Raw genomic sequence first — 230,686 nt, forward strand, 5'->3', positions numbered from 1 at the left:
GACTTCAGTACACATAATCATTATCACGTTATCTGTGATAATTGTGGAAAAATAGTGGATTTCCATTATCCACAACTTGATGAAGTAGAACAATTAGCGCAGCACGTAACAGACTTTAATGTAACGCATCACCGTATGGAAATATATGGGTTATGCAAAGACTGCCAAGATAAAAGAAACAGCCAATAGAAGAAAGAAAACATTATCTAGTATCTAGTTATACTAATGATATAAGAAAAGGGAAAACTCATTTTTAAAACAAATGAGTTTTCCTTTTTCTTTGTTCTTACTTCTTTATATTGAATATGTTGAATGATGCTAAACTAGAAAAGTTGAGTACATACGGTAGTGGTGCCGTTTCTTATTGGTATGCATTCTAGTTCCTTCTATAGATAACAGAAGGTAAAACAACTTCATTAAGTTAAGAAATATGCCGATATATTTACACTAAATAAACTTTTAATACATAAAAACAATAAATAGACATCACAAAGGTAAAATTTAACTAAAAAGATTGCTGAAAATTATTGACGGTTGTGAATAAACTTGATATTATAAAAAAGTCGTCGAAACAAGACACAATAGCAAAACAACCGAGTCAACGAAGTTTTTACAAAGTGTAAATTTGACACTTGTTAAATCAGTTAAAAGGATATACAATATTAAATGTTGAGTTAAAAACGCAACAAACTTAATAAATAAAAAAGAAATTTATTATTGACTTAACAAAAACTTAATGTTATAATTATTTCTTGTAACGCATTAACGCAGTAATGAACATTGAAAACTGAATTGCAATATGTCAACGTTAATTCCGAACGCAACATTAAATTGTTGGTTCAAACGTGTTAGAGATAACACACAAATTAGTATTTTATGAGCTAATCAAACATCATAATTCATTTATGGAGAGTTTGATCCTGGCTCAGGATGAACGCTGGCGGCGTGCCTAATACATGCAAGTCGAGCGAACGGATAAGGAGCTTGCTCCTTTGAAGTTAGCGGCGGACGGGTGAGTAACACGTGGGTAACCTACCTATAAGACTGGAATAACTTCGGGAAACCGGAGCTAATGCCGGATAACATTTGGAACCGCATGGTTCTAAAGTAAAAGATGGTTTTGCTATCACTTATAGATGGACCCGCGCCGTATTAGCTAGTTGGTAAGGTAACGGCTTACCAAGGCAACGATACGTAGCCGACCTGAGAGGGTGATCGGCCACACTGGAACTGAGACACGGTCCAGACTCCTACGGGAGGCAGCAGTAGGGAATCTTCCGCAATGGACGAAAGTCTGACGGAGCAACGCCGCGTGAGTGATGAAGGTTTTCGGATCGTAAAACTCTGTTATTAGGGAAGAACAAATGTGTAAGTAACTGTGCACATCTTGACGGTACCTAATCAGAAAGCCACGGCTAACTACGTGCCAGCAGCCGCGGTAATACGTAGGTGGCAAGCGTTATCCGGAATTATTGGGCGTAAAGCGCGCGTAGGCGGTTTCTTAAGTCTGATGTGAAAGCCCACGGCTCAACCGTGGAGGGTCATTGGAAACTGGGAAACTTGAGTACAGAAGAGGAAAGTGGAATTCCATGTGTAGCGGTGAAATGCGCAGAGATATGGAGGAACACCAGTGGCGAAGGCGACTTTCTGGTCTGTAACTGACGCTGATGTGCGAAAGCGTGGGGATCAAACAGGATTAGATACCCTGGTAGTCCACGCCGTAAACGATGAGTGCTAAGTGTTAGGGGGTTTCCGCCCCTTAGTGCTGCAGCTAACGCATTAAGCACTCCGCCTGGGGAGTACGACCGCAAGGTTGAAACTCAAAGGAATTGACGGGGACCCGCACAAGCGGTGGAGCATGTGGTTTAATTCGAAGCAACGCGAAGAACCTTACCAAATCTTGACATCCTTTGAAAACTCTAGAGATAGAGCCTTCCCCTTCGGGGGACAAAGTGACAGGTGGTGCATGGTTGTCGTCAGCTCGTGTCGTGAGATGTTGGGTTAAGTCCCGCAACGAGCGCAACCCTTAAACTTAGTTGCCAGCATTTAGTTGGGCACTCTAGGTTGACTGCCGGTGACAAACCGGAGGAAGGTGGGGATGACGTCAAATCATCATGCCCCTTATGATTTGGGCTACACACGTGCTACAATGGACAATACAAAGGGCAGCTAAACCGCGAGGTCATGCAAATCCCATAAAGTTGTTCTCAGTTCGGATTGTAGTCTGCAACTCGACTACATGAAGCTGGAATCGCTAGTAATCGTAGATCAGCATGCTACGGTGAATACGTTCCCGGGTCTTGTACACACCGCCCGTCACACCACGAGAGTTTGTAACACCCGAAGCCGGTGGAGTAACCATTTATGGAGCTAGCCGTCGAAGGTGGGACAAATGATTGGGGTGAAGTCGTAACAAGGTAGCCGTATCGGAAGGTGCGGCTGGATCACCTCCTTTCTAAGGATATATTCGGAACATCTTCCTTGAGAAGATGAAGAGGAATGACATTGACATATTGCATTCAGTTTTGAATGCTCATTACGAGTATTCAACATCGAAATGGGCCTATAGCTCAGCTGGTTAGAGCGCACGCCTGATAAGCGTGAGGTCGGTGGTTCGAGTCCACTTAGGCCCACCATTTAGAATTTTATAAGCACTATGGGGCTTAGCTCAGATGGGAGAGCGCCTGCTTTGCACGCAGGAGGTCAGCGGTTCGATCCCGCTAGTCTCCACCATAAAGAATTTAATTTGTACATTGAAAACTAGATATGTAAGTAAAATTTATGATTTTACCAAGCAAAACCGAGTGAATTAGAGTTTTAAAAAGCTTGAATTCAAAAAATAGAAATAATCGCTAGTGTTCGAAAGAACACTCACAGATTAATAACATTTTAGGTTTTCAACCGATTTTATCGTGTTGAAGGTCGAAAAGATTAAGTTATTAAGGGCGCACGGTGGATGCCTTGGCACTAGAAGCCTACGAAGGACGTTACTAACGACGATATGCTTTGGGGAGCTGTAAGTAAGCTTTGATCCAGAGATTTCCGAATGGGGAAACCCAACACGAGTTATGTCGTGTTATCGATATGTGAATACATAGCATATCTGAAGGCAGACGTGGGGAACTGAAACATCTTAGTACCCGCAGGAAGAGAAAGAAAAATCGATTCCCTGAGTAGCGGCGAGCGAAACGGGAAGAGCCCAAACCAACGAGCTTGCTTGTTGGGGTTGTAGGACACTCTATACGGAGTTACAAAAGAACAAATTAGACGAATCATCTGGAAAGATGAATCAAAGAAGGTAATAATCCTGTAGTCGAAAGTTTGTTCACTCTTGAGTGGATCCTGAGTACGACGGAACACGAGAAATTCCGTCGGAATCCGGGAGGACCATCTCCCAAGGCTAAATACTCTCTAGTGACCGATAGTGAACCAGTACCGTGAGGGAAAGGTGAAAAGTACCCCGGAAGGGGAGTGAAATAGAACTTGAAACCGTGTGCTTACAAGTAGTCAGAGCCCGTTAATGGGTGATGGCGTGCCTTTTGTAGAATGAACCGGCGAGTTACGATTTGATGCAAGGTTAAGCAGTTAATGTGGAGCCGTAGCGAAAGCGAGTCTGAATAGGGCGTTGAGTATTTGGTCGTAGACCCGAAACCAGGTGATCTACCCATGACCAGGCTGAAGTTTAGGTAACACTGAATGGAGGGCCGAACCGACTTACGTTGAAAAGTGAGCGGATGAGTTGTGGGTAGCGGAGAAATTCCAATCGAACCTGGAGATAGCTGGTTCTCTCCGAAATAGCTTTAGGGCTAGCCTTAAGTAATGATTATTGGAGGTAGAGCACTGTTTGGACGAGGGGCCCTTATCGGGTTACCGAATTCAGACAAACTCCGAATGCCAATCAATTTTATCTTAGGAGTTAGAACGCGGGTGATAAGGTCCGTGTTCGAAAGGGAAACAGCCCAGACCACCAGCTAAGGTCCCAAAATATATGTTAAGTGGAAAAGGATGTGGCGTTGCCCAGACAACTAGTATGTTGGCTTAGAAGCAGCCATCATTTAAAGAGTGCGTAATAGCTCACTAGTCGAGTGACACTGCGCCGAAAATGTACCGGGGCTAAACATATTACCGAAGCTGTGGATTGTCCGTAAGGACAGTGGTAGGAGAGCGTTCTAAGGGCGTTGAAGCATGATCGCAAGGACATGTGGAGCGCTTAGAAGTGAGAATGCCGGTGTGAGTAGCGAAAGACGGGTGAGAATCCCGTCCACCGATTGACTAAGGTTTCCAGAGGAAGGCTCGTCCGCTCTGGGTTAGTCGGGTCCTAAGCTGAGGCCGATAGGCGTAGGCGATGGATAACAGGTTGATATTCCTGTACCACCAAATTTCGTTTTAAGCGATGGGGGGACGCAGTAGGATAGGCGAAGCGTACTATTGGATTGTACGTCCAAGCAATGAGACTGAGTGTTAGGCAAATCCGGCACTCTTAAGGTCAAGTTGTGATGGGGAGAGGAAATTGTTTCCTCGAGTCGTTGATTTCACACTGCCAAGAAAAGCCTCTAGCTAGAATTTTGGTGCCCGTACCGCAAACCGACACAGGTAGTCAAGATGAGAATTCTAAGGTGAGCGAGCGAACTCTCGTTAAGGAACTCGGCAAAATGACCCCGTAACTTCGGGAGAAGGGGTGCTCTTTAGGGTTAACGCCCAGGAGAGCCGCAGTGAATAGGCCCAAGCGACTGTTTATCAAAAACACAGGTCTCTGCTAAACCGTAAGGTGATGTATAGGGGCTGACGCCTGCCCGGTGCTGGAAGGTTAAGAGGAGTGGTTAGCTTCGGCGAAGCTACGAATCGAAGCCCCAGTAAACGGCGGCCGTAACTATAACGGTCCTAAGGTAGCGAAATTCCTTGTCGGGTAAGTTCCGACCCGCACGAAAGGCGTAACGATTTGGGCACTGTCTCAACGAGAGACTCGGTGAAATCATAGTACCTGTGAAGATGCAGGTTACCCGCGACAGGACGGAAAGACCCCGTGGAGCTTTACTGTAGTCTGATATTGAAATTCGGTACAACTTGTACAGGATAGGTAGGAGCCTTTGAAACGTGAGCGCCAGCTTACGTCGAGGCGTTGGTGGGATACTACCCTTGCTGTGTTGGATTTCTAACCCGCACCATTTATCATGGTGGGAGACAGTGTCAGATGGACAGTTTGACTGGGGCGGTCGCCTCCTAAAGAGTAACGGAGGCGCTCAAAGGTTTCCTCAGAATGGTTGGAAATCATTCATAGAGTGTAAAGGCATAAGGAAGCTTGACTGCGAGACTTACAAGTCGAGCAGGGTCGAAAGACGGACTTAGTGATCCGGTGGTTCCGCATGGAAGGGCCATCGCTCAACGGATAAAAGCTACCCCGGGATAACAGGCTTATCTCCCCCAAGAGTTCACATCGACGGGGAGGTTTGGCACCTCGATGTCGGCTCATCGCATCCTGGGGCTGTAGTCGGTCCCAAGGGTTGGGCTGTTCGCCCATTAAAGCGGTACGCGAGCTGGGTTCAGAACGTCGTGAGACAGTTCGGTCCCTATCCGTCGTGGGCGCAGGAAATTTGAGAGGAGCTGTCCTTAGTACGAGAGGACCGGGATGGACATACCTCTGGTGTACCAGTTGTCGTGCCAACGGCATCGCTGGGTAGCTATGTATGGACGGGATAAGTGCTGAAAGCATCTAAGCATGAAGCCCCCCTCAAGATGAGATTTCCCAACTTCGGTTATAAGATCCCTCAAAGATGATGAGGTTAATAGGTTCGAGGTGGAAGCATAGCGATATGTGGAGCTGACGAATACTAATCGATCGAAGACTTAATCAAATTTAAAAGTGTTTTGTTTGGCATTATCAAATTTTACTTACTATCTAGTTTTGAATGTATAATTTTTTATATATTTCATTGTCTGGTGACAATGGCAAGGAGGTCACACCTGTTCCCATGCCGAACACAGTAGTTAAGCTCCTTAGCGCCGATGGTAGTCGGACTTACGTTCCGCAAGAGTAGGACGTTGCCAGGCAATTTTATACGGAGGATTAGCTCAGCTGGGAGAGCATCTGCCTTACAAGCAGAGGGTCGGCGGTTCGAACCCGTCATCCTCCACCATTTATTTTTAATAGCCGGCCTAGCTCAACTGGTAGAGCAACTGACTTGTAATCAGTAGGTTGGGGGTTCAAGTCCTCTGGCCGGCACCATGTTTTGAGCCATTAGCTCAGTTGGTAGAGCATCTGACTTTTAATCAGAGGGTCAGTGGTTCGAGCCCACTATGGCTCACCATTATTTTAATATCGCGGGTGTGGCGGAACTGGCAGACGCACTAGACTTAGGATCTAGCGCCTCACGGCGTGGGGGTTCGACTCCCTTCACCCGCATATGCAGAAGTAGTTCAGCGGTAGAATACGACCTTGCCAAGGTCGGGGTCGCGGGTTCGAATCCCGTCTTCTGCTCCATTATTTTGCCGGGGTGGCGGAACTGGCAGACGCACAGGACTTAAAATCCTGCGGTGAGAGATCACCGTACCGGTTCGATTCCGGTTCTCGGCATTATCCCATAAAAATAGAATTATGCGCCCGTAGCTCAACTGGATAGAGTACTTGACTACGAATCAAGAGGTTACAGGTTCGACCCCTGTCGGGCGCACTATTTTACGGGAAGTAGCTCAGCTTGGTAGAGCACTTGGTTTGGGACCAAGGGGTCGCAGGTTCGAATCCTGTCTTCCCGATATCCTTAAAATAATATGGGGGCTTAGCTCAGATGGGAGAGCGCCTGCTTTGCACGCAGGAGGTCAGCGGTTCGATCCCGCTAGTCTCCACCATATATTTAAATGCAATCTAAATTACAACGGCGGCGTAGCTCAGCTGGCTAGAGCGTACGGTTCATACCCGTGAGGTCGGGGGTTCGATCCCCTCCACCGCCACTAATTATTAGTTGTAAATTATATTTAGGACCTTTAGCTCAGTTGGTTAGAGCTAACGGCTCATAACCGTTCGGTCGCAGGTTCGAATCCTGCAAGGTCCATATAATTTTTTTGGAGGAATACCCAAGTTCGGCTGAAGGGATCGGTCTTGAAAACCGACAGGAGCTTAACGGCTCGCGGGGGTTCGAATCCCTCTTCCTCCGCCATTTTTATAATAATTGAATATAATTTATTTACCTAATATTTTTGGAGGAATACCCAAGCCCGGCTGAAGGGATCGGTCTTGAAAACCGACAGGGGCTTAACGGCCCGCGGGGGTTCGAATCCCTCTTCCTCCGCCATTAATATTATTACCGCGGGATGGAGCAGCGGTAGCTCGTCGGGCTCATAACCCGAAGGTCGGTGGTTCAAATCCGCCTCCCGCAATTTTATATTTTAGGTCCCGTAGTGTAGCGGTTAACACGCCTGCCTGTCACGCAGGAGATCGTGGGTTCGAATCCCATCGGGACCGCCATTATTGTTATGGTTCAGTAGCTCAGTTGGTAGAGCAATGGATTGAAGCTCCATGTGTCGGCAGTTCGACTCTGTCCTGAATCATTTTAATGCAAGCCGGCCTAGCTCAACTGGTAGAGCAACTGACTTGTAATCAGTAGGTTGGGGGTTCAAGTCCTCTGGCCGGCACCATCTTTTTGGAGGGGTAGCGAAGTGGCTAAACGCGGCGGACTGTAAATCCGCTCCTTCGGGTTCGGCAGTTCGAATCTGCCCCCCTCCACCATATAACTTTAATTTAATAGGGGCATATTTCAACGGTAGAATACAGGTCTCCAAAACCTTTGATGTGGGTTCGATTCCTACTGCCCCTGCCATGGCGGTTGTGGTGAAGTGGTTAACACATCGGATTGTGGTTCCGACACTCGTGGGTTCGATCCCCACCATCCGCCCTTTGTATTTTTGGGCTATAGCCAAGCGGTAAGGCAACGGACTTTGACTCCGTCACTCGTTGGTTCGAATCCAGCTAGCCCAGTTTTTATTGGCGGCATAGCCAAGTGGTAAGGCAGAGGTCTGCAAAACCTCTATCACCGGTTCAAATCCGGTTGCCGCCTCCATCAATATGCGGGAGTAGTTCAATTCTTAGAACACGTTCCTTCCCGGAACGAGGTATAGGTGTAAGTCCTATCTTCCGCTCCAAATTTAATTATATCCCATGCGGGAGTAGTTCAACTTTTAGAACACGTTCCTTCCCGGAACGAGGTATAGGTGTAAGTCCTATCTTCCGCTCCAAATTTAATTATATCCCATGCGGGAGTAGTTCAACTTTTAGAACACGTTCCTTCCCGGAACGAGGTATAGGTGTAAGTCCTATCTTCCGCTCCAAATTTAATATTATTTTCATGCGGGAGTAGTTCAACTTTTAGAACACGTTCCTTCCCGGAATGAGGTATAGGTGTAAGTCCTATCTTCCGCTCCATTGATACTTCCACATAGGGAGTTTTTTATTTATTTAATTGGGCCGGCGTGGCGGAATTGGCAGACGCGCGGGACTCAAAATCCCGTTCCATTGATTTGGAGTGTCGGTTCGATCCCGACCGCCGGTATATATAACGTACTTAGATGTACATGTTAAGCAATCTCATAAGATGGGGTTGCTTTTTTATGTTTAAAGTTTGTTAAATGCTAATGCCTTTAATTATTTACTCAATTGCTTAATATCACTTTATAACATAGGCTATGCAATATTAATATAATTAAAGTAAATATTGTAGTTTTGGTAAAGTATAATATTATTAGTCTAATGTTATATTTGGAGGAAAATTCAATGGTTAAAACTAAATCAACCAAAATTAAAACAACTAAACCAAATGGAAGGCAATTTTTTGCTAATATCTTACAAGCTGTTGGTGCAGGGGTAGTTATTGCGTTAATACCTAATGCATTATTAGGTGAACTATTAAAGTTCTTTAAAGAAGGTAATGAATTATTAGAAACAATATATCAATTAGTAGTTTTGATTCAATCATTTATGGCTTTTATTATAGGTGTGTTAGCTGCACATCAATTTAAATTTAATGGTGCAGGGGCTACGATGATAGGTGTTTCTGCTATGTTAGGTAGTGGAGCTGTTAAAATTACTCCTGATGGATTTATACTAAATGGTATTGGTGATATTATTAATACTATTTTGGTTGTAATTATTGCTTGCTTTTTATACTTAATATTACAGAATAAATTGGGTTCATTAGAAATGATCTTGTTACCAGTCATTATTCCTGTAGTAAGCGGGATTATTGGTCTATATACATTAGGCTATGTATCTAATGTTACAAAAGGTTTAGGTCATATAGTGCATTCATTCACTGAACTCAATCCATTATTGATGTCAGTGTTAATATGTGTGACTTATTCATTGCTGATGGTAACGCCAATATCGGTTGTAGCTATTGCAACAGCTATTAGTCTATCTGGACTAGGTAGTGGTGCAGCTAATATGGGAATTGTTGCAGCCTGTGTTACATTCCTATTTGGATCAATAAGAGTTAATGGTGCTGGTGTGAATCTTGTATTAATTATTGGTGCAGCTAAGATGATGATACCTGTCTATTTCAGACATTTAATTATCGCGATACCTTTAACAATTAATGGTATTATAGGTGGCTTGATTGCTTACTTTATTGGTATTGAAGGTACACCGATGTCAGCTGGTTTTGGTTATACCGGACTTGTAGGACCAATTAACGCCTTTAACCGTATGTCTGGAGATCCAACAATGAATATCATATTATTAATTTTGGTTATTTCATTATTCCTTTTGTTGCAGCATTTTTTGTTCATGAGTTATGTAAAAAATTCATTGGTAAATATACTGATGACATATACAGTTTTGAAATTCCTAAACAGTAATTTTAATTGACCTAATGTATATTAGGTCTTTTTTATACATAAATAATGCATATTTTGTCTTTTCTATAAAAAAATAACTATTATAGATAGCTTTTGTATAAAAAGTTATTGAATAATATTACGTTATTATGTATAATAATTAATTATATAGAGAGGGGTTAACCAAGATGAAACACACTATTAAACTATTTATGGTCTTTATTATATTTATTAGCGCCATAATTACATACATAAATCCTGATGCTCAAGCAGCAGAAGAAGATCAATGGGATAAAATTAAAGAACGTGGAGAATTGAGAGTAGGTTTATCTGCAGATTATGCACCTTATGAATTTGAACATAATGTGAATGGTAAATCTGAATATGCCGGTATTGATATTGATTTGGCAAAGAAAATTGCAAAGGACAATGATGTAAAGCTAAAAATTGTTAATATGCAATTTGATAGTTTGTTAGGAGCAATTAAAACTGGGAAAATCGATTTAATCATTTCTGGAATGACACCAACACCTGAACGTGAAAAAGAGGTAGATTTCTCAAATCCATATATGACGGTTGAACAAAAAATGATTGTTAAAAAGTCTGAGGCAGATAGATTTCAAAATATAGATGATTTTGCTAATCAAAAAATTGGTGTACAAAAACAAACACAACAAGAAAAAATTGCTCAAACAGAAATTGAAAATGCACAGATACAATCTTTAACGAGAGTACCTGAAGTAATCATGTCATTAAAGAGTGGCAAAATAAACGGGATGGTTATTGAAGGACCAGTTGCAGAAGCTTACTTGAAACAAAATGAAGATTTAGCATTTGCAGATGACGTGAAATTTAATGAAGGTACGAAACAAACAGCAATTGCAGTACCTAAAAATTCCCCTGAATTAATGGAAAGACTTAATGCTACTATTAAAGATGTTGAAGATAAAGGTTTACTAGCAGATTATAAAGCATCAGCTGCAGAAGCAATGAAAAAGGACGAAGGAAATTTCTTTACTAAATATGGAAACTTCTTTATAAAAGGTATTCAAAATACGATACTCATTTCAATTGTGGGAGTAGTGCTAGGTGCAGTGTTTGGTGCATTTATTGCGTTATTAAAACTAAGTAAAGTTAGAGTTTTAAGATGGTTAGCTTCCGCCTATATTGAATTCTTAAGAGGCACACCATTGCTCGTGCAAGTATTTTTAGTTTATTTCGGTACAACTGCAGTATTAGGTTTAAATATTTCTGCATTAATTTGTGGTATGATCGCGCTTGTAATTAACTGTTCTGCATATATTGCTGAAATTATTAGAGCCGGTATAAATGCAGTAGATAAAGGACAAACTGAAGCTGCACGTAGTTTAGGATTATCTTATGGCCAAACTATGAAATCAGTTATATTACCACAAGCTATTAAAAATATTTTACCTGCCTTAGGTAATGAGTTTGTAACAGTAATTAAAGAATCTTCTATAGTATCTGTAATCGGTGTTAGTGAAATTATGTTTAATGCACAAGTTGTTCAAGGTGCCTCATTTGATCCGTTCACACCATTGATCATAGCAGCTATACTGTATTTTATTCTCACATTTACATTATCTAGAATTATGTATTTCTTTGAAGGGAGATTGAAAGTTAGTGATTAATATTAAAAACTTATACAAGTCATTTGGTAAAAATGAAGTTCTAAAAGGTATTGATTTTACTGTAAATCAAGGCGAAGTAGTAGCAATCATAGGTCCTTCAGGTAGTGGGAAAAGTACCTTACTGCGTTGCATGAATCTACTAGAGACGCCAACAAGTGGTGAAGTTATATTTAAAGACAATAATTTAACGAGTAAAGATACAGAATTAGAAAAATTGCGTCAACAAATGGGGATGGTATTTCAAAATTTCAATTTATTTCCGCATAAAAAAGTAATAGATAATGTTATTTTAGCGCCTAGTTTATTAAAAAAAGGGAATCAAAATGACTTGAAAAAAGAGGCCCAGTTGTTATTAGAAAAAGTGGGTCTAGAGGATAAATCTGATGCATATCCAGCACAATTATCTGGTGGTCAAAAGCAAAGGGTAGCAATTGCTAGAGCATTAGCGATGAACCCTGAAGTTCTATTGTTTGATGAGCCGACATCAGCGCTTGATCCAGAGGTTGTAGGAGACGTATTGAAAGTTATGAAAGATCTAGCTAAAGAGGGTATGACAATGGTAGTTGTAACCCATGAAATGCATTTTGCTAGAGATGTAAGTGATAAAGTAGTATTTATGGCTGATGGTGTCATCGTTGAGTCTGGGACACCAGAAGAAGTCTTTGACCACCAACAACATGAAAGAACGAAAAACTTCTTATCAAGAGTTTTGTAATTATTTAATAATAAGACTGAATTGGTAACATAGGATTGTTTAAAATCAATCTTATGTTATTGATTTGGTCTTTTAATTTTTTATATTTAAATTATAATAAAAGTATTATAGCTAATACTCTAAAGCCATACGAATGTGTTAAACTGTAGAATGTATGTTTTTAAGGTGGGGTGTATGAAAATGGATTTAAACCAATTAAAACAAGATGTTATAGACTATGCCCATTCAATTGGTATTGATAGTATTGGTTTTACGACAGCTGATCCTTTCGATGAAATGAAGCAAAAGTTAGTGGATTATCATGCAAAAGGTTATGCATCTGGTTTTGAAGAATCTGATATAGAGTTAAGAACAGAACCGAAATTAAACTTGCCAACAGCGAGATCTATTATAGCAATCGGCGTTGGTTATCCAAATAAATTAAAAGGTGCGCCTAAAAGTGTCCGTGGAGACAGAAGAGGTATGTTTGCCAGAGCTTCTTGGGGCAAGATTATCATACTATTATGAGAAAACGGTTAGATAAATTAGGTGAGTATTTACAATCTAGAGTAGAAGACGTTGAAATTAAATCAATGGTAGATACGGGAGCATTATCTGATCGTGCTGTAGCAGAACGTGCAGGGCTTGGGTTTGTAGGAAGAAATGGCTTTGTCATCAATCCTGACCTTGGCACATGGACGTATTTAGGCGAGATGCTAGTTAGTATACCTTTTGCTCCTGATGACCCGTTAATCGATAGCTGTGGCGATTGTACGATTTGTGTCGATCGTTGTCCAACAGGAGCACTCGTTGGAGATGGACAGTTAAATAGTCAGAAATGTATTAGTTTTTTAACTCAGACGAAAGGCTATCTCGAAGATGAATATCGTTATAAAATTGGTAATAGACTTTATGGATGTGATACATGTCAACAAGTGTGCCCGAAAAATAAAGGGATTAACACACAACATGACGATATAGTATTAGAACCTGAAATTTTAAAACCAAGACTCGTGCCTTTATTAAAAATGAGTAATAAAGAATTTAAAAATACTTATGGTCATTTAGCAGGAGCATGGAGAGGTAAGAAACCGATTCAACGTAATGCAATTATTGCTTTAGCACATTTTAAAGAAGAAACAGCAATACCAGAATTACAAGATGTTGCGTTAGATGATCCAAGACCTATGATCAGAGCTACAGCATATTGGGCGATAGGACAAATTCAAGGCGAGGCTGCTAGACCATTTGTTGAACAACATTATGAAAATGAACTAGAAGAGGTTCAAATTGAAATGTTAAAAGGACTTGAAACGAGGAGCGAAAAATAGAATGACAAATCACATAGTATTATATCAACCACAGATACCAGGTAATACAGGCAGTATAGCAAGAACATGTGCAGGCACATATACACATTTACACTTGATTAAGCCACTTGGTTTCAGTACAGATGACAAGATGTTAAAGCGTGCTGGATTAGATTATTGGGAAACTGTTAATATTACTTATCATGAAAGTATCGAAGACTTTTTTGAAGCAACAGAGGGCACTTATTATTTATTAACTAAATTTGGAAAGAAAACATATTCAGATTTTGATTTTACTGATACTGCTCATGATCATTTCTTTATTTTCGGACGTGAAACGACAGGATTACCTGACTGGGTGAAAGAAACGTATCAAGAAACGGCATTACGTATTCCTATGAATGATAATATTAGATCATTAAACTTATCTAATACAGCATCATTACTTATTTACGAAGCATTACGACAACAAAGTTTTCCAGAATTACATTAATAAATGCGCTAAATGAATGAAAATAATGTGGTAGATTTGTATAATAGAGATAAGTCTTATAACTTAGCATTTAGTTAATTAAATTGATACATTAGTGATGTTGTGGTTTATCTCCATTACATCAAGGGTATTAATAAAAATAATGCTAGAACGCGTCTTAATAAAAAAGAGGAGTGTAATTACTATGGCAATGAACTTTAAAGTTTTAGAAAACGAAAAAATTGTAGCTGAATATGCTGCAGATATATTAAGAAAACAATTTAACAACAATCCGACGACTATTGCAGGTCTACACCTTTCTAATGATAATTCACCAGTATTAGATGAATTAAAGAAAAATGTAGATAATCATCCTGTAGACTTTAGTCAAATCAACATTTTAGATTATGACGATAATAAATCTTATTTTGAAGCTTTAGGTGTACCTGAAGGTCAAATTTATAATGTTTCATTTAATGAAGACACTGAATCATTTATCAGTGATAAAATTAAAACAAAAGAAAATAAAGGTAAATTGATTACACAAGTACTATCAATTGATACTAATGGTAAATTGAACGTAAGTGTAAAACAAGGTCTATTTTCAGCACGTGAAGTTATATTAATTATCACTGGCGCTGACAAAAAAGAAATTGTTCACAAATTATATGAAGAAAATGGTAAAACAAACTTTGAACCTTCAGATTTAAAAGCACATCGCATGGTAAATGTGGTTTTAGATGAAGCGGCAGCAGAAGGATTACCTGAAGATGTAAGACATTATTTCACAGCACGTTTTGCTTAATATAAAAATGTGAGGTGATAGGTATGGCAAACGAAAAAGATAATAAACATTTACAAAATGATGCATTTGAACCTGAAAATGAAATGGTCAGTGACTACGAAGATGTAGTAGAACTTGGTAAGGAAATGGAACAAATTTCCGAGGAAAATGATGAAGCTAAGTTAGATAAATCACATGATCCAGAAGTTCGTTCAGATTTAAAAGATTAGTTTTAATTTAGCTCTTTGTTGAATTTGTTATTCACAAAGGGCTATTTCTATGTCTTTTTATAGCAATCGAGACTTTAAGAAGATGAAAATTTAACTTTTTGATTTTCAAATAACACGATAAATTATTTTCAATTTAAAAAGAAATGCCAAGTTAAAAGTGAATGTGTTATTATTATATCATTATTGGATTTAAGGAGACTTATACATATGTTAAGTAAGTATTGGAAATACATTATGATTAGTGCTGTCATTGTTAATTTAATTTCTATTAAAGGCTTTCCTATGGCAATTGGTGCACTCTACTTACCCGTGTTATTTAAAGTTATAAAATTGCAGATAAATTTATCGCGTGGACTTGTTGATCAAGTTAATGCTTCTACGTTTGTTAAAGGTAATCAAACAGGAATTATTATAAGTGTGATATGTTGTATTGTAATAACTGTATTGTTATTTAAACCATTAGGAGATTTTTATAATGGTTTAACTGGGTTCTTAGGTACATTAGTTACGATTAGTCCTGTTACTATGGTAATCGGTGCGATTCTACTCATATTAACAGCAGTAGGCGTAATACAAGCAGCAAAAGTACAATTCAACAAAATAAACATTACTAAAGAAAGTTAAATTTCATAGTGTTAGATGATTTATAAAAAATACCGTAAAATCTTATTGATTTTGACGGTATTTTTTTATGGAAAAGTGAAGTGTTCTAGTTAATAAAGTAAAATAATAACTCATAAATACAGTTTAAAATAAAATAATATGTAAACGCTCTATAATACGATTGCCCCTTTAAAATAATTAATGCTATACTAAAGCTGAATAACGAATAATGAAGGGGAGAATTTGAAATGTCAGTTAGAATTGAACATGATACATTCGGTGAAATTGAAGTACCTGCAGATAAATATTGGGGTGCTCAAACAGAAAGAAGTAAACGCAATTTTCCAGTAGGTAAAGAACAAATGCCAATTGAAGTTGTTTACGGATTTGCTCAGTTAAAAAGAGGGGCAGCTTTAGCTAACAATGAATTAGGAAAACTATCAGATGCTAAAAAAGATGCCATTGTTTATGCTTGTGACCGTGTCATTAATAAAGAGCTAGATGAACATTTTCCATTAGTGGTTTGGCAAACAGGTAGTGGCACACAAAGTAATATGAACGTAAACGAAGTTGTGAGCTATGTAGCTAATGAATATTTAAAATCACAAGGCAGTGATGAAACGATTCATCCGAATGATGACGTTAATAAATCACAAAGTTCAAATGATACATTCCCAACAGCAATGCATGTTGCATTATATAATGAAGTAGAAACAAAACTTGAACCAGCTTTAAAAGCGTTGCGTGATACTTTTAAAGAAAAAGAAGAACAATTTAACGATATTATAAAAATTGGACGTACGCATTTACAAGATGCAACGCCTATTCGTTTAGGACAAGAAATTAGTGGATGGCGTTTCATGCTTGATAAATGTGAAACTTTATTAGGCGAATCAAAAGCACACATTTTAAATTTAGCGATTGGCGGTACAGCTGTAGGTACAGGTATTAATGCACATCCAGAATTTGGCGATAAAGTAGCTAAATTCATTTCAAAAAATACAGGTTATGCATTTGTATCATCTGAAAATAAATTCCATGCTTTAACAGCACACGACGAAGTGGTTCAATTACATGGTACTTTAAAAGCATTAGCAACTGACTTGATGAAAATTGCTAATGATATAAGATGGCTAGCATCAGGCCCGCGTGCAGGGCTTGCTGAATTATCTATTCCTGAAAATGAACCAGGTTCATCTATTATGCCAGGAAAAGTAAATCCGACACAATGTGAAATGTTAACAATGGTAGCAGTACAAGTTATGGGTAACGATACTGCAGTAGGTATTGGAAGTTCTCAAGGTAATTTTGAGCTTAACGTATACAAACCTGTCATTTTGCATAATACATTACAATCAATTTATTTATTAGCAGATGGTATGCAAACATTTAATGAAAATTGTGCAGTTGGTATTGAGCCAATTCATGAAAATATAGATAATTATTTAAACCAATCATTAATGCTAGTGACTGCTCTAAATCCACATATTGGATATGAAAATGCTGCAAGTATTGCTAAAAAAGCACACCGTGAAGGTCTTACATTAAAAGAATCTGCGATACAATCAGGTCATGTGACCGAAGAACAATTTGAACAGTGGATCAAACCTGAAGACATGGTTGAACCAAAATAAAAAATACTTTAAAAAGCCAACGCTTCTTTAAATAGAAGGCGTTGGCTTTTTTTGTAATATATTAATATGATTTAAATTTCATCGTCCATACTTACTGAAATTGTTTCTTGCGTAAGTGGGTGGATAAATTCAATTTTATAACTATTTAATTGAAGTTGTCTTAGTGTTGAATTACCGTATAATGGATCACCAATTACTGGATGGCCAATTTCAGCTAAGTGAACACGAATTTGATGGGTCCTACCTGTATCTAATTTTAAATCTACTTCGCTTACATCTTCTTTAATCATTTTAGAATTAATAATATGTGTAATTGCAGTTTGTCCAGTAGGTGACACTCTACGTTTATTTGAGTGGAATTTATCTTTGCCAATTGGCATATCAATCGTTTGTGGTTTGATAGGTAATAAACTGTGCACATTTGCTTTATAAATACGATCAATTTCATTTTCTTCCAACATACGGTCTAAAATTTTCTTCATTAATGGATTTTTAGCAACAATCAATAAACCAACTGTTTCTTGGTCTAAGCGGTGTATTGGCTCAACGTAATCACTCTTGACTGTATAGATAACGTGATTCATGAGTGTATTACTCTCTTTTAAATCATTCGGGTGTGTTTTAACACCTTTTGGTTTCATTACAACAGCGATATCGTCATCTTCGTAATAAATCTGAGCGTATCGATAACTTGGTAAATAATTGCTTACTTCTTCTGGTGTAGGAATATAAGCTATGTCACCAGTGTTTACTTTAGACATTAATGTTGCTGGTTCATCGTTAATTGTAATTAACTTAGACATATTTAAATTATGTAAGTCTTTTTTAGGTAAGTGCAATTGTTGAAAAATTTCTCTCAATGTTAATTGATTATATTTAATAGGGATTTCAAATTTCATAGTATCCTCCTTGATTATCATATATAATCATACCATAAACAACGTGTTAAAAATATTAGACATAGTAATTCTATGAAATTTATTTTATTGTTAATTAAATCATTTTGTAGGTTAATCGTAACTATATTTTTCAATTAGTTTATGAGTCTGTATAATATATGTAAAGTAATATTGTATAAAAGAATGGACTGGTTAAATGGAAAAACCGACTAGACTTGCTTTATTAAAAGAAATTGCAGAATTTTTAAATGTAGAAACAGAAACATATAGTATGATGCAAGGTGCATTGAAGTCTTTAATTCAAGGAAGCGAGTTTACAACAGGCTGGATTTTCTTTATTGATGATTCAGGTCAACATGAGCTTGTATCTCATATAGATTTACCAGGCGCATTAGCCAAACAAAATTGTAAATATATGTGTGAAGGCACGTGCTGGTGTGTTCAAGCTTATCAAAATAAGAAATTGACCAAAGCTTCTAATATCATTAATTGTTCGCGTATCAACCTTGCAAACCGTGCATATCATGATGAAACAGATGGTGTCACACATCATGCAACTGTACCGCTAAGGTCAGGGGAAGAACAATTCGGACTATTAAATGTTGCTACACCACATACAACGCATTATAGTGAAGAAGATTTAGAAATGCTTGAGTCTGTAGCATTTCAAATTGGCTCTGCAATCAAACGTATTTGGCTAACGGATCAAGAAAAAGAAGCAGCTCGCATAAGTGAACGAAATCGCTTAGCAAGGGATTTACATGATTCAGTGAATCAAATGCTTTTTTCTGTAAAATTAACAGCCCATGCAGCTGAAGGAATTACTAATGAAGAAGTATCACGCAAGGCTTTTCAAGTGATAGAACAAACAAGTCAACAAGCTGTTAACGAGATGCGAGCTTTGATTTGGCAATTAAAGCCAGTTGGATTAGAACAAGGTTTAGTTAACGCACTGAAAAAATACAGCACGCTTTTACAATTTGAATTAACTGTTAAAGTAGATGGTCTGATCAATCTGCCAAGTATAATTGAAGAAAATATTTATCGTATTATACAAGAAGCAATGAATAATACAAAAAACATGGTGGTACCAAACAAATAGATTTATCATTGATTCAAAAAGATGGTTATTTAACTATTGATATAGTAGATCAGGGCAAAGGATTTAATATTAATAAATCCAATCCACCAGACTCTCATGGTTTAAGTAATATGAGACAACGTACAAAATTGATTAATGGTAAATTAGAAATAGATTCAACTCAAAATAAAGGCACTACAATTCATATAGCAGTTCCATTATAGTTTTTTGAAAGGAAGTTTAACATGCATCGAATTATACTCGTGGATGATCATCATATCGTAAGACAAGGATTAGAATTCCTATTATCTACTGTTGATGATATAGATGTTATAGGAGGGTTTTCAGACGGTAAATCTTTCTTTGAATATTTAGAAACAAATGAATTACCTGATATTGTATTATTAGATTTAGTTATGCCAGAAATGAATGGTATTGAAATTACAGAAATGATGAAAAAGTCGTATCCAGAAGTGAAAATTTTAGTCCTTACAAGTTATGTGGACGATGAACATGTCATTTCCGCAATTGATAAGGGTGCAGATGGATACGAGATGAAAGATGTAGAGCCAGACCAATTAATAAAAACGATTAAGAAAGTACTTTCAGGCGAGAAAACGATACACCCTCAAGCGCAAAGTGTCATCGAAGCGGTGAGTAAAAAGCCACATTTTACTAATAAATTATCAAAGCGTGAATCTGAAGTGCTAGCAGAGATGACTAAAGGTAAAACAAATAAAGAAATTGCAGAATCATTATTTGTTTCTGAGAAAACTATAAAAACACATGTGAGCCATATTTTTAACAAACTTCAAGTAACTGATCGCACACAAGCAGCGATATATGCGATGCAAAACAATCTCATTTAATATAGCGAATCAACAGTGTTGGAAGCGGATTCATTTTTTTGTAATTATTTTCAAATTTTACTTTTATTTATATAAAATTACTATATAATACAGAGTAATAAACAATAGGGGGATAATGCAATGAAAACAAAAAACCTTTCAATGAAGATTGTCATAGCATTAATATTAGGTATTGCCATTGGTTCAATTTTTAATATGTTTGCACAGTCTGCATTCGTAATTAATGTTGATAAATACGTGTTTAATGTTATTGGACAAATTTTCTTGAATTTAATATTTATGTTAGTAGTGCCAGTAGTATTTGTATCAATCGTTTTAGGAGTGGTAGGGGTTGGGGACCCGAAACTACTTGGTGGTATAGGTTTAAAAACAATTACATTCTTTTTAGCAACTACAGCTTTAGCAATTACCATTGCTATGGCTTTGGCATTGATATTTAATCCAGGAGAAGGTAAATCTGATTTATTAAATAGTGAAGATGTTTCTAGTTATCAAAAAACTTTAGATAAAGAAGAGGGCTCACAAAGTGCTGCAGCCAGTCAATCGTTCGATCAAACTTTAATTAATTTATTTCCAAAGAATCCATTACAATCAATGACTGATGAAAATATGCTTCAAATTATCACATTTGCTATTTTTATTGGGGTCGGTCTTATTATGGTTGGTTCCAAAGCACAAATGGTACATAAATTTTTTGAACAAACCAACGAAGTACTCATGTACATTGTGACAATGATTATGAGTGTCTTTGCACCAATTGGTACGTTTGGTTTAGTTGCACATGCATTTACAGGAGCAGGTTTTGGTGCTATTAAACAATTAGGTATGTACTTCTTTATCGTATTGTTAGCACTCGCAATTCATTTCTTTGTAGTTTATGGATCGGCAGTTAAATTCATAGGAAAAACAAGTCCATTGAAATTTTTCAAAGCATTTATTCCAGCGATTTCGCTTGGATTTAGTGCTTCTAGTTCGACAGCAACGTTACCAGTATCACTAAGATGTACGAAGAAAATGGGAGTGAGGCCTGAAATTGCATCCTTTGTTCAACCTTTAGGTGCGACAATTAATATGGATGGTACAGCAATTATGCAAGGGGTAGCAACTATCTTTATTGCTCAAATTTCAGGCGTGGATCTCTCAATTGGTCAACTTATTACTGTAGTAGTGATTGCAGTTGTAGCATCAATTGGAACTGCAGGTGTGCCAGGTGTTGGTTTAATTATGTTAGCAATGGTGTTAAATGCAGTGGGACTAGATCCAGCAGCAATCGGTATTATTTTAGGTATAGATAGATTGTTAGATATGACAAGAACATCTGTAAATATTACAGGTGATGCAGCTTGTGCTATGATTATTTCAAATCAAGCAGACAGAAAAGATGCTAAAAAAGCTCAAGCATAATTAGTTAATGGTATTTTAATAAAGAAGCCTCCCATTCAAACAATTGAATGAGAGGCTTCTTTAAATGCCAATTTAAAAATATGTATAGTTATTAATTTAGATGAGAACAAAATACTTTGATTTCTAAGTAAGAATGACTTCAGACTTTAATTTTTATTAACGGAGTTGTAAATTTCTATAAATTGTTTGGCATCTTTACGATTCACTTGATCGAAAATCCACGATTCGCCATCGTTATCTATTATAACAATGCGGAATGGAGAAAATGAAAAACCAAATTTAATATTTTTAATATCTTTAAAGTGAAAATTATCTTTAATTTCTGTTCCTTTCAGTACACCACTTGCTTTAAAGCAAATTTTATCATTTAGAAGTGTTAAAGTACCTGGAATTGCTTGAGCTGTAAAAACTTTCATAGCAGCGTATAGCGAAAACTCTGGATGGTGAGCTTTTAATGTCATAATAAACCCTCCGTCTTTAGTGAAATTTTTTCTAGTATATCATTTTTAAATGTATGCAACAAATAAGGAATTAACTTAATATAAATTGAAATTACAAATTCAAATCGAAACAGAAAGTTTTTCAGAATATATTTATATAAAAACTTTAAAAATTCTGAATATTTTGTTAGTGTTATAACCATGTTGCAAGGTAATCAAAATAAATTACAACATATTAAGGAGGAATTTTCTATATGGATACATTAAATTTTGTGAAAAGTAAGGGGTTAGTAAGTTTAATGGTTGCTGCTTTGATTATTTCGTTAGTAGGTGTCTTCAATAGTGCAAGTGCTGCAAGTATAGATAATCCTGTAGAAGTGAGCAAGAAGGATGATAGTACAGTACATCTTAAATTAAAAGAGGGTATCAAGGGTACTCAAGCTGAAGATGGGGCGGTTACGCTTACTGATGAAGATGGAGAATCTAAAGAATTACCTACGGAAGTAGAAAAAGACGGAGAAACAGTTAAGATAAAATATACAGAAACTGACGATGGATATGATATGGAAGTTTTAAGTAAAGAGACTACTAGTACGCAAGCAGCTTCAATTTAACAAGTTTTTGTTTTAAAATGGATTAACTCTCTAAATATAAATTTTAAGAGATTAGAACATAAGTAATCATGATGAAGTAAATCATTTAAACTAAAAAAGAGCCTTTATAGGCTCTTTTTTAGTTTATTAATTTTATTGATACTCTCTAGTTTTATATTGCTATTACTGTTTGTACTATTAATTAAATACGATTGTTTTATTTCCTTTTGTAACAATTACTTTGTGTTGTACATGGTATTCCACAGCTTGTGCTAATACACTTGATTCAACATGACGACCAATTTTTCTTAAGTCCTGGACATTATAACGATGATTAATGCGCGTCACATCTTGATCAATGATAGGGCCTTCATCTAAGTCAGAAGTTACATAGTGACTCGTAGCTCCTACAAGTTTCACCCCACGTTCCCAAGCTTGTTTATAAGGATTTGCTCCAATAAATGAAGGTAAGAAGGAATGATGAATATTGATGATTTGATTTGGGTATTGGCTCACGAAATGATCACTTAGAATTTGCATATATTTTGCTAATACAATGAGTTCAATTTCGTGTTTAGCACAAATATCTAAAATGTCTTTTTCAACTAAATCTTTTGCATTATTACTAGGTACGTAATAAAAAGGAATATTAAACGTTTCTGCAAAATGTCTATTATTTTCGTGATTACTGACAACACATACAATTTCCGCAGGTATTTCTCCACGTTTCACTCTCAGTAAAACTTCATTAAACGCATGGTCTTCTTTTGAAACAAATAATGCGATTTTAGTTTTATGACTATTATCGAATAAATTAAATTCGATATCATTTTCACTTAGTGTTTTTTCTAAAGCTTCTTTTACTAAGGGTACTTTATTAAATTCAAATCTTAAATATAATTTTCCATCCGCATCTTGTGCATGACCATATTCAGTAAAATGATCTAAATGTAAAATATTAGAATCATATTGTGAAATGATATTTGTGATTAATGATGTAATTCCAACTTTGTCTGAACATGTAGCTAGTAATATGTATTTATCTTCCATTTTAAGCACCTCTAATTTTGAAAAGTAACTCAGAGTATAATGAAAATTCAGAAAAAAGTAAACGATTATAGCTCAATTTGATAACTTTTAAAATTTTTTAATCTTTTTCTATGCGTAAATAGGTAAAGTAGGCTATAATGATAAATAGTGTTTTTATCTTAAAAGAGTAATAAGTAATTTAGGAAAATGACACTTTTCACAAAAATAATACGCTTACAATCAAAATGTTTTTGTTTGTAACTTATTTATAAGATATAAGATTGATTATTTTGATAATTGCGCCAATGATAAAAAACGATGAAAATTTCATTTCACTCTTTTATTTTCTTGAAAATTGTATTAAGATGTAATTTGTGTTTCAAGAAGCGTGTATTATTGCAATTTCTTGTGTCCGGATAAAATATTCTTTTATGAAAGGTAGATTAAAGTAATGGATAGACAGCAATTCACAGATTTAATTCAAACAAAATTTAAAATGGTACGTATTGAAGCAGGTTATACGCAAGATACGATGGCCCAAACTATTGGTCTTTCAAAAAAGACATTAGTACAAATAGAAAAAGAGAGAGTATTACCTAACTGGACTACGTGTGTGTCAATTTGTGCATTATTCAGAGATTCAGATGTTTTAAATAGTACTTTTGGTTGTGATCCTTTAGAAATGGTACAAACGATTTCTCGTAATCATTGTGCATACCCTAACCATTCAACAACAAGTGACATATACTGGAATACGATTGATAGCCGCAACGGATTTATCTTACAAAGTAATAAAGTAAGTGATATCTATCGTGTGCTTAATAATGAAACGCAACCAATATTTGGAACGTCTAAATTAAGAGAAGCTGAAACATACTTCGGCAGAATATCAAAAGAAGAATTAATGCACGTATAATATTAATTCATTTTGTGATAGGAGAATCATTATTTATATAATTGGGTGACATGGGACTTTAAATTGTATATGAATGATTTAGTCACTTTACTCTACTTGACCTAAACAAAGATTTAGGTCTTTTTTTATTTGGTTGTTTTGTAACTTTGTTGTAGTTACTGGTGATATTTAAGATAAATTAAGTAACTAAATTTGAAAAGCAAGATATTTTTATTACACATTTTTATAGTAAGTATTATACAATGTAAAAATGATTGTAATTTAAAATAGTCTTTCAATAAAACAGAAATAAAGTATAGAATTCAAAGGAGAAATCATCTATGCAAACTTTTTTAATAATTGTATTTATGATGGTGATTGGGTCATTGATAGGTGGAGTAACAAATATTTTAGCAGTTAGAATGCTATTTCATCCATTTAAAACCTATTATATTTTTAATAAACGTGTACCCTTTACACCTGGATTAATACCAAAACGTAGAAAAGAAGTCGCTGATAAGATTGGTCAAGTTGTTGAAGAACACTTATTAACGGAAAGTTTAATCCAATCAAAATTAAATACACCATCTTCAAGACAAGCAATTGAAGAAGTATTACTCAATCAAATTCAAAAATTAAAACAAGAAAATATGACATTGCAATATTTTGCTGATAAGTTAGATTTAGATATTACGCAGTTAGCAAATGAAAAATTAGACTTAGTGATTTCAAATAAATTAGATGAATTTTATCAAGATAATCAAACTACACCTATCAAGCAGATTATTCCTGAAGAAATAGAAGCTAGCATTGATAGTAAAATAGATTTAGTTCCTGATTTATTATTTGAAAGAGCAAGTGTGTACCTCAATTCAGAAAAAGGTGCGGCTGATATTGCATCTATGTTGGAGACTTTCTTCAACGAGAAAGGTAAAATAGTTGGCTTATTACAAATGTTTATGACTAAAGAGAGTATTGCTGATCGTATTCAGCATGAACTTATTCGTTTAACTAAACATCCTAAAGCTAAGGCAATTGCAAAACAGGTCATTGATAATGAATATGAGACTGTGAAAGCTAAAAATTTAAATGAACTTGTTAGTGAAAGTCAGTACAATTCATTTAAAACTTCTGTAACTGAATTAGCCGTTGGTTATTTAGATGTAGATAAAGTATCAAAACAATCGTTTAATACTTTAATGCCAAGCTTTATTCATTTCTTAGAAAGCAAAGTTTGTCAAAAACTAACAGATGTTATTATAGAGAATATATCTAAACATATATCTCCAATCATGAAAAAGATTAATTTAAGACAAATGATTGAAGAACAAATTAATACATTTGATTTAGCTTATATAGAAAAATTAATTATTGATATCGCAAATAAAGAACTGAAATTAATTATGCTTTTAGGTTTTTTATTAGGGGGCATAATAGGGCTATTACAAGGCGTAATTGCAATTTTTGTATAACATATTAAATTATGTTATTGTAATACCGATGTGGTTTTCACACATATACAAAAAAGGAGTGAAGCATAGTGGCAGTAAATTTACACGATCATGCAAATCAATTAGAACAAGCTTTAAGAGAAAGTGATGAATACCAAGCTATTCAAAAAGCTTATGCAAATGTTAAAGAAAATAAAGAGTCAAAAGAATTATTTGACGAATTCCGCGAAACTCAATTAGAATTCCAACAAAAACAAATGCAAGGTGAAGAAATCGGTGAAGAAGAGCTACAAAAAGCACAAGAACAAGCTCAAAAAATCGAAAATGATTCAAACATTTCAGAATTAATGGCTGCTGAACAAAACATGAGCCAAATCTTCCAAGAAATCAACCAAATCATTGTTAAACCTTTAGACGAAATCTACGCTGACTAATATCAATTAATCAGATTTTTGATTTCCAGCTACAATACATTTTATGTATTGTAGCTTTTTTTGTTTTATCGACTGAATCTTAGACAATGTGGTAAAATATAGAGATACAAGGTATTCGCATGCACACATCTTAAAATTTGAATAAGTAACCAATTCATTTATAGATTGTCTCGCATGTATCATCTTAAATAAACCTTTAGATAAAGGAGAACTGTACTGTATGGTGAAATTTATTCATTGTGCTGACTTACATTTAGATAGCCCATTTAAGTCAAGAAGCTATTTAAGTCAGTCGATTTTTGAAGATATGCAAAAAAGTGCGTACGAAAGCTTTAAAAAAATAGTAGATTTAGCATTGAATGAAGAAATAGATTTTATGATTGTTTCTGGTGATTTATTTGACCAACAGAACCGGACATTACGTGCAGAAGTGTTTTTGAAAGAGCAATTTGAGCGCTTATCTAAAGAACAAATATTCGTATACATTTGTCACGGCAATCATGATCCATTATCTTCAAGTATTGGTACAGAATGGCCAGATAACGTTTCAGTGTTCTCAGAAAATGTAGAAACTTATCAAACAATTACTAAAAATGGTGAAGAAATCTACCTTCACGGGTTTAGTTATCAAAATGATGCAAGTTACGAAAATAAATTAGATGCTTATCCATCAAGCCAAGGACAAAAGGGAATCCATATTGGCATACTTCATGGTACATATAGTAAATCTAGCACTAAAGACCGTTATACAGAATTCAGATTAGAAGATTTAAACAATAAGCTGTATCATTATTGGGCATTAGGTCATATTCATGAGCGTCAACAATTAAGTGATATGCCTCAAATTCACTATCCAGGGAATATACAAGGCCGACACTTTAAAGAATTAGGCGAAAAAGGTTGTTTGTTAGTAGAAGGTGACGATCTAAATCTTGAGGCTAAATTCGTACCTACACAATTTATTCGTTTTGAAAAAGCAACGCTTGAAACAGATAAAACATCTAAACAAGGTCTTTTTGAAGCAATTCAAACTTTTAAAACACAAGTGAGAAAAAAAGGTAAATCGATTTATCAATTAAAGGTTATTGTTAATTCTGATCAAATGATACCTGAACAAGACGCGTTACAAGTTCATGAAATGATTAGTGATTACGAAGAAAATGAACATAACTTTGTATTTATTGAAAATTTAACAATCAATAATAAATATGAAGATCAAAATACATTAGTGAAAGAATTTTCGCCAGAATTAATCGATGACAACACTGTGTATGATAAAGCTATGAACGATTTGTATTTAAATCCAAAAGCTTCTAAATATCTTGAAAATTATAGTGATTTTGATCGACGTGGTTTGATTGAACATGCCGAAGAATTATTAAAGTCAGATATGAGGGAGGAATAATATGAAAATTAAATCGTTAGAGATATATGGTTATGGCAGATTTATACAAAGAACAATCGAATTTGATGAGACTTTCACTGAAATATATGGTGAAAACGAAACTGGAAAGTCTACGATACAAGCTTTTATTCACTCCATTCTATTTGGTTTTCCAACAAAGAAAGAAAATGAACCACGATTAGAACCACGATTAGGTAATCAATATGGCGGTAAATTAACTTTGATTCAAGACGATGGTACATTAGTTGATGTTGAGCGTATAAAAGGTAGTGCAGTGGGCGATGTGAAAGTTTATTTACCTAATGGCACGATTAAAGATGAAAATTGGTTGAAAAAAGAATTGAATTTTATTTCTAAACGTACATACCAAGGTATTTTTTCTTTTGATGTACTTGGACTACAAGATATTCATAAAAATATGGATGAGACTCAATTACAAAATTATTTATTACAAGCGGGTGCATTAGGTTCTACAGAATTTACTAGTATGCGTGGCATTTTAAATGAGAAAAAAGAAATGTTATATAAAAAAAATGGACGTAATCCAATTATTAATCAGCAATTAGAACAGTTGAAAGAATTAGAGGGTCAAATTAGAGTCGAAGAGTCGAAGTTAACTACTTATAAAAGACTTGTAGATGATAAAGATAAATCAGAACGCAGGTTAGATAATATAAAGCAAAATCTAGCACAGTTATCAAAAATGCATAACGAGAAACAAAAAGAACTCACTTTGCACGAACAAACACAAGAGTGGAAAACGCTAGAATCTCAACTTAATATTGAACCAGTACTTTTCCCTGAACAAGGTGTTGATCGCTATGAATCTGCAAAAATTCAAACCCAAAACCTTAAAAGAGATTTAGGCTTGAGAGAAGAAAAGTTAGCACATCTTAAATCAGAAAACGAAAAAATTAATGTTCCGAAACAAAGTGATATAGATGCTTTCAATCACTTACACCAACAAGAGAATGAAATTAAACAAAAAGAATACGAACTTAAAGCTATTGAAAAAGACATCCAAGATAAAGAACGCGAAAAGACAGGCCTGAAGTCCAATATTGGTTGGCATGATGTGCATCATCAAGCTGACAGTTCAGAAGCAATGAAAAGTTTTGTAAGTAATCAAATTAAAAACAAACAAGAACAAACTGCATTTGTACAACAATTAGAACGTAATATCGAAGAGAATAAAATTGATCAAGAGACCAATGCTACGGAAATAGATGCTTTAGAAGCAGATATTGTACCTGAAGAAAATTTTGAAAAGAAAAAACAATATAATAAACAAGTTTTCGAGCTTCAAGAAAAGAATAACCTTTACCAAAAAATGAAAGAGGCTTTTGATAAAGATCAACAAGAAAATGAGAAAAAACAGAATCTATTACGCATAAGTTTAATTATCTTAGCAGTAATAAGTATAGGACTAACGATTTTCTCATTCATATCTGCGAACATACTCTTTGGCGTTGTATTTGCGATATTGTCAGTCATATTTATCATAGGCGTTTTCTTTGTAAAATCTAAAGAAATAGGTCATAGTGAAACTTTCTCAAAAGAAATAGATGATTTGCAACGACAAATTACGCATTTAGAAGATAATTATGATCTCGACTTTGATTTGGATGATCAGTACCGAGTGCGAGAACAGTTGCATAGTACAGTTAAGACAAAAGAAGCACTTGATAAAAAAGCTGAATATTTAGCAACGAGTTTAGAACAAGCTCAAAAACAGTACCAAGAAGCCCAAGACAGTATTCACAAAGTTAAATCAGATTTACATTTATCTGATAAAATGTCAGATGAACTGATCATTGATAGTATTGGCACAATGAATAAGATTAAAGACCATGATAAACACATCGATGAACTTAAAGAACAAGCGCGTCAATTACGTGAGTCATTAGAAGCCTTTTATGCGCATGCTAAAGAAATTACAAATAATCAATTTACGTATTTTAATGATTTATCATTATTCCATGACATTAGACAGTGGCTCAAAGAAGAAACAACTAATCTTGAAAAATGGAATAGAAACGATGAGCAAATCAAATTAATTGAGAGTGAAGTATCGCAACTACGCAATCGATTAAATGAAAATAATAATGTGATCACACAGTTATTTGGCTATGTTAATGCTTCTGATGAAGAAACTTATTACCAACACCATGTACAATATCAAAATTACCAACAACAAATGACTAGGTTTAACGATTTATCGAAATACCTAGAGAATCAAAATTATAATTATGATTTAAGTTCAAGGTTAAGTGAAAAGACTTATGCGCAATTAACGCACGAAGATGAAGTCTTAGCACGACAAGTAGACGAATATAATGATCAATATTTAGAAATGCAGTCAGAAGTTAGTGACTTAAACGCAAAAATAACTGATATGGAGACAGACAAGACATTAGCTGATTTAAGACATAGATTCCATATTCTTAAAAATAAAGTAAATGACGAAGCAAAAGATTGGGCAAGTCTGAGTTACTTACAATCTTTAGTAGAAGGTCACATTGCACAAATTAAAGATAAACGTTTACCAGAAGTGATAAGCGAAGCAACTGAGATATTTACGCATTTAACAAATGGTCATTACGTACAAGTGACTTATGCAAACGATGAATTAATGGTGAAACAGCAAAATGGTCAAATGTATGAACCAGTAGAACTTAGTCAGTCTACTAAAGAAATACTTTATATTTCATTACGTTTGAGTTTAATCAAAACGTTAAAACCATACTATCCATTTCCTATTATTATTGATGATGCATTTGTACATTTTGATAAGCAACGCAAAGAAATAATGATGAATTATTTAAGACAAATGCCAAAAGACTATCAAATTTTATTCTTTACATGTGTGAAAGATACAAGTGTGCCTTCAAAACAAATCATTACTTTGAATAAATTCGAGGAAGGCGGTAAATAATGAGAAACGTAGAAAATTTAAAGCCTGGAGATTCTGTAGATAACTTTTTTCTAATTCACAAAGCAATACAAGGTGTGACAGCTCAAGGTAAAGATTATATGACACTACATTTGCAAGATAAAAGTGGAGATATAGAATCTAAATTATGGACGGTTTCAAAAGAAGATATGAAAATATTAGAGCCTGAACAAATCGTCCATGTTACTGGTGATGTTATCAATTATCGTGGTAGAAAACAGATGAAAATCAATAAAATAAAGTTAGCAAAACCAGAAGATAATATGAAAACTCAAGATTTTGTTGATGGTGCACCATTAACACCAGATGAAATTCAAGAAGAAGTTTCACATTATATGCTAGATATTGAAAATGCTACATTACAACGTATTACTCGTCATTTGATACGTAAGCATCAGGAAGCATTTTTCACATTCCCAGCTGCAAGTACACATCACCATAACTTCTCTAGTGGTTTAAGCTATCATGTATTAACGATGTTGCGTGTTGCAAAATCTATATGTGATATTTATCCTTTACTTAACCGTAGTTTATTATATAGCTCAATTATTTTACATGATCTAGGCAAAGTAAGAGAATTAAGCGGACCAGTTGCTACATCGTACACAGTAGAAGGTAATTTACTTGGTCACATCTCCATAGCAAGTGATGAAGTTGCAGAAGCGGCAAGAGAGTTAAATCTTGACGGAGAAGAAGTACTTTTATTACGCCATATGATTTTAGCACATCATGGTAAGATGGAATATGGTTCGCCTAAGTTACCGCATATGAAAGAAGCAGAAATATTATTCTTTATTGATAATATCGATGCAAAAATGAATATGTTTGAAAAAGCATATAAGAAAACGGATAAAGGTCAATTTACTGAACGTATTTTTGGTCTAGAAGGCAGACAGTTTTATAATCCAACGTCACTAGACTAATCTCGTTATTGTTTATATAAGAGGGTAGTTTGGAGCATCAATAGCTCATCCTCAAATAATATATAAAAAAGGCTGATAGAATCTCTTTTGGGATCTATCAGCCTTTTTGAATTTGTGTTAGCTATTTCAGGGTCTCTGTGATGGATTTTTATTGTCCTGTAGACATCCCAGCGCCACCTTGTTGCATAGCTTGTTGTTGCTGCTGTTGCTGTTGTTGTTGTTTTATTTTTTCTGGGTTTAAAATTGAATCTTCAATAGCTTTTTTGATATCTCTATCTTTATAGTCTACATTATATTCATCTAATAACTCTTTGTATGCATCTGTTAATAATTTAGGCTCTTTTTGTACTTTAGATTGTAATAATTGAGATTTAAGTTTATCTTTTTGTTTATCAAAGTCGTCTTCTTTGTCTGCTTTAATAATGTGATAACCATAATCTGTTTTCACTACTTTAGAAATTTCTCCTTCTTTAAGTTTAAAGAGGGCTTTTTCAAATTCATCTTCCATTTGGCCTTTCATAACATAGCCTAAGCTACCGTCTTTTTTAGCTGATGATTTATCTCCTGATTCTTCTTTTGCAATTTCTCCGAATTTGTCTGGATCTTTATCGACTTGTTTTTTGATTTTTTCTGCTTTTGCTTTTGCATCTTTATCTGATAAACCTTCTTTATCATCTTCGTTTTCTTTCACTTTAATTAAGATATGAGAACCTTTTTTAGTGTTTTCTTTGATTTCTTTATCTGATACTTCGACTTTATCATTAAGTAATTCTTTTTGATAAGCTTGTGTTTTCTTCTGTTCTTTATAATCACTTATAGACATTTTTTGCTGTTTTAACATACTTTCAAATTGTTCTTTACCGCCATATTGTTTCTGTTCTTTTTCGACTTCTTTATCAATATCTTTCGTATTAACTTCGTCTTTATATTTATCTGCTAGTAATTTGTTTAATAAGATTGAGAATGAACTGTTGGCAATTTGTTCATCGCCCATTTTGCTCATGACATCTTCTACTTTAACGTCTCCAGCTTTTGATGAAATAATTGTATCATCTTTTGAATCTGTTGCACTACTACCACAAGCACTTAATAGCAACGCGCTTGCTGTAACCGGAAGTATAACTTTTTTAAATGTTTTCATGGTTGGAAACTCCTTTTGTAATAATAACAACGTAAATATAACATATTATGCTGTGTTCACCAATAAGAAACCCTGTTTCTAGGACTATAGTATTAGTAAATTTATAAAAAAATAGATTATTAAAATTAATTTGAATTAAAAACAAAAAAGTGGGATAGAAATCAAAATTTAAAATTTGATTTCTATCCCATCCACAATACTTATTAGGTATCTGATAGTTATTATGCAATATCCCATTTACATGTGTAACATAGCATACTGGATTTATGTCAAAATCACTTCACTTTATTGTTCATACTTAGTGTCAACTTTATTTAAAATATTAATGCCTGTTTGATGTTCTTCTATATATGAACCTTCATTGGAAAATAGTATTATTTTTAAATAAAGAAAATCCATTACTGAATAACCCATATTTAATGCAAGAATAAACATAAAGTAATGACCAAATTGTGGGAATTGTATGCTGGCATATGCACAGATGCTCGTAATAATGATTACAGGTGTAATTAAATCAAAACAAAAATAATATTTATTAACAGGTGTGTTCACATACGTATTATAAAAAGGTACGGATTTATGTCGCACTAATTTATATTTTTTGAAAGATTTATAATAAGGAAACAGAAATACTAAATGAATTGCTTTATGAATAGGGTATAAGATCACCACTAATACTAAAAATACTAAAAAATATTGATCTGTTAATTTCGTATTGGAAAAAAAATACAAAATCTCATAGGCAATCAAGAATGTAATGATCGTTGTGACTAAACTTAGAAATGCTATTCTAGGTAAGCCGAAACGTGCATTAATATCAATTTGGCGTGTACATAGATACATAACTAAATCATGCTCCTCTACTTAATAAATAACAGCACTTATATACTTTCGTATTATCTATCCTAACAGGAAAAAGGTCAAGATAATTTTGAATATGAAATAGGGCGTATATTAAAGAAGAAATAAGCGATCAATTGAATACTTTTATAGAAGATTTTATCAGTATATAAAAAGAGCTGTAAACCTCATTATGGACAATGCTTAGGTTTACAGCTCTGTGTTTAGGCTTGATAGATGTTTAGCATAAAATCAATTGAATAACTGTAAGTTATTTATCTTTTTCAAAAGTTTTACTAATTTCTTCGCCACGATTTTGTAAATTCTCGATATGAGATTGTAATTTTTCAATGTTAGGATTGATATCAGATTTGAAATCACCAATCATTGTTTTTACCTCATCACCAATTGTACTGCCAAATTCTGTACTTTCAGATTTAATTTGAGAGATATAATTCGTAATATCATTTATACTTTGCTTAATGGTATTAATTTCTCTATCAACTTCTGATTCAGCGCCGGCAGGTCTTTTTGTTTGTGCATTAAATTGGTTAGACTCTCTTTTATCGCGGTTCATCAAAGCAAAGCCAAGACCAGTTGCAACGCCAGCACTAAGACCTAATAATATTTGAGCTGTTTTCATAAAAATTCTCCTCATTTCTAAATAATATCGCATTCTTTAATATGGTTTATATACCCCATATGAGATAAAATAAGCATATTTAGTCGAATTGAGCTGCTATTTCTTGTGCGAGTTTAGCTTTTTGGTCATCATCAATCGTCTCTTCATGCGTTTCCCATTTATAGCCAAAGCCATCCACATCGTTTTCATATCTTGGTAAAAAGTGGAAATGAAGATGGAAGACAGATTGATCGGCAAATTCACCATTATTCTGTATAATATTTAATCCATCAGGGTTAAATGCTTTTTTAATCGCATTGGCTACTTTAGGTAATGCTGCGCCAATATGTTTCATCGTTTCAGTATCTGTTTCGAAAATATTGGCTGATGCTTTTTTAGGAACTAATAGTGTGTGACCTTTTGTAACTTGAGAAATGTCTAAAAATGCGTAAACATAATCATCCTCGTATACTTTATGGCTAGGTATGTCACCATCAATAATTTTACTAAAGACTGTTTCTGACATGAATCTTCACTCCTTGTAAGATTGTTACTGACTATTATAGCATTAGTATATTATTTCCGTCATTTTTCGCAGTAAATTTATGCCTATAGACTGATTTTTGATACAATATAATTTGTGGAGGTGCCATATGACAGTAAAAATAGAACATTTAACAGGCGGTTATGGTAAACGACCTGTAATTAAAAATATAAATTTCGAATTAACCCAAGGTGAAATTGTTGGGCTTATTGGATTAAACGGAGCAGGTAAAAGTACGACAATTAAGCACATGCTTGGCTTGCTGACACCTATGGAAGGTGAAATGACAATTTCTAATACAAATATAAAGCAAGATGTTGAAACTTATAGAAGGAAATTATCTTATATTCCAGAGGCTCCGGTTATTTATGAAGAATTAACATTGCAAGAACATATCTACATGACAGCTATGGCTTATAATATTAGCAAAGAAGCTGCAATGGAAAAGGCACAACCTTTATTAAAAACATTTCGCTTAGAAGATAAATTGAATATATTTCCAAGCCATTTTTCTAAAGGTATGAAGCAAAAAGTGATGATTATCTGTGCTTTTATTGTAGATCCAGAATTATACATTATTGATGAACCATTTCTAGGATTAGATCCTTTAGGCATTCAATCCATGTTAGATTTAATGGTTGAGAAAAAAGACGAAGGTCGTACGGTATTAATGAGTACACATATTTTAGCGACTGCAGAAAGATACTGCGATAGATTCTTAATTATGGACGAAGGGCAAATTGTAGCATTCGGAAACTTAGATGAACTAAGAGCACAAACAGGTTTAAAAGGTAAAACGCTAGATGAAATATATATCCATGTCACACAAGGTGGCCAACAAACATGAACCAAAATGCGAAACAATTATTTAGTACAAGAAAACAAGAGATAAGCAAAGAAAAACAATACTATAATAAATTCATATTTAATGGTCATTTCTCTGTATTTCTTGTAATTATGTTTGGTGCCTTTCTAGTAGGCTATGGTGATTGGCTACAATCTATACCAAAGCATTTTAATTACGCTTTGGTTGCTAGTATCGTCGTAGCATTAACATCAATGTTTCCAATTAGAACGTTGCTTAAAGATGCAGATAGACTTTTTCTATTACCATTTGAAAAACACATGTCGGAATATATGAAACATAGTTTAATATATAGTTACTTTTCTCGAATAGGGATACAAGTAGTAATACTAATTGTGTTATTCCCATTGTTTTTTGTGATTAATAATCAAACTTTTGGTTTTTATATTTTGTTTGCTGTATTAGCACTCATTTTTCCATTATTAGGGCTATTACTAAAATGGCAATGGTATAAATACCGATTAGAACGTTGGTCTCTTTATGTATTACTCTTTATTATTTTCACATCTGGATATTACTTAGCATTAGAGCCGAAACAACTATCAAGTATTACTTCTGTTTTTATCCTAATCGGCATAACAATGTTGATTCGTTATCAAAATAAGACACATTTATATCCTTGGGAAAAAATGATTAAATCAGAACATCAACATCATATGAATTATTATAAATTCGTTAATATGTTTACGGATGTAAAACATCTTAAAGAAACAGCGGTAAGAAGAAGTTATCTAGATCCATTGCTAATTACGCCTAAGCGTAAAAGGTTTAATTCAAATTATATGTATCTTTATTTATTTATAAGAAGTTTTGTGCGCGGTAAAGATGCTTTTAATATCATTTTAAGATTAGTAATTCTTGCGCTTGTTTTAATGTTTTGGTTAGAACAACCCATTATCATGTTAATTATTGGTAGCTTGTTTATGTACATTATCTTATTACAAATGGCACAATTTTATACACAACAAGCTTATGGTTTGTGGCCACAAGTATGGCCGGTTACTGAATCAAAAGTAATAAAAGGATATGAACAATTCTTATATAGATTAATGTTAATTGTAGGAGCGTTATTTATTATCGTTTATGCTTTTGTATTTCCACTCTATAGTTACTTTGGTTTGTTATTCTTCCTTGTAGGTTGGCTAACAATAATAAATGTCATTAAAAAACTTAAATATCAAGAAACATTGTTAAGAGATTAAAAAAAGTCGTTTCTCGGTGCGATAGATAGTTTATCCATCGCATAAGAAACGACTTTTTATTTTAAAAATTGTAATTTTCAATATTAATTATCATCAATCGGGAATAAATGTCTTTCGAAATAACTCGAATGTTGACGACTTGAGCCGAAGAACTGGCTTAATGCCAACTTATCAAAGTTGTCTTTGAATAAAGATGAAGCTCTAAAATCTTCATAAGCATTTCTACTTTCGAAGCCAAAGTAAATCTTATATGTTAAACCTTGTTCCGGTTTTAAGAAACGATAACTTCTATAACCAGCAAATTGATTGAAATCAGTAGAAAAGCCTTCCAATTTTTTCTCTAATTGATATGCATGATCTTCTGAAGTCGGAATAAATATTACTGAATAAAAGTTATTCTCATCTAAATCACCCTCAGCCTTTAGAACTTCATAAACTAAAGGTTGTTTTAAAACGGATTGATTATCTGTTTCTTCTATGATTACTGAAGAGTCAGAAGCTGAAAATTGTAATAAGTTATGACTAGGGTTATTTAGTCTGATTTGATTCAAATAACCAAACGTACCATAAGATGCATAAATTTTCATAAGATTTCCCCCTTGCTTTGTTTAAGAAAGTGCATATAACTATTATACTGTACTATAGATATATCTATTTTATCAAATAAATATAACAATAGTCTTTGATAACATTATAATAGATTTCTAAAAGAAAACAATAGTCAAATGATTAAGATAACAAAAGTAGACTGTTTGTCTTTTTTATGACATTTTAACACAATGAAATACGGCGTATATAACAGTATGGTATTATAAATAAGAATGATTATAATGTAGGAGGATTCAAGGTGCATAATAAAAATAATACAATCCTAGATATGATAAATGGTGAGGCGGTAAACCACACACCAGTATGGTTTATGCGTCAAGCTGGTAGATCACAGCCTGAATATAGAAAGTTGAAAGAAAAGTATTCTTTATTTGAAATTACACATCAACCAGAGCTATGTGCTTATGTGACACATTTACCAGTTGATAATTATAATACAGATGCAGCGGTGCTGTATAAAGATATTATGACACCACTTCAGCCGATTGGTGTAGATGTGGAGATAAAATCTGGTATCGGTCCAGTAATTCACAATCCTATAAAAAATATACACGACGTTGAAAAGTTAGGGAAGATTGATCCTAAGCGAGATGTGCCTTATGTTTTAGATACAATAAAAATATTGACTGAAGAAAAATTAAATGTGCCATTAATTGGTTTTACAGGAGCACCATTTACATTAGCAAGTTATATGATTGAAGGTGGACCTTCAAAGAATTATAATTTTACTAAGGCGATGATGTATAGTGACGAAGAAACTTGGTTTGCACTTATGGATCATTTAGTAGATATGTCCATCACGTATACATCTGCTCAAGTTGAAGCTGGAGCAGAGATAATTCAAGTGTTTGATTCTTGGGCTGGGGCGTTAAATGTAAAAGATTATCGTTATTATATTAAACCAGCGATGGAGAAACTTATTAATGGTATAAAAGCGAAGCATGATGTACCTGTAATATTATTTGGTGTAGGTGCGAGTCATTTAGCACATGAGTGGAATTCATTACCAATCGATGTATTAGGTTTAGATTGGAGACTTTCTATCAAAGAAGCTGGAAATCTGCATATCACTAGAACCTTACAGGGCAATTTAGACCCATCATTGTTATTAGCACCATGGGACGTTATTGAAGAAAGATTAAAACCAATATTAGATCAAGGAATGGAACATGGACAGCACATTTTCAATCTTGGACATGGCGTCTTTCCTGAAGTTAAACCTGAGACACTTAAACGTATAACGACATTCGTTCATGATTATACGAAGAGATAGTAGACATAAACACACGTCACCAAGAGTAACAATTTATTATGTCATATACATCTAAAATTTATTATACAAAAGGATGATTTAAAAATGACAAAAACAATAGGCTTATTAGTTATGGCATATGGCACGCCATATCAAGAAAGTGATATTGAGGCTTACTACACAGATATTAGACATGGCAAAAAACCTACAGAAGCAGAATTACAAGATTTAAAAGATAGATACAAACATATCGGTGGGTTATCACCATTAGCTAATACAACAAATCGTCAAGCTGAAACACTTTGTGATGCACTAAACGAAGCATACAGTGATGTTGAATTTAAATTATACATTGGTTTGAAACACATACACCCGTTTATAGAAGATGCGGTTAAATCAATGCATGAAGAAGGTATAGAAGAAGCTGTTACAGTAGTGTTGGCTCCACATTATTCTAGTTTCTCAGTAGGTTCATATAATACAAGGGCTCAAAAAGAAGCGGATAAATATGGCATTACATTTAAACATGTAGAGCACTATTATCAACAACCTAAATTCATTCAATATTGGACAGAAAAAGTGAATGAATCATTAGCGGAAATTCCACAAGAAGAACATGATGAAACTGTATTAGTTGTATCAGCGCATAGTTTACCGAAAGGACTTATTGAGCAGAATAATGATCCTTATCCAAATGAATTACATCATACAGCACAATTATTAGAAGAACATTCTAATATTATCCATGTAGCTGAAGGATGGCAATCTGAAGGTAACACTGGTACACCGTGGTTAGGACCAGATGTTCAAGACTTAACTAGAGCATTATATAATGAACATGGCTATAAAAATTTCATTTACACTCCTGTTGGTTTTGTATGTGAACATTTAGAAGTGTTATATGACAATGATTATGAATGTAAAGTAGTCTGCGACGAATTAGGCGTTAACTATTTCCGTCCGTCAATGCCTAATACGGACCCTTTGTTTATTGGAGCAATCGTTGATGAAATCAAAAATGTTTATTAAAGGAAGCGTGAACTGTTTTGACTAAAAGTATTGCGATTATTGGTGCTGGTATTACAGGTTTATCAAGTGCATATTTTATAAAACAACAACGACCTGATATTGATGTCACTATATATGAAGCGTCTAATAGAACTGGTGGTAAAATTCAAACATATAGAACTGAAGGATACACTATCGAACTTGGGCCAGAATCTTATTTAGGACGCAAACAGATTATGACAGATATTGCTAAAGAGGTTGGTTTAGAAAATGACCTTATTACAAACCAAACAGGGCAGTCTTATATATATGCTAAAAATAAATTATTCCCCATCCCAGGTGGGTCAATTTTAGGTGTACCAACTGATGTTAAGCCCTTTTTAAAAACAAATCTAATTTCTCCTACAGGTAAATTAATAGCTGGGTTAGATTTATTTAAGAAATCGATAGAAATAGAACATGATATTTCAGTCGGATCATTTTTCCGCCAGCGCTTAGGAGATGAAGTGTTAGAAAACTTAATAGAGCCTCTAATGGGTGGCATTTACGGTACGAATATAGATGACTTGAGTTTGATGAGTACTTTTCCAGAATTCAAGCAAAGAGAAGAACAATTTGGTAGTTTAATTAAAGGTATGCGATATGAAAAAGTACAGCGACAGAAACAACGTCAACTATATCCAGGAGCGCCAAAAGGCCAATTCAAGCAATTCAGACATGGCTTGAGTTCATTTATAGAGGCTTTAACTAAATATGTATTAGATCTTGGTGTCCAAATAGAGTTTAATACGCCTATTCAAGATATTATCGTTGCTCAAAAATCTTATGAAATCGTTACGGCAGAATCGAAAATAGAATATGATGGTGTCTTGGTTACTACGCCACATCAAACATTTATGCAATGGTTTGGCAATGATCCTTCCTTTGACTATTTCAATACTATGGATTCTACGACTGTTGCAACAGTCGTATTAGCTTTTGATGAGCAAAATATTGAAAACACATATGACGGTACAGGATTTGTCATTGCGCGTACAAGTAAGACGAGTATCACTGCTTGTACATGGACAAGTAAAAAATGGCCATTTACAACACCAGAAGGTAAAGTACTTATTCGTGCATACGTAGGTAAACCTAATGACACGGTCGTGAACGATCACACAGACGACGAAATAGTAAATATTGTTAAAAAAGATTTGAGTCAAATGATGACATTTAAAGGTGCGCCAGATTTCAGCATCGTGAATAGATTACCTAAAAGCATGCCACAATATCATGTAGGTCATATAGATCGTATTAAAGAAGTACAAGCTCATATTAGAACAAGTTATCCAAGGCTACGTATTACTGGCGCCTCATTTGAAGCAGTAGGATTACCTGACTGTATTCAACAAGGCAAAAATGCTGTAGAAGAATTAATAGCAGAACTATAATAAAACTTTGAAGAGTCGTTTTTCGATATAATAAGTTGTTATATCGAAATAACGGCTTATTTTTATATTTTTAATTGTTGGATAATTTAATATTTATAACAATTGTGAGATACTTAATATATAGCGTAGTAGAAGCGGATACGGTAGCAAAATAACAATGATTTATGAGCTATTGTACAGGAGGAATATTTATGACAGATATTATAATTGTACATTCCAAAATTGGAGATGCTACAAACCATTGGTATCAATGGTTAGCTAATAACCTTATTTTAGAAGGTTATAATGTAACATTATTTGATTTACCAGTAGAAGAAAATGATAATCTTGAGCAGTGGGTGGAAAGAATGAAAGACCAAATCACTGTTAAAAAATATGAAACATATTTTATAACACATGGTTTTGGTACTTTAGCATCATTAAAGTACATAGAAGAAACGAATATAAATCATATAGAAGGTCTGTTTAGTGTTGCAGGTTTCATGGATGACGCGGAAGAAATAGATGCATATATTGATCCTGAAACAAAAGCAATCGACTATGAGATTGTTAAAAATAAAGTAGATCAATTCTATGGTTTGTGTTCTAAAAATGATAAATATGTATCTTACTTAGAAACTAAAAGATTAATGGATACATTAAATGGTGTGTGTAAAGTAACAGAGAATGGTGGCCATTTTATGGAAGATGACGGCTTTACCACATTCACAATTTTACACGGAAAAATGCAAGGTATCATGAGTAAGTAATTTAGTATTTAACATTAAAGAACATTATTTAATTAGTTATTGTTCTTTAATGTACAATATTTATTGTAATGACATCACAACAAATGTAGTATTTAAGCGTGAAAACAATAGAATTTTGTATAAATAAGGAACTAAAGATAAAATATTATTATTATATTCCTTTTTTACACAAAATAGTTTTTAAAAGTTATTGACTAAAGCGTTAGGAATTTATATACTAAGTAAGTATTGATTGATAGGGGATGTACAAACATCAATTATCGCATTAAAGTTTTAATTCCTGATTAAGCCAATGTAAATTACTTTTAAAAAGTTGTTGACATTAAGTAAAGATTCATGGTATATTAATTGGGTAGGCGTCATTAATAATATTACCGCGGGATGGAGCAGCGGTAGCTCGTCGGGCTCATAACCCGAAGGTCGGTGGTTCAAATCCGCCTCCCGCAATTTTTATTTTAGGTCTCGTAGTGTAGCGGTTAACACGCCTGCCTGTCACGCAGGAGATCGCGGGTTCGATTCCCGTCGAGACCGCCATTATCATTATGGTTCAGTAGCTCAGTTGGTAGAGCAATGGATTGAAGCTCCATGTGTCGGCAGTTCGACTCTGTCCTGAACCATTTTTTAATATTGCTTTGGCGGTTGTGGTGAAGTGGTTAACACATCGGATTGTGGTTCCGACACGCGTGGGTTCGATCCCCATCATCCGCCCCATAATGATTAATTAAGCGGGTGTAGTTTAATGGGAAAACCTCAGCCTTCCAAGCTGATGTTGTGGGTTCGATTCCCATCACCCGCTCCATTTAAATTATTCCACAGTAGCTCAGTGGTAGAGCTATCGGCTGTTAACCGATCGGTCGTAGGTTCGAGTCCTACCTGTGGAGCCATATGGCCCCGTGGTCAAGCGGTTAAGACACCGCCCTTTCACGGCGGTAACACGGGTTCGAGTCCCGTCGGGGTCATACAAACAGAAGTGAAATATCGCTTCTGTTTTTTTATATTATATTGGAGAGTTGTCCGAGTTGGCCGAAGGAGCACGCCTGGAAAGTGTGTAGACGTCACAAGCGTCTCGAGGGTTCGAATCCCTCACTCTCCGCTATTTACATAAGTTGAACTTTTTTGAAACACCGTAAACCTGATATAATAGGGTTTCGGTGTTTTTACTTTCAATAGACTACTATAAAAATTGTAATCCCCATAATTAATATTAAAAAATATGTTGTCAAACTATAACTTTCATTAAATTAAATAAGGATTTACTTTTATCAGAAATTATTATATTATTGTTGTGGACACCCTAGGGTGTTGTCAGATAGAGTGGGTCTAACGTACACCTTAGGGTGTGGGTTCAGACAAACTCTCAGACGTAACCATCTCTTCGGAGATGGTTATTTTTTTGTTACATTCAAGTCTTTTACAATCTGAAATATGTGAAATAGTAATACAAAATGAGGTTATACAAGAAGAGTGTAAACAAACAAATTGTGATTCTTAACCTTAGAAATTATACTGAATTAGAATAATCATGATTATGGGGGTTCATTTTTGGAAAATAGAATAGATTATTATGAAATTGCTGGAGAAGAAATGGCATTAATAATGGATTTGGAAAAACAATTAAAGAAAACATCTATTAATAGAAAGTTAAGAGAGTTGATTAAGATACGTGTCTCTCAAATAAATGGTTGTGCTTTTTGTATTGGTATGCATACTGCAGATGCTAGAAAAATGAAAGTATCAGAAGAAGAAATCTATTTATTAAATGCATGGCATGAAACAAATATATATTCTGATAAAGAGAAACTGGCTTTTGAACTTACAGAAGCAGTAACGAATATTACTGTAAATGGTGTTTCAGAGGAACTATTTAACGAAGTTCGTAAACTGTATACAGAAGAGGAGTACACAGACTTAATATTAATCATTAATCAAATCAATATGTGGAATAGATTGTCTATTTCTATGGGGAACAAACACATCATATAAGTCATAACTTTATAGAAATCATAAATAAAGGAGGATCAATAACTTCATATTGATCCTCCTTTATTATTTAGTGAATTTTAATCGTCTTGTTCATTATTTAGTACATCACCACTTTTAGCATCGATTGTGATTTCGTGCTTAGTGCTGTCATCTTTTAGGTCTAAATCGTAAACGAGTTTGCCATCATCTTCAGATAGGGACCATTCTTTGATGTCGCCATCAAATTCTTCTTGTCCTTTTTTAATAGCTTCTTTATAGTCGATGGCATCATTATATTTAAATGTTTCATTTTCATTTTCTGAATCTTCATTTTCAGTTTCCTTATTTAAAACCTCTTTGTTTTTATCAGAAATGATAACTTCTGATTCTTCACCATTTTTTTGTTGCTCTATTTTATAAGCCCATTCACCATTACTCTTTTCATAAGTAATGCCTTTTAAGTCTTGTCCACTATACTCATCTTGTGCTTTTTTAATAGCATCTTTGGGGCTTGTTTTGATTTTATCTAAAGCAATGACTTGTTTATCTGTATCTTTATTACTAGAATCCTCAGATTTAGTATCGCTCTCTGAATCTCCATTACCACATGCTGTAAGCAAAATACCTGACAGTGCTACCGCAGTCACCAATTTTAACTTCATTTTTAACACTCCTTGTAAATGATTCAATCATTAATCTATACCCAGTAATAATACTTTCAAACTATAATTTTAAAAAATAATTTTTGAGAATTTTAGTGTGATAAAATTTATATTTTTTAGTATTAATAATTAAAAATGATAAATTAAATAAGTTTTCATTTACAATATTCCGATTTTGAAAGGACATGTTTGTCTTGTTTTTTATAATATGATCAATTAGCATTGCCAATGTAAACTGAGATGTTAATCACAAACAATGATATCACTCAAGCAGTTAATAAGACTGTTAAAGCAATTCCAGTAATAGAATTTTATGAATCTATTCACTTATATGGTTCATTATCTTACCGCCTTAAAGAAATTTAAAATCTACAAGATACACGGAGAAGAGGGGTATTATTAAAATTAAAGTCTCCTTTTAAATCATGAATGTTTATATGGATTTTTAAATTGCTAATACTTGCTATTTTATACCCATTCATCATTAATATTGGTGTTTTATTTTTGTTCCATTTAACTGAAAATGTAATTTGCTCATAATTCGTGAATATCCATTCAATTTTTTCTTTGTTTAGTTTTAAATCTTCTTGCTTCAATGCTAAGTAATGTCTATTTTCATAATTAAAGTTTTCCAATTATATCTTTAACCACCTTTTAATATTTTATCTGCAGTCATCACAGCTAATAGGTTATTTTGACGTATAGCTTCCAATTTTAAATTAAATATAGGTGTTACATATGTATCTGCGGTTCTAGGAACTTCATTTATAGTTTTTGATAAATATTTAATCCATTCTTTTTTCTCTTTGTAACTCATTTTACTAATTGAAAAATGCTTATTCTGTCCATGTCTCAATAGCCTTGTTGTATACTTCGCTGCAAGTTTGTCACGGAGTACTCGTTTTTTGTATACTTTACTGCAATATATTGCGTTATAGATATTGCTTATAGTAGAAAAATATTGTTTCGGTGTGCTTTTTTTAGTAGACAGATGATTTTTAGACGAGAAATCATTCACAACAATGTAGTATTCATAATCAGTTTTAATAGAATAATTTTTTGAATTCATAAGGAATTCTATAGTGAAAAGTTGATCCTCTGCAGTTTTAGCATTTGTTTTAAAACGAATTTTATTTTTATGTATAATATTACTTTTAAACATTTTTAAAACTGATAATGCATAAAACAAACTGTTTTCTATAATATCCGCTTTTGGCACATTACCATTCTCAAACACTGCTTTCGGAACACCTCTACCTTTTCCTTCCACACCATACTTACCAATAATTAAATCACTATTATTTTCTTTCCCATATATGTAAAGATCCTCTAACGCTCTTTCATGCAAGTAATCATCAGAATCTAAGAAGAAAATGTACTCTGAATTACTCATGCTTATGCCTTTGTTTCTTGGAGCACTTGCGCTTCCTGTATTTTTATTTAATCTTTTAAATTTTATTAAATGCTTATAATTAACCCAATATGATTTAATAGTTTCAACAGTTTCAATATCATTTGAATGATCATCTATAATTATTAATTCAAAATCTTTATGACTCATAGTTTGATTTAGAATTGAATCGATAGTACGAGAAATCATATTCCCGTTATTATATGTAGGCATGATCACACTAACCTTTTTCATAAGAAATCACTCCTTTAAACTAAAATAGCAAAGTTAAATAGGAGATGGAATAAGGTTCAGAAAAGTGTAAAAAATATAACTGCAAATGTAAAAAAATAGATGTATGAAAATTCAAAAGCGATTTGAAATAAAACAAACTTTAAAAAATAGAATGTGTGACTAAAAATTTAACTTATAAAACATTTGCGTAGTCATAACATTAAAGTGAAGATTTGGACCATGTTAAATAATAATAAAAGCGTTATAATATAATATGAGATGGAGGAATGTAGGCGTGGAATTTTGGTTGAAAAAACAAGCAGAACTAAATGGTGAAAAGGTGTTTATAGATGACGGCACAAAGCAAATTTCATTTAATAAGACCTATCAATATGCTTCGAGATTAGCATATCAATTAAAACAGTTATATAAGCCAAGAATTGGATTATATATCGATAATTCGATAGCATCTGTCATTTTAATTAATGCAGCGTGGCTAGCTGGTATTGAAATTGCTATGTTAAATACAAGACTGACTAAGAAGGAAATGCTTGCACAAATGGTATCAATTGAAGTTGATACTGTGATAGCACGAGAGCCAATACAATTAAAAGGTATTCATATAGTTAATTTTGAAAACTTATGGACTCATTTGGATGATAATCAATATGAAACATCATTTTCAATAGAACGTATTGCATCGATTATGTTTACATCAGGGACAACGGGACCTCAAAAAGCTGTGCCACAGACATTTAGCAATCATTATGCAAGTGCAAGTGGTTGTAAGGAAAGCCTTGGGTTTGATCAGAATACGAAATGGCTATCCGTATTGCCTATCTATCATATTTCAGGATTAAGTGTAGTGTTAAGAGCATTAATTGAAGGCTTTACAGTTCGTATAGCATCTAAATTTAATTCTGCAGCTATGTTAAAGATTATAAAAGAAGAATTACCTACACATGTGTCACTCGTGCCCCAAACATTAAAATGGTTAATGGATGAAGGATTTGATCAACCTTATCAAGTTCAAAAGATATTACTTGGCGGCGCGAAACTCTCTAGTGCTCTGATTGATCAAGCACTTCAAAATAGACTGCCAATATATAATTCTTTCGGTATGACAGAAACGTGTTCACAGTTTTTAACTGCTTCACCAGAGATGTTAACACATCGTTATGATACAGTAGGTAAACCGAGTGCAAATGTTGATGTGAAAATTAAAGCCCCAAATTCACAAGGTCATGGTGAATTGTTAATCAAAGGTGATAATGTTATGCAAGGTTACCTATATCCTGAAAATAAGCAAGACATCTTTGAAGCAGGCTATTTTAATACTGGTGATATTGCAGAAATAGATGACGAAGGTTATGTCATGGTTTATGATCGCAGAAAAGATTTAATAATCAGTGGTGGAGAAAATATCTACCCTTATCAAATTGAGTCGGTTGCTAAGAATTATTTGGGCATAGAAGATGCAATGTGTGTCGGCGTAGAAGATGATACCTGGGGGAAGTCCCATATTTATATTACGTTGCGAATATAACAATATCTGATGCGCAATTATTAGAGCATTTCAAACAAAATTTAGCAAAATATAAAATACCTAAGCAATTTGTACGCGTTGAATCATTACCTTATACATCAACAGGAAAGTTACAGAGAAACCGTTTGAAACTTTAAATTCGAGGTGGATATGAAATTACAAGCAGTGAAATTATACGAATATAATGCTAGTTTTAAACATGCTATTGTGACGCCGAAAATTAAATTGAGTTGTCGGAAGGTATTAATTATTGAATTAATTACTAATACGGGGCAACATTATTTTGGAGAATGTAATGCTTTTGAGACGGATTGGTACTCACCAGAAACGATAGAAGTTGTGCGCCACCAAACTGAGAAATGGATTAAACAATATCAGAATGAAACGTTTAATCATTTTGGAGAGGCACAAGCAACATTAGATAATTTGATGGCATTTCCAGCTACAAGAAGCATGCTGGTAATGGCTTTTTATCAAATGTTTTATGAAATGCATTCATTTAATGTTCCATATGGCGCAACAGTCAGTGGTTTGACTGAAGGGAATTTAAAGCAACTTGTAGATACCCAACCACAACGTGTTAAAATAAAATGGTCACAGCATATACTACAAAATATTGAAATGTTAAAACAATTAGACTTTCAACCGAATATCGCAATAGATGCGAATGAATCTATTCAAGAAAATGAGTCACACAAGTTAAAACAACTTGCTAATAAATCAATACTCTATATCGAAGAACCTTTTAAATCATTAGATAAATTAGAGGCTTTTACTAAATCTGAACTGCCACCAATCGCAATAGATGAAAAAGCATTATCTCAAGATGAAATTATGAAAATCATTGCTAATAATCCTATTAATGTAGTTGTGTTGAAACCTTTTAGATTAGGTGGAGTAGATAAAGTATTAGAAATCATTAACGTTTTAAAAGCAAAAGATATCAAAATCGTTATCGGTGGTATGTATGAATATGGATTAAGTAGATATTTCACCGCATTGTTAGCTCAATTTGCTGACTATCCAAGTGATATCACACCAGAAGGTTATTATTTTAAAAATGATATAGTAAATAATGCAGGCATATTAAAAGGAGATTCAATATATTTTGAACCTCCTGAAGTTAATACAGCACAATTAAAGCGCGTTTATTAATCTTTTTTCTTTTCTTTTTTCTTTAATGGTACTGGGTCAAAGCCACCCTTATGAAGTGGATGACATTTCGAAATTCTTTTAACACCTAACCAGGTACCCTTAAATGCACCATAGACTTGTATCGCTTCTCTCGTATATTCAGAGCAAGTAGGATAGAAACGACATGTAGCAGGTGTCATTGGCGAAATGAAACGTTGGTAAATACGTATAAGTCCTAGGAACAATGTTTTCATTATAATTTTGCCTCCAACAAATAACTTAGCATAGACAGTTTAACATAATTAAAGGGAGAAGGATGAACGTGAAGTTTAAAGATAGCGAAAATGATGATGTGTTTTTATCATATAAAAATGACGAAAATCATGCTGATGGTAACCATGTCCTGATTATACCTATATATCAAGGACAATTGCTGTTTACCAATCATAAAATAAGAGGTATAGAGTTTCCTGGTGGCAAAAAAGAATTAGGAGAATCCAGTGAAGTAGCAGCAGCTAGAGAATTGTTCGAGGAAACAGGTGCAACGATAAAAAAGTGTAATTATATTGCGCAATATCGTGTAGTAAGGCAAAATGGATTAAGCTTTACTAAAGATGTATTTATGGTTGTCGTTAAGGATGTAGAGCAACAACAAGACTATTTAGAAACAAATGGACCTTTATTTTATAATAATGTTTATGATATTCCAGAAGAACGCAAAAGCTACTTATTGAAAGATGCAGCAATTTTACAATGTTTAGAGAGAGTGATGGAGCTTGGATTTTATTCATAGAAAACGTATGCCAGTTGAATCATCAACACATTTTTTTGAAGAAGTCACATATCATGTGGATGCTTTAAAAGTGCGTGGTCTCTTAATGGCACCTATAGCTAATGTAGAAAGAATTGTTATTTATTTGCGAGGTGGAAAAGGGCAAGTAGGTATGGTACGTACAGGACGTTTAATGCAATTTGCAAACGATCATACATTAGTTTTCGGTCCTTATTATCGTGGGAATAATGGCAGTGAAGGTAAAGATGCATTTTACGGTGCGGATTTAAACGACGTTACTGTTGCTATTAAAATATTAAATTGTATGTATCCAAAAGCACATATTCATATGGTTGGATTTTCTAGAGGTGGTCTACAAGGGTTATTAACGTTTCAAGATTTACCGATATCTAGTTATATAATTTGGGGTGGAGTCTCTGATATATATTTAATGTATGAAGAACGTGTTGACTTAAGAGGAATGCTTAAACGTATGATTGGTCATCCTAAAAAGAACGCTGATGCGTATAGGCAACGAGATGCAGTTTCCCAAATTACTAAGGATAGCCCACCAATTTTAATAGTACACGGTGGAAAAGATTATCAAGTTGGTATTCATCAAGCATATTATTTAGCGGAAAAATTAGAGCGTATAGGTGCGACTTATCGTACGTTTTATCAAATGGAAGAAGGGCATATTCCTAGGCCGTTTGCATTAAAATCTACATTGTCGACCATCAAACAATGGATGACAGATGTTGAAGCCCAGCATATTAAACAAAATTATAATGAACAATAAAAAGCATGAACTACAAATTCTTTCGTAGTTCATGCTTTTTTTATTTATTTAACTTATTTGAAACCGCCATTGTTAGCTAAATCTTCTACTTCTGTACCGAATTTTTCAAAATTATGTTTAAAACGATTAATTAAATCTTGAGCTTGCTCTCTATATGCTTCTGGCTTACTCCAAGCATTAATAGGGTTTAATAATGTCTGAGGTACACCTTCAATTTCTAATGGGATATCTAATCCGAACATATCATCTTTAATATATTCTATTTCACTTAATTGTCCAGTAATAGCTTGGTTTACCATTTGTCTTGTATAGTTAAGGCTGATACGACGTCCGAGCCCATATTGGCCACCAGTCCAACCCGTGTTAACTAGATAAACGTCTACGTCATGTTCATCAATTAAATCTCCTAATAGGTCTGCATATACTTTTGCGTTGAGAGGTAAGAATGGTGAACCGAAACAAGTTGAGAATGATGGTTCTGGCTCTGTAACACCACGTTCTGTACCAGCTAATTTAGCTGTGAAGCCGCTTAGGAAATGGTACATTGCTTGATCTTTAGATAATTTAGAAATAGGTGGTAATACACCAAAAGCATCAGCAGTTAAGAAAATAATTGTATTCGGATGTGCTGCTTTAGAGGGTGTCACGATATTATCGATATGATCAATTGGATAAGCGGCTCTTGTATTTTCAGTGTAATAGTTATCATCGAAGTCTACATCACCATCTTCATCGACAACTACGTTTTCTAAAATAGTACCATATTTAATTGCGTCGTAAATTTGTGGTTCCTTTTTATATGAAAGGTTAATTGCTTTAGCATAACAGCCGCCTTCAATATTGAAAATGCCGTTTTCATTCCAACCATGCTCATCATCACCAATCAGTTTACGTGTTGGGTCAGCAGAAAGTGTTGTTTTACCTGTACCGGATAATCCGAAGAACAAAGCAACATCACCTTTATCGCCAACATTAGCTGAACAGTGCATGCTCATGATTTTATCTTTAGGGAGTAAGTAGTTCATTACTGAGAATATGCCTTTTTTCATTTCTCCAGCATATTCAGTGCCACCAATCAATATTACTTTATGTTTGAAAGAGGTAATTATAAATGTTTCGGAGTTTGTGCCGTCAACTTCAGGAACTGCTTTAAAAGAAGGTGCTGAAACAATAGTGAAATCAGATTTGATTTCGCTAGCTTCTTCTCTAGTACTTGGGCGAATGAACATATTTTGTGCGAATAAATTATGCCAAGCTAATTCATTAATCACTGTGAGTTTTAATTGTGAATCTTCATCACTACCTGCATAACCCTTAAATACATAAAGTTCATCTTTTTTGTTTAAATGGGCTAAAACTTTATCATACAAATTTAAGAAAGTTTCTTCTTCGATAGGTTGATTTATGTTACCCCAATCGATGTCATCTCTATAAGATGGTTCATTTACAATAAACTTATCTTTTGGAGAACGACCTGTGTATTTACCTGTTTTAGCGTTAATTGCTCCAAGTTCAGTCAATGCGCCTTCATCATTATTTAAAATTTTGTTATACAACTGTGTTGTAGATAATTGAAATAATGATGATGGTTTGTCCAATATACTTTCAATCTTGCTTGTGTATGTGTATGTATCTACCGCCATACTAATCCCTCCAACGCTATTTAGTTAATGTAAGCCTTTACAATTAAAGAGTATAACACATATGTATTATTAGTCCACATCATATTAAAAGGAAATTTAAATAAATAATAATAATTGTTAAATTGACAATATATCATAGATTAGGTACTATAGGACTTAACGGATTCTCTTATCCTGAGTGGCGGAGGGACATGGACCCAATGAAGCCCAGCAACCTCTTCTTAATACGAAGAAAGGTGCCAAACCGTTTGCAGACATATATCGTCTGAACGATAAGAGCGAATGGACGTATAAGGGCCTTCTCTCTATTTAATATAGTGATGAAGGCCCTTTTTAATGAGCTCAACAGAGAGAGAATTTTCGTAATTTAAAACTAAAGGAGCAAATTATGACATACAATAGAAGATTATTTACTTCAGAATCTGTAACAGAAGGGCACCCAGATAAAATAGCGGATCAAGTATCTGATGCAATATTAGATGAGATATTAAAAGACGATCCTAATGCAAGGGTAGCTTGTGAAACTACGGTAACTACTGGTATGGCGTTAATTTCAGGTGAAATATCTACAACAACTTATGTTGATATTCCAAAAGTAGTAAGGGAAACAATTAAAGAGATTGGTTACACACGTGCAAAATATGGGTATGACAGTCAAACTATGGCCGTATTAACAGCAATTGATGAGCAATCTCCTGACATCGCGCAAGGTGTTGACACAGCATTAGAGTATCGTAATGATGTTTCTGAAGAAGAAATTGAAGCAACTGGTGCTGGCGACCAAGGCTTAATGTTTGGTTATGCTACGAATGAAACGGATACGTATATGCCTTTACCAATCTTCTTATCACATCAACTCGCTAAGAAATTATCTGATGTGCGTAAAGATGAAATATTAAAATATTTACGCCCAGATGGGAAAGTACAAGTAACAGTTGAATATGATGAACAGGATAAACCACAACGTATAGACACTATCGTTGTTTCTACGCAACATGCAGAAGATACTGAATTGCAACAAATACAAGATGACATTAAAGCGCACGTCATTTATCCAACAGTGCCTGAAAATCTATTAGATGAAGACACTAAATTTTATATTAATCCTACTGGTCGTTTTGTGATTGGTGGTCCTCAAGGAGATGCTGGACTTACTGGTCGTAAAATTATTGTAGACACATATGGTGGTTATGCACGTCATGGCGGCGGTTGTTTCAGTGGTAAGGACCCAACAAAAGTTGACCGTTCTGCTGCCTATGCTGCACGTTATGTAGCTAAAAATATTGTAGCGGCTAAATTAGCAGACAAATGTGAAGTACAATTAGCATACGCAATTGGGGTTGCTGAACCAGTTTCAATTTCTATTGATACATTTGGAACAAGTAGTGTCAGTGAAAATGAATTAGTGGAAGCGGTACGTAAGCATTTTGACTTAAGACCTGCTGGCATTATTAAAATGTTAGATTTAAAACACCCAATCTATAAACAAACAGCTGCCTATGGTCACTTTGGCCGTACAGATATCTTATTGCCATGGGAAAAATTAGATAAAGTAAACTTATTAAAAGATTCTGTAGAAGTATAATAAACTAAAATTTAATTTTATGGACTTTTCTATCGAATGATGAGCTATTATCTATTATAATTAAGTTACTGAACACATAAAGGAGCGTTTTTGTTATGAATTCATTAGGGCCAATAGAAATTGGTTTAATCGTGGCAATCATCGTAGCAGTCATTTGTTTGATATTATTTATGCTTGCTTTAAAAAGTAAAAAGAAAGCGCAAAAAAAGGCTGAAGAGCAATATAAATCTAGAGAACAAAAATTAAGCGATGAACATGAGGAAGAGTTGGAAAAAGAAAGAATAGAAAATAAAAAAACTGTAACAAAACAAAAGGAAGAATATGCAGCTACAGTTAGTTCTAAAGACAGAGAAATTGATGCCTTGAAATTATTTTCTAAGAACCATAGTGAATATGTAACTGACATGAGATTGATTGGTATCCGTGAACGTCTTGTAAATGAGAAAAGAATTCGTCCTGAAGATATGCATATTATGGCTAATATATTTTTACCTAGAAATGAATTTAGCGACGTTCAACGTATTAGCCACTTAGTACTGACACGTACTGGTCTATACATCATAGATTCACAGTTATTGAAAGGGCATGTATATAATGGCGTTAGCGCAGCCCAATTCAAAGAACAACCAATGATGGAGCAGGTATTTAATACTTTAGATCTTGATAAGCACACGCCACAAACGCTTGTATTAGATAAGAATGAAGATGCGGAATCATTATCGTTTGTAAATTATACATCGCATTTAAATGAAATAGAAAAACTTGCCGGTGATATTCAAACAGAACTTAATTTAAAATTCACACCAACTACTATTTTATACTTCAATCCTAAAAATGAAGGTGCTGTAACGATTTCAAATTATGCACAAAGTTCAAATACTAAGGTACTAGTGGGTGCAGAGCAACTTGATGAGTTCTTTAATAAATTTGTATTCCACGGTCGAATTCAATACAATGTTGAAGATTTGCAACGTGTTATGGATGAAATAGAAACATTTAATTAATGTGAAATACTTAATTTTAAAAAGATAGGTAACCATACAGGTTATCTATCTTTTTGTTGGAGTTTTAAATGCACAAACAATGTGTTTTATGGATTAATACAATATAATTTGGTTATTTAAAGTCCTTTTAATTTATAATTTAAAGAAAATTGATTAATATAATAGTTATCTAAATAGAAAAGGGGATTTTAATTTGGAAAATGTAACTTTTTATAATGGCAATGAAATGCCAATTGTTGGTTTAGGTACTTTTCGTGTCGAAAACAGTGACGAATGTAAAATGTCAGTAAAACATGCGATAGAAAATGGTTACACACATATAGATACTGCAATGGTGTATGAAAATGAAGAAAAAGTAGGGGAAGGTATTGCAGAAGGTTTAGCAGCTACAGGTAAAAATAGAAGTGATTTGTTTATCACATCTAAATTATGGTTAGCAGATTATGGCCGTGAAAATGTTACAGATGCTTATGAAACGAGTTTAAATAAACTTGGATTAGATTACCTAGACTTGTATCTCATGCATTGGCCGGGTACAGATGAAGCTTTAATGATAGACACTTGGCAAGGTATGGAAGACTTATATAAAAATGACAGAGTAAAAAATATTGGAGTAAGTAATTTTGAAACGGCGCATTTTGAAGCCTTGTTAGCCCAAGTTTCTATTAAACCTGTGATAAACCAAGTTGAATTCCATCCATATTTATTGCAAGAATCATTAAGAAGATATTTAGAAGTACAGAATATTCATATGGAATCATGGTCACCACTTATGAATGCGCAAATTTTAGAAGATGATACTGTAAGAAATGTTGCAACTGAAGTAGGAAAATCACCAGCACAAGTGATTATTCGTTGGAACATAGAACATGGTGTTGTAGTAATACCTAAATCAGTGACACCTTCTAGAATAGAAGAAAATTTAAATGTATTTGATTTCCAATTAACATCAGCACAAATTGAAAAATTAGATAAACTCAATGAGGATAGAAGAATCGGTCCAGATCCATCTGAATATAGTGGACACTAGTATTAAAAGAAGTGACCGTTACAAATTCGCAATTCCTAAATAAAAAAGCCCAATCTATTAGTTTTTTTAATAGATTGGGCTTTTTAACTATTTTTCTTTTGAAGGTGTGTGCTTAACTATTTTATAAAAGAGATGGTGATTGAAGTTATTAATAATTATTGTATTTATATGCATCTGAATTTCAATTAATCGGCTAAATCATGATGTATCCTAATAAACAGGCTGAAAATGACACGGCATATTGTAGTAAAGAATAAATTAAAAAAATAAATATGTTCTTTTCAGTTATTAATAATTTGACTAACTCTGAAGATAAAGTAGAAAATGTCGTTAATCCGCCGAGAACGCCGACAATTGCAAAGGGATGGACCCAATCTATATTTAATGTCATACCCATCAATAAACCGATTATTAAACTGCCTAATATATTAACGATTGGCGTTGCAATAGGTAACTTACTACTAAATCTACTTGTACAAACGTTAGTAATCACTCCTCTGATTACAGCTCCGAGACCGCCACCTAACATAACTAACAGTAATTGTGTCATGATAAACGAGCCCCCAATTTTACCCCGAAATAACAGACGAGTATACCTATAATATAACTACTTAAAGCGTATAAAATCATTAATAAATATGCCTGTTGTTCTAAAAATGAAACGAGCTCAAATTGAAAAGTAGAAAAAGTAGTGAGTGCGCCTAAAAATCCAGTAGTTATACCTTTTTTAAGTAATGGATTATTTCTAAAATACTTTATTGTCAAAGTTCCAATAAGGCCCATTAAGAAAGCACCAACAATATTAGCAATAAATGTGCCTGTTGGAAATTCAGCAGTTTGATTGATGAATGTTAATAGATATCTTAGTAGAGCACCAATCGCACCACCTATAAAAATATATAAGTATTGCATTGTTTTTATTCTTCCTCTCGACAAAAAATAAAAAACTACAAAAGTATTATAACTTTTGTAGCATTAATTAGAAAATAATACCAAATGTTGAAAGTGAAGCAACGATATGGATGATAAGCACTACTAATATTACGTAAGGTAATATCTTACTAGCTTTTCTAACCCACCCAGAATTTTCATGTAAGTGTTTAATTGATTTATCTGCTAAAATAATTGAAATTATTAAAATAATAGCGTTAATAATACTACAAACAAAAATTAATTTGATCATTGAACTAAAATGCATAGTAATTAGAGGATTTCTAGTATTAAAATACAAGCTAATAATAACCAATAAACTAGATAAATAAAAATAAAGTTTTGAACATGCCATAGTTACCTCCTAGTACAATTCATTAAATAATAATACCATAGATTTACAAAAAATTAACTAATTTGTAAATTTAGAATATATATAAATTTAGATTTACTGTAAATCATAACTGAATAGAGCTTCAAGTACGCGTAATGCTTCTTTTTACTCTAAAGATTTTGACAATTCAAGCAAAAAATTAGAATTTATTGATTAATGGTGGTATAAATGAGTTGTATGGTTAATAACCGTTATAAAAATAATTCTTTATTGAATTATTTATTTAAGTCAGGAGGAATTAGTAATGGCAAAATTAAATGTTGAAGTGTTTGCAGATGGTGCAGATATTGAAGAAATGAAAACAGCTTATAAAAATAAACAAGTAGATGGTTTTACTACTAACCCTAGTTTAATGGCAAAAGCAGGTGTAACAGACTATAAAGCTTTCGCAGAAGAAGCTGTTCGTGAAATTCCTGATGCTTCTATTTCATTCGAAGTATTCGCAGATGATTTAGAAACAATGGAAAAAGAAGCTGAGATTTTGAAACAATATGGTAAAAACGTATTTGTTAAAATTCCAGTTGTAAACACAAAAGGTGAATCAACTATTTCTCTAATTAAAAAATTATCAGCAGACAATGTGCGTTTAAATGTAACTGCTGTTTATACTTTAGATCAAGTTAAAGAAATTACAGAAGCTGTAACAGAAGGTGTTCCAACTTATGTATCAGTATTTGCTGGTCGTATTGCTGATACTGGGGTAGATCCAGTTCCATTGATGAAAGATGCAGCAGAAGTTACACATAGTAAAAAAGGCGTTAAATTACTTTGGGCAAGCTGTCGTGAAGTAATCAATGTAATCCAAGCGGATGAAGTGGGCGCAGATATCATTACATGTCCTGCAGACGTTGTGAAAAAAGTAAATAACAACCTTGGCCGTGATGTTAACGAATTATCAGTTGATACAGTACAAGGATTTGCTAAAGATATTCAAAGTTCAGGATTATCTATTCTTTAATAGAAGATTAAGAAATTTAAATTTCAGATAATAATAGGCTGAGGCAATTCATTCTAAATGAGTTGCCTCAGCTTTTTTATTGAGCATAAGTATAGGATGCTAAGATATCTGTTATACTGTTGAATGTCTTGAATTTCAAATACATATAACTACTTGTTCAATTAAACTATGAATAATAAAGAGGGGAAGATTATTTATGAAAATACAACAACCCAAAATTAGTGCAAATTTAGAACTTAAAGAATTAGAAGAAATTTTTCAAGATGAAGATGATATAGTTGAAGTCGCGAAAATAGAAAATGCTAATTTAAGTAATAAAGTTTTACAAAGATTTGTAGTTTATGGTTCTTATATCAAGGATTGTGATTTTTCTAACTCTGATTTAGGTCGCGCTGATTTTACAGATGTTATTTTTGAAAATTGTGATTTTTCGAATACGAAAATGGATCATGGCTCCATACATAGAGTGACATTTAAAAACTGCCGTATGACAGGAACTTTATTTAATTATATGAGATTTGGCAATATAGTATTTGATGAAGTGAAAGCTGATTTTATAAGTGTTGTGGATTCTAAAATAGAAGCACTAGTGACCCAAAAAAGTAACTTTGAAAATGCAGAATTTCATAATTCAACTTTGAAAAAGGTAGTTTTTGATGATAGTAACTTAGAGCATTTATCAATTTATCAAACCCCATTAAAAGGTTGTGATTTAAGCCAATCTTATTTTGAGTCATTTGTGGTTAACAAAGAAGACTTATTAGGTTGTAAAGTTTCTAGAAATCAAGCTGTACAATTTGCTGCATTAATGGGCTTAGTTATCGTAGAGTAGATAATATAACAATCAATAAAATTAAAGATAATAAAAATATTTTAAAATTTAATTGAATAACCTAGATAATTGATTTATTATTTAATGAGTATAAAGTTCTGCGTAAGTTCTAAAGGAGAAACATTTATGAAACTAGATATCTTTAAACAAAAAGTTAAAAAGCAATTATGGTTTTTAAATAAAAAAGAAAAAAATCAATTGAATGAAGTGTTAGAAGAAGTTACTAAGTCTAGTGATGGACAAAGTTTAAATCGTCCTATTGCATTTTCAAACCAATTTTTAAAGGAATATGTCTTTAAAGAGAAAGTTGTATCATCAACACAATTATTTGCATTGCTTATAGGTATTTTAATCACTTATATCGTGCTATTAGGTTTGTTTTTATTTGGGTTTTTGACAAGTCTATCATCTGTACAGTACTTTATTAAACCTGAAGTGCAATTATCTACTACAACTGTTATTTTGACCTTGATTGGCTCAATATTACTATTAATCGTCAGTTTATATTTGATTAAAATGGTAACAGCTTATTTTACGAAAAAATTATTAGAATATAAACATAATAAGGCGTTATAGTTGGATAGCGCTATGTTGAATGGTGAGAAAGCGTTAAACTTTCTTGCCATTTTTTATGAATAAATAGATAGGGAGCATTGACTGTAATATAGGTAGCGTTCTCAAAATATATAATTGTTTGTGTCCCCTTTGACTTTAGTCCCGTGATTGGAATTGCATTAATATAATATTGAATTGGTGAGCGCTGTGGCTTTATTGGGAATAATGTTATATCGCTATTAATAAATATTGGAACGAGTTTACGTATTTTTAGTAAATGTTTGGCTTGTTTTGTCTGAAGAGTTAAAGATAAATGTCTTGATTCTAAAAAATACTGTAATGTGAGATTAATTGTAGTAGGGTAAGTGAATTGGTGTGTCGTATATTGGCTTATTGTTAATATTTCTGGCCCAACAACTGTTTTGAAATAGAGTAGTTTAGTAAGTGGAGTCATATCATATTCACCTCAATCATGGGTATAAAATTTTAAATGTTTTTGTCGAATTCGTTTTTGATAGTTTTTTAAAGTTGAGACAGAACAATTAAGAAGTTTTGCAATTTCATATTGTTTAAGTCCTGCAAATTTTAATAGTAGCCATTGCTGTTCTTTATCAGTCAATAACGATAAAAATTGTTGAAATACTAGCATGTTGTCATAATCATCATTAATTAAAGAAGATTTAACTTCTTGTTCTGAAATATCAACTAGAGTTAGAGCTTGGTGTTTGCGGAAAAGGTCTATCAAATAGAAATTTAATCGTGAATATAAGAAAGTGTTTAATGAGCTGCGTTTTTGTGAATTGTAGATTTTACTTAGCTCCCACATTTTAATTAAGAGGAGTTGAGCATATTCATCATAATTGTACTGAATATTGTATTTTTTAATAGATAATGAATAATATATTTGTATTTTTTATAAACTTCTTCGAAGGTCATTCATTCTCTCCATTGTCGTATATACAACATGTATTTCCGGATGTTATTATTTTATTATAAGAAATAGTAATTTTCATTTGCCAAATAGGGATAATAGGTGTTAAATAGTAGTCATAAGATAGATAAATTTTAAGTTTTATAACATTAGCGCGTATTCAACTTAAAGATATAACACTTTAGAGGTATATTATTATCTTCGGACAATTATCAGGAGGTTTATATGGATTACGCATATTTAAATTTAGAACATTTTTTTGCAAGGCATGATGATTTGGATCTGATTAAAGATAAATCAGATTTTGTTATGATAAACAACATGGCAAAAGAAATGATGTATCGGGACGGGGAAATAGAAGGTACGATTGATTTAAATCGTTATTTTTATAAAAATAGATCACAAGCTGCAAGCTTTATTATAATGGATTATTATAAAAGTCAAGAGTAATGAAATTAAAATTTCATTACTTTTTTTATGAATATGTAACAACGTTCATATTAAATTGTCTGTTCAAGTAATTAGTGTTATACTTTATTATCGGATAGCTTTAAAGCTATGATACATATGACGAAGGCGTGTCCTTCCTAATTATTACCTAAGAGGTGTAAACATGACGAAGCATAAAAAAGGCTCAATTCTATCAATCATTGGTTTATTGATAGTCTTAGGTGTAGCTGCGGTTGTTGTTTTTTCAATGATCTCAGATCAAATCTTTTTTAAAGAAGTTGACGAACAAGAAAAAGTGGAAAATCTTAAAGTAACTTTGGATAAAGCATCTAAAAAACAAATCGATAATTATACTAGCCAACAAATTTCAAGTAAAGATAATAAAACATGGAGAGATGCGTCATCTACTGAGATAAAATCTGCGATGAATAGTAGTGAATTTATTGAAAGTGATACGCAAAAATACCAATTTTTAGAATTAGATAAGTATCAAGGTATTGATGAAAATAGAATAAAACGTATGCTCATAGATAACCCTACACTGTTAGAGCATTCAGATGATTTTATAAAAGCCGCACAAGACAAGCACGTTAATGAAGTTTATTTAATTTCACATGCGCTACTTGAAACAGGCTCTGCTAAAAGTGAACTTGCAAGTGGTGTAGAAATTGATGGTAAAAAATATTATAACTTCTTTGGTGTAGGTGCACTTGATGAAGATCCAATTAAAACAGGTTCAGAATATGCTAAAAAACATGGCTGGGACACACCACAAAAAGCAATTAGTGGTGGGGCTAACTTTATTCATGATCACTTTTTATCTAATGAAGATCAAAACACGCTTTATAGTATGAGATGGAACCCTAAAAATCCAGGAGAACATCAATATGCTACAGACATTAAGTGGGCTGAAAGTAATGCGACTTTAATGGCTCATTTCTATGAAGATATGAAAACAGAAGGCAAATATTATAAATATTTTGTTTATAAAGATGATGAAAAACACAAAAAATAGATAAGCGTTTGAAATAATAATTTCTACTACAATAGAAAATTAAGAGAACGTAGATAAGAGGCTGATACAAAATACATGTATCAGCCTCAATTATTATATTGGCAGTGGCTGACTGATTTGAAAATGCGCTTTTATCAAGCTTTTAAAGAACTACTACTTCATTTATGAAGAAAAGTAGTGCTTATGCAAGAGCTTCAACTCTTGTATTCCATTTTCTAGTCAGCTTTGCCGAACTGTCTCATACGACGAAATCTTGTTGAAAAATAGATTTCTGTCCCACTCCCATCAGGTTGTCGACAAAGCCCCTGACTTTGTCGACAGTCTTTTGTGCAGGCTTTCTGCGGCACTACCTTAGACTGTGATCTTCGGCTAGTACTTTATAAACGAGTCAAAAGTCAGCCCAAATTACTGCCAATATTATAATATATACAAAAGAGTCTCCAATTTTGGAAACTCTTTATTGTTATTCTATTTTATTTTTTTGGCTTATAAGAATGAAGAACATGAGTGCTGATATAAACACTTTTATAGTAAATTTCATATTATCACTTCCTAGTCTATGCCAACATATTAACATTAATTGGGTTTGAAGATACATCGATAACTACTCACAAGTGCATATACTGTGCATTATTCTTTTTCAAAGTAATTGTGCTCTTTTAAAAATTCTTCTGCAACAACTGCTGGTTCTTTGCCTTCTCCATCTGCTTCATAATTTAATTTTTGCATTTGCTCCGTACTTATTTTATCGTTTAATTTATTAAGTGCTTTCCTAACTTCTGGTTGCTCTTTTAAAAGTTTGTTTGGTGCTACAGCACTTGCATCATATGTTGGGAAGAACTTTTTATCGTCTTCAAGTACTACTAAATCATAAGCTGCAATTCTACCATCGGTCGTATAGCCTAGTGCAACATCTAATTTTTTGCTTTTCAAAGCATCGTAAACGAGTCCAATTTGCATCGGTTTAATTGAATTAAAAGCAAAACCATAATGCTCTTGGAAAGGTGCGTATCCATCACCACCACGTTTAATCCAAGTTGTATCTGTTCCTACGTCTACTTCATCTTTTACTTTTTCTAAATCTGAAACAGTCTGTAAATCATATTTTTCTGCAGTTTCTTTAGTTACCATAAAGGCAAAGGTATTTTCAAAACCATATGAATCAAAAAAGGTCTGATTAAATTTTTGCTGAAACAACTTTTTAGTTAAATCCATCGCTTTTTTAGGATCAGTAATGGGCTCAGACTCAAGGACACCCACTAAATCTGTTCCAGTATATCGGGTGCTCGAGATATCTGCATCGCCATTCATTAGTGCATTATGCTGGATTGTTGCTGAGCCTAAGTTATTAATGATTGAACCTTTAATTTCACCTTCTGTATCATGTTCGATAAGGTTTATTATCATATATGCCATGATTTGAGATTCACTCGTAGCCAACGCTGAAACTTTAATCTCGTCCTTTGACTGGCTACCACCAAGCCCTGGCAATCCACAACCGGATAATAATATTGTGCTTGCTATAATTAAAAAAAATAAATGTTTTGAAAATTTCATTGTCTAGCTCCTTAAAATAAGTACAGAAATAATATTTTGATGAATATATTAATATTAACATATTCATCAAAATATTATAACAACGCTAAATTGTACGATAGTTGAATAGATTAGCATGTAATATAAGGTTAATCATTGCTATAATGAATATAAATAAATTTAATAAGGATGTGTACAATGCGAATAGCTATCATAGGAATGGGCACAGCAGGTGTAAGCTTGCTGAAAGAATTAGTGAAACATGATAATTTTGCAACGATGAATATAGACATGTACGATAATCCTAAAAATATGGGGCAAGGTGTACCTTTTCAAAATGACAGTGATCAATTATTAATAAATGTACCTGCCAAACAAATGACTTTGAATTTAGAGAATCAAGGCGAGTTTTATGAATGGTACAAATCACAATCGATATTTAAGTTTTCAAACCCGGAGTATTTACCTAGGTTTATATTTGGACATTATATGAAAGATTTTTTAGAAAAATATAATCACCAATTTGAAAATATCCAGATGATTAAAGAAGAAGTGTCAGAAGTTTTCATTGAAGCTGATGTAGGTCAAATAGATGTTAAATATTATGTTTGTACTTCGAAAGACATGTCAAATTGTCAAAAGTATGATGTTGTATTTTTAACAATTGGTACAATGTCATACCATGACCCGTATCATTTGAAAGGGAAAAAAGGATATATTCATACACCTTATCCAACTTATAATACGTTAGATGATGTAAATGAAACTGACAGAATTGCAATCATTGGCACAGGTTTAGCATCTTTAGATGTAATTCGTTATGTTACTGCACATCATCCTAAATTACCAATTACTTTAACTAGTCGCAAAGGTCAATTGCCAAGTGTAAGAGGTGAAATGCCTGACATTGAATTTAAATACTTAACACCTGAAAATTTTAATGCAATAAAGAATGAAAATTTCGGAAACGTACCTTTGGAACAAGCGCTAAGTTTATTTTTGAAAGATTGTGCATATTATAATGTTGCAATTGAAAAATTAGTGCATCGTAGACAAAATGACCCGGTGAAGGATTTAACATATGATTTAGAACACGAAACTGAATTAGGGGCATTCCAAAGTATACTTGAATTAGTAAAAGAAAATTTAAATTGGATATGGAATAGTTTCAGTAGAGAAGATCAAAAACAATTTTTAAAAGATTACCAATCTATATTAAAAGATAATTCTAATCCTATGCCTCCACGTACGGCTAAATTAATAATAGATCATATTAAAAATGGGACTATTGAAATTAAAAGTGGTTTAGAGAATGTTCAGTATGAAGCAAGCCAATTTTATTTCAAATACAAAAATGAAACAGAGGCAGTTCATAAATTCGATGTCGTAATTAATGCTACTGGTTCAAAAACGCAACTTTCAGATCTTGATAGTGATGATCAATTGATTTTAAATCTTGAAAATAGACAGGTTGTACAAGCACATCCGCTTGGTGGTATCCAAATTATTGCTGAAACAAATCAAGTTATAAGTCCACGCTACGGAACTCTTAAACACATGTACGCATTAGGTCAACTAACAAATGGAATCAATCAGTCTCGTAATGGTGTAGCTATGATAGTTAAACAAGCGGTTAGCGTAGTAAATCAGTTGTTAGCAGATAAGTGATTGTAAAATGAATTCTTTAGCAGTATATTTTGTGAGAGTTTAATTTTTTAATAATAACTAAATTATAAAGCGTATAAAAGTCATAATAAAAAATAATTTATTTTTTATTAATTTGAGTAAAAAGCTTTTTTATTAGTATTTAAAGCATTTTAATAATAATAATACGTTGAAAATAAAGCCGACTTAGATAATATGAATTGTCATTCTGCCTAAAATGTAGTACGATATTGATGTAACTTAATAAGAGTTACTTGACTCAATCATTATTTACAATTTCATAGATATTCTTTCGGGGCAGGGTGAAATTCCCAACCGGCAGTAAACAAAGCCTGCGACCTGCATTTGATTATTCAAATGTGGCTGATCTAGTGAGATTCTAGAGCCGACAGTAAAGTCTGGATGGGAGAAAGAATGAAGTATAACAAAAATGACACTTTTTAAGTGTTTATTTGGCATACACTTATATTTGAAAGTGGATAAGTGTATTTAGTTTGAAGCTAATGATGTTATATCAATATATATCCCACACCTGAAATGTTTTATTTCAGGTGTTTTTTATTATTTAGAGGTGATAATGTGAGTCAATATTTAAATTATGCAATCCAATTAGCAAAAATGGTAAGTGGTCAAACGGGTGTAAACCCGCCTGTAGGCGCGGTAGTTGTTAAAGACGGCCGAATCGTAGGTATGGGCGCACACTTGAAAAAAGGCGATAAACATGCTGAAGTACAAGCGTTAGATATGGCACAAGATGAAGCTAAAGATGCTACTATATTTATTTCATTAGAGCCATGTACACATTTTGGTTCAACGCCACCTTGTGTGAATAAAATTATCGATTTTGGCATAAAGAAAGTCATATATGCTGTTAAAGATACGACTTTACCCTCTAACGGTGACGAAATATTACAACACGCAGGAATAAAAGTTGAATTTCGTCATAATACAGAAGCAGAAGACTTGTATAAAGACTTCTTTATAAGCAAAAGTAAAGAGGTACCTGTAGTGTCAGTTAAAGTTGCTTGTAGTTTAGACGGTAAACAGGCTACTGACGAAGGTGAAAGTAAATGGATTACGAATAAAGCCGTCAAAGCTGATGTATTCAACTTACGTCATACGCATGATGCTGTACTTACAGGTAGAGGCACATTAGATGCAGATAACCCTCAATATACAACACGAATTGAGGAAGGTAAGCATCCAACAAAAGTAATTTTATCGCAATCAGGCCAAATTGATTTTGAATTAGACATGTTCAAAAATACTCATACACCTATTTGGATTTATACACAAAATGAAAACTTAAAAACAGATATTGAACAGGTGGAAATTATTATTTTAACTGATTGTTCAATTGAAAATATTTTAATAGATTTATATCAAAAGGGAATTGGAAAATTATTGGTAGAAGCAGGTCCAACCGTAACTTCAGCATTTCTTCAATCTCAATATACGAATGAACTTATCTTATATTATGCCCCGAAAATTATAGGTGGTTCTGGTAATTATCAATTTTATCAAACTAAAAATATTTTTGGATTATCAGAAGTACCACAATTCGAAATTGTTAATACCCAAATGCTTGAGCAAAACATTAAATTAGAGTTGCGAAAGAAGTGAATAACCATGTTTACCGGTATTGTTGAAGAAATAGGCACGATTAAAAAAATAACGACACAACAATCTGTAGTTAACTTAACAATTGATTGCGAGACCATCTTATCAGACATGCATATAGGAGATTCTATAAGTGTGAATGGCGCATGTTTAACTGTTGTTGATTTTAATAAGCATTCGTTCTCTGTACAAGTAATTAAAGGTACAGAAAATAAAACTTATCTAAATCATTTAAACCAATCTACAGAAGTGAATTTAGAAAGAGCGATGAGTGGTCAAGGTCGTTTTGGAGGTCACTTTGTGCTAGGACATGTAGATGAAGTAGCTAAGATTACACGTATACAAGCATCAGATAATTCTAAAATTGTAACAATTAAGCCTACTACTACGCTTATTAAACAAATGGTGCCACAAGGGTCCATAACTGTAGATGGCGTAAGCTTAACTATTTTTCAATTAAAAGATGCTGAATTCGATATCCATCTCATTCCTGAAACGCGAAGATCCACAATTTTAAATCAAAAACGTGTAGGTGATCCGGTCCATATTGAAACTGATATGTTATTCAAATATGTAGAGAGAATTGTCAGTAATAATGAATCAGGATTAAATACCGAAAAACTTAGAGCATTTGGATTTTAGGAGGGGTAGTATGAAATTAGATAGTATAGAGACAGCACTTATAGAACTGAAAAAAGGTAAAAGTATTGTTGTCGTTGATGATGAAAACAGAGAGAACGAAGGCGATTTAGTAGCTGTGACAGAATGGATGCAAGATAATACCGTTAATTTCATGGCGAAATATGGTAGAGGACTCATTTGTGCGCCAATTAGCAAAGGTATAGCTGGAAAGTTAGAACTCAATCCAATGGTGAATGATAACTCTGATATCTATGGTACGCAATTTACTGTGAGTGTCGATCATATTAATACGACGACAGGTATCAGTACTGGAGAAAGAACAATGACAGCAAAAGCGTTAATAGAGGAAAATGCAACAGCTAGTGATTTTAATAAACCAGGCCACTTATTCCCCTTAATTGCACAAGATGATGGTGTGTTAGAAAGACGTGGCCATACAGAAGCATCTGTAGATTTAGCTAAACTAACTGGCGCAAAACCAGCAGCATTAATTTGTGAAATTATGAATGAAGATGGTTCTATGGCTAAAGGTAAAGAATTAGAAGCCTTTAAGGAGAAGCATGCGCTTGTAATGATTTCTATTGAAGATTTAGAAACATATAGAAAATCATTAACATCTAAGTTAGAAGCAAAAGCAAAAGTGAAGTTGCCTACTAAACATGGTAAGTTTGATATGTATGGTTTTACTTCTCAGACGAATGAAGAAGAACTTGTGGCTATTGTAAGTGGAGACATAAAGAAAACAGAAAATGTACGTATTCATTCTTCTTGTCTGACAGGCGATATTTTTCATAGTCAAAGATGTGATTGTGGTGAACAACTTGAAGCTTCAATGAAATATATAAGTGAGCATGGTGGCATTATTTTATATTTACCTCAAGAAGGTAGAGGTATTGGTTTAATTAATAAGTTAAAAGCATATGAACTTATTGAACAAGGTTATGATACTGTGACAGCTAATATTGCTTTAGGTTTCGACGAAGATTTGAGAGATTATAAAGACGCCGCGAGAATTTTAAAATATTTTGGCATTGAAAGCGTGAATTTGTTAAGTAATAATCCCAAAAAATTTGAAAGTCTAGAAACTTATGGTGTGAATATTAATAAAAGAATTGATCTTGTAGTTCCAACAAATAAATTTAATCAAGATTATATGGATACGAAAAAAGAAAAAATGGGTCATTTAATATAGGAGGTCAATAGGATGAATTTTGAAGGTAAATTAATAGGTTCCGATTTAAAAGTAGCAATTGTTGTAAGTAGGTTTAATGATTTTATTACAAACCGTTTATTAGATGGTGCAAAAGATACTTTAGTACGACACGAAGTACCAAAAGAAAATATTGATGTGGCATATGTACCAGGCGCATTTGAAATTCCATTAGTAGCTAAGAAATTAGCTCAAAAAGGTGAATATGATGCAGTGATTACGTTAGGTTGTGTAATAAGAGGATCTACTTCTCATTATGATTATGTGTGTAATGAAGTGGCGAAAGGTGTTTCTAAGGCAAATGATGTTGCTGATACACCAGTTATCTTCGGTGTTGTAACAACTGAAAATATTGAACAAGCAGTAGAACGTGCAGGCACAAAAGCAGGGAATAAAGGTGCAGACGCAGCAATTAGTGCAATAGAAATGGCTAATTTATTAAAAGAAATATAATAGAATAAGATTGAAACGTCAACATTTATATAACTGGATATAGGCGTTTCTACTAAATAAAAAGAATTGGACAATAACGATTTCGTTAAGTCCAATTCTTTTTTGTTCACTATTATTTTTTGAAAAGGCGATATACTAAGGCACTAGCTGCTCCAAAGGCTGCAACTATACCTGTAACAACGCCCGCTTTTTTCATTACTTCGGGTTTCATTAATTCTTTAAACATTAAATTTAAATTTTGAGGTCGTTCAGCTAGTCGCCTCATAAAGTAACTAAACCAATCATCCCCATATGGTACATAAATACAGAAATTGTTACCTTCCCCAGCTATTTTCTCCGCTAAATCAGTACGGAAACCATACAACATTTGAAATTCATACTGATTTTTTTCGATATTATTATCTTTGATAAATTGTTTTATATGTGTAATAACTTTATCATCATGAGTTGCAATTGACGTTACATTTTTAGCGTTTAATAATCTTTTTTCAATTAAACGTATGTAATTTTCGTCAATGTCTTCTTTAGTTTGATAAGCTATTGTATCACTTTCTTTATATGCGCCTTTAACCATGCGCAATCGTAATTCTGGATATTTTTCTACAAGTGTATCAGCTTCATATAAATAACCTTGAATTACGGTACCTACATTTTTGAATTCACCTTTTAAACGGTCTAACACTTGCGTGATGTCAAATAAACTATCATACTTTTCAGTATCGATATTAATATGCATATTATTAAACTCATTCGCTTTTAATAATATTTCACGTAGATTGCGATAAGCAAGATCCAAATCAAATTCAGAGCCTAACTGGCTTAATTTAATAGACATGTGACCATCTAAGCTATTATTATAAATAGCGTACATCACTTCTAATATTTGATCTTTTGATTGAATTGCTTCACCTTCAGTTACAACAAATTCTCCAAGGCAATCTACAGTAACTGTAATTCCCTTGCTGTTTAGACGTTCAATTGTGTTTAATAAGGCTTCGATTGTATTGCCAGCAACCACTTTATTAGCACCGAGCATTGGACCGATTTCCTTAGCAGTCTTATTTAAAAAAGGGTTGTTAGATAACCCGATAAAAAAATTTTTCACAATTGGCATATTAATTCCTCCCATTCTGCTTACAGCTGATCTTTCAATATAAGTGTAGCATGAATCTAAAGGGAATGAAATCGTTTACAATAGAATATATTACACTTTATTTTATTAAATACACTTATAGCAAAGTGTTGATTATAAGATGCTTTTTATTTTTAAAACAAATTGAGTTTTTCACGTCCATGGCTATCTTTAAAATGGAAAAAGTACATCATATTTTGATACAATAAATATAATGAAATTTAACGAGAAGGGGAAGTATGTATTATGTGGAAATGGGAAACCGAAAAGGAAGCTAAAGGTGTCGTTGTAATTGCACATAACATGCTTGAACATACGGGAAGATACGCATATGTAATTACGATGCTTCGCCGAAATGGATATCATGTTATTATGGGCGATTTACCTGGCCAAGGGCAAACGTCACGTTCTAACAAAGGTCAAATTGACAGTTTTGATGTATATCATGAGCATATTTTAGAGTGGATTAGAATAGCGAATGAGTATAAAATACCTACTTACGTGTTAGGTGTCGGTTTAGGTGGTTTAATTACACTTAATTTACTTGAAAAAGTAGAAGTACCAATTGAAGGTTTGATGCTTTTATCTCCACTTTTAGAATTTAAAAAGAGTAATAAATCTCGTAAAGATAAAATAATTTCAAATATAGGTAAAGTAGCTAAAGATACAAGATTTAAAGTGGGAATCACGGTTGAAGACTTAACACGAAACGAAGAAGTAATTGAAGAAATAAAAAATGACCAGTTGATGTTGCAGAAAGTAACTTATCACTGGTATAAACAAATCATAGAAATTATGAAAGAAACAGTAACACATTTAACTGATATTAAACCGTTACCACTACTGTTAATGTATGGTCTAGAAGATCAAGTTGCAGATACATCAACAATGGAATTAATTAAAGACAAAGTGAAAACGGATGAATTATATTTCAAAGCATGGGAAGGACTTTATCATGAGGTACATAATGAACCCGAAAGAGATGAAGTAATGAGATATATATTGGCATTTTTAAATAATAGTGCAAGCAATAACGGCTTTATTGTACATGATGAACATGAAGTATCTTAATTAAAAGCATCACCACACTAAAATAGAGTAAGAAAAGCGTCAGATACCATAAAATGTTATCTGACGCTTTTCTTATAAAATATCATTTAGAATAAAGAGTATGTACCACGCTATAATGAAGGTTGTTGAAATAATTTTGTGAAATAAATCACAATTTTATTGAAAAACTCATAGAATACTGTTATATTTATATTGTGAAATAAATCATAAATAATAACTTAACGATTGAATACGTGAGGAGCGTCATATAATGAAACAAGTTAAAAATAATAAAGTAGTTTTAATAGGTGATGGGGCAGTAGGCTCAAGTTATGCTTTTGCGTTAGTAGCTCAAGGTGTTGCAGATGAATTAGTAATTATTGATTTAGACGAAGAAAAAGTTAAGGGCGACGTCATGGATTTAAATCACGGTGCGCCATATGGTGATTCACCAGTGAAAATCAAAGCAGGTACATATAATGAATGTACAAATGCAGATTTAGTCGTCATTACTGCTGGTGCAGCTCAAAAACCAGGTGAAACACGCTTAGATCTTATTGAAAAAAACACCAAAATTTTTAAAGGAATTGTTTCTGAAGTTATGAAATCTGGATTCGATGGTATTTTCTTAATTGCTACAAATCCAGTAGATGTCTTAACATATGTGACATACAAAGTATCAGGTTTACCAAAAGAAAAAGTGATAGGTTCTGGTACAATTTTAGATACAGCACGTTTTAAATATGAGTTAGCTGAAGAATTTGGCGTTTCATCAGGAAGCGTGCATGGTCAAATTATCGGTGAACATGGTGATTCAGAATTAGCGGTATGGTCTCAAGCTAATATTGCTGGTCAATCTTTATATCAACTTTTAAAAGATGATCCTGAAAAGCAACACAGAGTTGAAGAGATTTTTACAAACACGCGTGATGCAGCTTACGATATAATACAAGCAAAAGGTGCGACGTATTATGGGATTGCAATGGGGTTACTACACATTACTAAAGCAATTTTAAATAATCAAAATGTTGTATTAACAGTTTCTAGTTATTTAGAGGGTGAATACAACCAAGAAGAAGTCTATATTGGTGTACCAACACAAGTAAATAAAGAAGGTGCTGTAAAAGTTTTTGAAATGCCTCTAGACAGCCATGAGCGCAAGTTATTCGAAAAATCAGCCACTATTTTGAAAGAAATGCAAAATAAAATAACTCATATAATTGCATAATTCATAGTTTAAATTTAAACTGTATATAAGATTAATTTTATTAAAAATTCTAATGTTAATTCAGTGAAGAATTTATTTACTAAGAATGATGTTTTTTGATAAATTAATTTTACATGTTTAACTTTATACTATGATTGGGGGATTATTCTATGGGGAAGACATTTACTGATAATGTTGATGGTGTTTTAAGATTAGAAATGGTGTTGAATGACATCGAAGATATCTTTAACAAAGTTCAAAAGCAGTACAAGATGTCGAAAGAAGAAATTTTGATTCTTTTAACACTTTGGAAAGAAGGATCGATGACTTTAAAGGAAATGGATGATTTTGTACACATTAAATCTTATAAGCGTACAAGAACTTATAATGATTTAGTGGAAAAAGCGTGGATCATTAAAGAAAGACCACAAAATGACGAACGTACAGTTATCATTCATTTCAATGAAGATTTAAAAGCGCAACGGGAAAGCCTTTTAAATTTCTTCAAAGAAGAAATTGAATCAAAATCAACTAGCATTCAAACTAGTCTTAAATCTATCATTAACTTATAGGGAATAAGCAAAGCCTCGGTAGTCAAATACCGAGGCTTTTGTTTGTCTTTTTTATTTTATTATAAATAAGGTTTGTGCATACTTTCCTCAGGGCTAGCTTTAGCTGTAGTCTTTAGCTCATTCCTTCCACACAGAAGTCGTGCTAAATCATTGATAGTAATTAAAAATCTCAAACAAACTAAACGTAAATAATACAAGTTTGGTTTGTTTGAGATTTAAAATAGTTATTTTATCTTCGAATAAATAGTTAATAACCGTGGTTGCGTTAAGAAATATACCTTGAAATCATGGGGTATTCACAGTCTAAATTTTTTCAAGTGCACAGATAAACGGCGGGTTATTCTGTTGATTAATAAATTGATATTGCAATACATGTGCTTTAGTTTGGTCAAACTGTGATAAATAATCAATTAAAGCATCACGTTCTAACTTGCCTTCATCATGACCATGATAAATCACTAATATAATGATGCCTTCTGGAGCTAATATATCAAAAATTGCGTTGATAGCTGACAATGTACTTTCAGGTTGGGTAACAATCGATTTATCACCTTTAGGTAAATATCCTAAATTGAAAATGGCAGCATCCACTTTACCAACTTCAATATCTGGAATATGCTGTTTTACATGTGCATGGCTATCTTGAATCAACGTTACATTGTGATAACCTTCAGTTTTTAGTTTTGTATTGCTAATAGCTTCTGTTTGGATATCCAATGCATATACTTTACCGTGAGGCACTTGTTGCGCAAGAAAAAGTGTGTCATTGCCATTACCACAAGTAGCATCTATGACAATGCTTTCTGATGTAACATGTTGTTGAAGCAACGTTTTCGCAAATGGTAAAATACGTTCTAATTTCATGATTTTATCTTACTTTCAAAATGTTTTCCTTGATATGATTCTCTGCGACCAAGTTCATTATCGATTTCGTTCAGTACTTCCCATTTATTTACGCTCCACATTGGACCTACCATTAAATCAATCGGACCATCACCAGTAATTCTATGAACAATCATTTCTTTTGGAATAATTTCTAATTGGTCACAAACTAATTTAGTATATTCATCCTGTGACATAAATTCTAACATGCCTTTATCATACTGTTTCACCATTGGTGTGCCTTTAAGTAAATGTAGTAAATGGATTTTAATACCTTGGACGTCCATTTGAGCGACTTCTTTAGCCGTCTCCATCATCATTGTATAGTCTTCACCTGGCAAACCATTAATAATATGTGTACAAATATTAATGTTATGTTTCCGTAATTTGGCGATACCTTCATGATATGTTTGCATATCATGTGCGCGATTGATTAAATCTGATGTTTCTTGGTGAACTGTTTGTAAACCAAGTTCTACCCATAAATATGTACGCTCGTTTAACTCTGCCAAATACTCAACCACATCATCAGGTAAACAATCAGGTCGTGTACCTATTGAAAGGCCAACAACACCCGGTTCCTTTAAAGCAGTTTCATATTTTTCACGTAATTCTTCGACAGGTGCATGCGTATTTGTAAATGCTTGGAAGTAAGCAATGTATTGACCGTCACTCCATTTTTCGTGCATTCTATCTTTAATTTGTTGAAATTGTACATCGATTGGATCCACACGATTACCTGCAAAATCTCCGCTACCTGCAGCTGAACAGAAAGTACATCCTCCATGTGCTACAGTACCGTCTCTATTAGGACAATCAAAGCCACCGTCAATTGCTACTTTGAAAATCTTTTGTCCGAATTTATTTTTTAAGTGATAATTCCAAGTGTGATATCTTTTATTCTCGAATGCGTAAGGGAAAAATTGTCCCATAAAACATTTTCCTTTCTGAATTCATTCTAGTTAAAGATTTTAACATATTTTAATGATATAGTGTTTAGTGTAAAATTAGAAATTTTAAAAATAGAGAGGAGCTTACTGTTATGAAAATGCCTAAATCAGTGTGGTGGTTAGTTATTGGGATGGCATTAAATATCACTGGCTCAAGTTTTTTATGGCCCTTAAATACAATTTATATGAATGAACAATTAGATAAAAGTCTTACAATGGCTGGTTTTGTCCTAATGATCAATTCGTTTGGTATGGTTATTGGTAATTTATTAGGTGGTAATTTATTTGATAAATTAGGTGGCTACCCAACGATTATGATAGGTACAGTTATATGTTTAATCAGTACAACGCTATTAAATTTCTTCCATGGGTGGCCTTGGTATGCGGTTTGGCTCGTAGCATTAGGTTTTGGCGGGGGTATGATTATTCCAGCTATTTATGCACTCGCAGGCGCTGCATGGCCTCAAGGTGGCCGCCAAACATTTAACGCAATCTATTTAGCGCAAAATTTAGGTGTCGCTATAGGAGCAGCATCCGGAGGTTTTGTGGCAGAGTTGAGTTTCAATTACATATTTATAGCAAACTTATTAATGTATGTAGCATTTGCAGTTGTAGCAATCACACAATTTAATATTAAACTTGATGTGAAAGTAAAATCGAATGATACGATGTCCTTATTATCTAAACAAAACAGAGTTCAATTTATTGCGCTATCACTTTTATGTGTGATGTTTAGTATTTGTTGGATTGCATACATTCAATGGGAGAGTACGATTGCTTCTTTCACTCAAGAAATTAATATGTCAATGAGCCAATACAGTTTGTTATGGACTGTTAATGGTATTATGATTCTGGTTGCACAACCGCTAATTATGCCGGTAATCAGGTTACTAAAAGGTAATTTAAAATATCAAATGTTGGTAGGTATAGCGATTTTTATAATGTCGTTCTTAGTGACAAGTTTTGCTGAACAATTTTCAGTGTTCATGATAGGTATGATTATACTAACATTAGGTGAAATGTTTGTTTGGCCAGCCGTTCCAACAATTGCAAATCAATTAGCTCCAAAAGGAAAAGAAGGGGCGTTTCAAGGGTATGTTAACTCAGCAGCAACTGTAGGCAAGGCTTTTGGTCCGCTTATAGGCGGAGTTCTTGTAGATACATTTAATATGCAAGCGATGTTTTTAAGTATGATAGGTTTACTTGTTATCGCAGTGTTTTTCTTAATGATTTATGATAGGAAATTACCAAAAGATGTATAAATTTTACATGGAAAATAAAAATTATAATCATTTTCTCGAACAGGTGTAAGGTTGCTTGTTCGATTTTTTTATAAAAACTAATAAATCGCAACATAGAAACTTTTAGTGTAGCTTTATTTCGCGTTTTCCACTTGAAATAAAACCTTTTTTCAAATATCATTAGTAATGTATAGGAGTAGTAACTTGAAAGCTTTTCTACAGAGAACTAGGAAAGGTGGAACCTAGTGTTAAGCATTGAGTGAACTTACCAGGACTTAAATGAATTTATAACATCTCTAACTATTAATTTAAATGAGCGCACATTTAATGTGAAACTGGGTGGTACCGCGGTGAAAGTCGTCCCTTTTGAAATCGATAATAGTTTGAGGTGTTTTTTTATTGAATAGGAGGAAAAGTAGTGAACTACAATCATAATGAAATTGAAAAGAAATGGCAGGATTATTGGGCAGAACATAAAACTTTTAAAACGAGCGATAATTTAGGTCAAAAAAAATTCTATGCGCTAGACATGTTTCCATACCCATCAGGTGCAGGACTTCATGTAGGCCATCCAGAGGGTTATACAGCTACCGATATTATTTCTCGTTATAAACGTATGCAAGGTTATAATGTGTTACATCCAATGGGGTGGGATGCATTTGGTCTTCCTGCAGAACAGTATGCCTTAGACACTGGTAATGATCCTCGTGAATTTACTAAAAAAAATATTGAGACGTTTAAACGTCAAATTAAAGAATTAGGTTTCAGTTATGATTGGGATAGAGAAGTGAATACTACAGACCCAGAATATTATAAATGGACGCAATGGATTTTTATTCAATTATATAATAAAGGACTCGCTTACGTTGATGAAGTTGCAGTAAACTGGTGTCCAGAACTTGGTACAGTACTTTCAAATGAAGAAGTTATTGACGGTGTGTCCGAACGTGGCGGTCACCCTGTGGTAAGAAAACCAATGAAACAATGGGTATTAAAAATTACTGAATATGCAGATCGTTTACTTGAAGATTTAGATGACTTAGATTGGCCTGAATCATTAAAAGACATGCAACGTAACTGGATTGGTCGTTCAGAAGGGGCTGCTATCTCATTCGATGTAGAAGACAATGATGCCCAAATTGAAGTATTTACAACACGTGCAGATACTGTGTACGGTGCAACATTCTTAGTGTTAAGTCCTGAACATGAACTTGTAAATCAAATTACAACAGCAGATCAAGAAGTGGCTATCAAAGATTATCAACAAGAAGCGGCTAAAAAGTCAGACTTAGAACGTACAGGTTTATCTAAAGAAAAATCCGGAGTATTCACTGGTGCATATGCAACGAATCCTTTATCTGGACAACAAGTTCCAATTTGGATTGCCGATTATGTACTTTCCACATACGGAACTGGTGCAGTTATGGCAGTACCAAGTGGAGACCAAAGAGACTATGAATTCGCACAAACATTTGATTTGCCAATTTTAGAAGTTATCGAAGGTGGCGATTTATCGCAAGAAGCCTATGATGGAGATGGACCACATGTTAATTCTGGCGAGTTGAACGGTTTATATAACGAAGAAGCGATTGCTAAAGCAATTGAATTGTTAGAACAAAAAGGTGAGGGTACTAGAAAAGTAAATTATAAATTACGAGACTGGTTATTTAGTCGTCAAAGATATTGGGGCGAACCAATACCTGTAATTCATTGGGAAGATGGTTCAATGACCACTGTTCCAGAAGAAGAATTGCCGTTACTTTTACCTGAAACGGATGAAATTAAGCCTTCAGGTACAGGCGAATCTCCATTAGCTAACATTGCTGATTTTGTTAATGTGGTTGATGAAGAAACTGGAATGAAAGGTCGTCGCGAAACAAATACTATGCCACAATGGGCAGGTAGCTGTTGGTATTATTTAAGATATATTGATCCAGATAATGATCAAATGCTTGCTGATCCAGAAAAATTAAAACACTGGCTACCGGTTGATTTATACATTGGTGGTGTAGAACACGCAGTACTTCACTTATTATATGCGAGATTCTGGCATAAAGTTTTATATGATTTAGGTGTAGTCCCTACGAAAGAACCATTCCAAAAATTATTTAACCAAGGCATGATACTCGGTGAAGGTAATGAAAAAATGAGTAAGTCAAAAGGTAATGTAATCAACCCAGATGATATCGTGAAATCACATGGTGCTGATACTTTACGTATGTATGAAATGTTTATGGGACCACTTGATGCAGCAATTGCATGGAGTGAAAATGGTTTAGACGGCTCAAGACGTTTCTTAGACAGAATCTGGCGCTTATTAGTTACTGATGATGGTTTGATTTCCGATAAAGTGGTAAATATTAATAATAAAGCTTTAGATAAAAGTTATCATCAAACAGTGAAAAAAGTTACTGAGGATTATAATACTTTGAATTTCAATACCGCGATAAGTCAACTTATGGTATTTATCAATGATTGTTATAAAACAGATGAAATTTACAAACCATATATTGAAGGATTCATTAAAATGTTGGCACCAATTGCACCACATATATCTGAAGAATTATGGACGCAACTTGGACATGAAGAAACAATCACTTATCAACCATGGCCTTCATATGATGAATCATTGCTCGTTGATGATGAAATCGAAATTGTTGTTCAAGTGAACGGTAAAGTACGTGCTAAGATTAATATTCCAAAAGACACTTCAAAAGAAGAAATGGAACAATTAGCACTTGATAATGATAATGTTAAAGCTGAAATTGAAGGTAAAGATATCAAGAAAGTCATTGCAGTACCAAAAAAATTAGTTAACATTGTAGCTAAATAATAGTAGGAGGAATTATTTATGGAATCTATTACAATTGATGAGTTGAAAGATAAGGTCCTAAATTCTGATCCAATTCATATCGTTGATGTTAGAACAGATGAAGAAACAGCTATGGGTGTAATACCAGGCGCAGAAAAAATACCAATGAATCAAGTTCCAGATAAATTAAATCATTTTAACAAAGATGAAACATATTATATCATTTGTAAAGTGGGCGGACGTAGTGCACAAGTTGTTCAATTCCTTGAACAAAACGATATACATGCAGTTAATGTTGAAGGCGGTATGGACGCGTGGGGCGACGAAGGTTTAGAAATCAATAGTATTTAAGTTGAAATAAAGCTTAAAATATTGAATTGAAAATGTTTGATTTAATAAATTCTAATTAGCTTTCTTTTTAGAGCGTTAATTGTAATTTTAAAGTGTCGACAAAGTCTCTGACTTTGTTGGCATTTTTTTGTGCAAGTATTCCACAAGCGCAGCGTCATCCTATAGTCTTCAGCTATGAACTTGTCAAAGGCAAATATTGTCTCGATGACAATATAAATCAAAAAAACAAACAAAATGCTATAAGAGCATTTTGTTTGTTTTGATTTGTGAAGATTATATTTAAGTATTAAAGATGAAATTCACCCGCGTTTGAGCCAGCAACATTACCAGTGACTAAAGCGCTTGTGATATTATATCCACCTGTGTAACCATGTATATCTAATACTTCACCGCACAAAAATAACCCTGGTACGTGTTTTGACATCATAGTTTTAGGGTGTATTTCTTTTAATGACACACCACCACCAGTTACAAAAGCTTTATCAATGGGCAACGTTCCGTTGACAGTAAAAGTAAAACCTTTAAATAATTCAACTAACTTATTAATTTGTGCATTTGAAATATGATGGGCAGTTAAGTCATCACTAATTTGTGCTTGTTCAATAATGAATAATAAATAACGTTCTTCGATTAACCCGTGCAAGCTATTTTTAATATATTTGTCAGGTGTATCTTTTAATATATTTCTAATTTGTGCTTCTAATTGAGCGACACTCAGATTTGGAAAAGCATCAAGTTGCATCTGAATCTCTTTTTGTTTTTGACTTTTTTGCTCTTTATATACAAATTGACTACATCTCAGTGCGGCAGGTCCACTTATACCAAAATGTGTGAATAACATATCCATTTGATGTGTGATACGTTGTTTGCCATTCTTTTTCAATACGGATAGTGCAACATCCTTTAAACTTAAACCTTTTAAACGCTTGTTCTTAATAAAAGGTTCAGAAGACGTAATAGGGACTTCGGTCGGAAATAATTCTGTAATCGTATGACCTAAATGTTTAGCAAATTTATAACCATCTCCAGTAGACCCCGTTTTGGGTACACTAGTACCACCAGTCGCAATAATGAGACTCTTACTTTCAAATTGTTGTTGCTCATTTAGTGTAACTTGAAACGTTTGTTGTGGTGTATATTCAATAGATTGGACAGTAGATTCTTCTTTAACGTTTACATTGTTTTGTTGTAACGTATGAATGAGGGCATCTACCACGTCTTGTGCTTTATTAGATACTGGAAACATACGACCATGATCTTCTTCTTTTAAACCTACACCTCTTGATTCGAAAAATTGAATGATGGATTCATTATCAAATACAGAGAAAGGACTGTATAAAAATTTTCCATTGCCAGGTATGTTTTTAATAATTTCATCATAAGGAAGGCGGTTAGTAACATTACAGCGGCCGCCACCAGAAATTTTTAGCTTGCGACCCAATCCTTTTTTCTTCTCAATTAATAAAACATTTTCGCTATTTTGACTTGCTGCAGCGGCAGCCATGAGTCCACTTGGCCCACCACCGATTATAATTGTTTGATACATTTTATTGCCTCCCTTAGCTATATAGTGTTATTTTATAGTAATATACTTTTGAAAAAAAGTAGTTATAACGTTATTATTAAAGTTATGAGTGTAAAAATTAATTTGAGATAGGAAGATCTGAATGAGTGAAAGTAAAGAATTAGTGAGGGGCACCTTTTTAATTACGCTTAGTATTTTGATTACTAAGGTTTTAGGTGTTATATATATTATTCCATTCTACTCGATTATTGGTGGAGAGGAAAATTTGGCGCCTTTCAACTATGCATACACCCCGTATAATATAGCGATTGCTATTGCAACTGCGGGAGTCCCATTAGCAGCGTCTAAATATGTTTCTAAGTATAATGCAATGGGTGCATATAAGGTCAGTGAAAAACTGTATAAATCAAGCTTTCTTGTTATGACTGTAACAGGATTTATAGGATTTTTCATCTTATATTTATTAGCTCCAACAATTGCATCTATTACTTTAGCAAATAAAGCAGGTGCAAATGGCGGGTGGTCAGTAGACGAAATTACATGGATTATTAGAATTATTAGTATGGTAGTTATTTTTATTCCGCTACTTGCTACATGGCGCGGTGTGTTCCAGGGTTACAAATCTATGGGACCAACAGCAGTGTCAGAAGTTATTGAACAAATTGCACGTATACTATTTATTTTAGTTGGTAGTTATTTAGTTCTTAATGTATTTAACGGCAGTGTACTTGCAGCTAATGGTATTGCTACATTTGCAGCGGCTGTAGGAGCAATTGCAGGGATTTTCACACTATGGTATTACTGGAGAAAAAGAAAACCTAATATTGAAAAAATGGTTGCAACGGATACAACGGGCATTGATATATCATACGGTAAAATGTACAAAGAGATTATTTCTTACAGTATTCCGTTCGTCATCGTGAGTCTGAATTTCCCATTATTTAATTTAGTCGATCAATTTACACATAATAGCGCACTCGGTTTAGCAGGTGTGTCTAGCAATATGCATGACTATTTCTTTACAATTTTAAATATGACGACAAATAAAATCGTTATGATTCCAACAGCACTATCAGCTGGTTTTGCAGTAAGTTTAATTCCATTTATTACTAAAACGTATGCAAAAGGTGAATTACATGAGATGCACAGACAAATACGTACGTCATTAGGGGTTCTAATGTTCATCACAGTGCCTGCAAGTTTAGGTATTATGGCATTAGCATTACCATTATATACAGTCTTTTATAGTTATAATGTTGATGGTAGCCAAATGCTATTCTACTATGCGCCAGTAGCAATTCTAATTGGTTTATTGAGTGTAACAGCATCAATGTTACAAGGTATTGATAAACAAAAATTAACAGTATTTGTTATATTAGCGGCAGTTGTAATAAAAGTAGTGTTAAATACACCATTAATTATAGCGTTCCATTCTGCTGGTGCGATATTAAGTACGGCAATTGCATTATTATTTGCAGTGTCATGTAATCTGTATATACTTAAAAAACATGCTAAATTTGATTTTTCAGAAACATGGTTACACTTTGGTAAAATATTCTTGTATAGCTTAATTATGATGATATCAGTTGAATTAACATTCTTTATCTTACAATTCTTTATTTCAACACAATCTAAATTTGGATCGCTGATTATAATTATTGTTAGTGTGATTGTTGGTATGTTAGTTTATGCTAGCATGACTATGAAGACAAGACTTGCAGATCAGTTTTTAGGTGATATTCCACAGAAAATTAGACGTAAATTAGGTATCGCAGAATGAGAATAGATAAATTCTTAGCTAATATGGGCGTAGGAACACGTACAGAAGTGAAACAACTACTAAAAAAAGGCAATGTTACCGTGAATGATAAAAAAGAGAAATCACCAAAAACACAAATCAATCCAGATACGGATACTGTAAGCGTTAATGAAACGCAAATTCAGTATATAGATAAAATCTATTTGATGTTAAATAAACCAAAAGGGTATTTATCAGCTACTGAAGATAATAATCAACAGACAGTTATAGACTTAGTAGAAGAATTTAGATATTTAGAACTATTTCCAGTTGGACGTTTGGATAAAGATACTGAAGGGTTATTGCTCATCACTAATGATGGGCAGTTTAACCATCAATTGATGAGTCCAACAAAGCATGTTTCTAAGACATATGAAGTAATTTCTGAAAAAACTATTACAAAAAATGATATAGAATCCTTTAAAACGGGTATTGAATTAAATGAGGGATTGGCGAAACCTGCTCAATTAGTTGAAGGTGATGAAAAGAACAAATCATTTGTCACAATATACGAAGGAAGGTATCATCAGGTTAAGCGTATGTTTCATGCTATAGATAATGAAGTTTTAGCTTTGAAACGTATTAGCATTGGCGACTTAAAGCTAGATTCAGCATTAGCGCCAGGAGAATATCGTCATCTAACTCAACAAGATTTTAAACAATTAGGATTAAAATAATGAAGAGGTGTTTTTATGTCAAATTTATTTAAAGCAGTATTAGGTATCGGCGGAGCAGCGGCTGCAGTTGTTCTTTCTAAAAAAGAAAATAGAGATAGATTAAAAGACGAGTATGGCAAATACAAGTCTAATCCAGAATCATATAAACAAAACGCGAAAGATATCGCTAGTCAAATTAGTTCAAAAGCAGGCGAAACTTATAGTGAAGTAAAACAAGATCCTAAAGGCTATGCTTCAAAAGTAAAACAAGACCCTAAAGGTTACCTTAAAGATCAAAAAAATCATTTCAAAAATGGTGTCAAAAAAGAAGACGTAGAAATTGAAGAAGCTAGATTCGATGATGAAGGCGGAGATCCTTCTAATAATCTACGTGTCGTAACTGAAGAAGAATTAAAAAATAATAGTAATAAACGTGATAATAAGTAGTAGATTACGTTTTGACGGCCTAGTTCATTTTAGTGAACTAGGTTTTTTTATGTAAGTGCGACAGAAATTTATATTTTTTAACGAGATTTCGTCGTATGAGCCGAGTCCCACAAAGATAACTAGAAAATCGAATACATGAGCTGGAGCGCTTGCATAAGACCTACTTGTCTTCATAAATGAAGTAGTAGTGCTTTAAAAGATTAATATAAGCGCATTTTCAGTTCAGTCAGTCACTGCCAATATAATAATTAAGGATGAGACATGTATTTTGTCTCACTTCTTTTTTATATTAATACAGTTTTTGAAATATATTAATATATATAGGTTGAACTGTTTTCTTTGTTGACTAAACAGTTGGAATTTTTAAATAATAATGACATCTCACTGTAGTTTCTTCCACACTTCATGTAAAATATTAAATATATAAGTTTGGAGAAGGAAGTGGATCACAAATGTGGAAAGACAAAGTGAAAGAGTATGAAGATCTAATCGTTGATGATTTGAAAGGTTTATTATCTATTGAGAGTGTTAGGGAAGATAATAAAGCAACAGCAGAATATCCAGTTGGACCTGGTCCACGAAAAGCCTTAGATTACATGTACAAAATAGCTGAACGCGATGGATTTGGCACACATGATGTAGACCATATCGCTGGTCGTATTGAAGCGGGTGCTGGAGAAGATGTTTTTGGTATATTATGCCATGTTGATGTTGTACCTGCTGGAGAAGGTTGGGATTCTGATCCGTTTGATCCAGTTGTGACAGACGATAGAATTATTGCAAGAGGTACGCTTGATGATAAGGGTCCAACAATTGCAGCGTACTATGCAGTTAAAATATTAAATGATATGAATGTAAATTGGAAAAAACGTATACATATTATAATAGGTACTGATGAAGAATCTGATTGGCAATGCACTGAGCGTTATTTTGAAACTGAAGAAATGCCTGCATTAGGATTTGCACCGGATGCAGAATTCCCTGCAATTCACGGCGAAAAAGGTATTACTACTTTTGATGTGATACAAAATGAAAAAGCAGAAGACCAAGACGAGCCAGAATATGAATTAATTTCATTTAACTCAGGTCAAAGATATAATATGGTACCTGATGAAGCCGTGGCAAATGTATCTGTAAAAGAAAACATGACTGACGTCATTCAAAATTTCGAACAATTTGTTCAAGAGAACAATATTGAAGGGGAAAGTATCGTTGATAGTGGTGTACTTGTATTAAAAGTTCAAGGAAAAGCTGTACATGGTATGGATCCTTCTATCGGTGTCAATGCTGGTTTATACTTGTTAAATTTCTTATCAAGCCTAGATTTAGATAAAACAGCAGCTAATTTCGTAGATTTCAGTGAAAAATATTTATTCAATTCTCATTTCGGAGAAAAAATGGGTATGAAATTCCACACAGATGTTATGGGTGATTTAACGACGAATATTGGTGTTATGTCTTATGACAATGTCAAAGGTGGGACATTTGGTGTTAATTTAAGATATCCGCAAGGATTTGAATTTGAAGAAGCAATGACGCGTTTCAAGAGTGAAGTTCAATCACTTGGATTTTCAATTGAATTAGGTAAAAATCAAACACCACACTATGTAGAAAAAGATGATCCATTTGTTCAAACGCTCGTACAAGCCTATAGAAACCAAACAGGCGATGAAACTGAACCATACACAATTGGTGGTGGCACATACGCCCGTAATTTAGATAAAGGTGTTGCCTTTGGAGCAATGTTCAATGATTCTGAAGATTTAATGCACCAAAAAAATGAATATATCAGTAAGAAGCAATTATTTGATGCGACGAGTATCTATTTAGAGTCACTATATACTTTGTGTGTGGAGGAATAAATATGACAAAAGTGTTAATAAACGAAAGATTACTAGAAGAAAAAGATGCAAATGTAGCTTATAACGATAGAGGTTATGTATTTGGTGATGGTATTTATGAATATATAAGAGTTTATGACAATCATCCCTTTACTGCCAATGCACATTTTGAAAGATTATTAAGAAGTGCTAAAGAAATTGGCTTAGAATTAAACTATACTGTTAATGGCCTTATAGAACTCGTACGCGAACTGATAGCTGCAAATGGTGTAGTTAATGGCGGTGTATATATTCAAGTAACACGTGGTACTGCACCACGTGACCATGCCTTTCCTACGCCATCAGTAAAAGCGAACATCACAGCTTTTACAAAGACTTATGATCGTCCATATAAGCTATTAGAAGAAGGCATAAATGCCGTGACAACTGAAGATATCCGTTGGTTAAGATGTGATATAAAAAGCTTGAATTTATTAGGCAATGTATTAGCAAAAGAATATGCTGTTAAATATAATGCACAAGAAGCAATTCAGCACCGTGGTGAAACTGTTACAGAAGGATCTTCAAGTAATGTTTACGCAATTAAAGATGGAGTGATTTATACACACCCAATCAACAACTATATTTTGAACGGCATTACACGTATGGTTATAAAAGAAATTGCTCAAGAAAAAGGTGTTTCGTTTAAAGAAGAAACATTTACTTTAGATTTTTTGAAAAATGCGGATGAAGTTTTGGTTTCAAGTACATCAATTGAAGTGATGCCAGTTGTTAAATTAAATGGTGAAGCTGTGGGTGATGGAAAAGTAGGGCCAATCACTAAATCGTTACAAGAAGGATTTAATAGATATATTGACACGCATAGTTAATAATTTCAATAAATGGATAGAAAATGTAACATATATTAAGGTCAAATTATGTTATAATTCTTACTGAGCCGTTTAATAGAATTCCATAAAGGTATGGAATCAAAATGTGAATTTTAATTTCTCATTTATAGTTGAAATAAAGTATTAAAGATTATAAAATCTTTTATATGTCATGAAATTTGGAAGTAAAAAATTTCACAAAAAAAGATAAAGAAATATTAAATTAATACTCTGTTAAGAGCTAATTTATGATATGATGTAAAAGTTATTGTAAATTAGCTCAGATAGTATGAGTATTAATAAATTAAAAAGGACTTGAACCACGATGGGACAATGTGTCAGTCATAAAACTTGAGGCTGCACAATTTTGGTTGGAGTTTATAATTTTGAATTAAAAATTATTATATATGGCTCTCGAAAATTCTTTTCAGGAGCCATTTTCTAGTTGAAAGTGAGGTGAACGTGTTGGAGCAGTTTTATCAATTAGGATGGACGCTTGATTCAGCAGGTGGTGCATCTGGTGAAGCTTATATGGCTGAACAGGATGGACAGAAATTATTTTTAAAAAGAAATTCAAACCCTTTTATTGCAGCCTTATCTGCTGAAGGTATTGTGCCAAAACTAGTTTGGACGAAACGTATCGAAACTGGAGAAGTTGTAACGGCGCAGCATTGGAAAAATGGTAGAGAACTTACTTTCAATGAAATGTACGAACAAAGAGTAGCTAATTTATTGAAAAAAATTCATAGTTCAAGAACACTATTGAATATGTTAAAACGAATGGAAATGGAGCCGATCACACCCGATATTTTGTTAAACAAAATTAACGCTTCATTATCTAGAGAAGTTTTAACGCATCATGTAGTAAGAAAAGCATTGACGTATTTAGAAGATCATATGCCTAATTTAGATCCACGTTTCTTTACGGTTGTGCATGGCGACGTCAACCATAATAATTGGTTATTATCAGATCGTGACGAGCTTTACTTGGTTGATTGGGAAGGTGCGATGATTGCTGATCCTGCAATTGATTTAGGTATGCTGCTATACAATTACGTTCCTGAAAAGAAATGGCCTCACTGGTTAGATGTATATGGAACAAAAGATTCAATGGACTTACAAAAACGTATGAAATGGTATACAGTTATCCAGTCTATAGGTATGGTTCAATGGTACGAAGAACAAAAGCGCTACAAAGATATGAATATGTGGCTTAAATTCTTAAATGAAGTAATGAATAACAATGCTTTTATATAAGGAGTTATCAGAATGAGAATGCGTTACAAGCCTTGGGCAGAAGATTATTTAAAATCACATCCTGAATTAGTGGATATGGATGGTAGTCATGCAAGGCACATAAGTGACTGGTTTGATAAAGATCAAGAAATATATATTGAAATAGGGTCAGGAATGGGACAGTTTATTACGACACTTGCTGGTCAAAATCCTGATATAAATTTTATTTCTTTAGAACGAGAAAAAAGTGTAGTAGTTAATATTGTAGATAAAGTTAAAGAACTTGGCCTTACAAATATTAAATTGATATGTAATGATGCACTGGAGCTCAATGAATATTTCAAAGATGGCGAAATTGATCGTATATATTTGAATTTTTCAGATCCATGGCCTAAAAAACGACATACTAAGCGTAGATTGACGTATCATACGTTTTTAGCACTGTATAAGCAAGTTTTGAAAGAAGATGGGGAACTTCATTTTAAAACTGACAACAGAGGTCTTTTTGCTTATAGTTTAGAGAGTATGTCTCAATTCGGTATGTATTTTACTAAACTCAATTTAAATCTTCATCAGGAAGATGACGAAGATAATATAGAAACTGAGTATGAAAGAAAGTTTTCTGACAAGGGCTCAAGAATTTATCGCATGGAAGCAAAATTCCATAAAAATTTATAATTATTAAAAAATGCCAACAGAGTTATATAACTTTGTTGGCATTTTTTATATTATTCATAATAGTATTGATTGCGTAGAGGAAGGAAATTGAAGAATCAGTGTTTTCAAATCATATCCATTATTTTACGTAGTAAATGTATTGTATTACTATAGAAAGTAATCAACGTTGTTAAATGGAAGATGAGGAGGAATTAAATGATGAAATTAGGCAATTATAAAGTACATTATTTAAACGGGGGTATTACTCATATTGATGGGGGTGCAATGTTTGGCGTTGTACCAAAAGCACTATGGACAAAAAAATACGAGGTGAACGAAAAAAATCAAATCCCATTACCTACACATCCGATACTTATCCAAACTGAGGATAAAAATATTATTGTTGATACTGGTATTGGTACTGGAAAATTAACTGATAAAGAACGTAAAATATTTGGTGTCCATTATGAGAGTGATATGGAAAATGATCTAAAAGCATTAAATCTAACACTAGAGGATATTGATTATGTATTAATGACTCATCTTCATTTTGACCATGCAGCTGGGCTAACGGATAACGATGGACATGCTATTTTCAGTAATGCAATACATGTCCTTCAACAAGATGAATGGCATGAATTCCAAAGTCCCAATATACGTAGTAAATCGACTTACTGGCAGAAAAATAATGGAGATTTTAAAAATAAATTAATATTATTTGAGGACGAGATAGAAATATATCCTGGCATTCAAATCCGTCATACTGGAGGGCATAGTTATGGACATTCAGTAGTCACAATAGAAAGTGAAGGAGAAAAAGCAGTGCACATGGGAGACATCTTCCCGACGCTAGCTCATAGAAATCCATTGTGGGTAACAGCATATGATGACTATCCTATGCAATCCATAAGAGAGAAAGAACGTTTAATTCCAAATTATATCTTGCAAGATTATTGGTTCTTATATTATCATGATGCGAAATACTTTGCTGTGAAATTTGATAAGCATAAATTGAATGAGATAGAAACTTATATTACGAGAAATTAAAAAGGCTAAAGTTATGAACGAAGAGATACGGACTATTACTGTTTTAAAAAAGGATGGGTGTAGTCCTATGTCTAAACAGCGTTAATCTTTATCTCTCGTAATGTATAATCAGTGCTTTAAGCGATTGATACATTACATGTTCAAAACTTTAACCTTTTACTTTTATGATTCACATTCAAGAATATCTATAACTTCTCCACTTTTTGCATCTGCAAAAAAGTCATAATATGTTAATGTTTTATTGTTTTGTGTGGTAATACCACCTTGAAAAACAATAAAATTATTATCGGATTTTTTATACGTAATCGGTTCATTCAATATATAAGATCCTACAACATTCATAAAGTATGTTCTTACTTCAGTAATAATTTTATCTGGATCGTGATATTGTAGATCTTTTTGACGTTTATAAAAATAAGTCGCTCCGACAATTGTTGTTAGTGAAATAAATAAGATGATAAGCCTATTCTTTTTATTTAACATAACACAATCTACCTCCAATAAAGTCATATTTATAGTTTACCATAACGAAGATGATATAATAAATAGTAAGGAGTGAGAGACATTGAATATAGACAATAATAAAACATTAGCTAGAATGAAAACATTAACAGAATTACATGGCGCACCTGGTTTCGAAGATGATGTAAAAGCATACTTGAAAACAGAATTAGAACCATTCGTAGATGATTTTGTTTATAATCGCATGGGTGGCATTTACGGTGTTAAACGTTCGAAAGTAAAGAATCCAAAGCGTGTAATGGTGGCTGCTCACATGGATGAAATTGGTTTTATGATCACAAATATTACAGAAAATGGTATGATACAATTTACAAATTTGGGCGGCGTTGCTACAGATATTTGGCAAGGTCAACGACTTAAAGTAAAATCGCGTAAAAATGAAGAAATCACCGGTGTGGTTGCGAATATACCTAAACATTTTAGAACAGGTAATGAAGGTGCACCGAAAATTGAAGATTTACTTTTAGATATTGGCTGTGAAAATCAAAAAGATGTAAGAAAACGTGGCATTGAAATTGGTGATTCAATTGTTCCAGAAACACCCTTCACACAATTATCAGAGCATCGTTTCTCAAGTAAAGCGTGGGATAATCGTTATGGTTGTTTGCTTGGTATTGAATTATTGGAATTATTAAAAGATGTAGAGCTTGGCTATGACTTATATGTAGGTGCCAATGTTCAAGAAGAAGTTGGTTTAAGAGGAGCTAAAGCATCTGCTGAATTGATAGACCCTGATGTGGCTTTTGTAGTAGACTGTTCACCAGCCAATGATATGAAGGGTAAACAAAATTTATCTGGAGAATTAGGTGCAGGTACACTAATTAGAATTAAAGATGGTACGATGCTACTTAAGCCAACTTTTAGAGATTACTTACTAGATTTAGCTGATGAATTTAAAATTAAGCATCAATATTATATTTCACCTGGTGGCACTGATGGTGGCGAAATTCACAAAGCAAAAATCGGTATCCCAACCGCAGTAATTGGAGTTTGTGCACGATATATTCATAGTACAAACGCAGTGTTTGATATAAGAGATTACGAAGCTGCAAGAGAATTATTAACACAAGCTACTACCCAATTAGATGATTCGAAAATTGAAGAATTACAATATAAATAACACATGAAGGAGAGATTAGATGCAACAATTAGAAACTGAACAACAATTTGAGCAACTTAAAAACGAGCAAACAGTATTTTTATTTACGGCTGATTGGTGTCCTGATTGTAAAGTGATTGAGCCCGAATTACCACAGTTAGAGGATAAATACACTGATTATAAATTCATTTCAGTTGATAGAGATAAATTTATAGATATTTGTGTGGAAAATGGCATTATGGGCATACCGAGTTTTCTAGTTTTTCGTAACGGCTTACAAATCGGTAGTTATATTGGAAAAGAGCGAAAATCCATCGAACAAATTGATGACTTTTTAGCATCTTTATAAAAAAATTTATTTTGTAAATAATTCATGTTGAAATATAAAAATATATACCCTTAGAACTTACATTTTTTCTGTTCCTAAGGGTGTATTTATTGTAAACTATAATAAGGCACGTAAATAGGAGTGTTAACAATGAATGTCTTTCAAATGAGAGATAAATTAAAAGATCGATTAAGCAAACCAGAAGTGAAGTTTACTTTTAATCGAGAAGATGAAACGCTACGTATATCTAGAGTAGACAATGGCAAAGGTGTCACTGTAAAAGTTGCTACGATAGTAGCTAAATATAAAGAACAAAAAGAAAATATAGTAGATGAAATTGTATATTATGTAGAAGAAGCTATTGAACAAATGAAAGGGGAGGGGCTATCAGAGGTTAATAGTGCCCAAATCATGCCAGTATTGAGATCCCCAAGTTTTGATAAAAAAGATAAAGATGGTAATGCATTTGTTATAGAAGAACACACTGCAGAAACAAATATTTACTACGTAGTTGATCTAGGGAAATCATATCGTCTTATGGATGAAAAAATGTTAGAGTCAATGAAGTTATCTAAGCAACAATTAAAAGAAATGGCCTTATTTAATGTGCGAAAATTAGATAATAAATATACTACGGATGAAGTAAAAGGCAATATATTTTATTTTATTAACTCTAACGATGGCTATGATGCGAGTAGAATCTTAAACACGACGTTTTTAAATGAAATCCAAGACCAATGTGAAGGTGAAATGTTAGTTGCAGTGCCACATCAGGATGTGTTAATTATTGCAGATATCCGTAATAAAACGGGTTATGACGTAATGGCGCATTTAACTATGGAATTCTTTACAAAAGGTTTAGTCCCAATTACATCATTATCATTAGGTTACGACAAAGGTCATTTTGAGCCTATTTTTATATTAGGAAAAAATAATAAACAAAAAAGAGATCCTAACGTGATACAAAGATTAGAAGCAACAAGAAAGCAATACGAAAATAAAGATAAGAAATAAGGAGTCTATAGACATGAATTTATTTTATAACAAAGAAGCAGTAGGAGACGTTGCGTTTCTACAAGTTGAACCAGCTAGTGGTGAGTTCAATTATGAGTATAAAGGTGATGTTGTTGAAATTAAAAATGAATCTCAAGTTGTAGGTTATAACATTTTTAATGTATCAGAAAAATCAACTATAAGTGGAAATGGGCATGTTAAGTTAACTGAAACACTAGTTAATGAATTTCAAAAAGCCATTGAAGATGCTGGATTTACATTTAAATTAAATGCAGATTTGTCTCCTAAGTTTGTTGTAGGCTATGTTGAAACTAAAGAAAAACATCCAGATGCAGATAAATTAAGTGTACTCAGTGTTGATGTAAGTTCTGAAAAGTTACAGATAGTTTGTGGTGCAGCTAATATCGATGCTGGACAAAAAGTAGTAGTAGCTAAAGTAGGTGCTGTAATGCCAAGCGGTATGGTTATTAAAGATGCTGAGTTAAGAGGCGTAGCTTCAAGTGGTATGATTTGTTCTATGAAGGAACTTGATTTACCAAATGCACCTCAAGAAAAAGGGATTATGGTCTTATCTGATGATTACACAGTTGGCCAAGCATTTTTTGAACAATAGAAGGAGGTAATGTACGAATGAGCTGGTTCGACAAGTTATTTGGAGAAGATAATGATTCTACAGAAGATTATCTTAGTAAAAGAAACCAACGACGTCAAAAAGCTACACAACAAGAACAAGATTCATTACTTCCTCAGAACAATGATGTTTATGAAAGACCCAAAGGAAAATTCAGGTTTCCAATGCGTATTTTAGAAGAAGCGAATGAAGCACAGCATCCAGAAGAAGATTCAATTTCAAAAGATAGTTCGAATCATAGTGATCAACAACACAGTGATCGTCATACTTCAGACTCTATAAATGCCAATCATAAGCAGAGAAGACGTAGACATTTGTATGATAAGACAGCTTCTAATGATGTTAATACACAAACAGAAAATCAGGAGTCACCAAAAGAAACATATTCAGAACCAAAACGAGAATCAAAATCTCATAAAGGTCAACGAATGAGAATACAAACTGATGTTTTACGTGCAAATGCTTCTAAGAAAACTAAAAGAGATACACCTATGTATCATGAGAGTGATTTTAAAGCGAGTGAAGTGCCATCTGCTATATTTGGTACTCAAAAACCCCACCCGCTGGAAAATGGTGTTATAAAACCTTCAGATGAAACTGAAAACGGCAATAACGAGCAAGTTTCAAATTATGAAGGTAACAAAACGCAATCGCAAACTTCAGCACAGGAATCTTCTGAAATACATGACACTAAAATTTATAATGATCAATTTGTAGAACCATCAATTGATGTAGCAGACGACGAAACTTCACAAGTTGATAATAAGCAACCATACTCTTTTGAAGGTAATGACTATATAGAAGCGCAAGTGGAAAAAGATAATAAACAACCACAACAACCTTCTGAACAAAAGCAGCAATCTTCAAATGAACAACCTAAAGTAAACAACACAATTAATATTGAAAATATTTACGCATCACAAATCGTAGAAGAAATTCGAAGAGAACGTGAACGTAAAGTACTTCAAAAACGCCAATTCAAAAAAGCGTTGCAACAAAAACGTCAAGAAAACCAAGATAATAACGAAGACAGCATACAAAAAGCAATAGATGAAATGTATGCCAAACAAGCACACCATTTTATTGGTGAAAGTTCTTTAGACGAAGAGAGCAAAGCCAAAAATGTTTCTGAAAATCAAACAGAAGCATCGATTCAAGACGCTCAACTGTCTGATGATAGTCAACAAAATGAGGATGATACCCGTATAGGTGCTACATCACCATTTAATTATGAAGAAATTGATTTAGATAATGTGCGCGATGTACATAAAATTAATGATGAATATGTAAATGTAGATGCAGATTTAGAATCAGAATCACCTGATAGTGATAATGACATTGAACATCATACATCAGCTGAACACAAATCACTAAATGATGATGTCGAAACAACCATTTCAAACGATGATACTTTAAATACAGTTGAAGATAATAATGAAAATATTTCTGATGAAGATCTTTATGTAGAAGTAGAAGATAATGACGATATATCAGACGCTCAATATAGAGAAGTGACAATGCCACAAAATGAATCACCAGAAGCGGAAAGTATTATACTTGAGTCTGAGACAGAGAGAGAGTTTGAAGATCAGGAATCAGCGACTGAAACAGAACTAAACAGTGCTCAAGATATGACACAACCATCAGAATCAGACATGTCATCGGAGTCTGTATCTAATGAAATAGCTGAAGTGCAACAAGGTTCAGCACAATACAATACAGCGCAATCTGATACTGATCAAGTTGAAACCGAAGATGAAGTTGCTAGTAAAGAAACACAGCTCCTTTCTAGTAGTACGCAATCAAATGCACTTGATAATGAAACAACTGAATCTAACGAATTGACTTCAAACAGAAAACAAACATCAATTAGAAAAGGTAGCAAACCGTTTAATGTTGTTATGACACCTTCTGATAAAAAACGTATGATGGATGCTAAAAAACTTAAAAATAGTAATCAGCATTTTACAAATTCAAGTAACACATCACAATCGTCACGAAATGAAAGTAAAGAAATTGAATCCAATGACCTTGGTACTGAAAGCGTAGTTAAAGCTGAAACAGTTGGACAAGAGCAACCACAGCAAAATCTGACATCGACGTCCGAAACGACAGAACATCCATCAAATTCAATAGATGCATCAAATCATAGTGAACAATCTATCAATCATGGAACGTCAGAAAAACATGACAATGAAATGAATCCATCTTCAGTGGATGGCAATCAATACGTAAGCCATGATGAAACTAAATTTAATAAAAACAATAATGAACATGTGTCACAAATAACACAAAATCAAGAACCAAAATTAAAACCTGAGAAGGTACACAATCAGTTAGATGCTAGTAAGACAACTGATGACAGTGGTAAGCCAACAATTAGAAGAGGGCCTAATATTAAGTTGCCTAACTTAGATTTATTAGAAGAACCTAAACAACACGAAATTGATAACGTTTGGATCGAAGATAAAAAACAAGAGCTTAATGATGCATTTTATTATTTTAATGTTCCAGCTGAAGTTCAAAATGTTACTGAAGGACCAAGTGTCACACGTTTTGAATTGTCAGTAGAAAAAGGTGTCAAAGTTTCTAGAATAACTGCATTGCAAGATGACATTAAAATGGCGCTAGCAGCTAAAGATATTCGTATAGAAGCACCAATTCCTGGTACTAGCCTTGTGGGCATAGAAGTTCCTAATCAGAATGCTGCCACAGTCAATTTACGTTCAATTATTGAAGATCCTACATTTAAAAATGCAGAGTCTAAATTAACTGTTGCTATGGGGCTTAGAATTAATAATGAACCATTACTTATGGATATATCTAAAACGCCACACGCACTTATTGCTGGTGCAACAGGTTCTGGTAAATCTGTATGTATAAATAGTATTTTAATGTCACTATTATATAAAAATCATCCAGAAGAGCTAAAATTATTACTTATTGATCCTAAAATGGTAGAATTGGCACCATATAATGATTTACCACATTTGGTAGCGCCTGTAATTACTGACGTAAAAGCGGCTACGCAAAGCTTAAAATGGGCTGTAGAAGAAATGGAACGTCGTTATAAAGTGTTCGCAAAATATCACGTAAGAAATATTACTGCTTTTAATAAGAAAGCAACATATGAAGATAGAATGCCAAAAATTGTTATAGTTATAGATGAATTAGCTGATTTAATGATGATGGCTCCACAAGAAGTAGAACAATCTATCGCACGTATTGCACAAAAAGCACGTGCTTGTGGTATTCATATGTTAGTAGCAACACAACGCCCATCAGTGAATGTCATTACAGGTTTAATTAAAGCAAATATACCTACAAGAATTGCATTTATGGTATCGTCTAGTGTCGATTCAAGAACAATTCTAGATAGTGGCGGTGCTGAACGCTTGTTAGGATATGGAGATATGCTTTATTTAGGCAGTGGTATGAATAAACCGATACGTGTTCAAGGCACATTTGTATCGGATGATGAAATTGACGATGTTGTTGATTTTATAAAACAACAAAGAGATCCAGAATATTTATTTGAAGAAAAAGAATTATTGAAAAAAACGGAAGCACAACCTCAGGATAGTTTATTTGATGATGTATGTAGATTTATGTTGAAAGAAGGTCATATTTCCACTTCATTAGTCCAACGCCATTTCCAAATCGGTTATAATCGTGCAGCGAGAATTGTAGACCAATTAGAACAATTAGGTTATGTTTCTGGAGCAAATGGTTCAAAACCAAGAGATGTATACATTACAGAATTAGATTTGAATGAGAATTAAATAGAGATAAAGGAGTGTTACAATGACACATTATCATTTTGTCGGCATAAAAGGTGCCGGCATGAGTTCATTAGCACAAATAATGCATGATCTTGGAAATGAAGTACAAGGTTCAGATATAAATAATTATGTTTTTACAGAGGTGGCATTACAAAATAAAGGTATTAAAATATTACCTTTTGACGAAAATAATATAAAAGAAGACATGGTAATTGTTCAAGGTAACGCATTTCCAAATTCACACGAAGAGGTTGTTAAGGCGAATGAATTAAAACTTGATGTCATACGTTATCACGACTTTTTAGGTCATGTTATCAGTCAATATACATCTGTAGCTGTAACAGGTGCACATGGTAAAACATCTACAACCGGTTTATTGTCACACGTGATGAATGGGGATAAAAAGACATCATTTTTAATTGGAGATGGCACTGGTTTAGGTATTCCTGCAAGTGATTATTTCGCATTTGAAGCTTGTGAATACCGTAGACATTTCCTAAGCTATCATCCAGATTATGCTATTATGACAAACATTGATTTTGATCATCCAGATTATTTTAAAGATGTTGAAGACGTGTTTAGTGCTTTCCAAGAAATGGCACATAACGTAAAAAAAGCAATTATTGCGTGGGGTGATGATGATCACTTACGTAAGATAGAAGCAGATGTCCCAGTATATTATTATGGTTTTTCAAAAAATGATGATGTATATGCGGATAACCTACAAATTAGTGAAAATGGAACTAAATTTGATGTATACATTAAAGATGAATATTATGATACGTTCTTATCTCCACAATTTGGAGATCACAATATATTAAATGGACTTGCCGTTATTACAGTTAGCTATCTTGAAAGTTTAGATGTAAATAATATAAAAGAAGCCTTAGAAACTTTTGGTGGCGTAAAAAGAAGATTTAATGAGACAAAAGTGGGAAAACAAGTATTAGTTGACGATTATGCACACCATCCTAGAGAGATTAGTGCTACAATTGAGACAGCTAGAAAGAAATATCCAAATAAAGAAGTTGTAACTGTATTCCAGCCTCATACTTTTAGTCGAACGCAAGCATTCTTGGATGATTTTGCTGAAAGTTTAAATTTAGCAGATAAAACTTTCTTATGTGAAATTTTTGGTTCAATAAGAGAAAATACTGGTAATTTAACAATTCAAGATTTACTCCAAAGAATTGATAATGCGACATTAATTGATGAAACCACTGTGAATGCGTTAGAACAATATAGTGATGCAGTTATTTTATTTATGGGCGCGGGCGATATTCAGAAGATTCAACGTGCTTATATGAAAGAAATGGGTGTTACTACCTCATTTTAATATGTTTATGTTAAAATGATTTGGGTATTTATATTAAATAACAACATATGATTAATAGGAGGCGTTTTAAATGGAATGGATTTTACCTATAGCTGGTATTATTGCGGCGATTGCTTTTCTTATTTTAGTAATTGGTATCGTTGTAATTTTACTTTCAGTTAAGAAAAACTTAGATCACGTTGCAAAAACTCTTGATGGTGTTGAAGGACAAATTCAAGGTATTACACGTGAATCTACGGACTTACTTCATAAAGCAAATCGCTTAACTGAAGATATCCAAGACAAATCAGATCGTTTGAATTCTGTAGTTGATGCAGTGAAAGGCATCGGCGAATCAGCTCAAACGTTAAATGGTTCAGTTGATCGAGTTACAAACTCAATCACGCACAATATTTCTCAAAATGAAGATAAAATTTCTCAAGTAGTTCAATGGTCAAATGTAGCAATGGAAGTTGCTGACAAATGGCAAAACAGAAGAAATCGTAGAGATAGTGCAAATTATAAAGCGAGCAGTGTAGCAGATGATTCTAATCATAGCTATACTACACGTGTAGATAATAAATAATTCGTATATTTAAACAAACAAATGCACTTAAATGAGGTATGAAACTTATTTAAGTGCATTTGTTATAGGGGGCATTCAATTATGAAGTACTATAACCGTGATAATTACGAAAGAAATGTAGAAAGCTATGAAGTACCGGAATATTTTACTAAAGGTGCCAGAAATGATTTTGTTTACGGATTTCTCATAGGCGCATTTATTGGTTCAGCTGTTGGTTTAATTTCTATAAGCAAGTCACGCACTAAAGATAAATCTCAAGTTGATTCTGAAGATGAATCACGCTTTAAATCTAGTATTATTGAGCAGTCTGAAAGTGAACAAGCTGACGCTGAACAACAAGTAGATGGTATTAAATCTACTGTTGCAGATGCGCAAAACAAAGATACTGAAATAACAGATTCTGAACTTGCTGCTCAAAAAGTGGCAATTCAGCAAGAAACTTCAGACAACAATTTAGCAGATACGTCACCACAAGCACAAGACCTTCAAGATGATAATAATTTGGAGCAGAGTGACGATACAACAACACATATTGATCCTAATTCAGAACCGACTGAGGACGAGGTCAATGCGCAACAGAATGCTATTAAAGAAGAATCTGCAGATAATAACTTAGCTGATTCTAGTACTACACCTTCAAATAATAATGGTGCACAAACTGCAGCTGCAGCAACAGGTGGTGCAATAGCAGCAGGTAGTTTAGCTAAAGTTGCACATGATAAAAAGCAATCATTAAATAATGATTCACAAGTTTCAGAAAACACTGATAATCTTTTGAAATCTGAAGAAACAACGAAAGGTGATACTCAAAAAGATGCGCCTAACCTAGAAACTAAAAACTCAAAAGAAGATGAAAGCAAAAATAATAGTCATTTGAAAGCAGGCGCTTTAGCAGGTACTGTCACAGCATCTGGATTAGCGTTAGCAGCTAAAAATAAAAACAAAGCTTTAAATGACGATGATAAAGTTGCAGAAAACACAGCAAGTTTATTAAAACCAGAATCACCTAAACAAAGCATCAAAAAAGATGTGCCTAATTTAGTAACACCAAAAGTTGGTCATGCTGTAGAATCAACTGATAAAGTAGAAAACTCTGCAGACAAAAATAAAAGTAATGCGATTGTAAAACCAGAAAAAGCTGAACAACGTGTAAAACAAACACATAAATCTGTAAATTTCAAAGATGGTATTATTGTTCATAATGAAGCAGAAACTGGTCTTAGCAATCAAACTGCAAACACAGCACATCAGAGCGAAGCTACTACAAATGAAACAGATAAAACGTCAACATTTAAAGATGGTATCCTTGTGCATGATAAAGCAGAAACTGATATTAGCAATCAAAGTGCAAGCAAAGAGCAACAGAACGAAGCCACTACAAATGAAACAGATAAAACATCATCATTTAAAGATGGCATCCTTGTGCATGATGAAGTAGAAACTAATAAAACAACAAATAATAGTGAGACACAACAAAGTAAAGATGTAGATAATGAACCAACTTACTCTAAAAACAGATCGCAATTGAAAAAATCAGAAAAATCTCAAAGTAAAATAGATAAAAGAACTTTTAATGATTAATCATTACTACAAATGAAATATAATAAAAGGCATCGAACAAAACTTGTTCGATGCCTTTTTAATTTATACTTTTTAGGATCTAGGTTATGTAAAGTGTAATACGAATTAGAATTTATTATACTCATTGTGTCTCTTGAAACGATTATTTTGCCATTTTTGAAGTATTATAATTACACAAATAACTAGGATGCATCTAGAACGTTATTTAAGTCATCTAGAATGCTTATAAATGCTTTATTGCATATATTTGATTGATTAGACGATATAGCTATATTTTGATGCCTCAACGTGCAATATGCTTTAAAAATTTAATCGGACGCTTAAAATTAACGAGAACCTTTTTTTAGTGCTTTTTAAAGGAAAAAACTGTGTGACATAAATGTATTTATTTAATAGATGAATGATTAAATCATCATTTAGAAAGTACAATTCAGCATTTATATGAAAAATAAATTGAATTAAATGAAACTTAAGTTAATAAAGTATAGAAAATGAATGAATAGTGTAAAATATTACTGGTAAATGACTGAAAATTCAGTTACCATTAGGGATATTCACTTGCAGAAAGTGAAATTTTAACAATCATGACTTGAACTTATAACTAGTTATTGTTAGAATTACGTTTAACAAATATTTTATCGCTTTAAAGCAGAATAAAATATCGATTTTAAATTTTTCATAGAGGTGAATAAAATGACAGACAAATTACAAGAATTCAGAAGCGAGATTGTTAATATTAATGAAGAAATTTTAAATCTTTTATCTAAAAGAGGAAAAATAGCACAAAACATTGGTGAGGAAAAACGTAAGCAAGGTACAGCTGTGTACGATCCTCAACGTGAAAAAGAAATGATTAACAAACTAATAGATAAAAATGAAGGTCCATTTAACGATAATGTGATCAAACAATTATTCAAGGAAATTTTTAAAGCCTCTACTGATTTACAAAAATCTGAAAATGAAAAACATTTATATGTATCAAGAAAATTAAAACCAGAAGATACAATCGTTCAATTCGATAATGGAGGTATTATTGGAAGTGGTAACAAATCATTCGTATTTGGACCATGTTCAGTTGAATCTCAAGAGCAAGTTGATGCAGTTGCAGCTAATTTACAAGCTAGAGGCGAAAAATTCATTAGAGGTGGTGCTTTCAAACCACGTACATCTCCATATGATTTCCAAGGCTTAGGTGTTGAAGGTCTTAAAATTCTTAAAAATACTAAAGATAAATACGGTCTAAATGTAGTAAGTGAAATTGTAAATCCTGCAGATTTTGAAGTAGCAGATGATTATTTAGATGTATTCCAAATTGGTGCACGTAATATGCAAAACTTTGAATTATTAAAAGAAGCAGGTCGTTCAAATAAACCAGTATTATTAAAACGTGGTTTATCTGCAACAATTGAAGAATTTATCTTTGCAGCAGAATACATTGCTTCTCAAGGTAATGAAAACATTATTCTTTGTGAACGCGGAATCCGTACTTACGAAAAAGCAACAAGAAACACATTAGATATCTCTGCAGTACCTATTTTAAAACAAGGTACTCACTTACCAGTAATGGTTGACGTTACCCATAGTACAGGACGTAAAGATATCATGTTACCAACAGCTAAAGCTGGCTTAGCAGTAGGTGCAGATGGTATTATGGCTGAAGTTCATCCTGACCCATCAGTTGCATTAAGTGATAGTGGACAACAAATGGACTTCGATGAATTCGAGAATTTCTATAATGAAATTAGACCATTAGCTGATATGTACAATAACAAACAATTAAAATAAGAAATATAAAAAAGCCCCTGTTACGTTACTACTTAAGTAGTGAACTGTAATAGGGGTTTTTTTGCTTTCATATTGTTTTTAAAATGAATGAAGTATAATGTTAGCAATTTATAAAATGCTCATACTTTGGAGTGATATGACAAATGTATAGAGTATTTAAATATAAAATAAAAAATAAATGATGAATCATCATATTACGCTTGATTTTAATGAAAAACATAAAAATTTAAACGAAAAAGGTTTGTTTTCACTGGAAATAAGAAATATAATACATTTAGTAGGTTTATAATTTTATAAGATGACATAATTATGACATTCAAAACAAAACTATTTTACATTTAGTAAAAATATGGTAAACTTTGAAAATATTATGAAAACAGAGTATAATAATAAAGAAATCGCTTTCAAGGAGGAAATTATGACTGTAACTATATATGATGTAGCTAGAGAAGCAAGAGTTTCTATGGCAACTGTCTCACGTGTTGTTAATGGCAATCAAAATGTTAAACCCGAAACACGTGACAAAGTAAACGATGTTATTAATAAATTGAACTACCGTCCAAACGCAGTAGCAAGAGGATTAGCTAGTAAACGAACTACAACAGTAGGCGTTATTATTCCAGATATTTCTAATGTCTATTATTCGCAACTTGCTCGAGGGTTAGAAGATATAGCAACAATGTATAAATATCATTCAATTATTTCAAATTCTGATAATGATCCAAGTAAAGAAAAAGAAATTTTTAACAATCTTTTAAGTAAACAAGTAGATGGTATTATTTTCTTAGGTGGAACAATTTCTGAAGAAATTAAAGAATTGATTAATAAATCTTCAGTACCTGTAGTAGTTTCAGGTACAAATGGTAAAGATGAAGGTATTTCATCTGTAAATATTGATTTTAAATCAGCAGCTAAACAAATCACGAACCAATTAATCGAAAACGGCGCAAAAACATTTGCTTTTGTCGGTGGCGATTATTCTAAAAAAGCACAAGAAGATGTGCTAGTAGGATTAAAAGACGTTTTAGCAGAGCATAAACTTTCATTAGATGAATCATTGATTTTTAATGGTAATGAAACATATAAAGATGGTCTACGTGCATTTGATGCATTGAAATCTGCTAAGCCAGATGCAATTCTATCAATCAGTGATGAACAAGCAATAGGTCTAGTTCATGCTGCTCAAGATGCAGGTATTAACGTTCCAGAGTCATTACAAATTGTAAGTTTTAACAATACTAGACTTGTTGAAATGGTAAGACCTCAATTATCTAGTGTAATCCAACCGTTATACGATATTGGGGCAGTGGGTATGAGACTTCTTACTAAATATATGAATGATGAAGAAATCGAAGAGCCTAATGTGATTTTACCTCATAGAGTTGAGTATAGAGGTACTACAAAATAGATTTTTTATAGATTCAACAATGTATAATTAACAATAACTTCAGTGTTAATAAATGATAATGAAATATAAAAAACGAAATTCTTATTAATTAAGAATTTCGTTTTTTTATTTAAATTGAAAACTTAAACCAGTATGATAAGATGTTGATTTATTTAAAACCAACTCAGTACTTGTTTGGCATATTTTAAATTTGTTTCTGTAATTTCTTTTTGCCTAGGTATTATTTGATAGTCAGTTTTTTCATCGGTCCAAGTTTGTGGTAGTTCGCAAGGCGCGTATTGTTGCCATTTTGTTAACCATTTATCAGGCAAACGGCCAGTTTGTGGTTTTTCTCCGATTAAAGCTAAAAAAACGTGGCTCCAAGCCCGTGGGACAACTTTCCATATATTATAGCCGCCGCCACCAAACATTAATACTTTACCTTTTGTGTATTTATCTGCTAAATCTTTAATGATATATGGAATTTCATAGAGTGATTCTAGAGTACAATTCAAATGCGTGAGTGGATCTAAGTAGTGAATGTCAACGCCATGTACACTCACAATAATATCTGGTTTAAATGATGCCACTATAGGTTCTATCGTTTCTTTAAAGGTTTCTAAAAATGAATCATCTTCTGTATAAGGTTCAAGTGGAATATTTACTGTATAACCGAAACCTTGTTCACTACCTCGTTCCGTGTAACGTCCTGATCCAGGGAAAAGAAATTTTCCAGTTTCGTGTATCGAATAAATTAAAGCTTGATCATTTGTATAAAAACTCCATTGTGTTCCATCACCATGATGTGCATCTGTATCAATACATAGCACGCGTTGGTCATATTTTTGTATGAGATAAGCGATAGTAACTGCAACGTCATTGTAAATACAAAATCCATTCGCACGACCTGGTAGGCTATGGTGTAAACCGCCACCTAAATGGCAGCCATTGGTGACTGTATCATCCATGATGTGATCAGCCAAATTCAATGCTCCACCCACAATACGTGCACTGTGCTTGTGCATCATTCTAAATTGCATCGTATCATCACCGTCTAATCCATACTTCTTAGCTTCATTGTCACTTAAAATACCATGTGAAGCACGTCTGATAGCTTGGATATAATCATGAGAATGAATTAATGATAATTCGGTATCATTAGCTATACGTGGTTTAATAATATGATGTGATTTTAAATAACCTAAATCTGTTAATAATTCTGTTGTTAATTTTAATCTCATTTGGTTAAATGGATGGCTATTACTAAAACGATATTGCAGTATTTCATTAGAATAGACAAAGCCCGTTGATTGTTGCGTATTACTCATATGTTTCTCCCCTTTAAAAGAAAAAGCGATTCATGAAGCGAATGTCATCAAATGCTTGTAATTGTTCTATAGAAATTCTTGAACCAATTCTTGCCATAAGACAATTAGCAGGATGACTTGTAATTTCTGGGTCATCTGTGGCAAATACTTCAAGGCCCCCATAACCCATCAGTTTTTGCATTAATTTTTTATATTCATATACATCAAGCCCAGAATTTTTCAAATCCCAATGCCAATAATATTCAGTAGTTAACACGATGTAATCTTCATATTCATCAGCAGCTAAACTGACTTTGATAAGCTCACTTCCTAAATGTAAATCGCGATAAGCTAAACTTAATTCTATAGCTCCTAATTCTATTAAGTATTCCAAATTACCACTAGACCAACGTTCTAATGGATCTGGGTAATGATAAGTGACATAACCGATAATATGTTGTGAATTGCGCAACACAAAAATTCTACCTTCTTCTAATTCACTAATTTCTTTTATTGCTTCAAATTGATCCGTAGGTGGGCGAAATGCAAAGAGCCCATCATCAAATGTCATAGATTCAAGACTACTTCTTAAAACAGGACCTTCTATCACAAATGTTCCTTCATCCAAGTGATAAGTTTGAGATTGATATGTTTTTATATGTTCCATTTTTTCACTCCAAACTACCGCATACACATACAGTAAACAATCTAATATAAGTCTATTATAAGTTAAAAAAGTTTAAAATAACACAATAATGTATTCGTTTACACACTATTATTTTGAAAATTTTGACAATATTAGTTATAATAATTTTTAAGCAAGCGATTTCATTAAGAGGGGGATTCAAAATGAAAGTAGAAGTATACAAAGGGGAAAATGGAAATTTTAACCTTAAAGACTATGAAAAAGAGTACGCTAATTTTGACTGGAAAGAAATAGAAAAAGCATTTTCATGGTCAGAAACTGGTAAGATCAATATGGCACACGAGTGTATTGATCGCCATGTGGATGAAGGTAATGGTGAAAAAGTTGCGTTACATTATAAAGATGATAAACGTAAAGAAAGTTATACTTTTGAAGAAATGAAATCAAATTCTAATAAAGCGGCAAATGTATTAAAAGATAAAGCAAATATTGAAAAAGGTGATCGTGTTTTTGTATTTATGCCTAGAACGCCAGAACTTTATTTTGCTTTATTCGGTATATTAAAAATAGGTGCAATTGTAGGACCATTATTTGAAGCATTTATGGAAAAAGCTGTTGCAGATCGACTAGAAAATAGTGAAGCAAAAGTGATTGTGACAACGAATGCATTATTGCCACGTATTCCTAAAGATAAATTACCACATTTAGAAACGATTGTAGTTGTAGATGAGGAAGTAGAAAGTGAATATGTTGATTTTAATAGTGAATTAAAAAATGCTAGTGATCAATTTGAAACAGAATGGCTAAACTTAGATGACGGTTTGATATTGCATTATACTTCAGGTTCAACAGGCCAACCTAAAGGCGTGCTACATGCTCAAAAAGCTATGCTCGTTCATTACATTTCTGGTAAATATGTACTAGATTTTAAAGAAGACGATGTATATTGGTGTACTGCTGACCCTGGATGGGTAACAGGTACTTCATATGGTATTTTCAGTCCTTGGTTAAATGGTGTGACAAATTGTATTGTTGGTGGTAGATTCTCACCTGAAGCTTGGTACGGTATGATTGAAGAGTATAAAGTTACAATATGGTACACAGCGCCAACGGCATTAAGAATGTTGATGAGTGCAGGCGATGATGTTATAGACAAATACGACTTATCATCACTAAAAAGTATCTTATCCGTAGGTGAACCACTTAATCCTGAAGTCATTAAATGGTCCAAAGATGTCTTTGGCAAACGTGTCTTAGATACGTGGTGGATGACTGAAACAGGGGGCCATATGATTGTTAACTATCCATCCATGGATGTTAAATTAGGCTCTATGGGTAAACCTTTACCAGGCATAGAAGCATCTATTGTTGATGATCAAGGTAACGAGTTGCCACCGAATCGAATGGGTAACCTCGCAATTAAAAAAGGATGGCCATCTATGATGGTTTCCATTTGGAAAAATCCTGAAAAATATGACTCATACTTCATTGGTGATTGGTATGTTTCTGGAGACTCTGCTTATAAAGATGAAGATGGTTATTATTGGTTCCAAGGTCGTGTAGATGACGTTATTATGACTGCAGGCGAACGTGTCGGTCCATTTGAAGTCGAATCAAAATTAGTGGAACATGAATCGGTTGCAGAAGCAGGTGTGATTGGTAAACCAGACCCAGTAAGAGGAGAAATTATTAAAGCGTTCGTTGCTTTACGACCTGAGTATGAAGCATCAGATGAACTGAAAGAAGAAATTCGTGTATTTGTCAAAGAAGGTTTAGCCGCACACGCTGCACCACGCGAAATAGAATTTAAAGAAAAACTTCCTAAAACACGTTCTGGTAAGATTATGCGTCGTGTCCTTAAAGCTTGGGAACTTGATTTACCTGAAGGCGATTTAAGTACAATGGAAGACTAATTAAACAAAATAGTAGTTTAATCAGAAATAGCTAACCTGTATTTCCAATTTAAAATTAAGCAAGTTATTTCCAGACTCCCTTTATATCATCAACTTTAAGTATGTGTTTATTCGACACACTAGAGATTATGATGATATCTAGGGAGTTTTTTGGTGTAAAATAACATTTTCAGCGTAACATAGGACACATAAGGTGAAAATATTCACTAATTATTTTGAAAGCGCTGTCTCTGTTAATCGACAACACAACATAAGTTAGTTAATATTAATATGTAAGGATTTATTTTTATCAGTAGCATATATGGGAAATATATTTATTGATTTAAAATTTATTTAAGAAGGGGCGAACGAATTTGGCACACTTATCTGATTTAGATATTGCAAATCAATCAACATTAAAACCGATTGGAGATATTGCTAAACAGGCGGGTATCCCTGCAGATGCATTAGAACCATACGGGCACTATAAAGCTAAAATTGATATTAATCAAGTTCAACAAAAAAATGGTAAGGGTAAAGTAGTATTAGTTACTGCGATGAGTCCAACGCCAGCAGGTGAAGGTAAATCAACAGTTACAGTTGGATTAGCAGACGCATTCAACGAACTTAAGAAAAGCGTCATGGTAGCGTTACGTGAACCGGCTTTAGGTCCTGTTTTCGGAATAAAAGGTGGTGCAACTGGTGGTGGCTATGCACAAGTATTACCAATGGAAGATATAAATCTACACTTCAATGGCGACTTCCACGCAATCACTACTGCAAATAATGCACTGTCAGCATTTATTGATAACCACATGCATCAAGGTAATGAATTAGAAATCGATCAAAGACGTATTGAATGGAAACGTGTTTTAGACATGAATGACCGTGCATTACGTAACGTAAATGTAGGTTTAGGTGGACCAACGCAAGGGGTCCCAAGAGAAGATGGTTTTAATATTACTGTTGCTTCTGAAATAATGGCAATTCTTTGTTTATCTAATGACCTTAATGATTTAAAAGCAAAAATCAGTAGAATTACTATAGGTTATACTAGATCACGTAAACCTGTTACTGTAGCTGACTTAAAAGTAGAAGGCGCATTAGCGATGATTCTTAAAGATGCAATTAAACCAAACCTAGTACAAACAATTGAAGGCACACCAGCTCTTGTACATGGTGGGCCATTTGCAAATATTGCACATGGTTGTAATTCAATTTTAGCGACAGAAACTGCGAGAGATTTAGCAGATGTCGTTGTAACTGAAGCAGGCTTTGGCTCAGATTTAGGCGCTGAAAAATTCATCGATATTAAAGTACGTGAAGCAGGATTTGAACCTTCAGCAGTTGTAGTAGTTGCGACAGTTCGTGCGCTTAAAATGCATGGTGGTGTAGCTAAAGACAACTTAAAAGAAGAAAATGTTGAAGCGATTAAAAAAGGTATCGTAAACTTAGAACGCCACGTTAAAAATGTTAAAAAATATGGTTTAGAACCTGTAGTTGCATTGAATGCGTTCGTACATGATACTGAAGAAGAAACACAATATGTACAACAATGGGCAAAAGAGAATGGTGTGAGACTTGCTTTAACTGAAGTATGGGAAAAAGGTGGCAAAGGTGGTGTCGATCTAGCGAATGAAGTGCTAGAAGTACTTGATGAACCACAAGATTTCAAACATTTATATGAATTAGATTTACCACTTGAAGAAAAAATCGAAACAATTGTTAAAGAAATTTATGGTGGATCAAAAGTCACATTTAGTAGTAAAGCACAGAAACAGCTTAAACAGTTTAAAGAAAATGGCTGGGATAACTATCCAGTATGTATGGCTAAAACACAGTATTCATTCTCAGATGATGCAACACAATTAGGCGCACCTGAAGGTTTTGAAATCACTATTCGTGAATTAGAAGCTAAAACAGGCGCAGGATTTATAGTTGCATTGACTGGAGCAATCATGACTATGCCTGGTCTCCCTAAAAAACCAGCAGCATTAAACATGGATGTTACTGATGATGGACATGCAATTGGACTATTCTAAATTTTAACTATTATATGATACAAACATATTAAAAATAGCTGTAAGGAAATCTATAACGATAGATTTCTTCACAGCTATTTTTTATTTGCCTGAGTAGTTTATGAACTAGCCATTTTATTTTGTCATTAAATGTTGTTTGATATCGTATTTTTCAGCCTTTTTAAAATCATAAGCAGTAATTTCACCTTCAACCAACATCCGTTTGAGCACATAGAGTTGGCGATCCAAACCAATCTGTATCTGAGCGTCAGATTTGAGTGAACCATCCGTGTCATAAGGGGTATAATAATAAGGGCTTTGTAAAAGTCCAATCAGATAGGCTGATTCAGCAATATTTAAGTTTGTAGCGGCTTTTCCAAATAAACTATAAGATGCTGAAGCGATACCTGTGATATCAGAACCATTATAATCACGTCCAAAAGGCACGATATTCAAATAAGTATAGATAATTTCATCTTTGGTTAAAATCTTTTCAGTTCGCATAGATAAGATAAGTTCATTAGCTTTGCGATTATATGTTTTTTCATTTGTCAGTAGTTGATTTTTTACGAGTTGCTGGGTGATGGTACTACCTCCAGTTGCAGCTTCTGTATTAAATATATCTTGCCCAACTGCTCGAATGATAGCTTTTGGTAAAATACCATTATGATAGAAAAATAAGCTGTCTTCTGAAGAAGTCAATGCCTTTATCACGTTGCTATTTACATGTTTAGGTCCTACAATGAGTGAATTTGTCGATTTATTGTATTCTGCTAAAATATGCTTATTGTTATAATTTATATCTTGGTTACCAGCAATGCTCAGCAATTTTGTACGTAATTCATTATCTGACATGTTTACAGATTCATCAGTCAAACTTTGGAAATAAAATACTGATATGGCCAATAAAATAATAAAGGTACATGCGAAAATTGCAAACAAGCCAATGAAAAGATGCTTTAATTTTTTATAGATAATTTCAAATTTAGAGAATTTAGAGTTATGTAAATGATTGTGAACATTATTTTCATGTGTTTGATTTTCCATGTTTGACCTCCTTACGTATGCAATATTATAACATAATAAATGATGTTGACTTTTAAAATAGAGTTACTTATAATTAATATCAATTCGATATCGTTTTTGGATAAAGGAGAAGTAACATATGGTGTCATCTTCAGAGAGTTAGTGGTTGCTGTGAACTAACGATGATTAATATGTGAATACACCTTAATGATTTCAATCATCCAAACGTTTAAGTTAATGAACGTATCATTAATAAAGTTGTTTGACTTAGAGTATGGTGGTACCGTGCGCATGCGCCCTTACATTAATTTGTAGGGGCGTTTTTTTATTTTTTAAGTGTTATTCGGTCGTACTTGCTAAAAGTGACTTGAACTTTGGACGGTATTTAAAATCTATTCAAAATAATATCTTAATAAATATAGGAGGTAAATACAATGACAAATGCATTATTAGAAGATTTAAAATGGAGAGGCTTAATTTATCAACAAACAGACGAATCTGGTATAGAAAATGTATTAAATAAAGAACAAGTTACATTATACTGTGGTGCCGATCCAACTGCAGATAGTTTACACATCGGTCATTTATTACCATTTTTAACTTTACGTAGATTCCAAGAACATGGGCATCGTCCACTTGTATTAATAGGTGGGGGAACAGGAATGATTGGTGATCCATCAGGTAAATCTGAAGAACGTGTCTTACAAACAGAAGAACAAGTTGAATTAAACGTACAGGGTATCAGTGAACAAATGCATAAAATTTTTGAATTTGGTACTGATAAAGGTGCTAAACTTGTTAATAATAAAGATTGGTTAAGCCAAATTTCATTGATTGATTTCTTAAGAGATTACGGTAAACATGTCGGTGTAAATTACATGTTGGGTAAAGACTCAATTCAAAGTCGCTTAGAATACGGCATTTCGTTCACTGAGTTCACATATACAATACTCCAAGCAATTGATTTTGGTCATTTAAACAAAACTTACAATTGTAAAGTACAAGTTGGTGGTTCTGATCAATGGGGCAATATCACAAGTGGAATTGAATTAATGCGTCGTATGTACGGTCAAACAGAAGCATACGGACTGACGATTCCTTTAGTCGTTAAATCAGATGGTAAAAAATTCGGTAAATCAGAAGGTGGCGCAGTTTGGTTAGACGCTACAAAAACGAGTCCATACGAATTTTACCAATTTTGGATTAACACTACAGACGATGATGTAATCAAATTCTTGAAATATTTTACATTCTTAGAAAAAGAAGAAATTGAAGCATTAGAAAAATCCTTAAATGAAGCACCGCATTTACGCGAAGCACAAAAAGCTTTAGCAGAAAATGTCACACGTTTCATCCATGGTCAAGCTGCATTAGATGATGCAATTCGTATCTCAAAAGCATTATTTGCAGGTGACTTACAATCATTGTCAGCTTCAGAATTAAAAGCAGGATTCAAGGATGTGCCACAAGTTGAATTGAGTAAAGAAACTACAAATATTGTTGAAGCGATTGTTGAAACTGGTATTTCATCATCTAAGCGTCAAGCACGTGAAGATGTGAATAATGGTGCAATTTATATCAATGGTATAAGACAACAAGATGTGAATTATGAATTAAACGATGACGATATAATCGAGAATGAATTTACTATTATTCGTCGTGGTAAGAAAAAATATTTCATGGTTAATTATAAATAATATTTGAAGATAGATAGATGAATAACGTGATATATATATAAATTATCGTCAAAACAGCCGACAAAACCTTATGATTTTGTTGGCTATTTTTGTGTAAGTTTTTCTTGGAATAGACTCATCTTGGATTCCTCTGCGAGTGTATTTCCTGTAGTAGTAGGCCTAAAGCATTGTCAATTTTTAAAATGAAAATTGTCATTTTGTATACTTTATGTAGTATTGAACTAAACATACTTTATACTGAAACAAATATTATTAGAGAACTAGATAAGGATAATTTATAAAATATAAAAAACCAATCAAGTAAACTAATCTTACTTGATTGGTTCAAAATAACTATTAAGTTTAAGTTATTGTTTTAATTAAATGGTGCAGGACTTTCATTTTCTTTTTCAGATGACTCTGAAGATGTTGATTTTTGTTCTTTTAATGGTACTTCCACTGTTTGCTCCTTACCATTTCTTTCAATAGTCATTTCTACTGAATCACCAGGTTTTTTATTTTCATATAAATAAGAGCGTAAGTCAGCATCTTCTTTGACTTTTTTATCATCTATCGCAGTGATGATATCACCTTCTTTAAGCTCGTTATCAGCATGAACTTTGGCAATATAGACACCATCATTGCGTTTTGTATTCAGTTCTTCTTTATATTGTTCTGGTATCTCACTTACATTAAGTAAACTAATACCAATGGAAGGGCGCTCAATCTCGCCATTTTCTACAAGTTCTTTAATGGTAACTTTAACTTCATTACTTGGGATTGCAAAGCCAATACCTTCAACTTGTTCACTTGCAATCTTCATTGAGTTAATACCTACGAGATTACCATTAATATCTACGAGTGCACCACCGGAATTACCAGGATTGATTGCCGCATCTGTTTGCAATACGTTTACTTTATTCGTACCAGCAGATGTTTTCGTATCAATTGTACGTTCGCTAGCAGAAATAATGCCTGAAGTCACTGAGTTAGCAAATTCTAGACCTAGGGGATTACCCATTGCAAAAACACTATCTCCTGTATTTACTTTTGAAGAGTTGGCAAAGTCAATTGCTTTAGTGCCTTTCGTATCATTGATTTTTAGTACTGCTATATCAGTTAAGGCATCTTTGCCTACTAATTTCGCATCGACTTGTTTAGAATTGTGCAATTGTACCTTGATTTCATTCGCACCATCGATAACGTGATTATTCGTTACGATATATGCAGAACCATTATTTTTTTGATAAATGACACCTGATCCAACACCAGCTTCTTCTGATTTAGAAGAATCACCTTTTAGCAAACTATCTAAATTTTGAGCTTTTTGCATATTAATAACACCTACAATAGCAGGGGAGACATCGTTAATCATTTGGTTCACAGAATCATATTTTTCACTTTTTCCATCGAGTGTATTGCCACCATTACTACTATTAGAAGCTTCTTGAACGGAAGAACCGTTATCATTTAAGCCTGTGCTTTCCATGATTTTCCCAATACCTAATACCAAAAGTGCGCCTATAATACCGGCAACTAAGGCCACAATTATCGTTTTAAACCATGGGAATTTGGTTTTGTTTTTTGACCTTTTATTGTGAGCTTGTTCCGGTTGTTGCGGCTGCCGAGGGTTTTGTGTTTCATTAGAGTTATGATCGTTATTAAAATCTGACATACTTTACCTCCGATTTATTCTATATAACCTATTATGATAGGTTTATACAACTTTTTCTAGTATAGCACTATACAACTTTAGACTGAAATATAAATATTCTTGTTCATAAGGTGACTAAATGATAGAATCAATAGGTAAATATAATGGAAAATGAAGTAGGTGGAGAAATGTATAAATTCATTAGCGGTTTGTTAAATATAATTATTACTAAGCTAAGTAAATCATTAGAAGTGCAAGGTAAAGAAAATATACCTCAACTTCACAGATATGTAGTGACTTGTACGCATGAAAGCTATAATGAAGTTATCATGTTAGCTACTGCGATTTACCCAAATCAAACACATTACATGGCGAAAAAAGAGTTATTCAATAATAAATGGTTTGGTAAGTTTTTAACTTCTTTAAATGCTTTTCCTGTAGATAGAGAAAATCCAGGACCTAGCACATTGAAAAAACCGGTTAAATTATTAAAAGAAAATAAAACAGTAGGAATATTCCCAACTGGTCATCGCATGAAGTATGATGAGGGATCACCTATGAAACGTGGCGCAGTAACTATTGCTTTGATGGCCCAAGCTCCTATTTTACCAGCTGCATATGTAGGACCTAAAGAAATTAAAGGACTTGTTACGGGTAAAGCGATTGTTAAATTTGGGGAACCTATCGAAACGAAGCATTTACCAAAAAACATGAAGCGCAATGAAAAATTAGAATATTTAACAAAAGAATTAGAAAGCAGAACGACACAATTACAAAATGAATTAAATGATTATGTGAATCATAAATAGTAAGTTTCAATATTTTTTAAATAGTTAGACATTTTAATTTATATACGAATTTTTTTAAACTTGTGTTATTATGTAACTGTACAATGACAGCAAGTAAAACGTTTACAAACACCACGTGGACATATTGTGCATGTGGTGTTTGTTTGTGTAAATATCTATTTTGAAATGGGGAATTGTTATGTTTAGTTTCTTTCAACGTCTTGGTAGGTCTCTTATGCTTCCTGTTGCAGTGTTACCAGCCGCCGCAATTATTACGGGTATCGGTAACGCATTAACAGCAATGGGAGTCTTACCAACGGTAGCAGCGTTTTTCTCTTCTGCCGGTTCGACGATTCTTGAACAACTAGGTATTCTTTTTGCAATTGGGGTAGCATTAGGAATGGCTAAGAAAAATGATGGCGCAGTAGCACTCGCGGCTGCAGTAGGTTTCTTTTTAACTACAGTTGTTTTAAGTCCAGCAAAATTAGCACCATTATTAGGTGTTAAAGAAACAAGCGTAAACGAAGCTTTTGAACAAATGAATAATTCTAACGTGTTTATTGGTTTATTGATTGGTTTAATCGCAGCGTATACTTACAACAAATTTAGTAAAACTGAATTACCTACAGCGTTATCATTCTTTAGTGGTAAACGTTTAGTACCAATTTTAACAGCATTCTTTAGTATTATATTGGCCGTATTGATGTTATTTGTTTGGCCATTTATTTATTCAGCAATTGTAATATTTGGGACATGGATTTTAGATTTAGGTCCAGGAGGTGCTTTCTTATATGGTTTCTTTAACAGATTATTGATACCGACTGGATTGCATCACGCGTTAAACTCAGTGTTTTGGTTTGATTTAGCAGGTATTAATGACATTGCTAAATTCCAAACTGGTGATGGTGCAGTACATGGTATTACAGGACGTTATATGGCTGGCTTCTTCCCAGTAATGATGTTTGGTATCCCGGCTGCAGCATTAGCGATGTACCATACAGCAGAATCTAAACAGAAAAAACGTGTTTATGGTTTAATGTTTGGTGGCGCAGTTTCAGCATTCTTTGTTGGGGTTACTGAGCCAATTGAATTCTCATTCATGTTTGTGGCACCAGTGTTATTTGTGATACATGCATTTTTAACTGGTTTATCCATGTTTATAGCAGCATTGTTCGAGTGGACAGCAGGCTTCTCATTTAGTGCTGGTTTAATAGACTATGTATTATCATTAATTAATCCTGTATCAAGTCAACCATACATGTTGTTAGTACAAGGACTTGTATTCTTTGTTATATATTACTTTGTATTTAGATTTGCTATTAAAGTATTGAAATTAAATACACCTGGTCGTGGGGATAACTTACTAGCAGATCCAACTTCTGATGAAGCGTCAACGGGAGATGTTGCAGATTCAGAAGGAGCAACTACAACGACAACTAATAAATATACAAATACAGCAAGCCAAATTTTAGATGGATTAGGTGGCAAAGAGAATATTTCATCATTAACAAACTGTGCTACTAGATTACGCATGGAATTACATGATAATAGCATTATTGATGAAGCTAAGATTAAGGGGCAGGAGCTGTCGGTGTGACAAAGAGTGGTAAACATAATGCCCAAGTTATTATCGGCACTCAAGTTCAGCAAGTAGCTGATGAAATTGAAGTACAAATGGAATCAGAGCAGCAAAAATAATGGAGACGCAATAATATCTAAATAAGTTTATTTTAGGATACGCCTAATCATAGTTATCACTGAAAAGTGGAACTTTGTAAGGCGTATTTTTTATCTAAAAAAATTAAATATTTAACGATATGATTTGTTTGATAAAATGATGAAAATACATTGCTCTTTTCATGGGTAAATAGTACGATGAACTAGTATCAGAATTTTCTGATTTAAGGAGAGTAGATGACATGAAGTCGGTATTATTTGATGTTGATGGTGTTTTTTTAAGTGAAGAAAGGTGTTTTGATGTATCTGCATTAACGGTTTACGAAATTCTTATGAGTAAAGATTATATGGGCTTAGATCCATCTATACAATTTGATGATTTAAGTGATCAACAAATTACTGAAATAAGAGAAATCGTATTCTACCATGATGAAATTTTAACTAAGTTAAAGTCACTTGGATTAAATTCAAATTGGGATATGTTATTTGTAGTTGTAGCCATTCACTTTATTGAAATATGTAAAACATTACCCCAAGAAAAATTAGTGGAAGTTTTAAATCCAGAAAGCTTTAATCAAGAAACATTGCAACAAATTGGTGGAAATATTTTTGATATAGAATTGAACTTTGAGTCACCATTATCGTTTTTAGATGGTATAAGTTCAGGAAAAGATAATATTTATCAAACACTTGTTACGCATGCTGGTGATCAGTTAAATACAAAGCAAACAGCATTATTTGAACTGAAAAGTCCGTTTTGGACGCTAGCTCAAGAGGTTTACCAAGAGTGGTACTTAGGTTCTAAGTTATTTAACGAAGTAGAACAAAAGCCTAACCGTACAGAATTTAAAGAAGGTTACATATATAACGAAGTTGTGTTAAGACCTGTAACTGAAATTAAACAGTTATTAACAGATTTGAAAGCTGCTGGCTATCATATAGCCATTGCAACTGGTAGACCTAGAACAGAAACATTAGTGCCATTTGAAGCAATTGGTATCAAAGATTTATTTGATGATTTACATATTGTTACTGCAAGTGAGGTATTAATCGCTGAGGAACAATATCCTAAGTTAAAACCATTAGGTAAGCCTAATCCGTTTAGCTATTTAGCAACATTAGAAGGTAATCATTTAAAAAATTATGAAAAATATGCTACAAATCAAGAAAATCGTGTTAATAAAGATGATGTTTTTGTGGTAGGAGATTCATTGGCAGATCTGTTAAGTTCTAAAAAAATAGGGGCGACTTTCATTGGTCCATTGACAGGTTTGAAAGGACAGAATGCACGTGAAGAATTAGAGTCTTACGATGCTGAATATATCGTAGACCATGTAGGAGATATTAGAGAAATATTATTGTAATTAAAAGATACTACGCTTATTATTTGATGACTAAATAATAATGCGTCAGTATCTTTTTTTATTGCTAACAAAAAATACCAATCCATTAGAAAACTAATAGATTGGTATTTTTAATTTAAGCAATAAGGTGTTTATATTCTAAGATCTTTTATGATGATTCAATATTTAAATATTGTAGTTTGCATCACTTTGAATATTCAGTTCAACGCTTCGTATCAAATTAAATCCTTCAATTTGATATAATGCATCAATAACATCTGGTGTAACAGGGTGGTCAATTGATAATACCATTAGGGCGTTACCACCTTGGTTTGTACGACCAAGGTGCATTGAAGCGATATTGATATCATATGTGCCAAGAATTTGTCCTGTGCGGCCTACAATGCCTGGTCTATCGTTATGATTTATTACTAGTTGGTGATGTTCTGGTTTAAAGTCTACTGGATAATCATTGATACGTACGATTCTTGGACCATAACCATTGAGTACAGTTGCGCCAAGTTTAATTTGAGTATCTTTATTAATTAATGTTAATTCTATATAGTTACTAAAACCACGATGTTTTGTATTCTTTTCAATATTATAAGATACACCTTGTTCGTTTAAGAGTACTAAGGCGTTGATTAAGTTTACACGTTCTGCTAAATCTTGACGTAAGACGCCAGATACAAGTGTTCTTGTAATCAAACTTGTATCATCTAATGCAATGTCACCTTCATATTTGATTTGTAGTTCGCGAGGTGCTTTTTCAAGTAATTGAATACCGACTTCACCAGTCATTTTACTTAATTCAATATAAGGCTTCAATTCATCATTGATTTCACTGTAAGTCATTTTTGGTGCGTTAATCGCGTTTAAGACGTTACCATTTTCGAAAATTTCAACGATTTCATTTGCTACTGAAACAGCCACTTTTTCTTGAGCTTCGACAGTCGATGCACCTAAATGTGGTGTAACAATAATTTTATCGTTATCAACAAGAGGGGACTCAGTTGCTGGTTCGCTTTCAAATACATCTATTGCCGCACTTTGAATTTGATCATTGTTTAAAGCGTCTAATAGCGCTGTTTCATCAATAATACCACCACGTGCTACGTTAATAATTTGTAACGTTGGTTTTGCCTTTTCGAAAAAGTCTTTACCAACGATACCTTTAGTTTTTGGAGTTAATGGTGTGTGTACAGTAACGAAGTCTGCTTGTTCAGCAATTTCTTCAACTGTTGCACGTGTGACATTTAGTTCTTTTGCTTTATCTTCAGATAAGTAAGGGTCAAAAGCTAAAATATGCATACCGAAACTTTGTGCACGTTTTGCAACGCCTAAACCAATTCTACCAGCACCGATGACGCCAAGCGTTTTATTATAAAGTTCTGTACCTCTATATGTTTTACGGTCCCATTTTCCATTTTTCAATGATTGATGTGCTTGTGGGATATTACGTGCCATTGATAAAATCATAGCCATAGAGTGTTCAGTAGCAGAAATAGTATTACCATCTGGTGCATTAATTACGATAACACCATTTTTGGTAGCTGCATCGACATCAATGTTGTCTACACCGACCCCAGCTCTAGCAATAACTTTTAGATTTGGTGCTGCTTCAATCATTTCTGCAGTGACTTGTGTTTGGCTTCTAACAATTAAGCCTTGATAATCACCAATTTTTTCAACGAGTTCGCTTTCATTTAATTCTGTATTGATTTCGACTTCGAAGTCTTTATGGTCAATTAAACTTTTTAAACCTTCTGGTGAGATTGGATCAGATACTAAAATTTTATACATATGCTTTTACGACCTCCATGTACTGAGTAATTGCTGTACCAATATATGATTCTTTTCTGAATTCAGTTAATAGAATTTCTAATGCTGATACGACTTGTAAAATATCAAAAGGTGAAATTTGACCCATATGACCTATGCGTAGAATTTCTCCTTTTAGATGACCTTGTCCACCTGCAATCGTTATAGCAAAACGGTTTTTAAGTTCATTTTTAATGAAGTTGAGTTCTTCTTTTGATTTAGGCACAAAGGCCGTAACAGTAGGTGAAGCAAACTCATCTTGGACTAATAAATCTAAGCCTAGTGAATCGAGTGATTTTCTTAAAGCATCACGTATTGCATAGTGACGTGCAATAACTTGGTCTAATCCTTCTTCTTCAACTAATTTGGCGTAGGCATTCACACCTCTAAATAACGAAACGTTTGGTGTGAAAGGTGTTGAATTTGCTTCTAAAGATTTCAAATATTTATTTAAATCTAAATAAAATCTTGGCGTCGTAACTTGGCTAAATCGTTCTTTAGCACGATTATTATAAGCTACAAACGCTAAACCAGGAGGCAACATAATAGCTTTTTGACTACCAGAAATAAGCACATCAATCTGATCTCGTTGTAAGTCTACATCAACTGCACCGATACAACTCACGCCATCAACAATAAAGTAAATCGATTCGTCGTATGCTTTAAGGGCATGTCCTAATTCATGGACAGGATGCAACACTGTAGTGGATGTTTCACAATATTGACTATAAACTGCTGTAATATCTGTGTTCAATGATTTTAAGAAGTCAATAAATTCAGGCACGTTTACAGCCTTGCCCCATTCGACTTCAAAAATATGTACGTTTTCGTAATATGTTTCTGCAATTTGTTTGAAACGATTACCAAAAGCACCTGAAACAATGATAACAATGTTGTCATCAGGATTTGCAATATTTAACATGCTTGCTTCTAAAGAGCTTGTCCCACTAGAAGTTAATATCATTACGTCATTTTGCGCACCGAATATTGGTTTTAGAGCACGAAATGCTTCTTCAGCAATTGTTTCAAAGTCACTTGATCTGTGTCCGACCATTGGTGACTGTGTTGCGTGTAAAATTTCTTCTGGTACTGGCGTTGGTCCTGGTGTAAGTAACATAGGACGATAGTATTTCATATGTGATTCCCCAATGCTTATGATTGTCTTAGTTTAGCAAATTTTCAGAAAATATAAAAGTGCAAAAGTTAAAAGATTATGTAAATAAACAAAATAAAATATCATGAAAGGGCATACATTGTTATCGCATTCATATTCCGTCATATATAAAATTTTTTTAAATTATTTTATTTTTGGTTCTATTTTTACAGTGACATTACCTTTAATTGAATTTGAAATCATACAATTATTGTCTGCAACCTTTAAGAGTTTAGGTAATTTTCTTACTAAGCTATCTTTTTGTGCAGTTTCAACTTCAATAACAGGGTAGTGGATAATGTTGTCCATACGAAATTTGGCATTTTCAAATACAGCTGTACCTATAGAAGATTGTTGAATTTCTATATTATTAAAACCAGAACGTTCGAGTACAGCTGCAAGTGAGATAATATAACAAGAAGATGCAGCTGAAACTAATAATTCATCTGGGTTTGTACCAGTTCCATTGCCGCCTAAACCTGATGGTATAGATATTTGTTCATCTAATACGTCTCCGTTAAGTTGACCTACAGCTTCACGACCACCAGACCAATGTGTGTTTACTTTGAATTCATGTTGAACCATAACGATTGACCTCCAGTTGATTTATGATAATTTAAGTTTAGATGAAAATAAGATATAAAGAAAGAGGAGAGCAACTTTAATGACAATATATAATAATGAGAACAAGCTCATATTAGTGGCACATCGTGGTATTGCTACATATTTTCCTGAAAATACGATGATTGCTTTTAAAGCTGCACTTGTAAGTGATGTTGATATATTAGAAATAGATATACACAGGACATCAGATAACCATCTCGTAGTTATTCATGACGATTCGATTGATCGTACTTCGAATGGATCAGGAAAAATCAAGGATATGAATTTAGCGGAATTGCAACAATTTGATTATGGTATAACTAAAGATAAGCAATTTGCGGGAGCGACAATACCGACTTTGGATGAAGTAATTAATTTAATTCAAGATTATCATCAAAAGTTACTAATAGAATTAAAACAGCCACAGAATTATCCTGGAATTGAAAGTGAATTAATAGATGCATTAAATGAATCAGATTTACCAAAAAATAAAGTGATTGTACAATCATTCAATCAAAAAAGTATGAAAAAAATATTTGATATGAATGAAGGCTATGAACTAGGTGTATTGATTAGTAAAAAGAAATATTGGTATAAATTACCTCCATTCAAAAGCATTGCTGCCTATGCGGATTATGTAAATCCTAATTATGCTTTAGTTACAGAGAAGTTTTTAAAAAATGCACATCAGTATAAATTGTCAGTGATGCCCTATACAGTGAATGAGCATGAACAAGCAAAAGTATTGCAAAAACTAGGTGTAGACGGACTGATTTCAGATAATCCAAATGATATTTTATAAAAATGAAAATATTAAAAAAGCTTAAATGAATTTAAAGGGTTCATTTAAGCTTTTTCTAGTTTTAATAAAAATGAAATGTATACTATTTAATGTGAGATAAATCATTATCATGATGATTTACCCAATTCTTTTTTAATAATCCCATCACATGACAATCACTATATTCACCCCGAGTATAAAAATGTTCTTGTAATGTACCTTCGATGGAGAAGTTTTGTGCTTTATAAATATGAACAGCTTTTTCGTTGTTAACATCAACAAATAAATATATTTTGTGGAGATTAAGTACTAGGAACGCATAATCAATAGCCATTTTAAATGCACTTTTGGCATATCCCTTGCCACCATATTCTGAATCAATAATAATTTGAATTTCGCAGTTACTATGTATAAAGTCGATTTCAACTAATTCAACTACACCGATTCGTGTTTGATCTTTTTCAATAATAAATCTACGTTCAGTCTCATCTAATAAATGTTTTTTATATAATGATTGAAGTTCACTTAATGATTGATAGGGCTCTTCAAACCAATAAGACATAATGGAATATTCGTTATTTAAGTGATGTACAAAATCTAAATCTGTTTCTTCTAATGCTCTAATAATCAAATTTAACACTCCTTTATTCATAAGCATACAGTAATTATTATAAGAAAGTAAAAAGATATTGTGCCATGAGTGAGGGGGTTAAAAGGATTTCTACTTATAATTAAATATTTGGATGAAAGATGTTAATTATATAGTAATAAAAAAACCAAGAAATCCTCGAAAGGACTTCTTGGTTTGAAATTAAAACGCTTATCTTGAGTAGTACTCAACGATAAGTTGTTCGTTGATTTCAGCAGGTAATTCACTACGTTCAGGAACGCGTACATATTTACCTTTTAAGTTGTCTGCATCAAATTCTAAGTACTCAGGTACAAAGTTATTGATTTCAACAGATTCAGCAATGATATCTAATTTTAAAGATTTTTCACGTACTGAAATTTCTTGACCAGGTTTTAAAGTATATGATGGAATATCAACACGTTTACCATCTACTAAAATGTGACCGTGGTTAACAAGTTGGCGAGCTTGGCGACGCGTACGCGCTAAACCTAATGAATATACAACTGCATCTAAACGAGCAGCTAGTAATTGCATGAAGTTTTCACCATGGACACCATGTTGGTTACCAGCAATTTCAAATGAGTTACGGAATTGTCTTTCAGTCATTCCGTATAAATAACGTAATTTTTGTTTCTCACGTAATTGTAATGCATATTCTGATAATTTTTTACGTTGGTTAGGACCATGTTGGCCTGGAGCGTATGGACGCTTCTCTAATTCTTTGCCAGTACCACTTAATGAGATACCTAAACGACGTGATTTTTTCCAGTTCGAACCTCTAAATCGAGCCATAATAGACTCCTCCTTTTTCTCTTTTGTTGTTATGAAAAAACAAAAAAGAGTGTTGCATGCTTATTTGGATATATTGTTTTATGTATCCTCACCTCATAGCTACGGTTACACGACACGTCCGCGTTGGGAACAACATAGAGCCAACTAATAGGCAACTGCTAATTTCGTTTATTCACACAAACAACATTGTACCATGTTCTGAATTACTGTCAATAGTAAACCCAGATTTACCTATAGAAAGACGATTGTTAAATATTAAGCTATTTGCTGTTCTAGGATCTTAACAATTTCTTCTAAAGCAATTTTATCTGTGTTTGAAAAGCGATTTGTAATAGGGGCATCAATATCTAAGACACCAATGATTTGATTGTCTTTATGAATAGGAACAACAATTTCTGATTTACTATTCGCATCACATGCAATGTGTCCTGGGAAAGCATTAACGTCTTCAACGAGTTGTGATTCGTTTGTTTCTACAGCTGTGCCACATACGCCTTTGCCGATAGCAATATGTACACAAGCAGGATGACCTTGGAACGGTCCTAAGATTAATTCATTATTTTCTATTAAATAGAAGCCAACCCAATTAATTTGATCTAACGAATCATTTAGTAAAGCAGAGACATTGCTAAGTATAGCAATTAAATTTGATTCATCTTCGATTAGACTAGCAACTTGCTTTTGTAATAAATCGTAATTTGTTTCTTTTACCTCTGTCATATTAATAAAACCTCACTTTTTACTTTTCATTTAGTATAAAGACTGTTTTAATAGTAATCAATCAAATGATTTGTAAGGGCTTTTTTTAGTTGCAATATGATACATAATATTAACAGAGATAGATTTACTATGAAATTTAAAATATTATCAATGATTAATTCATTTTCTCTTTTAATGCATGGGTAAATTACGTTATAATGAATAGTGATAAAATAGGAGGAGAAAACATATGGTATTGTATATCATTCTAGCAATTATTGTTATTATACTGATTATTGTCGGTGTATTATTCTATATGCGTTCAAATAAAAGCCAAATGATTGAGAAGGCTGAAGAACGAAAATTACAAGTAGAGCAATTACCCTATGATGAAAGTTTATCTCAATTATCTGATTTAACTTTAACAGGTGAAACAAAATCTACTTATGATAGATTAAAACAAACGTCTTTAGATAGTAAAAATCAATATTTGTTACCATTAGAAGAAAAGATTCACAATGCGGAAGGTTTACTTGATAAATTTAAATTTTCGCAAGCGCAAACTGAAATTGATGAAGCACACGAATTAATGGATAAATACGAAGAAAATTACAATGTATTAACTACAGATGTCGAAGATATTATGGGCGTACATAAAGAGAGTGATCACTTATATGAAGAATGTAAAGTGGATTACCGAGAAATGAAGCGCGACGTGTTAGCGAACAGACATCAGTTCGGTGAAGCAGCAGCGCCGTTAGAACATGAAATTGAAGCATTCGTACCAGAAATGGAAAACTATGAATCATATAAAGCAGAAGGTAATTATGTTTACGCACATGAACATATCAAAACTTTAAATGAAGATATGAACTTTTTAAAAAAGGATATGTCAGAAATTCCTGAGTTAATCAGAGAAGCACAAAAAGAATTACCTGGACAGTTCCAAGATATGAAATACGGATGTAGAGATCTCAAAGTAGAAGGCTATGATTTAGATCATGTCAAAATTGATAGCACTTTACAAACGCTTAAAACAGAACTTAGCTTTGTAGAACCGATGATTAGTAGATTGGAACTTGATGAAGCGAATGAAAAATTAAATAATATTAACGATCGTCTTGATGAAATGTATGAATTAATTGAGCACGAAGTTAAAGCGAAAAATGAAGTAGAAGAATCAAAAGAAGTCATTACAGATAATTTGTTTAGAGCAAAAGAAATGAATTATACTTTACAAACTGAAATTGAATATGTACGTGAAAATTACTATATAAATGAAAGTGATGTACAGAATGTAAGACAGTTTGAAAATGAAATTCAAAACTTAATAGCTGTTTATGATGAAATTCTAAAAGAAATGGCCAAATCTGCAGTACGCTACAGTGAAGTTCAAGATAACTTGAAATATATCGAAGAGCATGTAGCTGTGATTAATGAAAAACAAGAAAAATTACAAAATCACTTAATTCAACTACGCGAAGATGAAGCAGAAGCAGAAGAAAATATCTTACGTGTACAAAGTAAAAAAGAAGAAGTTTATAGAAAACTATTAGCTTCTAACTTACCAAGCGTACCAGAACGTTTCATTATAATGAAAAATGAAATTGATTATGAAGTGCGTGAAGTAAACAAGAAATTCAGTGTACGTCCAATACATGTTAAACAATTGAAAGATAAAGTATCTAAAGTAGTGCTACAAATGAATAAATTTGAAGATGAAGCTACGGATGTGCTTGTTAATGCAGTTTATGCTGAGAAACTTATTGAATATGGTAACCGTTACCGTAAAGATAGTTCGAACATAGATAAAAGCCTTAATGAGGCTGAAAGACTATTTAAAAATAATAGATACAAACGTTCAATTGAAATATCTGAACAAGCTTTAGAAAGTGTTGAACCAGGAATTACCAAACAAATAGAGGATCAAGTTATTGGTTAAACTATTTAATTATTATAAATAACACCAGTAAGACACGAAATGAATTATGATTTCGTGTCTTTTCTTTTTATCAAAAGCGAGTATAATGCTTAAAGGGAAAGTATAAAATTAATTTTAAAATGACAGAAAAGTATTGTTATTAATGCAATAACTTAAATATAAATATAAAATTAGTATCACTTCTTAAATAAGTGTGTATGATAAAATGAAATGGAGTGAAAGAATTGATATATCTTGATAACGCCGCAACGACAAAGCCAAACCAAGACGTGTTGGATACTTATGTAAAAGTAAATCAATCATTGTATTCTAATGCTAATAGTCCGCATCAAGCCGGCTTACAAGCAGACCAATTGTTACAACAAACTAAAAAACAAATAAAAGATTTGTTTAATTTAGATGGAAAATTTGATATTGTTTTTACAAGTGGTGCGACTGAATCTAATAATATGGCGCTTAAAGGCGTAGCATATAAGAAAAAAGCATTTGCTAATGAAATCATCACTTCAGTACTTGAGCATCCATCTGTATTAGAAGTTGTACGTTCATTAGAAACGGAAGGGTTTATTATTAAATATGTTGATGTTACTGAAGAGGGTCAAATCGACTTGGACCATTTAAAAACATTGATGTCGGATGATGTTGCTATAGTAACCTGTATGCATGTTAATAATATTATGGGTCAAACCCAACCAATAGAAGAGGCTGCAAATATTGTGCACCAATATCCCAAGGCACATTTTCACGTAGATGCAGTACAAGCGATTGGTAAAGTGCCATTATGCTTTGAAGGTGTAGATACATTGAGTTTAAGTGGGCATAAATTTCACGGTTTGAAAGGGCAAGGTATATTATTTGTTCGAAATATTCATCAACTTGAACCTATTATTCACGGTGGTGGACAAGAGTATGGTGTGAGAAGTGGTACAGTTAATTTACCGATGAATATTGCAATTGTTAAAGCCATGAAAGCAGCTGTGAATCATACCACAGAACTTAACCATACTTTAAATGAATTTAATGCTGACTTACGTCAATTTCTTACAGGGTTTCACGGCGTCAAGCTGAATTCACCTCAAAATTCAGCGCCACACATTCTTAATGTTGGTTTATCAGGCGTAAAAGGTGAAGTATTGGTCAATGCATTTTCAAAACATAACATCATGTTATCTACCACAAGTGCATGTTCGTCTAAAAAAGCGAGTCTAAACGAAGTACTTTTAGCGATGAATGTGCCTAGAAAACAAATTGAAGGTAGTATCAGAATTTCAATGGGAGCCAATACGACTCAAGAAGATATTCAAACATTTAAAGATAATTTTTATAAAGTATATGAAGAAGTAAGGGAGCTGTTAGTATGATTTATGATCATATATTAGTAAGGTATGGCGAATTAACATTAAAAGGTGCAAATCGTAAAATATTCGTGAATAAATTACGCGCAAATGTTAAGCGTTCATTAATGCCATTGCAAGGCTATAAAGTAAAAGCGAATAGAGATAGAATGTATATTGAATTAGATGAAGGTGCAGACATAGATGAAATGTGTAATAGACTAAAAAAAGTATTCGGCATTTATTCTATTAGTCCTGTATTAAAAATTGATAAAACTGTAGAAGCGGCAAATGAACAAGCCGTTCAATTTGCAAAAGACTACGCAAACGGAGATACGTTTAAGATAGACGTGAAACGTTCAGATAAAAACTTTCCTTATGACACATATCAATTACAACGTGGCATTGGTGCTGCGGTATTAAATGCAACAAAGGATTTAACTGTCGATGTCCACAATCCAGATCACAATATAAAAGTAGAAGTGCGTTTAGATGCCATATATGTCTATGACAAAACTATAGCTGGACTTGGTGGCTTGCCAGTTGGAACAGGTGGAAAAACATTACTTATGCTCTCAGGTGGTATTGATTCTCCTGTAGCTGGTATGGAAGTCATGCGAAGAGGTGCGATGATTGAAGTAATTCATTTTCATAGCCCGCCCTTTACAAGTGAAAAAGCTAAAGAAAAAGTAATTGAATTAACACGTATTTTAGCTTCTCATGTAGGTCCAATTAAATTACACATTGTACCTTTTACAGATTTACAAAAACAAGTTAATAAAATTGTACATGAACGTTATACAATGACATCTACACGTCGAATGATGATGAGAGTAGCAGATAAACTTGTACATGAAATTGACGGACATGCCATTGTAAATGGTGAGAATCTTGGTCAAGTAGCGAGTCAAACTTTAAAGAGTATGTACGCAATTAATAGCGTAACTTCGACGCCAGTGTTACGTCCATTACTCACATTAGATAAAGAAGATATCGTTAAAAGAGCTAAAGAAATTGGAACTTTTGATGTCTCTATACAACCTTATGAGGATTGTTGTACTATTTTCACACCAAAAAATCCTGTAACTGAACCTGATATTGAAAAAGTGGAAAAATATGAAAATATTTTTGATTTTGAACCATTAGTACAACAAGCTGTGGATCAAATCGAAACAATAGAAATTTCAAATGACTACCAAAGTGATAAAGACTCAGAGACACAAACTTTGGCAGAGGATTTATTTTAAATACGAGTTTAAATTATAGTAAGCATCATTTAAAAAATATAAAACTTAGTTTTAGATGTTCAATTTATAATGAATAATCAGTTAACATGATTTAAACAGACAGGGGTTGGCGCATGTTAGAGTGGGACATTTCAATTGTAATTATCATCATACTTCTTGGATTTTTAGCAGCGTTTATTGATGCAGTTGTCGGTGGTGGGGGATTAATTTCTATCCCTGCACTTTTGGCAGTGGGTATGCCACCAGCTATGGCGTTAGGTACTAATAAATTAGCTAGTGCATTTGGATCGATGACCAGTGCATTTCGTTTTTTAAGGTCAGGCAATGTCGATCTGAAAGTTGTTGGGAAGTTATTCCCATTTGTATTCTTAATGGCTATGGGTGGTGCGAGCGTGGCGACATTTTTACCGTCTGAACTATTGAAGCCAGTGGTAATCATTATCTTAACGCTTGTCATGATTTATACATTAATGAAAAAAGATTGGGGTAGTATACGTACTTTTACAAAACTCACTACCGGTAAAGCTATAATATTTGCAGCTTTAATGTGCTTAATAGGTCTATATGATGGATTTTTAGGCGGCGGCACAGGTTCATTTATGCTTTTTGTTTTATTAATGTTTGGATTTGATTTTCTAGGTGCAGCAGGGAATGCCAAAGTATTAAATTTTGCATCCAATTTAGGGGCATTAATATTATTTATATTCTTAGATCAAGTCGATTATTTTTATGGTTTTATCATGGCTGGTAGTATGATTTGCGGATCATATTTGGGTGCTTTATTTGCAATTAAAAAAGGCGTTGGTTATGTCAAAGGTCTGTTTATTGTAGTTACTGCTATTTTAATTTTGAAAAATGCGTACGATTATTTAATGCAAATCATGTAGCAATTACAAAAATATATTAAAATAAAGTAGTTCTTATACAAGAGCCTCAACGCTTGTCTTCTTTTATTTGTCAGCCTTATAGAAGCGGGAATACGAAATCAAAATTTGATTTCGTATTCCCGCTCTTTTTTGTATACAGTTTTATAAAATAAGGCATAGTGTCACTTCGCATTATTAGTACTTTTTTACTGTAATTCTGATAAAACACTATTATATTTTAAAACTCTTTTAATATATATTTGGGATAAGGTATACATAGCTTAATTGATTATGATTAAATTGGGGATGGAGTTAAAAGGAAAATAAATTATGGGAGTGAGTGTAAATGTCGAAGAAAAGGATTATCGCAATCATACTTGCGGTTGTCATTGTGTTAGGCGGCATCGTGATGAGTTCAATTTCAGCGGTCTTTTCATCTTTATTTGATGAACAAGCTACATCTAAAATGGACCCATTTACAGAAAAAGTAGAAAAAGAGGGCAATTCAAGTAAACGAATTGCACATTTAACATTAGATGGCCAAATAGCTGAAGGTACAGGTGGAGGCATGTTTGGTGGCGGTGGTTACAACCATGAGGCGTTCTTAAAACAATTAGAAAACGTAAAAAATGATGACACAGTCAAAGGTATGTTGTTATCTGTGAATACTCCTGGTGGTGGCACATACCCAAGTGATGAAATTTATCAAAAGATAAAAGAAATTAAGCAAAAAGATAAAAAGATTTATGTACATATGGGTAGTATGGCAGCATCTGGTGGATACTACATTTCAGCACCAGCAGACAAAATATACGCAGGTCCTCAAACAATGACAGGATCAATCGGTGTTATTATGTCTAGTGTTGATTATTCAGAATTACAAGAAAAAATAGGCGTTAAAGAAAATGTTATAAAATCAGGAGATCATAAAGACATATTGAGTAGCTCAAGAGCTATGACAAGTGAAGAAAAAGATATTTTACAATCTGTATTAGATGATAGTTTTGATCGATTTGTGAATATAGTTAAAGACGGTAGGGATATGTCTGAAAGTAAAGTTAGAGAGTTAGCTGATGGACGAATCTACAGTGCACAACAAGCGGAAAATAACGGGTTAATTGACGAAATTGGTTATGAAGATGAAACGTTAAAAGCAATGAAAAAAGATATGAAAGCAAAAGATGCAGAAGTATTTGAGTATAGTGAAGAAGGTAGTTTCTTCTCATCGTTTAGTAATGCAAAAGCGAGTATTGCTCAATTTAAAAATGAATTCAATGAAGTTAAATCAATAATTAAAAATGATACTGAAGCTGAACCTATGTATCTATACGAAGGTTAGGTGTAATAATGGATAATATGAAACAAGATGATACTGCACATAAGGTTGCAGATTCAAACGAAGCCCAAACAGAGTCAGATGCACTTGCACATAATCAATTAGCAAAAGCACTATATGCAGGATTTGGTATAAGATTTTGTAGCTTTCTCATTGATTTACTTATCATTTTTGGTATTCAAAGTATTATATTGAAACCAATCTATCATTTCACACATATAGATAATGCAAAGTTATGGATTGATTATTTTAGTGTAGGTCACGTATTAGATGCACTCGTATTTTATTTGTATTTTGTGTTATTAACGAAATATTTTAAACAAACAATTGGTAAAATGATTTTGAATATTAGAGTGGAACGTGCGGATAGACAATCTTTAACTTGGGTAGACGTATTATTTAGAGAATGGATTGGTCGCATTGTCAGTGGCGTATTTGCTAATTTACCTTATTTAGTAACAATATTTACAGATAAACACAAAGGTATACATGATTATTTTGCTGATACTGTCGTAATAAAAAATAAATTTGAAAAATTGTTTTATTTGAAGTAGATTGTTATGTTTCAAAGGGTTTAAGGTTTATTTCATCTGATTAAACAGTTATAATTATTGAGTAAGCACTTTTTATAGGAGGCATTCAAATGGCGCAAATTACATTTAAACAAGAACCAATTACATTATTAGGATCACAAGTAAAAAAAGGTGAAACAGCACCAGATTTTACAGTGTTAGACAATGATTTAAATGAAGTAACTTTATCAAATTATGATGGTCAAAAGAAATTGATCAGTGTAGTACCATCTATTGATACAGGTGTCTGTGATAAACAAACACGTAAATTCAACGAAGAAGCAGCGCAGGAAGATGGCGTCGTGTTAACTATTTCTGTTGACTTACCATTCGCACAAAAAAGATGGTGTGCATCAAATGGCTTAGATAACGTGGTTACTTTAAGTGATCATAAAGAGCTTTCATTTGGTAACAATTATGGCGTAGTTATGGAAGAATTACGTTTACTTGCACGTTCAGTTTTTGTTTTAGATGAAAATAATAAAGTAGTATATACTGAAGTTGTTTCTGAGGGCACTGATTTCCCAGACTTCGATGCTGCTTTAGAAGCATACCGTGCTATTTAAATTAAATATAGGTAATATAAAATTTGTCATTTGATTTGAAGTTAAACAATCAAACAGTATCATTGACATTATAAAGTATACTGTCCATAATTATTTGGTAATATAAGTTAGCATGAACTGACTTAATTTCAAACAAATTATGGACAGTTTTTTTTAGAAAGGACTATTAAATGACACAAGAAGAAACAGTAATGGAAAAGTTATTCCAAACACTCGACGAAAAAGCTAAAGCTTTAAATGAAAATAATGGTCAAAGTTTTATTGAAAACTTAGGACTAGCAATGGAACACATTTATACAAGTAAAAGAGACTTGTTAGAGCAAGCTACATTGCAAGATAGAAGAAAAGCATTTCAGTTTGCTTATTTAAGCTTAATGCAAAAAGAAGATATTCAAGCAAACCATCAAATTACACCAGACTCTATTGGCTTAATTTTAGGCTTTTTATCTCAACGCTTCTTAAAAAACAAAGAAGAATTACACGTTGTAGACATCGCAAGTGGGGCAGGCCATCTAAGTGCGTCTGTACATGAAGTGTTAACTGAACATACGGTGATGCATCATCTTTTAGAAGTTGATCCAGTATTATCAAGAGTCAGCGTTCATTTAGCCAACTTTTTAGAAATACCATTTGATGTTTATCCACAAGATGCAATTATGCCATTACCTTTTGAAGAGACAGATGTTGTTATTGGTGATTTACCTGTTGGCTATTATCCGGCAGATGAGAGAAGTAAGGAAATGGCTTTAGGATTTGAAGAAGGTCACAGTTTCTCTCACTTTTTATTAATTGAACAAGCTGTTGTAGCCTTAAAACAATCAGGTTATGCATTTTTAGTTGTTCCAAGTAATATTTTCGAAGGTTCAAATGTGAAACAGTTACAAAACTTTATTGCTACAGAGACAGAAGTGCAAGCATTTTTAAATTTACCTTCGACATTATTTAAAAATGAAAAAGCACGCAAATCTATTCTTGTACTACAGAAAAAAGAAACAAACGTTACTAAACCAGTAGAGGTTTTATTAGCGAACATTCCTGACTTCAAAAGCCCTCAACAATTCCAAGCATTTTTACAAGATTTAAATGTGTGGATGGAAGAAAATCATCCTGAAAATTAAACTGTATTATTCTTGAAAATAAACTGTATTAATGATTAAATAGATAGGTATATTAAAACTTAATTGAAAATGGAGGCAACAAGCTTATGTCAAAATTAATTTTGGCCATTAACGCTGGTAGTTCGTCACTGAAATTCCAACTTATTGAAATGCCGGAAGAAAAAGTTGTTACTAAAGGACTAATTGAACGTATTGGTTTAAAAAATTCTGTCTTTACTATTGAAGTAAATGGAGAAAAAATTACTGATACTAATGATATTGCTAATCACGAAGTAGCAGTAAACATTATGTTAGAAAGCTTTAAAAAACATGGTATCATTGAAAGTATTAATGATATTGATGGTACGGGCCACCGTGTTGTTCATGGTGGAGAATTATTCCCAGAATCAGTTTATATAACTGATGAAGTAGAAAAACAAATTGAATCGTTAAGTGAATTAGCTCCGTTACACAACCCAGCAAACTTAATGGGAATTCGTGCATTCCGAAAACTTTTACCAGAGATACCACATGTCGCTGTGTTTGATACTTCATTCCATCAAACAATGCCAGAAAAATCTTATTTATATAGTTTGCCATATCAATATTATGAAGACTTCGGAATTCGTAAATATGGTTTTCATGGCACGAGTCATAAATATGTTTCACAACGTGCAGCTGAAATTTTAGATAAACCAATTGAAGAATTACGTATTATCTCTTGTCATATCGGTAATGGTGCTTCAATCGCTGCTATTGATGGTGGCGAATCTGTAGATACATCTATGGGCTTCACTCCATTAGCAGGTGTTACAATGGGCACACGCTCAGGTAATATTGACCCAGCTTTAATTCCATTTATTATGGAAAAAACGGGTAAAAATGCAGAAGAAGTATTAAATACACTTAATAAAGAATCTGGATTATTAGGTATTTCAGGTACTTCAAGTGACTTAAGAGATATCATTGAAGATTCTAAAGAGGGTAAAGAAAGAGCCCAATTAGCGCTTGACGTCTTTGCATCTCGTATTCACAAATACATCGGTTCTTATGCGACGCGTATGCATGGTGTAGACGTTATTGTATTTACAGCTGGCGTAGGTGAAAATTCTGATCCTGTAAGAGCAAAAGTCTTAGAAGGTTTAGAGTTTATGGGTGTTTATTGGGACGCTAAGAAAAATGAAATGATCCATGGTTCTGAAGGTTTCATTAATTATCCACATTCACCTGTAAAAGTCATCGTTATTCCTACAAACGAAGAAGTAATGATTGCTCGCGATGTTGTAGATTTTGGAAACGTAAAATAATCTGGAAGTAAACCCAGATTCATTAAATGAGTATGAGTTGTAAATATTTATACTTAAATTAAAAGCACCCATTCATTAGAAAAAATAATGAATGGGTGCTTTTATTATTTTATTAATCAGTTTTTAAAATGGATTATTTTTTCTCTGGTTTAACCTCAAAAGCAATAATTTGAGATTGTTGTGTTTCATTAAAGTTATTATCGGCTGTCAATACTAGACTGTCATTACCATTGGGCAGTTTTTTACCAAAAGTCATGCCTTCAATGTTATCAACTTTACCAATATCTTGTTCATTTAAATCAGCAACCAGCGTTTTGTTTAAAGATTTTGCGTTTGTCTCTTTGAGTGAATTTATATCTTTGATATCAGTTCCTTTACTGACATCTATTTTATATATACGCACATAATTACTAAATGAACCATCTTCTGCTTGTACAGATGCACGTTCTAGAGTGAAAAATTCATGATCATTAATGGCTAATATTTCTGTGATTCCATTATCAGCTTGTTTGTTTTTGCCAGGTTTTTTAGGTATGGCATCAAGTGGATATGCAAATTCAGATAATATGTTGCCTTCGCGATCATATTGTGTGATGCGTGATAAAGCGCCTGATTCAGGTGTAGGTTTTTGGCCATCTTGTATTAGAGGGCCCTCCATAGAAGTCCATAACGTATTACCATCTTGAGAAAAAGTGCTACCTTCAATAGCTTGATTATTACGGAAACCTTTCTTATTTTGTTTATCCATTTTTATTGTATCTTTAACAGGAATTTCAGTTGAATATTTACCATCTTCAGTTGCTTTACGAATAAATGGATTCAATCCTAAGGAACGATCTCCTTCACTAGTATATAGAATCTCATTAGTATGTGGGTCGAACCGTATCGATTCTGGGTCAGCAACAATATTATCATCGTCGTTCTTATATTGCTCTTTATTGATGTAATCTTTGCCATTCGGTTGTTTTAACTTGTGGACGCCATTAAATTTGACGTCTTTAAATTCATTGCTATTATAGTCAATATCAGCTTCATAGAATCTTGCTGGATTGTGTTCTGATCGGTCATCGCTAATAAGTAACCATTTATCATTTTTAGGGTCATACGTTATACCAGACAATCCGCCAACTTTCGTATCTTTGTAAGTTTTATCAAACGGTAAGATTTTAGTGTCTATTAATTTGAGACGATCTGCTGTACGTGTTGTATTGTCTTTTTCTGCAGCAATTATTTCACTATGTAATGTTGTGCTCGAAATAAATAATGTGAACATGCTTGTTATAAGTGCTTTATGCATCGGTTTCATAAGTGTGTTCATACTCCTTTCATTATGCGTTTCACTTCAATCATATATCTTTTGTTTAAAGTGTATATGAAGTTTTGATAAGGAGTTTGTAAAAATCACTTTGAATGCGCAATATAACTTTACATGCTCATTCCTTTGGATATTAAAAAGGATAGATTGCTCTAAATAAATGAACAAACTATCCTAGCGAAACAAATTAATAACTTTTGTTTAGACTTTAAATGTAACTAAATCATTTTTATAAAATTCACTAGTATATTTTAGTGAGCTTGGTGTTGCGATCTAAGTTCGTCTGTTGCTACTTGTGGTTGGAAATCTTCTGGCAGTTCTTCAGTGCGTACAACGAGTACATCACAAGGTGAGTGGCGCACGATTGCTTCAGATACAGAACCAACAATAAATCTTTCTACAGCATTTAAACCAGAAGTACCACACATAATTAAATCAGCTTCTACCTCAGACGCTAATTTTTTTGGAATAATTGCTTTTGGAGAACCAAATTCTAAGCGAGTTTCAACATCTTTAATACCAGCGTTTGTTGCAACTTCTTTATAACCTTTTAACAAGTCGTCAGAAAAATTTTTAGATTTCTCAGTGAACTGTGCATCATAAACCTCGTATGATGAATATGTTCGTGAATCAATGACGTTCACAACTGTTAATTTTGCTTCGTTACGATTTGCAACATCTACAGCTTTATTAAACGCCCATTCAGCCTCGTGTGAACCATCTACCGCAATTAAAATGTTTTTATAAGTTAGCATATCAATGACCTCCTTATTCTTCTTATATATATTATACCACCATTTACAGAATATTAACATAATTCACTGTTGTAAAAGTACTCTATTCTTTGATTGCGCTTTCATAGAATACACGTTACTATAAATTTGGAGGTGGATGAAATGATTATAGGTATTCCTAAAGAGATTAAAAACAATGAAAACAGGGTGAGTTTGTCCCCAAGTGGTGTGCATGCATTAGTTGAGCAAGGTCATAATGTTGTTGTTGAAAAATCTGCTGGTTTAGGCTCTTATTTTGATGATGTGGACTATACTGAAGCTGGTGCAAAAATTGTAAATGAACAAGCTGAAGTATGGAACGTAGATATGGTTATGAAAGTTAAAGAACCATTGGAAGAAGAATTCCAATTCTTTGAGGAAGGATTAATTTTATTTACTTATTTACATTTAGCAAATGAAGAGAAATTGACTAAAGCTTTATTAGAAAACAAAGTTATTAGTATCGCTTATGAAACAGTGCAATTGCCAGATCGTTCTTTACCATTATTAACACCAATGAGTGAGGTGGCAGGTCGTATGTCTGCTCAAATTGGTGCTGAGTTCTTACAGAAATATAAAGGTGGCATGGGTATTCTACTTGGTGGTGTACCTGGCGTAGAAAAAGGACGCGTAAGTATTATTGGTGGTGGCCAAGCCGGGACTAATGCTGCGAAAATTGCTTTAGGTTTAGGTGCTGACGTTACAATTTTAGATGTTAACCCTAAACGTTTGCAACAATTAGAAGACTTGTTTGGTGGTCGAGTACATACAATCATGTCAAACCCATTAAACATAGAGCAATGCGTTAAAAATAGTGACTTAGTCATTGGTGCAGTGCTTATTCCAGGCGCAAAAGCACCAAAACTTGTTACTGAAGAAATGGTTAAACAAATGAAAGATGGGGCAGTGATTGTTGATATTGCGATCGACCAAGGTGGCATTTTCGAAACAACAGATCGTATTACTACACACGATGACCCAACTTATAAAAAACATGGCGTAGTACATTATGCAGTAGCTAATATGCCTGGTGCAGTACCGCGTACGTCAACAATCGCATTAAACAACGCGACGTTACCATATGCGCAACAAGTAGCTGGAAAAGGCTATTTAAAAGCACTACAAGATAATCCAGCTTTATCTTTAGGCTTAAGTACGATTAATGGTGAATTAACTAATAAAGGTGTTGCAGATGCATTAAACTTATCATATACCGATATTGAAAGTGCATTAAAATAAAAATACCTATAATACAACTCAACCATAACGAATTGATTGTATTAAATTGATGTAAATAAAATAAGAGTAGGACATATATTTATGTATCTCACTCTAAAGTGCCGACAAAGTAACTGACTTTGTCGGCACTTTTTATACATAATTGTCTAGTAGTGTTATATGGCCAGTAGTAGTTCTTTAAAAGTTTGTTATAAGCGTATTTTCAATTCAGTCAGCTGCTGCCAATATAATAAAACAGGCTGAGACATGTAATTATGTCCCAGCCTGTTTTATTGACTCTATAAGATCTTATGTTTTAAGAAGTTAAACTATCAATGACAAGTTTTAAACGATTCTTGTACCATGTACTTCTTGGAAAGGGAAAGAAGATATTAAATCTTGCAAATTATCTTTATTTAACCCGCCACCAGGCATGATTTCGATACGTCCGCCTGTATTAACCACAAGCTTGCCGAGTTGATTTAAATTATCGAAAATATCAGTCCCTGATGGACCACCATGTGTAAGTAATCTAACAAAGCCAATATCAATCAGCTGATGTAGCGCTTTGATTTGACCATGTAAATGAATTTCATCGAACGCCATATGACACACGGATGGTACAGGTGATGCTAGGTTGTTCAAAGTCTTCATTTGCCATTCATTTAAGACATTATCCTCTGTCAAACATCCGAATACAAAGTAATCTACGTTAAGTTGTTTGATTGCTTTCATGTCTCGTTGCATGATTTCAAAATCATATAAATTATATACGAAATTACCACCACGCGGGCGAATCATTACTGCGATTTCAACCTCATTGGTATGACAAATTTCTGTCGCGATTTCAATCATTCCGATGCTAGGTGTTGTTCCTCCGACACTCAAATTATCACATAATTCTATACGATCAGCACCATTGCTTATTGCTTGTTCAACTTGTTGAATTGTTTCAACAACCGCTTCTTTTATCATTTTTCGTAACCCGTTAAACTTTCATTACCATCTTCAGTTACTAAAATATCGTCTTCAATACGTACACCTGCAACGCCGGGAACGTATATGCCTGGTTCAACAGTGATAACCATTCCAGCAACAAATTGGTTGGTATTTGAACTAGAAACATCTTGATACTCATGTTCTTCTAAGCCTAATCCATGTCCTAAACGATGAGGGAAATGATCACCATAACCTGCATCACTGATAATATTACGTGCAATATCATCTACATCTTTAATTGTAACGCCTGGTTTGATTGCTGCAATTGCTTCTTGTTCAGCTTTCAAAACAACATTATATATTTCTTGAGCTTTATCATTTGGTTCGCCAAATTTAACGGTTCTAGTCATATCACTACAATAATTGTTATAAATAACACCAAGATCAAATAGTACATATTCATCTTTTTGTAATTGACGATCACCAGGCGTACCATGTGGTGAAGCAGCGTGATCGCCGAAGAGTACCATCGTATCGAAACTCATTTCATTCACACCGTAATCTTTGATTGCATTCTCAATATGATTGACAACTTGGCGTTCCGTGACACCTTCTTTTAAAAAGTCTACACCGATTTCAATACATTTGTCAGCAAGTTCACATGCTTTTTTAATAGTAGCAATTTCATTTTCGCTTTTAACATTACGTAAGTCTTTAATTGTTTGGTCAATATCACCAAAAGTTTGTACATTAAATGCGTCAACGAGTTCGCGTTGACGTTTTACTGTTAAATGTTCAGCTTCAACTAATAATTTATTTACAGTGAACGTATATTTGTCTAATGCATTTTCTGTGTCTAAATATCCAATTACTTCGCCCTCAAAAGGAGAGGCTTTTACTTCATCAACTTCTAATTGTGGACAAAATAATACTTGTTCACCATTTTCTTTGATTAATAATGCGAGTAAACGTTCATGAGGATCACTTAAATAGCCTGTAAAGTAAAAAATGTTTAATGGTGTTGTAATCCATGCTGCTCCAGCTTGTTGTGATTTTAATTCTGCGGTAATCTGTTCTAATTTCATTTATCATCATCCTCCTAAAAATACTATCATTCTAAGTTTATGTTAGTTCATTACGGAATTCAAAAATAAAATGTTATAATGATGCTATTTTAGCTAAATGTTTTAAAAATATGCATAAAAGCGCTATATAAAATGCACGGATATGTTATAAAATGGTATGAATGTGGTATGTAGTAAATAAACAGATTTATGGGAGGAATTCATATAATGAACTTATCATTTCATGGACAATCAACGATTTATTTTGAAGCGAACGGTAAAAAAGTAATTGTAGATCCATTTATTACTGGCAATGGTCAGTCGGATTTAGATGCAAATGCTATAGAAGTAGACTATATCATTTTAACGCATGGTCATGGTGATCATTTCGGAGATACAGTCGAATTAGCTAATAGAAATAATGCAACTGTAATTGGTTCAGCAGAACTGGGTGATTATTTAACTACAAATAAAAATGTTGAAAATGTAAGACCAATGAACATTGGTGGTAAAGCTGAATTTGAATTTGGTACAGTGAAATTTGTACAAGCTTTTCACAGTTCAAGTTTAACTGACGATAATGGTATTCCAGTTTATCTTGGCATGCCGATGGGGGTTATTATAGAAGTTGAAGGCAAAACAATTTATCACACTGGAGATACAGGATTATTCAGCGATATGAAATTAATTGCAGAACGTCATCCTGTGGATGTTTGTTTTGTACCTATTGGTGATAACTTTACTATGGGTATCGATGATGCAAGTTATGCAATCAACACATTTATAAAACCTAAAATTACTGTACCTGTGCACTATGATACATTTGAATTGATTGAACAAGATCCAAATGAATTTAAATCTGCTGTTACGGTAGGAGAGGTACAAATTTTAAAACCTGGAGAATCAGTTAAATTATAAAACATTTAATGGATTAGAATTCATAATAAAATAAAATGTCGACAAAATTTCATTATTTTGTCGACATTTTTATGTTTATTTATAAGAATTATTCTAAGCATTCATTTATATTTCAAATTTTTAAGAATATAAACTAAAAAACAAACCCAATGCATTTGTGCGCTAGGTTTGTTTAGATGATAAACTCAAATTAATACAAAGGTGTTTGAGTTTTATATTATTTTACAATAAGAACAGGGATGTTTGCTCTTTTCGCCACCTTATGGCTGACGCTACCAAGGACAAATTTTTTCTTTTCCTCAGCTTTGCGGTTACTGAGTACGACGATTTCATATTTGCCACTATTTGCTTGTTTAACTAGTTGTTCTTTGGCACTGCCACGAACAATAATTTCATCATATTTGATGCCATATTCATCTAAAGCCTTACGTGTTGGCTCAAGTCCTTTGCTGCGCTTTTCAACTAATTTATCTAAATGAATACCAGATTTAATTGATGATTGTGCATCTTGTTCACTAATTGAATTTAAAATAGTGACCGTCGTTCCTTCACCTGCTAATTTTGATACTTCTTTAAGTGCTTTTTCGTTAGTAAGTGTTGTATCTACACCAAGTAAAATATTTTTGAACATTGTTCATCCCTCCTTGATATCATTCTAATCAAAATTCCTTGATAAATCCAATTATAATATAAAATCTTACATATTAATTTCTTAAAAAGAATTATTTATATTATTTAAAAGGTGCAGTTCAACATTATAAAGTTATAATCTACCATAATTTGAATTGTGACATCGCAATTTTAGATATAAGAAGTTATAATGGCATAGAAACTGTTCAAAAAATGAGGTTATTTAAATGACAAAGCATGAGCAAATTTTATCATATATAGAATCTCTAGCAGTAGGACAAAAAATTTCTGTTAGAAAAGTAGCGAAGGATTTAAGTGTATCTGAAGGTACAGCTTACCGAGCGATTAAAGATGCTGGTCAAATTGGCTTGGTAGCAACAATTGACCGCGTAGGTACTGTTCGCATAGAAAAGAAAACGCGCGAACAAATTGAACAACTTACATTTGGTGAAATTGTAAAAATTATAGACGGTCAAGTGTTAGGCGGCAGAAACGGTTTAATTAAAACACTAACCAAGTTTGCCATAGGTGCGATGGAGATAGACGATGTAGTAAAATATTTAAGTACGCATACATTATTGATTGTAGGTAATCGTAAAGATGTACAATTAGCGGCCTTAAAAAGAGGAAGTGCGGTGCTGATTACAGGTGGTTTTAGAACTTCTGATGAAATTATAAAGTATGCGGATGAACATGATCTACCAATACTTTCTTCTAATTATGATACATATCTAGTAGCAAACATCATTAATAGAGCAATGTATAACCAAATGATTCGTAAAGAAATATTGGTCGTTGAAGATATTGTAAAATCAGTGAAAGAGAGCACGGTAATCTTTGAAAATATGAAGTTGATTGATTATAAAGAAAAAGCAAGAGCTACTGGACATTCAAGATTTCCAGTTATTGATGAACAATGGAAATTAGTAGGTATTATTACGAGCAAAGAAATTATTAAAATGGATGATTATGACACGATAGCTCAGTTTATGACGAAGGCACCTATAAATGTCCAATTAACTACCACAGTAGCAAACTGTGCCCATATGATGATTTGGGAAGGTATAGAACTGTTACCAGTGACTACAAGTAGCAAAAAACTTATAGGTGTTATAACGAGAAAAGATGTATTAACAGCGATGCAATTATTAAGTCGACAACCTCAAGTGGGAGAAACTATTAATGATCAAATTGCAAAACATATCAATATTACAAATAATGGTATTCAAGTACAAACTCCCCCTATTAACGAATCAATATGGTACTTTAAGTAAAGCTGTATTTGTCGCTATAATTGAAGAAACAGTACGCTATGAAATGAGAAAGTTAAAAAAACTTGAAGTCATGATAGAAAGTTTGAACATCATATATATTAAGACAGTACAAATCGAATCAGAAATCGATGTGCATTATGATATGTTAGATGTAGGAAGAAACTTTGCTAAACTAGAAGTGACAATGTCTACTGATGAGCATCATGTAGCGAAAGCAATGATTATCTGCCAGATGATAGATTAAACGAATTTTATATAACTAATGAAAAGGAAGATATAAATGACTAAAGAATTCAATCAAATTATGAGTGAAATTAACGAAGCTGAAACAGTTATTATACATAGACATGTCAGACCTGATCCAGATGCTTATGGTTCACAGCTTGGTTTGAAACACTATTTAACATTAAAGTTTCCAGAAAAAAACATATTTGCAGTTGGGGAATCAGAGCCTTCGTTAGATTTTATTGGAACTTTTGACGAAATTACAGATGAACAATACAAAGATGCATTAGTGATTGTTTGTGATACGGCTAATTCACCAAGGATTAGTGATGAGCGCTTTAATAAAGGTCGTTCCCTAATTAAAATCGACCATCACCCAGCAGTGGATCAATATGGTGATATTAATTATGTGAATGCACAGGCTTCTTCTACAAGTGAAATTATCTTTGACTTTATTGCGCATTTTAATGACACAACAGTGATAGATGCCTCTGTTGCACGCGTACTATATTTAGGAATTGTTGGTGATACAGGTCGTTTCTTATTTAATAATACGACGTCCCATACGATGGAAGTTGCAAGCCAGTTACTCAAATATCCATTTAATCATAATGAAGAGCTTAATCAAATGGGCGAAAAAGACCCGAAACTCTTACCATTCCAAGGATATGTATTACAGAACTTTGAGTTAGATGAAAATGGATTTTGTAAAATAATTATTACACAAGATGTGCTTAAGCAGTTTCATATTGCGGCTAACGAAGCTTCATTATTTGTAAATGCGATTGCAGATATTCAAGGCTTGAAGATATGGGTCTTTGCTGTTGATGAAGGCACTGAAATAAGATGTCGCATCCGCTCAAAAGGCATTGTGATTAATGATATTGCAAGTGAATTTGGTGGTGGAGGTCATCCAAATGCATCAGGTGTTTCTGTTGCAAACTGGAACGAATTTAATTCATTAGCCGAAGCTTTAAATAATAAGTTGTAAGTATATAGGAGGTGTTTGCTGATGGTTACGCATTTAAATATTCATACAACATACGACTTATTACATTCTAGTTTGAGAATAAAAGATGTTGTTGCTAAGGCCGCTAAAGAAGGGTACACCGCGTTAGCGATTACAGACACAAATGTCTTATACGGTTACCCACAATTTTATGACGCGTGTATTGCAGCAAATATTCATCCTATTTTCGGTATGACGATTTTTGTGACAGATGGTTTAGAGTCAGTGGAAACGATAGTGCTAGCGCAAAATGAGCAAGGACTAAAAGATATGTTTAAGCTGTCGTCTGCTATAAAAATGAAAGAAAAAACTGAAACACCTATAGAGTGGCTGAAAAAATATCTACAGCATATTGTTGTTATTTTTAAAGATGTAACATCATCAAATGAAGCTATTGTAGCTGATTTTACTGATGATACACATGTTTATGTAAATCATACGAGTGAAGTAACATTGGAATTACCAATGGTTTGGGCTCAAAGTACACGTTATCTTAACCAACAAGATGCTGATACGCTTACTGCGCTCGCTGCCATCAGGGATAACGCTAAATTAGATTTAGTGAGTGAACAACCTGATTATAATGCACATTTATACGATTATAGCGATTTGACTACACTTCATTTAAGTAAGGAAGTGCTAGATAACACAAATCAACTTGCAAAAGTATGCCAGGCTGAAATGATATATCATCAGTCTTTATTACCTAAATTTAAAACGCCGGATAATCAGCAATCAAAAGATTATTTATGGCAAGTATTACAAGAAAACTTAAATCAACTTAATTTAAATCATAACCAATTCGACACTTATAGAGAAAGACTTGTTCATGAGTATCAAGTCATTACTCGCATGGGGTTTGAAGATTACTTTCTTATAGTAAGTGATTTAATACACTATGCGAAAACGCATGATGTATTAGTAGGACCTGGTCGTGGTTCTTCGGCAGGGTCATTGGTAAGTTATCTTTTAAATATTACTACGGTTGATCCTATACAATATAATTTATTGTTTGAACGTTTTCTTAATCCGGAACGTGTAACAATGCCGGATATTGATATTGATTTTGAAGATACGCATAGAGATAAAGTTATTCAATATGTCCAGGAAAAATATGGTGATAATCATGTTGCTGGTATTGTAACGTTCGGTCATTTGTTAGCTAGAGCAGTAGCTAGAGATGTTGGTAGAATTATGGGATTTGATGAGGTTACTTTGAATGAAATTTCAAAATTAATACCACACAAGCTAGGTATAACTTTAGATCAAGCTTACGAACAAAATGATTTTAAACAGTTTGTACACCGAAACCATAGGCATGAACGATGGTTTGAAATTAGTAAAAAATTAGAGGGGTTACCTCGCCATACATCAACACATGCTGCAGGTATCATTATTAATGATCACCCATTATATGAATATGCACCATTGACGTTAGGTGATACTGGATTATTAACACAATGGACGATGACGGAAGCAGAGAGAATAGGATTGTTGAAGATCGACTTCTTAGGGTTACGGAATTTATCCATTATTCATCAAATTGTGAAACAAGTTAAAAAAGACACGAATACACATATTGATATAGAGCAAATACCTTTTGATGATAGCAAAGTCTTTCAATTATTATCTCAAGGTGATACTACAGGTATTTTCCAACTTGAATCAGATGGTATTAGAAATGTATTGAAAAAATTACAACCTGAACATTTTGAAGATATTGTAGCCGTAACGTCTTTATACAGACCAGGTCCTATGGAGGAAATACCTACCTATATTACGAGAAGGCATAATCCATCTAAAGTGCAATATTTGCATAGTGATTTACAACCGATATTAAGTAACACTTATGGCGTTATCATTTATCAAGAACAAATCATGCAAATTGCCAGTAAGTTCGCAAACTTTAGTTATGGAGAAGCGGATATTTTAAGACGAGCGATGAGTAAAAAGAACCGTGCTGTATTAGAAAATGAACGTCAACACTTTGTGGATGGTGCTTTGAAAAATGGCTACGATGAAAGTTTAAGTAAACAAATATTTGATTTGATTCTAAAATTTGCAGACTATGGCTTTGCACGTGCCCATGCTGTAAGCTATTCTAAAATCGCTTATATTATGAGCTATTTAAAAGTACATTATCCTAACTATTTTTACGCTAATATTTTGAGCAATACTATCGGAAGCGAGAAGAAGACAGCGCAAATTATTGATGAAGCAAAGCATCAATCAATCAATATTTTAACACCGAATATTAATCAAAGTCACTGGTTCTATAAAGCAACTAAACAGGGTATCTACTTGTCAATCGGTGCGATTAAAGGAGTAGGTTATCAAAGCGTTAAGTTAATTGTTGATGAACGCATAACAAATGGGCATTTTAAAGACTTTTTTGATTTTACAAGACGTATTCCTAAAAGGATTAAATCTAGAAAATTACTTGAAGCGCTCATATTAGTAGGCGCTTTCGACACCTTTGGCAAAAATCGTGCTACACTACTACAGTCAATTGATCAAGTACTTGATAGTTCATCTGATATTGAACAAGACGGCTTTATATTTGATGTATTAACGCCTAAAGCGACAAATGAAGACAAAGAGGAATTGCCGGATAAAGTATTGAGTGATTATGAAAAAGAATATTTAGGCTTTTATGTTTCAACACACCCTGTCGAAAAGGCTTTTGAACAAAAGCAATATCTCGGTATATATAAACTTACTAATGCACGAGATAATCAACCGATTTTTGTTCAAATTGATAATATTAAACGTATACGTACCAAAAACGGTCAAAATATGGCTTTTGTAACACTAAATGATGGAGTTAATAGTTTGGATGGGGTCGTTTTTCCAGATACATTCAAAAAATATGAAACAGATTTGAAAACGGATGAGACATTTATCCTAAAAGGTAAGTTTGAAAATAGGAATAATAAGAAGCAGCTTATTATTAATCAGATAGAGACGGTTGAAGCTTTTGAAGTGAGTACATTTGAACAAGCGAAACAAATTGTAATTAGAAACCTAAGCGATGAAACAGAATTAAAGCAATTTTTAACTCAAACAGAAAATAGTAACTATATTCCTGTTAAGTATTTCCAAGAGGAGCAAAATAAGTTCAAAATCATAGGTTATATCACACGTGATAACGACGTATTAAATACATTTATACAACGGTTTTCCCCTTGGGATATAAGAATTATTTAACTTTAATAGCGCTATGAACTATGGTATAGTAAACTGATGGTTAAGCATAAACTTGCCGTCAGTTTTAATTCTAACTAAATTAAAAATAATAATTATTTAATGTCAAATCAATCTATATATTTTTATTACAAATATTAACTGTATGAGTGAAATCGACATCTTGTTAGCAATATCATTTGTAATTTAAGTTAGATTGTAATAAAAATATATATGAACTGATTTTTATACTAGTTGAATGTAAAGGGGTAGATTTACATGACATTGAGAGACGAAGCATTAGAAATGCATAGACGAAATCAAGGAAAGTTGGAAGTAACACCTAAGGTACAAGTTACTAATAAAGAAGAATTAAGTTTAGCTTATTCACCAGGTGTCGCAGAGCCTTGTAAAGAAATACATGAAGATTCTCGAAAAGTTTTTGAGTATACCATGAAAGGCAATACTGTAGCTGTTGTAACAGATGGTACAGCTGTTTTAGGATTAGGAAATATTGGTGCAGAAGCGAGTATCCCAGTAATGGAAGGGAAAGCAGTGTTATTTAAAAGTTTTTCTGGTATCGATGGTGTGCCTATTGCATTAAATACTACAGATACAGATGATATAGTGAATACTGTGAAATTATTAGAACCGAATTATGGTGGCATTAACTTAGAAGATATTTCAGCGCCGCGCTGTTTTGAAATAGAAGAGCGTTTGAAAAAAGAAACTAAAATACCAGTATTTCACGATGATCAACATGGTACAGCAATCGTTACAGTAGCAGGTATGATCAATGCCTTAAGAATAGTGGATAAAGATTTGTCAGACATTAAGGTCGTTCTTAATGGTGCCGGTGCAGCTGGTATGGCTATTGTTAAATTATTATATTCTTATGGTGTTAGAGATATGATTATGTGTGATTCTAAAGGTGCTATTTTCGAAGATCGTGCTTTCGGTATGAATGATACGAAAGCATACGTAGCTAAGTGGACTAATAGAGAGAAAATTGAGGGTAGCTTAAATGATGTCATCAGAGATGCTGACGTGTTTATAGGCGTTTCTGTTGCAGATTTATTAACAAAAGAGATGGTCGAATCTATGGCTGATGATCCAATTATCTTTGCTATGGCAAACCCTAACCCAGAAATTCAGCCAGATGTTGCAAAAGCAGCAGGTGCAAAAGTAATAGGAACAGGCCGTTCAGATTTTCCAAATCAAATTAATAATGTCTTAGCATTTCCGGGTATATTCAGAGGTGCTTTAGATGTAGAAGCAACACAAATTAATGAAGCAATGAAACAGGCTGCGGTTGAAGCAATTGCTAATTTAATTCATCAAGAAGAATTGAATCCTGATTATTGTATTCCTGGTCCGTTTGATAAGCGTGTAGCACCATCAGTCGCTAGAGAAGTTGCAAAAGCAGCAATGGAGTCTGGCGTTGCTAGAAATGATATGGATCCAGAGGAAATTTATGAAAAGACAATGAAATTAACAGACTTAGATAAATAATATTCGTTAATCCTGAACTCAATACGTGACTTACAGTTAAGTGTAGAGAAAGATTGCGATATTTATGTGGAGGTTTACCAATGTTTAAAGATTTTTTCAATAGAAGTAGTAAAAAGAAAAAGTACGTGACCGTATCGGATTCAAAACAAAGTGATGTTCCTGCAGGTATTATGACGAAATGTCCTAAATGTAAAAAAATTATGTATACGAAAGAATTAGCTGAAAACTTAAACGTTTGCTTTAACTGTGATCATCACATTGCACTTACAGCTTATAAACGTATTGAAGCTATTTCCGACGAAGGTACATTTAAAGAATTTGATAGAGGCATGACTTCGGCAAACCCATTGGACTTCCCAAGTTATGAAGAAAAAATCCAAAAAGATCGACAAAAAACTGAGCTGAACGAAGCAGTAGTGACTGGAACTGCAAATTTAGAAGGTATAAGTTATGGTGTTGCTGTTATGGATGCTAGATTCAGAATGGGCAGCATGGGTTCTGTAGTAGGCGAGAAAATTTGTAGAATTATTGAGCATTGTATTGAAAATCGTTTGCCATTTATTTTATTTTCAGCAAGCGGTGGAGCTAGAATGCAAGAAGGTATTATATCGTTAATGCAAATGGGTAAAACGAGTGTGACACTGAAGAAACACGCGGATGCGGGGTTATTGTATATTTCTTACATCACTAATCCAACTACAGGTGGTGTTTCTGCAAGCTTTGCTTCTGTAGGTGATATTAATCTTAGTGAACCAAAAGCGTTAATTGGATTTGCTGGAAGACGTGTCATTGAACAAACTATTAATGAAAAATTACCAGATGATTTCCAAACTGCAGAATTTCTATTAGAACATGGTCAATTAGATAAAGTAGTACATAGAAAAGAAATGAAAACAACGTTATCTAATATCTTAAAAATGCACCAAGAGGTGAAAACAAATGCTTGATTTTGAAAAGCCGCTTTTTGAAATAAAAAATAAAATTGAATCATTAAAAGAATCTCAAGAAAAGAATGATGTAGATCTTCAAGAAGAAATTGATATGCTCGAAGCTTCTTTAGAGAGAGAGACTGAAAAGGTATATACAAACCTTAAACCATGGGATCGTGTGCAATTAGCACGTTTACAAGAAAGACCTACATCTTTAGATTACATACCTTATATATTTGATTCATTCATGGAATTTCATGGTGATAGAAATTATAGAGATGATCCTGCAATGATTGGTGGCATTGGTTATTTGAATGGCCAAGCTGTTACTGTAGTTGGACAACAACGTGGTAAAGATACCAAAGATAATATTTATCGTAATTTTGGGATGGCACATCCAGAAGGTTATAGAAAAGCAATTAGATTGATGAAACAGGCGGAAAAATTCAATCGACCTATTATTACTTTTATCGATACTAAAGGTGCGTATCCAGGTAAAGCAGCAGAAGAACGTGGACAAAGTGAATCTATCGCTAGAAACTTAGTTGAAATGGCTTCGTTAACAGTGCCAGTCATTTCTATTGTGATTGGTGAAGGTGGTAGTGGAGGAGCTTTAGGTTTAGGTATTACAAATCGTATATTGATGCTTGAAAATAGTACGTATTCTGTTATTTCACCTGAAGGTGCTTCTGCACTGTTATGGAAAGACAGTAATCTTGCAAAAATTGCTGCAGAAACAATGAAGATTACTGCTGAAGATTTACGTGAACTCAATATAGCTGATGATGTAATTAAAGAACCATTAGGTGGTGCACACCATGATGTTGAAATTCAAGCACAAAACATCAAGAAAGGTTTTGAATATCATTTAGCAGAATTAAGTCAGCTAAGTAAACAACAACTTGTTGATGACCGTTATGCAAAATTTAGAAATATTGGAGCATTTCACGAATAATATCAAACATATTGAGATGAGCTGTGAAAAAATCTATGACGATAGATTTTTTCACAGCCATTTTTATAGTTGTAGAGAAGTAGATTGAGTAAACACAAATATTTATTTTATTTAAAAAATAAATATATTGTTTAAGAAATATAATTTAAAGGTAAATACATAAGAGCGCTCATTTCATTTTTGCCGAAAATTATAGTAAACGCTTACTATTTATAAATTAATAGTTTAGATTACTTTAAAACGTTTACATTTGGCACAAAGCCTTATTTTAATGGCACCATTGTATTATTTATGGTATTTTTAGAATAAGAAATACATGTTAGAAAGGTTTGTCGTCATGAAAAAAATTGCAGTGTTGACAAGTGGTGGAGATTCTCCAGGCATGAACGCAGCTATAAGAGCTGTAGTTAGAAAAGCGATTTTTAATAACATTGAAGTCTATGGTGTTTACCAAGGCTATCAAGGTTTATTAAACGATGATATCGAAAAGCTTGAACTCGGTTCTGTTGGGGATACAATTCAACGCGGAGGCACTTTTTTATATTCAGCAAGGTGTCCTGAATTTAAAGAAGTAGAAATGCGTAAGAAAGGTATAGAAAACTTACGTAAAAGAGGAATCGAAGGCCTTGTAGTTATCGGTGGAGACGGTAGTTACAGAGGCGCGCAACGTATAAGTGAAGAATGTGAAGAAATCCAGACAATTGGAATACCTGGTACGATTGATAATGATATTAATGGTTCAGATTTTACAATTGGATTTGATACAGCATTAAACACTATTATTGATTGTGTTGATAAAATCCGTGATACAGCATCGAGTCATGCTAGAACCTTTATTATAGAAGTTATGGGACGTGATTGTGGAGACTTAGCATTGTGGGCAGGCATGTCTGTAGGTGCAGAAACAATTATCGTTCCAGAGGTAGAAACAGACATCAAAGATGTAGCTGAAAAAATCGATAATGGTATTAAAAGAGGCAAAAAACATTCAATCGTCATGGTAGCAGAAGGTTGTATGTCTGGAGAGGCTTGCGCTCAAGAGTTAACTAAGTATATTAATGTTGATGCACGTGTTTCTGTATTGGGTCACATCCAACGTGGTGGTAGCCCAAGTGGAGCAGATCGTGTGTTAGCGTCACGTTTAGGTGGTCATGCAGTAGATTTATTATTACAAGGGAAAACTGCTATTGGTGTGGGAATCCGTAATAATGAATTAACTGATACACCATTTGAAGAAATATTTAGATCAGATCAACATGAGTTCGATTTTGAAACTTATGAATTAACAAATGAATTATCTATATAAAATACTTGGAGGCATTATTAATGAGAAAAACTAAAATTGTTTGTACTATTGGACCAGCGTCAGAATCGGAAGAAATGCTTGAGAAATTAATGAAAGCCGGAATGAATGTTGCACGTTTAAACTTTTCACATGGTGATCATGCAGAACATAAAGCAAGAATTGACTCGATTCGTAAAGTATCTAAAAAATTAGGTAAAACTGTTGCAATCTTACTTGATACTAAAGGACCTGAAATTCGTACACACAGTATGAAAGATGGCGGTATTGAACTTGAAAGAGATACTGAAGTCATCGTAAGCATGACAGAAGTAGAAGGTACACCTGAAAAATTCTCAGTAACTTATGATAATTTAATCAATGATGTAGAAGAAGGTTCATATATTTTATTAGATGATGGTTTAATTGAATTACAAGTTAAACGTATCGACAAAGATAATGGCGAAGTTGTTTGTGATGTATTAAACACTGGCGAATTAAAAAATAAAAAAGGCGTAAACTTACCAGGCGTTAAAGTAAGTTTACCTGGTATTACTGATAAAGATGCTGAAGATATTAATTTTGGTATTAGCGAAGGCGTTGATTTCATCGCAGCTAGTTTCGTACGTCGTCCAAGTGATGTACTTGATATCCGTAAATTACTTGAAGCACAAAAAAATACAACAATCAGCATTATACCTAAAATTGAAAACCAAGAAGGTATTGACAACATCAAAGATATTCTTGAAGTTTCAGACGGTTTAATGGTTGCACGTGGTGATATGGGTGTTGAAATTCCACCAGAATCAGTACCTATGGTGCAAAAAGATTTAATCAGACAATGTAATAAATTAGGCAAACCTGTTATCACTGCGACACAAATGCTTGATTCTATGCAAAGAAACCCACGTGCTACACGTGCCGAAGCAAGTGATGTTGCCAACGCAATCTATGATGGTACAGACGCAGTAATGCTTTCTGGTGAAACAGCTGCTGGACTTTATCCTGAAGAAGCAGTTAAAACAATGCGTAATATTGCAGTTTCTGCTGAAGGTGCACAAGATTATAAAAAATTATTGTCAGATCGCACTAAATTAGTAGAAACGTCACTTGTTAACGCAATTGGTGTTTCAGTTGCACATACAGCATTAAACTTAAATGTAAAAGCAATTGTTGCTGCTACAGAAAGTGGTTCAACTGCTCGTACGATTTCTAAATATCGTCCACAATCAGACATTATCGCAGTAACACCTAATCCAGAAACTGCACGCCAATGTGCTCTAGTATGGGGAATTCATCCAGTAATCAAAGAAGGACGTAAAACTACAGATGCATTATTAAATAATGCTGTAGCAACTGCAGTTGAAACTGAAAAAGTTCAAAATGGTGATTTAATTATTATCACTGCTGGTGTTCCAACAGGTGAAAAAGGTACTACTAACATGATGAAATTACATTTAGTAGGAGATGAACTTGCTAAAGGACAAGGTATTGGTAGAAATTCAGTTGTTGGCCAAACACTTGTTGTTAATAATGCAAATGAGTTAGAAGGTAAAGATCTATCTGAAACAATTATTGTAACGTCTTCAGTAGACGAAACACTTGTACCTTATATTGAAAATGCAATTGGTTTAATCACAGAGGAAAATGGCATCACTTCACCAAGTGCAATCATTGGTTTAGAAAAAGGTATTCCTACAGTTGTTGGTGTTGAAAACGCAACTAAAGAAATACAAAATGATGTTTTAGTTACTATTGATGCAAATCAAGGTAAAATCTTTGAAGGTTATGCTAACGTTCTATAATAGATTTACGAATATAAACTAATAGGTAGTTGTAAATTCCTGTTTGAAATAATATAAGAAGTTGAGAGTTAATTGAATTTTAAATTCAATTAACTCTCTTTTTAATTTTCACTCAACTTTATATGAAATAACAAAGTATTCTTGATTTTAATTATAATAAAAACTATCTATACACATTGGTTCGCAAGCAATGTGTATAGATAGTTCATTTTGAAAATATCTGTTTTTTATTTACCTTGAGTACGTGCTACTTTTTTATATCTTAAGTACATTAAACTTAGCATAACGAACCATATTGGTGTTAAAAATACCGCTGTTCTTGTAACTTCATTTACGAACAATAAACAAAATACTAACAAGAAGAATATTAAGATGATATATCCCATATATTTACCGCCTACTAATTTAAAATTAGCCTGTTTGTGAGCTTCTGGGTTACGTTTAGTATAATTAATATAAGCAACAATGATTAATGCCCAAACAGCTAAAAACAACACTGTAGATACAGTGGTGATATAAGTGAAGACGAGTGTCGCATTCGGGACAATATAATTTAATAAAGCAGCAATCATCAGTAATGCACATGAGACAAATATTGCAATGTGCGGAACGCCATTTTTATTCGTTGACGCAAAATAAGGCGGTGCTTGTTTTTGATTAGAAAGACCAAAGAGCATACGACTGTTAGAAAAAATGCCGCTGTTACAAGAAGACGCCGCTGCAGTTAGAACAACGAAATTAATAATGCCTGCTGCAAATGGAATACCAATTAGTGCGAACAATCTAACAAATGGACTATCGTCAGGATTTATAGCATTCCATGGGATGATTGACATGATTACAGCTAATGCACCAACATAAAAGACTAATATACGTAAAGGAACGCTATTAATTGCTTTCGGTAGAGTCTTAGTCGGATCTTTAGTTTCGCCTGCAGTAACACCTATTAATTCGATACCCACAAATGAGAATACAGCCATTTGGAATGACATTAAAAATCCATTAACACCTTTAGGAAATATGCCATTATTGTATAAATTAGATAATGAAGCATGTCCAAATTGTGTGTCATAGGCCATAATAATCATAATTGCACCAACAACAATCAAAGCAAGAATCGTTACTATTTTAATGATTGCAAACCAAAATTCTAATTCACCAAATAGTTTAGCACTTAATAAATTAAGTGACATAAGTACAAGTACACAGAATAATGCACTGATCCAATTTGGAATGTGAGGAAACCAAAAACTTACATATTTAGCAACTGCAGTTACCTCAGCCATACCAGTAATAATCCAACATAACCAATAAGTCCAACCAGTCACAAAACCTGCAAAAGAACCAATGTACTTATTCGTGACATCTGCGAAAGACTTAAAATTAGTATTTGTTACAAGCATTTCTCCTAAGCCACGCATAAACATAAATAGCATAAAACCAATGATGATATATGTAAGTAAAATAGAAGGGCCAGTTAACGCGATTGTTTGACCAGCTCCTAAAAACAGACCTGTACCAATTGCGCCACCAATTGCAATCAGCTGGATGTGCCGGTTGCTTAGTTCTCTCTGTAATTCATTGTTTGACATAATCTACTACTCCTTCATTTTGTCGTTTTATTATTATGCAACTGTCTTTAAAATATTACAACTGTTTTTTAACTGAACCATAAAAAAATTAAGGGTAAAACTACATTAATAATTAGTTATTAATAATGATAACCAAATGAAAAGTAATTAAAATTGAACTGTAAGGCTTTACATACTAGAATGAGTTTATAACACCATTTAATATCATGATGTGTTTTAAGGGTATATAAACAAATACTTATTTCTTAGTGTTCTGGCAAGAGGATTAAACTTTAAATATTCACAAAAGGGACGAAATTGGATATAATGGTTAATGAAAGCCATTTCATAACGAAATAGAAAAGGGGAATTTATATATGGCAGAGTTACAAAAAGGTTTAGAAGGGGTAATTGCATCTCAAACTAAAGTAAGTTCTATCATTGATAGTCAATTAACATATGCAGGTTATGATATTGATGATTTAGCTCAAAATGCTGAGTTTGAAGAAGTTGTCTTCTTGTTATGGCACTACCGATTACCTAATGAAGAAGAATTAAAAGAATTAAAAGAAAAACTTTTTGGATACATGACATTAAATCCTAGAGTGTATAGCCACTTTAAAGAATACGCTACTAGTAACGTGCATCCAATGACAGCGTTAAGAACATCTGTGTCTTATATTGCCCATTTTGATGAACATGCTGAAACTGAAAGCGATGAACAAACAATGGAGCGTGCGATACGTATTCAAGCTAAAATAGCTTCTCTTGTTACAGCATATGCAAGAGTTAGAGAAGGTAAAGATGTTGTAAAACCAAATAGCGATTTAAATTATGCTGGTAACTTCTTATATATGTTAAGAGGAGAATTGCCTACAGATATCGAAGTCGAAGCGTTTAACAAAGCGCTTGTATTACACGCAGACCATGAGTTAAATGCCTCAACATTTACAGCAAGATGTGCTGTTTCATCATTATCCGATATGTATTCAGGTATTGTTGCTGCAGTTGGTTCATTGAAAGGTCCACTTCACGGTGGGGCAAATGAACGTGTCATGAGCATGTTATCTGAAGTGAAATCAATTGATGAAGTTGATAATTACATCGATAAAAAAATTGAAAATAAAGAAAAGATTATGGGCTTCGGACACCGCGTATATAAAGATGGTGATCCAAGAGCGAAATACTTAAAAGAAATGAGTAGAAAAATTACAGCAGAAACAGGTCAAAGTCAATTGTTTGATATTTCCGTTAAAATTGCTGATAAGATGAAAGAAGAAAAAGGCTTAATAGCCAATGTGGATTTCTTTAGTGCGACCGTTTATCATAGTATGAACATCGAACATGATTTATTCACTCCAATTTTTGCAGTAAGTAGAACTTCTGGTTGGATTGCACATATCTTAGAACAATATAGAGATAATAGAATTATGCGTCCAAGAGCTGAGTATATTGGTGAAACAGATAGAAAATATGAACCAATAGAAAAAAGATAATAAGTTTAATCATTCATTATTAAAATATTTATTGTAATAATGAATGTACAAACAATATTTTTAGAAAATATTTAATCAAAAAAAAACACGGAGGTTTTTTTACATGTCAGGAGAAAAAATAGTAAAATCACAAGAAGGTTTAACAGTTCCAAATAATCCAATCATCCCATTTATTATTGGTGATGGTATTGGACCAGATATTTGGAATGCGGCTAGCAGAGTAATCGATGCAGCGGTTGAAGAAGCTTATAGCGGTGAAAAGAAAATCGAATGGAAAGAAGTATTAGCTGGACAAAAAGCTTACGATGAAACTGGCGAGTGGTTACCTAAAGAAACACTTGATACGATTAATGAATATTTAATTGCTATTAAAGGTCCTTTAACAACACCAATTGGTGGCGGCATCCGTTCACTTAACGTTGCTTTACGTCAAGAATTAGATTTATTTACATGTCTACGTCCAGTACGTTGGTTCCAAGGCGTTCCATCACCAGTTAAACGTCCTGAAGACACTGATATGGTTATTTTCCGTGAAAATACTGAAGACATTTATGCTGGTATCGAATTCCAAGAAGGCACACCTGAAGTTAAGAAATTAATTGAATTCTTACAAAATGAAATGGGCGCTAAAAATATTAGATTCCCAGAAACATCAGGTATTGGCGTGAAACCAGTTTCTAAAGAAGGTACAGAGCGTTTAGTACGTGCTTCTATACAATATGCTTTAGAAAATAATCGTAAATCATTAACATTAGTGCACAAAGGTAATATCATGAAATTTACTGAAGGCGCATTTAAACAATGGGGTTATGACTTAGCACATAACGAATTTGGTGATAAAGTATTTACTTGGCAGCAATATGATGAAATTGTTGAAAAAGAAGGTAAAGACAAAGCAAACGAAGCGCAAGAAAAAGCAGAAAAAGAAGGCAAAATTATCGTTAAAGATTCAATTGCTGACATTTTCTTACAACAAATTTTAACACGTCCATCAGATCATGATGTAGTAGCTACAATGAACTTAAATGGTGACTATGTATCTGATGCGTTAGCAGCACAAGTTGGCGGCATTGGTATTGCACCTGGTGCAAACATTAACTATGAAACTGGTCATGCTATTTTTGAAGCTACACATGGTACAGCTCCAAAATATGCAGGATTAAATAAAGTTAACCCATCATCTGAAATTTTAAGTGCAACATTAATGTTAGAACACTTAGGATGGCAAGAAGCTGCAGATAAGATCACTGAATCAATTGAGAAAACAATTGCTTCTAAAGTGGTAACTTACGACTTTGCTCGTTTAATGGACGGTGCTAAAGAAGTTTCTACTTCTGAGTTTGCAGATGAACTTATTAAAAACATCAAATAATACAAATTCGTATTGAGTCTTTAAAGATTCAATACGAATTGATTTTAAAAATACCAACAATATCTTAGGATTTTGTTGGTATTTTTTTGTGATTTTCATAAGTTAGTAAAAAGTGCCTCACAAATAGCATTTAATCCGCATTTTTTAATGTAAATTGTAAATTTAAGAACGTTGTTTGATGTATATTAACTCGAACAATTTCTCTGGATTGCATATTTTCAATGATATAAGTGTTCATGTTGTTAATTAAATGTTAAGATTTTGTTAACGTATGATTTTTAAAAAAATCAGTGAAATGAAATCAACAGCGCAACAGATTGTTAACATCACAATTACATTAAATTCATGAATACTTAATTTGATCCTTTATTCTAGGTATTGTAAAGTTTATGTGAAAAGAATTTAAAGTATGTTATTTTTATTTAAATATAAGTTATAATTAATTTGTAAACACAAATATGGAGGTATACTATGTCACAAAAAGTACTTGTAGTAGATGATGAGCAATCAATCGTAACCTTATTAAAATATAATTTAGAACAAGCTGGGTATATAGTGGATGTAGCTTATGATGGAGAAGAAGCACTGGAGAAGGTCAATGCTACAAATCCCGAATTAGTTGTGTTAGATGTCATGCTTCCAAAAAAAGATGGAATAGAAGTTTGTAAAACGATTCGTTCTGATAAAAATCTTGTACCTATCTTAATGCTGACAGCTAAAGATGATGAATTTGATCGTGTACTAGGACTAGAACTTGGTGCAGATGATTACATGACTAAACCATTTTCACCAAGAGAAGTAGTAGCAAGAGTCAAAGCTATTTTAAGAAGATCTGCGATGGTTACAGAAGCAGCTCAAATTGAAAATGATGAAGATGACATACTTATTGGTTCAATCAGAATTAGACCAGAATATTTTGAAGTGTATAGAGAAGATGAATTATTAGAATTAACACCAAAAGAATTTGAACTGTTATTATATCTTATCGAAAGACAGGGTAGAGTGATCACACGTGAACATATGTTAAATTCAGTATGGAATTATGAATTCGCGGGTGACTCTAGAATTGTGGATGTACATATTAGTCATTTAAGAGATAAATTAGAAGAAAACCCAAAACAACCTAAACTTATCAAAACAGTACGAGGTTTAGGATATAAGTTGGAGAGACCTAAGGTTTAATGCTGAAGTTTCATCACCGCCTCTTATTTTTATTATGTACCATCGTTATCATTAGCTTTATTATGTTAGGCGCAATCATAACACATGTTATTTATAACACGGTTACTACGGGTCAAGAAGGGGACCTAGAGCATCGTTCAGAGCATTTCGTTAGTTTGTACAACCATGATAAAATAGCTGAAATCAAAGATATTGCTGAAAGTGAAAAATATACTGTAGTTATTGAAAAAGGTAACGATGTCTTGTTGTCCACAAAACAAGGAACTGAGATAAATGAAGATATAAGAAATGATGCTATTCCTTCGAACTTAATTTATGATAAAGTAGCTGATGATCGAAGATATACATTCAAGACTTCAATCAAAGATAAAGATGTTTTGATTAGTGGTGTAAATAATGAAATCTTAGAATTACAAATTGAACTGTGGAAATACACGGCTTTAATTGGTTTAATTGTTTTAGTGATTATTTTCTTTGTCGTTCGAAGTATCAATAGAACGTATATAAGACCTATTAATGAAGTAACGTATGCCACGAACCTTTTGGCTGAGGGGTATTATCATGTGAGGGTGCCAGAGAGCAACGTAAAAGAGACGAGAGAGTTGTTCGTTACTACAAATGAATTAGCTAGACGTTTACAACGTTTAAATCATAAGCAAAAGCTACAATCCAATAGGCTAAAAACAACTGTAGAAAGTATTCCGAGTTCCATATTAATGATTGATAAATATGGTGAAATTGTTGTAGCAAATAAAGCATATTATGAGTTATTTACGCCTGAAGAAGCAGTAGAGCATAAAAGTTATGTTGAGTTTATCGATGTTAAAATCCAAAAACTTATTGTTGATGCGTTTAAAGTAGAAAAACCTATTTATGATCAAGTAGAATTAACCATAGATCAAGTGCATCAGAAATATTTTGATACTGCTTGCGTACCAATTTTGTCAAAAACTAAGAAAAATTTATATGGCATGGTTATTGTTATGCATGACATCACAAACCTTAAAAAGCTTGAAAATTTACGTCGTGAATTTGTAGCAAATGTATCACACGAATTAAAAACACCTATTACTTCAATAAAAGGATTTGCTGAAACATTACTAGATGGGGCAAAAAATGATGAACAGGCATTAGATGATTTTTTACAAATCATTTCTAAAGAATCTAATCGCATAGAAACCTTAGTTTTTGATTTACTAGATTTATCTCATGTCGAACAACAATCTGAAATAGAAACTGAATATATTAGTTTGTCTGACATTGCGGAACTAACGATTAAAAATATGCAGACGATTGCTGAAAGTAAAGATATAACAATTGTAAATGAAGTGACACCTGATATTGTCATTGATGCAAATAATGATAAAGTTTCACAAGTTGTTATCAATTTACTATCCAATGCAATTAGTTACTCTAAGGAATCGGATGAAGTTATTGTGCGTGTATATAAAGAGGGCAATAAGCGTATACTAGAAGTAGAAGATTTCGGTATGGGTATAAGTGAAGAAGACCAAAAACATATTTTTGAACGCTTTTATAGAGTAGATAAAGCACGTAGTAGAGATTCAGGTGGCACAGGCTTAGGATTGTCTATTACAAAACATATTATGGAAGCCCATAATGGTAGAATTAATGTAATTAGTAGTCCGAATGAAGGATCAACATTTAGAATTACATTTTTTGAAACAGAATAAGTATACTTTAAATTTATAATTGTTGTGTGATTTTATACAAAATTAAAATGATAGTCGATCTAATTAACTTTATGTTGTTAGGTCGATTTTTTTATATTGCAATGAAAACCAGAAGATATGTCGTATCAATACGGGTAGAGTTATAATTTGTGATAAAATGGATAGTAAATATGTGTTGGAGGTTAAAACATTGAATAAATTAATCTTAGTTGATGGTAACAGTCTTAGCTTTAGAGCTTTTTACGCTTTGCCATTGTTACAAAATAAGGCAGGTATTCATACCAATGCCGTGTATGGTTTTGCGATGTTGCTTGAAAAAATTATAAAAGAAGAACAGCCCACACATTTCTTAGTTGCATTCGATGCTGGAAAGACCACGTTCAGACACTCACAATATAGTGAGTATAAAGGTGGACGTCAAAAAACACCGCCTGAATTAAGTGAACAATTTCCTTATATCAGACAATTATTAGATGCTTATCAAATTAAACGTTATGAGTTAGAGAATTATGAAGCGGATGATATTATCGGTACGCTAAGTAAACAAGCAAATGAAGAAAAATTCCAAACAATTATTGTAACTGGTGACCGAGATTTAACACAACTTGCTACAGATGACGTTACAATCTATTACACTAAAAAAGGTGTGACAGATGTTGATCATTACACACCGGAATTTATTTCAGAAAAATATGATGGTTTGGTACCTGAACAAATTATTGATATGAAAGGCTTAATGGGTGACACTTCAGACAATATTCCAGGTGTTGCAGGTGTTGGTGAAAAAACAGCGATTAAATTATTGAAACAATTTTCAAATGTGGAAAATGTCTACGAACATCTAGATGAAGTCTCTGGGAAGAAATTAAAAGAGAAACTTGAAAATAGCAAAGATGATGCCTTAATGAGTAAGGAACTTGCGACAATTAATTGTGAAAGTCCAATTGAAGTATCTTTAAACGAGACTAAATTGCAAGAAAATCCAGATACAAATGATAAAATTGAATTATTTAAAAAATTAGAGTTTAAACAGTTGTTAGACCAAATAGACGTTGATGGCAGTAGCTCAAGTGTGGAAGAAATGGAAATCAATATAGCAAGTGATTTTGCACAGGTTGATTTTAACAACTTAGACGCTGCATCTATACATTTTGAGTTAGATGGTTCTAATTACTTAAAAGATGACATATTAAAGTTTGCTTTATATGATGGCACGCACCATGTTGTTATTGATGCACATAAGATGCATGATTATCCAGCACTTATTGCATGGTTAGAAGATAGTACTACAGAAAAGAATGTATATGATGCTAAAAAATCATATGTTGTTGCACATAGATTAGATATTGCGATTAAACACATTGTGTTTGATGTGATGTTAGCAAGTTATATTATTGACCCATCACGTACAATAGATGATGTCAATTCAGTTGTTACGAATTATGGTCAATATTATGTACAACAAACCATCGCTGTTTATGGTAAAGGCAAAAAAAGACAATTGCCTGAAGATGATGTTCTGAATCACCATGTAGCAACCATTATAGAAGCAATTAGTGCAATTAAGCCCAAAATGGCAAAGCAACTAGATGAATATAATCAAACAGATTTACTAAATGATTTAGAATTACCATTGGCACGTATTTTAAGTGAAATGGAAGAAACAGGTATTTATACAGTCGCTAATGATTTAAAAGAAATGGAAAAAGAGATTCAAAGTAAATTAGATGTGTTAATAAAAAATATACATGAAGCTGCAGGAGAGCCATTTAATATCAATTCACCAAAACAGTTAGGTGTTGTATTATTTGAAACATTAGAGTTACCTGTAATTAAAAAAACGAAGACAGGTTATTCCACAGCAGTAGATGTGTTAGAACAATTACAAGGTGAACATTCTATTATTGAGCATATCCTTGAGTATAGACAACTTGCTAAATTACAGTCTACGTATGTAGAAGGATTGCAAAAAGTGATCGCTGAGGATAATCGTATCCATACACGCTTTAACCAAACACTTGCACAAACTGGTAGATTGTCATCTATTGATCCTAACCTACAAAATATACCTATTCGTTTAGAAGAAGGTAGAAAAATCAGAAAAGCTTTTAAATCTACAAACGAAAACAATGTCATATTTGCAGCCGATTACTCGCAGATTGAATTAAGAGTATTGGCGCACATCACGCAAGATGAAAGTATGAAACAAGCATTTATTAATGATGAAGACATTCACACAGCTACAGCTATGAAAGTATTCAATGTACAACCAGATGACGTTGATAGCACGATGCGTAGACAAGCGAAGGCAGTAAATTTCGGAATTGTTTATGGCATAAGCGATTATGGTCTAAGCCAGAGTTTAGGCATAACAAGAAAACAAGCGAAACAATTTATTGATGATTATCTAGATAGTTTCCCTGGGGTTAAACAATATATGGAAGATATTGTTAAAGACTGCAAAGCTCAGGGCTATGTTGAAACGTTATTACATCGTCGTAGATATATACCAGATATCACAAGTAGAAACTTTAATTTGAGAGGTTTTGCAGAAAGAACTGCGATGAATACACCAATTCAAGGTACAGCTGCAGATATTATTAAATTAGCCATGGTTAATTTTGCAAATGAAGTTAAAGAAACAGATTTCCATGCACAACTATTATTACAAGTGCACGATGAATTGATTTTTGAAGTACCTAAAGAAGAAGTAGAAGCGTTTGAAAAATTCATTGAAAAGATTATGGATAATGCGATAGAGTTAGATGTGCCATTAAAAGTTGAATCTAGCTATGGTCAAACATGGTACGATGCAAAATAGAAAGAAGGTATTATATTGCCTGAATTACCAGAAGTAGAACATGTAAAAAGAGGTATTAAGCCTTTTGTTAAAGGACAAACAATTGAATCAGTTACTTTTTCTGACAAAGTGCATGAAGGTAAAGCAAACCAACGTGAGACGATAATTAAAGGTTTAGAATTAGATACGTTCAGACGCTTTACTGAGCATTTTACAATTAGTGATATAGATAGACGAAGTAAGTATATCGTTTTCTACTTAGAGAAAAACGGTGAAGAAAGAATACTTATTAGCCATCTAGGTATGGCTGGTGGTTTCTTTGTGGTCGATAAGATAGAGGATATTAGTGTTCCAAATTATCGTAAACATTGGCATGTTATATTTAAATTAAATAATGATAAGTTGCTTGTCTATTCTGATATTCGCCGCTTCGGTGAAATTAGAAATGTGCCATCATTTGAGGCGTATCCCTCATTTTTAGAAATTGCTCCAGAACCATTTGATGAAGAAGCAATGCCACATTATTTATCGTGGTTTAATAAAAAACTTTACCAAAACAAGTCTATTAAGCAAATGATTTTAGATCATCGGGTCATTTCCGGCTGTGGTAACATTTATGCGTGTGAAGCGCTTTTTAGAGCAGGTATCCATCCAGCGCGTCTATCAAAAGAGTTGAATAATCAAGAACGAGAAATATTATTTTATTATGTTCGAGATGTATTAGAAGCGGGTATAAAATATGGTGGAACGAGCATATCTGATTATCGTCATGCAGACGGTAGTACAGGTACGATGCAATTACATCTTAATGTTTATAAACAAAAGATATGTAAAGTGTGTGGAAGTGATATTGAAACTCAAGTTATTGCAACGAGAAATAGTCATTTCTGCGCTACATGTCAAAAATAAAGGAAGAGTGATATTATGCCAAAGGTTATAGGACTAACAGGTGGTATCGCATCAGGTAAATCCAGTGTTTCGGAATTATTAACCGTACATGGTTTTAAAGTCGTAGATGCAGATGTTGCATCACGCCAAGCAGTAGAAAAAGGTACCAAAGGACTAGAACAAGTTAAAGAAGCATTTGGAGAAGAAGCGATAGATGAAGATGGCAATATGAATCGATCATATGTAGGAGATGTCATATTTAATCATCCAGAGAAAAGATTGGAATTAAATGAAATTATTCATCCTATTGTTAGAGACATCATGGAAGAAGAAAAAGAAGCTTATCTTGAGCAAGGCTATAATGTCATTATGGATATTCCGTTATTATTTGAAAATGACTTACAAGATACAGTGGATGAGGTTTGGTTAGTATACACTTCTGAAAGTATTCAAATTGATAGATTGATGGAACGTAATAATTTATCAATGGAAGATGCGAAAGCACGTGTTTATAGTCAAATTTCAATCGATAAAAAACGTAGAATGGCGGATCGTGAAATTGATAACCGTGATACGAAATTAGAATTGAAGCAGAACTTAGAAAGAATGCTTGTAGAAGAAGGCTATATTCACAACAATACTGAAGAAGAAGCGCAGTAAATCATCTTTTTAAGTGAGTTTTTAAATGATAATTATCGTATGCTTGATTTAATATACATTAGTATGGTTTAATAAGTGTATTCTGAAGTGCTACTCAACTTATAATCTAAGTTTGAGTAGTACTTTTTTACTATGATTTCAAATTATACAGATGAAATTATCTCGAAAAGGTCTCTTTAAGCTCTTAGGTAAGCGGAATGCAAATTTTTTTGATTTTATTTTAGAAAACGCTTTCTTGTACTTTTATTTATGTTATACTATTTCCATAAAGTGTAACACAAAAATAAGGGGTGCTTTGAATGACGACAAATATTGCAATTAATGGAATGGGTAGAATAGGAAGAATGGTATTAAGAATCGCTTTGAAAAATAAGGATTTAAATGTAGTAGCAATTAATGCGAGCTACCCACCTGAAACGATTGCCCACCTAATTAATTATGATACAACTCATGGTGCTTACGATTTAAAAGTAGAGCCTATAGAAAATGGGGTCAAAGTCGATAACCATGAGATTAATCTTGTAGCAGAAAGAAATCCTGAGCACTTACCTTGGGAAACGCTAAACATCGATATCGTTATTGAGGCTACCGGAAAATTCAATCATGGAGATAAAGCTGTTGCACATATTAATGCAGGTGCTAAAAAAGTATTGCTCACGGGTCCATCTAAAGGTGGAGAAGTCCAAATGATTGTCAAAGGTGTTAATAATAAACAATTAGACATTGAACAGTATGACATATTTAGCAATGCTTCATGTACGACTAACTGTATTGGTCCGGTTGCTAAAGTATTAAATGATCAATTTGGTATACAAAATGGTTTGATGACAACGGTTCATGCCATTACGAATGATCAAAATAATATAGATAATCCGCATAAAGATTTAAGACGTGCGCGTTCTTGTAATGAAAGTATTATTCCAACTTCAACAGGTGCTGCAAAGGCATTAACAGAAGTACTACCTGAATTAGATGGTAAATTACATGGTATGGCATTAAGAGTGCCAACGAAGAATGTTTCATTAGTAGATTTAGTCGTTGATTTAGACACGAATGTAACGGCTGAACAAGTCAATCAAGCATTTAAAGATAATGACTTAGGTGGTGTGATTGCAACAGAAGATGCACCTTTAGTATCTATGGACTTTAATACAAATCCACATTCAGCAATTATTGATACACAAAGCACAATGATTATGGGTGACAATAAAGTCAAAGTAATCGCTTGGTATGATAACGAATGGGGCTATTCAAATAGAGTTGTAGATGTGGCTGAACAAATAGGTCAATTACTCAAAAATGATGTTGGCGCTGTCACAAATTAAAGTACACATTTATAACATTTAATAATTAACTAATTGATTAAATGCTAAGAATCCATAATGTTTAGACTGTACGACATGATGATAGAAAGTGTTATATATACTCCTTTTGAAGTAATGCACATTGTTAGTGCTTACTTTGAAAGGAGTTTTCAATTTGTCGTTTAAACCTATATACTAGATGATTGTAGAAAAAAGTAATGATGAAATTACTTAGCATGTTAAACTTACTATCATAGAGACGCAATTAGCATGTTAAATTCTATCAATATTTGGAATATTAGTGATAAAAATTACATAATGCAATAAGTATTTTACATGTGTCATAGTGATTCTTTTGTGACATACATATTTATAGTATAATGATAAGTAATCAAAACGAGAGGGTGATAATTCGATGAAATGCCCGAAATGTAATTCGACTCATTCTCGTGTTGTAGACTCTAGACATGCAGATGAAGTTAATGCGATTCGACGAAGAAGAGAATGTGAAAAGTGTAGTACGAGATTCACAACTTTTGAACATATAGAAAAAATACCACTCATTGTAGTAAAAAAAGATGGTACGCGAGAACAATTTTCACGTGAAAAGATTTTAAATGGATTGGTGCGTTCATGTGAAAAAAGACCAGTCCGTTATCAACAATTAGAAGATATTACGAATAATGTTGAATGGAAGTTACGTGATGAAGGACATGCAGAAATTTCTTCAAGTGAAATTGGAGAGCATGTGATGAATTTACTTATGCACGTAGACCAAGTGTCGTATGTAAGATTTGCATCTGTATATAAAGAGTTTAAGGATGTAGATCAACTATTACAATCTATGCAAGGTATTTTAGCTGGAAATAAACGGAGTGATTCTTAAATGGGGTTACAATCATATGATTATGGTTTGAGACCACATGATAATTTTACTGTTGTGCGCAATTTCTATTTGAACAGTAAGCATTTAGAAATTTTAAATAGATTGTTTACACCAATGATTGGTGCAAATGCAATTGGTTTATATCATTATTTGAATCAGTTTGTTGAATATGAAACGGATTCTGTATTGACGCACTATATAATTATGAGTGAGTTAAAGATTAATTTATTAGAATTTAGAAAAGATATGGACTTATTAGAGGGAATTGGTTTAGTTAAAACATTAGTGAATCATGATGCGCAGCATTCGTCTTTTGTTTATCAGCTTGTCCAACCACCATCAGCAAAACAATTTTTCAGTGATCCAATGTTATCAGTGTATTTGTTTAGTGAAGTAAGCAAACAACGCTATCAACAATTGAAACGCCATTTTGAACATAAAAAGCAAATTGACTTTAGCAAGTATCAAGATGTGACACGAAATTTCACTGATGTGTTTAAAGTACCTAACAAGTCATTAGATGACAATACAAATGAAATCCAAAGTGAAACGGCATATGAAGGTTTAAACTTGTCACAAGTGCACTTTGATTTTGAAACATTATATGATTTATTGCAAAACCACTTTATCAGCACAAAAATTATTGATAAAGAAGCCAAAGCTTTAATTACACAAATCGCGACTTTATATGGTTTGACGCCGGAGCCGATGAAACGTATCATTTTAAAATCGATAACAAGCGCGCAAGAACTTTCGTTTGAAGAATTAAGAAAACATGCAAGAACTTATTATTTGATGGAGCATGAACAACAAATGCCATCTTTAAATATCAAAACTAACAATTATGCAGATAGTACAACTCAAGCTACTCAAGTGCAGAATAACAACCAAACGCAAGATGAGGAAAAATCTGTTACTTGGCTAAAACAATTAGAAGAAACAAGTCCCATAGATATGTTAGCGTCTTGGTCAGAATCTGAACCAACAACACAACAAAAGTATATGATTGAAGAATTAGTAGAACGTGAACAATTGTCATTCGGTGTCATTAATATACTGTTACAATTTGTGATGTTGAAAGAAGATATGAAGCTACCGAAGACTTACATTTTTGAAATAGCATCAAATTGGAAGAAAAAAGGCATCAAAACAGCTGAACAAGCATATAATTATGCGATAAAAGTGAATCAACCTAAGACGGAAAACAAATCATCTAAGTCTTATTATAAACAAAAACAATTAGCATCGAGAGAAATGACACCTAAATGGTTAGAAGAACGAGATAATAAAACAGAAACTGACACTGACACTTCAAATAATAATGAAGATGATGAAAAATTGAAGAATGATAGAGAACAGTTTTTAAATCAACTTAAAGATAGATGGAAGGAGGACAAGTAGATGAAACCATTTAATCAAATTATGGGTGATTCAAATGATTTATCAAAAAAAATTGCCAAGATAAAAAAAGATGTCGTCAATGATCCAGACGTTAAACAGTTTTTAGAGTCGCATAAAGCTGAACTGACAAATGCGATGATAGATGAAGATTTGAATATTTTACAAGAATATAAAGATCAAGAAAAGCGTTATGATGGTCATAAACTAAAAGACTGTCCCAATTTTGTGACAGGTCATATTCCTGAATTATATATCGAACATAATCATATAAAAATTCGCTATTTACCTTGTCCTTGTAAAATTAAACACGACGAAGAACGGTTTAATAAACATTTAATTACATCGCACCATATGCAACGTGACACACTAGACGCAAAACTTGAAGATATATATATGGATAGAAGAGATCGATTAGATGTCGCAATGGCTGCTAACCAAATTTGTGAAAAAATAACAAATAAAGATCCCCAAATTAAAGGTTTGTATTTACATGGCCCATTTGGTACTGGTAAATCATTTATCCTTGGCGCAATTGCAAATCAATTAAAAACTGAAAAAATTCCATCTACAATTGTTTATCTACCAGAATTCATCCGTTCACTTAAAGGCGGATTTAAAGATGGTACTTTTGAAACGAAACTCTCTAGAGTAAGAGAAGCAAATATATTAATGTTAGATGATATAGGTGCTGAAGACATTACACCATGGGCAAGAGATGAAGTGATTGGCCCACTGTTACATTATCGTATGGTTCAAGAGTTACCTACATTTTTCAGTTCTAATTTAAGTTTTGAAGAATTAGAATATCATCTCTCTGTCACGCGAGACGGCACAGAAAAAACTAAGTCTGCAAGAATCATGGAAAGAATCAAAACATTATCAACACCATATTTCTTAGAAGGAAAAAATTACAGGAACGATTGAAATCTAAAATAAATGTTGTATAATATAATTAAATCTAAATCATAACAAATGAAATGAAGACGAGATGAATAAGCCACTACTTTACAGAGAACCAGTAAAAGATGAGATGCTGGTAAGTAAGTTTATTCATTACTACTTCATAATTGATGTTGTAATGAACATCCGGCTCAAGACCGTTATCTTACGTAGAGTAAAGTTATTACATCATAACTTTAATTTAGGGTGGTACCGCGAAGACCTCGTCCCTTTTTAGGGATGGGGTCTTTTTGTTTTTGAGTCTAATTCAGTATAAACATCATTTCATTTTGATTTAAGTGCTTGAATAAATAGGAGGGTTTTTATGGAGCAAATAAATATTAAATTTCCAGATGGCAATTCAAAAGTGTTTGATAAAGGTACAACTACAGAAGATATTGCACATTCTATAAGTCCAGGATTAAGAAAAAAAGCTGTAGCTGGTAAATTAAATGGACAACTCATTGATTTAACTAGACCAATTGACGAAGATGGCTCAATTGAAATCGTTACACCTGGTTCTGATGAAGCGCTAGAAGTATTACGTCATTCTACTGCACATCTTATGGCACAAGCCTTAAAACGCCTCTATGGTAATGTTCATTTTGGTGTTGGTCCGGTAATTGATGGTGGATTTTATTATGACTTTGATATGGAAGAAAGTATTTCATCAGATGATTTTGAAAAAATAGAAAAAACAATGAAACAAATTGTTAATGAAAACTATCCAATTGAACGTAAAGTGGTTTCTAGAAATGAAGCTAAATCATTTTTCTCAGACGACCCATATAAGCAAGAATTAATCGATGCTATTCCAGAAGATGAAAATGTGACTTTATATTCCCAAGGAGAGTTCACTGATTTATGTCGTGGTGTTCATGTACCATCTACTTCTAAAATAAAAGAATTTAAATTATTATCTACAGCTGGTGCTTATTGGCGTGGAAATAGTGACAATAAAATGTTACAACGTATATACGGCACAGCATTTTTCGATAAAAAAGAATTGAAAGCACATTTGAAAATGTTGGAGGAACGCAAAGAGCGTGATCACCGTAAAATTGGCAAAGATTTAGAACTATTTGCTAACAACCCTTTAGTAGGTGCAGGTTTGCCACTTTGGTTGCCTAACGGTGCTACAATTCGTCGTGAAATTGAACGTTATATTGTAGATAAAGAAGTAAGTATGGGTTATGACCATGTTTATACTCCTGTAATGGCCAACGTTGATTTATACAAAACATCAGGTCATTGGGACCATTATCAAGAAGACATGTTCCCAACAATGAAATTAGATGAACATGAAGAAATGGTCTTAAGACCAATGAACTGTCCGCACCATATGATGATTTATGCAAATAAACCACATTCATATCGTGAATTGCCTATTAGAATTGCTGAATTAGGTACTATGCATCGTTATGAAGCGAGTGGTGCGGTTTCTGGTTTACAACGTGTCCGCGGAATGACATTAAATGATGCGCATATTTTTGTACGTCCGGACCAAATTAAAGAAGAGTTCAAACGTGTTGTAAATTTAATTGTTGATGTATACAAAGATTTCAACTTTGAAAATTATAAGTTCCGTGTAAGTTATAGAGATCCTGAAGATAAAGAAAAATATTTCGATGACGATGACATGTGGAATAAAGCAGAAAGTATGTTGAAAGAAGCGGTAGACGAACTTGGTTTAGATTATGAAGAAGCAGTAGGCGAAGCAGCCTTCTATGGTCCGAAACTTGACGTACAAGTTCAAACTGCTATGGGCAAAGAAGAAACATTATCTACAGCCCAATTAGACTTCTTGTTACCAGAGAAATTTGATTTAACTTATATTGGTAATGATGGAGAACAACATAGACCAGTAGTCATTCACCGTGGTGTAGTATCTACTATGGAACGTTTCGTCGCATTCTTAACTGAAGAAACAAAAGGTGCATTCCCTGCATGGTTAGCACCAAAACAAGTAGAAATTATACCTGTTAACGTTGATTTACATTATGATTATGCTAGACACATTCAAGACGAGCTTAAATCTCAAGGTGTAAGAGTTGAAATTGATGATCGTAATGAAAAAATGGGTTATAAAATTAGAGAAGCACAAATGCAAAAAATACCTTACCAACTCGTTGTAGGGGACAAAGAAGTAGAAAACAATGAAGTAAATGTACGAAAATATGGTTCCCAAGATCAAGAAACGTTAGAAAAAGAAGAATTCATTTGGAATTTACTCGATGAGATTAGATTGAAAAAACAAAGATAGTCTTGAAACTCTTGAAGAAATCATGTATATTACAGAATAGTGAAGTTAGTTCACATTCATATTAAAATTAAATTTGAGTTAGAGGTTGCATTTTCAATGAGTAATTATTCAGAAGCCGAATGGGGCATATGTTGAATAATAGAAAGGTGAAGATGCCGAAACTTGTATTGTCCATTAACTATACAGGTTGGGCCAGTTATCGAAAGAAACTGGACTGTCACATATGTGATGTGCTACCTATATAAATGCTATTATTAAAATGGTTGCATATCTAATAGGTATGCAACCATTTTATTTTTAGTCAAATGATTATCATAAATACGTTAACGGGAAAGAGCGAAAATTATAATTGTTGTGTAATTCATATAGTTAATTACAATGAACTACTGCTCAAACTATAAATAGTATGAATCTTAATCATATAGTAAGTTAACCTCTATATTTAAGGAAGGGAAGCGTCTATGGCAAAACAAGTGAATCAAAATGATGGTGTTCAAAGGGGGCTGAAAGATCGCCATATATCCATGATTGCAATTGGAGGTTGTATTGGGACTGGTTTATTTATGACTTCTGGTGGTGCAATACATGATGCAGGTGGTTTAGGTGCGCTCTTAGCCTTCGCAATCATTGGAGCGATGGTATTCTTCCTCATGACTTCTCTAGGAGAAATGGCAACATATTTACCAGTGTCAGGATCATTTAGTACATATGCTACACGTTTTGTTGATCCATCTCTAGGATTCGCATTAGGTTGGAACTATTGGTTTAACTGGGTAATTACTGTTGCAGCCGATGTAACGATTGCTGCACAAGTAATACAGTATTGGACACCAATGTCAGGTATTCCAGCTTGGAGTTGGAGCTGTCTATTCTTAATTATTATATTTGGACTGAATGCATTGTCCGTTAGAGTATTTGGCGAAAGTGAATATTGGTTTGCTTTGATTAAAGTAGTTACTGTGATTATCTTTATTGCAATCGGTTTATTGACAATAGTTGGTATCATGGGTGGAGAGTTTGTTGGTTTTGACACGTTCACTCAAGGTAGTGGTCCTATTTTAGGTGATGGCTTTGGAGGAAGTATCTTAGCGATTTTAGGTGTGTTCTTGGTAGCAGGCTTTTCATTCCAAGGTACTGAACTTATTGGTATTACAGCAGGAGAGTCTGAAAATCCAGAGCGCGCGGTTCCTAAGGCAATTAAACAAGTGTTCTGGAGAATATTGATATTCTATATTCTTGCAATCTTTGTAATTGGTATGTTGATACCATACGATAGTCCATCACTTATGGGTGGCGGAGATGATATTTCAACTTCACCATTTACACTTGTATTCCAAAATGCAGGGCTAGCATTTGCAGCCTCATTCATGAATGCTGTTATACTGACTTCGGTATTATCAGCAGGTAACTCAGGTATGTATGCTTCAACACGTATGCTATATTCAATGAGTAAAGATAAGCTTGCATATCCTATATTTGGTAAAACAAATAGAAGTGGTGTACCGTATGTATCATTACTCGCTACAGCAGTAATCGTAGTAATTATCTTTGTATTACAACATTTAAGCGGTGACGCTTATGAATATATCGTTGCTGCAAGTGGTCTGACTGGTTTTATTGCATGGGTTGGTATTGCAGTCAGTCATTACAGATTTAGAAAAGCTTTTGATAAACAAAACTATGATAAATCAAAATTAAAATATAAAGCTAAATTATTCCCATTCGGGCCTATTTTTGCAGGTGTCTTGTGTGTACTTGTAATTATTGGACAAGATGTTGATTTCATCCAATCAGGAGATTTTGATCTCAATAGATTTGTTATCACATATATGGGTATTCCAGTATTCTTAGCATTCTTCATTTATCATAAACTACGTTATAAAACAAAAATAATACCATTAGAACAAGTGGATTTAAGACAAAATGTTAAAATGGACGATAAATAAATAGAAAAGTTGTTGACTTGCTAATGAATTGTTGCTAAGATAGGTAATGTTGAATACGAAACGAACCAAGTAGAAGCTCCCGCTTCTCACCTGTTGCGACACTAATAGTAGTTGGCAGGTCTATATACATACGACATTGTTGTGTGTAAAGAAGAGCGGGTATATTATATACTCGCTCTTTTTCTTGGGATAATTTCGTAAAAATCTTGGAGGTGTCAACCATAGCAAAAGATCAGACTCAAGTTAACGAAAAGATTCGTGCAAAAGAATTACGTTTAATCGGACATGACGGAGAACAGATCGGTATTAAATCTAAAGCAGAAGCTTTAGAAATGGCAGAGCGCGTAGAACTCGATGTAGTTATTATGTCGCCTAACGCTAAACCACCTGTTGCGAAAATCATGGATTATGGTAAGTACAAATTCGAACAACAGAAAAAAGAAAAAGAAATGAAGAAGAAACAAAAAGTTATTAACCTTAAAGAAATTCGTTTAAGTCCAACAATTGAGGAACATGATTTCCAAACTAAATTGAAGAACGGACGTAAATTCTTAGAAAAAGGCGACAAATGTAAAGTTTCAATTCGTTTCAGAGGGCGTGCTATTACGCATAAAGAAATTGGTCAACGCGTATTAGAAAAATTTGCAGAAGAATGTAAAGATATCGCTACAATTGGGCAAAGACCTAAAATGGATGGACGCCAAATGTTCATCATGCTTAACCCACTTAACGAAAAATAAAAAGATACTACAGGAGGAATTGAATCATGCCTAAAATGAAAACACACCGTGGAGCAGCAAAACGTGTTAAAAGAACTGGTTCAGGTAAATTAAAACGTTCTAGAGCTTTCACTTCACATATGTTTGCAAACAAAACAACTAAACAAAAACGTAAATTACGTAAAGCTTCATTAGTGAGCAAATCAGATATGAAACGCGTTAAACAATTATTAGCTTATAAAAAATAAGTAACGACAGATAAAAAAGATTGAAGATATTTTGAGGAGGAATTTATTATGCCACGTGTTAAAGGTGGAACGGTAACAAGAGCTCGTCGTAAAAAGACGATTAAATTAGCTAAAGGTTACTTTGGTTCAAAAAGAACTTTATATAAAGTAGCAAAACAACAAGTAATGAAATCAGGACAGTACGCATTCCGCGACCGTCGTCAAAGAAAACGTGATTTCCGTAGATTATGGATTACACGTATTAATGGAGCTGCACGTCAACATGACATGAGCTATTCAAGATTAATGAACGGTTTGAAAAAAGCTGGAATCGATGTTAACCGTAAAATGCTTTCTGAAATTGCTATTTCAGATGAAAAAGCTTTCGGTGAATTAGTTGCTAAAGCTAAAGACGCTTTAAAATAATTCTCAAATAAAGAGATGTACAATTCGTACATCTCTTTATTTTTGTATCTATTAACGTTTTGATAAATAACTATCATTTGATAAAATGGCTTAGAAGCCATATATGAAGGAGAAATTTATGTCTAAATTTGATGAAATGATTACGGTAGTACCAAGAACAATTTTATTTAATAGTGAAAAGAATCAATTTAACGGTTTTCTTGATAAAAATTCTGAAAAGGGTCAAGATATCTTTGACGCACTTTCAAAGTATGAAATTAAGCGTCGTGGAGATATGGAGGAAGATCCGACATATAAACAATTGGTATCTTATTGTATTTTAGAAAATGAGAATGATGAAATTTTAGTGTATGAGAGATTAGCAGGTGGTGGAGAATCACGTTTGCATGGTCAATCTTCAATCGGTGTCGGTGGACATATGAACGATGTAAAAGGTGCTGAATCTATCAATGAAGTATTGCGCATTAATGCACAAAGAGAACTTGAAGAAGAAGTAGGTCTGTCAGATAGTAAAACACAAAATTTAGCATACATAGGTTTTATTAATGATGATACAAATGAAGTTGGCGAAGTTCATTTAGGTGTAGTGTTCAAAATTAAAGTGAATAGTAATGATGTTGAAGCTAAAGAAACAGATACTTTAAAAATAAAATGGGTGAATCAAAGTAAAATAGATAATTATGATGATTTTGAAACATGGAGTACGTTAATATTACAGTCAATACAATAGAGGTGCATAAAAATGTCTGATATCATTCCCTTTCCACGTTCAAAAGATAAACTAATAAGAGAAATCAAACAATCTTTTAACAATAATGAATTAGATCAAATGTATGACCTGTTTGAAGATTTTGAAAAACAATTTGAATTAGATGAGCAAATGTCTCTATTGAAATGTGCCATGTTATACAAAATGGGACATTATCTTGAATTGCGTGAAGAAGCTATTATTTTACTGAAACAAGGTATTACTAAGTATGATGACCTTATGGTTTATTATGTAAAAAGTTTAAACGGGTTAGGACAATATTTTGAAGTCGTTGACGTCATTAATCAAATTATTGATGAAGTCAACGATCATAAAACGAGAATGGAACTATTTCCATTAAAAGAATATGCCCTAAGTCAAATTGATAAACATAATGCGCATGCAGCAGAAATGCTCCGTGATTTTGAGTCGTTGTCATTACGTGAACAAATTAGTACAATCTTAACTTTAATAGATCATAATCAGTATCGTTATCAAGAAACAGTGGTAAATATTATTAATGAAATTGAACTTGCACCGAATGTTGTGAGTATAATGCTTGAATATTTACGTTTTGCCGGATACAATCAAAACATTCGTGTTCAGAAATTTGGTTATACAGTTGAAGTGAATCCAAATCATCTTTCCGGTCTTGAACAAACGCTGTTTAAGATTAAAATTATTCCAGAAGTCATTAAGCAAATGGAAGATGATGCAGCACAAATTGTAGAAGAAGCACTTCATCTTATGAACAACCATGCTATTTTACTTTACCCGTTAGACATAGAGAGCATAGCATCTGAAAATGAATGGATTGAAGCTTACACAAACTATTTCAAATCAATGTTAGGTTTAGAAAGCTTAGACACAACTAATACTATTGTTAATTTAATTACTTCAATTGATATGCATGAATAATTAATGTTTAAATTTTTGGGTAATTAATAATAATAGTAAAATAATAATTAAATTAATTTCAATTATTCATTCAATATTATTTGTAAACTCAGTGTTTGTGTAGAGCATTGACGTATGATATAATAATGAAGTTGAAAAAATAAAATAGGATATTCATGGAGGTTTTTATACATGACAGCAACTTGGGAAAAAAAGGAAGGTAACGAAGGAGTATTAACCGTTACAGTTCCAGCAGAAAAAGTAGACAAAGCAATTGATCAAGCTTTCAAAAAAGTAGTTAAACAAATAAACGTGCCAGGTTTCCGTAAAGGGAAAGTACCTCGCCAAATTTTTGAACAACGCTTTGGCGTAGAAGCACTATATCAAGATGCCGTTGATATCTTATTACCAGAAGCTTATGGTGAAGCTATTGACGAAACTGGAATTAAACCAGTTGATCAACCAGAAATCAATGTAACTACAATGGAAAAAGGTAGCGATATGACATTCGAAGCGAGTGTAGTAGTTGAACCTGAAATTGAGTTAGGAGACTATAAAGGTCTTGAAATTGAAAAACAAAATGTTGAATTAACTGAAGAAGAATTACAAGAATCAATTGATCACCAATTAGGTCACTTAGCTGAAATGGTAGTTAAAGAAGATGGTGCTGTTGAAGATGGTGACACAGTTAACATCGACTTTGATGGTTACGTTGATGGCGAACAATTTGAAGGTGGACAAGCTGAAGGCTATGACCTTGAAATTGGTTCAGGTTCATTTATTCCAGGATTCGAAGAACAATTAGTTGGTGTTAAAATTGGAGAAGAAAAAGATGTTACTGTAACTTTCCCAGAAGAATACCATGCTGAAGAATTAGCTGGAAAAGAAGCTACTTTCAAAGCTAAAGTAAATGAAATTAAATATAAAGACGTTCCAGAACTAACAGATGAGATTGCGAATGAATTAGACGCAGAAGCAAACACTGTTGATGAATACAAAGAAAACTTACGTAAAAAACTAACTGAGCAAAAAGAAACTGACGCTGAGAATAATCAAAAAGAAGAAGCAATTAGCAAAGCATCAAATAATGCTTCTGTTGAAATTCCAGACGCTATGATTAACACTGAGTTAGATCGTATGGTTCAAGAATTTGGACAACGTATGCAACAACAAGGTCTTAATTTAGAAACTTATTACCAAATTTCTGGTCAAGATGAGTCGCAATTAAGAGAACAAATGAAAGATGATGCAGAAGAACGTGTTAAAACAAACTTAACATTAACTGCTATTGCTGATGCAGAAGAAATTGAAGTAACTGACGCTGATATCGATAAAGAACTAGAAAAAATGAGTGGACAATTTAATATGTCAGTAGAAGATATTAAACAAACACTTGGTAATACTGATATCGTTAAAAATGATGTTCGTATCCAAAATGTTATCGATTTATTAGTTAAAGAAGCAAAATTAGTAGAACCATCTAAAGATGACACTGAAGCGTAACTAAATATAAAAAGAGCAAATTATTTTGTGAATTATATGTTGGTCGTTTAATATAGTAAACCAGTAGCAGATGCATTCAAATAATGTATCTGCTACACTATTTTTAAAGCAAATAACTTGTGAAAGTTGTAAGTTGCATATTAAAATGCTATTTAGTATAGTCTTTAGGGAATAGGGGTGTAAATAGAATGTTCAAATTCAACGAAGATGAAGAAAATTTAAAATGTTCTTTCTGTGGCAAAGACCAAGATCAAGTTAAAAAGCTAGTTGCAGGAAGTGGCGTTTATATTTGTAATGAGTGTATTGAGTTATGTTCAGAAATTGTAGAAGAAGAATTAGCTCAATCGGAACCTGAAGGGTTAACTGAATTACCAACTCCAAAAGAAATTATGAACCAATTGAATGATTATGTAATCGGTCAAGAAAAGGCTAAGAAATCATTAGCTGTAGCTGTTTACAATCATTATAAACGTGTACAGAATTTAGGACCAAATGAAGATGAAGTTGAATTACAAAAAAGTAATATCGCTTTAATTGGACCTACTGGTAGTGGTAAAACACTTTTAGCACAAACATTAGCTAGAACATTAGATGTACCTTTTGCAATTGCTGATGCTACAAGTTTAACTGAAGCTGGTTACGTAGGTGACGATGTTGAAAACATCTTACTACGCTTAATGCAAGCAGCTGATTTTGATATTGATAAAGCTGAAAAAGGTATTATTTATGTCGATGAAATTGACAAAATAGCTAGAAAATCAGAAAATACATCTATTACTCGTGATGTATCTGGTGAAGGTGTACAACAAGCACTGCTTAAAATATTAGAAGGTACAACTGCAAGCGTACCACCGCAAGGCGGTCGTAAGCATCCTAACCAAGAGTTAATTCAAATTGACACAACTAATATTTTATTTGTTCTTGGTGGTGCCTTTGATGGTATAGATGAAGTAATTAAACGTAGATTAGGTGAGAAAGTAATCGGATTTGCAAGTAGTGAAGCTTCAAAATATGATGAAGATGCAATACTTGAACAAATCAGACCTGAAGATTTACAATCTTACGGTTTGATTCCAGAATTTATCGGTCGTGTTCCTATTGTTGCTAACTTAGAAACATTAGATGTAGACGCCCTGAAAAATATTCTAACTCAGCCTAAAAATGCTTTAGTGAAACAATATACTAAAATGTTAGAGCTTGATGATGTAGAGTTGGTATTTACTGACGAAGCATTATCTGCAATCAGTGATAAAGCAATTGAACGTAAAACAGGCGCACGTGGTCTTCGTTCAATTATAGAAGAAGCGTTAATTGATATTATGTATGACGTGCCTTCATCTGAAGGTGTTGTAAAAGTCGTGATTACAGAAGAAACAATTAATGAAGAAAAAAATCCTGAACTATACGATAAAGAAGACAACCTTGTAAACAAGGAACAAACTTCTGCTTAAATTAGGTGAATCGAATGCCCTAAGTTGTATATATGCAACTTAGGGCATTTATTTTTAAAAAGAAAGTATAGGTAAAATAAAAATACATATTCATATAAGTCATAGTGTAATATAATAAACAATGAGTTAAGAAGAAAAGAGGGACGATAATGAAAGTTAATCCTAATGAAATAGAATTATTAATTAGTGCAGTAAAACCGGAACAGTATCCAGAAACCGGTTTAAGTGAAGTTGGCCTAAGTGGTAGATCTAACGTAGGTAAGTCAACGTTTATCAATAGTATGATTGGTCGAAAGAATATGGCAAGAACATCTCAACGACCTGGTAAGACACAAACACTTAATTTCTATAATATAGATAATCAACTTGTATTTGTTGATGTGCCTGGTTATGGCTATGCGAAAGTAAGCAAATCGCAACGTGAAGCATTTGGTAAAATGATTGAAAGATATATTTCACAAAGAGAATCATTGAAGCTTGTAATTCAACTTGTTGATTTACGACATAACCCAACAGAAGACGATATTATTATGTACAATTATCTTAAATACTATGAAATTCCAACACTAGTTGTAGCTACGAAAGAAGATAAAATTGCTAAGGGTAAAGTACAGAAGCATTTAGCGAAGATTCAGCAAAAATTAGAAATGGAAGCTGAGGACGAGATTATAAGCTATTCTTCAATTAAAAAAGACAAACAACAAAAAATATGGGATATGATTGAAAGTTATTTGTAATCATTACATTGAAGAAATATGTTTTGCTATAAATAGGTTGAATTTAGTACAATTATGTCAACATTTTGAATGTAAATTAGAAGAATTATAATTTACTCGAGCAAGATGGTTAACTCATGTCGTAATTGTGTTATAATTTACTTATTGTAATATGTATGGAGGGCGTTATAAATGCATTTAATTGCGGTTAGCATAAATCATCGTACAGCAGATGTAGCATTGAGAGAAAAAGTTGCTTTTAAAGATGATGCCATACGTTCAGCCAATGTTGATTTATTTGAAACAAAATCTATTTTAGAAAATGTTATATTATCAACTTGTAATCGCACAGAAGTATACGCAGTTGCGGATCAAATTCATACAGGTCGTTATTATATACAACGATTTTTAGCGAGATCTTTTGGATTTGATGTTGAAGATATTAAAGAAATGACTGAAGTAAAAGTGGGGGACGACGCAGTAAATCATTTATTGCATGTTACTTCAGGCTTAGATTCTGTTGTTCTTGGTGAAACTCAAATTCTTGGACAAATTAGAGATGCATTCTTATTAGCTCAAGAAGAAGATACAACAGGTACTATATTTAATCATCTTTTTAAACAAGCAATTACTTTTGCGAAAAAAGCTCATAATGAAACAGATATTGCAGACAATGCAGTAAGTGTTTCTTATGCGGCTGTTGAACTAAGCAAAAAAGTATTTGGCAAAATTGACAACAAGCAAGCTTTGATTATTGGTGCAGGGGATATGAGTGAATTATCACTCTTGAATTTAATTGGTTCAGGTGTCACAGATATTACAGTTGTTAATAGAACAATGAGTAAAGCTCAAAAATTAGCAATGAAACATCATGTGAAATTTGAATCAATGGAATCATTACCAAAACTTTTAGCTAATGTGGACATTGTTATCAGTTCAACAAGTTCAGACGAATATATTGTGACAAATGATATGATGCGTTCTATTTCAACAGAACGTAAAAGTGATTCACTTGTTTTAATAGATATTGCTGTTCCAAGAGACATAGAACCTAATATTAATACAGTTCAAGATGTATTTAATTATGATGTAGATGACTTGAAAGGATTAGTGGATGCTAATCTTAGAGAACGTCAAATAGCAGCAAATGACATTATGCAACGTATCCCTGGTGAGATTGTAGCACATAATGAATGGGTAAGTATGTTAGGTGTTGTACCTGTTATTCGTGCCTTAAGAGAAAAAGCTATGAATATACAGGAAGATACTATGAATAGTATTGATAGAAAATTGCCTGCACTAAGTGAAAGAGAACGTAAAATCATTTCAAAACATACTAAAAGTATCATAAATCAAATGTTGAAAGATCCAATCAAACAAGCAAAAGAATTGAGTAATGATAGAAATAGTAACGAAAAATTAGAGCTGTTTCAAAACATTTTTGACATTGAAGCTGAACAAGCTTATGAACCTAAAAAAAGAAGAAGTGAAGTGCCAACTAGTCAAATATTAAGTTTTGAATAAGCATATGCAAATGGTGATAATATGCAAGAATTTTCATTTATAAGATTAAATGAACTTATATTATTAATTTATTTATTTAGTATTGCTTGTTACTTTTTTGATTTTGTGAAAAAGCATTATAAAGTTAGAAAAATTGGTTTTGTTACATTAGGGATTGTTTGGGTGTTACAAACAATCTCTTTATCTATTTATGCTAATGTAACGAAACAAATTCCATTAGGTAATGTTTTTGATGTATTTTTTGCATTAGCTTGGTTGATTATTTCTATTTCTATAGTGATTAGTGTGATCAAGCAAATAAATTTTTCGATATTTTTATTTAATTTAATTGGTTTTGTATTAATTGCTATAAATACGTTTCAACCTATGCATTATCAGAGTGCAGGAGATAAATTAAGTATTATAAACGAATTGTTAATAGTACATATTGCCTTTGCAATTATAAGTTATGCCCTGTTTGCTTTTGCATTTGTCAATTGTATATTATATTTAATACAGTATAAAAATTTAAAGCAAAAAAGATTTAATCAAAAATATTTTAGAATCGGTAGTGTAGCTACACTAGAACAAGTTGTGTTTTATAGTAGTCTAATCGGTTTTATATTTATCATATTAAGTATCATATTAGGTACACAATGGGGTATAAATACTTTAGGATTACACATATTGAATGATCCCAAAGTAGTGATGTCTATAATTATTGCATTGCTGTATGGTATATATATCATCTTTAGAGTAAGACATACGTTAAGCAAACATAATTTGATTTATTTTAATCTCAGCTTATTTTGCTTAAGTATGATTAATTTGATTTTTGCTTCTCATATATCCGATTTTCATCAATGGACAGGAATATGATTACAGATAGAAAAGGTTAATTGTTAAATATAGTCATTTCTAGGAGGTTGCGCCTGATGCGTAAGTTAATCGTTGGTTCACGTAGAAGTAAGTTAGCTATAACACAAAGCCAACAATTTATTGAAAAATTAAAAGCTGTTGATCCAGAATTAGATATTGAAATTAAAGAAATAGTAACAAAAGGTGACCGTATTATAGATAAACAATTATCTAAAGTAGGCGGTAAAGGGTTGTTTGTAAAAGAAATTCAAAATGAATTATTTGATCATGGTATAGATATGGCGATACATTCCTTAAAAGATGTGCCTAGCGTCATACCAGAAGGATTAACTCTAGGTTGCATACCAGATCGTGAAAATCCATATGATGCGTACATTGCTAAGAATCATGTCCCTTTACATGAACTTCCTGATAATAGTATCGTAGGTACAAGCTCTTTACGCCGTGGTGCTCAAATACTTGCGAAATATCCTAAATTACAAATAAAATGGATACGAGGCAACATTGATACACGTTTAAGTAAGTTAGAAACTGAAGATTTTGATGCAATTTTACTTGCAGCTGCCGGTTTGAAACGTATGGGCTGGTCAGATGATATCGTGACAACTTATTTAGATAAAGAGACTTTAATACCAGCCATTGGACAAGGCGCATTAGGTATTGAATGTCGTGCGGATGATGAAGAGCTGTTAGCATTACTTAAGCAAGTTCACAATGAAGATGTAGCGGATTGTGTTACTGCTGAAAGAACATTCTTAGAGCGTATGAACGGCAGTTGCCAAGTTCCAATCGGCGGCTATGCTACGAAAAGTAATGATGGTATAATCGAATTCACAGGCTTAATTATGTCTCCAGACGGTAAAGAACGTTATGAGCATACTGAGCGTGGAGAGAATCCAGTTGAAATCGGTGAAAAAGTAACTGAAGTTTTAAATGCACAAGGTGCATATGAAATAATAAAGGCACTAAACGAAGAACAATAATCGTTTGAGGTGAAAATAATGAGACCAGTGATAGTAATGACACAAACTAGTGAATTTAACAAAGAAGATACATGTATTCTACACAAGCCCTTCATAGATGTAGAGCCTTTATCCTTTGATTTGAATTTGCTAGATGTTAACTATGACTGGCTTATTTTTTCGTCTAAAAAAGCTGTGAAACATTTTCAATCATATTTACATAAGTTAAATATACAAAAAATTGCAGTAATTGGTGAAAAAACTGCTGATTATTGCAAAACTTTAGGTCTAGATGTTTCGTTTTGTCCCACAGATTATTCACAAGAAGGTTTTCTTGAGGAGTTTGAAGCGGTAAAAGGCAGTCGCATTTTACTACCATCAAGCGCAGCAGCAAGAACCTTATTACAAAATGGTTTAAAACAGCAAGGTTATTTAGTTAGAAAAATTGACTTATATAAACCTGTTCCACATACTGAGAATATAAATGAAGTCTTAAATCTCATAGCTGAAAATAAAGTAGATGCTATTACTTTTGCGAGTTCCTCAGCTGTGCGATATTTTTTTGAAAGTCACCACTATATACCTTTTAATAATTATTTTGTCATTGGTCAACAAACATTGGACACATTAAATACATTTAATGTTCAGGGCACGATGGCAGAAATTCAAACTTTAGAATCATTAATTCAAAAAACTTTAGAAAGTTGGGAAGATAATGCAATTTGATAGACACAGAAGATTACGTAGTAGTAAATCACTAAGAAACATGGTGAGTGAAACGCACGTTCGCAAAGAAGATTTAATTTATCCAATCTTTGTAGTTGAACGTGATAATGTGAAAACAGAAATTAAATCTATGCCTGGCATTTACCAAATTAGTTTAAATTTATTAGGTGAAGAAATTAAAGAAGCGTATGAATTAGGTATAAGAGGCATCATGTTTTTTGGTGTGCCAAATGAAAAAGATGAAGTTGGTACAGGTGCTTATGATCATAACGGCATCATTCAAGAAGCAACAAGAAAAGCGAAGTCTATGTACAATGACTTATTAATCATTGCGGATACGTGTTTATGTGAATATACAGACCATGGTCACTGTGGTGTGATTAATCATGAGACGAAAGATGTTGATAATGATAAGTCACTACCATTACTTGTTAAGACTGCAATTTCTCAAGTTGAAGCTGGTGCTGACATTATTGCGCCAAGTAACATGATGGACGGATTCGTTGCTGAAATTAGAGCGGGTCTAGATGAAGCTGGTTATTATAATGTGCCAATTATGAGTTATGGCATTAAATATTCTTCTAGTTTCTTCGGTCCATTCCGTGATGCAGCAGAATCTGCACCACAGTTTGGTGATCGCAAAACATATCAAATGGATCCTGCAAATAGAAGAGAAGCACTTAGAGAGCTTGATAGTGATTTAAACGAAGGAGCAGACATGATGATTGTTAAACCTGCTCTAAGTTTCTTAGATATCATTAGAGATGTTCGAAATACTACAAACGTACCTGTAGTCGCTTATAATGTAAGTGGAGAATATAGCATGACAAAAGCAGCAGCGCTAAATGGCTGGATTGATGAAAAAGCGGTAGTTATGGAACAAATGATTTCAATGAAGCGTGCAGGCGCAGATTTAATTATTACGTATTTTTCAAAAGATATTTGTAAATATATTGATGAACAATAAGGAGGTTATTTAGAATGCGTTACACAAATTCTGAAAAAGCGATGGTAAAAGCTGAACAATTGATGCCTGGCGGTGTCAATAGTCCAGTAAGAGCTTTCAAATCAGTAGATACACCAGCAATATTTATGGACCATGGTGAAGGTTCAAGAATATATGATATTGATGGTAATGAATACATCGATTACGTTCTAAGTTGGGGACCATTAATTTTAGGACATAAAAACAAGCAGGTGATTGATAAAATTCATGAAGCAGTGGATAAAGGGACAAGTTTCGGTGCTTCCACACTCCAAGAAAATAAATTAGCCGAACTCGTTATTGATCGTGTGCCATCTATTGAAAAAATACGTATGGTGTCATCTGGTACTGAAGCAACACTTGATACATTACGCTTAGCACGTGGTTATACTGGTCGTAATAAAATCATTAAATTTATCGGTTGTTATCATGGTCATAGTGACTCACTATTAATCAAAGCAGGGTCTGGCGTCGCAACACTTGGTTTACCTGATTCTCCAGGTGTTCCTGAAGGTATTGCAAAAAATACAATCACAGTCCCATATAATGACTTAGATGCGCTAAAAGTCGCATTTGAAGAATTTGGAGACGATATTGCTGGTGTTATAGTAGAACCTGTAGCTGGTAATATGGGCGTTGTACCTCCAGTTGAAGGATTTTTACAAGGCTTAAGAGACATCACTACAGAATATGGTTCATTGCTTATTTTTGATGAAGTGATGACAGGGTTTAGAGTTGGATACAATTGTGCGCAAGGTTACTTTAATGTAACACCAGATTTAACTTGTTTGGGTAAAGTAATCGGTGGTGGCTTGCCTGTTGGTGCTATTGGTGGTAAGAAAGAAATTATGGATCAAATTGCGCCAGCTGGTGATATTTATCAAGCTGGTACGTTATCAGGGAATCCATTAGCTATGACAAGTGGTTATGAAACACTAAGTCAATTAACTCCTGAGTCATATGATTATTTTAATAAATTAGGTGACAAATTAGAAGAAGGTTTGAAAGAGGTCTTTGCAAAACATCATGTGCCAATCACTGTAAATCGTGCTGGTTCTATGATAGGATATTTCTTAAATGCAGGGCCGGTTACAAACTTTGAACAAGCAAATAAGAGCGATTTAGAATTGTTTAGTCAAATGTATAGAGAAATGGCAAAAGAAGGCGTATTCTTACCGCCTTCCCAATTTGAAGGAACATTTCTTTCAACAGCGCATACAGAAGCTGATATTGAACAAACAATACAAGCATTTGATACTGCTCTAAGTCGAATTGTATAAAGTTTATTTTTAGCCCGAACAACCATGTGTTGATCGGGCTCTTTTATATGTAAAGTACAATGAAGTATAATGATACCTATGAAAGTTGTGAGTACATGAATAAGCAATTAAGAAACAATATCATCGTTTTAGCATTAGCCTTATTTTTAAGTTTCATACTTAACGCGGCCCATATATTATTACCATTTATGTTTGGTCCTATTATTGCAAGTATCATCTGCGTGAGATATTTGCATTTAGAAGTAAATTGGCCATTTTGGCTAAGTCAGATTGGTTTAGTGTTATTAGGTGTTCAAATTGGCTCTACTTTTACTAAAGAAGTTATTTTAGATATTAAAGATGATTGGTTTACCATTGTGATAATTACAGTGTTATTACTTGGTCTCGCATTAATCATTGCTTATTTTTTCAAAAAAATAGCAAAAGTGAATACTGAAACAGCAATACTTAGTGTCATTCCAGGCGCATTGAGTCAAATGTTGATTATGGCTGAAGAAAATAAAAAAGCAGATATTATGGTAGTAAGTTTGACCCAAACTTCGAGAATTATATTTGTGGTTATTCTTGTGCCTTTCATTTCATATTTTTTTAAAGACGCACAAGAATTAGCGACTGGTGGATCTGAAGTAACAGCAATATTGACTGAAGCTTTATCAATTCCTAGTATCATATTTTTGACACTAGCTGTAATCATTGTTTATGTCATAATGGGTAAAATTAATTTTCCAACTAAACAGATACTTGCACCAGTTCTTATTTTAATATGTTGGAATTTGTTGACAGGTGCTAACTTTACATTAGATAATTATATTATTGCAGCTGCACAAGTCATATATATGATTAGAATTGGCGTTCAAATTGCACTCTTATTAGATCAGATGAAAGGACGGATTGCCGTCGCAATCGCTTTTCAAAATACATTCCTCATATTATTAGCTTTCGTAATGGTGCTTATCATCTCTACATTTTCGACTCATTCAGTAAATGAATTATTCTTGGGCGCTGCTCCAGGTGGCATGAGTCAAATTGTTATTGTAGCGTTAGAAACAGGTGCGGATGTCGCATTGATTTCTAGTTATCATATCTTTAGAATATTCTTTATTTTATTCTTAATTGCTCCAGCGATAAACGTGTTCTTGAAACATCGGGAAAAAAAACTTAACTAAACAGATGATATTTTTAATTAGACATTTGAACAATATCAGCACAATTATATATTACTACTTTTATACACAATACTATGATATAGAGAGGGTGAGACCGTGTTAGAAAATGTGATATAGGCATATCAAATAACTTTTAAAGTTAAAGTGACTCTGCTTTTTGAGTGAATATGGTGAAACAAAAGTCACAAGTAATAAAGTATTTCTAACATATATTATGAAATTTATTTATATCATGGCCATTATTCTTCTATGGGTCAATGTCATACTGACTTACGATAGTGTTAAAGGTATCGTCGCAGTATTATTGACTTTACTTATAATTAGATTGTATAAAAATAAAAAGATTGTTAAAAATAGTCACAAAAAACGAGATTTATAAAGGTTTTGAAATTTTAAAGACTTTACTATTTATTTGAAAATAAAAAATGTAGAATCGTTACTCTGTGAACTTACAATTAAAAATGCCAACAAAACCTTATGGATTTGTTGGCATTTTTTAATTTTCTAGAGAAATATTCTTAGTTTGGTCGTAGAACTTTGTTGGATTATAGTAAAAAAATTGAAAAACAAACCTTCCTTGAAAGGAATTAATATATGGCTAACTAAAGCCTTTACCCTGATAATGCTTTGGATTATTAGGACATGCTTGCATGTGTGCATTATATAAACCGGCAGCTTCTAAAAATGAATAAACTGTCACTGGCCCTAAAAATTTAAAACCATACTGCTTTAATGTTTTCGATAATTCCGTAGCGCGTGTGTCTACAGTTATACGATCACTTGGATTTGTATATCCACAATCGATGGGCTGGTGATCTACATATGACCAAAGAAAATCGCTGAAACTTCCGAAGTCTTTTTCTATTTCAAAATATCCTTTTGCTTGTCCTACAATGGCTTCTATCTTTTTTCTATTATGCACGATATTAGGAAATGTCATCAAGCGATCTATATCATCTGTTGTCATTCTAGAGATAAGATCTGGATCAAAGTCATAAAAAGCTGCTTCATAAGATGCTTTTTTCTTTAAAATTGTTAACCAGGAAAGACCAGCATGTTGTGATTCTAAAGCCATCAGTTTAAATAATTTCAAACTATCATAAAGTGGTTGGCCCCACACTTCATCATGATATTCGAGATAGGTTGGATCTTTTGTCCCAAATGCGCATTCATTCATATATTTTCACTCCATTCCATTGACTTATCTTAACATCCATTATACTATAATTAAGTAAAGAAATATTGTCTACTGGGAAGAGTAAATAGGCTTAGATTTAACAGAGAGTACATGTTTGCTGAAAATGTACAGTTTAACTTATTGAAGGTAGCCCACATTGAACTTTAGCTGAAATACTACAAGGTGATTGTATGTAAATTAGGTTGAAGCGTGTTTGAGCGTTAATCATAATTTTAAGTGCTTGAAATTAGTGAACTAATTTCTTGAATTTAGGTGGTACCACGGGAAATCCGTCCTATAATATTTATAGGGCGGATTTTTTTATTTTAAGGAGGATTTTAACGAATGGAAATGAAACCAAAATATAATCCGAACGAAGTTGAGTCAGGGCGCTATGAAGAATGGCTTAATAAAGGCTATTTTAAAGCATCTGAAGATAATACCAAAGAAACTTACACAATTGTTATTCCGCCACCCAATGTAACTGGTAAATTACATCTAGGGCACGCTTGGGATACAACCTTACAAGATATACTTACACGCATGAAACGTATGCAAGGTTATGATACTTTGTATTTACCAGGTATGGATCATGCTGGTATAGCAACACAAGCAAAAGTAGAAGCTAAATTAAATGAACAAGGATTATCTCGTCATGATTTAGGACGTGAAAAATTCCTTGAACAAGCGTGGGACTGGAAAGAAGAATACGCTACATTTATTAGAAAACAGTGGGCTAAACTAGGATTAGGTTTAGACTACAGCAGAGAAAGATTTACATTAGATGATGGTTTGAGTAAAGCAGTTAATAAAGTATTCGTTGATATGTATAATAAAGATTTAATCTATCGCGGAGAATATATTATAAACTGGGATCCTATCGCTCGTACTGCATTATCAGATATTGAAGTTATTCATGAAGATGTACAAGGTAAATTTTATCATTTTAAATACCCTTATGCAGATGGCGAAGGATATATAGAAATTGCTACGACACGCCCTGAAACAATGCTTGGTGATACTGCGATTGTTGTGAATCCTAATGATGATCGTTATAAAGATGTCATTGGTAAAAAAGTTATATTACCAATACTTGGTAGAGAATTGCCTATCTTAGCAGACGATTATGTGGATATTGAATTCGGTAGTGGTGCAATGAAAGTGACACCTGCGCATGATCCAAATGACTTTGAAATCGGTAATCGTCATGACTTAGAGCGTATTATTGTCATGGATGAATCTGGTAAGATGAATGACAAAGCTGGTAAATACGAAGGCTTGGATAGATTTGACTGCCGTGAACAGCTTGTAAAAGATTTAGAATCTGAAGGTTTAGTTATTAAAATAGAAGAGCATGAACATTCTGTTGGACATTCTGAACGTTCTGGGGCAGTTGTAGAACCTTATTTATCTACACAGTGGTTTGTAAAAATGAAACCTTTAGCAGAACAAGCATTAGATAATCAAAAAACTGATGATAGAATCGACTTTGTACCTGCAAGATTCGAAAAAACATTTAACCGTTGGATGGAAGAAATTAGAGATTGGACAATTTCACGCCAATTATGGTGGGGACATCAAATTCCAGCATGGTATCACAATGAAACTGGAGAAATTTATGTCGGTGAAGCAGCACCAGATGATATTGAAAATTGGACGCAAGACGAAGATGTATTGGACACTTGGTTCTCTAGTGCATTATGGCCATTTTCAACATTAGGTTGGCCAGATGTTGAAGCTGAAGACTTCCAACGCTACTTCCCAACGAATGCATTAGTAACTGGCTATGATATTATTTTCTTCTGGGTTGCAAGAATGATCTTCCAAGGATTAGAATTTACTGGAAAACGTCCTTTTAATGATGTATTATTACATGGATTGGTCCGTGCAGAAGATGGACGTAAAATGAGTAAGTCTCTAGGTAACGGTGTTGATCCAATGGATGTTATCGATGAGTATGGCGCAGATAGTCTGAGATATTTCTTAGCAACTGGATCTTCACCAGGTCATGATTTACGTTACTCTACTGAAAAAGTTGAATCTGTATGGAATTTTATCAATAAAATTTGGAATGCAGCTCGATTTAGTTTAATGAATATTGGCGATGACTTTAAAGTTGAAGATGTAGACTTATCAGGTAATTTATCATTAGCAGATAAGTGGATTTTAACGCGTTTAAATGAAACGATTGCTAACGTTACGGATTTAAGTGACAAGTATGAGTTTGGTGAAGTTGGTCGTACGCTTTATAATTTCATTTGGGATGATTTTTGTGATTGGTATATTGAAATGAGTAAAATACCAATGAATAGCGATGATGAAGCTCAGAAACAAGTAACACGTTCTGTACTAACTTATGTGTTAGATAATACTATGAGAATGTTACACCCATTCATGCCATTTGTTACTGAACAAATTTGGCAAAATCTGCCACATGAAGGTGAAACAATTGTTAATGCACCTTGGCCTAAAGTGAACGATGCATTGATTTTTGATGAAAGTAAAGAAACGATGCAACAACTTGTTGAAATAATTAAATCTGTTAGACAATCACGTTTGGAAGTAAACACACCATTATCTAAAGCAATACCTATTTTCATTAAAGCAAAAGATGAAAATATTAAAAATACACTATTAAATAATTCAAATTATATAGATAGATTCTGTCATCCTAGTGAACTTACAATCGATACAGCAGTTGAAATACCTGAAAAAGCAATGACATCTATTACTACAGCTGGTGAAGTTGTCTTACCACTTGAAGGTTTAATCGATATGGATAAAGAAATTGAGAGATTAGAAAACGAACTTGGGAAATGGGAAAAAGAATTGGATCGTGTTAATAAAAAATTAGCAAACGATAACTTCGTTAATAAAGCACCTGAAAAAGTAATCAATGAAGAACGTGAGAAAAAACAAACATATCAAGAAAAATACGAGGGTGTTAAATTACGAATTAATCAATTAAAAGCATAGGAGTCCTAAACATGAATTACCTAGATAGCTTATATTGGATACATGAAAGAACTAAATTTGGCATTAAACCAGGCGTTAAGCGTATGGAATGGATGTTAGAACGATTAAACAATCCTCAATTTAATATAAATGGTATTCATGTAGGTGGCACAAATGGAAAAGGATCCACAGTTGCATATTTAAGATCAGCGCTTGTTGATAATGGATATGAAGTGGGTACTTTCACTTCGCCATTTATTGAAACCTTTAATGAGCGTATAAGTTTAAATGGGATACCGATTAGTGATGACAATATTGTTGAATTAGTTCAAAAAGTAAAACCAGTAAGCGAAGCATTAGAAGTTGAAACAGAGCTTGGAACAGCCACTGAATTTGAAATCATTACTACGATGATGTTTTTATACTTTGGTGAATTACACCCCGTTGATTTTGTAATAGTTGAAGCGGGATTAGGGATTAAAAATGATTCAACGAACGTTTTTAAACCGATATTAACAATTCTCACAAGTATAGGACTAGACCACATTGAAATTCTAGGAGATACTTATACGGATATAGCAAAAGATAAAGGCGCAATCGTTAAACCTAATACACCAATTATCTATGCAGTGAAAAATGAAGATGCGCTTAAAGTAATTCGTGGCTGCGTTGAGCAACAGAATACTGAAGGCATAGAGTTTGATCGTGATATTAGTATCGTTTCACAAGAAGAAGAATTTACTTATCGTTATAAAGACTATGAATTAGAAACCTTACTATTAAATATGTTGGGTGAGCATCAAAAAGAAAACGCAGCTTTAGCAATAACTGCACTTATTGAACTAAACGAATCAGGTATTGTTGATTTAGATTTCAATAAGATGATAGATGGTATTGAATCAGTAAGCTGGACTGGGAGAATTGAGCAAGTTAAAGAAAAGCCTTTAATGATTGTTGATGGTGCGCATAATGTTGAAAGTGTTGAAGCTTTGATTAGTACAATGAAAGATTATTATCACGTTGATAGTCTAGATATATTATTTTCTGCAGTGAAAGGAAAACCAATTAATACGATGGTAGACCAACTTAAAACAATTGCTTCAACGTTTTATGTTACTGATTTTGATTTTCCTCGAGCATTAACTAAAGATGCTATTTTTGAAGAAATACGATTTGATCAAAAAGAACTTGTTGATGATTATGTGAAGTTTATTGAAACATATGAAGGTGATGGATTAATCATAACTGGAAGTTTATATTTCATTAGTGAAGTTAAAGCGAAAGTTAATTTTTAGATATTATTTAACAACAGTGAATCTGTGCTGATATTAATTTAATAAAGATTTTTTCAATAAGAAAGCTAGTTATTATTTTACATTATTGAGTCAGGATTAATGATTTATTCTAACTTTAATGTAAAAGTAACTAGCTTTTTTATATAGTAGTTTTATGGAAAATTTTAAAAGTTGAATATTTTCATATTTTGTATAAATTGTAATTTATACGTCGTTTAAACCAGATAATTATTAGTGCTTTTTTATCCATTTAGCAATTCCTATTTTAATTTGTAATAATATGATAGTATTTACAAAAGGGAGGGAAAGATTAACATGACAGAAAAGAAATTTCCAAAGGATGCAATGCGTGTACTGAAAGAAACAAGTCGTACGTTTTATATTCCGATTACCTTTTTAGAAAAAGAATTAAAACATTCAGTAGCATCTGCATATTTAATACTACGAGCAATTGATGAGATTGAGGATCATGAAGAAGTAGATAATGATTTAAAATATACAATTTTAATGCAAGTGAGTGAATTATTTAGAGAACCTTTCGATGAAGAAAAATATCTAGAGATACTGGGTCCTGTGAAAGATATCATGCCTGAAGTTACACTCCGTTTAAGTGAGTGGATAGACGCATGTCCTGACAGAACTTTGCCAATTGTTTTAGATTGTTCAAGCGAGATGGCATTCGGTATGGCAAAATGGGCGAAAGCAAACTGGGATGTTCATACACGTGAAGATTTAGATGAATATACATATTACGTTGCAGGACGTGTTGGTGTCATGCTGTCAGAACTATGGGAATTGTGTGCTGGTGAAAAAACAGATCGCGATTTAGCCATTGGTTATGGACGTGGACTTCAAGCTGTTAACATTTTACGAAATGAGAAAGAAGATTTAGATGAACGTGGTGTGAGTTTTGTACCGGATGGTTGGAGTCGTGCAGACCTGTTTGATTATGCAGATGAAAACTTAGCAAAAGCAAATGCATATATCGATTCAATCCATAAGAGAACGATTATATTGTTCGCACGTTTACCTTTAGCACTTGCACATAAATCTTTAAAAGCTATGAAAAATGGCCGTGAAAAAATAACACGTAAAGAAGTGGAAGAAACTGTAGAAGAAGTTAAGAAAAAATAGTATCGAAAATAATGAATTATGTTATTTTTAAAAATAACAACAATAAATAGCATATTAATTTATGAATACAGAATGGCTGATTGTGTTTTTCTGTATCCATAGTTAAATGTACATATGTTTATTATACAGAAGCGCGTAATCTTTATTTTATTTAATTGATTAATCATTTAAATTGTAGAGGTTATGCGCTTTTTATGTTTTGAAAATAGCTAATCTAGAGTATTTTGAAGCAAATAATACTAAGGTTAAACCTACTGATTTTGTAGAAAATGATTATTATAGAAAATTAGAATTTTGTTATGAAATTGCTTTTTAATATAGCATTCATGTCATATATACAGAATATTTATAGGTAATCTAAACTATTAAGAGGAGTGTAATATATGCATAATCGAAAAAAGTATAAAGTAAAACTTGATAACACAGCAATTATTCATATGGCTTCTCATAATAAAAGCTGGTTAAATATATTTAGGTTATCTATTACTTTAAAAGAAGAAATACACCCAGCCATATTACAAGAGGCTTTAAATGTAGTTACAGAAAGATTCGCTACAATTGCAGCTAGAATATCCAAAGGTATTTTTTGGTATTATCTAGAACCAGTTTATAAAGCACCCATTATAGAAAAAGATACAAAACTATTAAAGTATATGTCGAAAAAGGATTTATATAAAAGTAGTTTTCGCGTATTATATTCAGAAAAAAGTATACATGTTGAATTATTTCATTCATTGACTGATGGTAAAGGTGGCATGGTATTTTTGAAATCATTAGTTTATGAATATCTTAAACGAAAAGAAGGCCTACATTTAAAAGATAGAGAAGATATATTAGATACTAATGAGCATCCTAGTAAAGATGAAATAGCAGACAACTACAAAGATATTAAAATAAAACAAAAAAATAAAGTTACTTTTAAGAATAACCAAGTATACCAATTAAAAGGGAAAACAATAAACAAATTAAAAACAGAAAAATATATTATTGATATAGTAGATATAAAGAAAATAGCTAAAGACATGAATATAAGTTTAACTGTTTTAGTAGCTTCAATGATAATTATGGGGCTAATAAATTTGCAAAAAGAGGAAATGAAAACACAAAGTCAGAAAGATATTAAAATCTTCTTGCCTATTGATTTAAGAAATGTGTTCCATAAAAATACGTTACGTAATTTTGTCCTCTATATGAAACCTCAAATTAATCCTAAAGTTCAAGATTATACTTTGAATGAAATTATTAAAATTATTGATAATCAACTTAAGTCAGGATTATCGGAAGATAATTTACGAACAAGGATTCAGAAAAATGTGAGCATACAGAATAGTATATTCATTAAAATGTTGCCATTATTTATCAAGCAATATTTTCTTAAGCGTTCATTTTTATTTAGCGAAAAAACAACATGCTTAACTCTGTCGAATTTAGGATTAATTCGAATGCCAACGGAAATGGATAAATATATAGATAGAGTAGACTGTATACTTAACACTCGATCACGAACGCCATACAACTGCAGTATGTTAAGTTATGATAATAAGTTATATATAAATTTAGTTAGAGACATTGAACAACCGTTATTGGAATTGGAAATAAATAAGTTATTAAAACAATTAAATATTAAGTATGAAGTAGAGAGTAATGAGTACTAAAAACTAACTTTATATCAAAAGGAGACAAACTAATACAGTTATTACTTAGTTTGTCTTTTGTCGTTGAAAAAATAATATAACGATTATATAAATTAAAACATCCATCGATTTTGATAGTCTGAATATTTTCCCAGATTATTAAATTATTAAAACGGGTAGAAATAGAAAGTAACGAATATAAAATCAACTTGTTTATGCTGATTTTTAAATACATGGAAGAAGGGAAGGATTATGAATGACAATGTATGATGAGTTTCGTTTAAATGATGGATCAACTTTACCTCATATAGGATTAGGAACGGTGAATATTCAAGGCGGAAAAGGCGTTAATCAAGTAATAAATGCAATTGATATAGGCTATAGCTTAATAGATACTTCAACTAATTATAACAATGAAGGTATGGTAGGCGAAGCAATTCGTCGTTCGTCAATTCCTCGAGAACAGATTTATGTAAGTGCTAAATTACCAGGCGCTGCTCATGAATATGATAAAGCGATTAATCTAATTCAAGAGTCACTTTATCGTACTGGGTTAGATTATTTTGACAAATACTTAATACATTGGCCGAATCCGAAACAAGGTAAATTCGTTGAGGCCTGGAAAGCATTAGTCGATGCACAGAAATATGGTTTAATTAAAACAATTGGTGTTTCTAATTTTATGCCTGAACATTTAGATGAAATTATTGAAGCAACAGGAGTGACACCAGCTACCAATCAAATAGAGATACAACCGTATTTCAATAATAAAGATTTAATAGCAGAAAATGATAAAAGAGGTATTTTATCAGAAGCATGGAGTCCTTTAGGACGTGAAATTAATGATGTTCTTACGAATGATACGATTAAAGCTATTGCTGATAAATATGATCGTACGCCCGCTCAAGTGATTATTAACTGGGTTAATCAAAACCACGTATTTCCAATTGTTAAATCGAGTGATGACGTACATCAACAAGAAAATTATAATTATCTTGACTTTGAATTAGAACAAGAAGACTTAGATAAGATTGATGCTTTAGATCAAGGTGAAAGCGGTCGTGTTGAAGGTCAAAATCCGCGTGAATATGAAGAGTTTGTTTAAGCATTTAAATCAACATTATATATTAATGACATCCTGTTCTTATGAAGGGATGTCTTTTTTTACATATGACATATTTGTTTTATGGAGTACATTAATCTTCCGGTATGCGTCAAGGTAATGTATAATCAAGATGTTATATAAGGAGGATTATATATTGGGAAGTATCTTATTAATCGGGTTATTGTTACCTGTAGTGTATCTTATGCAACTTACCAAAAAGCGCCAAGCAATTAATTTGAAAAGAACAGGTATTGCCATAGTTGTTTCAGTTATAGGGGGTGTAATTACAACTATTTTATTCGTTGTATTTAATCACACCTCAACTTCGATATGGATTTATTTATTGAGTGCTATAGCGGTAGCGATCATATGGGCACTATTATTAAGTGGCTGTTATTATGTTTATCAAGTGTTAAGTAATGGTGTAGGAAAGTAAGTAAATGACAAGTTTCTATAGTATATGTTAAGTTTTGTAAGTGGTAATTTGTAATTTTTACATATTTGAAGTAAAAGTATTAAAATTTTTAAATCTAATAGTACAAAAAATGCGCTTAATGGATAATTTAATCCTTAAGCGCTAAAATTTTAATTTATGAAATTGAAATAAGTGTTAAAATTCTCCATTAACCAAAGAATACCTTGGTAACCCAAATATATACATAACACAATAATCCCAATATATATTATAAATCTTAAAATTGATAAACCTACTCTAAATAGTAGTATGACTAAGAGTGCAAGCAGGATTATAGATAAAATACTCATTCTGTATTCACTCCCTTTAAAAACATTGTACTATGAAAATATGGCATATGCATCAGTCTATAGTTAAGTTTTAAATACTTCTAGAGACTGATGATAATTCGACCGTGAAAAATTATAATTTAGAGTGACTTGATAGGAGGATGGTTCATGTGGTTTATTTTCAGTATTGTTAAAAACATTATAGCTGTCATAGCGATAGTAGCAATTGTACTTTTCGCATTAAAATATGCACCTTTTTTAAAAGACCAAGAATGGAACCCAGTACATGACGATAAGCCATCTATGAATAATGAAGCACCCCAACAAAATTTGACAGGTGGCAAACGTTATTCAGTAGAAGATAATGACATCCTTAATAATGTACCATTTAGTCAAACGAAAAATGTGTTTGATTGGATTAATAAAAAAGAGTTTATGTCAGTTTCAGGTTTAGAAAGAATGGGTTATACTGATGAATACTTGGCTGGTCAACGTGGCGATGAGTTTATTATCTATAAATTTGGCTCAGATTCACTTCGTGTTTATAAGACAGAAATCGAAATGGAACAAGATTTAAATCAATTAGGAGCGCATATTGAACTACAACCACAATCTAACTACGAGTAATGCGTTTGAATTATAGGGTGAAATGCGTTAGCCTTAAATAAGTAAAAACGTTAAAGGTTGGTGTCCAATTATGAGTGAACAGTCTAAAGATAAGAAAATGGCTGAGCAAGCTAAAGCACAAAATTTATTTGCACGTTGGCGTAAAAAAGAAACATTATATGAAGAAGATGAGAAAAAAGCTAAAAAATCAACTGACGACAACAATTCAGATGAAAAAGAAAATAACTAAAGTAAGTTTACGTCTCTTATGGTAGAGGCGTTTTTTTATGCTTTAAACCTTAAAGGCAATTGTAATTCTTATATGAGCATATATAAAAAGATTAAGTGTATAAGCCATAAATGCATGTGTTTGCCTCAAAAAGTATTTAAACTTAATTTTTAAACAAAAATAATATATTAATTACTATTCAGAAAATCAAAACTTTTTAATACACTATTGACTGTAAGTATTGTTATAATACAATGTATCGTTTAATTTATTTCATTTTAATCAAAACATGAAGTGTATTCGCTTAATCTAGTTAAACTAGTGATTCAACGTAGGATAAATTTTGTTGTGGAATATTAGGGTTCGTGCTTTATTTCGTAACACTAGTGATATAAAATGATAATAAGAATATAAAATAGTTGGTTAATAGAGGTGTTCAGGTTGTCAAAGTTTTTTAAAAACAACAAATTGATTGTTATACTGTGTGCAATCATTGTGTTTATAGCCTTAATTGGTGTATCTTTGCGTTCACAAACGCAATCACCAGTAGAACAGTATGTAGGAGATACTGTTGCTTTTGGTCAAAAAGCAGTCAGCTATCCTGTACATTTTGTAACAGGATCTATCGGTAATCTCTTTGCAAAAGAAAGTTCAGAAGAACAAAGTAGTAAGGTAAAGCAATTAGAAGCTGAAAATGAAAGACTAAAAGCAGAAAATAAAACTTACAAAAAAGAATTAGATATTGAAGATATTTCAAAATATGAACCGATTTCTGGCACAGTACTATCTAGAAATCCTGACCAATGGATGAATACATTGGTTATAAACCAAGGTTCTAAAGATGGAATAGAAAACAATATGGCTGTGATGACTTCAGAAGGATTAGTTGGCCGCATCTCTAAAGTAAATCAATTCTCGTCTCAAGTAGATTTAATCTCAACGAACACTCGTGCTAATCGATTGTCTGTAAACATCCAACATGATGGAGAAAACGTTTTTGGTTTAATAGATCATTATGATGCTAAGAATGAAGAACTTGTAATTACAGATATAAATAATAAAGATAGTATTAAAAAAGGAGATAAAGTTGTTACGAGCGGCTTAGCAGATCAACTTCCTAGCAGTATTTACATAGGTGAAGTATCTAAAGTTGAAAATGATGAGTACGGTTTATCTAAAGAAGTAAGAGTGAAGACAGCTGCAAGTTTAGCAGACTTAAACCACGTCTATGTTGCTAAAAGAGACCCTAAAACAATACCAGATAATGAAAGCGGGGATAATTAATGCGCGCATTATACTACTTTCTTATTGGTATTGTATTGTTTTATATTGATACTGCAATTGGACTTGTTATACCAATGCAAATAGGAGATAAAGATATTATTTTCGTGCCACATTTAACGATCATGTACATTTTGATGCTAAGTGTGTATAGAAGTTTTGGTGTAGCGATGGTTTTATCAGTAGTATTAGGCCTAATTACAGATTTATATTTCGGCAGTTTTTATGGTCTATATCTATTTGGCTATATTTTATTTGTAGTCATCATGGACTTTTTCTTCAAAACATTTTATAGAGATCATACAATGCTGTTTATCATTATTGTACTTAGTACAGTCTTCTTAGAAATTTATGTAGCAATTATGTATAGTATTTTAGGGCTTATTAATTTTGTGTTTATAGATTTTATTATATTTAGATTAATACCTACATTTATATTAAATTTAATTTTACTTACAATTTTATTCCCAATTATTATGAAATTCCTAAGAAAAGTGCAATTGAAGATTGACAGTAAGAAATCCTAATGCTAAAATGCAGTAGTTGAGTAGTTCATAGCTACATACAACCGCTCAGATTCAGGTTCAAGTACATTTATGTCACCTGCATTTGGCGTGACTTAAAATTATAGGAGGTGCAAAGTATGTTTGCTATTATCGAAACAGGTGGAAAACAATTAAAAGTTGAAGAAGGACAAGAAATCTTCGTTGAAAAATTAAATTTAAACGAAGGTGATACATTCACTTTTGACAAAGTATTATTTGTAGGTGGAGACTCAGTTAAAGTTGGTGCGCCAACAGTTGAGGGTGCTACTGTTACTGCTACTGCTAATAAAGAAGGACGCGGTAAAAAAATCACTGTATTCACTTACAGACGTCGTAAAGACTCAAAACGTAAAAAAGGTCATCGTCAACCTTACACTAAATTAACTATCGACAAAATCAACGCTTAATCATGATTACTGTTGATGTTACATTGAACGAAGCTGGTCAAGTAACTGATGTTATTATGGATGGTCATGCAGAACATGGCGAATACGGGCATGATATAGTTTGTGCTGGTGCATCCGCAGTTATTTTCGGAAGCGTTAATGCTATCATGGGATTAACAAGCGAAAAGCCAGACATTGATTACAATGATGACGGTGGACATTTCCACGTAAGAAGTGTCGATGCTACAAATGAAAAAGCGCAATTAATTCTTCAGGCAATGTTAGTATCATTGCAAACAATTGAAGAAGAATATAAAGAAAATATCAGACTAAATTATAAGTGAGGTGCAACCCAATGTTAAAATTAAACTTACAATTCTTCGCATCTAAAAAAGGGGTAAGTTCTACAAGAAACGGACGTGACTCTGAGTCAAAACGTTTAGGTGCTAAACGTGCTGATGGTCAATACGTTACAGGTGGATCAATTTTATTCCGCCAACGTGGTACTAAAATCTATCCTGGTGAAAATGTTGGTCGTGGTGGCGACGATACATTATTCGCTAAAATCGACGGCGTTGTTAAATTTGAACGTAAAGGTCGCGACAAAAAACAAGTTTCTGTTTACGCAGCAGCTGAGTAGTTTTTGTCACCATTAACACCAGAAGTTATGACTTCTGGTGTTAATTTTTTTGTCTTTATTTTCTAGTAGGCAAGATAATGATATAATATAAAAGATATGGAAATTAAGTTTTTAGAAAAAGAGGTGAAATCATGTTTGTCGATCAAGTTAAAATATCACTCAAAGCAGGTGATGGCGGTAATGGTATAACAGCCTATCGTAGAGAGAAATATATTCCATTTGGTGGCCCAGCTGGTGGCGACGGTGGTAATGGTGCGTCAATTATATTTGAAGTTGATGAAGGGTTAAGAACTTTATTAGACTTTAGATATCAAACACATTTCAAGGCTAATAGAGGTGGCGCTGGTCAAACAAGTAATATGCATGGTAAAAATGCAGATCACTTAGTTTTAAAAGTACCGCCAGGCACAATTGTGAAAAATGTTGAAACAGAGGAAGTTGTTGCAGATTTAGTTGAAGATGGTCAACGTGCAACTGTAGCTAAGGGTGGTCGTGGAGGCCGAGGTAACTCTCGTTTCGCTTCTCCAAGAAACCCTGCACCTGATTTTAGTGAAAATGGAGAACCAGGTGAAGAAATAGAGGTTACGCTAGAGTTAAAATTGCTAGCCGATGTAGGATTAGTAGGTTTTCCGAGTGTGGGTAAATCTACCTTACTCTCAATAGTATCTAAAGCCAAACCGAAAATTGGTGCATATCATTTCACTACAATTAAACCTAACTTAGGTGTTGTTTCCACAAAAGATCAAAGAAGTTTTGTAATGGCAGATTTACCTGGTCTTATTGAAGGTGCGTCTGAAGGTGTAGGATTAGGTCATCAATTTTTAAAACACGTTGAGAGAACAAAAGTTATTGTTCATATGATTGATATGAGTGGCTCTGAAGGTCGCGATCCATTTGAAGATTATAAAGTAATTAATGAAGAATTAAGTGCTTATGAACATCGTCTAGAAGAGAGACCTCAAATCGTTGTAGCAAATAAGATGGATATGCCAAATGCTGAAGATAACTTAGAAATTTTTAAAGAAGAATTGAATGATGATAGTATTCATATTATTCCTTTATCTACAGTAATGCATGATCATATAGACGAACTCTTATATGCAATTGCAGATAAATTAGAAGAAGTGAAAGACATTGACTTTAGTAAAGAAGAAGAGGAAGATTTGGGTGTTAACAGAGTGTTGTATAAACATACGCCAAGTCAAGATAACTTCACAATTACTAGAGATGATGATGCTGCATACGTTGTAAGTGGTAAAGCAATTGAAAGAATGTTCAAGATGACTGACTTCAATAGTGACCCGGCAGTACGTAGATTCGCGCGTCAAATGCGCTCTATGGGCATTGATGAGGCGTTGAGAGCACGCGGTTGTGAAAATGGTGATATTGTAAGGATACTTGGCGGAGAATTTGAATTTGTTGAATAGGAGTGCTTAATTTGGACAAAAAAGACTATAAAAAGTTTTATTTAATTAGAGAAGATGTTTTACCAGAATCAGTTGTAAAAACTTTAAAAATTAAAGATGTATTAAAAAATAATCCGTCATTGTCCATATTTGAAGCAGTCAAACAGTTTGATTTATCTAGAAGTGCATTTTATAAATATCGAGATACTATATTTCCGATTGATGAAAAAATGGAATCAACGAGAGAGTTTACATTAATATTGTATGTCAATGATATCGTAGGCATGTTGGCACAAGTATTAAATACATTATCTAGTTTACACTTATCTGTATTAACCATTCACCAAAGTATTCCAATGGATGGAAGAGCAACAATCACACTTTCATTAGATGCGAAGGGTACGGATTTGGAAATTGATGATGTAATGGAAGCTTTAAAAATTATTGATCATATTTCTAAAGTTGAATTAATTAGTATGACTATATAAGGAAGTGTAAACTTGTACGCATATATTAAAGGCACATTAACAGAATTGAATCCTACACACGTGGTGGTTGAAGCATCAGGTGTAGGATATGAGATTCAAACACCTAATTCTTATCGTTTTCAAAAACAAATGGATCAAGAAGTTGTGATTCACACTTCACTTATCGTAAGAGAAGATGCACAGTTGCTCTATGGCTTTATAAATCAAGAAGAAAAAGATATGTTTTTAAGCTTGATAAAAGTAACTGGCATAGGTCCGAAATCTGCACTAGCTATTTTAGCAAGTAGTTCTCCGAATGACGTCAAAATTGCCATCGAGAATGAAAATGATGCTTATTTAACACAATTCCCTGGAATAGGTAAAAAAACTGCACGCCAAATTGTCTTGGATCTTAAAGGTAAGGTTCAGATTAACGAAGTAGATAGCAGTCAGCTATTAAACATGGGGATTGATAGTAATGGCGCAACTGCAATTGTTAAAGAAGCAATGCTAGCATTAGAAGCATTAGGTTATTCTAAACGTGAATTGACTAAAGTCGAAAAAACATTAACTAAAGAATCATTTGAATCTGTCGATGATGCAGTTAAAAGAGGATTACAATTACTTATATCATAAATATTACTATATTTAAAAAGGGGGGAATGTAATGGATGATAGAATGGTAGACCAATCAGTACATGAAGAGGAATCTTCATTTGAACTTTCTTTACGACCAACAAGGTTACGTCAATATATTGGACAATCAGCGATTAAATCGAATTTAGAAGTGTTTATTAAAGCTGCTAAAATGAGACAAGAGCCGTTAGATCATGTCCTATTATTTGGCCCCCTGGATTAGGTAAAACGACTTTGTCTAACATCATTGCGAATGAAATGGAAGTAAATATTAGAACGATTTCTGGGCCATCTGTAGAACGGCCAGGTGATTTAGCGGCGATTCTTTCTAGTTTACAACCAGGAGACGTTTTATTTATTGATGAAATTCACAGGTTAAGTAGTGTTGTTGAAGAAGTATTATATCCCGCAATGGAAGATTTCTTTTTGGACATCGTTATTGGTAAAGGAGAAGAAGCGAGAAGTATTCGTATAGACTTGCCTCCATTTACTTTAATAGGTGCTACTACAAGAGCGGGTAGTTTAACAGCTCCTTTACGTGATAGATTCGGTGTTCATCTCAGATTAGAGTATTACGAAGAACCTGAATTAGAAGAAATCATTATGCGTACTGCTGAAGTATTGGGAACGTCTATCGATAAAGAAAGTGCAACGGAATTAGCTAAACGTAGTCGAGGTACGCCAAGGGTTGCCAATCGTTTGTTAAAACGTGTACGTGATTTTCAACAAGTGAAGGAAGATGAATCAATTAGCATAGATACTACAAAGCAATCTCTGCAGTTATTACAAGTAGATGATGAAGGGCTAGATTACATTGATCATAAAATGATGAATTGTATATTGCAGCAGTATAAAGGCGGACCTGTTGGTTTGGATACGATAGCTGTTTCTATTGGTGAGGAACGCATTACAATTGAAGATGTATATGAACCCTTTTTAATTCAAAAAGGATTTATTGAGCGTACGCCAAGAGGACGGAAAGCGACACCTTATGCATTTGAACATTTTAGCAAGAATGGAAAGAGGGAATAAGCTTGGATATTGAAGCATTTGATTATCATTTGCCTGAAGCATTGATAGCACAAACACCTCTGAAAAACAGAGATGAGAGTAGATTATTAGTTCTTGGCAGACAAACTGGTGATATTGAACATAAACATTTTAAAGATGTCATTGATTACTTAGATAAAGGTGACACACTTGTATTAAACGATACAAGAGTAATGCCAGCTCGTTTGTTTGGTTTGAAAGAAGAAACTGGTGCAAAAGTAGAGATGCTAATGCTGACACAAATCTCTGGTAATGATTGGGAAGTATTATTAAAACCTGCAAAAAGAATCAAAGTTGGTAACAAATTATCGTTCGGCGATGGCAAAATAGTTGCTGAGTGTATTGAGGAGTTAAATCAAGGTGGTCGTATAATGAGGCTACATTACGAGGGCATATTACAAGAGCGTTTAGATGAGCTTGGTGAAATGCCGTTACCTCCTTATATTAAAGAGCGCTTAGATGATCAAGATCGTTATCAAACTGTTTATGCCAAAGCATCTGGGTCTGCAGCAGCACCAACAGCAGGGTTACATTTTACTGACGAATTATTAAATCGTATAAAAGCAAAAGGTATTAACATCGCATTCATTACACTACATGTTGGTTTAGGTACATTTAGACCTGTAAGTGTAGATAATATTGACGATCATGAAATGCACAGTGAATATTATCAAATGGACCAAGAAACAGCGAAGTTGTTAAATGAAACCAAGTTTAAAGGACATCGTGTAATTTCTGTAGGTACAACTTCAACTAGGACATTAGAAACGATTATGCAAACAAATGAGGCATTTAAAGCTCAAAGCGGCTGGACAGATATCTTTATCTTCCCAGGCTATACATTTAAGGCAATTGATGGTTTAATTACAAACTTTCACTTACCAAAATCAACGCTTGTAATGCTAGTATCTGCTTTCAGTAGTAGAGATTATATTTTAAATGCATATCAACAAGCGGTAAAATCAGAATACAGATTCTTTAGTTTCGGAGATGCAATGTTAATTATTTAGGGAATGAAAGGAGATTTTATATGCCAGCAGTAACGTATGAGCATATTAAAACTTGTAAGCAATCAGGTGCGCGTCTAGGTATTGTACACACACCTCATGGATCATTTGAAACACCGATGTTTATGCCAGTAGGAACAAAAGCAACTGTTAAAACAATGAGTCCAGAAGAATTACATCAGATGGAAGCGAAAATCATTTTAGGGAATACTTATCATTTGTGGTTACAGCCAGGAAATGATATTATCAAAAAGAGTGGGGCTTACATCAGTTCATGAACTGGAATGGTCCTATACTGACTGATTCTGGCGGTTTCCAAGTATTTAGCTTAAGTAATTTGAGAAACATTACTGAAAAAGGCGTAGAGTTTCGTCATCACAAAAATGGATCGAAACTATTTTTGAGTCCTGAGATAGCTACAGAGATTCAAAATGATTTAGGTTCAGATATTATGATGGCATTTGACGAATGTCCTCCAATGCCTGCCGAATATAAATATGTGAAAGATTCTATTGAAAGAACCACTAGATGGGCTGAGAGATGTTTGAAAGCACATAAGAGACCTGAAGATCAAGCTTTGTTTGGTATTATACAAGGCGGAGAATATAAAGATCTTAGAAAACAAAGCGCTGAGGAATTAGTTGCTTTAGATTTTCCAGGATATGCAATTGGTGGCTTGTCTGTAGGAGAGCCTAAGCCAGTAATGTACGATATGGTGACGCATACTGAACAATTTATGCCGAAGGATAAACCGCGTTATTTAATGGGTGTGGGTTCACCAGATGCATTGATTGAATGCAGTATTCGAGGTATAGACATGTTTGACTGTGTACTACCAACACGTATCGCACGTAACGGCACTTGTATGACTTCACATGGACGAGTGACTATTAAAAATGCTAAATATGCAGAAGATTTAGGACCACTTGATGAAAATTGTGACTGCTATACTTGTAAAAATTATAGTAGAGCTTACATAAGACATTTAATTAAAGCAGAAGAAACTTTTGGTATCCGTCTTACTACTTATCATAATTTACATTTCTTGCTAAAATTAATGGAAAATGTACGACAAGCTATTCGTGAAGATCGTCTTCTTGATTTTAAAGAAGAATTCTTTGAACAGTATGGACTTAATGTAGACAACCCAAAAAACTTTTAACAAGGGAGAAATAAAATAATGCAATTTACTTCATTAATATTACCAATTTTATTATTAGCATTAATGTGGTTTTTCTTAATCAGACCACAACAAAAAAGAGCGAAAGAGCATCGTGAAATGATTAGCCAAGTAAGTTCTGGCCAACATGTAACTACAATCGGTGGTATCAAAGGTACTGTTCGTGCAGTAGATGAAACTACAGTAGTATTAACTTTAAATGGCAACGGTACTGAAATCACTTTAGAAAAACCTGCTATAAAACAAGTTGATCCTTCATAATAAAGTAAAGAACTGATATGAAAATATCAGTTCTTTTTTATTGACATATTCTACTGAAACATTAATGGAAATCATATATACTTTCTTAAACAATATGCTGATATAGTGTTATAATTTAAAATGACCTAGTATATAATCATCATAGCTTAACGTATAAACGAGTAATATTCTTGTAACAATTTAAAAAGTTAATAACGCTTACAATTAAGTTATGAATACAAAATAGTTGAGTTAGTTTTTACACACGTTGTAATATGTTAAGATAATAAGGTCGTTTAGAAAAATGTATAGATTGTATAAAATTGCATTAAAATGATTTAATCAAGTATTCTTATAACATAAGCTTACAATGAGGTGTTTAAGTGAAGAAGAGTAGTAGAATAGTTGCATTCATAGTGTTGGTAGCTCTGTTGTTGGGAGCTATGGCATTTACTTATAAGAGTGTAGTTAAAGACGTTAGTCTTGGTTTAGACTTACAAGGTGGATTTGAGGTCTTATATCAAGTAGATCCTTTACAAAAAGATGATAAAATTGACGATAAAGCGGTTAAATCAACAGCGAAAACGCTTGAAAACCGTGTCAACGTCTTAGGTGTTTCCGAGCCGAAAATTCAAGTCGAAGATAAAAATAGGATTCGTGTTCAACTTGCTGGTGTTAAAAACCAGACTGAAGCGCGGGATGTTTTATCATCACAAGCAAATTTAACGATTCGTGATGCAGATGATAATATCAAATTGACTGGTAAAGATATTCAACAAGGTTCAGCAAAACAAGAATTCAAAGAGAATACGAATCAACCAGCAGTTACTTTCCAATTAAAAGATAGTGATAAATTTAAAAAAGTAACTGAAGAAATTTCGAAAAAAGATGAAAACGTCATGGTTGTTTGGTTAGATTACGAAAAAGGCGATTCTTACCATAAAGAAGTGACTAAAAAAGATCCGAAATTCGTTTCAGCTGCTTCAGTAGATAAACCAATTAACTCTGATAGTGTTGAAATTTCAGGTGGATTTAACGGTGAAGAAGGCATTAAAGAGGCAAAACAAATTGCTGATTTATTAAATGCAGGCTCCTTACCAGTAGATTTAAATGAGATTTATTCTAATTCAGTTGGCGCCCAATTTGGTCAAGATGCATTAGATAAAACAGTATTTGCTGCTGTAATTGGTATCGCAGTAATTTATCTATTCATGTTAGGTTTCTACCGTTTACCAGGTTTAGTAGCAATTATTGCACTAACGGCGTATATATACCTAACAATGGTAGCATTTAACTTTATATCTGGTGTACTTACATTACCAGGTTTAGCAGCTTTAGTGTTAGGTGTCGGTATGGCTGTCGATGCGAACATTATAATGTATGAGCGGATTAAAGATGAGCTCAAAATTGGACGGACGCTCAAACAAGCTTATAAAAAGGCGAATAAGAGTTCTTTCTTAACCATTTTCGATGCACAGTTAACAACTGTTATCGCAGCCGCAGTGTTGTTCTTCTTTGGTGAAAGTTCAGTTAAAGGTTTCGCAACAATGTTACTTATTGGTATCTTAATGATCTTCGTAACAGCAGTGTTCCTATCAAGATGGCTATTATCACTACTTGTGTCATCTAATTACTTCAAAAAAGCATATTGGTTATTTGGTGTAAACAAGAAAGATATTCATAATATCAATGAAGAAAAAGATATTCATGATTTGAGAACGCCATATGAGCGCTGGGACTTTATGAAATTAGCGAAACCATTGTTATCATTAAGTGCCATTATTATCATTGTTGGTGCCATCATTCTCTTCATTTTCAAATTAAATTTAGGTATTGACTTCACAAGTGGTACGAGAGTTGATTTTGAATCTGAAAATAAAGTGTCAGAGGAAAAAGTAACTCAAACACTTGAAGATAAAGATTTCAAACCATCTCAGGTTTCATTAGGTGAAAATGGACAAAATGCAACCGTGCAATTTAAAAATGATTTGTCTAAAGATGAAGTTGCTAAAATTAAGAGTACTATAGATAATGAATTTGGTAATGATCCAACGGTCAATACGGTTTCACCTGTGATTGGTCGGGAACTTGCTAAAAATGCTATGTTTGCACTTGTATATGCTGCTATTGGTATTATTATCTATACTACATTTAGATTTGAGTGGCGTATGGGGCTATCATCCGTAATTGCATTACTACATGATGCATTTATGATTGTTGCTGTATTTAGTTTATTCAGATTAGAGGTGGATATTACCTTTATCGCTGCAGTATTAACGATTATTGGTTACTCTATCAATGATACGATTGTTACATTTGATAGGGTCCGGGAAAACTTACACAAAGTAAAAGTAATTACGAAGAAATCTCAAATAGACGATATTGTTAATAGATCGATTCGTCAGACAATGACACGTTCTATCAATACTGTTTTAACAGTAGTTATCGTAGTTATTTCGTTACTGGCATTTGGTGCACCAAGTATCTTTAACTTCTCATTAGCCTTACTTATCGGTCTGATTTCAGGTGTGTTCTCATCTGTGTTTATCGCAGTACCGTTATGGGGCATTATGAAGAAACGTCAACTTAAAAAATCAGATGATCATAAGATTGTCGTTTATAAAGAGAAAAAATCAAATGATGAAAAAATCTTAGTATAAGTTGCACAGGATGTAAGTACTTTGAATCTAGTGAAAACTTTAGCTAAAATATGTTAAAGAAAGTGAAACAGCTCGAATTAAAAATTCGGGCTGTTTTTTTTATGTGTTTAAAAAGGTATTAACGAATATAGTAATTTTAAATACGAATGATGGTTATTAAGCTAAAGTATAGTGCATTTCATGTTAAGATGTATTTGTGAATTTTTTAAAAAACATGGTATTCGCTGTATAAATATAATAGAAAGTCTTATTTAAATGTAAGTACTTTTTATTTTCGAATATCTTTTGTATAATTGCTTGTGGAAATGAGGGAGAATAGTATGATTAAATCCAAGTATACTTGGGATGTTAACGCACCAGAAACTGAGATTACAGAGGAAGTTTCATCAGAATTAAAGCTAACTCCTATTGTAAAGAAAATCTTAGAAAGTAAAGGATTAACTGATAAACCATCAATTGAGGCTTTGTTAAAAGGCACTCAAGTCACACATGATCCATTATTAATGAGCGATATGACTAAAGCTGTCGAACGTATTAATTTGGCGATAGATCAAAATCAAAAGATTTTAGTGTATGGTGATTATGATGCAGATGGTGTAACGTCTACAACTATACTCGTAAACACGTTAAAAGAGTTGGGCGCACATGTAGGTTGGTATATACCGAATCGTTTCTCTGAAGGTTATGGTCCAAATGAAATGGCGTTCAAAAATGCTTATGAAGAAGAGATTTCACTCATTATTACTGTAGATAATGGCATACAAGGCCATGAAGAAATACAAATGGTGCAAGATTTAGGTGTCGATGTAATTGTGACAGACCATCACGAAATTGGTAGAACAATGCCTAATGCTTATGCAATTGTACATCCGATGCATCCGGAATTTGATTATCCATTCAAATATTTATGTGGTGCAGGCGTAGCTTATAAATTAGCACAGAATTTATTGGATGAGCCACCTGCATATTTCCTTGGCTTAGTTGCTATAGGAACAATAGCTGATTTAGTATCTTTAACGGATGAAAATCGAACTTTAGTTCAACAAGGATTAGAAGTTCTTAATGATCATTGTCCACCATCTATAAGGGCGATTTTAAAACAAGCTGGTTACAGTGATGAAATTAATGAAGAAACAATCGGTTTTATCATCGGCCCTCGTTTAAACGCAGTAGGTAGACTTGAAGATGCTTCGCTTGCTGCAGAATTATTAATGGCTGAAACAGATGAAGAAGCTGATTTTTTAGCTGAACAAGTTGAATTCTTTAATCAAGAGCGTAAAGATATCGTTGCACAAATTTCTGAAGAAGCATTACAAGTTGCTGAAGCACAAGTACAACAAGGCGCTAAATTTTTATTATTAGCTGAACCTAATTGGCATGAAGGTGTTTTAGGCATAGTGGCTTCTAAAGTTGTAGAAACGTATAGTTTACCAACGCTTATATTAAATGTCGATGAGGCGCAAGGCCATGCAAAAGGCTCAGCTCGTAGCATAGCTCAAGTCTCAATGTTCGAAGTTTTGAATGCACATGGTGATTTAATTTCGAAATTTGGTGGTCATCATATGGCTGCAGGTGTAACGATGCCTATAGAACACATTGAAACACTGAGACAAGGATTAAATGATTGGATGACTCAACTTGCTGAAACAACATCACTTGAACCACGTAAAAAAGTAGATGTTAAAATTTTAGAAGCTGATATAACAATAAAAAATATTCAAGATATTCAAAGACTACGTCCTTTTGGTACAGACTTTTCAAGTCCATGCTTTGAATTACAAGATGTTAATGTCAATCAAGCAAAAGGAATTGGCCAAGAACAGAAACATCTCAAACTCGTAATGGGTGAAAGTCAATTACAGGCTATCTTTTGGCAAAACGGGCACCTTGTTAAAGAATTAGGAGAACAACAACCGATTAATTGTATCGGTACGTTGCAGATTAATGAATGGAATGGTTTTCAATCTCCTCAATTCATGATACAAGACTTATCAAGTAATAACTTACAAATTCTTGATTATCGAAGTAAAAGTAAAGTGAGTGGCTTTGAGCAAAATTCAACGGATGTAGCTTATCTTATTCATAAAAAAAGCGAAAAACTAGGCGAGAATTATTACTTTTATGGTGATGAAATTCAGCAAAATTATGATAAATATGTGTTCCGTGATTTGCCTGCTTCGATACAAGAAATTAAAGATACTTTGAAAACTGTGGAGGTTTCCCAAATTTACCTTGTTTTAAATCATGAACGTTCGATTTATTTCGAAGGCATGCCCAAAATGGAAACATTCAAACAATGCTTTAAAGCGTTAGCTACGAAAAGAGAAACTAATTTAGCTAAAGATGGTATGCAACTTTGCCAATACTTAAATATACAGTCTAGTATGCTTAAATTCATCTTGAAAGTTTTCCTTGATTTAGAGTTTATCAAAGATGAAAATGGTATAATTAAGATAAATAGCGACTCCACTAAGAAAGCAATTGAATCGAGTAAGTATTATCAAGGTCGTTTGGAAAGAATTGAAGTTGAAAAAATGTTGCTTTATGAAGATTTTACTAATTTAAAGCAATGGATTAAGTCTGAACTGGTAGATAAATAGGAGGAAGTTTGAATGGATTTAAAACAGTATGTGTCGGAAGTAGAAGATTGGCCAAAGCCTGGAGTTAACTTTAAAGATATTACAACAATTATGGATAACGGTGAAGCATTTGGTTATGCTACAGATCAAATTGTCCATTATGCTAAAGACCGTGATGTAGATGTGATAGTTGGACCAGAAGCGCGTGGCTTTATCATAGGTTGCCCAGTAGCTTATTCAATGGGTATTGGTTTTGCGCCAGTTAGAAAAGAAGGCAAATTACCAAGAGAAGTAATTCGCTACGAATACGATTTAGAATATGGGACAAATGTGCTAACAATGCATAAAGATGCGCTTAAACCAGGTCAACGTGTGCTAATTACCGATGACTTATTAGCTACGGGTGGAACGATTGAAGCGGCAATTAAACTTGTTGAACAATTAGGTGGCATCGTTGTAGGGATTGCATTTATCATTGAACTTAAATATCTTAACGGTATTGAAAAAATAGAAGATTACGACGTAATGAGTTTAATCTCATACGACGAATAAAATATAATAGTAAGATAACGAAAGAAGCTCAGACATGTACTTATGTTCTAGCTTCTTTTTTATTTAAAATATATATAATTTATTACATTAGAGCGAATCGTCGGTGAGTTACCTAAGACCTTTTGTCTTAAGCTATTTCATTTTTTTTGAAATTTTAAAACATTTGAGTCTTTCATATAAATGACATATACTTGAACACACTATATAATATTCAAAAATAAACTTTATTTTCCCAATACGCACATGAACTCATTTATTTATTTAATAACATGTAGTATCATATAACTATTATACAAAATTTGACCTAATAAAATGAAAATACGTTACAATCGTAATTAAATAAAATTAGATAAAGCTAACGAAATATAATACTGGGTATCTAATAACGATTAATATTTAGTATAGGGGTGTCTTAAGTGAACAATGAATATCCATATAGTGCTGATGAAGTACTATCCAAAGCCAAATCATATTTGTCAAAAGAAGATTATGAATATGTGTTAAAAAGTTATCATATTGCTTATGAGGCACATGAAGGTCAATTTCGAAAAAATGGTTTACCATACATAATGCATCCAATTCAAGTTGCTGGCATATTAACTGAAATGCATTTAGATGGGCCAACAATTGTTGCGGGATTTTTACATGACGTAATCGAGGATACACCTTATACATTTGATGATGTTCAAGGTATGTTCAATGAAGAAATTGCAGTTATTGTAGAAGGTGTAACAAAATTAAAAAAAGTGAAATATCGTTCGAAAGAAGAACAACAAGCGGAGAATCATCGAAAACTATTTATCGCAATTGCTAAAGATGTACGTGTGATTTTAGTTAAATTGGCAGATCGTTTACATAATATGAGAACAATAAAACCGATGCCAAGAGAAAAACAAATTAGAATTTCTAAAGAGACACTCGAAATTTATGCACCTTTGGCTCATAGATTAGGTATCAATACCATTAAATGGGAATTGGAAGATACAGCGCTTAGATACATAGATAGCGTTCAATATTTCAGAATTGTTAATTTAATGAAGAAAAAACGTAGTGAAAGAGAAGATTACATTCAAAATGCTATAAATCGTATACAAGCAGATATGTCTAGTATGAATATTGTTGGAGAAATCAATGGACGACCTAAACACATATATAGTATATATAGAAAAATGGTTAAACAAAAGAAACAGTTTGATCAAATTTTCGATTTATTAGCTGTTAGAATTATCGTAAATTCTATCAATGATTGTTACGCTGTACTGGGCTTAGTACACACACTTTGGAAACCGATGCCTGGTAGATTTAAGGATTACATTGCGATGCCAAAACAAAATATGTATCAGTCACTGCATACAACTGTTGTTGGTCCAAACGGCGATCCGCTTGAAATACAAATCAGAACTTCTGAAATGCATGAAATCGCTGAACATGGTGTAGCAGCACACTGGGCATATAAAGAAGGCAAAAAAGTAACTGAGAAAGCACAAAACTTTAATAAAAAATTAAATTGGATTAAAGAGTTTGCAGAAACAGACAATACTACTTCGGATGCTGAAGAATTTATGGAAACACTTAAATTTGATTTACAAAGTGACAAAGTATATGCATTTACACCAGAAAGTGACGTTGTAGAATTGCCTTACGGTGCAGTTCCTATTGATTTTGCATATGCAGTTCATAGTGAAGTAGGTAATAAAATGATAGGTTCAAAAGTAAATGGTAAGATTGAACCTATAGACTATGTATTGCAGACTGGAGATATTGTTGAAATTAGAACAAGCAAACATTCTTACGGTCCAAGTAGAGATTGGTTGAAAATTGTAAAATCATCAAGTGCGAAAAGTAAAATTCGCAGTTTCTTTAAAAAACAAGATCGCTCTTCAAACATTGAAAAGGGTAAATTTATGATTGAAGCGGAAATAAAAGATCAAGGTTTCAGAGTAGACACAGTATTAAATGAAGAAAACATTGACGTAGTAAATAATAAATATAATTTTGCTAACGATGATGACTTATTTGCTGCAGTTGGTTTTGGTGGCGTAACAGCTTTACAAATAGTGAATAAATTGACTGAAAAACAGCGTATTCAAGATAAACAAAAAGCATTGAATTCAGCACAAGAAATTTCTAAATCAGTACCTATTAAAGAAGACATTACAACGGATAGTGGCGTATATGTTGAAGGTATTGAAAATGTCTTAATCAAATTATCAAAATGTTGTAATCCAATCCCAGGTGATGATATTGTTGGTTATATCACTAAAGGGCATGGCATTAAAGTACATAGAACAGATTGCCCTAATATTAAAAGTGAAAAAGACCGCTTGATTCATGTAGAATGGGTACGTTCTAAAGACGCTACTCAACGTTATCAGGTAGATTTAGAAGTTTCTGCTTACGATAGAAATGGGCTTCTAAATGAAGTGTTACAAGCTGTAAATTCAACTAAAAGTAATTTAGTGAAAGTATCTGGTAAGTCAGATATCGATAAAAATGCTGTAATTAATATTAGTGTTATGGTAAAAAATGTTAACGAAGTTTACCAAGTTGTAGACAAGATTAAACAACTCGGCGATGTATATACTGTCACAAGAGTTTGGAATTAGAGGTGCAACATACATGAAAATAATCGTACAAAGAGTAAAAGAAGCTTCGGTTTCTAATGAAAATATTGAAAATAAAATAAAAAAAGGATATTGCTTATTTGTTGGTGTTGGTAAAACATCTACCGAGGCTGATATTTTGGCATTAGCAAAAAAAATTGTGAATGCACGGTTATTTGAAGATAATGATGGAAAGCTTAACTTAAATATTCAACAAGTTGAAGGTGAAATTTTATCTATATCGCAATTCACATTGTATGCAGATGTTAGAAAAGGGAACAGACCAGGATTCTCTTATTCTATGCCTCCCGAACAGGCAAATGAATATTACGAAATGTTTAACGATGCATTACGTTCTTATGGAATAAACGTGTTAACAGGCGAATTTGGTACGGATATGTTAGTGAATATTGCTAATGATGGACCTGTAACAGTGATTTATGAAAGTCAGGATGGCAAAATAGTATGAAAAAACTCGATACTTGGTTAGAAAAACATAATCTTAGAAATATCCCCACATTTATTGTCGCAGTAGCATTTGTCATTTTCATTATTATGATTATTGCTTTCTTAAATCATAATGATGAAAACAGTAGTACGATTTATATTACTGAAGATGCAGAATTAAGAACTGGACCTAACGCTGTTTATCCAGAAATTAATTCAATCAAAAAGGGACAAAACTTCCATAAAATTGGCGAATCTGGTAAGTGGATTGAAGTAGAATCCGGTAACAATGAAAAAGGCTGGGTGGCTGGTTGGCATACGAATTTAAATATTCAAGCAGACACTAACAAGAATGCTAAACCTTTGAAAGATAAAATAATTGTACTTGACCCTGGTCACGGTGGACGTGATCAGGGGGCATCAAGTAATACAAACAAACATAGTAAAGAGAAAGTATACACTTTAAAAACCGCTAAAGAACTCAAAGCACTTTTAGAAAAAGAAGGTGCAACAGTGAATATGACACGTAGTTCAGATGAATATGTCAGTCTTAGCGATAGAAATATTAAAGGTGATGCTTATATTAGTATACATAATGATTCATTAAAATCAGCTAAAGCAAACGGTAGTACCGTTTATTGGTTTAAGAAAAATCAAAAAGCATTAGCAGAGACGTTGAGTGCAAGTTTACAAAAGAAAGCTTTATTAACAAATAAAGGCGCACGACAAGAAAACTTCCAAGTATTGAGACAAACAGATGTACCAGCAGTATTATTAGAGTTAGGTTATATTAGTAATCCTACAGATGAAGATATGATTAGAGATCAATTACATCGACAAATTGTAGAAAAAGCAGTAGTTGATGGACTACGTGCATACTTCTCAGAATAAAAGGGTTGCATATTAGTCATAAACTCGTTATTATTAAATATGAATTCTATATTAAAACCGCTATGATTCTTGAAAATTCTAAACGAAATGGTAACATTTAAACAATGCGAAGAGACATAATTCCTGGCTGAAAAATTATGCTTAGTAATTTAGAAATTTAACACAAGAAGAGGTGCTTTAAAAATAAAGCCGTGTAACGAACGTTATTCGTATGAAGTGGGTTATAAATTTAAATATTTATAACCAATTAGGGTGGCAACACGGAAATTCGTCCCTTGTATGACTATTAGTCATGCAAGGTTTTTTTTTATTGCTTAAAAGGAGAGGTTCTATGATAAATATACCTAGAGGGACTCAAGATATTTTACCAGAGGAAACAAAGAAATGGCGTTATATTGAAGCAAAGTTAGATCAACTCATGGAATTGTATAATTACGAAGAAATTCGTACACCAATTTTTGAAAGTACTGAATTATTTGCACGTGGTGTAGGTGGTTCAACGGATGTTGTTCAAAAAGAAATGTATACCTTTAAAGATAAAGGTGACCGAAATATCACATTACGTCCAGAGGGCACAGCAGCAGTTGTGCGTTCATATATAGAAAATAAAATGCAAGGTATTGCGAACCAACCTATTAAACTATACTATAACGGACCAATGTTTCGTTATGAACGAAAACAAAAAGGTAGATATCGCCAATTCACTCAGTTTGGTGTAGAAGCTATTGGCGCTGAAAATCCAGGTGTTGATGCAGAAGTATTAGCAATGGCAATGCATATCTATCAGTCATTTGGATTGAAACACTTAAAACTCGTTATTAATAGTATTGGTGATATAAATTCTCGTAAAGAATATAATGATGCACTTGTGAATCATTTTGAACCTGTAATCGATCAATTTTGTAGTGATTGTCAATCACGTTTACACACAAATCCGATGAGGATTTTAGATTGTAAAATCGATAAAGATAAAGAAGAAATAAAAACAGCTCCAATTATTACAGAATTTTTAAATGAATCATCAAAAGCTTATTATTCAGAAGTAAAACAACATTTAGATGATTTAGGTATTCCGTATGTAGAAGATCCAAACTTAGTTAGAGGATTAGATTACTATACACATACTGCTTTCGAGTTAATGATGGATAACCCTAATTATGATGGTGCGATTACTACATTATGTGGTGGCGGACGATATAATGGCTTATTGGAATTATTAGATGGACCAAGTCAAACTGGTATAGGATTTGCGTTAAGTATTGAAAGATTGTTGCTTGCACTAGAGGAAGAACAAATTGAACTTAATGCCAATCATGAATTTGATTTATTTATTGTAACAATGGGCGATAAAGCGGACCGTTATGCTGTTAAACTATTAAATGATTTACGTAAAAATGGTGTGAAGGCAGATAAAGATTATTTACAACGTAAAGTTAAAGGCCAAATGAAGCAAGCAGATAGATTAAATGCGAGATATACAATAGTCGTTGGCGAGCAAGAGCTAGAAGAAAATAAAATTAATGTAAAAAATATGGAATCAGGCGAAACTGAAACTATTAAATTAGATGAAATGGTTAATTATTTCAAAAATTAAGGAGAGATATCATGAGTAAACGCACAACATACTGTGGTTTAGTAACTGAGTCGTTATTAGACCAAGAAGTAACATTAAAAGGTTGGGTACACAACCGTAGAGATTTAGGTGGCTTAATTTTTGTTGATTTACGTGACCGTGAAGGTTATGTCCAAATCGTATTTAACCCAGATTTTTCAGCAGAAGCATTACAAATTGCAGAAACTGTTAGATCAGAGTATGTGGTAGAAGTTAAAGGAATAGTTAAGCAACGTGATCCTCAAACAGTAAACCCAAAAATTGAAACTGGTCAAGTTGAAGTACAAGTTTCAGATATTCAAATTATCAATAAATCTGAGACACCTCCATTTGCTTTAAATGAAGAAAATCAAAATGTAGATGAAAATATCAGATTAAAATATAGATATCTTGATTTACGACGTCAAGAGTTAGCACAAACATTTAAAATGAGACACCAAACAACACGTTCTATTAGACAATACTTAGATCAAGAAGGTTTTTATGATATAGAAACACCTGTATTAAATAAATCTACGCCAGAGGGTGCCCGTGACTATTTAGTACCATCACGTGTACATGGCGGTGAATTTTATGCTTTACCTCAGTCACCACAAATATTCAAACAATTATTAATGATTAGTGGTTTTGATAAATACTACCAAATTGTTAAGTGTTTCCGTGATGAAGATTTACGTGCTGATCGTCAACCAGAATTCACTCAAGTAGATATTGAGATGAGCTTCGTGGATCAAGAAGATGTGATGGATATGGGCGAAGAAATGTTGCAAAATGTTGTTAAAGATGTGAAAGACGTTGAAGTACCGCGTCCATTCCCAAGAATGACATATAACGAAGCTATGAGTCGTTATGGTTCAGATAAACCAGATACACGTTTTGGCATGGAGTTAATCGATGTTTCAGAACTTGGTGAAGTCATGGACTTTAAAGTATTCAAAGATGCCATCAATAAAGATGGTCAAGTTAAGGCAATTGTAGCTGAAGGCGCTTCTGACAAATATACAAGAAAAGATATAGATGTTTTAACTGAATTTGTAAACATCTATGGTGCTAAAGGCTTAGCTTGGGTAAAAGTTGTAGATGATGGCTTAAATGGGCCAATCGCCAAATTCTTTGAAAATGATCATGTTGAAAAGTTACAATCGCTAACTGGAGCACAAGCAGGTGACTTAGTATTATTCGTAGCAGATAAACCAAGTGTTGTTGCACAAAGTTTAGGCGCTTTACGTCTTAAACTTGCGAAAGAATTAAACATGATTGATGAAACGAAATTGAATTTCTTATGGGTTACAGATTGGCCTTTACTTGAATATGATGAAGATGTTAAACGCTATACTGCAGCACATCATCCATTCACTTCACCGAAACAAGAAGATATTGAAAAATTAAGCACTGAGCCTGAGAATGTTCAAGCTAATGCATATGATATTGTTTTGAATGGTTATGAATTAGGCGGGGGCTCTATCAGAATTCATGATGCTGATTTACAAGCTAAAATGTTCGAAGTTTTAGGTTTCACAGACGAACAAGCAAAAGAACAATTTGGTTTCTTACTAGATGCCTTTAAATATGGTGCACCACCACATGGCGGCATAGCATTAGGATTAGACCGTTTAGTTATGTTATTAACGAATCGCACAAACTTACGTGATACAATTGCCTTTCCTAAAACTGCATCTGCAACATGTCTATTAACAGATGCACCAAGTGAAGTATCAGAAAATCAATTAGAAGAACTTTCATTACGTATTCGTCATTAATTAGCGCAAAAAGTTTTAATTCTTGCTAATTTGAAATTATGTGTTATGATGTTCACATAAGATAGTCATCTGAAGTGTTCGTAAGTTTGCTTCATATTTGGGCCTAACACTCTTTGATCCGGGAGCCCAATGGGTTTTCTTGCAGCGCACACGCCTCAAAGGAGGACTTGCAAAACAAGAAACAGGGCACCCACCTGTTATAAGCAGGCCGAATGATCAAGCACTTTATAACTACGGCACTAACGGACTCTATCGTACGCAAGACTTCGGTCTTGCGTATTTTTTTTGCTGAAATTTAAAATGTGTATGCTACGATTTCAAATAATGTAAGATAAATAATGCATTTTGTAAATATAAATATATGATAATGTTATAATAGTTTTGTTATAGCATATTAATAATAATAAGGAGTATTTAGATGAGACATCAATTTTCTAGAAATGAATTAGCCTATGGTCAAGAAGGCTTGGAATTATTAAAAGAAAAGACAGTTGTTGTGCTTGGTGTAGGTGGGGTTGGTTCATTTGCCGCTGAAGCTTTGGCACGAACGAATATTGGTCATATCATTCTTATTGATAAAGATGATGTTGATATCACTAACGTCAATCGTCAATTGCATGCGCTTACGACTACAATCGGTCAGAGTAAAGTGACTTTGATGGAGGAACGTATTAAATTAATTAACCCTGATTGTAAAGTGACTTCATTACATATGTTTTATACAGAAGAAACTTATGAAGCGTTGTTCAGTGAGTATGATATCGATTATTTTGTAGATGCAAGTGACACAATCATTTATAAAGTACACTTAATGAAAGAGTGTTTAGATAGAGGTATTTCCGTGATTTCAAGCATGGGTGCTGCCAATAAAATTGATCCAACACGTTTTGAAGTTGCAGATATTTCTAAAACGCATACAGATCCGATGGCTAAAATTATAAGACGTAAATTAAAAAAATTAGGTATTCATAAAGGGATACCTGTTGTATATTCAGATGAAAGTCCAATTGTAATTAGAGAAGATGTTAAAGATACAGTGGGTGATGCTAATGCACCAACAAGAAAAGGGCAAATGCCACCATCTTCAAATGCTTTTGTGCCTAGTGTAGTTGGATTAATCAGTGCAGGTTTTGTAATTAATGATATTCTAAAAGACATTCCCGTTACGCGTATTAAACACAAAAAATAAAAAATGTTCATTCATTAATAACTATTTAAAAAGGTAGCTTCCTGTTTTTGGGAGCTACCTTTTATGGATTATACTGATTTATATTTTATTTCTTTTTTTGTGAATGACTAATATTGTCGTAAACAGACTTAAATTGCTGTTCACTTTTAGAGGTTGTTTTGGGCTCATAATAAATTCTATTTTTAAGTTTATCGGGTAAATATTGTTGTGAAACGAATCCGCTCTCATAACTATGCGGATATTTATAACCGATTGCCCGACCTAATTCTTTAGCACCTGCATAATGACCATCTTTTAAGTGGTCAGGAATCTGACCAACATGTCCCTTACGTATATCTGATAGTGCAGCATCAATAGCTGAAATACCTGAGTTAGATTTTGGTGATAAACAAAGTTCTATTACAGCTTGGCTCAAAGGAATTCTAGCCTCGGGGAAACCTAAACGCTCAGCTGACTCTATTGCTGCTAATGTACGTTGACCAGCTGCTGGTGACGCCAAACCGACATCTTCAAAACTAATTACTAATAAACGTCGAACGATTGTTGGTAAATCTCCACCTTCGATTAAACGTGCAAGGTAATGTAATGCAGCATTAACATCGCTACCTCTAATTGATTTTTGAAATGCACTCATTACATCGTAGTGCATGTCTCCATCTTTATCACTTACAAAAGCACCTTTTTGCAAACAATCTTTTGCATCTTCTAGTGTGATATGCCTATTGCCATCAGTCACTTTAGAACTTAATACAGCCAATTCTAAAGCATTGAGTGCACTTCTAACATCGCCTTGACTTTGTGTGGTAAAGTAAGTCATTGCTTCATCATCAACAATTGGATTGTAAGTAGCGAGCCCACGTTCAGCATCATTAATTGCTCTCTCTAATGAGACTCTGACATCATTGTCATCTAATGGATATAATTCGAAAATTTGGGCTCTTGAACGTATAGCAGGATTAATTGCATGGTAAGGATTAGATGTTGTCGCGCCAATTAATACAATTTTCCCATTTTCTAAGTGCGGTAATAAAAAATCTTGTTTGGCTTTATCTAAACGATGTATTTCATCTAATAATAGAATTACTTGTCCAGACATTTTAGCTTCTTCCACAATTAACTGCATATCTTTTTTTGTATTCGTTACAGCATTGAGCTGTCGAAACTTGAATTGTGTACTGCCAGATATCGCTTTTGCAATACTTGTTTTACCTATACCAGGAGGACCAAAAAATATCATTGAAGATAATCTTTTTGTTTCAACCATTCTTCTAATAATTCCTTTTGGACCTACTAAATGTTTTTGAGAAATAATTTCATCTATGTTATTCGGACGCATTCTAGATGCAAGTGGTTCGTTCGTCACAATCTGTCACACCTTTCTAATTCTATATTAACGTAAAAAATGATAGAATGTTAATATATAGTATTCGAATTAAGTGAGGTAATATAATGAAAATTTCAACAAAAGGAAGATATGGGTTAACATTAATGATTTCCCTAGCTAAAAAACAAGGACAAGGGTGCGTATCATTAAAATCTATAGCAGAAGAAAATAATTTAAGTGATCTATATCTAGAGCAATTAGTCGGTCCTTTACGGAATGCTGGATTAATTCGAAGTGTTCGTGGTGCAAAAGGCGGTTACCAATTAAGAGTACCAGCGGAAGAAATTACAGCTGGTGATATTATACGTTTATTAGAAGGTCCAATTACGTTTGTAGAAAGTATTGAATCAGAGCCACCTGCGCAAAAAGAACTTTGGATTAGAATGAGAGATGCTGTTAGAGAAGTACTTGATAATACAACTTTACAATATCTAGCCGATTTTAAAGAAACTGATGACTTAGATGGTTATATGTTTTATATTTAAAATGTAATATAATTTATAATTTTATAGTTCAGAATGATTTCTTTTAATGAAAATACTGGATTTATTTTCTTTTTCATGTTTAGACAGAATGATTAGTGGTATTTAATTTGTATACATTGCTAAGGAGGTTATTTACATGGCAGATGAAAATAAATTCGAACAAGCAAAAGGTAATGTGAAAGAAACAGTCGGTAATGTAACTGACAATAAAGATTTAGAAAATGAAGGCAAGGAAGATAAAACTTCTGGTAAAGCTAAAGAATTAGTAGAAAATGCAAAAGATAAAGCGAATGACGCTATTGATAAATTCAAAAAATAATTTAATTTAAAAGGAGTAATTACTATGGCTGAAAATTTCTTAGACAAAGCAAAAGAAACTGCAAAAACTGTATCTGAAAAATTAAAAGGGTCTGACAATGAAAAAGCACAACAAGCTTCAGAACAAATTGATAAATTCACTGGTGGCAGTGACGATAACAAAGAAGAAGATAACAAAGGTGAAGATAACAAAGACGAAAAATAATCTTTGCTAAAATTAAAATGATAAAATCCCAATCTACAAACTTGTAGATTGGGATTTTATCATTTTATTTACTTGAATTTTATAGCGTATCTACCACGTTTTTTAGTTTATGATAAGAATCAAGTTGGGCTTCTTGATCATAAATATAGCTGATAGCCATTAATTCATCAATATCACCATGTTCATCTATAAATGTTTTAATTTTATTTTTTACAGTTTCTTCAGAGCCGATAAGTGATGAACTCATACGTTGTTGGGCAATTTCAAATTCAGTAGGTGTTAAGATACCTTTTAAATCATCAGTAGGTGGTTGAAGTGGTTGCATTCTGCCTCTTGTTATACTGACCATAACTTGTGCTTGAGTTGTTGATAAGTATTCAGCTTGTTCATCAGTATCAGCAACAATGGCATTTAAACAAACGATGACATAAGGTTTGCTAAGTTCATTGGAAGGTTCAAATAAATCTTTATATATTTCGATTGCATCTTTCATTTGTTGTGGTGCAAAATGACCAGCAAAAACATAAGGAAGTCCTTTTCGTGCTGCTAAATGGGCAGAATCAGTAGATGAACCTAGGATATAAAGTGGTACATGTTTATCTACAGCGGGATAAGCTCGCACATATGCTTGCTGATTACCAGGACCAAAATATTTGGCAAGTTGTTCAACTTCTTCCGGAAATTCATAAACACCATTATGTTGATCTCTACGTAAGGCACTAGCAGTCATCATATCAGTGCCAGGAGCACGTCCTAAACCTAAATCTACACGCTCTGGAAATATTGTTTCCATCGTACCAAACTGTTCGGCAACTACTAATGGTGCATGATTTGGTAACATGATACCACCTGAGCCTACTCGGATTTTAGATGTGTGCTCTAATGTATGTTGGATTAACAAAGCAGTAGCAGAACTTACTAAATTTGGTGCATTGTGATGTTCTGCAATCCAATAGCGTTCATAATCTAACGTCTCCAAATTTTGAGCTAATTTAACCATATCTTTAATCGCAGCTTGATCATCTTCTCCTTCTCGAATAGGTACAAGATTAAGCGCTGATAATTTTAAATTGTACATGTTTATCGTTGTCCTCCTCATTGATTGTTATTATATTGAAGTATAACAGTCGTTATAAAACTTGCGTAAGAAACTGCTCACTGTTATAATGATGGAAATTAAAAACGTTAGGTGGCTTAATTAAGGCGATGAAGACATTGGATAAATATCAAGAAAATAAATTAACAAAACTACATTTAAATGAGAAAGTTATAGGATATGTCCATGTCGTAAATAATATGAACTATTATTAAGCAACCGCATATAATGATTGCAGTATATATTTATGGCATGTCATATCCTCGGAAGTGGGGAAATTGATATGTCTTTTTATTATGTTCAAAAACCATTTGAAAAATATGGTAAAACGTTGATAAATCACGTGAATATAAGTGTTGAAATAGGAGAACACATAGCGCTCGTGGGTGATAATGGTGTTGGTAAAACAACCTTACTGAGTGAATTATACTTAAAGTATAGAGATAATGCATATCTTATGAAGCAAGATATGACAGATTATTATAATGAAACTGGAATGGAATTTGTTTTATCTTTATTTCCAGAAATATTAAAATTAAAAAAAGAAATAACTTATAATTATGAAAAAATAGCTGATTATATAGCATATAATGGTTATGAAGTAGAACAAAAAATTATTACACAAGCGAATTTATTTAATTTAACCGAAACTGATTTAGACAAACAAATGGGTCTTTTAAGTGGAGGCCAACAAACACGCGTCGCATTATTACGTTCGATTATTTCAGAGAAAGATTTGATTTTATTAGATGAACCAACTAATCATCTTGATCAAACTATGCTTAATGATTTGATAACTCACATGAATAAATCAAAATGTACAATAATCTATGTATCTCATCACCGTGGCTTTATCAATGCAACTGCTAGTCATATCATAGAGATAAATCGAACACAGACAAGGAAATTTACGGGTAATTATAACCAGTATAAAGAAATTATAGATTTAGAGTTTCAAACACAAGTGAATGCTTATGAAAAACAGCAGAAAGAAGTTAAGAAGCTTGAAGACACCATTAAAAGAGTTAAAGAATGGCATGCTGCTTCTAAGCAAACAACGAGTGTTCGCGATCCCTCTATGCAAAAACGATTGAGTAAATTAGCACAAAAATCAAAAGTAAAAGAATCACAATTAAATCAAAAATTAAACGAAAAAAATATCGAAGAACCCGAAAAAGATAATAGAAAGTTTCGTTTCGAACATCATGAAAAAAAGCGTAAACGTTATTTATTGAGGTTAGAAGATTTCAGTATTTCAATAAATGATCTTTGTATTTATAATCAAGCGAATTTCGAAATTAAGAATAATGAAAACATTTTACTTACTGGACCTAATGGCAGTGGAAAATCACTATTAATCAACTTGATTAGACAAAAAATAAAACCTGATCAAGGCTTTATCCATATTACACCTTCACTTAAAATAGGTTATTTCGATCAACAAAATAATAATTTAACGTATCGTGAGACACCTTTAAATACTTTGTTAGCTTTAGAAGGTATGACACGTAGCCAGGCCCAAACGATTTTAGCTGCATTTGGTTTCGACCAAGATAAAATTATTGAACCCGTTGCTTATTTGTCAATGGGAGAGAAAAGTAGGTTGCAGTTTGTATTATTATTTTTCTCAAATCCTAATTTATTGATATTAGACGAACCAACAAACTATTTTGATATCACAACACAAGACTTGATTATGGACATGATTCATAGTTTTAGTGGTCAAGTGCTCATTGTCACACATGACCAGTACTTACAATCACGATTCACAGCGACGCATTGGGAAGTATCCAATAAGCAACTTCATAATTTGACGCTCAATCAATATCGTAAGACAAATACCGTTGATACTTTGAAATTATTAGATGATTACAAAACAATTGATGAAAGTGGACATTTTGAAACAGAGAACTAGAAAATTTGATTAGATGGTGCTATCATTGGAACATTGATAAAATTGTTAGGAGTGTCAAACATGGAAGTATATGCAGATTATGCTGCAACAACACCAGTCAAACAAGCAGTTATAGATAAGATGATGGATGTTTATAGCGTTCATTATGGTAATCCGTCTTCTATTCATAGTATGGGAAGAGACGCAAGAAAATATCTCGATGAATCGCGCAGAACGGTAGCGAAGATATTTAATGCTAAGCCAAGTGAAGTTATATTCACCAGTGGCGCTACTGAATCTAATAATACTGCAATAAAGGGTATTGCGTACGAACGTCAACATAAAGGTAAACACATCATTACATCTAAAATTGAACATCACTCTGTACTCCATGTTTTTGAACAACTCGAAAAAGAAGGCTTTGAAGTAACATATTTAGATGTGGATCACGAAGGCTTAATACAACTTGACCAATTAAAAGCAGCACTCACGGACGAAACAATTTTAGTGTCAATCATGTTTGTTAATAACGAAATAGGTACAGTCGAACCTATGTATGATATTGACGATATCATTGCTGAATCTAACGCTTTGTTTCACGTTGATGCAGTTCAAGCGATAGGGCACTTGGAAATAGATTTTCATGAATTTAACATTGATGCGATGAGTATCACCGCACATAAATTTGGAGGTCCCAAAGGTGTGGGGACTTTATTAGTCAAAGATGATACAAAATTACAATTTCCACAATTAGGTGGGGAACAAGAAGCAAAACGAAGAGCAGGCACAGAAAATCTCCCACAAATTGTAGGGTTAGCTGAAGCTTTAACTTTAGCGAATAATCATATAAACGATAATAATGTTCATTTAATGAATTTGAAAAACCAATTTCTCGTTACATTACAAGAGCGCTCAGTTCCATTTGAATTGAATGGTTCTATGACAGATTCAACAGGGCATATCGTTAATTTATATTTGCCTTTCGTTGATGTAGAAACGATGCTTACCTTATTGGATTTATCTAATATATATGTCTCGTCAGGTTCTGCATGTACAGCAGGAACAACGACACCATCGCACGTTTTAGTAGCAATGTATGGCAATGAAGAACGTGCAAAACACTCTGTAAGATTTAGTTTCAATGAACAAACGACTGAACAAGAAATTAAATATATAACTGCAGAAATACACAAAATTTATCATAAATTTAAGGAGGAAATATAGTTGTCAAATCAAGATACACGTGTGGTAGTCGGTATGTCAGGTGGCGTAGACAGTTCTGTAACGGCACACATATTAAAAGAACAAGGTTACGATGTCATAGGTATATTCATGAAAAATTGGGATGATACTGACGAGAATGGGGTATGTACGGCTACAGAAGATTATAATGATGTAATTGCCGTCTGCAATCAAATCGGTATACCTTATTACGCAGTTAATTTCGAAAAAGAATATTGGGATAAAGTATTTACTTATTTCTTAGATGAATATAAAAAAGGACGCACGCCTAATCCAGATGTAATGTGTAATAAAGAAATTAAATTTAAAGCTTTCTTAGAGCATGCATTAAAACTAGGTGCAGATTATGTTGCAACTGGTCATTACGCACGCGTAAGACGTCATGAAGATGGTCATGTCGAAATGTTACGTGGTGTCGATAATAATAAAGACCAAACTTATTTCTTAAATCAATTATCACAAGATCAATTATCTCGCGTTATGTTCCCAATAGGGGATATTGAAAAATCAGAAGTACGTCGCATTGCTGAAGAACAAGATTTAGCAACTGCTAAAAAGAAAGATTCTACAGGTATTTGTTTTATAGGAGAACGTAATTTCAAAGAATTTCTATCTCAATATCTACCAGCTCAATCTGGCGATATGGTTACATTAACAGGAGATAAAATCGGTACACATGCAGGTTTAATGTATTATACAATTGGTCAACGTCATGGCCTTGGTATTGGCGGAGATGGAGATCCATGGTTTGTAGTTGGTAAAAATCTAGATGACAACGTATTATATGTAGAACAAGGTTTTCATCATGATGCATTATACAGTGACTATTTAATCGCTTCTGATATTTCATTTGTGAATACAGTTGATTTAGAAGAAGGCTTTGAATGTTCTGCTAAATTTAGATATCGTCAAAAAGATACTAAAGTATTTGTAAAAAAAGAAAATGACAATGCAATTCGCGTTTCATTTGCTGAACCAGTTCGAGCAATCACACCGGGTCAATCTGTCGTCCTTTACGATGGTGATGTATGTTTGGGTGGCGCTACAATTGATGATGTCTTTAAAGAATCAGGTCAGTTAAGTTACGTCGTATAATACATTTTACTTAGAAATCGTTAGTAAGCTATATATTATAGTAACTAACGATTTCTTTTTCTGAAATATGATTTAAAAAAGATGAGCAAATGTTATAATGAATAGTCAGAAATGAGGGTTTAAATTGGATCAAGAACAAATATATAAATTAATTAAACAAGGTAATATTGAAGAAGCGTTAACAGCATTATTTGCAAATATTGAAGAAAATCCCAAAGAAGTTGAAAACTATATAAATGCAGGTATTTTAATAGCCGAAGCGGGTGAAGTTGAAAAGGCTGAAAAGTTTTTTCAAAAAGCAATAACGCTCGATCCAGAAAATGGTGCGATTTATTATAATTTAGGCAATGTATATTATAATGAAGGACGATTTAGTGAAGCAATCAAACTATATCAGCAAGCTCTAAAATACAATGTAGATTTAGTGGATACTAATTATATGCTTGGTATGTCATTTAATCAACTAGAGGCATTTAAAGAAGCATTACCGTTCCTAATGACTGCCGCTGAAAAAGATGACCGTAAAGACGTAGAAGTTCAATTTCAATATGGTCTTGTGTTATGTCATTTAGAAATGTTTGAACAAGCAATTACTCAATTGAACTATGTATTAACTTTAGATGAGAAGCATTCAGATGCTTTATATAATCTAGGCTTAGCTACTTATATGCAAACTGAAGATACAACACAAGCAATTCAAATTTTCGAACGTGCAGTTGAAGCAAATCCAGAACATGTGATGAGTCAACACGCAATCAAAACTTTTAAATCTATAGCAGAGGAGGAATAACTTATGGAAGACCCTACATTATTTAACAATTCAATGATTAAAGGAACCGTGGATGCTATTTTATTTCAAAATAAAGAAAATTTTTATACGGTTTTAAAGGTAGATACAATTGAAACAAATGAAGATTTCGTTTCAATGCCTACAATTGTAGGGTTTTTCCCGGAAATTGCTGAAGGTGATGTCTATACGTTTAAAGGCCAAGTTGTAACACATTCTAAATATGGTAAGCAACTCAAAGCTGAAACGTTTGAAAAAGAGTTGCCGCAAACAAAAGAAGCAATCATTAGTTATTTATCCAGCGATCTTTTTAAAGGTATTGGGAAAAAAACTGCACAAAGTATTGTAAATAAGTTAGGCGAGAATGCCATTAGTGATATATTAAATGATCCTGCTGTTTTAGAAAAAGTACCGAGTCTACCAAAAAAGAAACAAAAGCAAATCGCAGAACAAATCGCTAGTAATCAAGAAACAGAACAAATCATTATACGACTTCACGACTTAGGTTTTGGTCCGAAGCTTGCTATGGCAATATACCAAGCCTATTTAGGTGAGACACTTAAAGTTGTTGAAAATACACCATACCAATTGGTTTATGATGTAAAAGGAATCGGTTTTAATAAAGCAGATGCTTTAGCACGTAACGTGGGTATTCAATTTAATGATGATGAACGT

197 protein-coding genes, 36 tRNA genes, 3 rRNA genes, 1 other RNA gene, 8 pseudogenes, 3 riboswitches and 3 other annotated features (2 of these 251 cut by a window edge) are annotated in these 230,686 nt (G+C 33.1%); of the genes and pseudogenes, 201 read left to right on the forward strand and 44 right to left on the reverse strand.

Annotation, left to right across the window (positions count from 1 at the left end):
- The 41 genes and pseudogenes from perR to fumC all read left to right on the forward strand — a co-directional run.
- Positions 1-189, forward strand: partial view of a peroxide-responsive transcriptional repressor PerR gene (gene perR / locus AOB58_RS00570; RefSeq protein WP_064782815.1) — the 3' end only. Its footprint begins 270 nt before the window's first position; the window shows 189 of its 459 coding nt (coding positions 271-459); its start codon lies off the left edge, out of view; its stop codon occupies positions 187-189.
- A 713-nt stretch (positions 190-902) separates the two neighbouring features.
- Positions 903-2,455 (forward strand): 16S ribosomal RNA (locus tag AOB58_RS00575).
- Between the two features lie 104 nt (positions 2,456-2,559).
- A tRNA-Ile gene (locus AOB58_RS00580) sits at positions 2,560-2,636 on the forward strand.
- A gap of 293 nt (positions 2,637-2,929) precedes the next feature.
- Positions 2,930-5,852: ribosomal RNA gene (locus tag AOB58_RS00590) — 23S ribosomal RNA — on the forward strand.
- A gap of 81 nt (positions 5,853-5,933) precedes the next feature.
- Positions 5,934-6,048, forward strand: a 5S ribosomal RNA gene (gene rrf, locus AOB58_RS00595).
- Together the 16S, 23S and 5S rRNA genes with 28 tRNA genes alongside form the textbook arrangement of a ribosomal RNA operon.
- A 10-nt stretch (positions 6,049-6,058) precedes the next feature.
- A tRNA-Val gene (locus AOB58_RS00600) sits at positions 6,059-6,134 on the forward strand.
- A 13-nt stretch (positions 6,135-6,147) separates the two neighbouring features.
- Positions 6,148-6,223: transfer RNA gene (locus AOB58_RS00605), tRNA-Thr, on the forward strand.
- 6 nt (positions 6,224-6,229) lie between these two features.
- Positions 6,230-6,305: transfer RNA gene (locus AOB58_RS00610), tRNA-Lys, on the forward strand.
- 13 nt (positions 6,306-6,318) lie between these two features.
- Positions 6,319-6,400, forward strand: a tRNA-Leu gene (locus AOB58_RS00615).
- A 3-nt stretch (positions 6,401-6,403) separates the two neighbouring features.
- Positions 6,404-6,478: transfer RNA gene (locus AOB58_RS00620), tRNA-Gly, on the forward strand.
- 7 nt (positions 6,479-6,485) lie between these two features.
- Positions 6,486-6,571, forward strand: a tRNA-Leu gene (locus tag AOB58_RS00625).
- A 23-nt stretch (positions 6,572-6,594) separates the two neighbouring features.
- Positions 6,595-6,668, forward strand: a tRNA-Arg gene (locus AOB58_RS00630).
- A gap of 8 nt (positions 6,669-6,676) precedes the next feature.
- Positions 6,677-6,750: transfer RNA gene (locus AOB58_RS00635), tRNA-Pro, on the forward strand.
- Between the two features lie 17 nt (positions 6,751-6,767).
- Positions 6,768-6,843: transfer RNA gene (locus AOB58_RS00640), tRNA-Ala, on the forward strand.
- Positions 6,844-6,871: 28 nt separating this feature from the next.
- Positions 6,872-6,945 (forward strand) — tRNA-Met (locus AOB58_RS00645).
- Between the two features lie 27 nt (positions 6,946-6,972).
- Positions 6,973-7,046 (forward strand) — tRNA-Ile (locus tag AOB58_RS00650).
- Positions 7,047-7,058: 12 nt separating this feature from the next.
- Positions 7,059-7,151 (forward strand) — tRNA-Ser (locus AOB58_RS00655).
- A 42-nt stretch (positions 7,152-7,193) separates the two neighbouring features.
- Positions 7,194-7,286 (forward strand) — tRNA-Ser (locus tag AOB58_RS00660).
- 13 nt (positions 7,287-7,299) lie between these two features.
- A tRNA-Met gene (locus tag AOB58_RS00665) sits at positions 7,300-7,371 on the forward strand.
- A 12-nt stretch (positions 7,372-7,383) separates the two neighbouring features.
- Positions 7,384-7,459: transfer RNA gene (locus tag AOB58_RS00670), tRNA-Asp, on the forward strand.
- Between the two features lie 10 nt (positions 7,460-7,469).
- Positions 7,470-7,542: transfer RNA gene (locus AOB58_RS00675), tRNA-Phe, on the forward strand.
- 11 nt (positions 7,543-7,553) lie between these two features.
- A tRNA-Thr gene (locus AOB58_RS00680) sits at positions 7,554-7,629 on the forward strand.
- A 7-nt stretch (positions 7,630-7,636) separates the two neighbouring features.
- Positions 7,637-7,720: transfer RNA gene (locus AOB58_RS00685), tRNA-Tyr, on the forward strand.
- A gap of 17 nt (positions 7,721-7,737) precedes the next feature.
- Positions 7,738-7,811 (forward strand) — tRNA-Trp (locus AOB58_RS00690).
- Positions 7,812-7,813: 2 nt separating this feature from the next.
- Positions 7,814-7,886 (forward strand) — tRNA-His (locus AOB58_RS00695).
- Between the two features lie 11 nt (positions 7,887-7,897).
- Positions 7,898-7,969 (forward strand) — tRNA-Gln (locus AOB58_RS00700).
- A gap of 8 nt (positions 7,970-7,977) precedes the next feature.
- Positions 7,978-8,051 (forward strand) — tRNA-Cys (locus tag AOB58_RS00705).
- Positions 8,052-8,058: 7 nt separating this feature from the next.
- A tRNA-Gly gene (locus tag AOB58_RS13500) sits at positions 8,059-8,133 on the forward strand.
- An 18-nt stretch (positions 8,134-8,151) separates the two neighbouring features.
- Positions 8,152-8,226, forward strand: a tRNA-Gly gene (locus tag AOB58_RS13505).
- Between the two features lie 18 nt (positions 8,227-8,244).
- Positions 8,245-8,319, forward strand: a tRNA-Gly gene (locus AOB58_RS13510).
- A gap of 19 nt (positions 8,320-8,338) precedes the next feature.
- Positions 8,339-8,413: transfer RNA gene (locus tag AOB58_RS13515), tRNA-Gly, on the forward strand.
- A 41-nt stretch (positions 8,414-8,454) separates the two neighbouring features.
- Positions 8,455-8,540 (forward strand) — tRNA-Leu (locus tag AOB58_RS00710).
- Positions 8,541-8,761: 221 nt separating this feature from the next.
- Positions 8,762-9,843: pseudogene (locus AOB58_RS00715) on the forward strand (PTS transporter subunit IIC).
- 167 nt (positions 9,844-10,010) lie between these two features.
- A complete protein-coding gene (locus AOB58_RS00720) occupies positions 10,011-11,474 on the forward strand; it encodes an ABC transporter substrate-binding protein/permease (protein WP_021339991.1) in 1,464 nt (487 codons plus the stop codon).
- Positions 11,467-12,189 carry an amino acid ABC transporter ATP-binding protein gene (locus AOB58_RS00725; RefSeq protein ID WP_002507231.1) on the forward strand — a complete coding sequence of 241 codons (723 nt, stop codon included), beginning with the start codon at positions 11,467-11,469 and terminating at the stop codon, positions 12,187-12,189. Before AOB58_RS00720 ends, AOB58_RS00725 begins: the two co-directional genes overlap by 8 nt.
- 180 nt (positions 12,190-12,369) lie before the next feature.
- Positions 12,370-13,499 (forward strand): annotated as a pseudogene (queG, locus tag AOB58_RS00730) (tRNA epoxyqueuosine(34) reductase QueG).
- A gap of 1 nt (position 13,500) precedes the next feature.
- Complete coding sequence (trmL, locus tag AOB58_RS00735) at positions 13,501-13,971, forward strand: tRNA (uridine(34)/cytosine(34)/5-carboxymethylaminomethyluridine(34)-2'-O)-methyltransferase TrmL (RefSeq protein WP_002507233.1); 471 nt, start codon at positions 13,501-13,503, stop codon at positions 13,969-13,971.
- Positions 13,972-14,155: 184 nt separating this feature from the next.
- A complete protein-coding gene (locus AOB58_RS00740) occupies positions 14,156-14,755 on the forward strand; it encodes a 6-phosphogluconolactonase (protein ID WP_021339989.1) in 600 nt (199 codons plus the stop codon).
- A 23-nt stretch (positions 14,756-14,778) separates the two neighbouring features.
- Positions 14,779-14,964: an SAS053 family DNA gyrase inhibitor gene (locus AOB58_RS00745; protein WP_002507235.1), complete on the forward strand. Its 186-nt coding sequence runs from the start codon at positions 14,779-14,781 to the stop codon at positions 14,962-14,964.
- 207 nt (positions 14,965-15,171) lie between these two features.
- The gene (locus AOB58_RS00750; protein ID WP_002507236.1) at positions 15,172-15,588 is read left to right on the forward strand and encodes a hypothetical protein; all 417 of its coding nucleotides are present in this window, start codon (positions 15,172-15,174) and stop codon (positions 15,586-15,588) included.
- Between the two features lie 227 nt (positions 15,589-15,815).
- Positions 15,816-17,201: a class II fumarate hydratase gene (gene fumC / locus AOB58_RS00755; RefSeq protein ID WP_021339988.1), complete on the forward strand. Its 1,386-nt coding sequence runs from the start codon at positions 15,816-15,818 to the stop codon at positions 17,199-17,201.
- 71 nt (positions 17,202-17,272) lie between these two features.
- On the opposite strand, the gene AOB58_RS00760 is transcribed toward fumC, so the two are convergent.
- Positions 17,273-18,100 carry an RluA family pseudouridine synthase gene (locus AOB58_RS00760; RefSeq protein WP_002507238.1) on the reverse strand — a complete coding sequence of 276 codons (828 nt, stop codon included), beginning with the start codon at positions 18,098-18,100 and terminating at the stop codon, positions 17,273-17,275.
- A gap of 196 nt (positions 18,101-18,296) precedes the next feature.
- Here AOB58_RS00760 and AOB58_RS00765 point away from each other — a divergent pair.
- The 3 genes and pseudogenes from AOB58_RS00765 to AOB58_RS00775 all read left to right on the forward strand — a co-directional run bounded on the left by AOB58_RS00765 (position 18,297) and on the right by AOB58_RS00775 (position 21,454).
- Positions 18,297-19,405: pseudogene (locus tag AOB58_RS00765) on the forward strand (GAF domain-containing sensor histidine kinase).
- A gap of 21 nt (positions 19,406-19,426) precedes the next feature.
- Positions 19,427-20,050, forward strand: coding sequence for a response regulator (locus tag AOB58_RS00770; RefSeq protein ID WP_002507240.1), 624 nt, complete (start codon positions 19,427-19,429; stop codon positions 20,048-20,050).
- A 120-nt stretch (positions 20,051-20,170) separates the two neighbouring features.
- Positions 20,171-21,454: a dicarboxylate/amino acid:cation symporter gene (locus AOB58_RS00775; RefSeq protein WP_021339986.1), complete on the forward strand. Its 1,284-nt coding sequence runs from the start codon at positions 20,171-20,173 to the stop codon at positions 21,452-21,454.
- Between the two features lie 146 nt (positions 21,455-21,600).
- Here AOB58_RS00775 and AOB58_RS00780 read toward each other — a convergent pair whose 3' ends face one another.
- Entirely contained in the window at positions 21,601-21,915 is a 315-nt protein-coding gene (locus AOB58_RS00780; RefSeq protein WP_021339985.1) for a hypothetical protein, read from the reverse strand.
- A 233-nt stretch (positions 21,916-22,148) separates the two neighbouring features.
- On the opposite strand from AOB58_RS00780, the gene AOB58_RS00785 reads away from it, so the two are divergent.
- The gene (locus AOB58_RS00785; RefSeq protein WP_002507243.1) at positions 22,149-22,508 is read left to right on the forward strand and encodes a hypothetical protein; all 360 of its coding nucleotides are present in this window, start codon (positions 22,149-22,151) and stop codon (positions 22,506-22,508) included.
- A gap of 177 nt (positions 22,509-22,685) precedes the next feature.
- On the opposite strand, the gene purU is transcribed toward AOB58_RS00785, so the two are convergent.
- On the reverse strand, positions 22,686-23,537 hold the full coding sequence (purU, locus tag AOB58_RS00790) for a formyltetrahydrofolate deformylase (protein WP_021339008.1): 852 nt from the start codon (positions 23,535-23,537) through the stop codon (positions 22,686-22,688).
- Between the two features lie 430 nt (positions 23,538-23,967).
- Between purU and xdrA the strand changes: the two genes are divergently transcribed.
- The 6 genes from xdrA to yhaM all read left to right on the forward strand — a co-directional run bounded on the left by xdrA (position 23,968) and on the right by yhaM (position 31,577).
- On the forward strand, positions 23,968-24,432 hold the full coding sequence (xdrA, locus tag AOB58_RS00795) for an XRE family transcriptional regulator XdrA (protein WP_002507245.1): 465 nt from the start codon (positions 23,968-23,970) through the stop codon (positions 24,430-24,432).
- A 320-nt stretch (positions 24,433-24,752) separates the two neighbouring features.
- Positions 24,753-25,883 (forward strand): DUF445 domain-containing protein, encoded by a 1,131-nt coding sequence (locus tag AOB58_RS00800; RefSeq protein WP_064782816.1) that lies wholly within the window; start codon positions 24,753-24,755, stop codon positions 25,881-25,883.
- A 68-nt stretch (positions 25,884-25,951) separates the two neighbouring features.
- Positions 25,952-26,296: a YlbF/YmcA family competence regulator gene (locus tag AOB58_RS00805; RefSeq protein ID WP_002507247.1), complete on the forward strand. Its 345-nt coding sequence runs from the start codon at positions 25,952-25,954 to the stop codon at positions 26,294-26,296.
- A 220-nt stretch (positions 26,297-26,516) separates the two neighbouring features.
- Complete coding sequence (locus tag AOB58_RS00810) at positions 26,517-27,701, forward strand: metallophosphoesterase family protein (RefSeq protein WP_021339010.1); 1,185 nt, start codon at positions 26,517-26,519, stop codon at positions 27,699-27,701.
- 1 nt (position 27,702) lies between these two features.
- Positions 27,703-30,636 (forward strand): ATP-binding protein, encoded by a 2,934-nt coding sequence (locus tag AOB58_RS00815; protein ID WP_021339011.1) that lies wholly within the window; start codon positions 27,703-27,705, stop codon positions 30,634-30,636.
- Positions 30,636-31,577: a 3'-5' exoribonuclease YhaM gene (gene yhaM / locus AOB58_RS00820; protein ID WP_002507250.1), complete on the forward strand. Its 942-nt coding sequence runs from the start codon at positions 30,636-30,638 to the stop codon at positions 31,575-31,577. Before AOB58_RS00815 ends, yhaM begins: the two co-directional genes overlap by 1 nt.
- A 148-nt stretch (positions 31,578-31,725) precedes the next feature.
- Here the strand turns inward: yhaM and prsA are convergent, their stop codons facing one another.
- The 4 genes from prsA to AOB58_RS00840 all read right to left on the reverse strand — a co-directional run bounded on the left by prsA (position 31,726) and on the right by AOB58_RS00840 (position 34,706).
- Complete coding sequence (prsA, locus tag AOB58_RS00825; RefSeq protein ID WP_021339012.1) at positions 31,726-32,718, reverse strand: peptidylprolyl isomerase PrsA; 993 nt, start codon at positions 32,716-32,718, stop codon at positions 31,726-31,728.
- Positions 32,719-33,003: 285 nt separating this feature from the next.
- Positions 33,004-33,561 (reverse strand): DUF3267 domain-containing protein, encoded by a 558-nt coding sequence (locus AOB58_RS00830; RefSeq protein ID WP_002507252.1) that lies wholly within the window; start codon positions 33,559-33,561, stop codon positions 33,004-33,006.
- Between the two features lie 268 nt (positions 33,562-33,829).
- Positions 33,830-34,201: a YtxH domain-containing protein gene (locus AOB58_RS00835; protein ID WP_002507253.1), complete on the reverse strand. Its 372-nt coding sequence runs from the start codon at positions 34,199-34,201 to the stop codon at positions 33,830-33,832.
- A gap of 79 nt (positions 34,202-34,280) precedes the next feature.
- Positions 34,281-34,706: an HIT family protein gene (locus AOB58_RS00840; protein WP_002507254.1), complete on the reverse strand. Its 426-nt coding sequence runs from the start codon at positions 34,704-34,706 to the stop codon at positions 34,281-34,283.
- A 127-nt stretch (positions 34,707-34,833) separates the two neighbouring features.
- On the opposite strand from AOB58_RS00840, the gene ecsA reads away from it, so the two are divergent.
- Together ecsA and ecsB are read left to right on the forward strand one after the other, a co-directional pair.
- Entirely contained in the window at positions 34,834-35,571 is a 738-nt protein-coding gene (gene ecsA, locus AOB58_RS00845; protein WP_021339014.1) for an ABC transporter ATP-binding protein EcsA, read from the forward strand.
- Positions 35,568-36,791 carry an ABC transporter permease EcsB gene (gene ecsB / locus AOB58_RS00850; RefSeq protein WP_021339015.1) on the forward strand — a complete coding sequence of 408 codons (1,224 nt, stop codon included), beginning with the start codon at positions 35,568-35,570 and terminating at the stop codon, positions 36,789-36,791. Before ecsA ends, ecsB begins: the two co-directional genes overlap by 4 nt.
- Before the next feature lie 83 nt (positions 36,792-36,874).
- On the opposite strand, the gene AOB58_RS00855 is transcribed toward ecsB, so the two are convergent.
- A complete protein-coding gene (locus tag AOB58_RS00855) occupies positions 36,875-37,378 on the reverse strand; it encodes a signal transduction protein TRAP (RefSeq protein ID WP_021339016.1) in 504 nt (167 codons plus the stop codon).
- A gap of 290 nt (positions 37,379-37,668) precedes the next feature.
- On the opposite strand from AOB58_RS00855, the gene hemE reads away from it, so the two are divergent.
- The 13 genes from hemE to AOB58_RS00920 all read left to right on the forward strand — a co-directional run bounded on the left by hemE (position 37,669) and on the right by AOB58_RS00920 (position 43,825).
- Entirely contained in the window at positions 37,669-38,673 is a 1,005-nt protein-coding gene (gene hemE / locus AOB58_RS00860) for a uroporphyrinogen decarboxylase (protein WP_031265956.1), read from the forward strand.
- Positions 38,674-38,757: 84 nt separating this feature from the next.
- Complete coding sequence (gene hemH, locus AOB58_RS00865; protein WP_064782817.1) at positions 38,758-39,681, forward strand: ferrochelatase; 924 nt, start codon at positions 38,758-38,760, stop codon at positions 39,679-39,681.
- Between the two features lie 17 nt (positions 39,682-39,698).
- Positions 39,699-41,093, forward strand: a complete 1,395-nt coding sequence (hemY, locus tag AOB58_RS00870; RefSeq protein ID WP_064782818.1) for a protoporphyrinogen oxidase — start codon at positions 39,699-39,701, stop codon at positions 41,091-41,093.
- A 191-nt stretch (positions 41,094-41,284) separates the two neighbouring features.
- Positions 41,285-41,842, forward strand: coding sequence for an RBBP9/YdeN family alpha/beta hydrolase (locus AOB58_RS00875; protein ID WP_021339020.1), 558 nt, complete (start codon positions 41,285-41,287; stop codon positions 41,840-41,842).
- A gap of 375 nt (positions 41,843-42,217) precedes the next feature.
- Positions 42,218-42,289: transfer RNA gene (locus AOB58_RS00880), tRNA-Met, on the forward strand.
- An 11-nt stretch (positions 42,290-42,300) separates the two neighbouring features.
- A tRNA-Asp gene (locus tag AOB58_RS00885) sits at positions 42,301-42,376 on the forward strand.
- Between the two features lie 10 nt (positions 42,377-42,386).
- Positions 42,387-42,459: transfer RNA gene (locus AOB58_RS00890), tRNA-Phe, on the forward strand.
- Positions 42,460-42,477: 18 nt separating this feature from the next.
- Positions 42,478-42,553: transfer RNA gene (locus tag AOB58_RS00895), tRNA-His, on the forward strand.
- Between the two features lie 14 nt (positions 42,554-42,567).
- A tRNA-Gly gene (locus AOB58_RS00900) sits at positions 42,568-42,641 on the forward strand.
- Positions 42,642-42,651: 10 nt separating this feature from the next.
- Positions 42,652-42,726, forward strand: a tRNA-Asn gene (locus AOB58_RS00905).
- 3 nt (positions 42,727-42,729) lie between these two features.
- Positions 42,730-42,801: transfer RNA gene (locus AOB58_RS00910), tRNA-Glu, on the forward strand.
- A 45-nt stretch (positions 42,802-42,846) separates the two neighbouring features.
- A tRNA-Ser gene (locus AOB58_RS00915) sits at positions 42,847-42,935 on the forward strand.
- Between the two features lie 449 nt (positions 42,936-43,384).
- Positions 43,385-43,825: a carboxymuconolactone decarboxylase family protein gene (locus AOB58_RS00920; RefSeq protein ID WP_002507262.1), complete on the forward strand. Its 441-nt coding sequence runs from the start codon at positions 43,385-43,387 to the stop codon at positions 43,823-43,825.
- Positions 43,826-43,902: 77 nt separating this feature from the next.
- Here the strand turns inward: AOB58_RS00920 and AOB58_RS00925 are convergent, their stop codons facing one another.
- Positions 43,903-44,466, reverse strand: a complete 564-nt coding sequence (locus AOB58_RS00925; protein ID WP_002507263.1) for a PepSY domain-containing protein — start codon at positions 44,464-44,466, stop codon at positions 43,903-43,905.
- A gap of 240 nt (positions 44,467-44,706) precedes the next feature.
- Here AOB58_RS00925 and AOB58_RS13940 point away from each other — a divergent pair, with 240 nt between their 5' ends.
- Positions 44,707-44,832 (forward strand): hypothetical protein, encoded by a 126-nt coding sequence (locus AOB58_RS13940; protein ID WP_002507264.1) that lies wholly within the window; start codon positions 44,707-44,709, stop codon positions 44,830-44,832.
- Here AOB58_RS13940 and AOB58_RS00930 read toward each other — a convergent pair.
- Both AOB58_RS00930 and AOB58_RS00935 read right to left on the reverse strand, forming a co-directional pair.
- The gene (locus AOB58_RS00930) at positions 44,829-45,062 is read right to left on the reverse strand and encodes a hypothetical protein (RefSeq protein WP_233640479.1); all 234 of its coding nucleotides are present in this window, start codon (positions 45,060-45,062) and stop codon (positions 44,829-44,831) included. The genes AOB58_RS13940 and AOB58_RS00930 overlap by 4 nt on opposite strands.
- A 47-nt stretch (positions 45,063-45,109) precedes the next feature.
- Positions 45,110-46,111 (reverse strand): glycosyltransferase family 2 protein, encoded by a 1,002-nt coding sequence (locus tag AOB58_RS00935; protein ID WP_021339021.1) that lies wholly within the window; start codon positions 46,109-46,111, stop codon positions 45,110-45,112.
- A 274-nt stretch (positions 46,112-46,385) separates the two neighbouring features.
- On the opposite strand from AOB58_RS00935, the pseudogene menE reads away from it, so the two are divergent.
- Together menE and menC are read left to right on the forward strand one after the other, a co-directional pair.
- Positions 46,386-47,773: pseudogene (gene menE, locus AOB58_RS00940) on the forward strand (o-succinylbenzoate--CoA ligase).
- A gap of 13 nt (positions 47,774-47,786) precedes the next feature.
- The gene (menC, locus tag AOB58_RS00945; protein WP_021339023.1) at positions 47,787-48,791 is read left to right on the forward strand and encodes an o-succinylbenzoate synthase; all 1,005 of its coding nucleotides are present in this window, start codon (positions 47,787-47,789) and stop codon (positions 48,789-48,791) included.
- Here the strand turns inward: menC and yidD are convergent.
- Positions 48,788-49,024, reverse strand: coding sequence for a membrane protein insertion efficiency factor YidD (gene yidD / locus AOB58_RS00950; RefSeq protein WP_002507269.1), 237 nt, complete (start codon positions 49,022-49,024; stop codon positions 48,788-48,790). The two genes, menC and yidD, sit on opposite strands and share 4 nt — an antisense overlap.
- A 62-nt stretch (positions 49,025-49,086) precedes the next feature.
- Between yidD and ytkD the strand changes: the two genes are divergently transcribed.
- Together ytkD and AOB58_RS00960 are read left to right on the forward strand one after the other, a co-directional pair.
- Positions 49,087-49,563, forward strand: a complete 477-nt coding sequence (gene ytkD / locus AOB58_RS00955) for an RNA deprotection pyrophosphohydrolase (protein ID WP_002507270.1) — start codon at positions 49,087-49,089, stop codon at positions 49,561-49,563.
- Entirely contained in the window at positions 49,547-50,341 is a 795-nt protein-coding gene (locus AOB58_RS00960) for an alpha/beta hydrolase family protein (protein ID WP_021339025.1), read from the forward strand. Before ytkD ends, AOB58_RS00960 begins: the two co-directional genes overlap by 17 nt.
- 53 nt (positions 50,342-50,394) lie before the next feature.
- Here the strand turns inward: AOB58_RS00960 and pckA are convergent, their stop codons facing one another.
- Positions 50,395-51,984 carry a phosphoenolpyruvate carboxykinase (ATP) gene (gene pckA / locus AOB58_RS00965; protein WP_021339026.1) on the reverse strand — a complete coding sequence of 530 codons (1,590 nt, stop codon included), beginning with the start codon at positions 51,982-51,984 and terminating at the stop codon, positions 50,395-50,397.
- Positions 51,985-52,150: 166 nt separating this feature from the next.
- A riboswitch (SAM riboswitch) is annotated at positions 52,151-52,263 on the forward strand.
- Positions 52,264-52,372: 109 nt separating this feature from the next.
- Between pckA and metK the strand changes: the two genes are divergently transcribed.
- The 3 genes from metK (at position 52,373) to AOB58_RS00980 (ending at position 55,603) form a co-directional block, all read left to right on the forward strand.
- Positions 52,373-53,569, forward strand: coding sequence for a methionine adenosyltransferase (gene metK / locus AOB58_RS00970; protein ID WP_002507273.1), 1,197 nt, complete (start codon positions 52,373-52,375; stop codon positions 53,567-53,569).
- Positions 53,570-53,664: 95 nt separating this feature from the next.
- Entirely contained in the window at positions 53,665-54,573 is a 909-nt protein-coding gene (locus AOB58_RS00975) for a nuclease-related domain-containing protein (protein ID WP_002507274.1), read from the forward strand.
- A gap of 193 nt (positions 54,574-54,766) precedes the next feature.
- Positions 54,767-55,603: an aldo/keto reductase gene (locus AOB58_RS00980; protein WP_002507275.1), complete on the forward strand. Its 837-nt coding sequence runs from the start codon at positions 54,767-54,769 to the stop codon at positions 55,601-55,603.
- A gap of 193 nt (positions 55,604-55,796) precedes the next feature.
- Here AOB58_RS00980 and AOB58_RS00985 read toward each other — a convergent pair whose 3' ends face one another.
- The 3 genes from AOB58_RS00985 to AOB58_RS00995 form a co-directional block, all read right to left on the reverse strand.
- Positions 55,797-56,153: a fluoride efflux transporter FluC gene (locus tag AOB58_RS00985; protein WP_021339027.1), complete on the reverse strand. Its 357-nt coding sequence runs from the start codon at positions 56,151-56,153 to the stop codon at positions 55,797-55,799.
- Entirely contained in the window at positions 56,150-56,515 is a 366-nt protein-coding gene (gene crcB / locus AOB58_RS00990) for a fluoride efflux transporter CrcB (RefSeq protein ID WP_021339028.1), read from the reverse strand. Before crcB ends, AOB58_RS00985 begins: the two co-directional genes overlap by 4 nt.
- 67 nt (positions 56,516-56,582) lie before the next feature.
- Positions 56,583-56,888, reverse strand: coding sequence for a hypothetical protein (locus AOB58_RS00995; protein WP_064782819.1), 306 nt, complete (start codon positions 56,886-56,888; stop codon positions 56,583-56,585).
- Between the two features lie 283 nt (positions 56,889-57,171).
- Between AOB58_RS00995 and AOB58_RS01000 the strand changes: the two genes are divergently transcribed.
- The 3 genes from AOB58_RS01000 to AOB58_RS01010 all read left to right on the forward strand — a co-directional run bounded on the left by AOB58_RS01000 (position 57,172) and on the right by AOB58_RS01010 (position 59,293).
- Positions 57,172-57,885, forward strand: coding sequence for a transaldolase (locus AOB58_RS01000; RefSeq protein ID WP_002507279.1), 714 nt, complete (start codon positions 57,172-57,174; stop codon positions 57,883-57,885).
- Positions 57,886-58,081: 196 nt separating this feature from the next.
- The gene (locus AOB58_RS01005) at positions 58,082-58,717 is read left to right on the forward strand and encodes a pentapeptide repeat-containing protein (protein WP_021339029.1); all 636 of its coding nucleotides are present in this window, start codon (positions 58,082-58,084) and stop codon (positions 58,715-58,717) included.
- 126 nt (positions 58,718-58,843) lie between these two features.
- Positions 58,844-59,293, forward strand: a complete 450-nt coding sequence (locus tag AOB58_RS01010) for a hypothetical protein (protein ID WP_002507281.1) — start codon at positions 58,844-58,846, stop codon at positions 59,291-59,293.
- A 10-nt stretch (positions 59,294-59,303) separates the two neighbouring features.
- Here AOB58_RS01010 and AOB58_RS01015 read toward each other — a convergent pair whose 3' ends face one another.
- A complete protein-coding gene (locus AOB58_RS01015) occupies positions 59,304-59,726 on the reverse strand; it encodes a competence protein ComK (protein ID WP_021339030.1) in 423 nt (140 codons plus the stop codon).
- 12 nt (positions 59,727-59,738) lie between these two features.
- A complete protein-coding gene (locus tag AOB58_RS01020) occupies positions 59,739-60,098 on the reverse strand; it encodes a sigma-70 family RNA polymerase sigma factor (RefSeq protein WP_237283162.1) in 360 nt (119 codons plus the stop codon).
- Positions 60,099-60,428: 330 nt separating this feature from the next.
- Here AOB58_RS01020 and AOB58_RS01025 point away from each other — a divergent pair, with 330 nt between their 5' ends.
- Positions 60,429-60,653, forward strand: a complete 225-nt coding sequence (locus tag AOB58_RS01025) for a hypothetical protein (RefSeq protein ID WP_002507285.1) — start codon at positions 60,429-60,431, stop codon at positions 60,651-60,653.
- A gap of 163 nt (positions 60,654-60,816) precedes the next feature.
- Complete coding sequence (locus AOB58_RS01030) at positions 60,817-61,668, forward strand: peptidoglycan release complex glucosaminidase SagB (RefSeq protein WP_002507286.1); 852 nt, start codon at positions 60,817-60,819, stop codon at positions 61,666-61,668.
- Between the two features lie 630 nt (positions 61,669-62,298).
- Here AOB58_RS01030 and AOB58_RS01035 read toward each other — a convergent pair.
- Entirely contained in the window at positions 62,299-63,225 is a 927-nt protein-coding gene (locus tag AOB58_RS01035) for an osmoprotectant ABC transporter substrate-binding protein (RefSeq protein WP_021339033.1), read from the reverse strand.
- A 177-nt stretch (positions 63,226-63,402) separates the two neighbouring features.
- Between AOB58_RS01035 and AOB58_RS01040 the strand changes: the two genes are divergently transcribed.
- The 5 genes from AOB58_RS01040 (at position 63,403) to ribH (ending at position 68,794) form a co-directional block, all read left to right on the forward strand.
- Positions 63,403-64,872: an FAD/NAD(P)-binding protein gene (locus tag AOB58_RS01040; protein WP_021339034.1), complete on the forward strand. Its 1,470-nt coding sequence runs from the start codon at positions 63,403-63,405 to the stop codon at positions 64,870-64,872.
- 281 nt (positions 64,873-65,153) lie between these two features.
- A riboswitch (FMN riboswitch) is annotated at positions 65,154-65,287 on the forward strand.
- Positions 65,288-65,448: 161 nt separating this feature from the next.
- Entirely contained in the window at positions 65,449-66,492 is a 1,044-nt protein-coding gene (gene ribD, locus AOB58_RS01045; RefSeq protein ID WP_021339035.1) for a bifunctional diaminohydroxyphosphoribosylaminopyrimidine deaminase/5-amino-6-(5-phosphoribosylamino)uracil reductase RibD, read from the forward strand.
- A 6-nt stretch (positions 66,493-66,498) separates the two neighbouring features.
- Positions 66,499-67,131, forward strand: a complete 633-nt coding sequence (gene ribE, locus AOB58_RS01050; protein ID WP_002507290.1) for a riboflavin synthase — start codon at positions 66,499-66,501, stop codon at positions 67,129-67,131.
- Positions 67,132-67,141: 10 nt separating this feature from the next.
- The gene (locus AOB58_RS01055) at positions 67,142-68,323 is read left to right on the forward strand and encodes a bifunctional 3,4-dihydroxy-2-butanone-4-phosphate synthase/GTP cyclohydrolase II (RefSeq protein ID WP_021339036.1); all 1,182 of its coding nucleotides are present in this window, start codon (positions 67,142-67,144) and stop codon (positions 68,321-68,323) included.
- Positions 68,324-68,335: 12 nt separating this feature from the next.
- The gene (gene ribH / locus AOB58_RS01060; RefSeq protein ID WP_002507292.1) at positions 68,336-68,794 is read left to right on the forward strand and encodes a 6,7-dimethyl-8-ribityllumazine synthase; all 459 of its coding nucleotides are present in this window, start codon (positions 68,336-68,338) and stop codon (positions 68,792-68,794) included.
- A gap of 112 nt (positions 68,795-68,906) precedes the next feature.
- Here the strand turns inward: ribH and AOB58_RS01065 are convergent, their stop codons facing one another.
- On the reverse strand, positions 68,907-69,908 hold the full coding sequence (locus AOB58_RS01065) for a proline dehydrogenase family protein (RefSeq protein WP_002507293.1): 1,002 nt from the start codon (positions 69,906-69,908) through the stop codon (positions 68,907-68,909).
- A 264-nt stretch (positions 69,909-70,172) separates the two neighbouring features.
- On the opposite strand from AOB58_RS01065, the gene AOB58_RS01070 reads away from it, so the two are divergent.
- The 3 genes from AOB58_RS01070 to AOB58_RS01080 all read left to right on the forward strand — a co-directional run bounded on the left by AOB58_RS01070 (position 70,173) and on the right by AOB58_RS01080 (position 72,755).
- Positions 70,173-70,997 (forward strand): alpha/beta fold hydrolase, encoded by an 825-nt coding sequence (locus AOB58_RS01070; protein WP_021339037.1) that lies wholly within the window; start codon positions 70,173-70,175, stop codon positions 70,995-70,997.
- Positions 70,998-71,247: 250 nt separating this feature from the next.
- Positions 71,248-72,204, forward strand: a complete 957-nt coding sequence (locus tag AOB58_RS01075; RefSeq protein WP_021339038.1) for an L-lactate dehydrogenase — start codon at positions 71,248-71,250, stop codon at positions 72,202-72,204.
- Positions 72,205-72,353: 149 nt separating this feature from the next.
- Positions 72,354-72,755, forward strand: a complete 402-nt coding sequence (locus AOB58_RS01080) for a transcriptional regulator, SarA/Rot family (protein ID WP_021339039.1) — start codon at positions 72,354-72,356, stop codon at positions 72,753-72,755.
- A gap of 303 nt (positions 72,756-73,058) precedes the next feature.
- On the opposite strand, the gene AOB58_RS01085 is transcribed toward AOB58_RS01080, so the two are convergent.
- On the reverse strand, positions 73,059-73,619 hold the full coding sequence (locus AOB58_RS01085; protein WP_064782820.1) for a tRNA 5-(aminomethyl)-2-thiouridylate-methyltransferase MnmM: 561 nt from the start codon (positions 73,617-73,619) through the stop codon (positions 73,059-73,061).
- Complete coding sequence (locus AOB58_RS01090) at positions 73,616-74,569, reverse strand: tRNA modification radical SAM protein MnmL/YtqA (RefSeq protein WP_021339041.1); 954 nt, start codon at positions 74,567-74,569, stop codon at positions 73,616-73,618. Before AOB58_RS01090 ends, AOB58_RS01085 begins: the two co-directional genes overlap by 4 nt.
- A gap of 110 nt (positions 74,570-74,679) precedes the next feature.
- Here AOB58_RS01090 and AOB58_RS01095 point away from each other — a divergent pair, with 110 nt between their 5' ends.
- From AOB58_RS01095 to AOB58_RS01105, 3 genes are all read left to right on the forward strand, one after another.
- Positions 74,680-75,849: an MDR family MFS transporter gene (locus AOB58_RS01095; protein ID WP_002507299.1), complete on the forward strand. Its 1,170-nt coding sequence runs from the start codon at positions 74,680-74,682 to the stop codon at positions 75,847-75,849.
- 397 nt (positions 75,850-76,246) lie between these two features.
- On the forward strand, positions 76,247-78,661 hold the full coding sequence (leuS, locus tag AOB58_RS01100) for a leucine--tRNA ligase (RefSeq protein WP_064782821.1): 2,415 nt from the start codon (positions 76,247-76,249) through the stop codon (positions 78,659-78,661).
- A gap of 18 nt (positions 78,662-78,679) precedes the next feature.
- Positions 78,680-78,991, forward strand: a complete 312-nt coding sequence (locus AOB58_RS01105) for a rhodanese-like domain-containing protein (protein WP_002507301.1) — start codon at positions 78,680-78,682, stop codon at positions 78,989-78,991.
- 286 nt (positions 78,992-79,277) lie between these two features.
- Here AOB58_RS01105 and AOB58_RS01110 read toward each other — a convergent pair whose 3' ends face one another.
- A complete protein-coding gene (locus AOB58_RS01110) occupies positions 79,278-80,537 on the reverse strand; it encodes a BaiN/RdsA family NAD(P)/FAD-dependent oxidoreductase (protein ID WP_002507302.1) in 1,260 nt (419 codons plus the stop codon).
- A 121-nt stretch (positions 80,538-80,658) separates the two neighbouring features.
- Between AOB58_RS01110 and AOB58_RS01115 the strand changes: the two genes are divergently transcribed.
- From AOB58_RS01115 to AOB58_RS01150, 8 genes are all read left to right on the forward strand, one after another.
- Positions 80,659-82,296, forward strand: coding sequence for a putative polysaccharide biosynthesis protein (locus tag AOB58_RS01115; protein ID WP_021339043.1), 1,638 nt, complete (start codon positions 80,659-80,661; stop codon positions 82,294-82,296).
- Positions 82,293-82,991, forward strand: coding sequence for a pseudouridine synthase (locus tag AOB58_RS01120; RefSeq protein ID WP_002512504.1), 699 nt, complete (start codon positions 82,293-82,295; stop codon positions 82,989-82,991). Before AOB58_RS01115 ends, AOB58_RS01120 begins: the two co-directional genes overlap by 4 nt.
- 15 nt (positions 82,992-83,006) lie before the next feature.
- Positions 83,007-83,417, forward strand: coding sequence for a YtxH domain-containing protein (locus tag AOB58_RS01125; RefSeq protein ID WP_021339044.1), 411 nt, complete (start codon positions 83,007-83,009; stop codon positions 83,415-83,417).
- Between the two features lie 452 nt (positions 83,418-83,869).
- Positions 83,870-85,279 (forward strand): dipeptidase PepV, encoded by a 1,410-nt coding sequence (pepV, locus tag AOB58_RS01130; protein ID WP_021339045.1) that lies wholly within the window; start codon positions 83,870-83,872, stop codon positions 85,277-85,279.
- Positions 85,280-85,281: 2 nt separating this feature from the next.
- On the forward strand, positions 85,282-86,127 hold the full coding sequence (gene dat, locus AOB58_RS01135) for a D-amino-acid transaminase (RefSeq protein WP_021339046.1): 846 nt from the start codon (positions 85,282-85,284) through the stop codon (positions 86,125-86,127).
- Positions 86,128-86,592: 465 nt separating this feature from the next.
- Positions 86,593-87,384 (forward strand): phosphotransferase family protein, encoded by a 792-nt coding sequence (locus AOB58_RS01140; RefSeq protein WP_002507308.1) that lies wholly within the window; start codon positions 86,593-86,595, stop codon positions 87,382-87,384.
- Positions 87,385-87,396: 12 nt separating this feature from the next.
- Positions 87,397-88,041 carry a tRNA (guanosine(46)-N7)-methyltransferase TrmB gene (gene trmB / locus AOB58_RS01145; RefSeq protein ID WP_002507309.1) on the forward strand — a complete coding sequence of 215 codons (645 nt, stop codon included), beginning with the start codon at positions 87,397-87,399 and terminating at the stop codon, positions 88,039-88,041.
- Positions 88,042-88,239: 198 nt separating this feature from the next.
- On the forward strand, positions 88,240-89,067 hold the full coding sequence (locus AOB58_RS01150; RefSeq protein WP_031265958.1) for a YtnP family quorum-quenching lactonase: 828 nt from the start codon (positions 88,240-88,242) through the stop codon (positions 89,065-89,067).
- 162 nt (positions 89,068-89,229) lie between these two features.
- On the opposite strand, the gene AOB58_RS01155 is transcribed toward AOB58_RS01150, so the two are convergent.
- Positions 89,230-89,550, reverse strand: coding sequence for a hypothetical protein (locus AOB58_RS01155; RefSeq protein WP_021339048.1), 321 nt, complete (start codon positions 89,548-89,550; stop codon positions 89,230-89,232).
- Between the two features lie 115 nt (positions 89,551-89,665).
- Between AOB58_RS01155 and AOB58_RS01160 the strand changes: the two genes are divergently transcribed.
- The 10 genes from AOB58_RS01160 (at position 89,666) to ccpA (ending at position 103,118) form a co-directional block, all read left to right on the forward strand.
- The gene (locus AOB58_RS01160; RefSeq protein ID WP_369965107.1) at positions 89,666-90,709 is read left to right on the forward strand and encodes a M42 family metallopeptidase; all 1,044 of its coding nucleotides are present in this window, start codon (positions 89,666-89,668) and stop codon (positions 90,707-90,709) included.
- A 19-nt stretch (positions 90,710-90,728) separates the two neighbouring features.
- Positions 90,729-91,037: a thioredoxin family protein gene (locus tag AOB58_RS01165; RefSeq protein WP_064782822.1), complete on the forward strand. Its 309-nt coding sequence runs from the start codon at positions 90,729-90,731 to the stop codon at positions 91,035-91,037.
- Positions 91,038-91,166: 129 nt separating this feature from the next.
- Positions 91,167-92,030: a DUF1444 domain-containing protein gene (locus tag AOB58_RS01170; protein ID WP_021339051.1), complete on the forward strand. Its 864-nt coding sequence runs from the start codon at positions 91,167-91,169 to the stop codon at positions 92,028-92,030.
- 13 nt (positions 92,031-92,043) lie between these two features.
- Positions 92,044-92,643 (forward strand): YtpR family tRNA-binding protein, encoded by a 600-nt coding sequence (ytpR, locus tag AOB58_RS01175; RefSeq protein WP_064782823.1) that lies wholly within the window; start codon positions 92,044-92,046, stop codon positions 92,641-92,643.
- Positions 92,644-92,660: 17 nt separating this feature from the next.
- Entirely contained in the window at positions 92,661-96,443 is a 3,783-nt protein-coding gene (locus AOB58_RS01180; RefSeq protein WP_021339052.1) for a DNA translocase FtsK, read from the forward strand.
- A gap of 22 nt (positions 96,444-96,465) precedes the next feature.
- The gene (murC, locus tag AOB58_RS01185; RefSeq protein ID WP_021339053.1) at positions 96,466-97,779 is read left to right on the forward strand and encodes a UDP-N-acetylmuramate--L-alanine ligase; all 1,314 of its coding nucleotides are present in this window, start codon (positions 96,466-96,468) and stop codon (positions 97,777-97,779) included.
- Between the two features lie 70 nt (positions 97,780-97,849).
- Positions 97,850-98,344 carry a DUF948 domain-containing protein gene (locus tag AOB58_RS01190; protein ID WP_002507318.1) on the forward strand — a complete coding sequence of 165 codons (495 nt, stop codon included), beginning with the start codon at positions 97,850-97,852 and terminating at the stop codon, positions 98,342-98,344.
- A gap of 81 nt (positions 98,345-98,425) precedes the next feature.
- On the forward strand, positions 98,426-99,925 hold the full coding sequence (locus AOB58_RS01195; RefSeq protein ID WP_021339054.1) for a hypothetical protein: 1,500 nt from the start codon (positions 98,426-98,428) through the stop codon (positions 99,923-99,925).
- 693 nt (positions 99,926-100,618) lie between these two features.
- Positions 100,619-101,710, forward strand: a complete 1,092-nt coding sequence (locus tag AOB58_RS01200) for a bifunctional 3-deoxy-7-phosphoheptulonate synthase/chorismate mutase (RefSeq protein ID WP_021339055.1) — start codon at positions 100,619-100,621, stop codon at positions 101,708-101,710.
- A gap of 418 nt (positions 101,711-102,128) precedes the next feature.
- Entirely contained in the window at positions 102,129-103,118 is a 990-nt protein-coding gene (gene ccpA / locus AOB58_RS01205; protein ID WP_002507321.1) for a catabolite control protein A, read from the forward strand.
- A gap of 152 nt (positions 103,119-103,270) precedes the next feature.
- On the opposite strand, the gene AOB58_RS01210 is transcribed toward ccpA, so the two are convergent.
- A complete protein-coding gene (locus tag AOB58_RS01210; RefSeq protein WP_002507322.1) occupies positions 103,271-104,425 on the reverse strand; it encodes an acetoin utilization protein AcuC in 1,155 nt (384 codons plus the stop codon).
- Between the two features lie 13 nt (positions 104,426-104,438).
- Positions 104,439-105,071, reverse strand: coding sequence for a hypothetical protein (locus AOB58_RS01215; protein ID WP_021339056.1), 633 nt, complete (start codon positions 105,069-105,071; stop codon positions 104,439-104,441).
- 182 nt (positions 105,072-105,253) lie between these two features.
- Between AOB58_RS01215 and acsA the strand changes: the two genes are divergently transcribed.
- Together acsA and AOB58_RS01225 are read left to right on the forward strand one after the other, a co-directional pair.
- The gene (gene acsA, locus AOB58_RS01220) at positions 105,254-106,963 is read left to right on the forward strand and encodes an acetate--CoA ligase (RefSeq protein WP_021339057.1); all 1,710 of its coding nucleotides are present in this window, start codon (positions 105,254-105,256) and stop codon (positions 106,961-106,963) included.
- 353 nt (positions 106,964-107,316) lie between these two features.
- Positions 107,317-108,984 carry a formate--tetrahydrofolate ligase gene (locus AOB58_RS01225; RefSeq protein ID WP_064782824.1) on the forward strand — a complete coding sequence of 556 codons (1,668 nt, stop codon included), beginning with the start codon at positions 107,317-107,319 and terminating at the stop codon, positions 108,982-108,984.
- A 114-nt stretch (positions 108,985-109,098) separates the two neighbouring features.
- Here the strand turns inward: AOB58_RS01225 and AOB58_RS01230 are convergent, their stop codons facing one another.
- A complete protein-coding gene (locus AOB58_RS01230; protein ID WP_064782825.1) occupies positions 109,099-110,010 on the reverse strand; it encodes a transglycosylase domain-containing protein in 912 nt (303 codons plus the stop codon).
- Between the two features lie 413 nt (positions 110,011-110,423).
- Here AOB58_RS01230 and tyrS point away from each other — a divergent pair, with 413 nt between their 5' ends.
- Positions 110,424-111,686 carry a tyrosine--tRNA ligase gene (tyrS, locus tag AOB58_RS01235; RefSeq protein WP_021339060.1) on the forward strand — a complete coding sequence of 421 codons (1,263 nt, stop codon included), beginning with the start codon at positions 110,424-110,426 and terminating at the stop codon, positions 111,684-111,686.
- Positions 111,687-112,041: 355 nt separating this feature from the next.
- Here the strand turns inward: tyrS and AOB58_RS01240 are convergent, their stop codons facing one another.
- Positions 112,042-113,340, reverse strand: coding sequence for a S1C family serine protease (locus AOB58_RS01240; protein WP_021339061.1), 1,299 nt, complete (start codon positions 113,338-113,340; stop codon positions 112,042-112,044).
- Between the two features lie 167 nt (positions 113,341-113,507).
- Here AOB58_RS01240 and AOB58_RS01245 point away from each other — a divergent pair, with 167 nt between their 5' ends.
- The 3 genes and pseudogenes from AOB58_RS01245 to AOB58_RS01255 all read left to right on the forward strand — a co-directional run bounded on the left by AOB58_RS01245 (position 113,508) and on the right by AOB58_RS01255 (position 117,148).
- On the forward strand, positions 113,508-114,128 hold the full coding sequence (locus AOB58_RS01245; protein WP_002512495.1) for a lysophospholipid acyltransferase family protein: 621 nt from the start codon (positions 113,508-113,510) through the stop codon (positions 114,126-114,128).
- Positions 114,129-114,306: 178 nt separating this feature from the next.
- Positions 114,307-115,805, forward strand: a pseudogene (gene nagE / locus AOB58_RS01250) (N-acetylglucosamine-specific PTS transporter subunit IIBC).
- Positions 115,806-116,026: 221 nt separating this feature from the next.
- Positions 116,027-117,148, forward strand: a complete 1,122-nt coding sequence (locus tag AOB58_RS01255; protein WP_021339064.1) for an HAD family hydrolase — start codon at positions 116,027-116,029, stop codon at positions 117,146-117,148.
- A gap of 165 nt (positions 117,149-117,313) precedes the next feature.
- Here the strand turns inward: AOB58_RS01255 and serA are convergent, their stop codons facing one another.
- The 3 genes from serA to AOB58_RS01270 all read right to left on the reverse strand — a co-directional run bounded on the left by serA (position 117,314) and on the right by AOB58_RS01270 (position 120,686).
- A complete protein-coding gene (gene serA, locus AOB58_RS01260; RefSeq protein ID WP_064782826.1) occupies positions 117,314-118,930 on the reverse strand; it encodes a phosphoglycerate dehydrogenase in 1,617 nt (538 codons plus the stop codon).
- Positions 118,923-120,083 (reverse strand): pyridoxal-phosphate-dependent aminotransferase family protein, encoded by a 1,161-nt coding sequence (locus AOB58_RS01265; protein WP_064782827.1) that lies wholly within the window; start codon positions 120,081-120,083, stop codon positions 118,923-118,925. The genes serA and AOB58_RS01265 overlap by 8 nt, the downstream gene beginning before the upstream one ends.
- A 162-nt stretch (positions 120,084-120,245) precedes the next feature.
- Positions 120,246-120,686, reverse strand: coding sequence for an SACOL1771 family peroxiredoxin (locus AOB58_RS01270; protein WP_064782828.1), 441 nt, complete (start codon positions 120,684-120,686; stop codon positions 120,246-120,248).
- 79 nt (positions 120,687-120,765) lie between these two features.
- Here AOB58_RS01270 and AOB58_RS01275 point away from each other — a divergent pair, with 79 nt between their 5' ends.
- Positions 120,766-121,506, forward strand: coding sequence for a glycerophosphodiester phosphodiesterase (locus tag AOB58_RS01275; protein ID WP_064782829.1), 741 nt, complete (start codon positions 120,766-120,768; stop codon positions 121,504-121,506).
- 82 nt (positions 121,507-121,588) lie between these two features.
- Here the strand turns inward: AOB58_RS01275 and AOB58_RS01280 are convergent, their stop codons facing one another.
- From AOB58_RS01280 to AOB58_RS01290, 3 genes are all read right to left on the reverse strand, one after another.
- Positions 121,589-122,116: a GNAT family N-acetyltransferase gene (locus tag AOB58_RS01280; RefSeq protein ID WP_002507336.1), complete on the reverse strand. Its 528-nt coding sequence runs from the start codon at positions 122,114-122,116 to the stop codon at positions 121,589-121,591.
- Between the two features lie 189 nt (positions 122,117-122,305).
- Positions 122,306-122,908, reverse strand: a complete 603-nt coding sequence (rpsD, locus tag AOB58_RS01285; RefSeq protein ID WP_002507337.1) for a 30S ribosomal protein S4 — start codon at positions 122,906-122,908, stop codon at positions 122,306-122,308.
- A gap of 255 nt (positions 122,909-123,163) precedes the next feature.
- Positions 123,164-123,628 carry a GAF domain-containing protein gene (locus AOB58_RS01290; protein WP_021339067.1) on the reverse strand — a complete coding sequence of 155 codons (465 nt, stop codon included), beginning with the start codon at positions 123,626-123,628 and terminating at the stop codon, positions 123,164-123,166.
- Between the two features lie 229 nt (positions 123,629-123,857).
- Between AOB58_RS01290 and ezrA the strand changes: the two genes are divergently transcribed.
- The 9 genes from ezrA to AOB58_RS01335 all read left to right on the forward strand — a co-directional run bounded on the left by ezrA (position 123,858) and on the right by AOB58_RS01335 (position 133,874).
- Entirely contained in the window at positions 123,858-125,549 is a 1,692-nt protein-coding gene (gene ezrA, locus AOB58_RS01295) for a septation ring formation regulator EzrA (protein ID WP_002507339.1), read from the forward strand.
- Between the two features lie 224 nt (positions 125,550-125,773).
- Positions 125,774-126,910 carry a cysteine desulfurase family protein gene (locus AOB58_RS01300; RefSeq protein ID WP_056935725.1) on the forward strand — a complete coding sequence of 379 codons (1,137 nt, stop codon included), beginning with the start codon at positions 125,774-125,776 and terminating at the stop codon, positions 126,908-126,910.
- Entirely contained in the window at positions 126,907-128,130 is a 1,224-nt protein-coding gene (thiI, locus tag AOB58_RS01305) for a tRNA uracil 4-sulfurtransferase ThiI (RefSeq protein ID WP_064782830.1), read from the forward strand. Before AOB58_RS01300 ends, thiI begins: the two co-directional genes overlap by 4 nt.
- Positions 128,131-128,243: 113 nt before the next feature.
- Positions 128,244-129,017 carry a sulfite exporter TauE/SafE family protein gene (locus AOB58_RS01310; protein WP_021339071.1) on the forward strand — a complete coding sequence of 258 codons (774 nt, stop codon included), beginning with the start codon at positions 128,244-128,246 and terminating at the stop codon, positions 129,015-129,017.
- A gap of 325 nt (positions 129,018-129,342) precedes the next feature.
- Positions 129,343-130,335, forward strand: coding sequence for a signal peptide peptidase SppA (gene sppA, locus AOB58_RS01315; protein WP_064782831.1), 993 nt, complete (start codon positions 129,343-129,345; stop codon positions 130,333-130,335).
- An 8-nt stretch (positions 130,336-130,343) separates the two neighbouring features.
- Positions 130,344-130,886, forward strand: a complete 543-nt coding sequence (locus AOB58_RS01320; RefSeq protein WP_002507344.1) for an RDD family protein — start codon at positions 130,344-130,346, stop codon at positions 130,884-130,886.
- Between the two features lie 89 nt (positions 130,887-130,975).
- Positions 130,976-131,470, forward strand: a complete 495-nt coding sequence (gene tpx, locus AOB58_RS01325) for a thiol peroxidase (RefSeq protein ID WP_002507345.1) — start codon at positions 130,976-130,978, stop codon at positions 131,468-131,470.
- 170 nt (positions 131,471-131,640) lie between these two features.
- Entirely contained in the window at positions 131,641-132,588 is a 948-nt protein-coding gene (locus tag AOB58_RS01330; protein ID WP_064782832.1) for a class I SAM-dependent methyltransferase, read from the forward strand.
- 86 nt (positions 132,589-132,674) lie between these two features.
- A complete protein-coding gene (locus tag AOB58_RS01335) occupies positions 132,675-133,874 on the forward strand; it encodes an acetate kinase (RefSeq protein ID WP_002507347.1) in 1,200 nt (399 codons plus the stop codon).
- A 133-nt stretch (positions 133,875-134,007) separates the two neighbouring features.
- Here the strand turns inward: AOB58_RS01335 and AOB58_RS01340 are convergent, their stop codons facing one another.
- Positions 134,008-135,192: an esterase-like activity of phytase family protein gene (locus AOB58_RS01340; RefSeq protein ID WP_237283163.1), complete on the reverse strand. Its 1,185-nt coding sequence runs from the start codon at positions 135,190-135,192 to the stop codon at positions 134,008-134,010.
- A gap of 248 nt (positions 135,193-135,440) precedes the next feature.
- Positions 135,441-135,944, reverse strand: a complete 504-nt coding sequence (locus AOB58_RS01345; RefSeq protein ID WP_002507349.1) for a universal stress protein — start codon at positions 135,942-135,944, stop codon at positions 135,441-135,443.
- Positions 135,945-136,085: 141 nt separating this feature from the next.
- Here AOB58_RS01345 and ald point away from each other — a divergent pair, with 141 nt between their 5' ends.
- A complete protein-coding gene (gene ald, locus AOB58_RS01350) occupies positions 136,086-137,201 on the forward strand; it encodes an alanine dehydrogenase (RefSeq protein WP_002507350.1) in 1,116 nt (371 codons plus the stop codon).
- 324 nt (positions 137,202-137,525) lie between these two features.
- Here the strand turns inward: ald and AOB58_RS01355 are convergent, their stop codons facing one another.
- Positions 137,526-138,155: a copper homeostasis protein CutC gene (locus AOB58_RS01355; RefSeq protein ID WP_002507351.1), complete on the reverse strand. Its 630-nt coding sequence runs from the start codon at positions 138,153-138,155 to the stop codon at positions 137,526-137,528.
- Positions 138,152-139,204 carry a M24 family metallopeptidase gene (locus AOB58_RS01360; protein ID WP_064782834.1) on the reverse strand — a complete coding sequence of 351 codons (1,053 nt, stop codon included), beginning with the start codon at positions 139,202-139,204 and terminating at the stop codon, positions 138,152-138,154. Before AOB58_RS01360 ends, AOB58_RS01355 begins: the two co-directional genes overlap by 4 nt.
- 207 nt (positions 139,205-139,411) lie before the next feature.
- On the opposite strand from AOB58_RS01360, the gene AOB58_RS01365 reads away from it, so the two are divergent.
- Positions 139,412-140,101, forward strand: a complete 690-nt coding sequence (locus AOB58_RS01365; RefSeq protein ID WP_064782835.1) for a metal-dependent hydrolase — start codon at positions 139,412-139,414, stop codon at positions 140,099-140,101.
- A gap of 217 nt (positions 140,102-140,318) precedes the next feature.
- Here AOB58_RS01365 and AOB58_RS01370 read toward each other — a convergent pair whose 3' ends face one another.
- Positions 140,319-140,732, reverse strand: a complete 414-nt coding sequence (locus AOB58_RS01370; protein WP_002507354.1) for a universal stress protein — start codon at positions 140,730-140,732, stop codon at positions 140,319-140,321.
- Between the two features lie 226 nt (positions 140,733-140,958).
- Between AOB58_RS01370 and AOB58_RS01375 the strand changes: the two are divergent.
- From AOB58_RS01375 to pyk, 8 genes and pseudogenes are all read left to right on the forward strand, one after another.
- A pseudogene (locus tag AOB58_RS01375) lies at positions 140,959-142,249 on the forward strand (DRTGG domain-containing protein).
- 36 nt (positions 142,250-142,285) lie between these two features.
- Positions 142,286-143,221 carry a DHH family phosphoesterase gene (locus AOB58_RS01380; protein ID WP_064782836.1) on the forward strand — a complete coding sequence of 312 codons (936 nt, stop codon included), beginning with the start codon at positions 142,286-142,288 and terminating at the stop codon, positions 143,219-143,221.
- Between the two features lie 21 nt (positions 143,222-143,242).
- Positions 143,243-146,446, forward strand: coding sequence for a DNA polymerase III subunit alpha (locus AOB58_RS01385; protein WP_064782837.1), 3,204 nt, complete (start codon positions 143,243-143,245; stop codon positions 146,444-146,446).
- A 255-nt stretch (positions 146,447-146,701) separates the two neighbouring features.
- Entirely contained in the window at positions 146,702-147,934 is a 1,233-nt protein-coding gene (locus AOB58_RS01390) for an NADP-dependent malic enzyme (protein ID WP_064782838.1), read from the forward strand.
- 80 nt (positions 147,935-148,014) lie between these two features.
- Positions 148,015-148,881, forward strand: coding sequence for an acetyl-CoA carboxylase, carboxyltransferase subunit beta (gene accD, locus AOB58_RS01395; protein ID WP_002507359.1), 867 nt, complete (start codon positions 148,015-148,017; stop codon positions 148,879-148,881).
- Positions 148,874-149,818 (forward strand): acetyl-CoA carboxylase carboxyltransferase subunit alpha, encoded by a 945-nt coding sequence (locus tag AOB58_RS01400; RefSeq protein ID WP_021339082.1) that lies wholly within the window; start codon positions 148,874-148,876, stop codon positions 149,816-149,818. The genes accD and AOB58_RS01400 overlap by 8 nt, the downstream gene beginning before the upstream one ends.
- Before the next feature lie 337 nt (positions 149,819-150,155).
- Positions 150,156-151,124 (forward strand): 6-phosphofructokinase, encoded by a 969-nt coding sequence (gene pfkA / locus AOB58_RS01405; RefSeq protein ID WP_002507361.1) that lies wholly within the window; start codon positions 150,156-150,158, stop codon positions 151,122-151,124.
- A gap of 20 nt (positions 151,125-151,144) precedes the next feature.
- Positions 151,145-152,905: a pyruvate kinase gene (pyk, locus tag AOB58_RS01410; RefSeq protein ID WP_002507362.1), complete on the forward strand. Its 1,761-nt coding sequence runs from the start codon at positions 151,145-151,147 to the stop codon at positions 152,903-152,905.
- 227 nt (positions 152,906-153,132) lie between these two features.
- Here the strand turns inward: pyk and AOB58_RS01415 are convergent, their stop codons facing one another.
- Positions 153,133-154,497: an amino acid permease gene (locus AOB58_RS01415; protein WP_064782839.1), complete on the reverse strand. Its 1,365-nt coding sequence runs from the start codon at positions 154,495-154,497 to the stop codon at positions 153,133-153,135.
- 356 nt (positions 154,498-154,853) lie between these two features.
- Here AOB58_RS01415 and AOB58_RS01420 point away from each other — a divergent pair, with 356 nt between their 5' ends.
- The 29 genes from AOB58_RS01420 (at position 154,854) to AOB58_RS01560 (ending at position 187,874) form a co-directional block, all read left to right on the forward strand.
- Positions 154,854-155,972, forward strand: a complete 1,119-nt coding sequence (locus AOB58_RS01420) for a citrate synthase (protein WP_021339084.1) — start codon at positions 154,854-154,856, stop codon at positions 155,970-155,972.
- 103 nt (positions 155,973-156,075) lie between these two features.
- Positions 156,076-157,344: an NADP-dependent isocitrate dehydrogenase gene (icd, locus tag AOB58_RS01425; RefSeq protein ID WP_021339085.1), complete on the forward strand. Its 1,269-nt coding sequence runs from the start codon at positions 156,076-156,078 to the stop codon at positions 157,342-157,344.
- A 471-nt stretch (positions 157,345-157,815) separates the two neighbouring features.
- On the forward strand, positions 157,816-158,526 hold the full coding sequence (locus AOB58_RS01430) for a response regulator transcription factor (RefSeq protein WP_002507366.1): 711 nt from the start codon (positions 157,816-157,818) through the stop codon (positions 158,524-158,526).
- A complete protein-coding gene (pnpS, locus tag AOB58_RS01435) occupies positions 158,526-160,220 on the forward strand; it encodes a two-component system histidine kinase PnpS (RefSeq protein WP_002512485.1) in 1,695 nt (564 codons plus the stop codon). The genes AOB58_RS01430 and pnpS overlap by 1 nt, the downstream gene beginning before the upstream one ends.
- Positions 160,221-160,410: 190 nt before the next feature.
- On the forward strand, positions 160,411-163,041 hold the full coding sequence (gene polA / locus AOB58_RS01440) for a DNA polymerase I (protein ID WP_064782840.1): 2,631 nt from the start codon (positions 160,411-160,413) through the stop codon (positions 163,039-163,041).
- Positions 163,042-163,056: 15 nt separating this feature from the next.
- Positions 163,057-163,929, forward strand: a complete 873-nt coding sequence (mutM, locus tag AOB58_RS01445) for a bifunctional DNA-formamidopyrimidine glycosylase/DNA-(apurinic or apyrimidinic site) lyase (RefSeq protein ID WP_064782841.1) — start codon at positions 163,057-163,059, stop codon at positions 163,927-163,929.
- Positions 163,930-163,944: 15 nt separating this feature from the next.
- Positions 163,945-164,568, forward strand: coding sequence for a dephospho-CoA kinase (gene coaE, locus AOB58_RS01450; RefSeq protein WP_021339087.1), 624 nt, complete (start codon positions 163,945-163,947; stop codon positions 164,566-164,568).
- Positions 164,569-164,867: 299 nt separating this feature from the next.
- Complete coding sequence (gene gap, locus AOB58_RS01455; RefSeq protein WP_064782842.1) at positions 164,868-165,893, forward strand: type I glyceraldehyde-3-phosphate dehydrogenase; 1,026 nt, start codon at positions 164,868-164,870, stop codon at positions 165,891-165,893.
- A gap of 394 nt (positions 165,894-166,287) precedes the next feature.
- On the forward strand, positions 166,288-166,758 hold the full coding sequence (gene nrdR / locus AOB58_RS01460) for a transcriptional regulator NrdR (RefSeq protein WP_064782843.1): 471 nt from the start codon (positions 166,288-166,290) through the stop codon (positions 166,756-166,758).
- The gene (locus AOB58_RS01465) at positions 166,759-168,159 is read left to right on the forward strand and encodes a replicative helicase loading/DNA remodeling protein DnaB (RefSeq protein WP_064782844.1); all 1,401 of its coding nucleotides are present in this window, start codon (positions 166,759-166,761) and stop codon (positions 168,157-168,159) included.
- Positions 168,160-169,083: a primosomal protein DnaI gene (dnaI, locus tag AOB58_RS01470; protein ID WP_064782845.1), complete on the forward strand. Its 924-nt coding sequence runs from the start codon at positions 168,160-168,162 to the stop codon at positions 169,081-169,083. It begins immediately after the preceding gene.
- A 340-nt stretch (positions 169,084-169,423) separates the two neighbouring features.
- Positions 169,424-171,361, forward strand: a complete 1,938-nt coding sequence (thrS, locus tag AOB58_RS01475) for a threonine--tRNA ligase (RefSeq protein WP_002507375.1) — start codon at positions 169,424-169,426, stop codon at positions 171,359-171,361.
- Positions 171,362-171,432: 71 nt separating this feature from the next.
- A riboswitch (Lysine riboswitch) is annotated at positions 171,433-171,605 on the forward strand.
- A 217-nt stretch (positions 171,606-171,822) separates the two neighbouring features.
- The gene (locus tag AOB58_RS01480; RefSeq protein WP_021339092.1) at positions 171,823-173,307 is read left to right on the forward strand and encodes an amino acid permease; all 1,485 of its coding nucleotides are present in this window, start codon (positions 171,823-171,825) and stop codon (positions 173,305-173,307) included.
- Positions 173,308-173,368: 61 nt separating this feature from the next.
- Positions 173,369-173,497 (forward strand) — a sequence feature (ribosomal protein L20 leader region).
- 22 nt (positions 173,498-173,519) lie between these two features.
- Positions 173,520-174,047, forward strand: a complete 528-nt coding sequence (gene infC / locus AOB58_RS01485; RefSeq protein WP_002507377.1) for a translation initiation factor IF-3 — start codon at positions 173,520-173,522, stop codon at positions 174,045-174,047.
- Between the two features lie 26 nt (positions 174,048-174,073).
- Complete coding sequence (gene rpmI / locus AOB58_RS01490; RefSeq protein ID WP_002507378.1) at positions 174,074-174,274, forward strand: 50S ribosomal protein L35; 201 nt, start codon at positions 174,074-174,076, stop codon at positions 174,272-174,274.
- Positions 174,275-174,322: 48 nt separating this feature from the next.
- Positions 174,323-174,679, forward strand: a complete 357-nt coding sequence (rplT, locus tag AOB58_RS01495; RefSeq protein ID WP_002507379.1) for a 50S ribosomal protein L20 — start codon at positions 174,323-174,325, stop codon at positions 174,677-174,679.
- 118 nt (positions 174,680-174,797) lie between these two features.
- A complete protein-coding gene (locus AOB58_RS01500; protein WP_021339094.1) occupies positions 174,798-175,409 on the forward strand; it encodes an NUDIX domain-containing protein in 612 nt (203 codons plus the stop codon).
- 12 nt (positions 175,410-175,421) lie between these two features.
- A complete protein-coding gene (locus AOB58_RS01505) occupies positions 175,422-176,345 on the forward strand; it encodes a hypothetical protein (RefSeq protein WP_021339095.1) in 924 nt (307 codons plus the stop codon).
- 171 nt (positions 176,346-176,516) lie between these two features.
- Positions 176,517-177,827 carry a trigger factor gene (gene tig / locus AOB58_RS01510; protein WP_064782846.1) on the forward strand — a complete coding sequence of 437 codons (1,311 nt, stop codon included), beginning with the start codon at positions 176,517-176,519 and terminating at the stop codon, positions 177,825-177,827.
- Between the two features lie 188 nt (positions 177,828-178,015).
- Positions 178,016-179,278 (forward strand): ATP-dependent Clp protease ATP-binding subunit ClpX, encoded by a 1,263-nt coding sequence (gene clpX / locus AOB58_RS01515; protein ID WP_064782847.1) that lies wholly within the window; start codon positions 178,016-178,018, stop codon positions 179,276-179,278.
- Positions 179,279-179,427: 149 nt separating this feature from the next.
- Positions 179,428-180,015 (forward strand): ribosome biogenesis GTP-binding protein YihA/YsxC, encoded by a 588-nt coding sequence (gene yihA / locus AOB58_RS01520; protein ID WP_002507384.1) that lies wholly within the window; start codon positions 179,428-179,430, stop codon positions 180,013-180,015.
- A 171-nt stretch (positions 180,016-180,186) separates the two neighbouring features.
- Complete coding sequence (hemA, locus tag AOB58_RS01525) at positions 180,187-181,518, forward strand: glutamyl-tRNA reductase (RefSeq protein WP_064782848.1); 1,332 nt, start codon at positions 180,187-180,189, stop codon at positions 181,516-181,518.
- 21 nt (positions 181,519-181,539) lie between these two features.
- A complete protein-coding gene (gene ccsA, locus AOB58_RS01530) occupies positions 181,540-182,376 on the forward strand; it encodes a cytochrome c biogenesis protein (RefSeq protein WP_002507386.1) in 837 nt (278 codons plus the stop codon).
- A 56-nt stretch (positions 182,377-182,432) separates the two neighbouring features.
- Entirely contained in the window at positions 182,433-183,359 is a 927-nt protein-coding gene (gene hemC, locus AOB58_RS01535) for a hydroxymethylbilane synthase (protein ID WP_064782849.1), read from the forward strand.
- 18 nt (positions 183,360-183,377) lie between these two features.
- Positions 183,378-184,064 (forward strand): uroporphyrinogen-III synthase, encoded by a 687-nt coding sequence (locus AOB58_RS01540; protein ID WP_002507388.1) that lies wholly within the window; start codon positions 183,378-183,380, stop codon positions 184,062-184,064.
- On the forward strand, positions 184,054-185,031 hold the full coding sequence (gene hemB, locus AOB58_RS01545; protein WP_021339098.1) for a porphobilinogen synthase: 978 nt from the start codon (positions 184,054-184,056) through the stop codon (positions 185,029-185,031). Before AOB58_RS01540 ends, hemB begins: the two co-directional genes overlap by 11 nt.
- 14 nt (positions 185,032-185,045) lie before the next feature.
- Positions 185,046-186,329 (forward strand): glutamate-1-semialdehyde 2,1-aminomutase, encoded by a 1,284-nt coding sequence (gene hemL / locus AOB58_RS01550; protein WP_064782850.1) that lies wholly within the window; start codon positions 185,046-185,048, stop codon positions 186,327-186,329.
- Between the two features lie 95 nt (positions 186,330-186,424).
- Positions 186,425-187,495, forward strand: coding sequence for an AbrB family transcriptional regulator (locus AOB58_RS01555; RefSeq protein ID WP_064782851.1), 1,071 nt, complete (start codon positions 186,425-186,427; stop codon positions 187,493-187,495).
- A gap of 214 nt (positions 187,496-187,709) precedes the next feature.
- Positions 187,710-187,874 (forward strand): hypothetical protein, encoded by a 165-nt coding sequence (locus tag AOB58_RS01560; RefSeq protein ID WP_155492511.1) that lies wholly within the window; start codon positions 187,710-187,712, stop codon positions 187,872-187,874.
- A gap of 219 nt (positions 187,875-188,093) precedes the next feature.
- On the opposite strand, the gene AOB58_RS01565 is transcribed toward AOB58_RS01560, so the two are convergent.
- Positions 188,094-188,672: a DNA-3-methyladenine glycosylase I gene (locus AOB58_RS01565; RefSeq protein ID WP_064782852.1), complete on the reverse strand. Its 579-nt coding sequence runs from the start codon at positions 188,670-188,672 to the stop codon at positions 188,094-188,096.
- 59 nt (positions 188,673-188,731) lie between these two features.
- Positions 188,732-188,973: a binding site (T-box leader), on the forward strand.
- A gap of 44 nt (positions 188,974-189,017) precedes the next feature.
- Between AOB58_RS01565 and AOB58_RS01570 the strand changes: the two genes are divergently transcribed.
- The 6 genes from AOB58_RS01570 (at position 189,018) to AOB58_RS01595 (ending at position 197,231) form a co-directional block, all read left to right on the forward strand.
- Complete coding sequence (locus AOB58_RS01570) at positions 189,018-191,648, forward strand: valine--tRNA ligase (RefSeq protein WP_064782853.1); 2,631 nt, start codon at positions 189,018-189,020, stop codon at positions 191,646-191,648.
- A gap of 11 nt (positions 191,649-191,659) precedes the next feature.
- Positions 191,660-192,922, forward strand: coding sequence for a bifunctional folylpolyglutamate synthase/dihydrofolate synthase (locus tag AOB58_RS01575; RefSeq protein WP_021339103.1), 1,263 nt, complete (start codon positions 191,660-191,662; stop codon positions 192,920-192,922).
- 315 nt (positions 192,923-193,237) lie between these two features.
- Positions 193,238-194,056: a squalene/phytoene synthase family protein gene (locus tag AOB58_RS01580; RefSeq protein ID WP_064782854.1), complete on the forward strand. Its 819-nt coding sequence runs from the start codon at positions 193,238-193,240 to the stop codon at positions 194,054-194,056.
- A 383-nt stretch (positions 194,057-194,439) separates the two neighbouring features.
- Positions 194,440-195,711, forward strand: coding sequence for a hypothetical protein (locus AOB58_RS01585; RefSeq protein ID WP_064782855.1), 1,272 nt, complete (start codon positions 194,440-194,442; stop codon positions 195,709-195,711).
- Positions 195,712-195,946: 235 nt separating this feature from the next.
- Entirely contained in the window at positions 195,947-196,795 is an 849-nt protein-coding gene (locus tag AOB58_RS01590) for an aldo/keto reductase (RefSeq protein WP_021339109.1), read from the forward strand.
- 154 nt (positions 196,796-196,949) lie between these two features.
- Positions 196,950-197,231: a hypothetical protein gene (locus AOB58_RS01595; RefSeq protein ID WP_064782856.1), complete on the forward strand. Its 282-nt coding sequence runs from the start codon at positions 196,950-196,952 to the stop codon at positions 197,229-197,231.
- A 149-nt stretch (positions 197,232-197,380) separates the two neighbouring features.
- Here AOB58_RS01595 and AOB58_RS13260 read toward each other — a convergent pair whose 3' ends face one another.
- Positions 197,381-197,560, reverse strand: coding sequence for a hypothetical protein (locus AOB58_RS13260; RefSeq protein WP_071561853.1), 180 nt, complete (start codon positions 197,558-197,560; stop codon positions 197,381-197,383).
- A 147-nt stretch (positions 197,561-197,707) separates the two neighbouring features.
- On the opposite strand from AOB58_RS13260, the gene AOB58_RS01600 reads away from it, so the two are divergent.
- The 24 genes and pseudogenes from AOB58_RS01600 to AOB58_RS01710 all read left to right on the forward strand — a co-directional run bounded on the left by AOB58_RS01600 (position 197,708) and on the right by AOB58_RS01710 (position 221,505).
- Positions 197,708-198,166, forward strand: a complete 459-nt coding sequence (locus AOB58_RS01600) for a DUF4930 family protein (RefSeq protein WP_064782857.1) — start codon at positions 197,708-197,710, stop codon at positions 198,164-198,166.
- A gap of 70 nt (positions 198,167-198,236) precedes the next feature.
- Positions 198,237-198,395 (forward strand): hypothetical protein, encoded by a 159-nt coding sequence (locus AOB58_RS13610; protein ID WP_021339112.1) that lies wholly within the window; start codon positions 198,237-198,239, stop codon positions 198,393-198,395.
- Positions 198,396-198,815: 420 nt separating this feature from the next.
- A complete protein-coding gene (gene mreC / locus AOB58_RS01605) occupies positions 198,816-199,658 on the forward strand; it encodes a rod shape-determining protein MreC (RefSeq protein ID WP_064782858.1) in 843 nt (280 codons plus the stop codon).
- On the forward strand, positions 199,658-200,182 hold the full coding sequence (gene mreD / locus AOB58_RS01610) for a rod shape-determining protein MreD (protein ID WP_002507406.1): 525 nt from the start codon (positions 199,658-199,660) through the stop codon (positions 200,180-200,182). The genes mreC and mreD overlap by 1 nt, the downstream gene beginning before the upstream one ends.
- A 29-nt stretch (positions 200,183-200,211) precedes the next feature.
- Positions 200,212-200,285, forward strand: a sequence feature (ribosomal protein L21 leader region).
- A 13-nt stretch (positions 200,286-200,298) separates the two neighbouring features.
- Positions 200,299-200,607, forward strand: a complete 309-nt coding sequence (rplU, locus tag AOB58_RS01615) for a 50S ribosomal protein L21 (protein WP_002507407.1) — start codon at positions 200,299-200,301, stop codon at positions 200,605-200,607.
- Between the two features lie 2 nt (positions 200,608-200,609).
- Entirely contained in the window at positions 200,610-200,930 is a 321-nt protein-coding gene (locus AOB58_RS01620; protein ID WP_002507408.1) for a ribosomal-processing cysteine protease Prp, read from the forward strand.
- A gap of 11 nt (positions 200,931-200,941) precedes the next feature.
- On the forward strand, positions 200,942-201,226 hold the full coding sequence (gene rpmA, locus AOB58_RS01625; RefSeq protein ID WP_002507409.1) for a 50S ribosomal protein L27: 285 nt from the start codon (positions 200,942-200,944) through the stop codon (positions 201,224-201,226).
- Positions 201,227-201,357: 131 nt separating this feature from the next.
- Positions 201,358-202,653, forward strand: a complete 1,296-nt coding sequence (gene obgE / locus AOB58_RS01630) for a GTPase ObgE (RefSeq protein ID WP_021339114.1) — start codon at positions 201,358-201,360, stop codon at positions 202,651-202,653.
- An 11-nt stretch (positions 202,654-202,664) separates the two neighbouring features.
- A complete protein-coding gene (locus AOB58_RS01635; protein ID WP_064782859.1) occupies positions 202,665-203,120 on the forward strand; it encodes an ACT domain-containing protein in 456 nt (151 codons plus the stop codon).
- A gap of 12 nt (positions 203,121-203,132) precedes the next feature.
- Positions 203,133-203,735 carry a Holliday junction branch migration protein RuvA gene (gene ruvA / locus AOB58_RS01640; RefSeq protein WP_064782860.1) on the forward strand — a complete coding sequence of 201 codons (603 nt, stop codon included), beginning with the start codon at positions 203,133-203,135 and terminating at the stop codon, positions 203,733-203,735.
- 31 nt (positions 203,736-203,766) lie between these two features.
- A pseudogene (gene ruvB, locus AOB58_RS01645) lies at positions 203,767-204,767 on the forward strand (Holliday junction branch migration DNA helicase RuvB).
- 2 nt (positions 204,768-204,769) lie between these two features.
- Entirely contained in the window at positions 204,770-205,795 is a 1,026-nt protein-coding gene (gene queA / locus AOB58_RS01650) for a tRNA preQ1(34) S-adenosylmethionine ribosyltransferase-isomerase QueA (protein ID WP_064782861.1), read from the forward strand.
- A 20-nt stretch (positions 205,796-205,815) separates the two neighbouring features.
- A pseudogene (gene tgt, locus AOB58_RS01655) lies at positions 205,816-206,954 on the forward strand (tRNA guanosine(34) transglycosylase Tgt).
- An 18-nt stretch (positions 206,955-206,972) separates the two neighbouring features.
- The gene (gene yajC / locus AOB58_RS01660) at positions 206,973-207,233 is read left to right on the forward strand and encodes a preprotein translocase subunit YajC (protein ID WP_002507416.1); all 261 of its coding nucleotides are present in this window, start codon (positions 206,973-206,975) and stop codon (positions 207,231-207,233) included.
- 362 nt (positions 207,234-207,595) lie between these two features.
- Entirely contained in the window at positions 207,596-209,872 is a 2,277-nt protein-coding gene (gene secDF, locus AOB58_RS01665; RefSeq protein ID WP_064782862.1) for a protein translocase subunit SecDF, read from the forward strand.
- A gap of 320 nt (positions 209,873-210,192) precedes the next feature.
- Positions 210,193-212,472, forward strand: a complete 2,280-nt coding sequence (gene recJ / locus AOB58_RS01670; protein WP_064782863.1) for a single-stranded-DNA-specific exonuclease RecJ — start codon at positions 210,193-210,195, stop codon at positions 212,470-212,472.
- Positions 212,473-212,484: 12 nt separating this feature from the next.
- The gene (locus tag AOB58_RS01675) at positions 212,485-213,003 is read left to right on the forward strand and encodes an adenine phosphoribosyltransferase (protein WP_021339119.1); all 519 of its coding nucleotides are present in this window, start codon (positions 212,485-212,487) and stop codon (positions 213,001-213,003) included.
- A gap of 416 nt (positions 213,004-213,419) precedes the next feature.
- Complete coding sequence (locus tag AOB58_RS01680) at positions 213,420-215,609, forward strand: RelA/SpoT family protein (protein ID WP_002507420.1); 2,190 nt, start codon at positions 213,420-213,422, stop codon at positions 215,607-215,609.
- A 13-nt stretch (positions 215,610-215,622) separates the two neighbouring features.
- Positions 215,623-216,075: a D-aminoacyl-tRNA deacylase gene (gene dtd / locus AOB58_RS01685; protein ID WP_064782864.1), complete on the forward strand. Its 453-nt coding sequence runs from the start codon at positions 215,623-215,625 to the stop codon at positions 216,073-216,075.
- Positions 216,072-216,944, forward strand: coding sequence for an N-acetylmuramoyl-L-alanine amidase family protein (locus tag AOB58_RS01690; RefSeq protein WP_064782865.1), 873 nt, complete (start codon positions 216,072-216,074; stop codon positions 216,942-216,944). Before dtd ends, AOB58_RS01690 begins: the two co-directional genes overlap by 4 nt.
- A 331-nt stretch (positions 216,945-217,275) precedes the next feature.
- Positions 217,276-218,538, forward strand: a complete 1,263-nt coding sequence (gene hisS, locus AOB58_RS01695; protein WP_064782866.1) for a histidine--tRNA ligase — start codon at positions 217,276-217,278, stop codon at positions 218,536-218,538.
- A gap of 11 nt (positions 218,539-218,549) precedes the next feature.
- Positions 218,550-220,316: an aspartate--tRNA ligase gene (aspS, locus tag AOB58_RS01700; RefSeq protein ID WP_064782867.1), complete on the forward strand. Its 1,767-nt coding sequence runs from the start codon at positions 218,550-218,552 to the stop codon at positions 220,314-220,316.
- A 63-nt stretch (positions 220,317-220,379) separates the two neighbouring features.
- Positions 220,380-220,569, forward strand: a non-coding RNA gene (gene ssrS, locus AOB58_RS01705) — 6S RNA.
- A 165-nt stretch (positions 220,570-220,734) separates the two neighbouring features.
- The gene (locus tag AOB58_RS01710) at positions 220,735-221,505 is read left to right on the forward strand and encodes a tRNA threonylcarbamoyladenosine dehydratase (protein WP_064782868.1); all 771 of its coding nucleotides are present in this window, start codon (positions 220,735-220,737) and stop codon (positions 221,503-221,505) included.
- Between the two features lie 85 nt (positions 221,506-221,590).
- Here the strand turns inward: AOB58_RS01710 and AOB58_RS01715 are convergent, their stop codons facing one another.
- Positions 221,591-222,868 carry a replication-associated recombination protein A gene (locus tag AOB58_RS01715; RefSeq protein WP_064782869.1) on the reverse strand — a complete coding sequence of 426 codons (1,278 nt, stop codon included), beginning with the start codon at positions 222,866-222,868 and terminating at the stop codon, positions 221,591-221,593.
- Between the two features lie 86 nt (positions 222,869-222,954).
- On the opposite strand from AOB58_RS01715, the gene cymR reads away from it, so the two are divergent.
- From cymR to AOB58_RS01730, 3 genes are all read left to right on the forward strand, one after another.
- On the forward strand, positions 222,955-223,374 hold the full coding sequence (gene cymR, locus AOB58_RS01720; RefSeq protein WP_002507427.1) for a cysteine metabolism transcriptional regulator CymR: 420 nt from the start codon (positions 222,955-222,957) through the stop codon (positions 223,372-223,374).
- Between the two features lie 136 nt (positions 223,375-223,510).
- A complete protein-coding gene (locus AOB58_RS01725; RefSeq protein WP_064782870.1) occupies positions 223,511-223,693 on the forward strand; it encodes a CsbD family protein in 183 nt (60 codons plus the stop codon).
- A 24-nt stretch (positions 223,694-223,717) separates the two neighbouring features.
- Positions 223,718-223,897, forward strand: coding sequence for a hypothetical protein (locus AOB58_RS01730; protein WP_021339124.1), 180 nt, complete (start codon positions 223,718-223,720; stop codon positions 223,895-223,897).
- A gap of 79 nt (positions 223,898-223,976) precedes the next feature.
- On the opposite strand, the gene AOB58_RS01735 is transcribed toward AOB58_RS01730, so the two are convergent.
- Positions 223,977-224,975, reverse strand: a complete 999-nt coding sequence (locus AOB58_RS01735; protein WP_021339125.1) for an LLM class flavin-dependent oxidoreductase — start codon at positions 224,973-224,975, stop codon at positions 223,977-223,979.
- Positions 224,976-225,276: 301 nt separating this feature from the next.
- Between AOB58_RS01735 and sal the strand changes: the two genes are divergently transcribed.
- From sal to recD2, 5 genes are all read left to right on the forward strand, one after another.
- Entirely contained in the window at positions 225,277-226,908 is a 1,632-nt protein-coding gene (gene sal / locus AOB58_RS01740) for a Sal family ABC-F type ribosomal protection protein (RefSeq protein WP_071561812.1), read from the forward strand.
- A gap of 60 nt (positions 226,909-226,968) precedes the next feature.
- Positions 226,969-228,111, forward strand: coding sequence for a cysteine desulfurase family protein (locus AOB58_RS01745; RefSeq protein WP_021339127.1), 1,143 nt, complete (start codon positions 226,969-226,971; stop codon positions 228,109-228,111).
- On the forward strand, positions 228,112-229,224 hold the full coding sequence (gene mnmA, locus AOB58_RS01750; protein ID WP_021339128.1) for a tRNA 2-thiouridine(34) synthase MnmA: 1,113 nt from the start codon (positions 228,112-228,114) through the stop codon (positions 229,222-229,224). It begins immediately after the preceding gene.
- Positions 229,225-229,348: 124 nt separating this feature from the next.
- Entirely contained in the window at positions 229,349-230,014 is a 666-nt protein-coding gene (locus AOB58_RS01755) for a tetratricopeptide repeat protein (RefSeq protein WP_064782871.1), read from the forward strand.
- Positions 230,015-230,017: 3 nt separating this feature from the next.
- Positions 230,018-230,686: the 5' portion of an SF1B family DNA helicase RecD2 gene (gene recD2 / locus AOB58_RS01760; RefSeq protein ID WP_064782872.1), read on the forward strand. The gene runs 1,728 nt beyond the window's last position; 669 of the gene's 2,397 nt are visible here — the first part of the coding sequence; it begins with the start codon at positions 230,018-230,020; its stop codon lies beyond the right edge, outside the window.

This window comes from Staphylococcus sp. AntiMn-1, from assembly GCF_001663395.1.
Classification (GTDB): Bacteria; Bacillota; Bacilli; order Staphylococcales; family Staphylococcaceae; genus Staphylococcus; species Staphylococcus equorum.

Coding starts and splice junctions, on each gene's coding strand:
- AOB58_RS00720 (WP_021339991.1), top strand. CDS start 10,011: ATGAAACACACTATTAAACTATTTATGGTCTTTATTATATTTATTAGC.
- trmL (WP_002507233.1), top strand. CDS start 13,501: ATGACAAATCACATAGTATTATATCAACCACAGATACCAGGTAATACA.
- AOB58_RS00740 (WP_021339989.1), top strand. CDS start 14,156: ATGGCAATGAACTTTAAAGTTTTAGAAAACGAAAAAATTGTAGCTGAA.
- AOB58_RS00745 (WP_002507235.1), top strand. CDS start 14,779: ATGGCAAACGAAAAAGATAATAAACATTTACAAAATGATGCATTTGAA.
- AOB58_RS00750 (WP_002507236.1), top strand. CDS start 15,172: ATGTTAAGTAAGTATTGGAAATACATTATGATTAGTGCTGTCATTGTT.
- fumC (WP_021339988.1), top strand. CDS start 15,816: ATGTCAGTTAGAATTGAACATGATACATTCGGTGAAATTGAAGTACCT.
- AOB58_RS00760 (WP_002507238.1), bottom strand. CDS start 18,100: ATGAAATTTGAAATCCCTATTAAATATAATCAATTAACATTGAGAGAA.
- AOB58_RS00770 (WP_002507240.1), top strand. CDS start 19,427: ATGCATCGAATTATACTCGTGGATGATCATCATATCGTAAGACAAGGA.
- AOB58_RS00775 (WP_021339986.1), top strand. CDS start 20,171: ATGAAAACAAAAAACCTTTCAATGAAGATTGTCATAGCATTAATATTA.
- AOB58_RS00780 (WP_021339985.1), bottom strand. CDS start 21,915: ATGACATTAAAAGCTCACCATCCAGAGTTTTCGCTATACGCTGCTATG.
- AOB58_RS00785 (WP_002507243.1), top strand. CDS start 22,149: ATGGATACATTAAATTTTGTGAAAAGTAAGGGGTTAGTAAGTTTAATG.
- purU (WP_021339008.1), bottom strand. CDS start 23,537: ATGGAAGATAAATACATATTACTAGCTACATGTTCAGACAAAGTTGGA.
- xdrA (WP_002507245.1), top strand. CDS start 23,968: ATGGATAGACAGCAATTCACAGATTTAATTCAAACAAAATTTAAAATG.
- AOB58_RS00800 (WP_064782816.1), top strand. CDS start 24,753: ATGCAAACTTTTTTAATAATTGTATTTATGATGGTGATTGGGTCATTG.
- AOB58_RS00810 (WP_021339010.1), top strand. CDS start 26,517: ATGGTGAAATTTATTCATTGTGCTGACTTACATTTAGATAGCCCATTT.
- AOB58_RS00815 (WP_021339011.1), top strand. CDS start 27,703: ATGAAAATTAAATCGTTAGAGATATATGGTTATGGCAGATTTATACAA.
- yhaM (WP_002507250.1), top strand. CDS start 30,636: ATGAGAAACGTAGAAAATTTAAAGCCTGGAGATTCTGTAGATAACTTT.
- prsA (WP_021339012.1), bottom strand. CDS start 32,718: ATGAAAACATTTAAAAAAGTTATACTTCCGGTTACAGCAAGCGCGTTG.
- AOB58_RS00830 (WP_002507252.1), bottom strand. CDS start 33,561: ATGTATCTATGTACACGCCAAATTGATATTAATGCACGTTTCGGCTTA.
- AOB58_RS00835 (WP_002507253.1), bottom strand. CDS start 34,201: ATGAAAACAGCTCAAATATTATTAGGTCTTAGTGCTGGCGTTGCAACT.
- AOB58_RS00840 (WP_002507254.1), bottom strand. CDS start 34,706: ATGTCAGAAACAGTCTTTAGTAAAATTATTGATGGTGACATACCTAGC.
- ecsA (WP_021339014.1), top strand. CDS start 34,834: ATGACAGTAAAAATAGAACATTTAACAGGCGGTTATGGTAAACGACCT.
- ecsB (WP_021339015.1), top strand. CDS start 35,568: ATGAACCAAAATGCGAAACAATTATTTAGTACAAGAAAACAAGAGATA.
- AOB58_RS00855 (WP_021339016.1), bottom strand. CDS start 37,378: ATGAAAATTTATGCATCTTATGGTACGTTTGGTTATTTGAATCAAATC.
- hemE (WP_031265956.1), top strand. CDS start 37,669: ATGATAAATGGTGAGGCGGTAAACCACACACCAGTATGGTTTATGCGT.
- hemH (WP_064782817.1), top strand. CDS start 38,758: ATGACAAAAACAATAGGCTTATTAGTTATGGCATATGGCACGCCATAT.
- AOB58_RS00875 (WP_021339020.1), top strand. CDS start 41,285: ATGACAGATATTATAATTGTACATTCCAAAATTGGAGATGCTACAAAC.
- AOB58_RS00925 (WP_002507263.1), bottom strand. CDS start 44,466: ATGAAGTTAAAATTGGTGACTGCGGTAGCACTGTCAGGTATTTTGCTT.
- AOB58_RS13940 (WP_002507264.1), top strand. CDS start 44,707: ATGTTAATCACAAACAATGATATCACTCAAGCAGTTAATAAGACTGTT.
- AOB58_RS00935 (WP_021339021.1), bottom strand. CDS start 46,111: ATGAAAAAGGTTAGTGTGATCATGCCTACATATAATAACGGGAATATG.
- menC (WP_021339023.1), top strand. CDS start 47,787: ATGAAATTACAAGCAGTGAAATTATACGAATATAATGCTAGTTTTAAA.
- yidD (WP_002507269.1), bottom strand. CDS start 49,024: ATGAAAACATTGTTCCTAGGACTTATACGTATTTACCAACGTTTCATT.
- ytkD (WP_002507270.1), top strand. CDS start 49,087: ATGAACGTGAAGTTTAAAGATAGCGAAAATGATGATGTGTTTTTATCA.
- pckA (WP_021339026.1), bottom strand. CDS start 51,984: ATGGCGGTAGATACATACACATACACAAGCAAGATTGAAAGTATATTG.
- metK (WP_002507273.1), top strand. CDS start 52,373: ATGACATACAATAGAAGATTATTTACTTCAGAATCTGTAACAGAAGGG.
- AOB58_RS00975 (WP_002507274.1), top strand. CDS start 53,665: ATGAATTCATTAGGGCCAATAGAAATTGGTTTAATCGTGGCAATCATC.
- AOB58_RS00985 (WP_021339027.1), bottom strand. CDS start 56,153: ATGACACAATTACTGTTAGTTATGTTAGGTGGCGGTCTCGGAGCTGTA.
- crcB (WP_021339028.1), bottom strand. CDS start 56,515: ATGCAATACTTATATATTTTTATAGGTGGTGCGATTGGTGCTCTACTA.
- AOB58_RS00995 (WP_064782819.1), bottom strand. CDS start 56,888: ATGGCATGTTCAAAACTTTATTTTTATTTATCTAGTTTATTGGTTATT.
- AOB58_RS01000 (WP_002507279.1), top strand. CDS start 57,172: ATGGCAAAATTAAATGTTGAAGTGTTTGCAGATGGTGCAGATATTGAA.
- AOB58_RS01005 (WP_021339029.1), top strand. CDS start 58,082: ATGAAAATACAACAACCCAAAATTAGTGCAAATTTAGAACTTAAAGAA.
- AOB58_RS01010 (WP_002507281.1), top strand. CDS start 58,844: ATGAAACTAGATATCTTTAAACAAAAAGTTAAAAAGCAATTATGGTTT.
- AOB58_RS01015 (WP_021339030.1), bottom strand. CDS start 59,726: ATGACTCCACTTACTAAACTACTCTATTTCAAAACAGTTGTTGGGCCA.
- AOB58_RS01020 (WP_237283162.1), bottom strand. CDS start 60,098: ATGTGGGAGCTAAGTAAAATCTACAATTCACAAAAACGCAGCTCATTA.
- AOB58_RS01025 (WP_002507285.1), top strand. CDS start 60,429: ATGGATTACGCATATTTAAATTTAGAACATTTTTTTGCAAGGCATGAT.
- AOB58_RS01030 (WP_002507286.1), top strand. CDS start 60,817: ATGACGAAGCATAAAAAAGGCTCAATTCTATCAATCATTGGTTTATTG.
- AOB58_RS01035 (WP_021339033.1), bottom strand. CDS start 63,225: ATGAAATTTTCAAAACATTTATTTTTTTTAATTATAGCAAGCACAATA.
- AOB58_RS01040 (WP_021339034.1), top strand. CDS start 63,403: ATGCGAATAGCTATCATAGGAATGGGCACAGCAGGTGTAAGCTTGCTG.
- ribE (WP_002507290.1), top strand. CDS start 66,499: ATGTTTACCGGTATTGTTGAAGAAATAGGCACGATTAAAAAAATAACG.
- AOB58_RS01055 (WP_021339036.1), top strand. CDS start 67,142: ATGAAATTAGATAGTATAGAGACAGCACTTATAGAACTGAAAAAAGGT.
- ribH (WP_002507292.1), top strand. CDS start 68,336: ATGAATTTTGAAGGTAAATTAATAGGTTCCGATTTAAAAGTAGCAATT.
- AOB58_RS01065 (WP_002507293.1), bottom strand. CDS start 69,908: ATGCCAATTGTGAAAAATTTTTTTATCGGGTTATCTAACAACCCTTTT.
- AOB58_RS01070 (WP_021339037.1), top strand. CDS start 70,173: ATGTGGAAATGGGAAACCGAAAAGGAAGCTAAAGGTGTCGTTGTAATT.
- AOB58_RS01075 (WP_021339038.1), top strand. CDS start 71,248: ATGAAACAAGTTAAAAATAATAAAGTAGTTTTAATAGGTGATGGGGCA.
- AOB58_RS01080 (WP_021339039.1), top strand. CDS start 72,354: ATGGGGAAGACATTTACTGATAATGTTGATGGTGTTTTAAGATTAGAA.
- AOB58_RS01085 (WP_064782820.1), bottom strand. CDS start 73,619: ATGAAATTAGAACGTATTTTACCATTTGCGAAAACGTTGCTTCAACAA.
- AOB58_RS01090 (WP_021339041.1), bottom strand. CDS start 74,569: ATGGGACAATTTTTCCCTTACGCATTCGAGAATAAAAGATATCACACT.
- AOB58_RS01095 (WP_002507299.1), top strand. CDS start 74,680: ATGAAAATGCCTAAATCAGTGTGGTGGTTAGTTATTGGGATGGCATTA.
- AOB58_RS01105 (WP_002507301.1), top strand. CDS start 78,680: ATGGAATCTATTACAATTGATGAGTTGAAAGATAAGGTCCTAAATTCT.
- AOB58_RS01110 (WP_002507302.1), bottom strand. CDS start 80,537: ATGTATCAAACAATTATAATCGGTGGTGGGCCAAGTGGACTCATGGCT.
- AOB58_RS01115 (WP_021339043.1), top strand. CDS start 80,659: ATGAGTGAAAGTAAAGAATTAGTGAGGGGCACCTTTTTAATTACGCTT.
- AOB58_RS01120 (WP_002512504.1), top strand. CDS start 82,293: ATGAGAATAGATAAATTCTTAGCTAATATGGGCGTAGGAACACGTACA.
- AOB58_RS01125 (WP_021339044.1), top strand. CDS start 83,007: ATGTCAAATTTATTTAAAGCAGTATTAGGTATCGGCGGAGCAGCGGCT.
- pepV (WP_021339045.1), top strand. CDS start 83,870: ATGTGGAAAGACAAAGTGAAAGAGTATGAAGATCTAATCGTTGATGAT.
- dat (WP_021339046.1), top strand. CDS start 85,282: ATGACAAAAGTGTTAATAAACGAAAGATTACTAGAAGAAAAAGATGCA.
- trmB (WP_002507309.1), top strand. CDS start 87,397: ATGAGAATGCGTTACAAGCCTTGGGCAGAAGATTATTTAAAATCACAT.
- AOB58_RS01150 (WP_031265958.1), top strand. CDS start 88,240: ATGAAATTAGGCAATTATAAAGTACATTATTTAAACGGGGGTATTACT.
- AOB58_RS01155 (WP_021339048.1), bottom strand. CDS start 89,550: ATGTTAAATAAAAAGAATAGGCTTATCATCTTATTTATTTCACTAACA.
- AOB58_RS01160 (WP_369965107.1), top strand. CDS start 89,666: ATGAAAACATTAACAGAATTACATGGCGCACCTGGTTTCGAAGATGAT.
- AOB58_RS01165 (WP_064782822.1), top strand. CDS start 90,729: ATGCAACAATTAGAAACTGAACAACAATTTGAGCAACTTAAAAACGAG.
- AOB58_RS01170 (WP_021339051.1), top strand. CDS start 91,167: ATGAATGTCTTTCAAATGAGAGATAAATTAAAAGATCGATTAAGCAAA.
- ytpR (WP_064782823.1), top strand. CDS start 92,044: ATGAATTTATTTTATAACAAAGAAGCAGTAGGAGACGTTGCGTTTCTA.
- AOB58_RS01180 (WP_021339052.1), top strand. CDS start 92,661: ATGAGCTGGTTCGACAAGTTATTTGGAGAAGATAATGATTCTACAGAA.
- murC (WP_021339053.1), top strand. CDS start 96,466: ATGACACATTATCATTTTGTCGGCATAAAAGGTGCCGGCATGAGTTCA.
- AOB58_RS01190 (WP_002507318.1), top strand. CDS start 97,850: ATGGAATGGATTTTACCTATAGCTGGTATTATTGCGGCGATTGCTTTT.
- AOB58_RS01195 (WP_021339054.1), top strand. CDS start 98,426: ATGAAGTACTATAACCGTGATAATTACGAAAGAAATGTAGAAAGCTAT.
- AOB58_RS01200 (WP_021339055.1), top strand. CDS start 100,619: ATGACAGACAAATTACAAGAATTCAGAAGCGAGATTGTTAATATTAAT.
- ccpA (WP_002507321.1), top strand. CDS start 102,129: ATGACTGTAACTATATATGATGTAGCTAGAGAAGCAAGAGTTTCTATG.
- AOB58_RS01210 (WP_002507322.1), bottom strand. CDS start 104,425: ATGAGTAATACGCAACAATCAACGGGCTTTGTCTATTCTAATGAAATA.
- AOB58_RS01215 (WP_021339056.1), bottom strand. CDS start 105,071: ATGGAACATATAAAAACATATCAATCTCAAACTTATCACTTGGATGAA.
- acsA (WP_021339057.1), top strand. CDS start 105,254: ATGAAAGTAGAAGTATACAAAGGGGAAAATGGAAATTTTAACCTTAAA.
- AOB58_RS01230 (WP_064782825.1), bottom strand. CDS start 110,010: ATGGAAAATCAAACACATGAAAATAATGTTCACAATCATTTACATAAC.
- tyrS (WP_021339060.1), top strand. CDS start 110,424: ATGACAAATGCATTATTAGAAGATTTAAAATGGAGAGGCTTAATTTAT.
- AOB58_RS01240 (WP_021339061.1), bottom strand. CDS start 113,340: ATGTCAGATTTTAATAACGATCATAACTCTAATGAAACACAAAACCCT.
- AOB58_RS01245 (WP_002512495.1), top strand. CDS start 113,508: ATGTATAAATTCATTAGCGGTTTGTTAAATATAATTATTACTAAGCTA.
- AOB58_RS01255 (WP_021339064.1), top strand. CDS start 116,027: ATGAAGTCGGTATTATTTGATGTTGATGGTGTTTTTTTAAGTGAAGAA.
- serA (WP_064782826.1), bottom strand. CDS start 118,930: ATGTATAAAATTTTAGTATCTGATCCAATCTCACCAGAAGGTTTAAAA.
- AOB58_RS01265 (WP_064782827.1), bottom strand. CDS start 120,083: ATGAAATACTATCGTCCTATGTTACTTACACCAGGACCAACGCCAGTA.
- AOB58_RS01270 (WP_064782828.1), bottom strand. CDS start 120,686: ATGGTTCAACATGAATTCAAAGTAAACACACATTGGTCTGGTGGTCGT.
- AOB58_RS01275 (WP_064782829.1), top strand. CDS start 120,766: ATGACAATATATAATAATGAGAACAAGCTCATATTAGTGGCACATCGT.
- rpsD (WP_002507337.1), bottom strand. CDS start 122,908: ATGGCTCGATTTAGAGGTTCGAACTGGAAAAAATCACGTCGTTTAGGT.
- AOB58_RS01290 (WP_021339067.1), bottom strand. CDS start 123,628: ATGACAGAGGTAAAAGAAACAAATTACGATTTATTACAAAAGCAAGTT.
- ezrA (WP_002507339.1), top strand. CDS start 123,858: ATGGTATTGTATATCATTCTAGCAATTATTGTTATTATACTGATTATT.
- thiI (WP_064782830.1), top strand. CDS start 126,907: ATGATTTATGATCATATATTAGTAAGGTATGGCGAATTAACATTAAAA.
- AOB58_RS01310 (WP_021339071.1), top strand. CDS start 128,244: ATGTTAGAGTGGGACATTTCAATTGTAATTATCATCATACTTCTTGGA.
- sppA (WP_064782831.1), top strand. CDS start 129,343: ATGTCGAAGAAAAGGATTATCGCAATCATACTTGCGGTTGTCATTGTG.
- AOB58_RS01320 (WP_002507344.1), top strand. CDS start 130,344: ATGGATAATATGAAACAAGATGATACTGCACATAAGGTTGCAGATTCA.
- tpx (WP_002507345.1), top strand. CDS start 130,976: ATGGCGCAAATTACATTTAAACAAGAACCAATTACATTATTAGGATCA.
- AOB58_RS01330 (WP_064782832.1), top strand. CDS start 131,641: ATGACACAAGAAGAAACAGTAATGGAAAAGTTATTCCAAACACTCGAC.
- AOB58_RS01335 (WP_002507347.1), top strand. CDS start 132,675: ATGTCAAAATTAATTTTGGCCATTAACGCTGGTAGTTCGTCACTGAAA.
- AOB58_RS01340 (WP_237283163.1), bottom strand. CDS start 135,192: ATGAACACACTTATGAAACCGATGCATAAAGCACTTATAACAAGCATG.
- AOB58_RS01345 (WP_002507349.1), bottom strand. CDS start 135,944: ATGCTAACTTATAAAAACATTTTAATTGCGGTAGATGGTTCACACGAG.
- ald (WP_002507350.1), top strand. CDS start 136,086: ATGATTATAGGTATTCCTAAAGAGATTAAAAACAATGAAAACAGGGTG.
- AOB58_RS01355 (WP_002507351.1), bottom strand. CDS start 138,155: ATGATAAAAGAAGCGGTTGTTGAAACAATTCAACAAGTTGAACAAGCA.
- AOB58_RS01360 (WP_064782834.1), bottom strand. CDS start 139,204: ATGAAATTAGAACAGATTACCGCAGAATTAAAATCACAACAAGCTGGA.
- AOB58_RS01365 (WP_064782835.1), top strand. CDS start 139,412: ATGAACTTATCATTTCATGGACAATCAACGATTTATTTTGAAGCGAAC.
- AOB58_RS01370 (WP_002507354.1), bottom strand. CDS start 140,732: ATGTTCAAAAATATTTTACTTGGTGTAGATACAACACTTACTAACGAA.
- AOB58_RS01380 (WP_064782836.1), top strand. CDS start 142,286: ATGACTAAAGAATTCAATCAAATTATGAGTGAAATTAACGAAGCTGAA.
- AOB58_RS01385 (WP_064782837.1), top strand. CDS start 143,243: ATGGTTACGCATTTAAATATTCATACAACATACGACTTATTACATTCT.
- AOB58_RS01390 (WP_064782838.1), top strand. CDS start 146,702: ATGACATTGAGAGACGAAGCATTAGAAATGCATAGACGAAATCAAGGA.
- accD (WP_002507359.1), top strand. CDS start 148,015: ATGTTTAAAGATTTTTTCAATAGAAGTAGTAAAAAGAAAAAGTACGTG.
- AOB58_RS01400 (WP_021339082.1), top strand. CDS start 148,874: ATGCTTGATTTTGAAAAGCCGCTTTTTGAAATAAAAAATAAAATTGAA.
- pfkA (WP_002507361.1), top strand. CDS start 150,156: ATGAAAAAAATTGCAGTGTTGACAAGTGGTGGAGATTCTCCAGGCATG.
- pyk (WP_002507362.1), top strand. CDS start 151,145: ATGAGAAAAACTAAAATTGTTTGTACTATTGGACCAGCGTCAGAATCG.
- AOB58_RS01415 (WP_064782839.1), bottom strand. CDS start 154,497: ATGTCAAACAATGAATTACAGAGAGAACTAAGCAACCGGCACATCCAG.
- AOB58_RS01420 (WP_021339084.1), top strand. CDS start 154,854: ATGGCAGAGTTACAAAAAGGTTTAGAAGGGGTAATTGCATCTCAAACT.
- icd (WP_021339085.1), top strand. CDS start 156,076: ATGTCAGGAGAAAAAATAGTAAAATCACAAGAAGGTTTAACAGTTCCA.
- AOB58_RS01430 (WP_002507366.1), top strand. CDS start 157,816: ATGTCACAAAAAGTACTTGTAGTAGATGATGAGCAATCAATCGTAACC.
- pnpS (WP_002512485.1), top strand. CDS start 158,526: ATGCTGAAGTTTCATCACCGCCTCTTATTTTTATTATGTACCATCGTT.
- coaE (WP_021339087.1), top strand. CDS start 163,945: ATGCCAAAGGTTATAGGACTAACAGGTGGTATCGCATCAGGTAAATCC.
- gap (WP_064782842.1), top strand. CDS start 164,868: ATGACGACAAATATTGCAATTAATGGAATGGGTAGAATAGGAAGAATG.
- nrdR (WP_064782843.1), top strand. CDS start 166,288: ATGAAATGCCCGAAATGTAATTCGACTCATTCTCGTGTTGTAGACTCT.
- AOB58_RS01465 (WP_064782844.1), top strand. CDS start 166,759: ATGGGGTTACAATCATATGATTATGGTTTGAGACCACATGATAATTTT.
- dnaI (WP_064782845.1), top strand. CDS start 168,160: ATGAAACCATTTAATCAAATTATGGGTGATTCAAATGATTTATCAAAA.
- thrS (WP_002507375.1), top strand. CDS start 169,424: ATGGAGCAAATAAATATTAAATTTCCAGATGGCAATTCAAAAGTGTTT.
- AOB58_RS01480 (WP_021339092.1), top strand. CDS start 171,823: ATGGCAAAACAAGTGAATCAAAATGATGGTGTTCAAAGGGGGCTGAAA.
- rpmI (WP_002507378.1), top strand. CDS start 174,074: ATGCCTAAAATGAAAACACACCGTGGAGCAGCAAAACGTGTTAAAAGA.
- rplT (WP_002507379.1), top strand. CDS start 174,323: ATGCCACGTGTTAAAGGTGGAACGGTAACAAGAGCTCGTCGTAAAAAG.
- AOB58_RS01500 (WP_021339094.1), top strand. CDS start 174,798: ATGTCTAAATTTGATGAAATGATTACGGTAGTACCAAGAACAATTTTA.
- AOB58_RS01505 (WP_021339095.1), top strand. CDS start 175,422: ATGTCTGATATCATTCCCTTTCCACGTTCAAAAGATAAACTAATAAGA.
- tig (WP_064782846.1), top strand. CDS start 176,517: ATGACAGCAACTTGGGAAAAAAAGGAAGGTAACGAAGGAGTATTAACC.
- clpX (WP_064782847.1), top strand. CDS start 178,016: ATGTTCAAATTCAACGAAGATGAAGAAAATTTAAAATGTTCTTTCTGT.
- yihA (WP_002507384.1), top strand. CDS start 179,428: ATGAAAGTTAATCCTAATGAAATAGAATTATTAATTAGTGCAGTAAAA.
- hemA (WP_064782848.1), top strand. CDS start 180,187: ATGCATTTAATTGCGGTTAGCATAAATCATCGTACAGCAGATGTAGCA.
- ccsA (WP_002507386.1), top strand. CDS start 181,540: ATGCAAGAATTTTCATTTATAAGATTAAATGAACTTATATTATTAATT.
- hemC (WP_064782849.1), top strand. CDS start 182,433: ATGCGTAAGTTAATCGTTGGTTCACGTAGAAGTAAGTTAGCTATAACA.
- AOB58_RS01540 (WP_002507388.1), top strand. CDS start 183,378: ATGAGACCAGTGATAGTAATGACACAAACTAGTGAATTTAACAAAGAA.
- hemB (WP_021339098.1), top strand. CDS start 184,054: ATGCAATTTGATAGACACAGAAGATTACGTAGTAGTAAATCACTAAGA.
- hemL (WP_064782850.1), top strand. CDS start 185,046: ATGCGTTACACAAATTCTGAAAAAGCGATGGTAAAAGCTGAACAATTG.
- AOB58_RS01555 (WP_064782851.1), top strand. CDS start 186,425: ATGAATAAGCAATTAAGAAACAATATCATCGTTTTAGCATTAGCCTTA.
- AOB58_RS01560 (WP_155492511.1), top strand. CDS start 187,710: ATGAAATTTATTTATATCATGGCCATTATTCTTCTATGGGTCAATGTC.
- AOB58_RS01565 (WP_064782852.1), bottom strand. CDS start 188,672: ATGAATGAATGCGCATTTGGGACAAAAGATCCAACCTATCTCGAATAT.
- AOB58_RS01570 (WP_064782853.1), top strand. CDS start 189,018: ATGGAAATGAAACCAAAATATAATCCGAACGAAGTTGAGTCAGGGCGC.
- AOB58_RS01575 (WP_021339103.1), top strand. CDS start 191,660: ATGAATTACCTAGATAGCTTATATTGGATACATGAAAGAACTAAATTT.
- AOB58_RS01580 (WP_064782854.1), top strand. CDS start 193,238: ATGACAGAAAAGAAATTTCCAAAGGATGCAATGCGTGTACTGAAAGAA.
- AOB58_RS01585 (WP_064782855.1), top strand. CDS start 194,440: ATGCATAATCGAAAAAAGTATAAAGTAAAACTTGATAACACAGCAATT.
- AOB58_RS01590 (WP_021339109.1), top strand. CDS start 195,947: ATGACAATGTATGATGAGTTTCGTTTAAATGATGGATCAACTTTACCT.
- AOB58_RS13260 (WP_071561853.1), bottom strand. CDS start 197,560: ATGAGTATTTTATCTATAATCCTGCTTGCACTCTTAGTCATACTACTA.
- AOB58_RS01600 (WP_064782857.1), top strand. CDS start 197,708: ATGTGGTTTATTTTCAGTATTGTTAAAAACATTATAGCTGTCATAGCG.
- AOB58_RS13610 (WP_021339112.1), top strand. CDS start 198,237: ATGAGTGAACAGTCTAAAGATAAGAAAATGGCTGAGCAAGCTAAAGCA.
- mreD (WP_002507406.1), top strand. CDS start 199,658: ATGCGCGCATTATACTACTTTCTTATTGGTATTGTATTGTTTTATATT.
- rplU (WP_002507407.1), top strand. CDS start 200,299: ATGTTTGCTATTATCGAAACAGGTGGAAAACAATTAAAAGTTGAAGAA.
- AOB58_RS01620 (WP_002507408.1), top strand. CDS start 200,610: ATGATTACTGTTGATGTTACATTGAACGAAGCTGGTCAAGTAACTGAT.
- rpmA (WP_002507409.1), top strand. CDS start 200,942: ATGTTAAAATTAAACTTACAATTCTTCGCATCTAAAAAAGGGGTAAGT.
- obgE (WP_021339114.1), top strand. CDS start 201,358: ATGTTTGTCGATCAAGTTAAAATATCACTCAAAGCAGGTGATGGCGGT.
- yajC (WP_002507416.1), top strand. CDS start 206,973: ATGCAATTTACTTCATTAATATTACCAATTTTATTATTAGCATTAATG.
- recJ (WP_064782863.1), top strand. CDS start 210,193: ATGATTAAATCCAAGTATACTTGGGATGTTAACGCACCAGAAACTGAG.
- AOB58_RS01675 (WP_021339119.1), top strand. CDS start 212,485: ATGGATTTAAAACAGTATGTGTCGGAAGTAGAAGATTGGCCAAAGCCT.
- dtd (WP_064782864.1), top strand. CDS start 215,623: ATGAAAATAATCGTACAAAGAGTAAAAGAAGCTTCGGTTTCTAATGAA.
- AOB58_RS01690 (WP_064782865.1), top strand. CDS start 216,072: ATGAAAAAACTCGATACTTGGTTAGAAAAACATAATCTTAGAAATATC.
- hisS (WP_064782866.1), top strand. CDS start 217,276: ATGATAAATATACCTAGAGGGACTCAAGATATTTTACCAGAGGAAACA.
- aspS (WP_064782867.1), top strand. CDS start 218,550: ATGAGTAAACGCACAACATACTGTGGTTTAGTAACTGAGTCGTTATTA.
- AOB58_RS01710 (WP_064782868.1), top strand. CDS start 220,735: ATGAGACATCAATTTTCTAGAAATGAATTAGCCTATGGTCAAGAAGGC.
- cymR (WP_002507427.1), top strand. CDS start 222,955: ATGAAAATTTCAACAAAAGGAAGATATGGGTTAACATTAATGATTTCC.
- AOB58_RS01725 (WP_064782870.1), top strand. CDS start 223,511: ATGGCAGATGAAAATAAATTCGAACAAGCAAAAGGTAATGTGAAAGAA.
- AOB58_RS01730 (WP_021339124.1), top strand. CDS start 223,718: ATGGCTGAAAATTTCTTAGACAAAGCAAAAGAAACTGCAAAAACTGTA.
- AOB58_RS01735 (WP_021339125.1), bottom strand. CDS start 224,975: ATGTACAATTTAAAATTATCAGCGCTTAATCTTGTACCTATTCGAGAA.
- sal (WP_071561812.1), top strand. CDS start 225,277: ATGTCTTTTTATTATGTTCAAAAACCATTTGAAAAATATGGTAAAACG.
- AOB58_RS01745 (WP_021339127.1), top strand. CDS start 226,969: ATGGAAGTATATGCAGATTATGCTGCAACAACACCAGTCAAACAAGCA.